At 56.8% G+C, this 188,647-nt stretch carries 167 protein-coding genes, 1 tRNA gene, 1 other RNA gene and 1 pseudogene; 76 read left to right on the top strand and 94 right to left on the bottom strand.

The window, feature by feature from the left end; genetic code table 11:
• Positions 1 to 50: 50 nt before the first annotated feature.
• From IBT46_RS15140 to xerD, 8 genes and pseudogenes are all read right to left on the bottom strand, one after another.
• Positions 51 to 1,103: pseudogene (locus IBT46_RS15140) on the bottom strand (MFS transporter); the annotation flags it as partial.
• A 90-nt stretch (positions 1,104 to 1,193) separates the two neighbouring features.
• On the bottom strand, positions 1,194 to 2,732 hold the full coding sequence (locus IBT46_RS15135) for an MASE1 domain-containing protein (RefSeq protein WP_200546345.1): 1,539 nt from the start codon (positions 2,730 to 2,732) through the stop codon (positions 1,194 to 1,196).
• A complete protein-coding gene (locus tag IBT46_RS15130) occupies positions 2,732 to 3,361 on the bottom strand; it encodes a response regulator transcription factor (RefSeq protein WP_105593867.1) in 630 nt (209 codons plus the stop codon). The genes IBT46_RS15135 and IBT46_RS15130 overlap by 1 nt, the downstream gene beginning before the upstream one ends.
• Positions 3,362 to 3,516: 155 nt before the next feature.
• A complete protein-coding gene (gene lysS / locus IBT46_RS15125; RefSeq protein ID WP_200546344.1) occupies positions 3,517 to 5,037 on the bottom strand; it encodes a lysine--tRNA ligase in 1,521 nt (506 codons plus the stop codon).
• 9 nt (positions 5,038 to 5,046) lie between these two features.
• Positions 5,047 to 6,145, bottom strand: a protein-coding gene (gene prfB, locus IBT46_RS15120; protein ID WP_200546343.1) for a peptide chain release factor 2 whose coding sequence is annotated in 2 segments (ribosomal slippage) — positions 5,047 to 6,069 and positions 6,071 to 6,145 — 1,098 coding nt in all. Because the reading frame shifts where the segments join, the coding sequence is not laid out codon by codon here.
• Positions 6,146 to 6,944: 799 nt separating this feature from the next.
• Positions 6,945 to 8,666 carry a single-stranded-DNA-specific exonuclease RecJ gene (recJ, locus tag IBT46_RS15115; protein ID WP_200546342.1) on the bottom strand — a complete coding sequence of 574 codons (1,722 nt, stop codon included), beginning with the start codon at positions 8,664 to 8,666 and terminating at the stop codon, positions 6,945 to 6,947.
• Positions 8,667 to 8,668: 2 nt separating this feature from the next.
• Positions 8,669 to 9,370: a bifunctional protein-disulfide isomerase/oxidoreductase DsbC gene (gene dsbC, locus IBT46_RS15110; protein ID WP_105592332.1), complete on the bottom strand. Its 702-nt coding sequence runs from the start codon at positions 9,368 to 9,370 to the stop codon at positions 8,669 to 8,671.
• Between the two features lie 45 nt (positions 9,371 to 9,415).
• Positions 9,416 to 10,309 carry a site-specific tyrosine recombinase XerD gene (gene xerD, locus IBT46_RS15105; protein WP_105592333.1) on the bottom strand — a complete coding sequence of 298 codons (894 nt, stop codon included), beginning with the start codon at positions 10,307 to 10,309 and terminating at the stop codon, positions 9,416 to 9,418.
• Between the two features lie 100 nt (positions 10,310 to 10,409).
• Between xerD and fldB the strand changes: the two genes are divergently transcribed.
• Positions 10,410 to 10,928: a flavodoxin FldB gene (gene fldB, locus IBT46_RS15100; RefSeq protein WP_200546353.1), complete on the top strand. Its 519-nt coding sequence runs from the start codon at positions 10,410 to 10,412 to the stop codon at positions 10,926 to 10,928.
• A 46-nt stretch (positions 10,929 to 10,974) separates the two neighbouring features.
• Here the strand turns inward: fldB and creD are convergent, their stop codons facing one another.
• The 5 genes from creD to sdhE all read right to left on the bottom strand — a co-directional run bounded on the left by creD (position 10,975) and on the right by sdhE (position 15,203).
• Positions 10,975 to 12,348: a cell envelope integrity protein CreD gene (gene creD, locus IBT46_RS15095; RefSeq protein ID WP_200546341.1), complete on the bottom strand. Its 1,374-nt coding sequence runs from the start codon at positions 12,346 to 12,348 to the stop codon at positions 10,975 to 10,977.
• Positions 12,349 to 12,430: 82 nt separating this feature from the next.
• Positions 12,431 to 13,855, bottom strand: coding sequence for a two-component system sensor histidine kinase CreC (gene creC / locus IBT46_RS15090; protein ID WP_200546340.1), 1,425 nt, complete (start codon positions 13,853 to 13,855; stop codon positions 12,431 to 12,433).
• Positions 13,855 to 14,550, bottom strand: a complete 696-nt coding sequence (gene creB / locus IBT46_RS15085; RefSeq protein WP_105592337.1) for a two-component system response regulator CreB — start codon at positions 14,548 to 14,550, stop codon at positions 13,855 to 13,857. The genes creC and creB overlap by 1 nt, the downstream gene beginning before the upstream one ends.
• Complete coding sequence (locus tag IBT46_RS15080; RefSeq protein WP_200546339.1) at positions 14,543 to 14,956, bottom strand: protein YgfX; 414 nt, start codon at positions 14,954 to 14,956, stop codon at positions 14,543 to 14,545. The genes creB and IBT46_RS15080 overlap by 8 nt, the downstream gene beginning before the upstream one ends.
• Positions 14,937 to 15,203, bottom strand: coding sequence for an FAD assembly factor SdhE (sdhE, locus tag IBT46_RS15075; RefSeq protein WP_200546338.1), 267 nt, complete (start codon positions 15,201 to 15,203; stop codon positions 14,937 to 14,939). Before sdhE ends, IBT46_RS15080 begins: the two co-directional genes overlap by 20 nt.
• A gap of 210 nt (positions 15,204 to 15,413) precedes the next feature.
• Here sdhE and ygfZ point away from each other — a divergent pair, with 210 nt between their 5' ends.
• Complete coding sequence (gene ygfZ / locus IBT46_RS15070) at positions 15,414 to 16,400, top strand: tRNA-modifying protein YgfZ (protein WP_200546337.1); 987 nt, start codon at positions 15,414 to 15,416, stop codon at positions 16,398 to 16,400.
• A 36-nt stretch (positions 16,401 to 16,436) separates the two neighbouring features.
• Here the strand turns inward: ygfZ and IBT46_RS15065 are convergent, their stop codons facing one another.
• Positions 16,437 to 17,090, bottom strand: coding sequence for a hemolysin III family protein (locus IBT46_RS15065; RefSeq protein ID WP_200546336.1), 654 nt, complete (start codon positions 17,088 to 17,090; stop codon positions 16,437 to 16,439).
• A gap of 208 nt (positions 17,091 to 17,298) precedes the next feature.
• On the opposite strand from IBT46_RS15065, the gene IBT46_RS15060 reads away from it, so the two are divergent.
• Entirely contained in the window at positions 17,299 to 17,907 is a 609-nt protein-coding gene (locus IBT46_RS15060; protein ID WP_200546335.1) for an HD domain-containing protein, read from the top strand.
• Positions 17,908 to 17,931: 24 nt separating this feature from the next.
• Here the strand turns inward: IBT46_RS15060 and IBT46_RS15055 are convergent, their stop codons facing one another.
• The 8 genes from IBT46_RS15055 to IBT46_RS15020 all read right to left on the bottom strand — a co-directional run bounded on the left by IBT46_RS15055 (position 17,932) and on the right by IBT46_RS15020 (position 28,731).
• The gene (locus IBT46_RS15055) at positions 17,932 to 18,675 is read right to left on the bottom strand and encodes an SDR family oxidoreductase (RefSeq protein ID WP_105592343.1); all 744 of its coding nucleotides are present in this window, start codon (positions 18,673 to 18,675) and stop codon (positions 17,932 to 17,934) included.
• A gap of 69 nt (positions 18,676 to 18,744) precedes the next feature.
• Positions 18,745 to 21,618: an aminomethyl-transferring glycine dehydrogenase gene (gene gcvP, locus IBT46_RS15050; RefSeq protein WP_200546334.1), complete on the bottom strand. Its 2,874-nt coding sequence runs from the start codon at positions 21,616 to 21,618 to the stop codon at positions 18,745 to 18,747.
• A gap of 117 nt (positions 21,619 to 21,735) precedes the next feature.
• Positions 21,736 to 22,122, bottom strand: a complete 387-nt coding sequence (gene gcvH / locus IBT46_RS15045) for a glycine cleavage system protein GcvH (protein ID WP_200546333.1) — start codon at positions 22,120 to 22,122, stop codon at positions 21,736 to 21,738.
• Positions 22,123 to 22,217: 95 nt separating this feature from the next.
• Positions 22,218 to 23,315, bottom strand: a complete 1,098-nt coding sequence (gene gcvT / locus IBT46_RS15040) for a glycine cleavage system aminomethyltransferase GcvT (protein WP_200546332.1) — start codon at positions 23,313 to 23,315, stop codon at positions 22,218 to 22,220.
• Between the two features lie 1,073 nt (positions 23,316 to 24,388).
• Complete coding sequence (gene ubiI / locus IBT46_RS15035) at positions 24,389 to 25,591, bottom strand: FAD-dependent 2-octaprenylphenol hydroxylase (protein ID WP_200546331.1); 1,203 nt, start codon at positions 25,589 to 25,591, stop codon at positions 24,389 to 24,391.
• Between the two features lie 13 nt (positions 25,592 to 25,604).
• Positions 25,605 to 26,783 carry a 2-octaprenyl-6-methoxyphenyl hydroxylase gene (gene ubiH, locus IBT46_RS15030; RefSeq protein ID WP_200546330.1) on the bottom strand — a complete coding sequence of 393 codons (1,179 nt, stop codon included), beginning with the start codon at positions 26,781 to 26,783 and terminating at the stop codon, positions 25,605 to 25,607.
• Complete coding sequence (gene pepP, locus IBT46_RS15025) at positions 26,780 to 28,096, bottom strand: Xaa-Pro aminopeptidase (protein WP_200546329.1); 1,317 nt, start codon at positions 28,094 to 28,096, stop codon at positions 26,780 to 26,782. Before pepP ends, ubiH begins: the two co-directional genes overlap by 4 nt.
• 56 nt (positions 28,097 to 28,152) lie before the next feature.
• A complete protein-coding gene (locus tag IBT46_RS15020) occupies positions 28,153 to 28,731 on the bottom strand; it encodes a YecA family protein (RefSeq protein WP_105592350.1) in 579 nt (192 codons plus the stop codon).
• A 172-nt stretch (positions 28,732 to 28,903) separates the two neighbouring features.
• Here IBT46_RS15020 and zapA point away from each other — a divergent pair, with 172 nt between their 5' ends.
• The 3 genes from zapA to IBT46_RS15005 all read left to right on the top strand — a co-directional run bounded on the left by zapA (position 28,904) and on the right by IBT46_RS15005 (position 30,139).
• On the top strand, positions 28,904 to 29,233 hold the full coding sequence (gene zapA / locus IBT46_RS15015; protein ID WP_105592351.1) for a cell division protein ZapA: 330 nt from the start codon (positions 28,904 to 28,906) through the stop codon (positions 29,231 to 29,233).
• A gap of 42 nt (positions 29,234 to 29,275) precedes the next feature.
• A non-coding RNA gene (ssrS, locus tag IBT46_RS15010) (6S RNA) lies at positions 29,276 to 29,460 on the top strand.
• Between the two features lie 91 nt (positions 29,461 to 29,551).
• Positions 29,552 to 30,139 carry a 5-formyltetrahydrofolate cyclo-ligase gene (locus tag IBT46_RS15005; protein WP_200546328.1) on the top strand — a complete coding sequence of 196 codons (588 nt, stop codon included), beginning with the start codon at positions 29,552 to 29,554 and terminating at the stop codon, positions 30,137 to 30,139.
• An 83-nt stretch (positions 30,140 to 30,222) separates the two neighbouring features.
• Here IBT46_RS15005 and serA read toward each other — a convergent pair whose 3' ends face one another.
• Together serA and rpiA are read right to left on the bottom strand one after the other, a co-directional pair.
• A complete protein-coding gene (gene serA / locus IBT46_RS15000) occupies positions 30,223 to 31,461 on the bottom strand; it encodes a phosphoglycerate dehydrogenase (RefSeq protein ID WP_105592353.1) in 1,239 nt (412 codons plus the stop codon).
• A gap of 345 nt (positions 31,462 to 31,806) precedes the next feature.
• Positions 31,807 to 32,466: a ribose-5-phosphate isomerase RpiA gene (rpiA, locus tag IBT46_RS14995; protein WP_200546327.1), complete on the bottom strand. Its 660-nt coding sequence runs from the start codon at positions 32,464 to 32,466 to the stop codon at positions 31,807 to 31,809.
• Positions 32,467 to 32,667: 201 nt separating this feature from the next.
• Here rpiA and IBT46_RS14990 point away from each other — a divergent pair, with 201 nt between their 5' ends.
• Complete coding sequence (locus tag IBT46_RS14990) at positions 32,668 to 33,567, top strand: LysR family transcriptional regulator ArgP (RefSeq protein ID WP_105592355.1); 900 nt, start codon at positions 32,668 to 32,670, stop codon at positions 33,565 to 33,567.
• Between the two features lie 67 nt (positions 33,568 to 33,634).
• Here IBT46_RS14990 and IBT46_RS14985 read toward each other — a convergent pair whose 3' ends face one another.
• The 7 genes from IBT46_RS14985 to tkt all read right to left on the bottom strand — a co-directional run bounded on the left by IBT46_RS14985 (position 33,635) and on the right by tkt (position 42,376).
• Positions 33,635 to 34,360, bottom strand: a complete 726-nt coding sequence (locus IBT46_RS14985) for an oxidative stress defense protein (RefSeq protein WP_105592356.1) — start codon at positions 34,358 to 34,360, stop codon at positions 33,635 to 33,637.
• A 151-nt stretch (positions 34,361 to 34,511) separates the two neighbouring features.
• Positions 34,512 to 35,132 carry an arginine exporter ArgO gene (gene argO, locus IBT46_RS14980; protein WP_200546326.1) on the bottom strand — a complete coding sequence of 207 codons (621 nt, stop codon included), beginning with the start codon at positions 35,130 to 35,132 and terminating at the stop codon, positions 34,512 to 34,514.
• Positions 35,133 to 35,377: 245 nt separating this feature from the next.
• Positions 35,378 to 36,250 carry a small-conductance mechanosensitive channel MscS gene (mscS, locus tag IBT46_RS14975; RefSeq protein ID WP_200546325.1) on the bottom strand — a complete coding sequence of 291 codons (873 nt, stop codon included), beginning with the start codon at positions 36,248 to 36,250 and terminating at the stop codon, positions 35,378 to 35,380.
• Positions 36,251 to 36,431: 181 nt separating this feature from the next.
• Positions 36,432 to 37,511: a class II fructose-bisphosphate aldolase gene (gene fbaA, locus IBT46_RS14970; protein ID WP_123331122.1), complete on the bottom strand. Its 1,080-nt coding sequence runs from the start codon at positions 37,509 to 37,511 to the stop codon at positions 36,432 to 36,434.
• A gap of 82 nt (positions 37,512 to 37,593) precedes the next feature.
• Positions 37,594 to 38,757 (bottom strand): phosphoglycerate kinase, encoded by a 1,164-nt coding sequence (gene pgk / locus IBT46_RS14965; protein ID WP_200546324.1) that lies wholly within the window; start codon positions 38,755 to 38,757, stop codon positions 37,594 to 37,596.
• A 21-nt stretch (positions 38,758 to 38,778) separates the two neighbouring features.
• Complete coding sequence (gene epd / locus IBT46_RS14960; RefSeq protein ID WP_200546323.1) at positions 38,779 to 39,825, bottom strand: erythrose-4-phosphate dehydrogenase; 1,047 nt, start codon at positions 39,823 to 39,825, stop codon at positions 38,779 to 38,781.
• 559 nt (positions 39,826 to 40,384) lie between these two features.
• Entirely contained in the window at positions 40,385 to 42,376 is a 1,992-nt protein-coding gene (tkt, locus tag IBT46_RS14955) for a transketolase (protein WP_200546322.1), read from the bottom strand.
• Positions 42,377 to 42,665: 289 nt separating this feature from the next.
• Here tkt and IBT46_RS14950 point away from each other — a divergent pair, with 289 nt between their 5' ends.
• Both IBT46_RS14950 and IBT46_RS14945 read left to right on the top strand, forming a co-directional pair.
• Positions 42,666 to 43,424 (top strand): M48 family metallopeptidase, encoded by a 759-nt coding sequence (locus IBT46_RS14950; protein ID WP_200546321.1) that lies wholly within the window; start codon positions 42,666 to 42,668, stop codon positions 43,422 to 43,424.
• 466 nt (positions 43,425 to 43,890) lie between these two features.
• Positions 43,891 to 45,162 carry an OprD family outer membrane porin gene (locus tag IBT46_RS14945; RefSeq protein ID WP_200546320.1) on the top strand — a complete coding sequence of 424 codons (1,272 nt, stop codon included), beginning with the start codon at positions 43,891 to 43,893 and terminating at the stop codon, positions 45,160 to 45,162.
• Positions 45,163 to 45,237: 75 nt separating this feature from the next.
• On the opposite strand, the gene speB is transcribed toward IBT46_RS14945, so the two are convergent.
• Positions 45,238 to 46,158, bottom strand: coding sequence for an agmatinase (gene speB / locus IBT46_RS14940; RefSeq protein WP_200546319.1), 921 nt, complete (start codon positions 46,156 to 46,158; stop codon positions 45,238 to 45,240).
• Between the two features lie 278 nt (positions 46,159 to 46,436).
• Between speB and IBT46_RS14935 the strand changes: the two genes are divergently transcribed.
• The 4 genes from IBT46_RS14935 to IBT46_RS14920 are packed head-to-tail and all read left to right on the top strand — an operon-like array spanning position 46,437 to position 48,305.
• A complete protein-coding gene (locus IBT46_RS14935; RefSeq protein ID WP_200546318.1) occupies positions 46,437 to 46,739 on the top strand; it encodes a DUF4258 domain-containing protein in 303 nt (100 codons plus the stop codon).
• Complete coding sequence (locus tag IBT46_RS14930) at positions 46,717 to 47,139, top strand: hypothetical protein (protein ID WP_200546317.1); 423 nt, start codon at positions 46,717 to 46,719, stop codon at positions 47,137 to 47,139. Before IBT46_RS14935 ends, IBT46_RS14930 begins: the two co-directional genes overlap by 23 nt.
• A gap of 1 nt (position 47,140) precedes the next feature.
• Complete coding sequence (locus IBT46_RS14925; RefSeq protein WP_200546316.1) at positions 47,141 to 47,497, top strand: hypothetical protein; 357 nt, start codon at positions 47,141 to 47,143, stop codon at positions 47,495 to 47,497.
• Between the two features lie 4 nt (positions 47,498 to 47,501).
• Entirely contained in the window at positions 47,502 to 48,305 is an 804-nt protein-coding gene (locus IBT46_RS14920) for a hypothetical protein (RefSeq protein WP_200546315.1), read from the top strand.
• A gap of 99 nt (positions 48,306 to 48,404) precedes the next feature.
• On the opposite strand, the gene speA is transcribed toward IBT46_RS14920, so the two are convergent.
• The gene (gene speA / locus IBT46_RS14915) at positions 48,405 to 50,381 is read right to left on the bottom strand and encodes a biosynthetic arginine decarboxylase (RefSeq protein ID WP_105592370.1); all 1,977 of its coding nucleotides are present in this window, start codon (positions 50,379 to 50,381) and stop codon (positions 48,405 to 48,407) included.
• An 864-nt stretch (positions 50,382 to 51,245) separates the two neighbouring features.
• On the opposite strand from speA, the gene metK reads away from it, so the two are divergent.
• From metK to ruvX, 8 genes are all read left to right on the top strand, one after another.
• On the top strand, positions 51,246 to 52,400 hold the full coding sequence (gene metK / locus IBT46_RS14910; RefSeq protein WP_105592372.1) for a methionine adenosyltransferase: 1,155 nt from the start codon (positions 51,246 to 51,248) through the stop codon (positions 52,398 to 52,400).
• A 1,201-nt stretch (positions 52,401 to 53,601) separates the two neighbouring features.
• A complete protein-coding gene (locus IBT46_RS14905; RefSeq protein WP_200546314.1) occupies positions 53,602 to 54,999 on the top strand; it encodes a sugar porter family MFS transporter in 1,398 nt (465 codons plus the stop codon).
• Positions 55,000 to 55,068: 69 nt separating this feature from the next.
• The gene (locus IBT46_RS14900) at positions 55,069 to 55,581 is read left to right on the top strand and encodes a SprT family zinc-dependent metalloprotease (RefSeq protein WP_105592374.1); all 513 of its coding nucleotides are present in this window, start codon (positions 55,069 to 55,071) and stop codon (positions 55,579 to 55,581) included.
• Between the two features lie 120 nt (positions 55,582 to 55,701).
• The gene (gene endA, locus IBT46_RS14895) at positions 55,702 to 56,415 is read left to right on the top strand and encodes a deoxyribonuclease I (protein ID WP_200546313.1); all 714 of its coding nucleotides are present in this window, start codon (positions 55,702 to 55,704) and stop codon (positions 56,413 to 56,415) included.
• Between the two features lie 82 nt (positions 56,416 to 56,497).
• Positions 56,498 to 57,229: a 16S rRNA (uracil(1498)-N(3))-methyltransferase gene (gene rsmE / locus IBT46_RS14890; RefSeq protein ID WP_200546312.1), complete on the top strand. Its 732-nt coding sequence runs from the start codon at positions 56,498 to 56,500 to the stop codon at positions 57,227 to 57,229.
• Between the two features lie 119 nt (positions 57,230 to 57,348).
• Positions 57,349 to 58,293 (top strand): glutathione synthase, encoded by a 945-nt coding sequence (gene gshB / locus IBT46_RS14885; protein ID WP_200546311.1) that lies wholly within the window; start codon positions 57,349 to 57,351, stop codon positions 58,291 to 58,293.
• A gap of 90 nt (positions 58,294 to 58,383) precedes the next feature.
• Entirely contained in the window at positions 58,384 to 58,947 is a 564-nt protein-coding gene (locus IBT46_RS14880) for a YqgE/AlgH family protein (RefSeq protein ID WP_105592378.1), read from the top strand.
• On the top strand, positions 58,947 to 59,366 hold the full coding sequence (ruvX, locus tag IBT46_RS14875; RefSeq protein WP_105592379.1) for a Holliday junction resolvase RuvX: 420 nt from the start codon (positions 58,947 to 58,949) through the stop codon (positions 59,364 to 59,366). The genes IBT46_RS14880 and ruvX overlap by 1 nt, the downstream gene beginning before the upstream one ends.
• A gap of 81 nt (positions 59,367 to 59,447) precedes the next feature.
• Here ruvX and IBT46_RS14870 read toward each other — a convergent pair whose 3' ends face one another.
• Positions 59,448 to 60,440: a type IV pilus twitching motility protein PilT gene (locus IBT46_RS14870; protein ID WP_200546310.1), complete on the bottom strand. Its 993-nt coding sequence runs from the start codon at positions 60,438 to 60,440 to the stop codon at positions 59,448 to 59,450.
• Between the two features lie 15 nt (positions 60,441 to 60,455).
• Here IBT46_RS14870 and IBT46_RS14865 point away from each other — a divergent pair, with 15 nt between their 5' ends.
• The 4 genes from IBT46_RS14865 (at position 60,456) to hemW (ending at position 63,523) form a co-directional block, all read left to right on the top strand.
• Complete coding sequence (locus IBT46_RS14865) at positions 60,456 to 61,166, top strand: YggS family pyridoxal phosphate-dependent enzyme (RefSeq protein WP_200546352.1); 711 nt, start codon at positions 60,456 to 60,458, stop codon at positions 61,164 to 61,166.
• Positions 61,167 to 61,174: 8 nt separating this feature from the next.
• Positions 61,175 to 61,714: a YggT family protein gene (locus IBT46_RS14860; protein ID WP_105592381.1), complete on the top strand. Its 540-nt coding sequence runs from the start codon at positions 61,175 to 61,177 to the stop codon at positions 61,712 to 61,714.
• Positions 61,715 to 61,800: 86 nt separating this feature from the next.
• Entirely contained in the window at positions 61,801 to 62,394 is a 594-nt protein-coding gene (locus IBT46_RS14855; RefSeq protein ID WP_105592382.1) for an XTP/dITP diphosphatase, read from the top strand.
• Complete coding sequence (gene hemW / locus IBT46_RS14850) at positions 62,387 to 63,523, top strand: radical SAM family heme chaperone HemW (protein ID WP_200546309.1); 1,137 nt, start codon at positions 62,387 to 62,389, stop codon at positions 63,521 to 63,523. The genes IBT46_RS14855 and hemW overlap by 8 nt, the downstream gene beginning before the upstream one ends.
• A 99-nt stretch (positions 63,524 to 63,622) precedes the next feature.
• Here the strand turns inward: hemW and IBT46_RS14845 are convergent, their stop codons facing one another.
• From IBT46_RS14845 to trmB, 3 genes are all read right to left on the bottom strand, one after another.
• Positions 63,623 to 64,339: a DUF2884 domain-containing protein gene (locus tag IBT46_RS14845; RefSeq protein ID WP_200546308.1), complete on the bottom strand. Its 717-nt coding sequence runs from the start codon at positions 64,337 to 64,339 to the stop codon at positions 63,623 to 63,625.
• A gap of 100 nt (positions 64,340 to 64,439) precedes the next feature.
• Positions 64,440 to 64,766, bottom strand: coding sequence for a YggL family protein (locus IBT46_RS14840; protein WP_105592385.1), 327 nt, complete (start codon positions 64,764 to 64,766; stop codon positions 64,440 to 64,442).
• Complete coding sequence (gene trmB, locus IBT46_RS14835) at positions 64,766 to 65,485, bottom strand: tRNA (guanosine(46)-N7)-methyltransferase TrmB (RefSeq protein WP_200546307.1); 720 nt, start codon at positions 65,483 to 65,485, stop codon at positions 64,766 to 64,768. The genes IBT46_RS14840 and trmB overlap by 1 nt, the downstream gene beginning before the upstream one ends.
• 299 nt (positions 65,486 to 65,784) lie before the next feature.
• Between trmB and mutY the strand changes: the two genes are divergently transcribed.
• The 4 genes from mutY to IBT46_RS14815 all read left to right on the top strand — a co-directional run bounded on the left by mutY (position 65,785) and on the right by IBT46_RS14815 (position 69,361).
• Entirely contained in the window at positions 65,785 to 66,873 is a 1,089-nt protein-coding gene (gene mutY, locus IBT46_RS14830) for an A/G-specific adenine glycosylase (RefSeq protein WP_200546351.1), read from the top strand.
• On the top strand, positions 66,873 to 67,145 hold the full coding sequence (locus tag IBT46_RS14825; protein ID WP_200546306.1) for an oxidative damage protection protein: 273 nt from the start codon (positions 66,873 to 66,875) through the stop codon (positions 67,143 to 67,145). The genes mutY and IBT46_RS14825 overlap by 1 nt, the downstream gene beginning before the upstream one ends.
• 79 nt (positions 67,146 to 67,224) lie before the next feature.
• A complete protein-coding gene (gene mltC, locus IBT46_RS14820) occupies positions 67,225 to 68,304 on the top strand; it encodes a membrane-bound lytic murein transglycosylase MltC (protein ID WP_200546305.1) in 1,080 nt (359 codons plus the stop codon).
• A gap of 448 nt (positions 68,305 to 68,752) precedes the next feature.
• On the top strand, positions 68,753 to 69,361 hold the full coding sequence (locus IBT46_RS14815; protein ID WP_200546304.1) for a TetR/AcrR family transcriptional regulator: 609 nt from the start codon (positions 68,753 to 68,755) through the stop codon (positions 69,359 to 69,361).
• Positions 69,362 to 69,449: 88 nt separating this feature from the next.
• Here IBT46_RS14815 and IBT46_RS14810 read toward each other — a convergent pair whose 3' ends face one another.
• Positions 69,450 to 71,600 carry an ornithine decarboxylase gene (locus IBT46_RS14810; RefSeq protein ID WP_200546303.1) on the bottom strand — a complete coding sequence of 717 codons (2,151 nt, stop codon included), beginning with the start codon at positions 71,598 to 71,600 and terminating at the stop codon, positions 69,450 to 69,452.
• A gap of 686 nt (positions 71,601 to 72,286) precedes the next feature.
• On the opposite strand from IBT46_RS14810, the gene IBT46_RS14805 reads away from it, so the two are divergent.
• Positions 72,287 to 72,362: transfer RNA gene (locus tag IBT46_RS14805), tRNA-Phe, on the top strand.
• Positions 72,363 to 72,489: 127 nt separating this feature from the next.
• Here IBT46_RS14805 and IBT46_RS14800 read toward each other — a convergent pair.
• The 3 genes from IBT46_RS14800 to IBT46_RS14790 form a co-directional block, all read right to left on the bottom strand.
• Positions 72,490 to 73,419: an alpha/beta fold hydrolase gene (locus IBT46_RS14800; RefSeq protein ID WP_200546302.1), complete on the bottom strand. Its 930-nt coding sequence runs from the start codon at positions 73,417 to 73,419 to the stop codon at positions 72,490 to 72,492.
• An 82-nt stretch (positions 73,420 to 73,501) separates the two neighbouring features.
• Complete coding sequence (locus IBT46_RS14795) at positions 73,502 to 74,113, bottom strand: TetR/AcrR family transcriptional regulator (RefSeq protein WP_200546301.1); 612 nt, start codon at positions 74,111 to 74,113, stop codon at positions 73,502 to 73,504.
• Between the two features lie 168 nt (positions 74,114 to 74,281).
• The gene (locus tag IBT46_RS14790; protein WP_200546300.1) at positions 74,282 to 74,911 is read right to left on the bottom strand and encodes a helix-turn-helix domain-containing protein; all 630 of its coding nucleotides are present in this window, start codon (positions 74,909 to 74,911) and stop codon (positions 74,282 to 74,284) included.
• 410 nt (positions 74,912 to 75,321) lie between these two features.
• Here IBT46_RS14790 and IBT46_RS14785 point away from each other — a divergent pair, with 410 nt between their 5' ends.
• Positions 75,322 to 75,954 carry an acyl-homoserine-lactone synthase gene (locus IBT46_RS14785; RefSeq protein WP_200546299.1) on the top strand — a complete coding sequence of 211 codons (633 nt, stop codon included), beginning with the start codon at positions 75,322 to 75,324 and terminating at the stop codon, positions 75,952 to 75,954.
• Here IBT46_RS14785 and IBT46_RS14780 read toward each other — a convergent pair.
• A complete protein-coding gene (locus tag IBT46_RS14780; RefSeq protein ID WP_200546298.1) occupies positions 75,926 to 76,675 on the bottom strand; it encodes a LuxR family transcriptional regulator in 750 nt (249 codons plus the stop codon). The two genes, IBT46_RS14785 and IBT46_RS14780, sit on opposite strands and share 29 nt — an antisense overlap.
• Before the next feature lie 665 nt (positions 76,676 to 77,340).
• Here IBT46_RS14780 and IBT46_RS14775 point away from each other — a divergent pair.
• From IBT46_RS14775 to IBT46_RS14755, 5 genes are read left to right on the top strand one after another with little or no spacing between them, the layout of a single operon-like run.
• Complete coding sequence (locus IBT46_RS14775; protein WP_200546297.1) at positions 77,341 to 78,927, top strand: ABC transporter substrate-binding protein; 1,587 nt, start codon at positions 77,341 to 77,343, stop codon at positions 78,925 to 78,927.
• Between the two features lie 59 nt (positions 78,928 to 78,986).
• Positions 78,987 to 79,952: an ABC transporter permease gene (locus tag IBT46_RS14770; protein WP_200546296.1), complete on the top strand. Its 966-nt coding sequence runs from the start codon at positions 78,987 to 78,989 to the stop codon at positions 79,950 to 79,952.
• Entirely contained in the window at positions 79,949 to 80,836 is an 888-nt protein-coding gene (locus tag IBT46_RS14765; RefSeq protein ID WP_200546295.1) for an ABC transporter permease, read from the top strand. Before IBT46_RS14770 ends, IBT46_RS14765 begins: the two co-directional genes overlap by 4 nt.
• Before the next feature lie 26 nt (positions 80,837 to 80,862).
• The gene (locus IBT46_RS14760; RefSeq protein ID WP_200546294.1) at positions 80,863 to 82,389 is read left to right on the top strand and encodes a Sapep family Mn(2+)-dependent dipeptidase; all 1,527 of its coding nucleotides are present in this window, start codon (positions 80,863 to 80,865) and stop codon (positions 82,387 to 82,389) included.
• Positions 82,376 to 84,028, top strand: coding sequence for an ABC transporter ATP-binding protein (locus IBT46_RS14755; RefSeq protein ID WP_200546293.1), 1,653 nt, complete (start codon positions 82,376 to 82,378; stop codon positions 84,026 to 84,028). Before IBT46_RS14760 ends, IBT46_RS14755 begins: the two co-directional genes overlap by 14 nt.
• On the opposite strand, the gene IBT46_RS14750 is transcribed toward IBT46_RS14755, so the two are convergent.
• Genes IBT46_RS14750 through IBT46_RS14740 form a run of 3 tightly spaced genes read right to left on the bottom strand, consistent with a single transcriptional unit; the run spans position 84,006 to position 87,419 of the window.
• Positions 84,006 to 84,800, bottom strand: a complete 795-nt coding sequence (locus IBT46_RS14750) for a DUF3142 domain-containing protein (protein ID WP_234480131.1) — start codon at positions 84,798 to 84,800, stop codon at positions 84,006 to 84,008. The two genes, IBT46_RS14755 and IBT46_RS14750, sit on opposite strands and share 23 nt — an antisense overlap.
• On the bottom strand, positions 84,770 to 86,938 hold the full coding sequence (locus IBT46_RS14745; protein ID WP_370569464.1) for a hypothetical protein: 2,169 nt from the start codon (positions 86,936 to 86,938) through the stop codon (positions 84,770 to 84,772). The genes IBT46_RS14750 and IBT46_RS14745 overlap by 31 nt, the downstream gene beginning before the upstream one ends.
• A gap of 55 nt (positions 86,939 to 86,993) precedes the next feature.
• The gene (locus tag IBT46_RS14740) at positions 86,994 to 87,419 is read right to left on the bottom strand and encodes a GNAT family N-acetyltransferase (protein ID WP_200546292.1); all 426 of its coding nucleotides are present in this window, start codon (positions 87,417 to 87,419) and stop codon (positions 86,994 to 86,996) included.
• Positions 87,420 to 87,782: 363 nt separating this feature from the next.
• On the opposite strand from IBT46_RS14740, the gene IBT46_RS14735 reads away from it, so the two are divergent.
• The 3 genes from IBT46_RS14735 to yjiA all read left to right on the top strand — a co-directional run bounded on the left by IBT46_RS14735 (position 87,783) and on the right by yjiA (position 91,204).
• Positions 87,783 to 89,936 (top strand): carbon starvation CstA family protein, encoded by a 2,154-nt coding sequence (locus IBT46_RS14735; RefSeq protein ID WP_200546291.1) that lies wholly within the window; start codon positions 87,783 to 87,785, stop codon positions 89,934 to 89,936.
• Between the two features lie 75 nt (positions 89,937 to 90,011).
• Positions 90,012 to 90,215: a YbdD/YjiX family protein gene (locus IBT46_RS14730; protein WP_105592421.1), complete on the top strand. Its 204-nt coding sequence runs from the start codon at positions 90,012 to 90,014 to the stop codon at positions 90,213 to 90,215.
• 11 nt (positions 90,216 to 90,226) lie between these two features.
• Positions 90,227 to 91,204 (top strand): GTPase, encoded by a 978-nt coding sequence (gene yjiA / locus IBT46_RS14725; RefSeq protein WP_200546290.1) that lies wholly within the window; start codon positions 90,227 to 90,229, stop codon positions 91,202 to 91,204.
• Between the two features lie 144 nt (positions 91,205 to 91,348).
• Here yjiA and IBT46_RS14720 read toward each other — a convergent pair whose 3' ends face one another.
• A complete protein-coding gene (locus tag IBT46_RS14720) occupies positions 91,349 to 93,379 on the bottom strand; it encodes an alpha-amylase (RefSeq protein WP_200546289.1) in 2,031 nt (676 codons plus the stop codon).
• A gap of 315 nt (positions 93,380 to 93,694) precedes the next feature.
• Here IBT46_RS14720 and IBT46_RS14715 point away from each other — a divergent pair, with 315 nt between their 5' ends.
• The gene (locus IBT46_RS14715; protein ID WP_200546288.1) at positions 93,695 to 94,522 is read left to right on the top strand and encodes a protein bax; all 828 of its coding nucleotides are present in this window, start codon (positions 93,695 to 93,697) and stop codon (positions 94,520 to 94,522) included.
• Positions 94,523 to 94,557: 35 nt separating this feature from the next.
• Here IBT46_RS14715 and btsR read toward each other — a convergent pair whose 3' ends face one another.
• The 5 genes from btsR to IBT46_RS14690 form a co-directional block, all read right to left on the bottom strand.
• Positions 94,558 to 95,277 (bottom strand): two-component system response regulator BtsR, encoded by a 720-nt coding sequence (btsR, locus tag IBT46_RS14710; protein WP_105592425.1) that lies wholly within the window; start codon positions 95,275 to 95,277, stop codon positions 94,558 to 94,560.
• The gene (locus IBT46_RS14705) at positions 95,271 to 96,959 is read right to left on the bottom strand and encodes a sensor histidine kinase (protein WP_200546287.1); all 1,689 of its coding nucleotides are present in this window, start codon (positions 96,957 to 96,959) and stop codon (positions 95,271 to 95,273) included. The genes btsR and IBT46_RS14705 overlap by 7 nt, the downstream gene beginning before the upstream one ends.
• A gap of 155 nt (positions 96,960 to 97,114) precedes the next feature.
• Positions 97,115 to 97,870 carry an amino acid ABC transporter ATP-binding protein gene (locus IBT46_RS14700; RefSeq protein WP_105592427.1) on the bottom strand — a complete coding sequence of 252 codons (756 nt, stop codon included), beginning with the start codon at positions 97,868 to 97,870 and terminating at the stop codon, positions 97,115 to 97,117.
• A 12-nt stretch (positions 97,871 to 97,882) separates the two neighbouring features.
• Positions 97,883 to 98,551: an amino acid ABC transporter permease gene (locus IBT46_RS14695; RefSeq protein WP_105592428.1), complete on the bottom strand. Its 669-nt coding sequence runs from the start codon at positions 98,549 to 98,551 to the stop codon at positions 97,883 to 97,885.
• Positions 98,552 to 98,555: 4 nt separating this feature from the next.
• The gene (locus IBT46_RS14690; RefSeq protein WP_200546286.1) at positions 98,556 to 99,353 is read right to left on the bottom strand and encodes a transporter substrate-binding domain-containing protein; all 798 of its coding nucleotides are present in this window, start codon (positions 99,351 to 99,353) and stop codon (positions 98,556 to 98,558) included.
• Positions 99,354 to 99,581: 228 nt separating this feature from the next.
• On the opposite strand from IBT46_RS14690, the gene IBT46_RS14685 reads away from it, so the two are divergent.
• The 4 genes from IBT46_RS14685 to mdtI all read left to right on the top strand — a co-directional run bounded on the left by IBT46_RS14685 (position 99,582) and on the right by mdtI (position 102,832).
• On the top strand, positions 99,582 to 100,910 hold the full coding sequence (locus tag IBT46_RS14685) for a CapA family protein (protein WP_200546285.1): 1,329 nt from the start codon (positions 99,582 to 99,584) through the stop codon (positions 100,908 to 100,910).
• Between the two features lie 73 nt (positions 100,911 to 100,983).
• Complete coding sequence (locus tag IBT46_RS14680) at positions 100,984 to 101,733, top strand: hypothetical protein (RefSeq protein WP_200546284.1); 750 nt, start codon at positions 100,984 to 100,986, stop codon at positions 101,731 to 101,733.
• Positions 101,734 to 102,153: 420 nt separating this feature from the next.
• Positions 102,154 to 102,516, top strand: coding sequence for a multidrug/spermidine efflux SMR transporter subunit MdtJ (mdtJ, locus tag IBT46_RS14675; RefSeq protein WP_370569468.1), 363 nt, complete (start codon positions 102,154 to 102,156; stop codon positions 102,514 to 102,516).
• Positions 102,503 to 102,832, top strand: coding sequence for a multidrug/spermidine efflux SMR transporter subunit MdtI (mdtI, locus tag IBT46_RS14670; protein ID WP_200546282.1), 330 nt, complete (start codon positions 102,503 to 102,505; stop codon positions 102,830 to 102,832). Before mdtJ ends, mdtI begins: the two co-directional genes overlap by 14 nt.
• A 152-nt stretch (positions 102,833 to 102,984) precedes the next feature.
• On the opposite strand, the gene IBT46_RS14665 is transcribed toward mdtI, so the two are convergent.
• From IBT46_RS14665 to IBT46_RS14650, 4 genes are all read right to left on the bottom strand, one after another.
• A complete protein-coding gene (locus tag IBT46_RS14665; RefSeq protein ID WP_200546281.1) occupies positions 102,985 to 103,743 on the bottom strand; it encodes an ABC transporter ATP-binding protein in 759 nt (252 codons plus the stop codon).
• Positions 103,740 to 104,636 (bottom strand): iron chelate uptake ABC transporter family permease subunit, encoded by an 897-nt coding sequence (locus IBT46_RS14660; RefSeq protein WP_200546348.1) that lies wholly within the window; start codon positions 104,634 to 104,636, stop codon positions 103,740 to 103,742. Before IBT46_RS14660 ends, IBT46_RS14665 begins: the two co-directional genes overlap by 4 nt.
• Before the next feature lie 70 nt (positions 104,637 to 104,706).
• Positions 104,707 to 105,666: an ABC transporter permease gene (locus IBT46_RS14655; protein WP_200546280.1), complete on the bottom strand. Its 960-nt coding sequence runs from the start codon at positions 105,664 to 105,666 to the stop codon at positions 104,707 to 104,709.
• Positions 105,667 to 106,611 (bottom strand): siderophore ABC transporter substrate-binding protein, encoded by a 945-nt coding sequence (locus tag IBT46_RS14650; RefSeq protein WP_200546279.1) that lies wholly within the window; start codon positions 106,609 to 106,611, stop codon positions 105,667 to 105,669.
• 403 nt (positions 106,612 to 107,014) lie between these two features.
• Here IBT46_RS14650 and IBT46_RS14645 point away from each other — a divergent pair, with 403 nt between their 5' ends.
• The 4 genes from IBT46_RS14645 (at position 107,015) to lldD (ending at position 113,077) form a co-directional block, all read left to right on the top strand.
• On the top strand, positions 107,015 to 109,150 hold the full coding sequence (locus IBT46_RS14645) for a TonB-dependent siderophore receptor (protein WP_234480130.1): 2,136 nt from the start codon (positions 107,015 to 107,017) through the stop codon (positions 109,148 to 109,150).
• A gap of 347 nt (positions 109,151 to 109,497) precedes the next feature.
• Positions 109,498 to 111,150, top strand: a complete 1,653-nt coding sequence (gene lldP / locus IBT46_RS14640) for an L-lactate permease (protein ID WP_200546277.1) — start codon at positions 109,498 to 109,500, stop codon at positions 111,148 to 111,150.
• A complete protein-coding gene (lldR, locus tag IBT46_RS14635; protein ID WP_200546276.1) occupies positions 111,147 to 111,911 on the top strand; it encodes a transcriptional regulator LldR in 765 nt (254 codons plus the stop codon). Before lldP ends, lldR begins: the two co-directional genes overlap by 4 nt.
• 20 nt (positions 111,912 to 111,931) lie before the next feature.
• Complete coding sequence (gene lldD / locus IBT46_RS14630; protein ID WP_105592442.1) at positions 111,932 to 113,077, top strand: FMN-dependent L-lactate dehydrogenase LldD; 1,146 nt, start codon at positions 111,932 to 111,934, stop codon at positions 113,075 to 113,077.
• Positions 113,078 to 113,109: 32 nt separating this feature from the next.
• Here the strand turns inward: lldD and IBT46_RS14625 are convergent, their stop codons facing one another.
• Complete coding sequence (locus IBT46_RS14625) at positions 113,110 to 113,532, bottom strand: DUF2000 domain-containing protein (protein WP_105592443.1); 423 nt, start codon at positions 113,530 to 113,532, stop codon at positions 113,110 to 113,112.
• A gap of 155 nt (positions 113,533 to 113,687) precedes the next feature.
• On the opposite strand from IBT46_RS14625, the gene IBT46_RS14620 reads away from it, so the two are divergent.
• On the top strand, positions 113,688 to 114,158 hold the full coding sequence (locus IBT46_RS14620; protein ID WP_200546275.1) for an Lrp/AsnC family transcriptional regulator: 471 nt from the start codon (positions 113,688 to 113,690) through the stop codon (positions 114,156 to 114,158).
• Positions 114,159 to 114,242: 84 nt separating this feature from the next.
• Here IBT46_RS14620 and IBT46_RS14615 read toward each other — a convergent pair whose 3' ends face one another.
• Positions 114,243 to 115,283, bottom strand: a complete 1,041-nt coding sequence (locus IBT46_RS14615) for an AraC family transcriptional regulator (RefSeq protein WP_200546274.1) — start codon at positions 115,281 to 115,283, stop codon at positions 114,243 to 114,245.
• Positions 115,284 to 115,696: 413 nt separating this feature from the next.
• On the opposite strand from IBT46_RS14615, the gene IBT46_RS27710 reads away from it, so the two are divergent.
• Complete coding sequence (locus IBT46_RS27710; protein WP_146114129.1) at positions 115,697 to 115,813, top strand: small membrane protein; 117 nt, start codon at positions 115,697 to 115,699, stop codon at positions 115,811 to 115,813.
• Between the two features lie 1,189 nt (positions 115,814 to 117,002).
• Entirely contained in the window at positions 117,003 to 118,007 is a 1,005-nt protein-coding gene (locus tag IBT46_RS14605; RefSeq protein WP_200546273.1) for a LacI family DNA-binding transcriptional regulator, read from the top strand.
• 361 nt (positions 118,008 to 118,368) lie between these two features.
• Here IBT46_RS14605 and IBT46_RS14600 read toward each other — a convergent pair whose 3' ends face one another.
• From IBT46_RS14600 to IBT46_RS14585, 4 genes are all read right to left on the bottom strand, one after another.
• On the bottom strand, positions 118,369 to 119,346 hold the full coding sequence (locus IBT46_RS14600; RefSeq protein ID WP_105592597.1) for an ABC transporter permease: 978 nt from the start codon (positions 119,344 to 119,346) through the stop codon (positions 118,369 to 118,371).
• 17 nt (positions 119,347 to 119,363) lie between these two features.
• Entirely contained in the window at positions 119,364 to 120,851 is a 1,488-nt protein-coding gene (locus IBT46_RS14595) for a sugar ABC transporter ATP-binding protein (RefSeq protein WP_200546272.1), read from the bottom strand.
• Between the two features lie 54 nt (positions 120,852 to 120,905).
• A complete protein-coding gene (locus tag IBT46_RS14590; RefSeq protein WP_105592446.1) occupies positions 120,906 to 121,823 on the bottom strand; it encodes an ABC transporter substrate-binding protein in 918 nt (305 codons plus the stop codon).
• A gap of 74 nt (positions 121,824 to 121,897) precedes the next feature.
• On the bottom strand, positions 121,898 to 122,965 hold the full coding sequence (locus tag IBT46_RS14585) for an alcohol dehydrogenase catalytic domain-containing protein (protein WP_200546271.1): 1,068 nt from the start codon (positions 122,963 to 122,965) through the stop codon (positions 121,898 to 121,900).
• A gap of 411 nt (positions 122,966 to 123,376) precedes the next feature.
• On the opposite strand from IBT46_RS14585, the gene fecI reads away from it, so the two are divergent.
• The 8 genes from fecI to IBT46_RS14545 all read left to right on the top strand — a co-directional run bounded on the left by fecI (position 123,377) and on the right by IBT46_RS14545 (position 133,376).
• Complete coding sequence (gene fecI / locus IBT46_RS14580; protein ID WP_200546270.1) at positions 123,377 to 123,895, top strand: ferric citrate uptake sigma factor FecI; 519 nt, start codon at positions 123,377 to 123,379, stop codon at positions 123,893 to 123,895.
• The gene (fecR, locus tag IBT46_RS14575) at positions 123,895 to 124,848 is read left to right on the top strand and encodes a ferric citrate uptake sigma factor regulator FecR (protein ID WP_200546269.1); all 954 of its coding nucleotides are present in this window, start codon (positions 123,895 to 123,897) and stop codon (positions 124,846 to 124,848) included. Before fecI ends, fecR begins: the two co-directional genes overlap by 1 nt.
• Before the next feature lie 100 nt (positions 124,849 to 124,948).
• Complete coding sequence (fecA, locus tag IBT46_RS14570) at positions 124,949 to 127,312, top strand: TonB-dependent Fe(3+) dicitrate receptor FecA (RefSeq protein WP_200546268.1); 2,364 nt, start codon at positions 124,949 to 124,951, stop codon at positions 127,310 to 127,312.
• Positions 127,313 to 127,407: 95 nt separating this feature from the next.
• Positions 127,408 to 128,313 (top strand): Fe(3+) dicitrate ABC transporter substrate-binding protein FecB, encoded by a 906-nt coding sequence (locus IBT46_RS14565; RefSeq protein WP_200546267.1) that lies wholly within the window; start codon positions 127,408 to 127,410, stop codon positions 128,311 to 128,313.
• Complete coding sequence (fecC, locus tag IBT46_RS14560) at positions 128,313 to 129,305, top strand: iron-dicitrate ABC transporter permease FecC (RefSeq protein WP_370569467.1); 993 nt, start codon at positions 128,313 to 128,315, stop codon at positions 129,303 to 129,305. Before IBT46_RS14565 ends, fecC begins: the two co-directional genes overlap by 1 nt.
• The gene (gene fecD / locus IBT46_RS14555; RefSeq protein WP_172606578.1) at positions 129,302 to 130,279 is read left to right on the top strand and encodes a Fe(3+) dicitrate ABC transporter permease subunit FecD; all 978 of its coding nucleotides are present in this window, start codon (positions 129,302 to 129,304) and stop codon (positions 130,277 to 130,279) included. Before fecC ends, fecD begins: the two co-directional genes overlap by 4 nt.
• A 5-nt stretch (positions 130,280 to 130,284) precedes the next feature.
• The gene (gene fecE / locus IBT46_RS14550; protein WP_200546347.1) at positions 130,285 to 131,052 is read left to right on the top strand and encodes a Fe(3+) dicitrate ABC transporter ATP-binding protein FecE; all 768 of its coding nucleotides are present in this window, start codon (positions 130,285 to 130,287) and stop codon (positions 131,050 to 131,052) included.
• Positions 131,053 to 131,246: 194 nt separating this feature from the next.
• Entirely contained in the window at positions 131,247 to 133,376 is a 2,130-nt protein-coding gene (locus tag IBT46_RS14545) for a bifunctional diguanylate cyclase/phosphodiesterase (RefSeq protein ID WP_200546265.1), read from the top strand.
• A gap of 204 nt (positions 133,377 to 133,580) precedes the next feature.
• On the opposite strand, the gene IBT46_RS14540 is transcribed toward IBT46_RS14545, so the two are convergent.
• Complete coding sequence (locus IBT46_RS14540; protein ID WP_200546264.1) at positions 133,581 to 134,489, bottom strand: AraC family transcriptional regulator; 909 nt, start codon at positions 134,487 to 134,489, stop codon at positions 133,581 to 133,583.
• Positions 134,490 to 134,597: 108 nt separating this feature from the next.
• Between IBT46_RS14540 and IBT46_RS14535 the strand changes: the two genes are divergently transcribed.
• The 4 genes from IBT46_RS14535 to IBT46_RS14520 all read left to right on the top strand — a co-directional run bounded on the left by IBT46_RS14535 (position 134,598) and on the right by IBT46_RS14520 (position 138,470).
• The gene (locus IBT46_RS14535) at positions 134,598 to 135,623 is read left to right on the top strand and encodes an NAD(P)-dependent alcohol dehydrogenase (RefSeq protein ID WP_200546263.1); all 1,026 of its coding nucleotides are present in this window, start codon (positions 134,598 to 134,600) and stop codon (positions 135,621 to 135,623) included.
• Between the two features lie 406 nt (positions 135,624 to 136,029).
• Positions 136,030 to 136,440, top strand: a complete 411-nt coding sequence (locus tag IBT46_RS14530; RefSeq protein WP_105592456.1) for an N-acetyltransferase — start codon at positions 136,030 to 136,032, stop codon at positions 136,438 to 136,440.
• A 23-nt stretch (positions 136,441 to 136,463) separates the two neighbouring features.
• Positions 136,464 to 137,153, top strand: a complete 690-nt coding sequence (locus IBT46_RS14525; protein ID WP_200546262.1) for a PAS and helix-turn-helix domain-containing protein — start codon at positions 136,464 to 136,466, stop codon at positions 137,151 to 137,153.
• Positions 137,154 to 137,171: 18 nt separating this feature from the next.
• On the top strand, positions 137,172 to 138,470 hold the full coding sequence (locus tag IBT46_RS14520; protein WP_200546261.1) for a cytosine permease: 1,299 nt from the start codon (positions 137,172 to 137,174) through the stop codon (positions 138,468 to 138,470).
• 47 nt (positions 138,471 to 138,517) lie between these two features.
• Here IBT46_RS14520 and IBT46_RS14515 read toward each other — a convergent pair whose 3' ends face one another.
• The 9 genes from IBT46_RS14515 to IBT46_RS14475 all read right to left on the bottom strand — a co-directional run bounded on the left by IBT46_RS14515 (position 138,518) and on the right by IBT46_RS14475 (position 147,028).
• The gene (locus IBT46_RS14515; protein ID WP_200546260.1) at positions 138,518 to 138,862 is read right to left on the bottom strand and encodes a hypothetical protein; all 345 of its coding nucleotides are present in this window, start codon (positions 138,860 to 138,862) and stop codon (positions 138,518 to 138,520) included.
• A 320-nt stretch (positions 138,863 to 139,182) separates the two neighbouring features.
• A complete protein-coding gene (locus IBT46_RS14510; protein ID WP_200546259.1) occupies positions 139,183 to 140,085 on the bottom strand; it encodes a MurR/RpiR family transcriptional regulator in 903 nt (300 codons plus the stop codon).
• Positions 140,082 to 141,005, bottom strand: coding sequence for a PstS family phosphate ABC transporter substrate-binding protein (locus IBT46_RS14505; RefSeq protein WP_200546258.1), 924 nt, complete (start codon positions 141,003 to 141,005; stop codon positions 140,082 to 140,084). Before IBT46_RS14505 ends, IBT46_RS14510 begins: the two co-directional genes overlap by 4 nt.
• The gene (locus IBT46_RS14500) at positions 141,005 to 142,012 is read right to left on the bottom strand and encodes a substrate-binding domain-containing protein (RefSeq protein ID WP_200546257.1); all 1,008 of its coding nucleotides are present in this window, start codon (positions 142,010 to 142,012) and stop codon (positions 141,005 to 141,007) included. Before IBT46_RS14500 ends, IBT46_RS14505 begins: the two co-directional genes overlap by 1 nt.
• Positions 142,009 to 143,148, bottom strand: coding sequence for a PepSY domain-containing protein (locus IBT46_RS14495; protein ID WP_200546256.1), 1,140 nt, complete (start codon positions 143,146 to 143,148; stop codon positions 142,009 to 142,011). Before IBT46_RS14495 ends, IBT46_RS14500 begins: the two co-directional genes overlap by 4 nt.
• Positions 143,149 to 143,151: 3 nt before the next feature.
• Complete coding sequence (locus IBT46_RS14490) at positions 143,152 to 144,099, bottom strand: iron-siderophore ABC transporter substrate-binding protein (protein ID WP_200546255.1); 948 nt, start codon at positions 144,097 to 144,099, stop codon at positions 143,152 to 143,154.
• A 15-nt stretch (positions 144,100 to 144,114) separates the two neighbouring features.
• Complete coding sequence (locus IBT46_RS14485; protein WP_200546254.1) at positions 144,115 to 145,167, bottom strand: iron ABC transporter permease; 1,053 nt, start codon at positions 145,165 to 145,167, stop codon at positions 144,115 to 144,117.
• Positions 145,164 to 146,189 carry an iron ABC transporter permease gene (locus tag IBT46_RS14480; RefSeq protein WP_200546253.1) on the bottom strand — a complete coding sequence of 342 codons (1,026 nt, stop codon included), beginning with the start codon at positions 146,187 to 146,189 and terminating at the stop codon, positions 145,164 to 145,166. The genes IBT46_RS14485 and IBT46_RS14480 overlap by 4 nt, the downstream gene beginning before the upstream one ends.
• Positions 146,189 to 147,028: an ABC transporter ATP-binding protein gene (locus IBT46_RS14475; protein ID WP_200546252.1), complete on the bottom strand. Its 840-nt coding sequence runs from the start codon at positions 147,026 to 147,028 to the stop codon at positions 146,189 to 146,191. The genes IBT46_RS14480 and IBT46_RS14475 overlap by 1 nt, the downstream gene beginning before the upstream one ends.
• A 541-nt stretch (positions 147,029 to 147,569) precedes the next feature.
• On the opposite strand from IBT46_RS14475, the gene IBT46_RS14470 reads away from it, so the two are divergent.
• From IBT46_RS14470 to ftnA, 3 genes are all read left to right on the top strand, one after another.
• Entirely contained in the window at positions 147,570 to 149,660 is a 2,091-nt protein-coding gene (locus IBT46_RS14470; protein WP_370569466.1) for a TonB-dependent siderophore receptor, read from the top strand.
• A 105-nt stretch (positions 149,661 to 149,765) separates the two neighbouring features.
• On the top strand, positions 149,766 to 151,388 hold the full coding sequence (locus tag IBT46_RS14465; protein WP_200546250.1) for a GMC family oxidoreductase: 1,623 nt from the start codon (positions 149,766 to 149,768) through the stop codon (positions 151,386 to 151,388).
• 329 nt (positions 151,389 to 151,717) lie between these two features.
• Positions 151,718 to 152,230, top strand: coding sequence for a non-heme ferritin (gene ftnA, locus IBT46_RS14460; protein WP_200546249.1), 513 nt, complete (start codon positions 151,718 to 151,720; stop codon positions 152,228 to 152,230).
• Between the two features lie 73 nt (positions 152,231 to 152,303).
• Here the strand turns inward: ftnA and IBT46_RS14455 are convergent, their stop codons facing one another.
• The 7 genes from IBT46_RS14455 to IBT46_RS14425 form a co-directional block, all read right to left on the bottom strand.
• Positions 152,304 to 152,564, bottom strand: a complete 261-nt coding sequence (locus IBT46_RS14455; RefSeq protein ID WP_200546248.1) for a hypothetical protein — start codon at positions 152,562 to 152,564, stop codon at positions 152,304 to 152,306.
• Positions 152,565 to 152,817: 253 nt separating this feature from the next.
• Entirely contained in the window at positions 152,818 to 153,945 is a 1,128-nt protein-coding gene (locus IBT46_RS14450) for an ABC transporter substrate-binding protein (RefSeq protein WP_200546247.1), read from the bottom strand.
• Between the two features lie 115 nt (positions 153,946 to 154,060).
• On the bottom strand, positions 154,061 to 154,561 hold the full coding sequence (locus tag IBT46_RS14445; RefSeq protein ID WP_200546246.1) for a GNAT family N-acetyltransferase: 501 nt from the start codon (positions 154,559 to 154,561) through the stop codon (positions 154,061 to 154,063).
• A 153-nt stretch (positions 154,562 to 154,714) separates the two neighbouring features.
• Positions 154,715 to 155,980, bottom strand: a complete 1,266-nt coding sequence (locus tag IBT46_RS14440; protein WP_200546245.1) for a phosphatase PAP2 family protein — start codon at positions 155,978 to 155,980, stop codon at positions 154,715 to 154,717.
• A 142-nt stretch (positions 155,981 to 156,122) separates the two neighbouring features.
• On the bottom strand, positions 156,123 to 157,841 hold the full coding sequence (locus tag IBT46_RS14435; protein ID WP_234480136.1) for an iron ABC transporter permease: 1,719 nt from the start codon (positions 157,839 to 157,841) through the stop codon (positions 156,123 to 156,125).
• 21 nt (positions 157,842 to 157,862) lie between these two features.
• On the bottom strand, positions 157,863 to 158,837 hold the full coding sequence (locus IBT46_RS14430) for an ABC transporter substrate-binding protein (RefSeq protein ID WP_200546243.1): 975 nt from the start codon (positions 158,835 to 158,837) through the stop codon (positions 157,863 to 157,865).
• Between the two features lie 29 nt (positions 158,838 to 158,866).
• Complete coding sequence (locus tag IBT46_RS14425) at positions 158,867 to 159,934, bottom strand: ABC transporter ATP-binding protein (RefSeq protein WP_200546242.1); 1,068 nt, start codon at positions 159,932 to 159,934, stop codon at positions 158,867 to 158,869.
• 244 nt (positions 159,935 to 160,178) lie between these two features.
• Between IBT46_RS14425 and IBT46_RS14420 the strand changes: the two genes are divergently transcribed.
• Positions 160,179 to 161,105, top strand: a complete 927-nt coding sequence (locus IBT46_RS14420; protein ID WP_200546241.1) for a LysR family transcriptional regulator — start codon at positions 160,179 to 160,181, stop codon at positions 161,103 to 161,105.
• Between the two features lie 91 nt (positions 161,106 to 161,196).
• Here the strand turns inward: IBT46_RS14420 and mdcH are convergent, their stop codons facing one another.
• The 13 genes from mdcH to IBT46_RS14355 all read right to left on the bottom strand — a co-directional run bounded on the left by mdcH (position 161,197) and on the right by IBT46_RS14355 (position 174,380).
• Positions 161,197 to 162,099, bottom strand: a complete 903-nt coding sequence (gene mdcH / locus IBT46_RS14415) for a malonate decarboxylase subunit epsilon (RefSeq protein ID WP_200546240.1) — start codon at positions 162,097 to 162,099, stop codon at positions 161,197 to 161,199.
• Complete coding sequence (locus IBT46_RS14410) at positions 162,096 to 162,701, bottom strand: malonate decarboxylase holo-ACP synthase (RefSeq protein ID WP_200546239.1); 606 nt, start codon at positions 162,699 to 162,701, stop codon at positions 162,096 to 162,098. Before IBT46_RS14410 ends, mdcH begins: the two co-directional genes overlap by 4 nt.
• A gap of 1 nt (position 162,702) precedes the next feature.
• On the bottom strand, positions 162,703 to 163,662 hold the full coding sequence (locus IBT46_RS14405) for an AEC family transporter (RefSeq protein WP_200546238.1): 960 nt from the start codon (positions 163,660 to 163,662) through the stop codon (positions 162,703 to 162,705).
• Between the two features lie 129 nt (positions 163,663 to 163,791).
• Positions 163,792 to 164,592: a biotin-independent malonate decarboxylase subunit gamma gene (mdcE, locus tag IBT46_RS14400; protein ID WP_200546237.1), complete on the bottom strand. Its 801-nt coding sequence runs from the start codon at positions 164,590 to 164,592 to the stop codon at positions 163,792 to 163,794.
• Positions 164,589 to 165,425, bottom strand: coding sequence for a biotin-independent malonate decarboxylase subunit beta (locus tag IBT46_RS14395; protein ID WP_200546236.1), 837 nt, complete (start codon positions 165,423 to 165,425; stop codon positions 164,589 to 164,591). Before IBT46_RS14395 ends, mdcE begins: the two co-directional genes overlap by 4 nt.
• Positions 165,418 to 165,717, bottom strand: a complete 300-nt coding sequence (gene mdcC, locus IBT46_RS14390; protein WP_200546235.1) for a malonate decarboxylase acyl carrier protein — start codon at positions 165,715 to 165,717, stop codon at positions 165,418 to 165,420. The genes IBT46_RS14395 and mdcC overlap by 8 nt, the downstream gene beginning before the upstream one ends.
• Before the next feature lie 143 nt (positions 165,718 to 165,860).
• Positions 165,861 to 166,715 carry a triphosphoribosyl-dephospho-CoA synthase gene (locus IBT46_RS14385; protein WP_200546234.1) on the bottom strand — a complete coding sequence of 285 codons (855 nt, stop codon included), beginning with the start codon at positions 166,713 to 166,715 and terminating at the stop codon, positions 165,861 to 165,863.
• Positions 166,715 to 168,367, bottom strand: coding sequence for a malonate decarboxylase subunit alpha (gene mdcA, locus IBT46_RS14380; RefSeq protein ID WP_105592486.1), 1,653 nt, complete (start codon positions 168,365 to 168,367; stop codon positions 166,715 to 166,717). The genes IBT46_RS14385 and mdcA overlap by 1 nt, the downstream gene beginning before the upstream one ends.
• Positions 168,368 to 168,627: 260 nt before the next feature.
• The gene (locus IBT46_RS14375) at positions 168,628 to 170,355 is read right to left on the bottom strand and encodes a GNAT family N-acyltransferase (protein WP_200546233.1); all 1,728 of its coding nucleotides are present in this window, start codon (positions 170,353 to 170,355) and stop codon (positions 168,628 to 168,630) included.
• A 136-nt stretch (positions 170,356 to 170,491) separates the two neighbouring features.
• Entirely contained in the window at positions 170,492 to 171,202 is a 711-nt protein-coding gene (locus tag IBT46_RS14370; protein WP_200546232.1) for a proteasome-type protease, read from the bottom strand.
• A gap of 18 nt (positions 171,203 to 171,220) precedes the next feature.
• Positions 171,221 to 172,021 (bottom strand): transglutaminase family protein, encoded by an 801-nt coding sequence (locus IBT46_RS14365; RefSeq protein WP_200546231.1) that lies wholly within the window; start codon positions 172,019 to 172,021, stop codon positions 171,221 to 171,223.
• The gene (locus IBT46_RS14360; protein ID WP_200546230.1) at positions 172,021 to 172,950 is read right to left on the bottom strand and encodes an alpha-E domain-containing protein; all 930 of its coding nucleotides are present in this window, start codon (positions 172,948 to 172,950) and stop codon (positions 172,021 to 172,023) included. The genes IBT46_RS14365 and IBT46_RS14360 overlap by 1 nt, the downstream gene beginning before the upstream one ends.
• Positions 172,944 to 174,380 (bottom strand): circularly permuted type 2 ATP-grasp protein, encoded by a 1,437-nt coding sequence (locus IBT46_RS14355; RefSeq protein ID WP_105592490.1) that lies wholly within the window; start codon positions 174,378 to 174,380, stop codon positions 172,944 to 172,946. The genes IBT46_RS14360 and IBT46_RS14355 overlap by 7 nt, the downstream gene beginning before the upstream one ends.
• A 262-nt stretch (positions 174,381 to 174,642) precedes the next feature.
• Here IBT46_RS14355 and IBT46_RS14350 point away from each other — a divergent pair, with 262 nt between their 5' ends.
• The gene (locus tag IBT46_RS14350; protein WP_200546229.1) at positions 174,643 to 175,635 is read left to right on the top strand and encodes a transcriptional regulator; all 993 of its coding nucleotides are present in this window, start codon (positions 174,643 to 174,645) and stop codon (positions 175,633 to 175,635) included.
• On the top strand, positions 175,556 to 175,999 hold the full coding sequence (locus tag IBT46_RS14345) for a hypothetical protein (protein ID WP_370569459.1): 444 nt from the start codon (positions 175,556 to 175,558) through the stop codon (positions 175,997 to 175,999). Before IBT46_RS14350 ends, IBT46_RS14345 begins: the two co-directional genes overlap by 80 nt.
• 11 nt (positions 176,000 to 176,010) lie before the next feature.
• Here IBT46_RS14345 and IBT46_RS14340 read toward each other — a convergent pair whose 3' ends face one another.
• Complete coding sequence (locus IBT46_RS14340; protein WP_200546227.1) at positions 176,011 to 177,003, bottom strand: lysozyme inhibitor LprI family protein; 993 nt, start codon at positions 177,001 to 177,003, stop codon at positions 176,011 to 176,013.
• A gap of 196 nt (positions 177,004 to 177,199) precedes the next feature.
• On the opposite strand from IBT46_RS14340, the gene IBT46_RS14335 reads away from it, so the two are divergent.
• Complete coding sequence (locus IBT46_RS14335) at positions 177,200 to 177,682, top strand: YlaC family protein (RefSeq protein ID WP_200546226.1); 483 nt, start codon at positions 177,200 to 177,202, stop codon at positions 177,680 to 177,682.
• Between the two features lie 44 nt (positions 177,683 to 177,726).
• Here IBT46_RS14335 and IBT46_RS14330 read toward each other — a convergent pair whose 3' ends face one another.
• Both IBT46_RS14330 and IBT46_RS14325 read right to left on the bottom strand, forming a co-directional pair.
• A complete protein-coding gene (locus IBT46_RS14330) occupies positions 177,727 to 179,133 on the bottom strand; it encodes a PLP-dependent aminotransferase family protein (RefSeq protein ID WP_200546225.1) in 1,407 nt (468 codons plus the stop codon).
• 65 nt (positions 179,134 to 179,198) lie between these two features.
• Positions 179,199 to 181,334 carry a bifunctional diguanylate cyclase/phosphodiesterase gene (locus tag IBT46_RS14325; protein WP_200546224.1) on the bottom strand — a complete coding sequence of 712 codons (2,136 nt, stop codon included), beginning with the start codon at positions 181,332 to 181,334 and terminating at the stop codon, positions 179,199 to 179,201.
• A gap of 514 nt (positions 181,335 to 181,848) precedes the next feature.
• On the opposite strand from IBT46_RS14325, the gene IBT46_RS14320 reads away from it, so the two are divergent.
• From IBT46_RS14320 to IBT46_RS14295, 6 genes are all read left to right on the top strand, one after another.
• Complete coding sequence (locus IBT46_RS14320; protein WP_200546223.1) at positions 181,849 to 182,415, top strand: spore coat protein U domain-containing protein; 567 nt, start codon at positions 181,849 to 181,851, stop codon at positions 182,413 to 182,415.
• A gap of 17 nt (positions 182,416 to 182,432) precedes the next feature.
• Positions 182,433 to 182,969 carry a spore coat U domain-containing protein gene (locus IBT46_RS14315; protein WP_200546222.1) on the top strand — a complete coding sequence of 179 codons (537 nt, stop codon included), beginning with the start codon at positions 182,433 to 182,435 and terminating at the stop codon, positions 182,967 to 182,969.
• Positions 182,970 to 182,997: 28 nt separating this feature from the next.
• Positions 182,998 to 183,720 carry a molecular chaperone gene (locus IBT46_RS14310; RefSeq protein WP_200546221.1) on the top strand — a complete coding sequence of 241 codons (723 nt, stop codon included), beginning with the start codon at positions 182,998 to 183,000 and terminating at the stop codon, positions 183,718 to 183,720.
• Between the two features lie 18 nt (positions 183,721 to 183,738).
• Positions 183,739 to 186,147, top strand: a complete 2,409-nt coding sequence (locus IBT46_RS14305) for a fimbria/pilus outer membrane usher protein (protein ID WP_370569457.1) — start codon at positions 183,739 to 183,741, stop codon at positions 186,145 to 186,147.
• On the top strand, positions 186,144 to 187,130 hold the full coding sequence (locus tag IBT46_RS14300) for a spore coat U domain-containing protein (protein ID WP_200546219.1): 987 nt from the start codon (positions 186,144 to 186,146) through the stop codon (positions 187,128 to 187,130). Before IBT46_RS14305 ends, IBT46_RS14300 begins: the two co-directional genes overlap by 4 nt.
• Positions 187,131 to 187,277: 147 nt before the next feature.
• Positions 187,278 to 188,597: an MFS transporter gene (locus IBT46_RS14295; protein ID WP_200546218.1), complete on the top strand. Its 1,320-nt coding sequence runs from the start codon at positions 187,278 to 187,280 to the stop codon at positions 188,595 to 188,597.
• Positions 188,598 to 188,647: the final 50 nt, after the last annotated feature.

The raw sequence follows: 188,647 nt of genomic DNA, 5'->3' as shown, positions 1-188,647 counted from the left end.
CGTTCTCCGTATTTAAGTCGGGAACGTGTCAACGCTATTCAGGACGGGTCACCAAAAACAAAAAAGCCCAGGCTGAAGAAGCACACCGACAGCAGCGACCGGTGATGCACCGGCGCCAGCCACAGCGCCGCCATGCTGAGGAACAGGCCTAAGGCAAACAGCAAAATCATCGGGGCGCGCTGGCCGCGAAACAGCAGATCCGAACCCCATCCGGCAAACAGCGCCCCGATCACTCCGCCCAGCTCAAATAGCGTCAGCGTGGTATTGGCGCTCAGCAGGTTGACTTCGTGGGCCTCGGTCAGCCACAGGTTGCCCCAGTCGTTGAGCGCGATGCGGATCAGGTACACCAGCACGTAAGAAGCGCCCAACAGCCAGATGGTGCGATTGGCCAGAATCTGCTGGCGCAAAATATCGCGCATCGACATCGCCGGGCTGTGTTCCTGCTGCCACAGCTCCAGCGGATCGCGCCGCCATTCCCCCACCGTCGGCAGTCCCTGCGCGGCGGGCTTATCGCACAGCCGCCAGCAGAGCCAGATGCCGATCAGAATGCCCATAATCCCCGGCAGCAGCAGCGCAGTCTGCCAGCCCCAGCGCATCGCCAGCCAGCCCGACAGCAGCGGTACCAGCGCGCCGCCCAGATTGATCGAGGTGTTCCAGCAGCCCCACCAGAAACCGCGCTCGTTGCGCGAATACCAGTGGGTGAGCAGCTTGGCGCACGGCGGCCAGCCCCAGCCCTGGAAAAAACCGTTCAGCGTCCATACCAGCAGCAGCGCACTCCACGAGCCGCAGAAGGTAAAGACGATATTCAGTATCCCGGTCGCGATCAGCCCGCCGCCCATAAACCACTGTGCGGGCGTGCGGTCGCTGATCGTGCCGGACAGAAATTTCGATGCGCCGTAGACCAGATAAAACAGCGTACCCAGCAGGCCGATGTCGGCTTTATCCAGCCCCAGTTCCAGCTGCATCACCGGCATCACCTGGCTGATGCTGCGCCGCGTCAGATAAAACGCGGCATAGCCGATCACCATGGTGAACAACAGTCGCGGTCGCCAATAACGGTAGCGCTGGCTAATCTGCTCTGGCGTCAGGGTGATGGCTGCCATGTAAACCTCCGGGTCATCACGGGCTAATATAGGGAAGGCATTACGCCGGGGCATGAGACAAAGTTGGAATGAACCAGGAATTATTCCTGGTCAGGGCGCAGTTTCGCGTGATTTTGTGGGCAAGTTAACAGTTATGCAGGTTCCCGGCGGCGGCGACAGCTGCCAGTCGCCGCCAAGCGCCCGCACCCGCTCCTCGATTCCACGCAGGCCAAAACCGCTGACGACAGGTTCGGTGATCCCGATACCGTCATCGCTGACGCTCAGCGTCAGCAGGCCCGGCTGCTCGTCCAGCGTCACCACCACCTGCCGCGCACCCGCATGTTTGCTGATGTTGTTCAGCAGCTCCTGCACCACGCGATACAGCGTGAAGGTCAGGGTTTCATCCCCAGGAGAGGCGCTGAGCCGGTAATGAAGCTGGAAATCAATGCCGCGATCGGCGAAGGAGAACTCGGCGGCCAGATGCTGTAGCGCTTTATCCAGCGCCATTTCGTCCAGCACCGGCGGGCGAATCTGCCGCAGCAGCTGGCGAGTGGTGTGATGAATACGCCGCGACAGGTCGCTAATCTGCCCCGCGGCCTGCCTGGCCGCCGGTGCATCGCTGCCGCGCGCCACCAGCATTGCCTGGATCTGAATGGCGGTAATGTTCTGGCCGATCTCATCGTGCAGCTCGCGGGCAATGGCTTTACGCACCTGTTCTTCCGTGTCCACCAGCTGTGCCATCAGCCGGTGCCGGGCCTGTAGCTCTTTTTCCAACTGCTGACGATAGCGCTGTAGATGCTGGGCCAGCTGCTGCTGACGGCTGACGGCAATCCCCAGCCCGATGCCGAGCAGCGCCTGGGTGGAGAGAAACAGCTCCAGCTCGCGCAGATCGTGAAACGCGCCGCTGGCCTGCCGGGTCAGGGTGATCAGCACGCTGCCGACGATCGCCGACAGCACCCCGCCCTGCCAGCCAAAGCGGTAGGCCATCACCACGTTGGGCAGGAAAACAAAGATCAGCAGCAGGCGCTCCATATCCGGGGCGATCGATACCTGCACGCAAACGCCGATGGCGAAAATCACCGAGCACCAGATCAGCAGCGAGGTGCGCAGCGGCGGATCGGGCATGCGCTGCGCCAGCATATCGCTAAGATGCTGCTGTTTAAGATATTCATAAATCAGGTAAATAAACGGCGTAAGCAGTACTCCGCCGGTAAAGCTGGCCAGCAGAGTCTGAGTGACCGCTTCCTCCAGCCACGGGCCGATTATCGCACCCTGTAGCAACGTGTTCAGGGTCACCGCCGCCAGCAGCAGGATCAGCCGCTGCCAGTAAAGCGTGTAGCGATGCCACTGAGACTGGCAAAGCCAGGCTGGCAGCACGCTCAGCAGCGGCGACAGCAGCATCACCGGCCGCACGATCAGCTGCTCCAGCTGTAGCCAGCTAATCAGGATCGCTTCCACCAGCAGTAGCGCCGCCCAGTAGCGCTTCGGCAGCAGGATCATCAGCGCCAGATGCAGCCCGGCTGGCAACAGCAGCACCGCCTGCTGGCCGTTCTGGCTCAGCCACAGGCCGATGGTCCACAGCGCCAGCCAGCCGAGAGCGAAGAATAGGGCCAGCATCAGCGATAAAACAATATGGCGCGCCTGCGGCATCAGGTATGGCTCAGCAGCTGATGCTGAAGGGCAAAGTGCACCAGCTCAACGGTGGTCTGGCAGTTCAGCTTGCCCAATACGTTGGCGCGATGAACGTGCACGGTTTTATGGCTGAGCGCCAGCTGGTCGGCAATCGCCTTCACGCTGATGCCGTTAATCAGCAGATCGAACACCTGCTTCTCTCTCGGCGTCAGCGAGGTCAGCTCTTTGGGTACGGGCCGGGTCTGGCGCAGCGCACGCAGCGCATCCGCACACAGGTAAAGCCCGCCGACGCTGACCGAACGCACCGCCTGCACCAGTTCCTCCGGCCCGCAGCGTTTAGTCAGATAGCCGCTGGCCCCGGCATCCACCGCGCTTTGCACAAAGGCGCTGGTGTCATAAATGCTGAGGATAATCGCCCGGAAGCCCGGACGCTGCTGACGCAGCCGGGACAGCAGGCTCAGCCCGCTCTCATCCGGCATCGCAATATCCAGCACCGCTACGTCGAAAGGCTCGCGCAGCAGATGCGGCCAGGCCTCGGCGGCGGAAGCAAACTGGCCTGTCACCTGGATATCGCTTTCCAGGGAGAGAAGCTGAGCAAAACCGGAACGCACCACGATATGGTCGTCGATCAGGGCTACGTTAATCATGATGGATAAACCTGCTGAAAATTTTGTGCATGATGCCCGCCGAACGGGGCGTTGAGCAAATGCGAGCGAGGAAAATGCTGGGGGGTTAACAGTTTAGGCTGAGGGACAAATAAAAACGGCCAGCAAAAGCTGGCCGTCGGGTAGGACAATAATACTTACTTGCTGCCCGGGCGCAGAGCCGGGAACAGGATCACGTCGCGGATGGTGTGGCTGTTGGTAAACAGCATCACCATACGGTCGATACCGATGCCCAGACCGGCCGTTGGCGGCAGGCCGTGCTCCAGCGCGGTGACGTAGTCTTCGTCGTAGAACATCGCTTCGTCATCACCGGCGTCTTTGGCGTTAACCTGCTGCAGGAAACGCTCGGCCTGGTCTTCCGCATCGTTCAGCTCCGAGAAGCCGTTACCGATTTCACGGCCACCGATAAAGAATTCAAAGCGGTCGGTGATTTCCGGGTTCTCGTCGTTGCGGCGCGCCAGCGGCGACACTTCAGCCGGATACTCGGTGATGAAGGTTGGCTGGATCAGATGTGCTTCGGCGGTTTCTTCGAAGATCTCAGTCACCAGACGGCCCAGGCCCCAGCTCTTCTCAACTTTGATGCCGATAGACTGGGCAATCGCCACAGACTTGTCGAAATCGTCGAGATCGGCCAGGTTGGTTTCCGGACGATATTTCAGAATCGCTTCTTTCATCGTCAGTTTTTCAAACGGCTTGCCGAAGTCGAACTCCTGCTCGCCGTAAGGCACAACGGTGTTGCCCAGAATATCCTGCGCCAGGGTACGGAACAGGCTTTCGGTCAGTTCGATCAGATCTTTGTAGTCCGCATAGGCCATATAGAGTTCCATCATGGTGAACTCTGGGTTATGGCGCGGCGAAATACCTTCGTTACGGAAGTTACGGTTGATCTCGAAAACGCGATCGAAGCCGCCCACCACCAGACGCTTCAGGTACAGCTCTGGCGCAATACGCAGGTACATATCAATGTCCAGCGCATTGTGATGGGTGATAAACGGACGGGCAGATGCGCCGCCTGGAATCACCTGCATCATCGGGGTTTCCACTTCCATAAAGTTGCGGTTAACCATGAAGCTGCGGATGCCCGCCATGATTTTTGAACGCACAACGAAGGTATTACGGGAGTCATCGTTACTGATCAGATCGAGGTAGCGCTGACGATAGCGGGTTTCCTGATCGGCAAGGCCGTGGAACTTATCCGGCAGCGGGCGCAGTGCTTTGGTCAGCAGGCGCAGCTCGCTACAGTGGATCGACAGTTCGCCGGTCTTGGTCTTAAACAACTTACCGCGAGCGCCGACGATATCGCCGAGGTCCCACTTTTTGAACTGTTCGTTGTAGATGCCTTCAGCCAGATCGTCACGAGAAACGTACAGCTGAATGCGGCCACCGACGTCCTGCAGCGTCAGGAAAGAGGCTTTACCCATGATGCGGCGGGTCATCATACGGCCAGCGACGCTGACCTCAATGCCCAGCGCTTCCAGCTCTTCGTTTTCCTTGTCGTCAAACTCGGCGTGCAGCGTATCCGAGGTGCGATCGCGGCGGAAGTCGTTCGGGAACGCCACGCCGGTTTCACGCAGCGCGCTGAGCTTTTCGCGACGCGCTTTCAGTTCGTTATTAAGCTCAACTGCTGCATCAGCGGCCTGCGGTTGTTGTTCAGACATGTGAGTTCCTTATAACCCTGCTTTCAAACTTGCTTCGATAAAACGATCCAGATCGCCGTCCAGAACCGCCTGCGTATTCCGCGTTTCTACACTGGTACGCAGATCTTTAATGCGTGAATCATCCAGAACGTAAGAGCGGATTTGACTGCCCCAGCCGATGTCAGACTTGTTGTCTTCCGCCGCCTGCTTGTCAGCATTTTTCTTCTGCATCTCGTATTCATACAGCTTGGCTCGCAGCTGCTTGAATGCCTGATCTTTGTTCTTATGCTGAGAGCGGTCGTTCTGGCACTGCACGACAATGTTGGTCGGTAAGTGAGTAATACGCACCGCCGACTCGGTTTTGTTAACGTGCTGACCACCGGCACCTGAGGCGCGGTAAACGTCAATGCGCAGGTCGGCCGGGTTGATTTCGATATCGATATCGTCTTCAACTTCCGGGTAGATAAACACCGAGCTGAACGAGGTGTGGCGACGGCCGCCGGAGTCGAACGGGCTTTTGCGCACCAGGCGGTGAACGCCGGTTTCAGTACGCAACCAGCCGTAGGCGTAGTCACCGATAATTTTGATGGTAGCGGATTTCGTACCGGCCACTTCACCATCGGACTCTTCGATGATTTCGGTTTTGAAGCCTTTCGCTTCTGCCCAGCGCAGATACATACGCAGCAGCATGCTGGCCCAGTCCTGTGCTTCCGTACCACCGGAACCGGCCTGGATATCCATGTAGCAGTCGGCGCTGTCGTACTGGCCGGAGAACATGCGGCGGAATTCCAGCTCGGCGAGCTTTTTATCTAAGCCATCCAGCTCGGCAACCGCTTCGTTGAAGGTGTCTTCGTCTTCGGCTTCTACCGCCAGTTCCAGCAGGCCGGAAACGTCTTCCAGACCCTGCGACATCTGGTCGAGAGTTTGAACAATGGCTTCTAATGAGGAGCGTTCTTTACCCAGCGCCTGAGCGCGATCGGGTTCATTCCAGACATCAGGCTGTTCAAGCTCAGCGTTTACTTCTTCGAGACGTTCTTTCTTGGCATCATAGTCAAAGATACCCCCGAAGAACGCCGCTGCGCTCAGTGAGATCCTGAATTCGGTTCTTTACCGGATTAATTTCAAACATGGTTTTAGAATCTTTTTAGGTGATCGAAAAGGACGTGAATGTAACGGAGCAGTTTACCTGAAATAGCGTGCAGTTTGTAGTTTTGACCACGCTTTGGCAGCGTAATAATCCCAACTTGCCATAAATGGAGAAAGTAATGAGCGTAACCGGGGCTAAGATGGCATTAACTGTTGCCGGGATGCGGGTGAACGTTGCGGGGCGCACTTTGTTGGGCATTTTTTTCGCTTCAGGTACTGTGCGCGGGTGAACATTACGGGGCGCACTGTGTGGAGCATTTTTCTCGCTTCAAATGCGGAGGCCGGGCGACCGTCAGGGGGCAGAACGCCGGATCGCCGTGAACACGTCCGTGTGGGCTTGGCTGCGGCATCCTTGCCGCAGACATCCGGCTTATCTGCCCCCTGACGTTCACCTTCCGAATTACCGTATCGCTTTGAGTTTGCCCCGTTACGTTCACCTTTTCAGATATCGTATCGCTTCGGGTTTGGCCCGTTACGTTTACAGTTTAAGACGGCAATCGGCACTGAAATACGAAACCAACTTCTGGCCCCTGGAATACACCCAGGCAAATGTGAACACCCTGTTTACTTGCAGCAAACCCATTGCCGGTGAGCAATCGGTGACGGGCGGGTTCGCGGACCGTTGAGCGCAGGGATGCGCGAACCGAGCCCACACGGACGTGTTCACGGCGCGTCCGCGAACCCGCCCGTCACCGATACGCCGGACACAGAATCAGCCGCGACCAAACACGGCCAACACCGATACGCCAGCCCCATAATCAGCCGCGAATTAACCCGCCCCGCTATAACGCCCACAGATGATCGATAATCAACTGCACATTACGATTACCGCGAAACTCATTCACATCCAGCTTATAAGCCAGCTCCACATGCCTCACGCTTGGATCGGGCCACAGCGCGGTATCAATATTAAACGCGATACCGTCCAGCAGCGGACCACCGCCCATCGGTTCCAGCATCATCTTCAAATGACGCTCGCCCACCAGCTTCTGCTGCAACAGCTTAAACTTACCGTCAAACGTTGGCTCCGGGAACGCCTGCCCCCACGGACCCGCGTCACGCAGCAGCTCGGCGGTCGGCAGCGTCAGCTCCTGCGCCATCAGCTCGCCGTCACTCCACACCACGCCCTGTAACGACTCCGCATCCAGCAAATCGGCAACCAGCTCGGCAAAACGCTGGCGAAACTCGTCAAATTTGGCCTCTTCCAGTGACAGACCCGCAGCCATGGCATGGCCACCAAATTTGATAATCAGCCCGGGATTCAGCGTATCCAGCCGCTCGAGTACGTCACGCATATGCAGCCCCGAAATGGATCGACCGGAACCTTTTAGCGTACCGTCACCCGCCGGGGCAAACGCGATCACCGGCCTGTGGAAGCGCTCCTTCAGACGTGAAGCCAGAATGCCTACCACGCCCTGGTGCCACTCCGAATGGTACATGGCAATACCCAGCGGCAGCGCATCGCTACTCTGCTCAAGACTATTGCACAACGCCAACGCTTCGGACTGCATGCCCTGTTCAATTTCTTTCCGCGTCTGGTTCAATGCGTCCAGCTCAGCCGCAAGCATTCGCGCCTGGCCCAGATCTTCACTCAGCAACAGCGCAACACCGACCGACATATCATCAAGCCGACCGGCGGCATTTAAGCGCGGCCCCAGCGCGAAACCCAAATCGCTGGCTGCCAGCTTGCTGGCATCGCGATTGGCGATTTCCAGCAGGGCGCGAATACCCGGACGGCATTTGCCCGCGCGAATACGGCTCAGACCCTGCCAGACCAGAATACGGTTATTGGCATCCAGCGGCACCACGTCGGCGACCGTACCCAACGCGACCAGATCCAGCCACTCGGCCAGATTCGGTAACGTTGCCACACCGCTGTCGCGCAGCCGCGCACGCAGAGCCAGCATTAAGTAGAAAGCAACACCGACGCCAGCCAGCGCCCGCGAAGGGAATTCGCAGTCGCTGAGATTAGGATTAACGATGGCATCCGCCGCAGGCAGCGATTCCCCCGGCAGATGGTGATCGGTCACGACCACCTGGATGCCTTTCTGATGCGCCAGCTCCACGCCGGCGTGTGAGGAAATGCCGTTATCCACGGTAACAATCAGCTGTGCACCACGGGCGGCGGCCTGTTCGACAACTTCCGGGCTGAGGCCGTAACCATCATCAAAACGGTTCGGCACCAGATATTTGATATTGCGCCCGCCCATAGCGCGCAGCGCCAGCACCGTCAGCGCCGTACTGGTTGCGCCGTCGGCATCAAAGTCACCGACGATCACAATGCACAAATCGTCGGCCAGCGCCCGCTGGAGGATATCAACGGCGCGATCGATGCCGCTAAGCGAATGGAATGAATGCAGATTTTTGGCACCGCGCTCCAGGGCGACGGCTTCTGTCACGCCGCGCTGGGCATAAAGACGACGCAGTAACGGGTTTAAATCGGCAGGAAGTGCAGCAGCATCCGCCGCCTGACGGCGACGGAGTTCGGTTTTAGCTTTGTGCAAAATCAGCCACCGTTTTTCTGGCTGTCGAGGTATTTCTTCATGTCCTGTGGCCCCTGATAGCCAGGGATCATGGCACCGTTTTGCAGCAGAATGGCCGGAGTACCCTGAATACCGAACAGAATGCCGAGCTTGTACTGCTGGCCGATATCCACTTTGCAATCCGCAGGCTGCACTTCTTCACCTTTCATTGCGGCATCAAATGACTTACGACGATCGGCGGTGCACCAGATCGACTTCATCTCTTTCGCTACCTGCCCGTTCATCCCTTCGCGCGGGAAAGCCAGATAGCGTACGGTAATACCCAACGCGTTGTAGTCGGCCATCTGCTCGTGCAGTTTGCGGCAGTAGCCGCAGGTAATATCGGTAAAGACGGTAATGACGTGCTGCTCTTTCGCCGCCTTGTAGACAATCATGTCCTTGCTCAGCGCTTCGACTTTCTTTTCCAGCAGCTGATTGGTGACGTTGACCGGCTGCGCGCCGCTGACGTCATACAGAGGACCCTGCATAAAATGCTTACCGTCTTCGGTGACGTACAGCACGCCGCTTTCCGACAGAACGGTTTTGAAGCCCGGCAGCGGCGACGGCTGAATTTCCGTTTGCTGCAGGCCAAGACGATTCAGCGACTGCTGGATTGCCGCATCGTCAGCGTGGGCCAGTCCAGCGATCGACGCGATCAGAAAAGAAAGTAACAGGCGGGTCTTCATTTTATATCCTTATAGGCTCCTGAAAGGAGCCATATTGTCAATCACTTAAGCACGCGGGTGATGCTGCTGATGCAGCTGGCGCAGACGTTCTGTCGCCACGTGCGTATAAATCTGGGTCGTTGAAAGATCGCTGTGCCCCAGTAACATCTGTACGACACGCAAATCCGCGCCGTGGTTCAGAAGATGGGTCGCAAAAGCATGACGCAACACGTGCGGCGACAGCTTTTCACTGTCGATCCCCGCCAGTGTGGCGTAATGTTTGATACGATGCCAGAAGGTTTGTCGGGTCATATGCTGCGCGCGGTTGCTGGGGAAAAGCACATCCAGCGCCTGTCCATTTAGCAGCCACGGGCGACCATATTCAATAAACCGTTCTATCCAGTATATCGCCTCTTCGCCCATCGGCACCAGCCGCTCCTTGTTGCCTTTACCGATCACCCGCACCACGCCCTGCCGCAGACTCACGTCGCTCAGCGTCAGTCCCACCAGCTCGCTGACGCGCAGACCGGTGGCATACAGCAGTTCCAGCATGGCTTTATCACGTAGCTCGATCGGTTGTTCTTCGCCGGGTGCCTGAAGCAGTCGGTCAACCTGTTCCTCCGAAAGATCCTTCGGCAAACGCTGCGGCAGTTTGGGGGATGACAGCAGTGCGCTCGGGTCGTCAGCACGCAGCTTTTCACGATAGAGATACTGGAACAGGCGCCGCATGGCACTTAGCAAGCGTGCCGAGCTGCTGGCCTTATAGCCGCCTTCCAGCCTTTCGGCGAGGAAGCTTTGCAAATTAACGGTATCCACGTCCAGCAGCGTCAGCTGTTGGCCGGCGAGCCAGTCGGTCATCGATCGCAAATCGAGCCGATAGGAGATGACGGTATTTTTCGCCAGATTGCGCTCGATCCACAGGGCATCGAGAAATTGTTCAATCAGATCGCTGTCCTGCACGCTATTTCCTCCAGGTCAGGGTTTACGGCGATTATGCCTTATTGTTACCCATATCTGGTATTATCGCTGCCATGCCTGAAGAAAAATGAGTTTTACTTCCATGAATATTGGTCTGTTTTACGGCTCCAGCACCTGTTACACCGAGATGGCGGCCGAGAAAATTCGCGATTTTATCGGCGAAGATTTGGTGACTCTGCATAACCTGAAAGATGATTCGCCGCTGCTGATGGAGCAGTATGATTTGTTAATTCTGGGTATCCCCACCTGGGATTTTGGTGAATTGCAGGAGGACTGGGAAGCGATTTGGACCGATCTGCCAAACCTGAATTTACGCGGTAAAATCGTCGCACTTTATGGCATGGGCGATCAGGGCGAATACAGCGAATGGTTCCTGGATGCGCTTGGCATGCTGCATGAAGTACTGGCTCCGATTGGCGTTCAGTTCGTCGGCCGCTGGCCGATTGAGGGCTACGAGTTTACCAGCAAAAAACCGCTGACCGCCGACGGCCAGCAGTTTGTCGGCCTGGCGCTGGATGATGTGAATCAGTTTGAGCACACCGATGAGCGTATCGCCCAATGGTGTGAGCAGATCCTGACGGAAATGGCCGAGCTGCTTTAACGCCTATCTGCGGGCCGACCGCTACGACGGTCAGCCCGTTACCGTGCTATTTCCACAGGCGGAAACGATCGTCCGGTTCTTTGTCGTCTTTCTCTGCGCCCTGCACCGCTTTCTTCGCGGTCGGCATAGACAGCCCGTACCAGTCAATATGACGGGTCAGAACCATCACCGCCGCCAGCGCAATCGCCAGTACCCCGGTTCCCAGCAGCAAGGCGCTGTCTTCCGATTGCAGCAGCTGCCATAACACGGCGTCCAGAACCAGCAGCCCGGCAACAAAGCTCAGACTGCGCCGCCATCCCTGCAATACCGCCTGTAAATAGAAACCGTTTATTGCTGCGCAGGTCAGGCTGGCACTGAGCCAGGCAAGGTTGAAGCCAATATGCTCTGAGAGCGCCAGCAGCACCAGAAAGAACATCACCAATGACAGACCAACCAACAGGTACTGCATCGGGTGTACGCGCAGCGCGGTCAGCGTCTCAAAGAGGAAGAATGCCATAAAGGTCAGCCCAATCAGCAGGATGGCATATTTCACCGCACGATCGGTTAGTTGATACTGGTCAACCGGGTTAATCACCATCGAACTAAAAGCGGGCAGCGTGGCGCTGCGGACTTCAGCATCATCAGAAAAGCGCGAATTGAGATTATTTGCGAACCAGGAACTCTGCCAGTTGGCAGTGAATCCCTGCGATGTAATCTGGCGTTTCTCGGGCAGGAAGCTGCCGGTGAACCCCGGATGCGGCCAGTTACTTTGCAGTTCAAATGCGCTGTTTTTGCCTAGCGGTACGACTTCCAGCTCCCGCGTTCCCATCAGCTTTATTGAAAAACTCAGCGCCAGGCTTTTCTTTTGCAGCAGCGACTGCGGCAGCACGGCATGCAGCCCCTCGCCGTCCTGGCCAAACTGGCTGCCGGGCTGGAAATCAAGTTCCTGACCTTCAATTTGCAGCGGCGTTACGCTGGCTATGCCGCGCGAATCACCAAGCACAATGGTCAGCCAGGGCTGGCCCAACACGATCCCCGGTTTGTTTAACAGATCGCGGATGCGTTCACCGTCGAAACTGGCACTGACGGCCATACCTGAGCGCCACAGCTGCCCCTGATAGATCCCAACGCTGCGCGACTCCACCACCTGCTGCGCGCCAATCTTCAGCTGTTCCGGCAAATAAAATCGGTGATGCTTTTCCTCAACCAGCACTTCCTTATCGTCCTTCATTACTTTACGTGTTTCCGTCCACGGCACGACAATCAGCGGGCCCAGCACGCGCTGTGGGCCGCTGGTACTTTGGCTTAGCGTTTGCGCCACGCTGTCCCGCCAGCTGGCGCGCTCAGCAATGAGTGAGTTGAGCATACTGAGCGGCACCAGTAAAAGGAGTAAACAGCCGATCAGCGTGATGACCTTCCAGAACAAAGCAGATTTCAACATGGTTTTTTCTCCTGAGTTAATGACGCAGAAGATAGGCCTGTCGTATGGGGGGAGAATGAAGTTGTGTGAAGAGAAGGTGAAGTCAGGGCTGTTTTTTTAACGTCAGGCTGGCAAAAACGCCGCCCTCGGCTAAATTCAGCAGCGTTATGCTGCCCTGATGCAGGCGAGCCACCTCGCGAACGAACGCCAGCCCAAGCCCGCTGCTTTTCTCACCGTTGCTGCGCGGCAGAGAATAAAATCGGTCGAAGATATACGGCTCCGCGTACGCCGGTATTCCGCTACCGCTGTCAATAATCTGAATGGCCACCGTACTGTCCTGGTTCTCAGCACGCAGCACTACGTTTCCTCCCGGCGGCGTGAAATCCAGTGCGTTATCCAATAAATTTGCCAACGCCTGCTCCAGCAGCAGCCGGTCGGCGAAAGCCTCCAGACCCTCCAGGCTGTCGGTTTCAATATGCACATTTTTACCCTGCGACTGCACGACTCGGCTGTCACGCAATGCGTTCATTAACGGCAGTAAATCGATGGGCTGGCGTGAAATCTCAGGGCGGTTTTCCAGCCGCGCCTGGCGCAGAAGATTATCAATCAACCGCTGCATACGGGCATTTTGCTGAAGAATATTGGCGGAAAATTGCCGGGTAACCTCTGGCGGTGGCAGCTCCTGAATGATTTCCGCAGCCCCACGAATTGCCGCCAGCGGGCTTTTCAATTCGTGGGTTAAGGCATGGGCGTAATGCTCAATATAGCGCTTGCCCTCCAGTTTGAGCCTCATGCTTTCCAGCGCCCGTGCCAGCTTACGCAGTTCGCTGCTGTTCATCGCGGGCAGCGGTAGCTGTTCACCGTCGGTGACTGAATCGGCATAGCGCACCAGCCTGCCCACCGAACGGTTAATCCACAAAACAAAAGCCAAACCAATCAAAAGGGCAATGCCTAAAAGAGCAGCCCCGGCCCAAAGAATGCGGCGCTCGCTGCGGCGAATCACCGGTTCCATCGTGCTGTTGGCTTTACCCACGCTGAGCACGCCAATCAACCGCCCATCTTCCCGCACCGGCGCAGCGACATACATTACCGTGCTGTTTTCATCTTCAGGATCGGTCGGGCTGCTGCGTGCGCCATAGCGCCCGCGCAGGGTCAGCCAGACATCGTTCCATTGCGAATAGTCCTGCCCCAGAGCCACACCCGCGGAATCAAACACCACCATTCCCTTTGCATCAGTCAGATAAACGCGATACTCATTGCGGGTTTTGGTAATACCGCTGATGTTGGCCGCCACCCGGTAGTTAGCCAGCTGCGAAAAAGCCTGCGCCAGCTGACCATGCTGCGGATTCCCGCTCAGCATATCGCTACGGGCGAACTGAGCCAGAAGCGTGGCAGTATCCACCAGCATCCCTTCCGTTGCACGACGTACGCCGGGTTTAACTTCCTGCAGAAAAATATTGAGCACAAACCATGCCGCGATCGCCACAATCAGAAAGTAACCCAGCAGCAGGCGCATGCCGATTTTCATCAGCCAGCCACCAGACTGTAGCCAAGGCCCCGATGGGTCATCAGGACCGCTTCATTTGGATTAATGTCACGCAGTTTGGCCCGCAGCGTTTTAATGTGGGTATCGACGGTGCGTTCCATACTCTCCTCTGCACCCTGCCACACCAGATCCATCAACTGCTGGCGTGAAAAAACCCGACCGGGTGCGGTCAGCAGCGTTTTCAACAGTAGAAATTCGTAACGCGTCAGTACCAGCGGACACTGGTGCCAGGTAATGCGGGCCGCAGGTTCATCAAGCACAAAGCGGCCAACGGTGCGCAGTCCTGACTGAGCAATGCGCTGCTGCTTTTGCAAACGCTTAAGAAGCGTGCGTACCCTGGCGCAGACTTCGCGAGGAGAAAACGGTTTGGCCACATAATCGTCGGCACCGATCTCTAACCCCAGCAGCCTGTCGTTCTCTTCACTCCTTGCGGTCAGAAACAGCACGGGAAGATCCGGCTGCTTTGCCAGCAGCTGACGGCAAAGCTCAAAGCCATTGATATCAGGCAGGCCAACATCAAGGATCACCAGATCGGGCGGCTGCTGTTGCAGCGCCTCCAGCAGCGGCAGCCCACGGGAAAACCAGCGCGGGGTAAAGCCTTCCTGCTGCAGTACATAGAGCAGGGTGTCCGCAATTGCGGCTTCATCTTCAGCCAGCCATACAGTGGCGCTACTCATTACCCGGTTCCTTCAGCATCAATAACTGCTGCCGCAGCAGACGCCACTCGGCGTTCTCCATACTGTCGATGCCAAGCCACAGCCACTCGCGCTTCCCCTCTGCTGAGCGTAACGGCAGTAGAATCGCCCAACGCCCAATCCAGGGTTTTGCAACGAGAAACCACTGTTTCCGCCGCCAGTGAAACTGTCTTGTGGACAGCAGTTCAATGGGCCCGACACGTGAAAGGATGCGCCGCTGACTGCGGATACTCTCCATAAGCACCAGCGTCAATAGCGCGATCCAAACCAGGGTATAGCTGCCGGGCCAGGGGATCAGCAACAGCAGCAAAATCACTGCGCCGTGTATCAGCAAAGACTGCCACTGTGCCGCCCAGGAAACTCTCAGTTCACATCGCCACAGGACCACGTTGCTGATTTCTCTCCTGAATCAGTGCCACCATTCGCCTAAGCTCAGGATCGGCCGGCGCTCCATGGTTCATCAGCCAGTTAAACAGATCAGGATCGTCGCTCTCCAGCAGACGAACGAACACTTTTTTGTCACTGTCGCTCAGCGAATCAAACTCATACTCAAAAAAAGGCATGATTGAGATGTCGAGCTCCCGCATGCCGCGACGACATGCCCAGTGAATGCGTGATTTATTGGTAATATCCATGTTACTCAGCGTCAGTTAATCAAACAGGCTTCCAGTGTACCCCTTTTTACCCCGCTGTTGATGCAGCAATTTATAGCTTGCGAGACATCACGCAAAGCTTGCAGGGTTATCACGCCTTTTGTGCCGCTTTTGCCGGAAACTGGTTGCAAAGCAATGCGTCTCTCTTAACATGAGAAGTATTGTTAATATTTTTCAATTCAGGACTGAATCATGCCAATTATTGCTTTTCCTCCTCGCCAGCCACAGGCATCCGCGCAGCTTCCACTGACGCTGATTTCACTGGAAGAGTGGGCGCTGGTTACCGCCACGGGCCAGGACCGGGTGAGCTATCTGCAGGGACAGGTGACGCTGGATGTGGCAGCGCTGGGAGCCGATCGCCATCTGCCTGCCGCCCACTGCGATGCGAAAGGTAAAATGTGGAGTACGCTGCGCCTGTTCCATCGCGGAGAAGGGCTGGCCTATATTGAGCGCCGCAGCCTGCGTGATACCCAACTGACTGAATTGAAGAAGTATGCCGTATTCGCCAAAGTGACCCTGGCCGCCGACGATGAGTCGGTGCTGCTCGGTCTGGCGGGCGAACAGGCGCGTGAAGCACTGGCGGAGATTTACGCCGTGCTGCCGGATGCCGATGCGCCGGTCGTCCAGCAGGATGAAAGCACGCTGCTGTGGTTCGATCTGCCCGCCGAACGTTTTCTGTTGGTGACCAGTGAAGGCAAAGCCGCTGAGATCCAGCAAAAGCTGGCCGATAAAGCCGCATTGAACAACAGCAATCAGTGGCTGGCGCTGGATATCGAGGCCGGTTTCCCGATTATCGATGCGGCCACCAGCGCGCAGTTGATTCCACAGGCGACCAATGTTCAGGCACTGAACGGCATCAGCTTTAAAAAAGGCTGCTACACCGGTCAGGAAATGGTGGCACGCGCCAAGTTTCGCGGTGCCAATAAGCGCGCACTTTACTGGCTGGCAGGCAAAGCGGGTAGCGTTCCCGAAGCTGACAGCGCGCTGGAAATGCAGATGGGTGAAAACTGGCGGCGCACCGGTACGATTCTGGCAGCCTGCCAGCTTGAAACGGGCGAAGTCTGGGTGCAGGCGGTGCTGAATAACGATCTGGAAGCCGATACGATTCTGCGCGTACAGGGTGACGAAGGCGGTAAACTGACCATTCAGCCGCTGCCGTACGAGATCACCGCCGGCTGATTACGTACAGGCTGGCCGGGAACCGGCCAGCCTGTTTTACATGACGTAAAGGTAGATAGCGAAGAAGTGGCACAGGCTGCCGCCCAGAACAAAACCGTGCCAGATGGCATGATTGTAGGGTATGCGCTTCGCCACGTAGAAAATCACCCCCAGCGAATAAATCACGCCCCCCGCCGCTAAAAGCCCCACGCTGCCCGCAGGCAGTTTCGTTACCATCTGATAGATAACAATCAGCGACAGCCATCCCATCAGCAGATAGGTCACCAGCGACAGCGCCTCAAAACGATGGGCGAAAGCCAGCTTAAAGACGATACCTGCCAGCGCCAGGCTCCAGATCACCACCATCAGGCCGTGAGCCAGCGGTGACTTCAGCCCTACCAGCAGGAAGGGCGTATAGGTACCTGCAATCAGCAGATAAATCGCCGAATGATCGAGTTTTTTCAGCCAGTATTTTGCCCGCTGATGCGGAATGGCATGGTAGAGGGTTGAGGCCAGAAACAGCAGGATCATGCTGCCGCCGTAAAGGCTGTAGCTGGTGATGGCCAGCGCGCTGGCACGGCTTTCAATAGCTTGGGTCAGGAGTAAAACCAGGCCGATAATCCCGAAAAGGCAGCCCACGCCGTGGCTGATGCTGTTGGCAATTTCTTCCGCCAGCGAGTAGCCACGCGTCAGTATTTTTTGATGAACCATATCAGTTCGTTCTCTCTTATTAATCATCATGCGGCCAGCAAAAGCCGTGGTCGATAAATCATCATCAGCCTAGCTGAGAATAATTTCAGAGTACACATGTAAGCTTAAAAAATTCTGTGAAATCCTGTAACACACATTCTCCCGTGTGCCAGGCAAACGTTTCCCTTAAACTATCCGTGAACTTTTATCAGAGAATAAGCGAGTCATTATGTCTGACAGGGTAGCAGCCTTAGATTTCGGTGCGATGACCGAAGTCGTGCAGTTTTTAATGGAATTGGACAAGCTTAAAAGCGTTGAGCGCCGCACCCGGCTGCTTGACAATGCACGGCAGGAGAACTCCGCCGAGCACAGCTGGCATCTGGCGATGGCCGCCATGAGCCTGGCACCTTTTGCCACTGAAACTATTAACGTGCAGCACGCCGTCCAGCTGGCGCTGGTGCATGATGTGGTGGAAATCGATGCCGGAGATGTACTGGTGTATGACCTTGCCGCACGCGAAGCCGTGCAGGAACAGGAAATGGCCGCAGCCGAGCGCATTTTCGGCCTGTTGCCTGCCGCGCAGAGCCAGCAGTTCCGCGCGCTGTGGAACGAATATGAAGACGGGGACACTGCCGAATCGCGCTTTGCTAACATGCTCGACCGCGCGCTGCCGATTATGCTTAACCTGCACAATGAAGGACAGAGCTGGAAAGAAAACGGCATCCGTCTTGAGCAGGTAAAAGCGCGCAACGTGAAGCTGGCCGAGCAGTGGCCGGAACTGTGGAACCATCTGCAACATCATCTGGATAACGCCCACGCCAGAGGCTGGCTGCTGTAGTATCCGGCCCGGAATTGCCCGTATTTATCGGCCCCCTGCCGCGTCAACGATCGTCCCGGTCACGTAGGATGCATCGTTGCTCAGCAGCCAGGCGATAATGCGGGCGATCTCTTCCGGCTGGCCGCCACGCTGCATCGGAATGCCCGACGCCACGCGATCTACCCGCCCCGGCTCACCGCCATCGGCGTGCATCTCCGTGTAGATAAACCCCGGACGCACGCCGTTCACCCGAATTCCCTGCGCCGCTACCTCAAGAGATAAACCTTTGGTCAGCGTATCCATCGCGCCTTTTGAGGCCGCGTAATCAACATATTCTCCCGGTGAGCCCGTGCGAGCCGCGGCGGAAGAGACGTTAACAATCCCTCCCCCCTTACCCCCGTGATGAAAAGCCATGCGTTTAACGGCTTCGCGGCAGCAGATGAAGCTGCCGGTCACATTAGTGGCAAATACCCGATTGATACGCTCCGCCGTCAGCTGTTCCAACGTAGCCTGCTGAAACAGTATCCCCGCATTGTTGACCAGCGCGGTCAGTTGACCCGGATGGCGATCGATTTCAGCAAACATCGCCATCACCTGCGCTTCATCGGACACATCGGCCTGGATGGCGAAAGCCCTGCCGCCCTGACCGGTAATCTGTTCCACCACCTCTTCGGCGGCATCTGCCCGCCGGGCGTAATTAACCGCGACGGTCCAGCCCAGAGTGGCAAGCAGCAAAGAAGTTGAGCGGCCGATACCACGGCTGCCGCCGGTAACCAGAGCGATATTCATTGAACCTCCAGAAAGCAAAAGGGACGACTCAGCGTCGTCCCTTAAGGCTATCACATCAGACCATCAGCCTTATTCGTATTCACTCATCGGCACGCAGGAACAGAACAGATTACGGTCGCCGTAAACATCGTCCAGACGCTTAACCGTTGGCCAGTATTTGTTAGCGCTGCCCGCAGGGAACACGGCCAGCTCGCGGCTGTAAGGATGCTCCCAGCTACCAACGATTTCCATCTGGGTGTGCGGTGCATTAACCAGCGGGTTATCCTCAGCGGGCCACTCGCCCGCCGATACGCGATCGATCTCGGTGCGGATGGAGAGCATCGCATCGATAAAGCGGTCAAGTTCGACTTTGCTCTCTGATTCGGTTGGCTCCACCATCAGCGTTCCCGCCACCGGGAATGACATGGTCGGCGCGTGGAAGCCGTAATCGATCAGGCGCTTGGCGATATCCAGTTCACTGATGCCGGTCTGTTCTTTGAGCGGACGAATATCCAGAATACATTCGTGCGCAACATGACCATCGCGTCCGGTATACAGAATCGGATAGGCCGACTTCAGGCGGGTTGCAATGTAGTTAGCGTTCAGAATCGCCACAGAACTGGCCTGCTTCAGCCCTTCTGCACCCATCATACGAATGTACATCCAGCTGATGGGTAAAATAGAGGCGCTGCCGAACGGTGCTGCGGATACCGCGCCCTGTTCGGTCAACATGCCTTCAATCTGAACCACGCTGTGACCCGGTACAAACGGTGCCAGATGCGCTTTTACGCCAATCGGCCCCATGCCCGGACCGCCGCCGCCGTGCGGAATGCAGAAGGTTTTATGCAGGTTAAGGTGGGAAACATCAGCACCAATATAGCCCGGCGTGGTGATGCCCACCTGCGCGTTCATATTGGCACCGTCCAGATAAACCTGGCCGCCAAACTGATGAACAATCTGACAGACTTCACGAATGGTTTCTTCATACACGCCGTGGGTTGACGGATAGGTGACCATAATGCAGGAGAGCACTTCGCCCGCCTGTTCAGCCTTAAGACGCAGGTCGTGCAGGTCAATATTCCCCTGACGATCGCAGGCTACGACCACAACATCCATGCCTGCCATCTGCGCGGAGGCCGGGTTGGTACCGTGTGCGGAACTCGGGATCAGGCAGATATTGCGGCCGCCTTCGTTACGACTTTCATGATAGCGACGGATCGCCAGCAGACCGGCATATTCACCCTGTGCGCCCGAGTTGGGCTGCATGCACAGCGCATCGTAACCGGTCAGCTGCACCAGCCACTGGGAAAGCTGGCCGATCATCTGTAGATAACCGGTAGCCTGCTCTGCCGGGCAGAACGGGTGCAGCTCGGCAAACTCCGGCCAGGTAATTGGGATCATCTCTGCGGCCGCATTCAGCTTCATGGTGCAGGAGCCCAGCGGGATCATTGCCTGATTCAGCGCCAGATCTTTTCGTTCCAGACTGTGCATATAGCGCATCATCTCAGTTTCGCTGTGATGACGGTTGAACACCGGATGGGTCAGAATGGCATCTTCACGCAGCATCGCTGGCGGAACGGAATGGCTGTCAGCGCTGAGCTGCGCGTCCAGGGCCTCAATGTCCAGACCGTGCTCTTCACCCAGCAGGATAGAGAACAGCGCCGCGACATCTTCGCGACGGGTGGTTTCATCCAGGGTAATCCCCACCGCGTGCAGAATATCAGTACGCAGGTTCACGCCGAAGCTCAGGGCGCGTTCCAGCACCGCCGCTTTATCGGCCACTTCCACCGTCAGCGTGTCAAACCAGCTGTGGTGGCGCAGGGTCAGACCGCCTTTTTGCAGCCCGGCGGCCAGAATATCGGTCAGGCGATGGATGCGCCCGGCAATACGCTTCAGCCCGGCCGGACCGTGGAACACTGCATACAGGCTGGCAATATTGGCCAACAGCACCTGCGAGGTACAGATATTGGAGTTCGCTTTCTCGCGGCGGATGTGCTGCTCGCGAGTCTGCATCGCCATGCGTAGCGCAGTATTTCCGGCAGCATCGCGAGAAACGCCGATGATACGACCAGGCATGGAACGTTTATGTTCGTCACGGGCAGCGAAGAAAGCCGCGTGCGGGCCGCCGTAGCCCATCGGTACGCCGAAACGCTGAGCCGAGCCAAAGACGATATCCGCACCCTGTTTACCCGGTGCCTGTAGCAGCACCAGGGTCATAAAGTCAGCGGCCACGCTGACCACGATCTTTTTGCTTTTCAGTTCGCTAATCAGGCTGCCGTAATCATGCACTTCACCACCGGTACCCACCTGCTGTAACAGCACGCCGAAGATATCCTGCAGCTCAAGCACTTTTTCCGCTTTATCGACCAGCACTTCGAAGCCAAAGGTTTCCGCACGGGTACGCACCACATCCAGCGTCTGCGGATGCACATCATCGGCCACGAAGAAGCGGTTGGCGTTTTTCAGCTTGCTGACGCGTTTCGCCATCGCCATCGCTTCCGCAGCGGCGGTGGCTTCATCCAGCAGTGAGGCGGAGGCAATGTCCAGCCCGGTCAGGTCCAGCGTCAGCTGCTGGAAGTTAAGCAGCGCTTCAAGGCGGCCCTGAGAAACTTCCGGCTGATAAGGGGTGTAGGCGGTGTACCAGCCCGGATTTTCCAGCATGTTACGCAGGATCACCGGCGGCGTCAGAACCGGGGTGTAGCCCATGCCGATATAGGATTTATAACGCAGGTTCTGCGCGGCAATCGCCTTCAGCTCGGCCAGAGCCTGATGTTCGGTCAGCGCATCGCCAATCGGCGGCGGGCTGGGAAGCTGAATATCTGCGGGAACAATCGACGAGATCAGGTCGGTCAGTGAATCTGCGCCGACGGTGTTCAGCATGGCAGCCTGCTGCTCTGGCGAAGGTCCGATATGGCGTTCAATAAACGCGCCGTGATGTTCAAGCTGGCTGAGAGTCTGGGTCATGAGCGGTAAATCCTGCTTCGGGCTTAGTGCGACAAAAGGGTTTCCGGTGATGATTCACCGGCGTCGTCAGCGGCGAAGGCAGAAATTATTCCGTCTTCGCCGCGACCGGTTAAGGCATTACTCTTCGATAGACGCCTGGTAGTCGGCGGCGCTGAGCAAGTCATCCAGTTCGGACTCATTGCTGGCTTTGATTTTGAACAGCCAGCCGTCGCTGTAAGGATCGCTGTTTACCAGCTCCGGCGAAGATTCCAGCTCGCTGTTAACCGCGATAATTTCGCCACTCAGTGGCGCATAGATATCGGAAGCCGCCTTAACGGACTCCGCTACCGCACAGTCGTCGCCCTGAGCGTAGGTATTTCCAACTTCCGGCAGGTCAACAAACACCATGTCACCCAGCAGTTCCTGAGCGTGTTCGGTGATGCCGACGGTGTAGCTGCCATCGGCTTCTTTACGTACCCATTCATGGCTGTCACGATATTTCAGATCGGTTGGTACATTGCTCATCGACGCTCTCCAAAAAAGATAATTCCGTTAAGCGCTCATGCCGCGGGTGCGTTTGGAGCCCCTGCCCGGCATGAACGGGACGGGTAGTTTAAGATTTATTTTGTTACCGGTTTACCGGCACGGACAAAAACAGGTTTAGTGACCTGCACCGGCACTTCGCGGTTGCGAATTTGCACGATGGCCTGTTCACCGATTCCGGCAGGAACGCGTGCCAGCGCGATGCTGTAACCCAACGTTGGGGAGAACGATCCGCTGGTTATGACCCCTTCACGCAGGTTGCCGTCAGCGTCGGTGAAGCGCACCGGCAGTTCGTTACGCAGCACGCCTTTCTCGGTCATCACCAGCCCTACAAGCTGCTCGGTGCCGGTTTTACGCTGGGATTCCAGCGCTTCACGGCCAATAAATTCCCGGTCGGCAGGTTCCCAGGCGATGGTCCAGCCCATATTGGCCGCCAGCGGAGAGACACCTTCATCCATCTCCTGACCGTAGAGATTCATGCCGGCTTCCAGCCTGAGCGTATCGCGTGCTCCCAGCCCCGCGGGCTTGACGCCCGCCGCCAGCAGCCGTTGCCAGAACGACACAACCTGGTCGGAAGGCAGGGCAATTTCGTAACCTGCTTCGCCGGTGTAGCCGGTGGTGGCGATAAACAAATCGCCCGCCTGCACGCCGAAGAACGGCTTCATGCCGCTGACCGCCGCGCGCTGAGTATCATCAAAAAGCGTCTGCGCTTTCTGCTGGGCATTCGGGCCCTGCACCGCCACCAGCGCTAAATCATCACGCTCGTGGATATCGATGCCGTAAGGTGCCGCATGTTCGGTAATCCACGCCAGATCCTTTTCACGGGTGGCAGAGTTCACCACCAGGCGGAAAAAGTCTTCGCTCATAAAGTAAACAATCAGATCGTCAATCACGCCAGCGGAGGCATTCAGCATGCCGGTGTAAAGCGCTTTGCCCGGCTGAGTCAGCTTGGCCACGTCGTTCGCCAGCAGATAGCGCAGGAATTCCCGCGTGCGGGCACCGTGCAGATCGACAATGGTCATATGCGAGACATCGAACATTCCGGCATCAGTGCGTACCGCGTGGTGCTCATCAATCTGCGAACCGTAATGCAGCGGCATCATCCAACCGTGAAAGTCCACCATGCGCGCACCGCAGGCTTGATGCTGTTCGAACAACGGGGTTTGCTGAGTCATAGTCTTCCTGTGCTGTCTGTCCGCCATCCTTGTGGATGCAGGGTGATTGACGCGCCCGTTTACCGCCCGCAGGCGGTCTGACGCAAACGTTATCTTGGCTTTGAACTTACCACCGAAAATGGCAATTAACCATAAGTTAAACGGGGTCGAAATCACAGAACGGCAATAAAGCCCCTGAACTCCCTGCCAGTATCAATCGCTAACAAATCGAAAATATGCATACAAAAACAACAATAAATAGCCTTTAACGCAGATGAATCGCAAAGATTCCGCATTCGATGTATAAAAAACGACTCCGGGAATTTTCTTATCGCATTATTAAAAGTAATGCGATTGCGAGCGTTAAATTAGAATAATTCAAACGAAGCACAATGATGGGGCGGCGGGTGCACCATTGGTGCAAGGGACGTTAAAACGAGGAAAAAGTAACTGAAAAACAACGGACAATTAGGGCTGAGTTAGTTGCGGGTATCACGTGGGATTGATTTTGATGCGCTGGCAATTCTGCGATCGCTGACCCGCCGCTGCGCCTGCCGGTCGGTCCTCGCGCCACGCTTCGCGTGGTGCCTTCGGCTACGGCATCCGGCCTTCCGGACCGGCGGAGACGATACATCCATGTACCGACCCCGCCTGACGCCAGCTTCCCTGCTGCCGTCTCCTGGCCGAATGCCTCCACCTCAGCGCTGCGGATTGGCCGTCTGGCACAGCGGCAGGTCATCTTTCCGGCTATGTGCTGGCTTTTTCATCAGGAATGAAACAATGTTACCCCATTGGAACTAACCAGAGTCTCAATCCTTTATACGAAAACACCGCACTTTTTCAGGCGATGCAGAAGTGACTAAGCGAACCGGCGGCTCCCTCGAACGGGCAATCCGCAGCGCTGAACGGAATGAGGAAGCTCGTATGAGCCAGCAGGACGCTGGCGAAAGGGGCAGGCGGGGCAGGACGCCCCGTCTGACCCGGTACGAAGGCTGACGAGTGAAGTGAAGGCATCGCGCAAAGCGCGACGCGAGGACCGCCCGGGCGAGGGAGCCGCCGGTTAGCGTGCTCACCGCATCAAGAAAACATCCAAGTTAACGCAACCACTCGGGTAAATCATGCAGCCCCATCGCCTGCTTCAGCAGCTTCGGCTTCACGCCCGGCAGCTTATCCGCCAGCGCCAGCCCGACATCACGCAACAGCTTCTTCGCTGGATTATCACCGTTAAACAGCTCGCGGAAACCCTGCATACTGGCTAACATCAGCGCCGCGCTGTGCTTGCGGCTACGCTCGTAACGACGCAGATACAGATGCTCACCAATATCCCGGCCCTGCTGATGCAGGCGTCGGATCTCACCAATCAACTCCGCCGCATCCATAAAGCCAAGATTCACCCCCTGCCCCGCCAGCGGATGGATGGTGTGGGCAGCGTCGCCCACCAGCGCCAGACGGTGCGCGGCAAAACTGCGCGCAAAGCGCCCCATCAGCGGGAAAACCTGACGATCGCTTTCCAGCTCGCACAGCCCCAGACGCAGATCAAAATGCACCGACAGCTGCTGGTTGAATACCTCTTCCGGCATTGATTGCAGACGAGTGGCTTCCTGCGGCGGTAAAGACCAGACAATAGAACAAAGATGCGGATCGCTCAACGGCAGGAAGGCCAGAATACCTTCACCGTGGAATACCTGCCGGGCCACCGCATCATGCGGTTTCTCGGTACGAATATTAGCAACCAGCGCATGATGCTCATAATCCCAGAAGGTGAGCGGGATATCCGCTTTGCTCCGCAGCCACGAGTTTGCGCCATCGGCGGCCACCAGCAGACGAGCGGTCATCATGCTGCCGTCTTTCAGCGTGACAAACGCTTCGTTGTCGCCAAAGGCAACCTGCTGCAGTTCAGCCGGGGAAATCAGGGTGATATCGCTCAGGCTCTCAGCCCGCTGCCACAGCGCCTGGTGGATCACCCGGTTTTCAATAATATGCCCCAGATGCGACAGCCCCTGCTGCTCATCGTCAAAGACGATATGACCAAAGCTGTCGCGATCCCACACTTCCATGCCGTGATAGGCGCTGGCACGCGTGGCCAGGATGGTACTCCACACGCCAAGATGCTGTAACAGGCGCTCACTGGCGGCGTTAATCGCCGAAACGCGCAGCGCATAGGGCGCATCTGCCGCAGCGGCAACCGGCGCTTCACGCTCCAACACCGCCACGCGCAGGCCGCTCCCTTGCAGGCCACAGGCCACCGCAAGACCGACCATACCGCCACCGGCAACGATGACATCAAATGTTTGCATTACAGCTTTCTCCTCAACGCTTAACCCAGCCTAACGTGCGCTCGGCCAGCAAATTACGTAACGGCGGCAGATGATCCATCGCCAACAGCCCCAGGTTGCGCCCCACCGTTAAAGGCTGATAGCGATTGGCAAACAGCCGAACCAGACCATCGGTCACGCCAATCGTGGCCTCAACGTCCGGCTGACGGCGCTGCTGATAGTGATGCAGGGTAGCGTATTCGCCTACGCCCTGCCCGCTGCGCCAGGCGGCGGCCACCGTTTCGGCCAGCGACATCACGTCGCGAATCCCCAGATTAAACCCCTGTCCGGCAATCGGATGCAGCGTCTGGGCAGCATTACCCACCAGCGCAAGGCGGTGAGAAATATGCTGCGCAGCGGTTTGCAGCTGGAGCGGATAGCTGTGGCGCTGACCCACCTGAGTGAATCGCCCAAGACGCCAGCCGAAGGCGCGCTGAAGCTCACTGAGAAAGCGATCGTCGCTCCAGCCGTCAACTGCGCTTTTCTGTGCCAGCGGATGACACCAGACCAAAGAACTGCGCCCGCCCGACATCGGCAGCAGCGCCAGCGGTCCGTGCTCGGTAAAGCGCTCGAACGCCTGCCCGCCGTGCGACAGCTGGGTAGAGACATTGGCAATCACCGCCACCTGCTGGTAATCATCGCTGCTCCACTGCATCCCGCAGGCCGCCGCGACCTTTGAACGCGTCCCGTCTGCCGCCACCAGCAGGTCCGCATTCAGCACGTCACCGCTGTCCAGAGTCACACTGACCCGCTGCTGTGTGCGCGCGACGTCCGCCACGGTGTTCGGGCAGCGCAGCGTGATGCCCGGTGCCTGCTTCAGTCGGGCAAACAGCCGCTGCCCGACGTCGTGCAGTTCCACCACGTGGCCCAGCGCGGGAACGCCAAAATCAGCGGCATCCAGCGAAACGAAAGTGGCATGACCACGATCGCTGACGTGAACGTGGGTAATCGGCGTGGCGCAGGACTCCAGCGCCGACCATAAATTGATTGCCGCCAGCTGCTGACTGGTGCCTTCCGCCAGCGCAATCGCCCGCCCGTCGAAACCGGGATGCGCCCGGCTTTCAGGTTCCCTGGCTTCAACCAGCGTCACCGCCAGCTGTCCCTGTGTCAGATGAGAGATCGCCAGAGCCAGCGTTGCGCCGGCCATTCCTCCCCCTGCAATTATTATGCTCATTGCTGCTTCGCTGCCGCCATCAGTGCTTCAATTTCATCGGCATCTTTGACCACCGTATCGGTCAGATTTTCGTTGCCGTCCGCGGTGATAATGATGTCATCCTCAATACGAATACCGATACCGCGATACTGAGCGGGGACATCGGCATCCGGTGCAATATACAGACCCGGTTCGATGGTCAGTACCATGCCCGGTTCGAGAAGGCGATCGCGATCCACGCCGTAATGGCCGACGTCATGCACGTCCAGACCCAGCCAGTGGCTGAGGCCGTGCATAAAGAACGGGCGATGCGCCTGCTCGGCAATCAGCGTTTCAACGTCACCGTGCAGAATGCCCAGATCCACCAACCCGCTGACCATGATAGACACCACCTCCGCTGTCACTTCACGAATGCTGGTGCCGGGGCGATACAGCGCCAGCGCCTTATACAGCGAAGCCAGCACGATGTCATATATCTCGCGCTGCGGTGCGGTAAATTTACCGCCAACCGGGAAAGTGCGGGTGATATCACCGGCGTAGCCCTGATATTCACAGCCCGCATCAATCAGCACCAGCTGACCTTCGCGCATCTGACTTTCGTTTTCGGTGTAGTGCAGGATGCAGCCGTTTTCTCCGGCTCCAACGATGGTGTTGTAGGACGGGAAGCGTGCGCCGTGGCGATTGAACTCATGATGAATTTCGCCTTCCAGCTGGTATTCGTACATCCCGGGGCGTGACTGCTCCATTGCACGGGTATGTGCCAGCGCGCTGATGCGACCGGCCTCGCGCAGTACTGCCTGCTCTTCAGCCGATTTAATCAGGCGCATTTCGTGTACCCACGGACGCCAGTCGGTCAGCGTTGCCGGGGCAGAAAGGTTCTGCCGTGAACCGCGACGCAGTTTCTCCAGGGCACTAAAGACGATGTCATCCATCTGACCATACTGGCCCTGCGCGTGGTACACCACGTCGAGTCCGTTAAGCAGCAGATGGAGCTGTTCGCCGATCTCGCCCCACGGCAGCGCACGATCCACAGACAGCGCCTGCGGTGCAGCATCCTGACCCAGACGACGACCAAACCAGATCTCAGCGGTGAGATCGCGCACGCGGTTAAACAACACGCTGTGGTTATGACTTTCGTCACTTTTTATCAGGATCAACAGCGCTTCCGGCTCGTTAAATCCGGTGAAATACCAGAAATCACTGTTTTGTCGGTAAGGATATTCGCTGTCATTACTGCGCGTCACTTCCGGCGCGGCAAAAATCAGCGCCGCGCTGCCGGGGGCCATTTTCGCTAACAGCGCCTGGCGACGGCGTAAAAATTCCTGCTGGGTCATTTGCTCTCCTTAAGTTACGGATTCACCGCTTGCAAGCCTTCAGGGCACACAGTTGCTTAATGCAGGGTTGGCTTTTGCACGACCACGTTGGTCGGTGACGAACGAGTAAAGGTATCGTGGCACAGCAGCGCGGCAACGCGCACGTACTCGATCACCTCTTCCAGAGACTGCTCCAGCTCGTCCTGGTCTTCATCTTCGTCATAGCCCAACTGCGCAATGGTACGCAGATCGTCGATGGCCTCACCGGTTTCACCCTTCACTTTATCCAGCTTAGGCTGAGTCACGCCCAGCCCAAGCAGGAAATGGTTGACCCATCCCGCCAGCGCGTCGGCACGATCGAATACGGTGATATCCTCATCGTCCGGCAGATAAAGCTGGAACATAAAGCCGTCATCTTCCAGAGAATCGCCAATGGCCTGATGCAACTCCTGCAGCGGCAGCGACAGAGACTGGGAGAAAGCCATGCCTTCGTTAGTCAGGTCATGAACCAGCGCCTGCCAGCTGCTGTCCTGGTTGCCGCCGCAGAGCAGACCGCTGATCAGACCGTGCATTTCGGCAGGGGTCATCCCCACGCCCTGCTGTGTAAGTGCTGAAGCCAGAGTGTTGTATCCCGGCATTACGTTAGATAGTGACATTCGTTTTCGTCATCGTTGGCTGAATAAGTTCGTGTTATGCTAACACCAGGTACCTCAAGGATTCCATTAAAGGGGTTGTTGTTTCTCTCAGGGGTAGTTTATAGTGTCGCCCCTCCCGACCCATTGCGTGGTAAGGGTATTTGCGGGCGCAGTATTCAGTCAGGAAGGTGGCATGTCTGCACAACCGGTAGATCTTCAAATTTTTGGCCGTTCATTAAGAGTAAATTGTCCGCCCGAACAGCAAGATGCGCTGAATCTGGCTGCCGAAGACCTTAATCAACGGTTGCAAGACTTAAAAGTTCGCACTAGAGTCACAAATACAGAGCAGCTGGTATTTATCGCAGCACTGAATATTTGCCATGAACTGGCGCAGGAAAAAGTCAAAACACGTGACTATGCGTCTAACATGGAGCAGCGTATTCGTATGTTGCAGCAGACCATTGAGCAGGCATTACTTGAGCAAGGTCGCATTACTGAACGTACTGGTGCGAAGTTCGAATAACAATTTGTCGTTACCTGTGATACAGTGACGGTGAAGCACAAAATTTCTCTGAGATGTTTGCAAGCGGGCCAGTCCCCTGAGCCGATATTTCATACCAAACAGAGTGTGGCGCTCTGTAACCTGTGTGCATGCCCGGCTCGTCCGGGAAGCCTGATGGTTACGACGGCATACTCACCTTGAACCAAGGGTTCAAGGGTTACAGCCTGCGGCGGCATCTCGGAGATTCCCACTTTTTATCTGTAGTACTCTTCCTTCTGTACGGTTTCTTTTCTACGCTAACGGCACTCAACGACATCGTTTAACGGAGTCAGCCTTGCGATGAACCTTAATCTTTCCGACCGTCAGGATATTCGTACCCACGTCCGCCATCTTCGCCGTGCGCTCAGCGATGAGCAGCAGCAGCTGGCTGCGGTGCAGGCTGCTGAACACGCGCTGAGCTTCGCTCCGCTCGAGCGAGCTAAAAATATTGCGCTGTTCCTTTCGGTTGATGGCGAACTGAATACCCGGCCGCTGATTGCCAAACTGTGGCAGAGAAAGCAGCGGGTCTATCTGCCGGTGCTGCATCCCTTCTCTCCCGGAAACCTGCTGTTCATCCGCTATGACGAACAAACCGAACTGAAAAAAAACCGTCTGCGCATCCCGGAACCGCCGCTGGATATCCGCAATCTGCTGCCGCTGAGCGAGCTGGACGTGCTGCTGGTACCATTAGTGGCATTTGATGCACAGGGCCAGCGGCTCGGCATGGGCGGCGGGTTCTATGATCGCACGCTGCAAAACTGGCAGCAGCATGGCTTTTTACCTGTGGGGCTGGCACACGACTGTCAGCAGGTGGAAAAGATCCCAATGGCCGCGTGGGATATCCCACTCCCTGCGCTGATTACACCGTCGAAAATCTGGCAGTGGTGAGATAAAAAAAGCGACTCGAAAGTCGCCTTTTATGTCGTTTACTGCATCAATCCGTGCCGCGAACCTTCGGCCCGCCAGCGGGATTAGTACAGCAGACGCGCGCGGATAGTACCCGGAATCGCCTTCATCAGCTGTAGCGCTTTATCCGCCACTTCCTGCGATGCATCAACGTCAATCACCACATAACCCATCTGCGGCGTGGTTTGCAGATACTGGGCTGAGATGTTGATGCCCTGATCGGCAAAGATCAGGTTGATCGCGGTCAACACGCCAGGACGGTTTTCGTGGATATGCAGCAGACGGCTAACGCTGGCACCGTGCATTGGCAGCGACACTTCAGGGAAGTTAACCGCGGACAGCGTTGAACCGTTGTCAGAGTATTTCGCCAGCTTGCCGGCCACTTCGATACCGATGTTTTCCTGCGCTTCCTGAGTCGAACCACCAATGTGTGGGGTCAGAATCACGTTGTCGAACTCGCACAGCGGTGAGTTAAACGGATCGCTGTTGGTCGCAGGCTCTTCCGGGAAGACGTCGATTGCCGCGCCCGCCAGATGCTTATCGGCCAGCACTTTGCACAGCGCAGGGATATCCACCACGGTGCCGCGCGAAGCGTTGATCAGCAGAGAACCCGGCTTCATCAGCGCCAGTTCTTCTGCACCCATCATGTTCTGCGTGGACTGAGTTTCAGGAACGTGCAGGCTCACCACATCGCTCATGTTCAGCAGATCTGAAAGATGCTGTACCTGCGTTGCATTGCCCAGCGGCAGCTTGCTTTCGATGTCGTAGAAGAACACGTGCATGCCCAGGCTCTCGGCCAGCACGCCCAGCTGCATACCAATGTGGCCATAGCCGATGATGCCCAGCTTTTTACCGCGCGCTTCAAACGAACCTACCGCCAGTTTATGCCACACGCCACGGTGCGCTTTGGCGTTGGCCGCCGGCACGCCGCGCAGCATCAGCAGCAGCTCGCCGATAACCAGTTCAGCTACGGATCGGGTATTGGAGAAAGGTGCATTAAACACCGGGATACCGCGAGATGCAGCGGCATTCAGGTCAACCTGGTTGGTCCCGATACAGAAGCAGCCTACGGCAACCAGCTTTTCAGCGGCGGCGAAGATCTCTTCGGTAAGATGAGTACGGGAGCGCAACCCGATAAAGTGTGCATCGCGAATGGACTCTTTCAGAGCCTCGCTATCCAGTGCACCTTTGTGAAATTCAATGTTGGTGTAACCTGCAGCGCGGAGATTATCGACCGCACTCTGATGTACGCCTTCCACCAGCAAGAACTTAATCTTGTCTTTCTCCAGTGATACTTTTGCCATTTCCCGACCTTTATTTAGCAGACTTCAGATGTGGCTGAATCCCTTTTACCATTCATTTTGCCACCGCGGCATCGCGAAGCGAGATGAACAGTGACGGGGATATAAGATTGCCTTCTGTCAAAATAACAAAATTTACGCTGGCAGCAATACAAACGATTGCCTGCCCCACAGCACGGCGGTGCCTTCTGCCAGAACAAACCGATAGAAAATCATGATGCGTTGCATAGCTTCAGGAGGATCGCGCGGCTGAGTCATCTACTGTGACATAAGTCACTAAATTTTGACCGTAAAAGAAAAGATGTTTTTTAGATCAAAATAACAGGCACCGCACGGGTGCCTGACAGATCATTTGGTAATAGTCTTCACGCCGTTTGCGGTGCCGATGAGCGCCACGTCCGCACCACGAGCAGCAAACAGGCCGACGGTCACCACACCCGGCAGCGCGTTGATGGCCACTTCCAGTGCGATCGGGTCAAGGATCTTGAGGTTGTAGACATCCAGAATGATATTGCCGTTGTCGGTGACCACGTCCTGACGGTATTCAGGCAGGCCGCCCAGCTTCACCAACTCACGGGCAACGTAGGAGCGCGCCATCGGGATCACTTCAACCGGCAGCGGGAACTTGCCCAACACGTCAACCTGCTTGGTGGCATCGGCAATACAGATAAAGCGCTCGGCCACTGCCGCAACGATTTTTTCGCGGGTCAGCGCGGCACCGCCGCCTTTGATCATCTGCATCTGGCCGTTAATCTCGTCGGCGCCGTCAACATACACCGCCAGAGAGTCAACTTCGTTAAGATTGAAAACGTGAATACCTAACTCTTTGAGTTTAGCGGTGGAGGCTTCGGAGCTGGAAACCGCGCCCTCAATCTGGTGTTTAATCGATCCCAGTGCATCAATAAAATGCGCGGCGGTAGAGCCGGTTCCTACGCCAACAATGGTGCCGGGAGTCACGTAGTCGAGCGCTGCCCAGCCAACGGCTTTTTTCAGTTCATCCTGCGTCATGATATGTTTAAACCTGTGAGTCACTGTGTGCGCGTAGTATAAAGCAATGACTGCAAAAATAATCGCCCATGAGAGTGACTGATGAGCAGGAATGGAAGCTGGCCCACAAAGTGGTTGATTCACAAAGTGACGTTTGCCCGCGCAAAAGATAAAAACTGTGGCATAGTGCTTAAACCACACCTGAGAAGAGTATAACGATTAATGAAACGTCCCGATTATCGAACGCTTCAGGCGCTGGATGCAGTGATTCGTGAACGCGGCTTTGAACGCGCCGCACAAAAGCTCTGTATTACCCAGTCAGCTGTTTCGCAACGTATCAAGCAGCTGGAAAATATGTTTGGCCAGCCGCTGCTGGTGCGTACCGTCCCGCCCCGCCCGACCGAACAGGGGCAAAAGCTGCTGGCGCTGCTGCACCAGGTTGAGCTACTGGAAGAAGAGTGGCTGGGTGATGACAGCGGTGGCACCACGCCACTGTTGCTGTCGCTGGCGGTGAACGCCGACAGTCTGGCAACCTGGCTGTTACCGGCGCTGAAAACCGTGCTGACCGACTCTCCGGTCCGCCTGAATATTCAGGTTGAAGATGAAACGCGAACCCAGGAACGTCTGCGCCGTGGCGAAGTCGTTGGCGCAATCAGTATTCAGCCACAGCCGCTGCCGAGCTGCCTGGTCGATCAGCTGGGCGCGCTGGACTACCTGTTTGTCGGGTCGAAAGAGTTTGCCGCGCGCTACTTCCCGAACGGCGTCACCCGCTCCGCGCTGCTGAAAGCGCCGGCGGTGGCGTTTGACCATCTGGATGATATGCATCAGGCCTTCCTGCAGCAGAACTTCGATTTGTCACCGGGCAGCGTACCCTGCCATATCGTGAACTCGTCGGAAGCCTTCGTACAGCTGGCACGCCAGGGCACCACCTGCTGTATGATCCCGCATCTGCAAATTGAGCGCGAACTGGCGGAAGGTGAGCTGATCGATCTGACGCCGGGCCTGTTACAGCGCCGTATGCTCTACTGGCACCGCTTCGCCCCGGAAAGCCGCCTGATGCGCAAAGTTACCGATGCGCTGCTGGCTCACGGCCATCGCGTTCTGCGTCAGGATACGGTTTAGGCGGGAAACGTTTTGAGTCAGCTGCGGGCGGGCCAGTTGTTCTGGTCCGCCCGCAGTGCGTTATGGCTTACGGATTGCGCTGCAATTCAAAGACCACATCAACCTGATCGTCGAAATGAATACTCTGCTGTTCATAGGTTTGTGCCGCAGAGGTCATCGGAGCCGCATCCGCCGATTTATACATCCGCGCCATTGGCATCGGCTGGTAGTTGGCAACGTGATAGCGCACGCTGTAGACTGGTCCAAGCTTGCTGCCAAAGCCCTGGGCTAGCTCGCCCGCCTGCTTAATCGCATCATCAATTGCCGCTTTACGCGCCTTCTGACGATACTGTTCAGGATCGGCCACGCCCAGCTCGACGGAGCGGATTTCGTTCAGGCCGTTCTTCAGCGCGCCATCCAGCAGCTCGTTGAGCTTATCCAGCTGACGCAGCGTAACCTGCACCTGGCGCACGGCGCGATAGCCCTTCAGCACCGACTTGCCGTCTTTCAGGTAATCGTACTCCGGCTGGGTACGCAGGTTGGCCGCATTGATATCTTTCTTCTCAATGCCGCTTTTATTCAGGAAATCAAAATATTGCTGAACGCGGGTATCGGCCTGCTTTTTGGCTTCAGCAGCATCTTTCGCGGTGATATTAACTTCAATCGCAAGGGTAGCAATATCCGGCGCGGCGTCCACGCTGGACTGGCCTGAAGTGACCACGTGCGGGCCGGCAGGCAGTTCATCAGCCTGCGTCACCAACGGTAAACTACCCAGAACAATCATTGCGGCCAGAGCCAGTTTAGTGAGCTTCACTGCGTCCTCCATGGGGGTGTCATATGTATCAGATCGGGCACTGCCGGAGCCGGGTGCTGCGGCAGTGTAATGTTCCGTCTATTTGTCACGATACAGTGTAGAGCGCCGTATCCCGTCACGCTATGACCTGAATTCTGGAAGTGAGTTCCCGTTAATAGAAATGCAGCGCCTGCATCGCCAGCTTGAGTGCAATCACCCACATTACGCCGCCCACCAGCAGATTAATAATCCTCTGCGCGCGCGGGGTATTCAGCACCGGGGCCAGCCAGGCGGCTAGCATCGCCAACCCGAAGAACCAGACGATTGAGGTACTGATCGAACCAAAGGCGAACCAGCGTCGCGCCTCTTCCGGCAGTTGCCCTCCCAGGCTACCCAGCAGCACGAAGGTGTCGATGTAAACGTGCGGATTGAGCCAGGTTACGGCGATCATAGTGACAATAATCCGCCAGCGGCTCTGCTTCATCGCTCCGGCGGCAGCCAGTTGGACATCCCCGCTGAACGCGGTGCGCAGCGCGCCCCAGCCATACCATAACAGGAACGCCACGCCCGCCCAGGTGACCAGGTTCAGCAACAGAACCGACTGGCTGAGCAGCGCGCTGCCGCCAAAAATACCGCCGCAGATCAGCAGAATATCGCTCAGCGTGCAGAGCGCGGCGGTCATCAGATGATACTGGCGGCGAACGCCCTGGTTCATCACAAATGCATTTTGCGGCCCCAGCGGCAGGATCAGCGCCGCACCCATTGCAACACCCTGAAAATAAACGGATAACATAAAAAAAGACCTCATTTACACTCGATTTGCGGCAAGTGTATAGCGGCCTCATCATTAGGGGAAACTTTATAATTTAATGACCCATCACTTTCGCTAATATTCCGTAATGGCGAATGGCAACACGGCGTGAGGATGTAAAACCGCAGTCGTGGTCTTCAGGTTTAAAGGGGGCTGCCGGCTGTGCGGCGTTGTGGCAAAAAAAAGCCCCCTGCCCGCAGGGGCAGAGGGCATATGGCCTGGGCCAGTTATGCCTCTTTGGTCAGATCGACTTCCGGCGCTTTGGTCTGATGCAGGTGAACATCCATCTGCGGATAAGGGATGCCGATTTCTTTCGCATCCAGAGCGTTTTTAAACTCCTTCATCAGATCCCAGTAAACCTGCTGCAGATCACCGGCCTTGCTCCAGCAGCGCACGACGAAGTTCAGCGAAGATGGTGCCATCTCGTTCAGGCCAATCTGCACGCCGCGTTCCTGCAGCACACGCGGTTCCGCCTCAACAATACCGCGCAGCAGCGTAATCACTTCATCCACATCCGCATCGTAGGCCACGCCGATAATAAACTCATTACGGCGCTCCGGCTCGCGGGAGAAGTTAGTGATATTACCGGCGATGATTTTCCCGTTGGGCACCACGACAATTTTGCCGTCGGCGGTTTTCAGCGTGGTAGAGAAAATCTGCACGTTCTGTACCGTTCCCATCACGCCGATATCAATAAACTCACCCGTACGGAACGGGCGGAAGGTGACCAGCAGCACGCCGGCCGCCAGGTTAGAAAGCGAGCCTTGCAGTGCAAGACCGATGGCCAGACCGGCGGCACCGAGTACGGCAATCACCGAGGCGGTCTGCACGCCCACGCGGCCCAGCGCGGCAATCAGCGTGAAGGCGATAATGCCGTAACGCACCAGCGCAGAAAGGAAATCAGCCACCGTTGCATCAAGGTGACGGGCGCGCATCAGGCGATTGATCGTATTGGAAACAATGCGCGCAACCAGCATCCCGATGATGATGATTGCTATCGCTGCCACAATGTTTACCGCATAGCTCAGCAGCAGCGCCTGGTTGCGCACCAGCCAGCTCCCCGCATTGCTGATGCCATCGACCACGTTTAAATCTTCCATTTTCCCATCCTGTTGTTTGCCCAAAAGAGGCGTTCAAAACTGTGCCGCCTGGCGGCAGCCTGAGCATTAAGGGTAAGCAACAGCGCGAGAATCTGCCAGGTTTCTGACGTAATCAGCTGGAATTTATGGGGAAATTGCATAAAAAAAGGCCCTTTCGGGCCTTTTTTGCACAGCGGACAAATTACAGAACGTCGATCGCGTTCAGTTCTTTGAAGGCCTGCTCCAGACGAACAACCATGGACGCCTGAGCTGAACGCAGCCACACGCGGGGGTCATAGTATTTCTTGTTCGGGCTATCCACGCCATTTGGGTTACCCAGCTGGCCCTGCAGATAGTCTTCGTTCTTTTTGTAGAACTGCAGAATACCGTCCCATGTTGCCCACTGGGTATCGGTATCGATGTTCATTTTGATCACGCCGTAGCCGATAGATTCTTCGATTTCAGCAGCTGAAGAACCGGAACCACCGTGGAACACGAAGTCCAGGGAGTTGTGCGGCAGGTTGTGTTTCTTGCTGACGTAATCCTGAGAGTCGCGCAGGATAGTTGGGGTCAGCTTCACGTTACCTGGCTTGTACACGCCGTGTACGTTACCGAAAGAGGCAGCGATAGTGAAACGCGGGCTGATTTTGCTCAGCTCGGTGTAAGCGTAATCAACGTCTTCTGGCTGAGTGTACAGTGCAGATGCGTCCATATGGCTGTTGTCCACGCCATCTTCTTCACCGCCGGTGCAGCCCAGTTCGATTTCCAGAGTCATATCGAGCTTCGCCATGCGAGCCAGATATTTGCTGGAAATCTCGATGTTCTCTTCCAGAGACTCTTCAGACAGATCGATCATGTGAGAAGAGAACAGTGGCTTACCGGTTTTAGCGAAGTGAGCTTCACCCGCATCCAGCAGACCGTCGATCCACGGCAGCAGTTTCTTCGCGCAGTGGTCGGTATGCAGGATAACCGGCACGCCGTAGTGCTCTGCCATCAGATGCACATGATGTGCACCAGCGATCGCACCCAGGATTGCAGCAGCCTGTGGCTTGTCAGATTTCAGGCCTTTACCAGCGATAAAAGCAGCACCGCCGTTAGAGAACTGAACGATGACCGGAGATTTTACTTTTGCAGCAGCTTCCAGCACGGCGTTGATTGAGTCGGTACCGACGCAGTTAACCGCTGGCAGAGCGAATTTGTTTTCTTTCGCTACTTTGAAGATCTTCTGCACGTCATCGCCGGTGACAACGCCTGGTTTTACGAAATCAAAAATTTTAGACATGTTAGCTTGTCCTGTTTCTTCGGTCGTATTAAAGGATTCTGTTCTCACGCGGAGCCTTACGCGGCTCCGCCCCGAGGTTTAATTACTGCTTAGCACGCTCTTGCAGCATGGCGACTGCTGGCAGAGTTTTGCCTTCCACGAACTCCAGGAAAGCACCACCGCCGGTAGAGATGTAGGAAATTTTATCTTCGATACCGAACAGATCGATAGCGGCCAGCGTATCACCACCGCCAGCGATGGAGAAAGCTTCGCTGTCGGCGATCGCTTTAGCAACGATTTCAGTGCCTTTACGGAAGTTCGGGAATTCGAACACGCCAACCGGGCCGTTCCACAGGATGGTTTTGGCTTCTTTCAACAGCTTAGCCATTGCCAGTGCGGTTTCGTCGCCGAAGTCCATGATCTCTTCGTTGTCCTGAACTTCGCTCACTTTCTTCACGGTTGAAGGTGCGGTTTCAGAGAACTCGGTACCCACGCGTGAATCGGTAGGAACCGGGATTTTGAACTCGTCGCGCAGTTTTTTCGCCGCTTCAACGAAATCTGGCTCATACAGAGACTTGCCGACGTTGTTGTCGATAGCCACGAAGGTGTTGGCGATGCCGCCGCCGACGATAACGGTGTCGGCAATTTTCACCAGCGAGTTCAGCACGTCGAATTTAGTGGAAACTTTAGAACCACCGACCACGGCAACCATTGGGCGCTCAGGGTTAGACAGGGCTTTACCTAATGCTTCCAGTTCGGCTGACAGCAGCGGACCTGCACAGGCAACCGGGGCAAATTTGCCCACGCCGTGAGTAGAGGCCTGCGCGCGGTGTGCGGTGCCGAAGGCGTCCATCACGAAGATGTCGCACAGCGCGGCGTATTTTTTAGAGAGGGCTTCGTCGTCTTTCTTCTCGCCTTTGTTGAAGCGAACGTTTTCCAGCACCACCAGCTTACCGGCTTCCAGCTCAACGCCGTCCAGGTAATCTTTCGCCAGGGAAACGGTATCCGCGCCCAGCTTATCTTTCAGGTAGTTAACCACCGGCAGCAGAGAGAACTCTTCGTTGTACTCACCTTCAACCGGACGGCCCAGGTGGGAGGTAACCATCACTTTTGCGCCCTGCTTCAGAGCCGCTTCGATAGTCGGTAGAGAAGCACGGATACGTGCATCTGACGTCACTTTCCCTTCTTTTACCGGCACGTTCAGATCGGCACGGATCAGAACACGTTTACCAGCAAGATCCAGATCGGTCATCTTAATTACAGACATGGTGAACCCTCTCGTTGATTCTCAAAGTTTTACAGACGCAGCCGCGTCCTGACTGAAACCGATATCGGCCATCGCTAACGTGGTATCCAGCATTCTGTTAGCAAAGCCCCATTCGTTATCACACCAGACCAAGGTCTTAATCAGGTGCTGACCACTGACCCGGGTCTGCGTGCCGTCAACGATGGCACTGTGCGGGTCGTGATTAAAATCAATAGAGACTAACGGTAATTCCGTGTAGTCAACTATACCACTAAAAGCCCCTTCTGACGCACTTTGCAGCAGGGCGTTGACCTCACTGGCCTTAACCGCATCCCGCACGCTGACGCTGAGGTCAATCGCCGTCACGTTAATCGTCGGCACGCGTACGGCAATCGCTTCGAAACGGTCATTAAATTTCGGAAAAATGCGGGTGATGCCAGCGGCCAGACGCGTATCAACCGGAATAATCGACTGGCTGGCCGCACGAGTACGCCGCAGATCGGGATGATAGGCATCAATCACCTGCTGATCGTGCATCGCGGAGTGGATGGTGGTTACCGTACCCGACTCAATCCCCCACGCATCATCCAGCAGTTTGATTATTGGAATAATACAGTTCGTGGTGCAGGACGCGTTCGATACCAACAGATGTTCCGGCAGCAGCTCTTGCTCATTCACACCGAAAACGACCGTGGCGTCCAGGTCATTGCCTCCAGGATGGGAGAACAACACTTTTTTTGCCCCTGAAAGCAGATGCGCTTCGCCGTCGGCACGGCTGCCGTAGACCCCGGTGCAGTCCAGCACGATATCCACATTCAGTTCGCGCCACGGCAGAGAGGCTATATCGGCGTGATGCAGCAGGCGGATAGTGTCATCGCCAACCGACAGCAGATCGCGCTCCTGGCGCACATCCCAGGCAAAGCGGCCATGGCTGGTGTCGTATTTCAACAGATGGGCCATTCCGGCGGCATCAGCCAGCTCGTTAATGGCAACCACCGTAATTTCAGCACGACGTCCGGTTTCGTACAGCGCACGCAGAACATTGCGCCCGATGCGACCAAATCCGTTAATGGCAATGCGAACCGTCATATTACTCCTGCATCAGAATTCTCTATGAAATCGGACGATTAGCCTGAGCCAGACGCCGCGATTTGTACAGGAAATTCTTGCGCCCCCTCCGTGGCAGGCCAGCGGCTGCATCGGCGGTGACAATCAAACTGAAACGCTTCAGCTAGAATAATAGAAGTCAGGAATAATAGGAATGACCGTGATCAATTGCGGCGCTTAACTTTCGATCTGCGTCACAAAATTACGCAAAAAATGGCACATTCTGGCGCATAATTATCCACCCCTTCGCTTTTCACGATGAAATTTTAGACGAATACCACTTTATGTAAACCGCCTCCCGATGATGCGCTTAATCGGTGATTTCACGCTCCAATAACACCAGACAACCAAGGGGTATCATCCTTTCGGACAACGCTTCAGAGAATGATGAAATTTCATGCCGTACATTGCTGAAAGGAGCCGGGGCGAGAATTTGTAGAAATTGAACATCGCCAGTCACGATCGGCGAGCGAAAAAAAAAGCACCGCCTGGCGGTGCTTTTTTCGGTAAACCAGCCCGATTAAGGGCCGGTTGGAAAGGATTACAGCAGGCCTTTCGCTTTAGCGACAACGTTGTCCACGGTGAAGCCAAACAGGTCGAACAGCTGCTCAGCTGGTGCAGATTCACCGAAGCTGGTCATGCCGACGATAGCGCCGTTCAGACCGGTGTATTTGAACCAGTAGTCCGCGATACCCGCTTCAATCGCTACGCGAGCGCTAACCGCTTTCGGCAGCACGGATTCACGGTAGGCAGCATCCTGCTTGTCGAAGGCATCGGTAGACGGCATAGACACCACGCGAACTTTGTGGCCTTCCGCAGTCAGTTTGTCGAATGCGCCAACCGCCAGCTCAACTTCTGAACCGGTCGCAATCAGGATCACATCAGGGGTGCCCGCGCTGTCTTTCAGCACGTAACCACCGCGAGCGATGTTCGCCAGCTGCTCAGGGGTACGCTCCTGCTGTGCCAGGTTCTGACGGGACAGGATCAGTGCGGTAGGACCGTCATGGCGCTCGATACCGTATTTCCAGGCCACTGCGGATTCAACCTGGTCACATGGACGCCATGCGCTCACGTTTGGCGTAACGCGCAGGCTGGCCAGCTGCTCAACAGGCTGGTGAGTCGGGCCGTCTTCGCCCAGACCGATAGAGTCGTGGGTGTAAACCAGCACCTGACGGACCTTCATCAGTGCCGCCATACGTACCGCGTTACGCGCGTATTCCACAAACATCAGGAAGGTTGCGGTGTAAGGCAGGAAACCACCGTGCAGGGTGATACCGTTAGCGATCGCGGTCATACCGAATTCGCGCACGCCGTAATGGATGTAGTTACCCGCTGCATCTTCGTTGATTGGCTTAGAACCGGACCACATGGTCAGGTTGCTTGGCGCCAGGTCAGCGGAGCCGCCCAGGTATTCCGGCAGCAGTTTACCGAACGCTTCGATCGCATTCTGAGACGCTTTACGGCTGGCGATTTTCGCCGGATTAGCCTGCAGCTGCTCAACAAATTTCTGCGACTCTTCTGCCCAGTTAGCCGGCAGCTCGTTGCTTACGCGGCGTTTGAACTCGGCTGCCAGCTCAGGGAAGGCTTTCGCATAGGCGGCAAATTTCTCATCCCATGCAGATTCTTTCGCCTGGCCTGCTTCTTTCGCATCCCACTGAGCATAAATGTCCTGTGGAATTTCGAACGGTGCATGAGTCCAGCCCAGCTGCTTGCGAGTCAGTTCAATTTCAGCATCGCCCAGCGGTGCACCGTGGGAATCGTGAGTACCGGCTTTGTTCGGTGAACCGAAGCCAATGATGGTTTTGCACATCAGCAGTGAAGGCTTATCGGTAACCGCTTTCGCTTCTTCTACTGCCTTTTTAATCGCTTCAGCGTCATGGCCGTCGATGCCGCGTACTACGTGCCAGCCGTAAGACTCAAAGCGCTTCGCGGTATCGTCGGTGAACCAGCCTTCAATGTGACCATCGATAGAGATGCCGTTGTCATCATAGAACGCCACCAGTTTGCCCAGCTTCAGCGTACCCGCCAGTGAGCAGACTTCGTGTGAGATGCCTTCCATCATGCAGCCGTCGCCCATGAACACGTAGGTGTTATGGTCAACAACGTCGTGCCCAGGACGGTTAAACTGTGCGGCCAGCGTGCGCTCGGCAATCGCAAAGCCAACGGCGTTAGCAATACCCTGGCCCAGCGGACCGGTGGTGGTTTCTACGCCTGCGGTGTAACCGTATTCTGGGTGACCTGGGGTTTTGGAATGCAGCTGACGAAAGTTAGCCAGTTCGCCGATTGGCAGATCGTAGCCTGTGAGGTGCAGCAGGCTGTAAATCAGCATTGAACCATGGCCGTTGGAAAGTACGAAGCGGTCACGGTCGGCCCACAGCGGGTTAGACGGGTTGTGGTTCAGGAAGTCGCGCCACAGAACTTCAGCGATATCAGCCATACCCATTGGGGCACCCGGGTGGCCGGATTTGGCTTTCTGTACCGCATCCATACTTAATGCGCGAATGGCGTTGGCAAGCTCTTTACGAGAAGACATTTTCTACTCCAGGTCGGATTTAACGCTTCGCCGTACTTAACCTATTGTAATTAATGAGTTATCAGGCAAAGCCGAAGGAAAGTCGACCATCAATGTACATGAAATATGGGTAACATGTACATGGCGCAGGATGTAAAAATAATCACATAAGTTGCACTTTGGGAATCTCCCGACTAGGCAAAGACGACAGCAGAGGCTATAACTCAACTATCTGGCGGGTTATTAACCACCCTTCCACTCGCTAACTTAATGATTTATTTACCTTGTTACTAATAATGGATAAACCGGAATGAAGAAACGCATTTCTTTAGCTGCCCTGGCGCTGGCAACCCTTATTTCTGGCTGTCAGAACTTCGACAACAATGGACTGATGCAGTCCGGCGCACAGGCGTTTCAGGCTGCCACGCTGAGCGATGCGCAGGTAAAAGAGCTAAGTGACAAATCCTGCCAGCAAATGGACAGCACCACACCAATCGCTGATGCCAACAGCAGCTATACCAAGCGTTTAAACAAAATTTCTGCCGCACTGGGCGATAACATCAACGGCACGCCGGCAAACTACAAGGTTTACCTCACCAAAGACGTCAATGCCTGGGCGATGGCAAATGGCTGTATCCGGGTTTACAGCGGCCTGATGGATATGATGACCGACAATGAAGTTGAGGCGGTTCTGGGCCATGAAATGGGCCACGTTGCGCTAGGACACTCGCGCAAGGCTATGCAAGTGGCCTACGCGACAACGGCCGCTCGCACCGCCGCTGCATCTGCCGGCGGCATTGCCGCTTCCCTTTCCCAGTCGCAGCTTGGGGATATCGGTGAAAAACTGGTGAATTCACAGTTCTCGCAGCGTCAGGAGTCGGAAGCAGATGATTATTCCTACGATCTGCTGCGCAAACGCAACATAAACCCGGCAGGACTGGCCACCAGCTTTGAAAAACTGGCGAAGCTGGAAGCGGGACGGGAGAGTTCCATGTTCGACGATCATCCGGCTTCTGAAGCGCGAGCGCAGCATATTCGCGAACGTATGGCGGCAGACGGAATCAAATAAACTCAAAGCGGGCTAACCGTCACTTCCAGCGGATAGCCCGCATTAACAGATGGACAATGAGCAGCACAATCAGGCTGACAGTCCACGCATTGAAAACGACGTTGAAGATAATTTGATTAATAATAAACATAGATTATAAATTTAATACAAAAGACATTAACAAAGCATAATTTGCCGACTAAATCGCACGACGTGTTAATTATTCTAATTACAACCCAGATTCCCGGACAGATTCATCTCCGCCAGAAATTATAAAAAATCATAACTCATCCATTTATGCACTTTATTATTCCTGCCTCAGGAAAGACCAAATCAAACATTGCAGGTAATTCAAATACAAAGTTCTTGCATAGCGCTCTGAGCCTGGGCCTAATAGGTATTTAACGATTGCAATCGCTTAACCTGTGGTGAATACCATCGGGGTAAAATTTATATTTCATATTATTCAGCAAGAGAATTAACTCCAGTGAAAAAAGAACTATTATTAATTACATTAAACTTATGTGCCGTAATACCGGCCATCGCCAGCGAGCAAGCAGACAGCAAAGGTTTTATCGCAGACAGCCATTTAGACCTGCTGTTACGTAACGCTTATATTGACCGCGATTACCGCAACGGCGTGCAGGATAAAGCCGAATGGGGCCAGGGTGCGATTACCAAATTCCATTCAGGCTATACCGAAGGGCTGATTGGTTTCGGCGTTGACGGCATCGCGCAGTACGCCGTTCGCCTTGATGGCGGACGCGGTCGCAGCGGCGCCAGCGGCATCGACTTCTTCAAACAGGGGAACGACGGCGGTCGGGCTAAACGCGATCTGGCAAAATTTGGCGCTACCGCCAAAATGCGCATTTCGAACACCGTACTGAGCTACGGTAATCAGTACCCCATTTTGCCCATTCTCTATGCCGATGACTCACGCCTGCTGCTGGAAACCTATACCGGAACAATGCTGACCTCGAAAGAAATTACCGGGCTGGAGATCAACGCCGGTTACTTCACGGACGAGCAGCGTAAAAGCGACGACCGCCACAACAGCGGCCTGAAAAGCCTGTCATTCGGCGGTGCCAGCTATCAGTTCAGCGATCGATTCAGCGGCTCGGCCTATGCTTCCGATGTTAAAGACGTGCTTAAAAAACAGTATCTTGGCATGAACTATAATCAGCCATTCAGCAATAAACAAAAGCTGATCCTCGACTTCAACGGCTATAACTCGCGTCTTGATTCTGACTATGCGCGCAGGCTCGATACCGGCCGCAATAACACTATCTGGAGCCTGGCGGCGAGCTATATCTGGGATGTTCAAACCTTCGAACTGGCTTATCAGCACAGCAGCGGCAGTACCGGTTATCAATACGGTGGCTATCGCAATGCTGACGGCACAGGCGACGGCGGTAACACTATCTGGCTGTCCAACTCCTACTGGTCGGATTTTAATGGTGAAGGCGAGCATTCATGGCAGGCTTCTTACGGGCTGGATTTTTCCGGTGTGGGCGTGCCGGGGATGAGCTGGACTACTGCTTACGTTCGCGGGGATAACATTGAAACCGCTGAAACCCGCAACGGTAAGGAACACGAGTGGTTTAACCAGATTCAGTATCAGGTGCAAAACGGTCCGGCGAAAGACCTGAAGCTGACCCTGCGTTATTCCATACTGCGGGTATCCAGCAACGCCAGCGATTATAACGTCGGGGGTAACGAGGTTCGCGTATACGTTGATTACCCGTTTAGCGCGTTTTAACGAAGTTATTTCATCGCGAAATGACAGAAGAAAAGACGACTGCCGCACGCCATTGCGCGGCAGTCGTTATCGGGCTTAGCCTTTGTTAGCTGCCTGAACGTGCAGCATATCTAACGCCAGCGTTGCCGCTGCCAGAGCAGTGATATCCGACTGGTCGTAGCCTGGCGCCACTTCGACCAGGTCCATTCCCACAATGTTCATTCCCTGCAGGCCACGGATCAGTTTGGTGGCTTTATCGCTGGTCAGCCCACCGATAACCGGCGTACCAGTACCCGGTGCGTGAGCAGGATCGAGGCAGTCGATGTCAAAGGTCAGATAGATTGGCAGATCGCCGACGATCTGTTTCACCTGAGCAAGGATATCGTCGACGCTGCGATCGTTAACCTGCGCCGCATCCAGCACGTTAAAGCCCAATGAGCGATCAAATTCGGTGCGGATACCAATCTGCACCGAATGTTCCGGCGAGATCAGCCCCTCTTTCGGCGCGGTATAGAACATAGTGCCATGGTCGAAAGTTGGGCCGTTGTCATAGGTATCGGTGTGGGCATCGAAGTGCACCAGCGCCATCTTACCGAAGGTTTTCGCGTGCGCGCGCAGCAGCGGCAGTGAGATATAGTGATCGCCGCCGAAGGTCAGCATGCGTTTGCCGTTCGCCAGCAGCTTTTCTGCATGCGCCTGCAGCTTGTCGCTCAGATCCTGCGAATCACCGAAGGCATACACCAAATCGCCACAGTCAATCACGTTAAGACGTTCGCGCAGATTGAACTGCCACGGCCAGCGGCAGCCTTCCCACGCCAGATTAGTCGAGATCTGACGAATAGCACCCGGCCCCAGACGGCTGCCAGGGCGGCCGGAAGTCGCAGCATCAAAAGGTACGCCGGTGATCACCCATTCGGCATCGCTGTCGTACGGCTGGAAGTTGACCGGGAAACGCATAAATCCAAATGCATTTGAAACCAGAGAGTTATCATACTGATTACCCAAAGTGTTGTGCATAACGACTCCTTAATTGACTGTTCAGCCAGCGCTGACGGCTCGCTACAGATGAAAAAAAATCCCCGCCGCGTCGTTAGGCCCGACGAGAAAGGGATTTGAGATTGGTGAACGAAATATCACACCAGATTATGCCTTTATTTTAGCATGTTCAGGGGAACGCGTGTGAAGCGCTTACCCCATTCCCCCCTAAAAAATCAGTCCCGCTGGAAATAGTCAAATTTAGACTATTGACGAAAGCAAAAAATGACCTCATACTCTTTTCATCACCTGGAGGCGCTATGAATCTGACACGACATGCTTACAAACGAATGAATGAGAGATGTATTCAGCAGGCTTTGATTGATATCGCACTTAAATTTGGTTCAGATTCAGGCGATGGAGAAAAAGTTATTCTGGATAAAAAAACAATTACCGCGATGATGGGTACATTATCTGGTCTTCTTCAGCAGCTCGAAAAACTGAAGGGGCGAGGTGGACTGACAATAGTTGAAGTGAATGAGATGCTCATCACCGCTTACTATAACAATTCGTTCGATGTTAAAAAGAGAAAAAACAGCCATGAAAAACGTTACGATAAATGAAGATCATTTTGGTCAGGGATCTTTAGGTCAGACTAAAAACACCCCGACTAAATTAAACATAAAAATCAATAAAGTTGACCTGACGATTCTGGATGAACTGGCTGCGCTGACCGATGATACGCGTTCTCAGGTCGTTAATGCAGTGATTGAAACCCTGGTATATAAATTCTTCAATCAGGATGTTGAAAATTTTGACACTCGCTACCTGCTGGCATCAGAGGCGGACAAACGTAATCCTGAATTAAACAATTCATTATCCATTGATAAAAGCTGGCTATACGAAATCGATCCAAATGGACAGATCGGCCAGGTGGAAAATAACTATTATCAGCAACAGAATTTTTATTCTCAAGAACATGATGATATCAAATCAATTCTTTCTTCAAGTGTGAAAAAATAAAATGAAAAAACTTTCTCAGGTTATCAACGAACGTTTAGCTAACAGCAACAGCAGTGAATATGTCACTATCAGCTATCGACCAAGTCATAAAATTGCAGCCATGATCGATGTGATGTGTGATATTTACGGCCAGAACAAAGCAAATTTGTTTTACGATAAGATCGGTGAACTGCTGTCAGAATATCTTCTCACTTCGAAGGAAAGCATTCCACTGATTAAGAAAACTGCCGAGGAGTACAGCGAGGATGAGCTTTCTCGCTCATGCATTGGAGCATTAATGGAAAGAGGTACGCTCTCCATAGACTGGCCCCAGGATGAGAAAATTCGCCAACAGATTGTTGATGCTTTAAAGGGATGAGCCTGTGAATAATCATACTGAAGTAGAAAAATACTTTATTACTCAGGGCTCCTATCGTGGCCTGACCTACCAGTTTGGCATTAATTTTTCAGATGTAACAGTATCACTGTGCCAGCAGTATTATGATAATGATAATTTAAGATTCCTGCTCACCGATCGTGATATTTCTCTACTTTGGTTAACGCGGGCTCTGTTCAAAGAACTGGATAATCGTTTTATTCATCAGGCACGCCAGAAAACTCAGAATATGAGTTTATTATTTGATAATAAGACAACACCAAAATATCATAAATCCGAACATTGCAATGCATTGCTTAACAACTATATTAATTTTGAAGTCCCCCCGGAAATCACCGTGCGTGGGGAAAATGAAGTACTAAAATGCAAAAAATTTGCCCATGATAACAGGCATCTTTTACAGGAGGATGAAGAGAAATTTATCCTGCACCTCTCCGTGCAGTTTGCATTGAAAAATCCACCAGTGAAGCTACAGAAAAACAACTCCGGACGTTATCAGTTTAGTTCACTATCTCTGGAAGAGATAAAAATAGTTGTTGATGAAAAAGTTGAAAAAGCAAAGGCGTTGATGGCTGAACACCAGGATGTGTGTAACAAGCGTTATAAGCCTGCGCGCAATATGCAAAATGATTCAGAGGCGTTGAAATTATGGCTACAAGAGTTAAAGCCGGCGCTGATGGAAGCACTGTTTCAGTACGGTTTGAGAAAATTTGGCCCGAAAAATTTTAGCTTCGAAAAATCATTTCTGGAAAAGTTTGGCTTTGAGCCTTGCATGATGTGCTGTAAATAAAATGGTTGCGATGAGATATTCTTTACTGCTTGAAATTTTACCTGTGGTAAATAAAGCTCAGATAAGGCTGAACGGATAACCGTTCAGCCTTATTATTACTTACTCATCTTCTAAGTAAGTATAGCCGTACAGGCCCGCTTCGAACTCTTCCAGGAACTGCGCGCGCAGCTCCTCATCGAGATCGCTTTCTTTAATCTGGTTGCGGAAATGCGTCAGCAGCTCGGCAGGATTCAGCTGCACGTACTCCAGCATATCCGCTACGGTATCCCCTTCGTCAGACAGCTGAACTTCCACGCTGCCGTCGGAGAAGGCAAACACGTCCACCGCTTCGGTATCACCGAACAGGTTATGCATGTTGCCGAGGATCTCCTGATACGCACCGACCATAAAGAAGCCCAGCATCGGTGGGTTATCCACGTCGTACTGCGGCATCGGCATCGTGGTGGCAATTCCGTCACCGTCAACATAGTGATCGATGGTGCCGTCCGAGTCACAGGTGATATCCAGCAGCACCGCACGGCGCTCCGGCACTTTGTTCAGCCCTTCCAGCGGCAGTACCGGGAACAGCTGATCGATACCCCACGCATCCGGCATTGACTGGAACAGTGAGAAGTTGACGTAAATCTTATCCGCCATCCGCTCCTGTAGTTCATCAATAATCGGACGGTGCGCGCGGTTGCTCGGGTCCAGGTGCTGCTGAATATAGTTACAGATGTTGAGATACAGCTGCTCGGCCCAGGCGCGCTGAGTCAGATCGTACGTACCCTGCGAATAGCCGGTATGGATATCGTGCAGATCCATCTGGCTGTCGTGCAACCATTCGCGCAGCGAGCGGCGGTTGTTCGGCTCGTGCATCTCCTGCCAGGTGTCCCACATGCTGACGATCGGGCGTGGGGCATCGCCGGCTGGCGGTTGTGGGGTACTGAACTCGTTACGCTCAACGCCGATGATATTGGAAACCAGTACGGTATGATGCGCAGTCACCGCACGACCGGATTCGGTGATCACCGTCGGATGCGGCAAATTGTGCTCTTCACAGGCATCGCCAATCGCCCAGATAACGTTGTTGGCATATTCGTTCAGGCCGTAGTTCACCGAACAGTCGCTCTGGGAACGCGTGCCTTCATAGTCAACACCCAGACCACCACCGACGTCAAAACACTGAATATTTACGCCAAGCTTCGCCAGCTCAACGTAGAAACGCGCCGATTCACGTACGCCGGTGGCGATATCGCGAATATTGGCCATCTGCGATCCCAGATGGAAATGCAGCAGCTGCAGGCTTTCCATCCGCCCCGCTTCGCGCATGATCTCAACCAGCTTCAGCACCTGAGTCGCCGACAGACCGAATTTCGATTTCTCACCGCCGCTCGACTGCCACTTGCCGGAACCCTGTGAAGCCAGGCGCGCACGGATACCGAGGCGCGGCACGACGTTCAGGCGTTCAGCTTCTTCCAGCACCAGCTGGACTTCGGTCATTTTTTCCAGCACCAGATAGACCTTGTGGCCCATCTTTTCGCCGATCAGCGCAAGGCGGATATATTCACGGTCTTTATAGCCGTTACAGACGATCACTGAACGGGTCATCCCGGCGTGCGCCAGTACCGCCATAAGTTCGGCCTTGGAACCGGCTTCCAGCCCCAGCGGTTCGCCGGAGTTGATCAGGGATTCAATGACGCGCTTATGCTGGTTCACCTTAATCGGATAAACCAGGAAGTAGTCGCCGCGATAGCCGTAGGATTCGCGCGCACGCTTGAAGGCCGCGTTAATTGAACGCAGGCGATGTTGCAGGATCTGAGGGAAGCAAAACAGCGCCGGTAAACGCTGGCCGTTGGCTTCGCGTTCTTTTACCAACTTCGCCAGGTCAACGCGCGCTTCAGGGACGTCGGGGTCCGGGCAAACGCTGATGTGGCCCAGTTCGTTGACGTCATAGTAGTTATTGCCCCACCAGGCAATATTGTAAGTACGCAGCATTTTGCTGGCTTCTTGATCGCTCATGGCCACCTCCTGCATGGAGCGGAGAACACCCTGTTCGCCCGCTGACGAACCCATTACATTCTTTATGTCGTCAGACATTGCGAACCTCAAATTGTAGTAAAGCAAAACGGCAAGCCGCCGCAGAATTAACCTGTGACGATAACCCATCAATTACCGGGATGTTCAGCCTGGCAGACTGAAGTACCGCTAAAATCGGTTTCTGAAGTATAACATTGTAAAACACGTCGCGGACTCCGTATAACGGGTCAGAAAACCAATAGAGACAACTCTCAGGTAAATCTGAGAGAACCTGGTCACAACGTCAGAAGCAGATTAACCGGCGCTGGTGTCGGGATTGTTACCAATGCGCACAAAGTTTCGGCAAGTAGTACAGGAAGTCGTACCGCATGAAGGGATATTGAACACGCCGGAACGGCGTAATTGAACGAGTGAAACACCGTGGTTCATTACTGTTGTCACCTCCACACACACCGACCGGTGCGTGGAAAAACCAAAAACTGCGGGTGAATACCAGCGCGTATTTTTTCATTGCTGGCGGGTCAGTTGCGTGCCTCAAATCATGCTCAAAGGCAGCGCCGTTTTATACAGCTACGTGACTAAAATTGCAAAATCTAAATGTGCCGGTTGGGATATCTGTCAGGATAATTTTCCACTTTTTACAAATGATAAAACTCTCCCCGGTAAAAAATGCTGGCAATCCGCTTAACGTGTAACCTAAAATAGCCATCCAGATGTTAATCCATCTATACTGGTTAACTTCTAAGCGTCTTTGATTTACCTCCGTTACTACGGGGGCGATATCCCTGAAAAGGATAATCACTGCTCATGGCTTTGCCTGAGGGGGGCGCTAAGAACAGATATCTGTCCTGAATTTCAGGCTAATCTCCATTTTTTGCGCTATGCAGTCGATCTTCAACCCGTATTAGTAAGGTAAAGAATATAATGGCTAAACACCTGTTTACTTCCGAGTCCGTATCAGAAGGACATCCTGATAAAATCGCCGACCAGATTTCCGATGCCGTGCTCGATGCAATTCTCGAGCAGGATCCGAAAGCACGCGTGGCCTGCGAAACCTATGTAAAAACCGGCATGGTGCTGGTTGGTGGTGAAATTACTACCAGTGCATGGGTTGATATCGAAGAGATCACCCGTCAAACCGTGCGCGATATCGGCTATGTTCATTCCGATATGGGCTTTGATGCCAACTCCTGCGCCGTACTGAGCGCAATTGGTAAACAGTCTCCTGACATCAACCAGGGCGTTGATCGTACCGATCCGCTTGAGCAGGGTGCCGGTGACCAGGGCCTGATGTTCGGCTACGCCACCAATGAAACCGACGTGCTGATGCCCGCTCCGGTAACTTACGCACACCGTCTGGTGCAGCGCCAGTCTGAAGTGCGTAAAAGCGGCAGCCTGCCGTGGCTGCGCCCGGATGCGAAAAGCCAGATCACCTTCCAGTACGATGACGGCAAAATTGTCGGTATCGACGCAGTGGTACTGTCTACTCAGCATTCCGAAGACATCTCGCAGAAAGATCTGCAAGAAGCCGTGATGGAAGAGATCATCAAGCCGGTTCTGCCCGCTGAGTGGATCAATGCCAGCACCAAATACCACATCAACCCGACCGGCCGTTTCGTTATCGGTGGCCCAATGGGTGACTGCGGTCTGACCGGTCGTAAAATCATCGTTGATACCTACGGCGGCATGGCTCGCCACGGCGGCGGTGCGTTCTCCGGTAAAGATCCATCAAAAGTTGACCGTTCAGCGGCGTACGCTGCGCGTTACGTAGCGAAAAACATCGTGGCTGCCGGTCTGGCCGACCGCTGCGAAATTCAGGTTTCCTACGCTATCGGCGTTGCAGAGCCAACCTCCATCATGGTGGAAACGTTCGGCACAGAGAAAGTCTCTACCGAGCAGCTGACTCTGCTGGTGCGCGAGTTCTTCGATCTGCGCCCTTACGGCCTGATTCAGATGCTGGATCTGCTGCATCCGATCTACCGCGAAACTGCAGCCTATGGTCACTTTGGTCGCGAACATTTCCCATGGGAAAAAACCGACAAAGCCGCTCTGCTGCGCGATGCTGCCGGTCTGAAATAAGTTTTCTGCCGCTGTGCTGAGGGTGCTTTCGGGCTGCCCTCCAGCGTGATTAAGCCGCCGTCTTTTAGATGGCGGTTTTTTTTGGCCTGTGCGGTGATGACCAGCCTCTGCTGCAGGTACCGGGCGGCTCTCGCGCCGCTTTTTGATACCTTCGCTGTATCGTGTGTGCGAGGGTGCCCAGCCTCTGCCGCGGATACCGGGCGTCCTCGCGCCACGCTTCGCGTGGTGCCTTCGGCTTCGGCATCCGGCCTCCCGGACCGGCGAAGACGGGCGTCCTGCCCGGCTTCGCCTGACGCCAGCTTCCCTGCTGGCATCTCCTGGCCTGCTGCCTACGTCTCAGCGCTGCGGATTGCCCGGTACCCACGGCAGAGGCTGTTCCCTATGACCTTCAGAGTCGCGTTTTTACAAACAACTATTCCCGTCAGAACGTTTATTACTGGTGTTCAGGCATAATCTGGGCAGCAAACTACTCCCCCTCACGCATCCTGCTCGCTGTTTGTCGCATCTGGCATACATCACGGAAGCAGCACAGCAGGCTGACTGTTCACCCGACCGGATAATCCGCAGCGCTGAGCGGAGAAAGGAAGCCAGGATTCGGCCGCATGGACGCGGACGAAAGACAAAGCCGGGCCATGGACGGCCCGTCTTTGGCGGTCCGACAGGCTGACGAACGTAGTGAAGGCACCACGCAAAGCGTGGCGTGAGGACCATCCGGGCGGGGGAACAGCCAGCCAGCGCAATCTCCATAGCAGCACACCCCATCAGCCCATCAGCCCATCAGCCCATCAGCCCATCAGCCCATCAGCCCATCAGCCATTTTCAACATCCACAAACACATTCCGCAACCAAAAATTAACACCCGCACAACCAGCTATACTCTAGGTAATCCAATGCGCCAAATTGGTATCGGTTACACAAACAAACACTCTGTATTTCCTATATTTAAGACATCAGCTCATTGCCATAAATATACAAAATATTATATTTTCAGAAACATCCGGCAACCATTAATCACAGTGAGAAAAAATACAACAAAACATCGTTAAATACTGATTAAATGGCCGGTTTATGCATCCTGCCTAAGTTTTAACCCACCACAACAAGTGTAACCGATTACACTGATGTGACCTAACGCACAGTCTGATGGAAGCAGGTTGTCTAACATTGACGGCAATACAAAGCAGTCATTTATGGAGGCATCATGCCTGGAACAAAAACTCACAGCAGAACATCGAATAAGGCCATGACCCTGTTCGTCTGTTTCCTTGCTGCCCTGGCCGGCCTGCTGTTTGGCCTGGATATTGGCGTCATCGCCGGTGCCCTGCCCTTTATCTCGAAAGATTTCAACGTCACCGCCCACCAGCAGGAGTGGATCGTCAGCTCCATGATGTTTGGAGCCGCCATCGGCGCCATTGGCAGCGGCTGGCTGTCGTCTTATCTTGGCCGTAAAAAAAGCCTGATGATCGGCGCAATCTTGTTTGTTATCGGTTCGCTCTGGTCCGCCTTTGCGCCTAACCCGGAAATGCTGATTGTCGCCCGAGTTCTGCTTGGGCTGGCGGTTGGCGTGGCGTCCTACACCGCGCCACTGTATCTGTCTGAAATCGCGCCGGAAAAGATTCGCGGCAGTATGATTTCGCTCTACCAGCTGATGATTACCATTGGTATTCTGGGCGCTTATCTGTCCGATACCGCCTTCAGCTACAGCGGCGCATGGCGCTGGATGCTGGGGGTGATCACCATCCCTGCCCTGCTGCTGCTGGTGGGCGTATTCTTCCTGCCTAACAGCCCGCGCTGGCTGGCGGCGAAAGGTAACTTCCGCGATGCGCAGCGTGTGCTGGATCGCCTGCGTGACACCAGCGAACAGGCAAAGCGCGAGCTGGATGAAATCCGTGAAAGCCTGAAAATCAAGCAGTCCGGCTGGGAACTGTTTAAAGACAACAGCAACTTCCGCCGCGCGGTGTGGCTCGGCATCCTGCTGCAGGTAATGCAGCAGTTCACGGGCATGAACGTGATCATGTATTACGCGCCGAAAATCTTTGAAATTGCCGGTTTCGCCAACACCACTCAGCAGATGTGGGGGACGGTTATCGTCGGCCTGATCAACGTACTGGCGACATTTATTGCTATTGGTCTGGTAGACCGCTGGGGCCGTAAGCCAACGCTGATCCTCGGCTTTATGGTGATGGCGCTGGGTATGGGCATTCTGGGGACCATGCTGCATATCGGCATTAACTCCGCAGCGGCGCAGTATTTTGCGATTGGTATGCTGCTGATGTTTATCGTTGGTTTTGCGATGAGCGCTGGTCCGCTGATCTGGGTACTGTGTTCTGAAATTCAGCCGCTGAAAGGCCGCGATTTCGGGATTACGGTTTCCACCACCACCAACTGGATCGCCAACATGATCGTCGGGGCCACCTTCCTGACTATGCTGAATACGCTGGGTAACGCCAACACCTTCTGGGTGTATGCCGCACTCAACCTGTTCTTTATCGTGCTGACGCTGTGCCTGATCCCGGAAACGAAAGGCGTTTCTCTGGAACATATCGAGCGCAACCTGCTGAGCGGTAAAAAACTGCGTGATATCGGTTCCCGCGACTGATCATCCTACGGCCGGAGCAATCCGGCCGTCTTATTGCTTCTCTCTTCCCGCCACCGTATTCTCTGCGCTATGAAATCCCAACGACTCCCTATCGCCCTGCAGCAGTCCGTTATGCGCACGCTGCGTGAAAAACTGCAGCTGGCGAATCAACGGCTGGAACGCAATTATCCCGAACCTCGGCTGGTTTATCAGCAGCGCGGCACGGCAGCCGGCACTGCCTGGCTACAGGACTGGGAAATCCGCCTTAATCCGGTACTGCTGCTGGAAAATCAGCAGGCATTTATTGATGAAGTGGTTCCACATGAGCTGGCGCATTTACTGGTCTGGAAGCACTTTGGCCGCGTAGCGCCCCACGGCAAAGAGTGGAAATGGATGATGGAGAGCGTGCTGGAGGTTCCGGCCCGTCGCACGCATCAGTTCGCTATCGCTTCCGTGCGCAGCCAGGCCTTCCCCTATCGCTGCCGCTGCCAGCAGCATCAGCTGACCATTCGGCGACATAATCGCGTGGTTCGCGGTGAAAGTGAGTACCGCTGCCTGCACTGCGGTGACATTTTGCAGCCGGGTGAATTTAAAAGCGCTTAAAAGTGCGAAAACCCAGCAAACACCCGGCAGTATCAGGCTAATTTATAAGCTAATTATTCGCTATTATTGGAACTTCTGTTACTCTCCGGGCTTTCTCACGGATCACAGAATTTCTGGAATATGTCTCGCAAAATTTTGGCCTCGCTGGCTTTTTCACTGTTGCTTCCCGTCTTTTCTTCACAGGCGCTGAGTCTGGACAACTATCATCAAAATAACTTCAGTCAGGCAAAAGCCTATGCGGCACAGATCAACGCCGATGCGCCTGGATCTTTTTACTGCGGCTGCAAAATCACCTGGCAGGGCAAGAAAGGCGTTCCCGACCTCGCCTCCTGCGGCTATCAGGTTAGAAAAAACGCTAACCGGGCCGAGCGCATCGAGTGGGAACATGTGGTTCCGGCATGGAGCTTTGGCCACCAGCGCCAGTGCTGGCAGGATGGCGGACGCAAAAACTGCGCAAAAGATGATGAATACCGCCGGATGGAAACCGATCTGCATAATCTGCAGCCCGCCATTGGTGAAGTTAACGGCGATCGTGGCAACTTTATGTACGGGCAGTGGAACGGCGGCGAACAGCAGTACGGCCAGTGCGCGATGAAGGTCGACTTCAAAAACAAGCTGGCAGAGCCACCCGCCCGCGCCCGTGGTGCGATTGCCCGCACCTGGTTCTATATGCGCGATACCTATAAGCTGCAAATGTCACGACAGCAAACGCAGCTGATGACCGCCTGGAACAAGCTTTATCCGGTTAACGCATGGGAATGCGAGCGCGACAATCGGATTGCCCGCGTACAGGGAAATCACAACCCCTATGTACAGCAGGCTTGCCAGCGGTAAAATCACTGACCTAAACTGCACAACAGCCGTTCTTAAGGGGCCGGATAGTGAGGCTCCCACTTTTACAGGATTATCGATTGCTATGCGAGTACCGCGCATTTATCACCCCGAGCCGCTACAGGCAGGAAGCGAAGTTGCCCTCTGTGAAGATGCGGCAAACCACGTTGGCCGCGTACTGCGCATGGGACCGGGACAGGCCGTAGAGCTTTTTGATGGCACTAATCTGACTTTTTCTGCTGAGATTATCCATGCGGATAAAAAGAGCGTGCGCGTTAAAATCACCGAAAGCCGCGCGGACAGCCGCGAATCCCCGTTGCATCTGCATCTGGGCCAGGTCATGTCGCGCGGCGAAAAGATGGAATTCACCATCCAGAAAGCCGTTGAGCTGGGCGTTAATATCATTACCCCCTTGTTTTCTGAACGCTGTGGCGTAAAGCTGGATGCGGAACGGCTGGCGAAGAAAATCCAGCAGTGGCAGAAAATTGTCATTGCCGCCTGCGAGCAGTGTGGCCGCAACAGCGTACCTGAAGTACGCAACGCGATGACGCTGGAAGCCTGGTGTGCAGAGCAGGATAGCGGCCTGAAGCTAAATCTTCATCCCCGTGCGGAGCACAGCATTAATACGCTGCCGCTGCCGGTTGAACGCGTACGCCTGCTGATAGGCCCGGAAGGCGGTCTTGCTGCTGATGAAATCAGCATGACGACAGGCTATGGCTTTACCGATATTCTGTTAGGACCGCGCGTGCTGCGCACCGAAACGACCGCCCTGACGGCAATTACCGCGCTACAGGTTCGATTTGGCGATCTGGGCTAAGCCCATTGTGCTTAACAACCGCGGTATCGAAACCGATATCCTGGCGAGCCTGCAAGCGACAATGACGCCGCAGAGCCGAAAACTATGACACGGCACGTTAGCTACCACTGGAGAGAAGAATGATTAAGCTTGGCATCGTGATGGACCCGATCACCTCCATCAATATTAAAAAAGACAGCAGCTTTGCGATGCTGCTGGAAGCACAGCGCCGTGGTTACGAAATTCACTACATGGAGATGAACGATCTCTATCTGCGCGGCGGCGAAGGCCGGGCGCGTACCCGTCTGCTGAGCGTTGAGCAGAATTACGACAAATGGTTTGAATTCGGCAGCGAGCAGGATATCGCGCTGGCCGATCTGAACGTGGTGCTGATGCGTAAAGATCCGCCGTTTGACACCGAGTTTATCTACGCCACCTATATCCTTGAACGTGCGGAAGAGAAAGGCACGCTGATCGTGAACAAACCGCAGAGCCTGCGCGACTGTAACGAAAAGCTGTTCACTGCGTGGTTTGCCGAGCTGACACCGGACACACTGGTCACCCGCAACGCCAGCCAGATCCGTGAGTTCTGGCAGCAGCACGGCGATATCATCCTCAAGCCGCTGGACGGCATGGGCGGCGCATCGATTTTCCGCATCAAGCAGGAAGACCCGAATCTGTCGGTGATTATCGAAACGCTGACCGAGCACGGTAACTTCTACTGCATGGCGCAGAATTATCTGCCAGCGATTAAAGACGGCGACAAACGCGTTCTGGTGGTGGACGGCGAGCCGGTACCTTACTGCCTGGCGCGTATTCCTAAATCCGGTGAAACACGCGGTAATCTGGCCGCCGGTGGTCGCGGTGAAGCACGTCCGCTAACCGAAAGCGACTGGGAAATTGCCTGCCGCGTAGGGCCAATCCTCAAGCAGAAAGGCCTGATTTTTGTCGGCCTGGACATTATCGGCGACAAGCTCACCGAAATTAACGTCACCAGCCCAACCTGCATTCGTGAAATTGAGTCAGCGTTCCCGATTTCGATTACCGGAATGCTGATGGATGCCATTGAAAAGCGTCTGGCCTGACCGCCACGCCGGGGCAGGATGCCCCACGGCTCACCCATTAACCATCCGACGACAGCAGCGGATGGTTAATCAAATAACAGAATATAAAGTATGAATTTACAGCATCATTTTTTGATTGCCATGCCAGCCTTACAGGACCCTCTGTTTAAGCGCTCCGTCGTCTATATCTGCGAGCACAACGATGATGGCGCGATGGGGCTTATCGTCAATAAACCGATGGAAAACCTGACGGTTGATGGCATTTTGCAAAAATTAAAGATTATGCCTACACCGCGCGATCCCGAGGTCAAACTGGATAAACCGGTTTTTTCCGGCGGCCCGCTGGCGGAAGATCGCGGTTTTATACTGCACTCGGCGCAAACCACTTTTGCCTCCAGCATTCGCGTTTCCGATAACACCATCGTCACCACCTCGCGTGATGTACTGGAAACCCTCGGCACGCCGGATCAACCTGAACAGGTACTCGTTGCGCTGGGCTACTGCTCCTGGGAGAAAGGCCAGCTTGAAGACGAGCTGCTGGAAAACGCCTGGCTGACTGCTCCGGCGAACAGCAACATTCTGTTCCGCACACCAATCGCCGAACGCTGGCGAGAAGCGGCCAAAAGCATTGGCATCGATATCCATAAGATGACCAGCGAAGCAGGACACGCCTGATGAGCACAATGACGCTACTGGCGTTCGACTTCGGTACCAAAAGCATCGGCGTAGCCATTGGACAGCAGCTGACCGGTACCGCCCGACCGCTGACCGCGCTGAAAGCGCAGGACGGCATCCCGGACTGGAACAAGATTGAAGCGCTGCTGAAAGAGTGGCAGCCGGACCGCGTTGTTGTGGGCCTGCCGCTGAATATGGACGGCACCGAGCAGCCGCTGACCGCCAGAGCACGTAAGTTTGCCAACCGTCTGCATGGCCGCTTTGGCGTGCAGGTCGATCTGCACGATGAGCGCCTCAGTACGGTGGAAGCTCGTGCCGAACTGTTCGAACGCGGCGGCTTCCGCGCACTGAGCAAGGGCAGCGTGGATTCACTTTCAGCGGTGATCATTTTAGAAAGCTGGTTTGAGAATAACTATTAACCCGCTCGCACAGCCCCTGAACATCATCCAGGGCAAAGCATCCGGCTGTCTGCAATGCTGATAATGACGCTGAAGCGTACTTTACTCCGGTAATAGCCCCTGCTGCTGCCGCTCTGCCAGGCTCTGTTCAAAGGTTTGCATCCCCAGCTGGCTGCCGGTTTGTAACAGTGCGGGCAGCTGGTGCGTTTTCCCCTCGCGGATTAGATTGGCCGCGGCCGGGCAGTTAACCATCACTTCAAACAGTCCCACCCTTCCCCGCTCCGCCGCCACCAGCCGCTGGGCTATTACGGCTTTCAGGCTACCTGCAAGCTGGCTGCGGATCAGGTTTTTCTCCTCACCGGGAAAGACATCCACCAGCCGCTCAACCGCCTGCGCTGCACCGCGCGCGTGCAGCGTGGCCAGCACCAGGTGACCGGTTTCCGCCGCCGTCAGCGCCAGCCGGATGGTTTCGCTGTCGCGCAGTTCACCCAGCAGAATAACGTCCGGATCTTCACGCAGCGCGGCCCGCAGCCCGTCGGCAAAACAGGAAAAGTGCGCTCCCAGCTCGCGCTGCTGGATCAGCGAACGGCGGCTGGTATGCAGAAACTCAATCGGATCTTCCAGCGTCAGGATATGGCGCTGCTGCTGCTGATTGATACTGTCAATCAGCGCTGCCAGCGTGGTGGATTTACCGCTGCCCGTCGCACCGGTGATCAGGATAAGCCCCTCGCTCTGCTGTTCCAGCGAGGCAACCACCGCAGGCAGATGCAGCGAAGCGCTACTCGGGCACTCACTGGCAATCAGCCTCAGCGCCAGCGACAGCCCGCCGCGCTGGCGAAACAGGTTGGCACGCAGCCGAACTCCGGCCTGCGTCAGTGCAAAATCCAGCTGCCCTTGCTGTTTCAACTCCTCCCTCTGCGTTTTGGTCAGGGTCATTTCCGCAAACTTTTCCAGGCTGGCATTGCTGACTTCTGCCCAGTCGCTTAACGGTTCCAGCAGCCCATGCTTTCGCCAGAATGGCGAATAGCCACTACAGAGATGCAGATCTCCTGCATTATGCTTTACACTAAGGGCCACAATTTCTTCAATATCCATATTTTTTCCCTGACTATGACTTCGATTGAGCACAACTTACAGCAAGTCCGCCAGCGGATCTCAGCGGCGGCAAGCCAATGCGGCCGCGATCCACAGGACATTACGCTGCTTGCAGTGAGCAAAACCAAACCTGCGAGCGCCGTCGCAGAAGCCGCCGCGGCCGGGCAGCGCTGCTTTGGTGAGAACTACGTGCAGGAAGGGGTGGATAAGATCCAGCTGCTGGCCGATCTCAATCTGGTATGGCACTTTATCGGTCCCCTGCAATCCAACAAAAGCCGGCTGGTAGCGGAGAATTTTGACTGGTGCCATACGGTCGATCGTCTGCGCATCGCCACCCGACTGAATGAACAGCGACCAGACAATGCCGAGCCGCTGAACGTGCTGATTCAGGTCAACATCAGCGATGAACAAAGGAAGTCCGGGATTACGCTGGCAGAATTACCGGCGCTGGCACAGGCCGTGGCACAATTGCCGCGCCTGCGTCTGCGTGGGCTGATGGCCATCCCCGCACCGGAAGCGGAGTACGAGCGTCAGCTGGCGGTGTGCCAGCAGATGGCGACAGCGCTCAAAGAACTACAAAGTGATTATCCTGAGGTGGATACACTTTCGCTGGGAATGAGTGACGACATGGACGCCGCGATTGCGGCGGGCAGTACCATGGTGCGTATTGGCACCGCAATCTTCGGCGCGCGCGATTATGGCAGCGTCGCTAATCACAACAACTGAGGAACCTCATGCTAGCGTTGATTTTTCTGGTAACAACGGTGATTGCCATATACATCAAAGTGTTGTTACTGCGCATCTGGATGCAGTGGGCGCGATGTGACTTCTATAACCCATTTTCACAGTTTGTGGTGAAAATCACTCAACCAATTATTAAACCGCTGCGGCGCATTATTCCGTCCATCGGACCGATTGATACCGCCTCACTGCTGGTTGCCTATATCATTAGCGTCCTGCTGGGGCCGCTGGCGCTGCGCCTGTTCTACCCGGACCCGATCTTCCTCTACCTGGGCCTGGTTATTCTGGTGAAGGCCGCAGGCGTACTGGTGTTCTGGGTGATTATTATTCGTTCCCTGATGAGCTGGTTCAGCCAGGGGCGCAACCCGGTTGATTTTGTGCTGATGCAGCTGACCGAGCCGCTAATGGCACCGTTCCGCCGCATTATCCCGCCAATGGCCGGTATCGATTTCTCGGCGATGGTGGTGATTCTGATTCTGTATGCGCTGAACTTTATCGGTCTGGAATATATTCCGGGCTGGGCGCAGTTCTGATTGAGTCTGCAACGCAGATGCTGCCTGCTACCGGCAGCATCTGCGCCTCCGCTTCGATAGTTTCTGATTAATTTTCTGGATGTAATATGCAAAAAGTCGTACTCGCCACCGGCAACCCCGGTAAAGTTCGTGAGCTGGCCCATCTGCTGGCTGAGTTTGGCCTGGATATCGTGGCGCAGACGGAACTGGGCGTGGAGTCAGCCGAAGAAACCGGCCTGACCTTTATTGAAAACGCCATTCTTAAAGCACGCCACGCGGCGGAAATCACCGGCCTGCCGGCGATCGCCGATGACTCCGGTCTGGCGGTAGATGCCCTTGGCGGCGCGCCCGGCATCTATTCCGCGCGCTACGCGGGCCTGGACGCCAGCGACCAGCAAAATCTCGATAAGCTGCTGGTTGCGCTGGAAAACGTGCCGGACGGGCAGCGCCAGGCGCAGTTCCACTGTGTGCTGGTTTACGTGCGCCACGCCGCCGACCCGACGCCGCTGGTGTTTCACGGCAGCTGGGCAGGTGAAATTGCGCGCAGCGAAGCGGGCCAGGGTGGCTTCGGCTACGACCCGATTTTCTATGTGCCGGAGCTGGGAAAAACGGCAGCAGAACTGAGCAAGGACGAAAAGCGGGCGGTTTCTCATCGCGGTAAAGCGTTGAACCTGCTGCTGGACGCCATGAAGAATGGCTAATCTCCCACCGCTGAGCCTGTATATTCACATTCCGTGGTGCGTACAGAAGTGTCCCTACTGTGATTTCAACTCCCATGCATTAAAGGGTGAGGTGCCGCACGAAGAGTACGTGCAGCACCTGCTCAACGATCTGGATGACGACCTGCCGCTCACCTCCGGGCGTGAGGTTGGCACCATCTTCATCGGTGGCGGCACGCCCAGCCTGCTGAGCAGCGAAGCGATGCAGATGCTGCTGGACGGCGTGCGTGCGCGTCTGCCGCTCTCGCCAACGGCGGAAATCACCATGGAAGCCAACCCGGGCACTGTTGAAGCCGACCGCTTTAGCGGCTATCAGCGTGCCGGAATTAACCGCATCTCCATCGGCGTGCAAAGCTTCAGTTCGCAGAAACTGGAGCGGCTGGGGCGCATTCATGGCCCGGACGAAGCCAAACGTGCGGCAAAGCTGGCCGAAAGTCTGGGCCTGCGCAGTTTCAACCTCGACCTGATGCACGGGCTGCCGGATCAGTCGCTGGAAGAGGCACTGGACGATCTTCGCCAGGCGATTCAGCTGAATCCGCCGCATTTGTCGTGGTATCAGCTGACCATCGAGCCGAACACGCTGTTCGCCTCACGGCCGCCGCGCCTGCCGGACGATGACGACCTGTGGGATATTTTCGAGCAGGGCCACCAGCTGCTTAGCGCGGCGGGCTATCAACAGTATGAAACCTCGGCCTATGCCAGGCCCGGCTATCGCTGCGAGCACAACCTCAACTACTGGCGCTTTGGCGACTATCTGGGGATTGGCTGCGGCGCGCACGGCAAGTTAACCCAGCCGGACGGCACGATTATCCGCACCACCAAAACCCGCCATCCGCGCGGTTTTATGGCCGGTAAATATCTGGATAAGCGCCACGACGTAGCGGATGCCGATAAGCCGTTCGAGTTCTTTATGAACCGCTTCCGCCTGCTGGAAGCCGCACCGCGCGCGGAGTATCAGCGCTATACCGGCCTGCCGGAAAGCAGCGTGCGCGCGCAGTTGGATGAGGCGCTGGCGAAAGGGTATCTGACGGAAACGGCGGAATACTGGCAGATTACCGAGAAAGGAAAGCTGTTCCTGAACTCGTTGCTTGAGCTGTTCCTTGCGGAATAATTTCTTCAGGAAAAATGATGGATACCCGCGCATCCGGCGGCGGGTATCCATGCTGATGCTTGCCGGGCAAAGACTTTCGGTCAACCTGCCCGCCAGCGGTTAGTTCAGCGCGGCTACCAGCGACTTGCGCTGCGTTTCCAGACTGGTGACGCGATTACAGACTTCATGACCGAAGTTCTGGAAATCCTGCTCCTGATTGCTCCATTCGGCCTGAATCGCCTGCTGTAATCCTCCCAGATTGCCCATAATCGCCTGCAGCGGGTTATCGTTGCCGCTGGCCTGTTTGCGGCCCATTTCATTCAGGCTGTCCTGCACCACGCCGCCCATCGCGCTCTGTACCAGCCGCTCGCCGTCCTGACGCACCTGCTCAATTGCCTGATGGTGGAAAGTCAGACCGTCGCTGCGGTGCTCAATAATACGGTTCATCTGCTGTTTAAGCTGGCCGTCCAGCGTGGTCAGACGCTGGCGCACATTGCTGTTTTGTCCCAGTTTTTCCACAATCACCCGATCCAGCGCCACACGGCCTTTCTCAAGACGCTGCTTCGCACCATTATCAATCCACGGCAGGTCGCGGCGCAGCGCGCTCTGGTAATCAATGGCTTTCTGACGGGTGGCATTATCCACGCTGACCGGCTGGCCGTTGCGCTGTACCTCGCCCTGCGGCGTAATCACCAGATTTCCATTGGCCCCGACCACCTGCACCTGCGCAGGCGAGATAACAACATCATCCTGAGGATTAACGCTGCACTGATAATCCGCCTGCGCCTGACCGGCTGCCAGCAGCAGTAGTGCGCCGCCAATTAGCGTTTTTCGCATGAATTTTGCTCCTTAAATGACAAAGGGCGACCGGTAAACGCGATCGCCCTTGATTCGATGAGCGATGTTATCCGCCCGTCGTTTGGTTAACCCTGATCTTTTAGTCCCACCAGACGTCGAAAAGTTCGGTGACTTTCACGTCATTCAGCTTACGCGCTTCCAGCCAGTTACGGACCAGCTCGCGGTGCTCATCGGTGCATTTACCGATTTTCTGCAGGCAGATCAGACCTTCCCACTGCAGATAGCCGCTGCCGTCAAACGCCAGGCCGTTAGGTTCGATCACTTCTTCGATCAGGGCATCAACGGTGCTGTCGATGCTCTCTCCGCTGGTCCCTTCTGCGAAGCTGAAGCCCACGGAGAAACCTAACTCCTGGAACTCATCAATGTGCATTTTCTTACGAAGACGACGACTGCGTTGTGTAGCCATTATTTAACCCTCTCGAACATCAGATCCCACACACCGTGGCCAAGACGCTGGCCGCGCTGCTCAAATTTCGTTAGCGGACGTGACTCCGGGCGTTCCACCCAGTTAGCCGTTTCCGACAGATTCTTATAACCGTCAATACTGCTCATCACTTCCAGCATATGCTCGGCATAGGCTTCCCAGTCGGTCGCCATATGGAACACACCGCCCAGCTTCAGCTTGCGCATTACGCGCTCGGCAAACGGTACTTGCACGATACGGCGCTTGTTGTGGCGCGCTTTATGCCACGGGTCCGGGAAGAACAGCTGCACCATGCGCAGGGAGTTATCCGGGATCATATTTTCCAGCACTTCCACCGCATCGTGACACATCACCCGCAGGTTGGTCACGCCAGCCTCTTCCGCCGTCGCCAGACAGGCGCCCACGCCGGGTGAATGCACTTCAATACCGAGGAAATTCTGATGCGGATTACTCGCCGCCATACTGACCAGCGACGCCCCCATACCAAAACCGATTTCCAGCACGACCGGCGCATCGCGACCAAACAGAGTGGTGAAATCGATCGGCTCCGGCTGATATTCCACGCCCATTACCGGCCACAGCGTATCCAGCGCCTGCTGCTGACCTTTGGTCAGGCGGCCCTGGCGGCGCACAAAGCTGCGGATACGGCGCATTGCGCGGCCATTTTCATCGAATTCCGGTGAGATAACATCATTTTTCATCGTTCTGCCTGCCGCTGTGCACTTTGGAAAGCGGGCATTATGCCTTCAGCGGGTGAAAACATAAAGATCGCCCTGCCAACGGAACGGTATTGCCCGAATGGCTGCCAGTATAGCTGCTGCCAGCCTTTCAGCCAGTGGAGATCGCCCGGTGAAGGTGCTTCGTTTCGCTTAAGGGCAAGAAAGTGGCACAAAGCCCCTGTCCAATAACAAAATGCAGCGATTATCCGGTTTACACACCCTTTGGTCTGTGCTGGAATTCCTGCCTGATTTAACTGAAAGAAGAGATCGTGGTTTACATGATGCAAGCGTCGCAGTTCGCACAGCAGGTACTGGACTGGTATCAGCTCTATGGCCGTAAAACCCTGCCGTGGCAGCTGGATAAAACCCCTTATACCGTCTGGCTCTCTGAAGTGATGTTGCAGCAGACGCAGGTGGCCACGGTGATCCCCTACTTCGAGCGCTTTATCGCGCGTTTCCCCACCGTCAGCGATCTGGCCGCCGCGCCGCTGGATGAGGTCCTGCATCTGTGGACCGGCCTCGGCTACTATGCGCGCGCCCGCAATCTGCATAAGGCGGCAAAAACGGTAGTGGAAAAACACGGCGGTATCTTCCCGCAAACCTTTGAGGAAGTCGCCGATCTGCCGGGCGTTGGCCGCTCCACCGCCGGGGCGATCCTTTCCCTTTCGCTGGGCAAACACTTCCCCATTCTCGACGGCAACGTGAAGCGCGTGCTGGCCCGCTGCTACGCCGTTGACGGCTGGCCGGGTAAGAAAGACGTGGAAAAACGCCTGTGGCAGGTCAGCACCGAGGTGACGCCAGCAGTCGGGGTCAGCCAGTTTAATCAGGCGATGATGGATCTGGGCGCGATGGTCTGCACCCTTTCCAAACCCAAATGTGAGATCTGCCCGCTGAAGAACGGCTGCATCGCCACCGCCCACGGCAGCTGGGCAAAATACCCCGGTAAAAAGCCGAAACAGACCATCCCGGAGCGCACCGGCTGGCTGCTATTGATGCAGCAGGGCCAGCACGTGTGGCTCGAGCAGCGCCCACCTGTCGGTCTTTGGGGCGGGCTATACTGTTTCCCACAGTTCGCCACCGAAGAAGAGCTGCGCAAGGCGCTTCGCCTGCGCGGCATTGACGATCGGCATCTGCGCCAGATGATCGCCTTCCGCCATACCTTCAGCCATTTCCATCTGGATATTGTGCCTATGTGGCTGGATCTGCCATCGCCCCGTGCGGCAATGGATGATGGTCCGGGTCTCTGGTATAACTTAGCGCAGCCGCCCTCCGTGGGGCTGGCCGCGCCGGTAGAGCGCCTGCTACAGCAGCTGCGCCAGCCACAACACATGGTGCTGAGTGCTCGCGCTACAGAAGAAGAGGAAGAGTAATGAGCAGAACTATTTTTTGCACGTTCCTGCAACGTGACGCCGATGGGCAGGATTTCCAGCTTTACCCGGGCGATCTGGGTAAGCGCATCTATAACGAGATTTCAAAAGAAGCCTGGTCAAAATGGATGGCCAAGCAGACCATGCTGATCAACGAAAAGAAACTCAGCATGATGAATCCTGAAGACCGTAAGCAGCTGGAGCAGGAGATGATCAAATTCCTGTTCGAAGGTAAAGAAGTGCATATCGAAGGTTACACACCGCCAGCAGAGTAACGCAACCTGACTGGCGAAGCAGGCATACGTTGGGCCTTGATGATGAGGCCCTTCTACATTGTGGGCAATACACTGAAAGATGAATAAAAAACTCCTGAGTTTGCTGATTATCGCACCGCTGCTGATCTCCTGCTCCGGCAAGAAGCAGAATGCCAGCCATGAAGAATGGGTAAAGGACACCAACGGCTTTGATATTTTGATGGGACAGTTTGCCCACAACATCGAAAATATCTGGGGCATGAATGAGGTGCTGATTGCCGGTCCAAAAGACTACGTGAAGTACAGCGATCAATACTACACCCGCAGCCACATCAACTTTGACGCCGGTAGCATCACCATTGAGACGATCGCCGGTACCGATCCGATGGCCAGCCTGCGCCAGGCGATTATTACCACCCTGCTGATCGGCGACGATCCGGGTAATGTCGATCTCTATTCCGATGCCAACGATATTCAGATCAGCCGCGAGCCGCTGCTTTACGGCCAGGTGCTGGATAACACCGGCCAGCCGATTCGCTGGCAGGGCCGCGCCGGTACCTTTGCGGATTATCTGATCAAAAACAAGCTACAGCGCCGCACTTCGGGGCTGCACGTAATCTGGTCCGTCACCATTCCAATGGTACCGAACCACCTCGATAAGCGCGCGCACAAATACCTGCCGCTGGTGCGTCAGGCCGCGGAAAAATACGGCGTTGATCAGTCGCTGATTCTGGCGATTATGCAGATCGAATCGAGCTTCAACCCCTATGCGGTCAGCCACGCCGATGCGCTGGGACTGATGCAGGTGGTGCAGCACACCGCTGGCGTTGACGTGTTCCGCATGAAGGGTAAATGGGGCAAACCAAGCCGCAGCTACCTGCTCGATCCGGCCAATAATATTGATGCCGGTACGGCGTATCTGTCACTGCTGCAGGGTAACTACCTTGCCGGTATCAGCAACCCAACCTCGCGCCGCTATGCGGTGATCACCGCCTATAACGGTGGCGCGGGCAGCGTGCTGCGGGTGTTCTCCAGCGATAAAGACACCGCCTTCAGCAAGATTAACAATCTGTCGCCGTCGGACGTTTATCAGCAGCTGACGACCAACCACCCTTCCGCTGAGTCTCGTCGTTATCTGTATAAAGTGAATAACGCGCAGAAGAGCTATCACCGCTACTAGCCTTATCCCACGGGGCGCACGCTGCTGCGCCCCGCACTCCTTACCGTCGCCTGTCGCTACCATCAACTCTTCGCATTAAATCACCAAATTTCGTTAATATCCCTCATGAATTAAATGTATTTTTCGTGCGCCATTTTCTCATTTTCATTTTTATACGACGCCATTTAGATTAATAACGAATTGATTAAACTGAATTAAAAACCTTAAATAGCAATAAACAGATAAAGATGACCTGATTGACACTTTCGCCAGGCCTTAAAATATTGTTAAATCAATTGAATGAAACTGAGATACTCATAACGTATTGATAATCCATAACGATCGTGAGGAATGGCACGCTCCTCAGACTGTTTACGCCGGTTCACGGTACGGTTTGCCGCCCGGTCCAATATTAGGCAGGTTTATACCAAGAGATGAGGTTACTGTGGAGCAAAGGGATTCCGCCGGGATGTTAGGACTAACATCTACACGCGCAAGAACGCGTCGCTTACTGATTGAAACCGCTATGCGATTATTTGATAGCGGTGCATTCCCTTCTATTACCGAAGTCGCCCATGAGGCGCAGCTTTCGCGGGCAACCGCCTACCGCTATTTTCCTACTCAGAGTGCGCTGGTGTCGGCGATTGTTTCCGAGACGCTTGGCCCAATTAAAAACTGGCAGCCGACCCGACAGGATGCCACCGGGCGCATTGATGAGCTGTTCAGTTTCGCCTTCCCCCGCATGCTGCAACACGAGGGTACACTGCGTGCTGCGCTTCACCTGTCGCTAACCCAGTGGGCGCAGGAACAGGCTACCGACACCTTTCCGGTTAAGGAGAAGCTGGTGCGCGGCAACCGCAAAGCTATTCTGGCTCAGGTGGTGAAACCGCTAAACGATGAACTCCCGCCGGAGCTGATGGATCGGGTTATTCGCTCGCTGTCGCTGGTTTATGGCTCAGAGATTTTCGTGGTAATGAAGGATATCTGGGGCTGCCAAAACGACGAGCTGGAGGATATTGGTAAATGGATTGCTAAAGCGATTGTGCGCCAGGCGCGGGAAGATGCACAGGTAGTCTGAGCCAGCCAGCCAGCCAGCCAGCCAGCCAGCCAGCCAGCCAGCCAGCCAGCCAGGATAATCATTTATACTGGCTGGCTGTCGTCAACATTTACTCGGTGATTACATAGCCATACAGGCGCTTAATCCCGTTTTCATCGGCCTCGGCATACACGCCCTGTAGCTCCGGCGAGAAGCCCGGCAGCAGGTTAAGCCCCTCTTCCAGCGCCAGGAAGTAGCTCTGCACCGCGCCGCCCCACATTTCGCCTGGCACCACGCACAGCACGCCCGGTGGATAAGGCAGCGCGCCCTCGGCGGCAATACGCCCTTCCGCCTGAGCAATCGGCACCAGCTCAACGTTGCCACGGATAAATTCGATATTGGCATCCTGCGGATTCATCACCACTTTCGGCAGGCTCTGCTGGCGGAACATCGCCTTCTGCAAATCCTTCACCCCGTAGCTGACGTACAGCTGGTGCATTTCAAGGCACAGCCGACGCAGGGTATAACCGGCGTAGCGCTTGACGTTTTTACGGTAGATGGTCGGCAGCACGTCGCTCAGCAGCGCATCTTCCTTCACGTGTTGTTCAAACTGCGCCAGCTTGGCCACCAGGTGCGCCATCTTCTCCACGCTTTCCGCCGGAGTCAGCAGGAACAGGATTGAGTTCAGATCGCACTTTTCCGGCACCACGCCATTTTCACGCAGATAGTTGGCAAGAATCGTCGCCGGAATGCCGAACGACGCGTACTGGCCGCTGGCGGCGTCAATACCCGGCGTGGTCAGCAGCAGCTTGCAGGGATCGATCAGATACTGATCTTTCTCATAGCCGGCAAAACCGTGCCAGTCCGCGCCCGGCGCAAAGCTGAAATAGCGCGGGTCGCGGGCGATGGTTTCGGTTGGCGCATCCTGCCACGGCTTGCCGTCAACGTCATCCGGGATAAACGGGCGGATCATTTCGCAGCGTGCGAGGATCGCCTTGCGGGTATCAATCCCCAGCGTAACGCACTCGTGCCACAGTCGGCGGCCCGCCTCGCCCTGATGCATTTTGGCGTTGACGTCCAGCGCGGCAAACAGCGGATAAAACGGGCTGGTTGAGGCATGCAGCATAAAGGCATTGTTCAGCCGCTTGTGGCTGCAAAAACGCTGCTGGCCGCGAATGTGATTATCTTTTTTGTGGATCTGCGAAGTTTGCGAGAACCCGGCCTGCTGTTTATGCACCGACTGGGTGACGAAGATCCCCGGATCTTCCGGCTTCAGATCGAGCAGCAGCGGCGAACAGGCTTCCATCACCGGAATAAACTGCTCGTAGCCGACCCACGCAGAGTCAAACAGAATGTAGTCACACAGATGCCCGATGCTGTCGATCACCTTGCGGGCGTTGTAAACCGTGCCGTCGTAGGTGCCCAGCTGGATCACCGCCAGGCGGAACGGACGCTCCTGCTGCGCACGATCTGGTGCGATCTCTCGGATCTGATTGCGGATATAGGTCTCATCAAAGCAGTGCGCATCAATACCGCCAATAAAGCCGAACGGATTACGCGCCGTTTCCAGATACACCGGCGTAGCCCCGGCCTGGATCAGCGCGCCATGGTGGTTCGACTTATGGTTGTTGCGGTCAAACAGCACCAGGTCGCCACGCGTCAGCAGCGCGTTGGTCACCACTTTGTTGGCGCTGGAGGTGCCGTTCAGCACAAAGTAGGTTTTGTCGGCATTAAACACCTTCGCAGCAAACTTCTGCGCGTGCTTGGCCGACCCTTCGTGGATCAGCAGATCGCCGAGCTTCACGTCGGCATTGCACATATCGGCACGGAAGACGTTTTCACCGAAGAAGTCGAAGAACTGACGCCCCGCCGGGTGCTTTTTAAAGAACGCGCCGCCCTGATGGCCTGGGCAGGCGAAGGTGCTGTTGTCCATCGCCACGTACTTGGTCAGCGTATTAAAGAACGGCGGCAGCAGCCCGGTCTGATACTCCGCGGCAGCGGCTTCCAGGCGGATAGCATCGTCGGCGGCACCGTTCAGAATGCCGGTCACTTCCGGCAGCTCCTGTTCCTGGGCCTGCTCCGGGTAATCCAGCGCGATAAACACCGGCAGGTTAAAGCCGGTGTGGCGCAGCAGCGCCAGCATACCGCTGCGCGAGTCGGCAACGGAGACGACCACGGCCGCCACATCGGTAAAGTCGGTTTTCTCCAGCGTAACGACTTCGCGCCCGGTCTGGAGGTGGATGGCAACGGTAGTACTGGCTGCAATTTTTAATGGTGTCATAACACAAATCCTCAGGCGGCAAGGATGAGTGGGTGCCAGAGGCACACAATAGGAACGCGAGCAGAGCACGGCATTCCCGGCGAAAGGTGTCAGAGAGCTGTCAGCAGAATGGGTATCCGCTTCGACCGCCAGACATCAGTAAAATCAGATCGCACCTGTTTTTACTGATGGCTAAAAGTAAAGCGTATGAAAACCTCACCGCATGGTGAGAGATTTTATCGACAAGGTGTGACAAAGCGGAGATCGGCAGGCGCACGGCATCATCAGATGACGGGTAACAGTGCTGATATGCAGCAGTGAACCTTTCATGGCGGCGACCTCAAAGTTGAATGGATGCGGCTAACGCAAAATTTGCGCAATAATGGCATCTTTTAAAGGCAGGTACAACCCGCTCCGGACAGTTAATTATGCATAAAAAGTGAGGAAACATTCAGTCATAAATAGCTGGCGCGATCGACAAAAGAGACGAGGTTGTAAGGGGAAAAGGCAGCGGCTGAAAAATAGCCATGCGTTAAGTAAGGATTGGACGCCCGGTCAGCAGAATAAAAAGCGCCCTTCCCCGCTGGGCATTTAATGTCCTTAAAGGTGATATTTTGCCACCTTTGATGAAAAAGAGTGCAATCAGTCTGATTTCCAACATAAAGCCATTGACGCCACAGGCCGGTTACGGTTTAATGCGCCCCATTGCCCGAATAGCTCAGTCGGTAGAGCAGGGGATTGAAAATCCCCGTGTCCCTGGTTCGATTCCGGGTTCGGGCACCATATTCAAAGAACCCGCCTAACGGCGGGTTTTTGCTTTCTGGGGTTTGGTGGATTTGAGTTGTAATGAACGTCAATTTCATCATTCTGCTATGCCCTGTACCTTAAGGCTTAATCTGCTCCCTAATCATCAAACCCTAAAAAACCCCTCCAGCTCCCGCGCAATCCTCGGCCCCGCCTCTTCAGGCAGATAATGCCCTGCGCCCTCAACGACCACACCGGTAACATCGTTACCCAGCGGCTTCAGCGCTTCCAGCATGGTGGCACCCACGCTGCGCTCTGCGCCAAATACCCTGACCGGCATCGTCAGCTGGGTTTCAGCGCGCTGACGATTGGCCGCCAGCCCTTCTGCACCAAAAGCCGCGCGGTAGTAGCAGCCTGCGGCGCGCAGAATTCCCGGCACCGCCATCTGACGGGCGTAAAAGGCGATATCTTCTGCGGCAATGGCCGAGGTGTTTTGCGATTTGGCGCGGAAAAACCACGTCAGGAACGCTTCTTCCCTGCCGGATATCAGTATCTCCGGCAGATCGTTCAGGCGGTTAAAAGCAAAGTGCCAGTTCCGCAGGGCGATCTCCTCGGAGGGAAGATCGCTGCGCGGCACCGACAGGCCCGGGATTAGCGCATCGAGCAGTGCGATTTTACGGATGTCCTGCGGCCAGTCGGCAGCATACGCGTAGCCGATCCACGCGCCAACATCGTGACCGGCCACGTCGATTGGCCCCCGTTCGGTCAGCTTCATCGCGGTCACGAAACCGTGGATATCCGCCGCCGTCGTGGTCAGATCGTATCCCTCCAGCGGCGCATCGCTATCCCCCATGCCGCGCGGGTCCAGCGCAATCACCCGCCGCCCGGCTTTTACCAGATCGTCCATCACGTAGCGCCACGTATACCAGCTCTGCGGCCATCCCGGGATCAGCAGTATCGGCTCACCTTCACCGCCCTCAACATAGTGCATTTTGATTTCGCCAACGCGGATATGGCCGTGGCGGAACGTCTGCCAGAAGTTGCTGCGGTTGAAAAATTCCTGGCCAACGTGGCGGGGTTTGTCCTGTTCCTGCATGTTTTCCTCCAAATGGAAATGTTCATTTCCTAATTAGATCAAAATAAACCCCGATGCGGTCATCGAGGTTTAACGGATTGGGCTAGTGCTGAAGCAGCGAAATCGCCTTATCGGCAATCGCCTGCATTCTCTCACGCGAACTGCCGGATTTACCCAGCACGCGCATTCCCTGGGTCATGGCAACCAGCAGATCGGCGCAGCTGGCGATATCATCCTGTTTTGGCAGCGAGCCGTCGCGCTCCGCCTCCTGCAATAGCGCCGTAAACTGGGCCCGGCGGCTGGCTTCCTGGCGGGCCAGCCGTGCGGCAATGACCTCATCGCTTGCCGACAGCTCCATGGCCGTTTCCACCACCAGGCAGCCGACCTCACCGGAATTTCCACTGCTGATATCGGCATAATGCCCAAGCAGCGCCTCAAGCTTTGCCAGACCGCTGGGCGCAGCGCTGAGCAGTTGCCCCACCGCCGCCGAGCGCAGCTCGATGTAGCGTTCCAGGGCGGCCATCAGCAGCCCGTGCTTGTCGCCCCAGGCTTTATAAATACTGCCCGTGGTCAGCCCCAGCGCCGCGTTCAGGTCGCTGATTGAGCTGCCATGATAGCCATGGACGCTGAAATGATGGATGGCACTCTCCAGCGCGAGGTCGGTGTTGAACTCGCGCGGGCGGCCAGCAGTGATGGTTCGGGATTTTTTTTGCATAGCGCATTATAGGAAACAATCATTCCCTAATCAACGATAAATTTCCATAGCTACATTGCTAAAGCTTGGAAGACTGCAAGATATACTCTGGAGCAGACGCACCGATCGGACTGGTGATGTCCGATTATCTCCGACGGGCTAAAGATTAACTCACAATATCATTGAGTTTCAGCCCGCCAGCCGATACACCGGCACCCGCCGCAGCGTGCCAGTCAGACTGTCGAAGATCTCGGTTTCCGCCGTCGCAATTCTCATTCCGCTCTTTCTCAGCCGCTGGATATCCGCCGCCATCCGCTGAATGCCGAACCAGAACATGCCATCAAGCACCGTGACCTGTAGCCCGCTTTCCAACGCGGTTCTCAGGCGATCGCGCGGTGCTTTGGTGTCTTTGGCAATCTGCTGAAAGGGTGCCGCCGAATTACCTGTGGCATCTTCACGCCGGATGCGCGTTGATAAACGGTACTGAAATGCGTCAGGGATCGCGCTCAGATCGGTTTTGAGACTGTAAACACAGCCGAATCGTTTACCGTTGAAAATGACGTTTTTCTGCCGGACGGGAAGCGTTTCGCGCACGCTGGCGATCAGCTGCGGGGCGCGGATCAGCAGCAGCCGGAACGGCAGTTCGAAGCTGGTAACGTAGTCCACGTTTTGCAGGGCCAGCCGCAGTCGTTCTTCAACCCCGGCGTGTACCTCACGGCATTGTTCAGTGACTTCAGCCCACTGTCGGGTAAGATGCGGCGGCTCGTTAAGTTCGGTAAAGCTGTATTTTTCAATCTGATAATCTATTCTTCCGGCCACTCTGAATTCCCTTCTGGCTACATTTCAGCATCGGTTGTTCACTTTACCAACACCGGGATACAAGCGGAAGCCTGGCGGGCGGGCAAACCCGCAGCAATCGGGGTTTAGACCGTGAAAAACGTTAATTTTTTTCGTTATAACGCCTGTACATTTCTTTTACAGAATGGATATTTCACCCCTCCGCCATGCAGAAATAAACCACAGGTTATGCCTGAAATCCGCGGTTCAACGTCTGAAATTTAAGGTTTTTGCTGCAGGGACACTCGCAGCGGGTTAAACATCTATCTTCGCTAGCATAAAATCACTTTTACGCCATAAATTGTTTTTACACTGAACGGAACGTTAAAAAATTTGTAGAATCCTGTGGGAAGCGGCAAGAAGAGCTGCGGATTTTTTTAGGGGGATAAGGAATGCTTGAACTGTTTGACGTTAGTTATGAAGAGTTGAAAACCACTCGCTCTGAAGAGCTGTATAAACTGAGGAAAACAACCTTCAGCGATCGCCTCGGGTGGGACGTTGTGTGCAGCCAGGGAATGGAGTCAGACGAGTTTGACGAACCGGGAACCCGCTATATCCTCGGCGTTTATCAAGGTCAGCTGGTGTGCAGCGTACGCTTTATTGCCCTCAAACGCCCGAATATGATTACGCACACCTTTAATGCCAGCTTTAATACTGTCGCGCTCCCTGAGTACGGTACAGAATCCAGCCGATTTTTTGTCGATAAGGCCCGTGCACGCCAGCTGCTGGGGGAACACTATCCGGTGAGCCAGGCGCTGTTTTTGGCGATGGTTAATTGGGCACAGCGTAATGATTATGCCAGGATTTACACCATCGTAAGCCGCCCGATGCTGACGGTTCTGCGGCGTTCAGGATGGAATATCACCGTGCTTAAAGAAGCTTATCTCAGCGAAAAGGAGCGAATTTATCTGCTGACGCTGCCCGCAGAAGACAAGGACAGAGCAATGTTGTCGAAAAAGTTTCTTAGCCGCGCGGCCTGCGAGGAACAATCTCTGGCTATCTGGCCGCTGAAGCTGCCGGTCTGATCAGATCCAATTCAACGCCCAGCCGGATAGCCTGCCGGGCGTTACTGACCCCAAGCTTGGCCACCACATTTTTGATATGAAACTTTACCGTACTGACCGAAATGCCGGTGATAGCGGCGATTTCTGCATACGTTTTTCCCATGCTGGACCAGTAAAGCACTTCGTTCTCCCGCAACGTAAACATCGCCCGCTCTGCCCCCTCACGCTTCGCCTGAGTCCTCTCAGCATTTAAGCCCGCCAGACGATACATCTGCTCATTAAAATCAATCAGCAGCATCTGTAGCTCGCCCTGTCCGGTGGACAGCCGCTGCTCCAGCGCACCCTGATCGTTGCCGTCGATGATCAGCGACAGCAGCGCAAGGTTATTCATATGGTCGTGCAGAACGAAAGTGAAGCCGTTCAAAATATTGTACTGCTTTGAGAGTGAGAAAATTTTTGTGAACCTGAGATCCGACATCAGGGTAATGTTCTCATCCCAGGCAAAAGGCGAAGTTCGTTTAAAGGCACTAAGGATAACCGGGTCCGTAAGCTGGAAGTTATTGGAGCGATACAGATTCACCCACTCATCGGGATAGCTGGAAATAATAAGGACATCTGAAGGGTTTTTCTTACTGACAACGGTAAAGGCATACGCAGGGTTGCCGTAAGGAAAGAGTTTTCTCTGTATATAGGCCTGAAGAGTATCCGTTACTGTTTGGTTTTCATCGAAGAAAGAAAACATTCGAGCTCCATGCGAATTCTGAGGCAGCGTTAGAACAGCACCTGCACTTTAGTATAGGCATTACAATACTTAAGAACCAATTACAAATAAACCCCTAAAGGTTACACTCATCCCCGTTGTTAAAGCATTAAAAAACCTGACCTATTGGGCCAGGTCGCTAAGACAGCCAACACCAGGAAAAAATTCCGGTCAGACGAGACATCAGTATAAAGTCATCGCTGACCGGAAATCCCATGCTATCACCGCTTAAAAGCCCGATCAAACCACCATCAGATTGCCCGTCATCTTCAATACCTCATGCGAGTAACAGGCCGCTAATGGCTGTGCCCCCGGTGTTTACAGAGGCATCAGCGGACATAAATGGATAAATTTTAATCGTATTCATTTCGCAAAAATCAACGGCGTCACCTTCTTTTCCCCATCATTCGCTAATCCAATAATCAGATATTTTAAGCCTATTTCCGCATTTGCCTGCATCCCTGCCCTTCTGTTAGCTTTAATTACAGCACCTCGTTTTATGTATCTTATTCAGGAGTTTGAATATTCAGCATCTGAAAAATAAATCAATCAAACTCAGGCGATGTTAAATAACCATCCGAATTTCACTCCCATTGATGGAATGCTTACATTAGTAAAGATAATAATTAATACTACCCGGGGTTTTCATGAAAGCATTATCAAAAGCCATTTTTATTGCTGCTGTAGGAGTAAGCGCATTTAACGCCTACGCCGCCAGCGACAATAGCGTGATTCGCTATGCCATCTGGAGTAATCCGAACGGAACGTTTAACCCGACGCTTTATTTCACCGACTACGATCGCGCGGTCATTTTTAACGTCTTTGGCCGCCTGTTCACCCTGGATAAAAATCAAAACCCACAGCCGTCACTGGCCGAGCGCTATGATTATTCTGACGACGGAAAAACGCTGACACTGCACCTGCGTCAGGGCGTGAAATGGCACGACGGCAAACCGTTTACCGCCGAAGATGTCGCCTTTACCTATGGCTCAGAGGCGGCACCAGACTTCCCGCGCGACCAGCCTGATTTCGTTAAGCACCTGGTCGGCTATGAGGATTACCATAGCGGTAAAAGTGCCGATCTTGCCGGAATAAAGGTCATTGATCCGCAAACGGTCAGCTTCTCCTTCACCGCGTCGTACGCCGCGGCCTTTGCCCACTTCGCCGATCGCCCGGTACTGGCAAAGCATATCTGGAATGCTATTCCGGTAAAAGAGTGGAATACCGCGACCGCGCTGCTGCGTAATCCGGTTGGCACCGGGCCGTATAAATTCGTTGAGTTCGTCTCCGATCAGTACGTCAAACTGGAACGTAACGAGGCGTACTTTGGCGGTGCACCAAAGATTAAAACCTTTATTTTTAAAGTCTCCAATGCCCAGACGGTACAGAACGAATTAATTAACGGCGATGTCGATATTGCCGAACTGTCATCGTGGAACAAACGTGATGTAGAAACGTATCAGAAAGCAGGCATCCGTATTGTTGAACAGCCTGGCGTCACCGCACAATATTTAAGTCTGGATACGCGAAACCCTAATCTCAGCGACCCGCGCGTCCGCCAGGCGCTGGCTTACGGCATCGATCGCCAGCTGATTGTGGATAAATTACTTTTCGGTCACGGGCTGGTATTTAATACCAAAGATCACCCGCAGAGCCAGTATTACCCGAAGGACCTCAACACCTATTCTTACGATCCGAAAAAGGCGCAGGAATTATTAAAAGAAGCGGGCTGGAGCGATACTAACGGTGATGGCATCGTGGATAAAAATGGCCAGAATCTGACCTTCACCCTGAATTATCCGACCGGCAACCGCACCCGCGAATTAACCGCGCCAATTATCCAGCAGAACCTGAAAAAGATCGGCATTAACGTGGTGCTGAACGTAGCGGACTTCAATGCCACGCTGGCCATCCTGCAGGATAAAAACAAAGTTTACGACGGCGTGCTGATGGGCGGCACCTTCAGGCCGGGGCTGTATGAAAACAACTTCTGGTGGGAACGTTTCTCCACGCCGAAGCTGGATGCCCTCGCAGAGCAGTTTAATACCACCGTGGATGCCGAAAAGCTGAAAACCAGCATCGGTGACTGGCTGAAAGAGGTCAATCAGCAGGTGCCGCACGTGTGGCTTTATATCCCGAATCAGGGTTACGCGCTCAGCAAGCGGGTCAGCCACTACAGTGCCTATCCCTACGAGCCGTTTGCCGACGTCACGCAGTGGACGGTTAATCAGTAATAACGCCCGCCGCAGCCGTGGCCCCCGAGCCACGGCATTATCGTTAATCAGGAATCGCTATGCTGCGCTATGTATTACACCGACTGTTGATCCTCATTCCCGTGCTGATCGGAATTTCGGTGGTGGTGTTCTTCCTTATTAAGCTTCAGCCAGGCGATCCGTTCGTCGGTATGATCGCGCCGGAAACCACTCCGGAACAGAAGCAGGAGCTGCTGCGTCAGGCCGGCTATCTCGATCCGATCTGGATTCAGTACCTGCGCTGGGCATCGCACGCCTTTGTGGGTGATTTTGGTTACTCAACGCAGAGCGGTGCGCCGGTCCTGATGCTGATTCAGGAACGGATAGTAAATACGGTATTGCTGGCGGTCAGTTCGTTATTTTTAACCCTGCTGATCGCTTTTCCACTGGGTATTTACCTTGGACTACACCGTGGTGGAAAGGTGGATACGGCCATTTCACTGATCTACTTTGTTGTGGTGTCCGTCCCGGTGTTTTTTATCGCCATTCTGCTGGTTAAGGTTTTTGCCATGAATCTGAAGTGGTTCCCGGTATCGGGGGCCACCACGCTGGGCAGCAACTACAGCGGCGTACAGCACCTGCTGGACGTACTCAGCCATTTGTTCCTGCCTGCAATGGCGCTGGCCGTTGCCAATATCGGGATATTCAGCCGCTATCTGCGTTCGGGCATCAGTGAGTTAATCAATCAAAACTTTGTGAAGGCGCTTTTTGCACGTGGGGTAAGCCGCTCGCGGGTGATTTTCCCCCATCTGGTTAAAAACGCCGCCAGGCCGCTGATTACCGTAGTCGGCATGGAAATCCCTTCGCTGCTGTCGGCCACTCTGCTGACGGAAATCATCTTTAACTGGCCCGGTATCGGCCGCCTGAGTTTTGATGCGATCCAGGCACGCGACTACTCGCTGCTGATGGGCATCGTGCTGTTTCTGGCGGTGATTACTCTGATGACCAATTTCCTGGTCGATATTCTCTATGCGCTGGTCGATCCGCGCATCAGGCTCAGGCAATGACGACACCCGACACCCTGAACCTTACCGCTGGTCGCGCAGGCCATCCCCTGCTGCGCGATCGTTATTTCCTCACCGGACTGGTGATTTTGCTGCTGCTCACACTGGCTTCGCTCAGTGCGCCGTGGCTGGTCGCCTTCCATCCGGACGATATCGACCTGATGGCAATTGAAGCACCGCCCGGGGACGGGCACCTGCTTGGCACCGATGAAATCGGCCGCGATGTGCTGTCCCGCCTGCTTTACGGCGGCAGAGTCTCGCTATTTGTGGCGCTGGCGGCGGTCATTTTTCAGGGTGCAATCGGCATTACCCTGGGCAGTCTGGCCGGATATAAAGGCGGCGTAGTGGATACGCTGATCATGCGCCTGACCGATATCATTATGTGCTTCCCGTTTTACGCTCTGGCCATCACCCTCGCGGCGATTATGGGTGCCAGCTCGTGGAACGTGATTTTTATTATCGGCATCCTGCACTGGACCGGCATTGCCCGCCTGGTACGTGCAGAATTCCTCTCGTTGCGCGAAAGCGGCTACGTCTTTGCGGCGAAATCGATCGGCGTCAGCGGCGTCACGGTTGTATTCCGCCATCTGCTGCGTAACGCCTGTGCCCCACTGATTATCAACCTCACCCTCGCCGTGGCGAATGCGATTCTGGCGGAAGCCGCGCTGAGCTTTATCGGCCTCGGCGTTAAGCAGCCGCAGCCCTCGTGGGGAAATATGCTGGCGGCCGCGCAGAGCATTCGGGTTATCGACTACGAATGGTGGCTGTGGGTGCCGCCCGGCCTGACCATTGTGCTGATGGTGCTGGCGATCAACTTTATCGGCGAAGGGCTTTCCCGCGTACTGAATCCACGACCGGCGGTGCCGGTAAAAGACATCTTAAATTAAACCGATTCCCCAAACAGGAGTGTGTAATGGCGACTGAAAACTATCACCATCTGAGCCAGGACGAGCTGGCGCTGAGCGAGAAACTGGAACACTGGTTCGATCAACATCGTACGGAGTTCGTGCAGGATCTGCTGGAGCTGGTCGCCTTTCCCAGCGTCGGGGATGAGAAGCTCGCCGAACCGGGTAAACCCTTTGGACAGGAAGTTGAAAACGTCTTCCAGCACGTTATCCGCAAAGCGCAGAGCTACGGCTTCACCACTGAACAACACGACGGCTACGCCATTTCGGTACTGGCCGATACGCGGGATAGCGTGCCGGAGCTGGGGCTGATTTCCCATCTCGACGTCGTGCCGCCGGGGGATAACTGGACCTTCGAACCGTTTAAACCGTTTGAGAAAGACGGTTTTGTCATTGGCCGTGGATCGTCAGACAACAAAGGCCCGGCGCTGCTGGATCTTTATCTGCTGCGCGCCTTTCGCGATCTCGGCGTGCCGCTGCATCACAAGCTGCGCATTGTTTACGGCGGAGCGGAAGAGATCGGCATGGCCGACATTAAATACTTTGCCGAGCACGGACCGGTTCCGCGCTTTTCGATCATTACCGACGGCGCGTTCCCGGTGAACCACGCGCAGAAAGGCGGACTGAATCTGGTGCTGCATATTCCGGTGGGATCGGTGCTTACAGGCGTAAACGCGGGCGTGGCGGAGAATGCCGTTCCCGCTACGGCAACGCTGACGCTGCCCGCCAGCGAGGCGCCGCGGCTGGAGCAGGCGATTGCCGCCCTGCCGGAAGAGCAACGTCAGGTGCTGGCAATTGCTGCCGTTGAGCAGAACGTCCAGCTGACGGCGCGCGGCCAGTCCGGCCACGCCGCGTTCCCGGAAAATACCCGCAACGCAATCCCGCTGCTGCTGGATGCGCTGCTTGCCGCGAACCTGCTGGAGGGGGACGATCTGAACGCTGCACGAATTATCAGCCGGCTGCTGGCCGATCCCTGGGGCATCAGCGCCGGTTTTGCGGCCGAAGATGCGCCAACCGGTAAGCTTACGCTCAACGGAGGCCTGCTTACCCCACATCACAACGGCCTGAATCTGCATCTGGATATTCGCTATCCGCTGGCGACCGACAAAGACGCACTGCTGGCAACCCTGCGCAAGGCCATTGCCCCGCTGAACGGCACCCTGAGTATCACCAGCGATGCATCGCCGATCCACGTCGATAAAGAGAGCGAGCTGGTGAAGCGCCTGCAGCAAACCTACGACACCATCGCTGAGGTGATTACCGAGCCTTACTCCATGGGCGGCGGCACCCACGCGCGCTACCTGCCGAACTCGATCACCTTTGGGCCGGGCTTCCGCCGCATTGAAGGCGAACTGTTCCAGGGCCAATCGGTGCGTACCAAACCGGCGTTTATTCCGGCCGGTCACGGTTCTCCCCACGGCCCGGATGAGTTTGTGGTGATTGAAAACCTCAAGCGCGCGTTTAAGGTGTACGCGGTAGCGATACCCCGCCTGGACAGCTGGCTGGAGCAGGGACTGATTGATGGCGTCAACTAACTCCGCACCGCTGTTAGCCGTTAATCAGCTGTCGGTCATTTATCCGGGCCATCAGGGTGAGGTGAAGGCGGTGGACGGCGTATCGTTTACCCTGGCCGCCGGTGAGATTCTGGCGGTGATCGGTGAATCCGGCGCGGGTAAATCCGCCATTGCGCAGGCCATCCCCGGCCTGCTGCCGGGGAATGCGCGCCTGGCAGGACAGATCATTTACCAGAATCGCGACCTGCTGAAGCTGGACCGCCGATCGCTGGCGGCACTGCGCGGCCGGGAAATTGCCATGATTTTCCAGGACCCTTCCGCATCGCTGGACCCGGTTTTTTCCATCGGCCGACAGATGGATGAAGCGATTGCGCTCTATGAACCGCAGCTTTCCGCCGCGCAGCGCCGCTCCCGGGCGGTTGAGCTGCTGACGCTGACCGGTATCCCCCAGGCGGAAAAACGCCTGCGCAGCTACCCGCATCAGTTCTCCGGCGGCCAGATACAGCGCATCATGATTGCCGTTGCGCTGGCCGGAAGGCCGAAAATCCTGATTGCCGATGAGCCAACTACCGCGCTGGATGTCACCACCCAGCAGGAGATCCTCGATCTGCTGTTTCGCCTGAACCAGCAGTATCAGATGGCGGTGCTGCTGATCACCCATGATATGGGCGTGGTGGCGGATATCGCCCACCGCGTGCTGGTCATGCGCCATGGCAGAGTCGTGGAACAGAACGCGGTTGACCCACTGTTCTCCGCGCCCGCTCATACCTATACCCAACAGCTGCTTGCCGCCGTGCCTTCTGCGACGGGAGGACATCACGCAGCCGCATGGCCGCCCGAGCCGCTGTTGCAGGTTGAGCATTTGCACATTAGCTACGCGTCCACGCTGGGCAGACGTCATCCGGTGGTTAACGACGTCTCTTTTGCTATCGGCAAGGGGGAATTTCTTGGCCTGCTGGGTGAATCCGGTTCCGGGAAAACGACCATCGGGCGCAGCCTGCTGGGCATGATCAAACCGGACGGCGGCACCATCCGACTGGCGGGAGAGCCGCTTTACGATGCAAAACATCGCACCACAAAGGCCTGCCGGGCTAAGATTGGGGCGATCTTCCAGAACCCCGCAAGCTCCCTCAATCCGAAGATGAGCATCAGCCAGTCGATTGCCGAGCCGCTGATAACCCACACCTCGCTGGATCGCGCCGCGCTCGATAAACGGGTCAGCACGCTGATCGACCTGGTCGGTTTGCCTGCCGCCTGGCGGGACAGATACCCGTATGAGCTTTCCGGCGGCCAGTGCCAGCGTATTGCCATTGCCCGGGCCATTGCGCTACGGCCGCAGCTGCTGATTGCCGATGAACCCACTTCGGCGCTGGATGTTTCTATCCAGCAGTCGATTCTGACCCTGCTGCGCAATTTGCAGCAGGAATATCAGTTTGGCTGTCTGTTTATCAGCCATGACCTGGCGGTGGTACGCAGCCTGTGCCGGTCAATTGTGGTACTGAAAAACGGCCAGGTGGCCGAACGGGGCAGCGTAGAACGCATCTTCACGCGGCCGGAGAGTGACTACACGCGTGCGCTAATCGACAGTATCCCTCTGGCCGATCCGCGCTATCAGCAGGATAAGCGACGGCTGCGTACTAACGCCCAGGACGCAGCATAAACACCACGGTTCCGCGATACCAGCGTGAGGCGGAAAGCTCACGCTCATAGCGCGGCTCCCATTCGCCGTGCTGAACCAGCCCGACATGAAACGGAATATGTAACTTTTGTAGCGCGGGCAAATAGCTGGCATAGCCCTGCACACTGTGCCGCCCCTGATAGGTCTGCACCACCAGCTCATCCACCGGCAGGCGGTTCAGCGTGGCGATGTCCCCGGTACTGGCCCAGTCAAGCAGCCCGGTCACACCCAGGGCATACTCTCGCGGCAGCTTTTGCCGCAGCGCGGTCAGGAACTGTGCGTAGTCATCCAGCTTTTGGGTCGCCGCATCGAAGTCGATTTGCAGGCCGACAACGTGATTACCGCTCTGGCTCCAGCGCGCCATCAGGCCGATGATTCTTGCCGAGATATCGTCCGGCATCTCCAGCGTGGTTAAGCGCACGGTTAGCCAGATACGGGGGAAGCTAAGCCTGCTGACCGGTAGGCCCACCCGTTCAAAGACCGGCCTGCCGCGATACAGATTCACTTCTCCCTGATGCAGATAGACCACCTCTGCCTCACGCATTTCTGCCGAGCTGCCGACCCCGGACCACAGCCAGAAAGCACGATGGTCGGCGGCACGGACGCGATAGCTATCGGCGGATGAAACGGCGGCACCCGGTGAGCTGGCACGGGTGCTGCCAGCAATGGCTTCGCTCGCGCTGGAACTGACACTGCCAAAGGCCACCAGACTGCACAGCATCATTACCAGTAGTATTTGAGCCGCTGCGCCCATGGTCCGCCCCGATAGTCCGCTTTCAGACGGTTAAACCAGGCTTTACGCGCCGCCGGTTCAGCATCCTGCCCGCCGCAGTCGTTGTAGCCCGACGGCGCATAGCACATCACCGCACGGTAAAGCGCAAAGCTTTTATCTTCCGGCTCGGCACGCGGATTCTGGATCACCTGCGTATAGTACGCCTGCCGATTGGGCGCCCCTCCGCTGCCCTCACCCACTGCGGCTCCCAACGCCAGCGTCCCATCCTGTTCCGGCCAGCTGTCCACCTTCGCCTGCGTGGTACGGAAAAACTCGCCGAGGCAGTTCAGCGCGTGGGGATCGTCGGAACGGGCGTTCAGCGTGCTGACCGTCTGCTCCAGCGAGGCACAGCGATAGCCCGGTTCGGCTTTTTCGCCCGTCCAGTTAAACACCGTCAGATCGACGTCGGAAAAGCTGTTGTCCACCAGCGGCTGGGTGATATGGCTGCCCAGGGCCTTATCCTGTAGCCAGTCGTCGTAGCGCCCGGCAATCAGGTCTTTTACCAGCAGGGTGTGCAGTGCGATGGTCTTCTCTTCGCTGCTGCTCCCCTCTTTTACCTGCTGACGCAGCAGGTCGGGGGTCGCCAGCTTCTTCAATACCAGCGAGCGGTAGCGCAGGTTGGTCACCTTGCTGTCGGCGGCAAAGATTTGTCCGGTCTGCCCGCTGTTGACCAGCGTTGCCGCCAGCATCGCCTGTAGCATCTGCTGCTGCTCTTTATCTTTGGCTATCGTGAGCAGATGCAGCCAGTGCTGGCGCGCGGCATCCCAGTTTTTCTGATCCATCAGCACGTCGCCGTACAGCACCTGCTGACTGAAGGCCAGAATGTCATGCTCGGGCAGGGATTCCACCGGTTTAATTGCGCCGAGTACCGTGGCGTAATCCTGCTTCTGCTCCGCCAGCAGCAGCGTCAGATACTGCCACAGCGGCAGCTGCTGGCCCCTGTCGAAAATCGGTTTGATCTGCTCAAGATACGCCCGATCCACACAGGGCGCTTTGCCGTCGCATTCCGTGCTGCGCATCAGGCGCAGCGTCTGGGTAAAGGTCAGCAGCGGGGCATCCGGCGCATTGAGGAAATACGCCTCGTTGCGGGTCAGATCCTTACTGAGCAGCTTATCGTCGACCTCGGATATCAGTGAAATGAGCGATTCCACGCTGCCCGCCTGCTTCAGCGCCTGCTCGGATTCCTGCGCCAGCGAGTCCCAGCCCTCAAGATACCAGTTAATGCGGCGCAGCATGCCGCGTGCCGATTCGGCATACAGGCCATCCGGCCATTTTTGCAGATAGGCCTGTGCCTGATTAAGCGCCTCCGTGGCGGCGGCTTTATCAATGTTTTTCACATCAAAATCACCGTACAGGCCGCTGGCCTTAGCGCTACTGCGGTTCAATCCTGTACGCATCAGCATGTAGCTTGCCGTTTCAGCCAGCCACGGCTGCTGGCCTGCGCTCAGCGCGGTGAAGGCGGTGGCCGCCGTCGCATAGTCACCGGCATAGAACTGGTTTGCCACCAGCAGATAGCGCTGAAACTGCCCGGCCACGGTGTTTTCCGGGTAGTTCAACGCCGCAATAGCGGCCTGTGCTTCTGCGCTGCCGTTGACCTTGAGCCGCGCCAGTGCCAGCGACTGGCGCTGTTCCGCCGTCAGCGAGGTTTCCGCCAGCAGCGCGCGGTAAAACTGTTCGACGGAGTCGAGCGTGTTGGACACGTGGCGGTCTTCCAGGCCGTCGCTCTGCTGGCGGAAGCCGTCCAGCAGCGCATCATCAACGCCTATCTGCCTGGCCTGCATCGCCAGCGGCAGCTCGGCGACCGAGGCATCCTGCGCCGTCTCATCCTGCATATGGTCATACCATTCCGACAAATGCGGTGCAAAATAGTAGTTACGACTGTGAACAACATCGATGGAATCCGGCAGTACCGGCAGCGGGAAGGCCTTTTTCTCACCCAGCAGCCGCAGCAGGTTATCGCGGGTATCGTTACCTATATCGAGCACCGGCGGGCTGCTTATCAGGCACCCTTTAGCACTCCAGGGGCAGCTCCCCATATCCGATGAAGCCTGCGCCCACTGGCTGAACAACCCCACGCTGCCTGCTGCCAGCATCCATCCCAACACTTTGTTATGTTTCACTATCGGCTCCTTTCCTGCGAAATCACGCATTATCATCCTGAAGAGTAGTACCTGTTTAAGCAGGAAACTCACCGGCCTTAATGGTCCAGGCGCTGTGGTGGTGCTCCATGCCGATTTTCGGGTAGTAGCCTTCTGCCAGCGGTGCCGCTATCAGTATCAGGCGACAGGCAGCATCAAGCTGGCGGCAGGTTTCCGCAATCAGCGCCTTGCCGATGCCGCCCTTCTGTACCTTTTCGGACACGGCGAGGTCGGACAGGTAGCAGCAGAAGGTGAAATCCGTCACCGAACGGGCAACGCCAACCAGCGCCTCACCCTGCCACGCGGTCACCGTCAGGTTGGCATGCTTCAGCATCTTCGCAATGCGCTCGTCATCCGCCAGGGGCCTTCTTGCGCCTAACGAGGTTTCACTCAGCAGATCGATAAACTGCTGCGAAGTGATCGGATAATTCACCCGATAAACAATATCTGCGTCGTTTTCCATAGCCCGGTCATCCCCTGTTCGATTACACATATCTTTGTGAAACATCACCTTATGCCAGTTATTTCTGCTTAGCAACGTCGCTCAGAATAGCAGTTCCCGGTGACACAAGCATGAAGCTGTACCGCTTTCGCCGCCAGCGAGATCTGCATCACATAATTCAATGGGTTAGCTTCAGAGCGAAACCGCTCAGCCCCTCAAGCAACCGCTCACTGCTGCATATGACCGCTTAACCACTCTTTCCACCGCTCAGGGGGAAAAATTGCCACCATATACCCAGCATGATTTTGTGCCCTTCGATAAAAACTCAGAGGCTCAGCCGGGATGCTGAGATCGTTTTCATCAATTATAAAAACCAGGTTTCCTATGAATAAAAACTCATTATTCAAACATATCCCCTGGATGATTCTTGGAATCATCGGGGCATGTTGTCTTGCCGTCGTTGCCCTGAGGCGCGGCGAGCATATCAGTGCACTGTGGATCGTCGTCGCTTCCGTGTCGGTCTATCTTGTCGCCTACCGCTTTTACAGCCTGTATATCGCCCAGAAGGTGATGAAGCTCGATCCAACGCGATCGACGCCGGCGGTGATTAATAACGACGGCCTGAACTACGTACCGACCAACCGCAACGTGCTGTTTGGTCACCACTTTGCGGCCATTGCCGGTGCCGGTCCGCTGGTTGGTCCGGTGCTGGCGGCACAAATGGGCTATCTGCCCGGCGTGCTGTGGCTGCTGGCGGGTGTGGTGCTGGCCGGGGCGGTGCAGGACTTTATGGTGCTGTTTATCTCTTCCCGCCGTAACGGCGCTTCGCTTGGCGAGATGATCAAAGAAGAGATGGGCCCGGTCCCCGGCACCATTGCGCTGTTCGGCTGCTTCCTGATTATGATTATTATCCTCGCCGTGCTGGCGCTGATCGTCGTGAAGGCGCTGGCGGAAAGTCCGTGGGGCGTATTTACCGTCTGCTCGACGGTGCCGATCGCGCTGTTTATGGGCATCTACATGCGCTACCTGCGGCCCGGCCGCGTGGGTGAAGTGTCGGTGATCGGTATCGTGCTGCTGGTGGCCTCCATTTACTACGGCGGCGTGATTGCGCACGACCCGTACTGGGGCCCGGCGCTGACCTTTAAAGACACCACCATTACCTTCACGCTGATCGGTTACGCGTTTGTTTCCGCCCTGCTGCCGGTGTGGCTGATTCTGGCACCGCGCGACTATCTGGCGACCTTCCTGAAAATCGGGGTGATCGTCGGCCTGGCTATCGGCATCGTGATCCTCAACCCTGAGCTGAAAATGCCGGCCATCACCCAGTATATCGATGGTACGGGTCCGCTGTGGAAAGGTGCGCTGTTCCCGTTCCTGTTTATTACCATCGCCTGCGGCGCGGTGTCCGGCTTCCATGCGCTGATCGCTTCCGGTACCACGCCGAAGCTGCTGGCCTGTGAAACCGACGCGCGCTTTATCGGCTACGGTGCCATGCTGATGGAGTCCTTCGTGGCGGTGATGGCGCTGGTTGCGGCGTCGATTATCGAACCGGGCCTCTACTTTGCGATGAACACCCCACCGGCCGGTCTGGGCATCACCATGCCGAACCTGCACGAACTGGGTGGTGAAAACGCGCCGATGATTATGGCGCAGCTGAGAGACGTCACCGCACACGCGGCGGCCACCGTCAGCTCCTGGGGCTTTGTAATTACCCCGGATCAGATCCTGCAAACGGCGAAAGACATCGGTGAGCCTTCGGTACTGAACCGCGCCGGTGGTGCACCAACGCTGGCCGTGGGTATCGCCCACGTCTTCCACAAGATTGTGCCGGTGGCCGATATGGGCTTCTGGTATCACTTCGGGATTCTGTTTGAGGCGCTGTTTATTCTGACCGCGCTGGATGCCGGTACCCGTTCAGGCCGCTTTATGCTGCAGGATCTACTGGGCAACTTCGTGCCGTTCCTGAAGAAAACCGACTCGCTGGTGGCAGGGATTATCGGTACCGCGGGCTGCGTGGGCCTGTGGGGCTACCTGCTGTATCAGGGCGTGGTTGATCCGCTGGGCGGCGTGAAGAGCCTGTGGCCGCTGTTCGGTATCTCTAACCAGATGCTGGCCGCCGTGGCGCTGATTCTGGCGACCGTGGTGCTGGTGAAAATGAAGCGCACCAAATACATCTGGGTGACCGTGCTGCCAGCCGTCTGGCTGCTGATCTGCACCACCTGGGCGCTGGGCCTGAAACTGTTCAGCAACAACCCGCAGATGGAAGGCTTCTTCTATATGGCCGGGCAGTATAAAGAGCGTATCCAGGCAGGCGGTGCCGAGCTGACCCAGCAGCAGATCGACAATATGCATCATATTGTGATCAACAACTACACTAACGCCGGACTGAGTATCCTGTTCCTGATTGTGGTGTACAGTATTATCTTCTACGGCATTAAAGCGTGGATGAAGGCGCGCCAGACAGATCAGCGCACCGACAAAGAAACGCCTTATGTCCCGGTGCCGAAAGAAGGGGTGAAAGTCTCTTCCGGCCACTGATAATCTCTGAATCTCAGCCCCGCGATGCGGGGCTGTCTCCTGCCTGAAGGTGGGGGATCACCAAAGGAGCGGCGTATGTTTGATAACTTAGGCGCGGCAAAAAAATACCTCGGTCAGGCGGCAAGAATGCTGGTAGGCATCCCCGATTACGATACCTACGTCCTGCATATGCAGACTAATCATCCGGACAAACCGGTGATGACCTATAAGGAATTTTTCCGCGAACGCCAGCAGGCCCGCTACGGCGGCGACGGCAAAGGCGGAATGCGCTGCTGTTAACAGGAACAATTATGACCCCGATTGCAGTCACCGTTTTAACCGGTTTCCTCGGCGCAGGTAAAACCACCCTGCTGCGACATATCCTGCACGAACAGCAGGACTACAAAATCGCCGTCATTGAAAATGAGTTCGGCGAAGTCTCGGTAGATACCCAGCTGATTGGCGATCGCGCCAGTCAGATTACCACCCTGACCAACGGCTGTATCTGCTGCACCCGCTCTAACGAGCTGGAAGATGCACTGCTGGATTTGCTCGATGGTCTGGATAACGGCAACCTGAGCTTTGACCGGCTGGTGATTGAATGCACCGGCATGGCGGACCCCGGCCCGATCCTGCAAACCTTCTTCTCCCACGAAATTATCTGCGAGCGCTATCTGCTGGACGGAGTGATTACCCTGGTGGATGCGGTGCATGCCGACCAGCAGTTAAACCAGTTCAGCCTGGCGCAGTCACAGATCGGCTACGCGGATCGCATTCTGCTGAGTAAAACCGACGTATCCGTCGATAACACCGCGCTGACCGAACGCCTTCAGCGCATCAACGCCCGCGCGCCGATCTATCCGGTAATACACGGCCAGATCGACCTCGCCCTGCTGTTTGATACCCGCGGCTTTATGCTGGAGGAGCAGGTGGTGGTGGCGAAACCTCGCTTCCAGCGCATTCACGAGGCGCAGAACGCCATCTCGTCGATCGTGGTGGAGTTTGACTACCCGGTGGTGCTGGGTGATGTGTCGGCGGTAATGGAAAACCTGCTGGGCAGCTTTGCCGAAAGCCTGCTGCGCTATAAGGGGATGCTGTGGATCGCCGACCAGCCGTGCCGCCTGCTGTTCCAGGGCGTGCAGCGGCTCTACAGCGCCGACTGGGATCGCCCGTGGGAAGCGGACGAACAGCCGCACAGCACGCTGGTGTTTATCGGTGTGAACCTGCCGGAAGCGGAGATCCGCAGCGCCTTTGACGGGCTGAAGACAAACCCGCCTGCCGCACAGTAGCCATTTCATTCTGTTCAGTTAGCGACGGCGAACCGACATGGTTTAGCCGTCGCACAACGACAGCGCATCCCCGCCACTGCCTTTCCCTTACCGGCCACCTGGCACTGAATCACTGCCTGGCTGACAGACTGCCTGACTGGCATCTTATTTTTCCCGGCCAGCCCACACCACCATCACCCGGTCATCGCCCTTTTCGCGCACAAAGCCGTAGCCCTGCGGCAGGGTCAGCGCGGTCTGTATCCCCGCGCCCAGCGCCGGATGGCGGGCGCGAAACTGCCCGATCCGCTGCCAGTGCCGCAGGCTGGCCGCCGCGCTTCCGTTGAGATCCTGCCAGTTCATATCCGATCGTGTGCCCTGTAGCGGGTCCGATCCGGTCGGGCCAAACGGACGTGCGGACTCATCACCGTAAAAGATCTGCACGGCGCCGGGTGCCAGTAGCAGCAGCTCTGCCGACGTTGAGCCGCCCTCGCGGAACAGGCGGGTATCGTGCGAAGAGAGATAGCTGAGGACGTTGAAATCCTGGAGTTTTTCCGCCATCTGCTGCCAGACACCGTCCATATTCGCCAGACAATCCGCCGCGCTGGCGGCCTGATCCTGGTAATCAAAATTGATCATCGCATCGAAGCCGTGCTGGTAGTAGGCACTTTGCATCACGCCGTGCCCCCAGGATTCACCGGTCATCCAGAACGGCGCATCATCGATTTTTTTCTGCGGGTTAGCCTGTTTCCACGCCGCCAGCGCCTCGCTGGCCTGCGTTTTCAGCTGCTGCCAGGCTTCCAGCTCAACGTGTTTGGCGGTATCCACGCGGAAACCGTCGATGCCGTAGTCGCGCACCCACTGGCTCAGCCAGTGAGTCAGGTAATCGCGCGGCGTGGCTCCGGCAATTTCCCGCGCGGCGGTATCGGGCTTATGGCGATAAAACAGCGGCAGCCCGGAAGGCGCGGTGGATTCGGTTTTCAGATCCGGTAAAAAGGCCAGCGACATCGTCAGGTCGTCAAAACCGGGGTTGTCGTAATCGCCAATATCGGTGCGTATCCACTTTTTCCCCCACCAGTTTTGCCAGGCGGTTTTGTCGCTGAAGTTGATGTAGTCGTTAAAGCTGTGCCAGTTCTGCCCGGCGGCGGGCTGCCAGTCGGTCCAGCGTTCACCGAGGATCTTGCCGCGCTCGGGCTCGTTCAGATACAGCGCGCCGAACTGATAAGTTTGCATATCCGCCAGCGTCGCGTAGCCCGCGTGATTCATTACCACGTCAAACAGCACGCGGATGCCGCGCCGGTGTGCCTCATCCACCAGCGTACGCAGGTCGTTTTCATCGCCCATGTTGGCATCCAGCCGCGTCCAGTCCTGGGTGTAATAGCCGTGGTAGGCATAGTGCGGGAAATCGCCTTTCGTGCCGCCACCCACCCAGCCGTGGATCTGCTCCAGCGGCGAGCTGATCCACAGCGCGTTAACGCCCAGCTGCTGCAAATAATCGAGTTTGCCGGTCAGGCCTTTCAGATCGCCGCCGTGAAAGGTGCCGATCTCCTGCATGTCGTCTTTATGCCGCCCGTAGCTGTGGTCGTTTGACGGATCGCCATTGGCAAAACGGTCGGTCAGCACGAAATAGACCGTGGCGTTGTGCCACTGAAACGCTGCTGCCTGATGGGTTTTCTCTGCTTCCAGCAGCAGGAGTCCGTTACTTTCCGCCGCTGGCAGCAGGGTAATTTTTCCGTCGCGGACGGTGGCGGTTTGCTGGCTGTAAAAGTCCCGCACCACGCTGCCTTCAGCAAAGGTTTGCCCGACGGGGATAGTCAGCGGTTTCCCACTGCTCACCGGGCACTGGCGAGCCACGACGGCAGGCGCATCGCCCGCACTCTTCACGCTCAGCAGCAGCGTGGGTGTACCGGAACGGGTATCCAGCTGCACCTGATAATCACCGTCGCGGAAAATTCGCCACTGCGGCGCGCTGCCGCTGCAGGGTTTTAGCGACAGCATCTGATTAAGCCTGATGTCGCCCGATGGCTGCCAGCACTGCTCGCCCTGCTTCAGAGTTATCGGATGCGCGCCTTTTTTCAGCGCGGCCTGGCTGCGCCAGACACCGGTGCCGTCGTCGGTCAAGGGAGGGAAGTCAGACGCGGTCCAGTTAGCGCAGGCAACACCGGGCAGCAAGAGCAGAAGTAACGCTGAGTGTTTCATTAAAGAGCCCCGTCATGGCGATTTTCCCCAGTGTGCCGCTGAAGTAAAACGGGGGAATCATCCCCTTTAAAAATCCGCAGGGAGGAGAGGCAGGGATGAGAAAATAGACCGTTTTCACGACATTTTTGCAGGGCGAAAAACACTATTTGCATCAATATTTGATCGATTTTTATACGATTTATCGTGACATGATTTCGGAATTGGACTATTTCTGTACGTGCCCTGCGAGGTTATTTTTGGTACAATTTCCGATTCATCCGACAAAAAAGCGCATAACGAAAGGATTGGAATGCTTACATTCGACCAGGAGAGCTAATGATATCGATACCCAAGCGACGACCTGGGGCGGCGATACTCATGTTTTTCACCCTGATGTTTTCAGGGGGCGTGCTGGCAAAGACGCACGCAGAAACAACGAGTCACAAAGCCCACGTCGTTAAGACCAGCGTTAAGAAACAGGCAAGCAGTAAACAAGAGTATTCTCGCAATAGTGTTAAGAGTAGTTCACTTCCTGATTTGCGAAAATACCCTTCCGGAACCCCAAGGAAAAAAGCGTTTCTCCGGACGGTCATGCCTTATATCACCAGCCAGAACGCGGCGATTACCGCCGAGCGTAACTGGCTGCTCAGTAAGCAGTACACCAGTCAGTGGTCGCCTGCGGAACGCGCGCGCATGAAGGATATTGCCACACGCTACAAAGTGAGCTGGTCCGGCAATACGCGCCGTATCCCGTGGGACGCGCTGCTGGACCGCGTGGATATTATCCCCGACAGCATGGTCGCCACCATGGCGGCGGCAGAGAGCGGCTGGGGCACCTCGAAGCTGACGCGCAGCAACAACAATCTTTTCGGCATGAAATGCGCGAAAGGGGGCTGTAAAAATGGGCCAGGCAAGGTGAAAGGCTACTCCCGCTATGATTCCGTGCAGGAGTCAGTTGCGGCTTACGTGGCTAACCTGAATACCCACGCGGCCTATGCGTCGTTCCGTAAGTCCCGTGCTCAGCTGCGCAAAGCGGATCAGGAAGTGACGGCAACGGCGATGATCCACAAGCTGAAGGGCTATTCCACCCGTGGTCAGAGCTATAACAACTACCTGTTCGCCATGTATCAGGATAACCAGCAGCTGATTGCTGCACATATGTAACTTCCCGCCTTTAACGGGCTGTCGGGCCAGCTGGCCTACAGCCCCAGTGCTTCCTTCAGACTTTTCAGATAGCGGCGGCTTACCGGTACGGTATGGCCGTCGCGCAGCAGCAGCTCCGCCTGACCGTTGTCCTCCAGGCGGATTTCCTTTAGCTGAGTCATATTCACCAGATACTGTCGATGGCAGCGCAGCAGCGGCGTGCGGCTCTCCAGCGTGCGCAGCGTCAGCTCGGTAAAGCCCTCTTTTCCGTCCTGGCTGGTGACGTAAACGCCGCTCATGCGGCTGCTGACGAACGCCACCTCATCCATTTGCAGCAGCCAGATGCGGCTGTGCCCACTACAGGGAATATACTTCAGCGGCTGCTGGTTCTCCGGCAGCAGAGAAATATCCTGTACCTGCCGCTCCTGCCGCAGCCGCGCCAGCGTCTTGCCCAGCCGCTGCTGCTCGATGGGCTTTAGCAGATAGTCAAAGGCATGTTCCTCAAACGCCTGGATCGCGTACTCATCAAAGGCGGTCAGAAACACAATATAGGGACGATGCCGCCGGTCGAGCATCCCGGCCATCTCCAGCCCGCTGATGCGCGGCATCTGGATGTCCAGAAACAGTACGTCCGGCCGCAGATTATTCACTGCTCCAATCGCCTCAATCGCATTGCTGCATTCGCCGACAATCTCGATATCGCTCTCGTCCTGCAGCAGGAAGCGCAGGTTTTCGCGCGCCAGCGGCTCATCATCAACAATCAGCACTCTTAACATGCGGTTTCCTCCATCGGCAGGCGTAGCGTCACGCGGGTAAAGCAGTCCGGCTCGCAGCTGACCGTCAGCCCGTAGCCGTCACCAAATCGCGCGCGCAGACGCTTATCCACCAGGCTCATGCCTAATCCATTGCCGCTGCTTTTCGGCTGATATAGCCCGGCATTATCCTCTACTTCGACGATCACATGTTGCCCTTCACTGCGGGCGCGGATGGTAATCGCCCCGTTGCCCAGCAGCTGCGAAGTGCCGTGCTTAATGGCATTTTCCACAATCGGCTGTAGCGTGAAGGCCGGTAAATGCTGATGCGCCAGCGCCTCCGGCACCTGCATCTCTACCCTTAGCTGCGACTGGAAGCGCGCCAGCTCAATTTGCAGATAGGCGTTGATGTGCTCAATCTCATTGTCCAGCGTGACAATCTCGGAAGGCCGCTTGAGGTTTTTACGGAAAAAGGTCGACAGATATTGCACCAGCTGCCCGGCACGATCGCCGTCGTGGCGGATTACCGCTTTCAGGGTATTCAGCGCGTTAAACAGGAAGTGCGGGTTAACCTGAGCATGCAGCAGCTTGATCTCCGACTGCGCCAGCAGCGCCTCCTGCCGCTCGTATTTCCCCGCCAGGATCTGCGCCGACAGCAGCTGCGCAATCCCCTCCCCCAGCGTGCGGTTGATCGAGCTGAACAGGCGGTTACGCGCCTCATACAGTTTGATGGTGCCAATCACCCGCTGATTCTCTCCGCGCAGTGGGATCACCAGCGTCGAGGCCAGCTTGCAGTTAGGGTGCAGCGAACAGCGGTAAGGCACTTCGTTGCCGTCGGCATAAACCACCTCACCGCCTTCGATGGCGCGCCAGGTATAGCTGGAAGAGATCGGTTTACCGGGCAGATGGTGATCGTCGCCGATACCGGTAAACGCCAGCAGCTTCTCCCGATCGGTGATCGCCACGGCGCTGATATCCAGCTCTTTGTACAGCACCTGCGCCACCTTCATGCTGTTTTCTTCGTTAAAGCCCTGCCGCAGTATCCCTTCGGTGGAAGCCGCCACCTTCAGCGCGGTGGCGGAAAACGCCGAGGTATATTTTTCAAACATCGCCCGCTTATCGAGCAGGATGCGCATAAACATCGCCGCCCCCAGGGTATTGGTCACCACCATCGGCGCGGCGATGCTGCCCACCAGGTGCAGGGCATCCTGAAACGGCCGGGCGATCAGCAGGATAATCAGCATCTGCACCACTTCGGCCACAAAGGTGATTGCGCCCGCGGTCAGCGGGTTGAACAGCTTATCGATGCGCCCCCGCCGGATCAAAATACTGTGCAGCAGCCCGCCGAGCAGCCCTTCGGTAATGGTGGAAACCATGCAACTCAGCGCGGTCATTCCCCCCATCGAGTAGCGGTGCAGACCGCCGGTCAGCCCGACCAGGCCACCGACCACCGGGCCGCCGAGCAGGCCGCCCATTACCGCGCCGATCGCCCGGGTGTTGGCGATGGAGTCTTCGATATGCAGACCAAAGTAGGTGCCCATAATGCAGAACACGGAGAAGGTGATGTAGCACAGCAGCTTGTGCGGCAGGCGAACCGTGACCTGCATCAGCGGGATAAACAGGCGGGTTTTGCTCATCAGCCAGGCAATAACCAGAAACACACACATCTGCTGCAACAGCAGTAAAACTAAATTGAACTCGTACATGCCCTGCCGTCCACAACCGTTAAGGCGGATAACATACCGCTATTAGCGAAACGTTTCTTTGCCACAGGCCAGAAAAATGCGATCGCGCAGGTTACTTTTTACGTTGAGAAGTGAAATCGGGCAGCACCGCAGCGCTGCCCGTTAAGGAGAGTCGCTTACGGGCGATGCCCGCTGACGTCATTTTGATAGCTGAGCAGGAAGCGCTGGGTGCGCTGATGCTGCGGCCGGGTAAAGATCTGCTCCGGCTCGCCGTCTTCCACGATCGCGCCGTCGGCCATAAAGATAATGCGGTCGGCAATATCGCGGGCAAACGACATCTCGTGGGTCACCAGCAGGATGGTGGTCTGATGATCGATAATTGAGCGGATCACCTGTAGCACCTCCTGTACCAGTTCAGGGTCCAGCGCCGACGTCGGCTCATCCAGCAGGATCACCTTCGGCTTCACCGCCAGCGAACGGGCAATCGCCACGCGCTGCTGCTGGCCGCCGGAAAGCATCGCCGGATAGCTGTCGGCCTTCTCGCGCAGACCCACTTTCTCCAGCAGATTCAGCCCGATGGCATCCGCTTCCGCCTTCGGCATTTTTTTGCCGATAATCAGCCCTTCGGTGATGTTTTGCAGTGCGGTTTTATTTTTAAACAGGTTGTAGTGCTGGAACACCATGCCGGTTTGCTGGCGCAGGGCGTTTTCCTGTTTGGTACTGATTTTGGCGACATCCACCGTCAGATCGTCAATGGTCAGCGTGCCGCTTTCCGGCTTCTCCAACAGATTGATGCAGCGCAGCAGCGTTGATTTGCCCGAGCCGGAAGGCCCGATAATCGCCACCACTTCCCCCTGCGCCACCGAAAGATCAACGTCCTTCAGCACGTGGGTTTTGTCATAAAATTTATTCAGCTTGCTAATCGTCAACATCGGCTGGGTTCCTTAGCGATAAGGCCGGTTAAGGCGCTTTTCCAGACGCTTTTGCAGCATGGTCAGCAGAATGGTCACGGCCCAGTAGATCAGCGCCACCGCGATATAGCTTTCCAGGAAGCGGAAGGAGTTACTCGCCAGGATCTTGGTCTGCGAGAAGATCTCCGTTACGCCCACGGTAAAGGCCAGCGATGACTCTTTAATCAGCATAATCAGATAGTTGGCCATGCCCGGCACGGCCACGCGAATGGTCTGCGGCAGAATAACCCGGCGGAACCCCTGCCAGCGGGTCAAACCCACTGACAGGCAGGCTTCCATCTGGCCCGGCTCGACGGCGTTCATCGCGCCGCGGAACTCCTCGGCGAGGTTGGCGGCGTTCTTAAAGCTGAGCGCAATAATGGTCGCAGAGATCGCGTTCATCATGCTGATGCCGGGGAACAGCTGCGGGATACCGAAGTAAAAAATAAACAGCGTCACCAGCGTCGGCACCGAGCGGAAAAACGAGATATACAGCTCGGCCAGCGGAGTCAGGATCATGATGCGGTTGCGGATCAGCAGCGCAAGGCCAACGCCCATCACCGAAGCGATCACCATCGAGGTGACCGCCAGGAACAGCGTCATCGGTAAAAAGCTGAGCAGCGAAGGAAACGCCTCCAGCATAAAACGCAGATCGAAATTCATCGGCTTACTGTTCCTTGCTGACGTCCTGTTTCAGATACTGCTCGGACAGTTTGGTCAGCGTACCGTCGGCGGCCAGTTCTTTCAGCGCTTCATCAAACCTGGTGCGCAGCTCGTCGCCCTGGGCATTTTTCACAAACGGGAACGCTTCCTGATAGCGATAGACCGGGTTACCGGACAGTTTCAGCGGCAGGCGGGAGTTATCAATCAGCAGCTGTGCACCCGCGCGGTCCATGATGTAGGCGTCAATACGGCCCAGCGCCACATCCTGCACGATAGCGCTTGGCTCTTCGTAGGTGTGGATGTTGATACCGGCATCCGGGTAGTTTTTACGCAGGAAGTTCTCTTTGCTGCTGCCCACATCCACGCCCAGGCGCTTGCCTTTCAGATCGTCGATTTTCTGGATAGAGTCGTCGTCTTTGCGGGTCACCAGCTGCGCGCCGGAGTAGATGTAGGTCTGAGAGAACTGGTATTTCTCGCGGCGTTTTTCGTTGGCTTCAACCTGGTTGGCGATGGTGACGATTTTGCCGGAATCCAGCATACCGAACAGGCCGGTCATATCGGCCGTAGTTAATTCCACGCGGGAATAACCCAGCTTTTTCGCCACGGCATTCACCACGGCAATATCATAGCCTTCTAAATCTTTACCGTTTTGACGGTAAGAGAAACCAATACTCACGCCGAATGTACCGACCTGAAGGACTTTTTCTGCATCGGCGGCTTTCTCTTTATTATTATCACAGCCGGCCACCAGAACCGATAACCCCAGAACCAGTGCGAGAATACCTTTATTTGTAGATTGCATTATTTACCCTGATTTAAATTTTCTAGAAATAACAATATTATAGAGGCGGAAACGTATAACGCGGCGCCGGGATGCTTGCTACCAACAAAAAGGAATAAGATATAACATAAGGTTATATAAAATTCCCAGATGAAACAGGATAGCAGTTGCACCGCCGGTATAGTTAATAAAATAATAAGAACCATCTTAATCCGCAAAATAACGGATTTTCTAACCAGAGAGAGAATTATGCGTATTGTAGCCTGTGGTGACCTGCTATTTTCCAGCCGTAACCTGGTCAACCGCCTGGATAAAAGAATTATTAACTTACTTCAGGGGGCAGATGCAGTGTTTGCTAATGCTGAATTCAGCTGCCCGCAGCCGAATATTCCCCCTGCGGCAGGGCGTGGCTACATCACGGCGGTCAAACCGGCAACGCTGGATGAGTTTGTCGATCTGAACATCAAGCTGGTTTCCTTCGCCAACAACCACACCGGTGACTTCGGCTGGGAAGGCGTACTGAGCACCATCGACGCAGCGGAAGCGCGCGGCCTGGTTCCCTGCGGCGTGGGCCGCAATCTGGATGATTCCCGCCTGCCGCGCTTCCTCGATACCGCCGCCGGTCGTGTGGGCGTGGTGGCGCTCGGCTCAACCCGTTCAGAAGTGTTCCTGGCCGCCAACGGCGGCGCGGGCACCGTGGCGCGTCCGGGCCTGAACCCGCTGCGCTGGGGCCGCGCCTACGTGCTACCCGACGAACAGTTCGAGCAGCTGAAAAACATCACCCGCCTGCTGGGCACCGATGAAAGCGTGCGCGAAGGCATGCGCGTTGAGGTGATGGCCGATAAAGGGCCGGACGAGTTTAAATTTGGCTCGCTGTTCGAAAGCTCGCTGCAGATTGAGCGCGGCGAGAAAGCCGGGGTACGCACCTGGTACAACGAGCAGGACTGCCAGGAAAACGAACACAGCGTGCGCGATGCCGCTAACCGCAGCGACTTTACGCTGGTGAGCCTGCACACCCACGAAGGCGACAAAGACAGCTGGTACAGCCCGGACGCGCCGGCGTTCGTCGAATCCTTCGCCCATCGCGCGGTAGAGGCCGGTGCCGATGCGGTAGTCTGCCACGGGGCGCACTTTATGCGCGGGGTGGAAATCTACAACGGTAAGCCGATCTTCTATAACCTCGGCAGCCTGCTGATGGAGTTTGAAGCCGGTGAATCGATTATCGGCCCGGAAATGTACCAGGCCTACGGCCATAAAGTGGATGCGCGCCCGTCGGATCTGCATCGTGCCCGCGCGAAAAACAGCGCAGGCGAGTTCACCGGTTTTAATGCCGAAGCGCGCTTCTCACAAAACGCTCTGGCGGTGTTTGACGTGGAAGGCAGCAATATTCGCGTGCAGCTGCTGCCGCTGGATCTGGGTATGGACAGCCCGCGTGTACTGGATCGCGGCCTGCCGCAGATCGTCAGCCACCAGCAGGGTCATGAGATCGCCGCACTGCTGACGCGCATGAGCGAACGCTACGGCACCGAGTTCAGCTACCAGGAACAGGACGGTATGATCGCCTTTAACGCCCGTTAAGCGTCATTAAATACATCCGGTCGCCGACCGGATGTATACTTTGACTATTGATAAATAAAGGAACCGGGCCGAAATGGATGTAATACTCCCCCACCCACAGCGTAAAACACGGCTGGCAGCCTTCATCTTCGCCGCCACCTCACTGTTCTCTGCCGCCGCCGGTGCATGGCAGCCGATTGATATTGATGACGACAGCGTTCTGCGTTCGCCGCCCTCGATTGCGGTGCGTAACGGAACCCTCTACTTCGACGGCAAAATCATCGAAGGCTCCGCCGAGAAACTGCATCGCCAGCTGGAGATGCGGCGGGTGGAAAAAGTCTCGTTCAACAGCATCGGCGGCGATGCCAAAGAAGCGATGGAGATGGGCCGTGAAATTCACAAGCGCAAAATGGACGTGGAAGTGAGAAACGTCTGCGCCTCCGCCTGCGCCAACTATATCTTCCCCGCCGGGAAAAATAAGTTCATTACCCAAAACGCTTATCTGCTGTGGCACGGCAGCCTGCACAGCCCGACCGATGAAATCGCGCTGGATTCAAACGATCAGGGTCAAACGCACGAGATGATGGTGACTTCACCGCTGTTCACCGCATTAAAACAGCAGGAAGCAGAATTTTATCAGCAGATCGGCGTGAATGGCGATTTCGCCTGGTGCCCGCAGCGGCAGTCGGACTACCACGAAAAATTCCCGGAAAAATGGTTCTCCTGGTCGCAGGCTAATCTCGCGAAGTTCGGCGTCAGCAACGTTCGCTTTGCCACCAGCGCCGCCCGCTGGCAGAGCACCATGAGCGGCAAAGGCGTGATATTTGCTGACTACTGCCAGTAACCCCTCACCACCCAGATAATTACGCCAGTTAAATACGGATAAAAGGTCTGATTAACTGGCTTTTCACCACTGAGCAGCGTAAAGAATTGCAAATGACGAGCTAAAAAACAGGCCGCGTGGTAGAAATATCAGGTGTTTAACTCCCGAGGACAATTTCCTTTCCGCATCGACGAGAAGCAACAACGCGGATAAGTTGTAAAAATTATGGACAATCAGTTCAGAAACGAACGCTCTACACTCCCTGTCGTACTGGCTTTCCCCCACGCCCTTTCCGGTGAACAACACTGGCGCAACGCGCTTTAGTCCCGATCTTCCGTTTTGGCATCACGCACGCCGTGCGTTCATTTGCCCTGTTTAATTTCAGCCTGCGTCGGTTAATCCGCGCTTTCAGGCTCGCTATTCACATCTTACGGAAGATGCATCATGATTTACTGGCTATTACTGGCGCTGGCCATCGCCTTTGAAATTACCGGCACCCTGCTGATGAAGTGGTCCGGCGTCAGCGGCAATCCGCTTGGCTATTTTTTAATGCTGCTGATGATCGCCCTCTCCTATATCACCCTGTCGTTTTCGATTAAGAAAATCGCCCTCGGCGTGGCCTATGCGATGTGGGAAGGGATCGGCATTCTGTTTATTACCCTGTTCAGCGTACTGCTGTTTGAAGAGTCGCTGTCGCTGACTAAGCTACTCGGCCTGACCACGCTGGTGGTCGGTATTGCGCTGATTAAGTCCGGGACCCGCGCGGCGAAGAGAACCGTGGAGGTGCAGCATGCAGGCGTTTGAATGGGTGCATGCGGTATGGCTGGCGGGCGCCATCGTTCTGGAAATCGTCGCTAATATTTTCCTGAAACTGTCCGACGGCTTCCGGCGCAAGGTTTACGGCGTGCTGTCGCTGGGCGCGGTGCTGGCGGCGTTCAGCGCGCTGTCTCAGGCGGTGAAGGGCATCGATCTGTCGGTAGCCTACGCGCTGTGGGGCGGCTTTGGTATTGTCGCTACCGTCGCCGCGGGCTGGGTGCTGTTCGGCCAGCGCCTGAACCGCAAAGGCTGGGCCGGACTGCTGCTGTTGCTGGTGGGGATGATGCTGATCAAGCTGGCGTGATGACTATCCAGAACGGTGCCGCGCCCTGCAAAGCAGCACGGCACCCGCCGCAGGAGGCATTTAAACGCGATTGCATCCTGCGGCGAGACGCTGCGCCGCAGATCGATGAGACAGAAGAGACAGCGTTCATGCCAGTCTGCGCGCCAGCGCAATCAGCGGTAGTACACCGCGATGCGCTGGCCGTTCAGCTCTTCGATGGTAACAGGCAGATCGAAGATATCCTCAATCACCTGCGGCACCATCACCTCCTGCGGCGTACCGCGAAACACCAGCCTGCCGCCCTTCATCGCCAGAATGTAGTCCGACCACGCCGAAGCGAAGTTGATGTCGTGGATCACCAGCACAATCGACTTCTCCAGCTCGTCCGCCGCGCGACGCAGCTGGCGCATCATCGCCACGCTGTGCTTCATATCCAGATTATTCAGCGGCTCATCCAGCAGCACATATTTCGTGTCCTGGCATAACACCATCGCCACGAAGGCACGCTGGCGCTGCCCGCCGGAAAGCTCATCCAGATAGCGGTTTTGCAGCGGGATAAGATCCAGAAAGCCCAGCGCCTGGTCAACGTGGCGGCGATCGTCGGCGTTCAGCCGCCCTTTGCTGTAGGGGTAGCGGCCAAAGCTGACCAGATCGTACACCGTCAGGCGGCTGGTGAAATGGTTCTCCTGGCGCAGCACGGACAGCACCTGCGCCAGCTTTTCGCTGTTGGCATCGCTGACGTCCAGCGCATCGACGCTGACGCTGCCGCTGTCCGCCAGCAGCAGGCGGCTGATCACCGACAGAAGCGTGGACTTGCCCGCGCCGTTTGGGCCGATAATCGAGGTCACGCCCGATGACGGCAGAGTGGCACAGATATCCTGCAGAACCGGCTGCTGGTCATAGTGTTTACTGACGTTCTTTACTTCAATCACTTTTTGGCCTTCTTCAGCAACAGGTAGATAAACAGCGCGCCGCCGGTAAATTCAATCACCACCGACAGAGTTCCGGCCATATCCAGCAGGCGCTCCAGCACCAGCTGGCCGCCAATCAGCGTCACCATGCCGATCAGCACGCTGCCGGGCAGCAGATAGCAATGACGCCAGGAACCGATCAACGGATAGGTCAGGTTGACGATCAGCAGGCCGAGAAACATCATCGGCCCGACCAGCGCGGTCGAGGTCGCCACCAGCAGCGCCACCAGCAGCAGAATGCCGGTCACGTTGCGGCGATACGGCACACCCAGCGCCGTGGCAGAATTGGCCCCCAGCGCGATCACGTCCAGCCGGTGGCGCATCCGCCAGACCACCAGCGACACCAGCGCCACAATCAGCGCACAAACCATCAGCACGCCGCCGTCAGCGCGGGTAAAGGTGGCAAATATCCGGCTTTGCAGCACGGCAAACTCGCCGGGCGACATCAGCCGCTGCATCAGACCGGAGGCGCTGCGGAACAGCGTGCCGCACACCAGACCAATCAGCAGCACGCGGTGCAGATCCATCCCGGAACCGCTCAGCAGCCAGCGATAGAGCAGCGTGGCAAAGGTCACCAGCAGCGCGCCCTCCGCCAGGAAGCGGCCCACGCTGCCCAGCATGCTCAACCCGCCGATATCCAGCGCGAAGATCAGCACGGTTTGCAGCAGGACAAACAGCGACTCCAGCCCCATCACCGACGGGGTCAGAATGCGGTTCTGCGTCACCGTCTGGAACAGCAGCGTACCGATGCCGGACGCAAACGCCACCAGCACCATCGTCGCCAGAATCTGTCCCCGGTGTTTGAGGATGTAAGCGATATTGCCGTGGAGCTGGATGGTCATAAAGATCGCCATCAGCACCAGCACCAGCGCGCTCAGCAGCAGCAGGCGGCGGCCCGGCGTGAACCGGCTGGCGGTTGAGTTCTCAGTGTACACGGCGTTTTGACCTCACAATCAGCACGAGGAAAATCACCGCGCCCAGCACGCCGAGCAGCGCACTGACGGGAATTTCAAACGGATGGATAATCAGGCGGCCGATAATATCGCAGGCCAGCACCAGCATCGCCCCCAACAGCGCCACCCACGGCACGGTGCGCCGCAGGTTATCGCCCAGCGCCAGGCTGACGATATTCGGCACGATCAGGCCGAGGAACGGCAGCACGCCGACCACCACGATCACCACGCCGCTAATCAGCGCGATCATCGCCATGCCGATCAGCATGGTCTGCTGGTAGCGCAGGCCAATATTCACCGAGAAGTCGCGGCCCATACCGGCAACGGTAAAACGGTCGGCAATCAGCGCGGCCAGCAGGGTAATAACCCCCACGCCCCACAGCAGCTCATAGCGGCCCTGCATCACGCTGGAAAAATCACCGGACTCCCACGCGCCCAGCGCCTGCAGCAGATCGAACTTCATCGCCAGGAAGGTGGTGACCGCGCTGAACACCGCGCCGAGCATAATGCCCGCCAGCGGCACCATCAGCGACGATTTCATCCGGATGCGGTTAATCAGCAGCATAAACAGCGCGGTGCCGAACAGCGCAAACAGCGAGGCTACGCCCATTTTCAGCATAATCGGCGCGGCAGGGCTCACGATCATCACCAGCAGCAGGCCAAGGCTGGCCGACTGGGTCGTACCAACGACGGAGGGTTCAACAAAGCGGTTCTGCGTCAGCATCTGCATAATCAGACCGGCAACGCTCATGGCGCTACCCGCCAGCAGCAGCGCGGCAGTACGGGGGAAACGACTGATAAGCAGGATCTCGCGCATTTCAGGATCGGTCCACAGACTGACCAGCGTTACGCGGCTGACGCCCACAAACAGGCTAAAAACAGTAAGGCCCAGCAATAATGCCAGGCCTGCGGTAAAGGCGAAAGATTTCATTTACGGCTGGGTTTTCGACTTATCCAGTACCTGCTTCACCTGGGTCATCAACAGGCTGTAGCTTTGCAGGCCACCGGCGATATACAGCGAACCGGAGTCCAGATACACCACCTGCTGTTTTTTCCACGCGTTGGTTTTGCGCACCAGCGGGTTATCCAGCACCTGCTGCGCAGAGCTGCCCTCTTTACGGCCAATCGCACTGTCGCGATCCAGCACGAACAGCCAGTCCGGGTTGGCTTCCATCACGAACTCTGGCGATACCGAGTTGCCGTGGTTGCCGGTTTCCTTAAAGGTGGTGGCCGGTTTAAAGCCCAGCACATCATAGATAAAGCCAAAACGGGAACCCGGTGAGTAGGCGCTGAGCTTGCCGCCGTTAACCATCAGCATCATCGCGCTGCCGGCGTTGGCGGATTCTTTACGCACGTCGGCGATCTGGGCGTTAAATGCCGCCAGCACCTTTTTGGCTTTCTCCTGCTTGCCGAAGATTTCACCGAGCTGCTCAGTACGCTCGGTCATGCTGGCGAGGAATTTGTGCGGGTCAAGATCCGGAGAGATAGTCGGCGCAATTTCACTCAGTTTGCCGTAGGCATCACGCGCGCGGGCACCGGCAATAATCAGGTCGGGTTTGGCGTTGCTCAGGGCTTCAAAGTTTGGCTCAAACAGCGTACCGGCATCGAAATAGTCCTGGCCGTTATATTTTGCCAGGTGCGCCGGATAGTGGGCGCTGGTTTTCGGTACGCCAATCACCTTCACGCCAAGCGCATCGGTAATATCCAGCGCGGCCGGGCTGAGGACCACCACACGTTGCGGATTCTTTGGTACGGCAGTAGTGCCCTGGGCATGAACGATGCTGACCGTTGCCCCTTCAGTGGCAGCAAACACAGCGGGTGAACAGGCAAGTGACAGCGCAAACAGAGATGAAGTTAAGGCCTGAGGAAAACGCATTATCTCTCCTGAGAATCAGAAAACTGACATAAATGAGAACTATTCGTATTAAATTTTGTTGCGGGATAATAACGGCAAAATCCTGAAATGTGTAGTGTTTGAGATCAACACATCGTGCTAAATCCCTGGTTCCACACAAAATCTACACAATCTCCCGGAATGTAAAGGCAAAAATGACACTTAACGGACTGAAAAATACGCATTTACTGGAATTTTGCAGGTAAAAACTGACAAAAGTAGTCAATTGTGGAGATATTGTGAATTCGTCCTTGCGGGTCTTTTAGTGATAACAATTCTCGTTATCATACACATCATCTTACAATCCTCCACAATTTGAGATTATTTGATGAACAGATATGGACGTTTTCGGATTCACCCTCTGGCTCTGCTTCTTACCGGTTTAATGGCGACCACAGCCAGTGCAGCGGAAGACGCAGAAAGTAATGACAGCGACACCGTGATGACGGTACAGAAAACCGCTGAACAGGAACTGAAACAGCAGCCCGGCGTCTCCATCATCACCGCCGAAGATATTGCCAAAAGCCCACCGGTCAACGACCTCTCCGACATCATCCGCAAAATGCCCGGCGTCAACCTGACCGGCAACAGTGCCAACGGCAGCCGAGGCAATAACCGTCAGATCGACATTCGCGGCATGGGCCCGGAAAACACGCTGATCCTGATCGACGGTGTACCGGTGAATTCGCGCAGCTCGGTGCGCTACAGCTGGAAAGGCGAGCGCGACACGCGCGGCGACACCAACTGGGTACCTGCCGAGCTGGTTGACCGCATCGAGGTCCTGCGCGGCCCGGCGGCGGCGCGCTACGGTTCCGGCGCGGCGGGCGGGGTGATCAATATCTATACCAAGCGCCCAACCAAAGACTGGCACGGCTCGCTTTCCCTGTTCACCAATCAGCCGGAAGACAGTAAAGAGGGCGACACCAAACGCGCCAACTTTAACCTCAGCGGCCCGCTGGCCGGTGATGCGCTGACCATGCGCCTGTACGGCAACATCAACAAAACCGATGCCGATGCCGCCGATATCAACAACGCACAGAACGGCTCTTATGCCGCCGGTCGTGAAGGGGTGCGTAATAAAGACATTAACGCCCTGCTCTCCTGGAAACTGACGCCGTCGCAGATCGTCGATTTCGATTACAGCTACAGCCGCCAGGGTAATATCTACGCCGGAGACACCCAGTACAGCAACGGTAACCTCAGCCCGAATGGTCTGGTCGACTCGCTGTACGGCTCTGAAACCAATCGCCTGTACCGCCAGTCCTACGGCCTGACCCACAACGGCTTCTGGGAGTGGGGAACCTCGAAGTTCACCGCGTCGTATGAGAAAACCAACAACACGCGCCTGAACGAAGGTTCCACCGGGCGCGTGGAGGGGATGATTAACAGCGACGAGTTCAGCACCAGCCGTCTGGAAAACTACCGTACCAGCGGCGAAGTGAATATCCCGATTGAACAATGGCTATCGCAAACCGTTACCCTCGGTGCGGAGTGGAACCGGGAAGAGCTGAACGACCCGGCGTCAATCAGCGCCACCGATGCCAGCGGCGTGACCGTGGGCGGCCAGTCAGGCAATCCGGCGGACCGTAACCCGAAAAACAGCGCCACCACCGCGGCCGTCTACTTTGAAGACAATATCGAACCGTGGGTCGGCACCTTCCTGATCCCGGGCCTGCGCTTCGACCACCACAATCAGTTCGGGAACAACTGGAGCCCGAGCCTGAACCTGTCGCAGGATCTCGGCGAGTTCTTCAAGGTGAAGGCCGGTATCGCCAGAGTGTTTAAAGCGCCGAACCTGTATCAGTCCAGTGAAGGCTATCTGCTCGGCACGCGCGGCAACGGCTGCCCGAAAACCATCTCCAGCGGCAGCTGCTACCTGTTGGGTAACACCGATCTGGATGCCGAAGTCAGCGTGAACAAAGAGCTGGGGCTGGAGTTCGCCGCTGAGGGCTACTCCGCCGGCATCACCTGGTTCCGCAACGATTACAAAAACAAAATCGTCGCCGGCACCGACATTATTGCCACCACCACCAACAACTATAACGTGCTGCAGTGGGAGAACGGCGGTAAAGCGCTGGTGGAAGGGCTGGAAGCCAATCTGACCGTGCCACTGCTGCGTGATGTGCTCGACTGGCGCACCAACGCTACCTATATGATGGAGTCGAAGAGCAAGGAAACCGGCAACCCGCTGTCGATCATTCCGAAGTACACCATCAACACCATGCTGGATTATCAGGTGACCGATAAGCTTTCCACTGCGGTAAACTGGACGATGTACGGCCGTCAAAAGCCGCGTGAGTACAGTGAAACGCGACTGGAAGTGGAAGGGATGTCCAGCACTGAAATCGGTGCCTATTCGGTGGTTGGCATCAGCCTCAACTACGAGCTGACCAAAGATCTGCGCCTGAACGGCGGCGTCAGCAACCTGCTGGACAAACAGCTGTACCGCGCCAACGACGGCGCATCGACCTATAACGAACCGGGCCGCGCGTACTACGCCGGTGTCACTATGTCGTTCTAAGTCCTGTTTTCAGTCTCTACCTGTAACGGGCGGCCTGGCTGCCCGTTACTATTACGGATAGCTCCGACCCGATCCCCATTTCCCTGCTCGAACTTTTCCCTCGTCATGTCGTACGGATTTAAATCAATTCGTCACTTCAGAATACCCGCATTTTCCCTGTCAGAACCCCACAATGTGGCCAGACCAATTTAAATAAAATGTGAATGCCACGCACAGAAAGGCAAAATAAACATCACATCTGTTGTTTTATACTAACAAAATATTAACCATCAGCGGCAGCACACACGAAATCGCCATTTTGGTCAGACCAATCTGGTTATAAAAAGAATGTTTTTGGAGACGCCGCCATGCAACCCTGGCAACAAGTTTACGATCCGCTCGGCAATATCTGGCTGTCCAGCCTGATCGCCGCCATTCCGATCATCTTTTTCTTCTTCGCCCTGATTAAGCTCAAGCTGAAAGGGTACGTTGCCGCGACGATCACCGTTGCGCTGGCGCTGCTGGTCGCGCTGTTCCTCTACCGGATGCCGGTCGATCGCGCGCTGGCGTCGGTGGTTTACGGTTTCTTCTACGGACTCTGGCCGATCGCCTGGATCATCGTCGCCGCGGTGTTCGTCTACAAAATCTCGGTGAAAACCGGGCAGTTTAATATTATCCGCGCCTCGATCCTGTCGATCACCCCGGACCAGCGCTTGCAAATGCTGATCGTTGGCTTCTCGTTTGGTGCCTTCCTGGAAGGTGCCGCCGGATTCGGCGCGCCCGTGGCGATCACCGCCGCGCTGCTGGTAGGACTGGGCTTTAACCCACTCTACGCCGCCGGTCTGTGCCTGATCGTCAACACCGCGCCGGTGGCCTTTGGCGCAATGGGCATTCCGATTATCGTTGCCGGGCAGGTTACCGGACTGGACAGCTTTGAAATTGGCCAGATGGTCGGCCGTCAGCTGCCGTTCCTGACCATCATCGTGCTGTTCTGGATCATGGCGATCATGGACGGCTGGCGCGGGATTAAAGAAACCTGGCCGGCGGTGATTGTGGCGGGCGGTTCGTTTGCCCTGGCACAGTACCTCAGCTCTAACTTCCTCGGCCCGGAACTGCCGGACATTATCTCGTCGCTGGTTTCACTGGTGTGCCTGACGCTGTTCCTGCGCGTGTGGAAGCCGGTGCGTATCTTCCGCTTTGCCCCCACGGAGAACGCCACCGTGCAGCCGCTGGTGGTGGAAAAGTATCGTCCTGGGCAGATTATCCGCGCCTGGATGCCGTTCCTGTTCCTGACCGCCACCGTTACCCTGTGGAGCATCCCGCCGTTTAAGGCGCTGTTCGCTCCGGGCGGCGAGCTGTATAACCTGGTCGTGAACATCCCGGTGCCGTTCCTCGACAAGCTCGTGGCGAAAATGCCGCCGGTAGTCGCGGCCATTACGCCGTATGCCGCGGTGTATAAGTTTGACTGGCTGTCCGCGACCGGCACGGCGATTATCGTTGCCGCACTGATCTCTATCGTTTATCTGAAGATGAAACCGGCCGACGCGCTGAGCACCTTTACCAGCACGCTGAAAGAGCTGACGCTGCCGATTTACTCTATCGGGATGGTGCTGGCCTTCGCGTTTATCGCCAACTACTCGGGCCTTTCCGCCACGCTGGCGCTGGCGCTGGCCCATACCGGCCACGCGTTTACCTTCTTCTCGCCGTTCCTCGGCTGGCTGGGCGTGTTCCTGACCGGTTCGGATACCTCATCTAACGCCCTGTTCGCCGCGCTACAGGCCACCACCGCACAGCAGATTGGCGTGTCGGACCTGCTGCTGGTTGCCGCCAACACCACCGGCGGCGTGACCGGCAAGATGATCTCGCCGCAGTCGATCGCCATCGCCTGCGCCGCCGTGGGCCTGGTGGGCAGAGAATCTGACCTGTTCCGCTTTACAGTGAAGCACAGTCTGATTTTCACCTGTATGGTAGGGGTCATTACCACCTTACAAGCCTACGTGCTCACCTGGATGATCCCATGACCCTTGCGCCATCGCCTTCCGGCACCCTGCTCCTCGCCGGGCGTATTAAAACCCTGATCCATCAGCGCCAGCTGGAGCCGGGGGCACGTCTGCCCGCCGAGCGCCAGCTGGCGCAGGAACTGGGCGTCTCACGCTCTTCACTGCGCGAGGCTATTCGCTCGCTGATTGGTGAAGGCGTGCTGTACAGCAAACGCGGCGGTGGCACCTGGCTCTGTGATGAAAATACCCGCTGGTCGGAGGAACGCATCGTGCAGCCGCTGAAGGTGCTGGTTGCCGATGACCCGAACTATCACAACGATATTCTGGAGGCGCGCCACGCCATCGAGGCCAGTACCGCCTGGTATGCCGCGCTGCGGGCAACGCCCGCCGACAAAGAGCGGCTGCAAAACTGCTTTGACGCCATCCAGCAGCAGGAGAGCATTTCAGCCGATATGGCCAACCAGGCCGACGTGCGCTTCCATCTGGCGATTGCGGAAGCCTCACACAATGTGGTGCTGCTGCAAACCATGCGCGGCTTCTTCGACCTGCTGCAAAGCTCGGTGGCGCGCAGCCGCGAACGGATGTACACCGTCCCAACCATCTTTGCCCGCCTGACCGAACAACACGAAGAGCTGCTGTTGGCGATCCTCGCCAGCGACCCGGAACGGGCGCGTAAAGCGGCTCAGCACCATTTAGGGTTTGTCCTCACCACGATGAAAACCCTGCATGAAGATGAAGCCCGACAGCAGCGGATTACCCGGCTGCCGGATGACAGAGAATGATGTAACAAAGGATAGATCTGATGATTATTTCGGCAGGAACTGACTATCGCGCGGCGGCCAAACGTATGCTGCCGCCCTTCCTTTTTCACTATATCGACGGCGGCGCCTACGCCGAGCACACGCTGCGGCGCAACGTTGAGGACCTGGCGCAAATCGCCCTGAAGCAGCGCGTGCTCAACGACATGTCCGAACTGAGCCTGCAAACCAAACTGTTTAACGAAAGCCTGGCGATGCCGGTAGCGCTGGCCCCAGTGGGACTGACCGGAATGTATGCCCGCCGGGGTGAAGTTCAGGCGGCGCGGGCAGCGGCGGCAAAAGGCATTCCCTTTACGCTCTCCACCGTTTCCGTCTGCCCGATTGAAGAAGTCGCCCCGGCGATCAACCGTCCGATGTGGTTCCAGCTCTACGTGCTGAAGGATCGCGGCTTTATGCGCAATGCGCTGGAGCGCGCCAAGGCCGCAGGCTGCACCACACTGGTGTTTACCGTTGACATGCCAACGCCCGGCGCACGCTACCGCGATGCCCACTCCGGTATGAGCGGCCCGAACGCGGCGATGCGCCGCTATATGCAGGCCGTGCTGCACCCGCAGTGGGCGTGGGACGTTGGCCTTAACGGTCGTCCGCACGATCTCGGTAATATCTCCACCTACCTCGGCAAACCAACCGGCTTGGAAGATTACATCGGCTGGCTGGCAAACAATTTCGATCCGTCCATCAGTTGGAAAGACCTGGAGTGGATTCGCGAGTTCTGGGATGGCCCGATGGTGATTAAAGGCATTCTCGATGCTGACGATGCCCGCGATGCCGTGCGCTTCGGTGCAGACGGCATCGTGGTATCCAACCACGGCGGACGTCAGTTGGATGGCGTGCTGTCTACCGCGCGGGCGCTGCCGCAGATCGCCGATGCGGTGAAGGGCGACATCACCATTCTGGCCGACAGCGGCATCCGCAACGGTCTTGACGTGGTGAGGATGATTGCGCTCGGTGCCGACAGCGTGCTGCTGGGCCGCGCCTTTGTTTACGCACTGGCCACTGCCGGACAGGCAGGCGTCGAAAACCTGCTGACGCTGATTGAGAAAGAGATGCGCGTAGCGATGACGCTGACCGGAGCGAAAACTATCGCCGACATCACCCGCAGCTCGCTGGTGAATAACGGCCTGGCGTAAATCAGGACGGGGCCGGGCTGACCCCTGCCCCATCACTTATACAGCGGCAGATTACCGGTCAGGCGGCTGATTTTCTTTTTTGGCCCGATCAGGCCAATCGCTACCAGTTCAATCTGCCGGCTGTTCACCGGGGAAATGCGCTCGCCGTACTCCTCGTAGGTTCTGCACGACTGCGCCAGCGCACTAAACGGCATGGCGTAGATCTCTTCATCTTCGCTGGCGATATGCAGCAGCTGCTGCACGTAGTCATCTCCGGCCAGCAGTACCGGCAGCGGAGCATAAATCACCCCCGGGTAGTTGACGCCGTCCGCGCTTTGCAAATCCGGCCCCACCAGATTCTCAACCGTACGGCCAAAGCTGATGCCGATCACGCTGGCGGCATTCATCGCCAGCCCCGGGCTGAGCTGGTCATTGATTACGATGGTACAACGGTGCTGACTGGCATCAAATTTCATCTTATTTCCATACGCTCAGGCGTTTAACAGATCAATATTCAGGCCTTTATTATGCGCCGATGTGCCGGGAAAAAGTTGTCTTAATTAGTTGAAAATTGACCAGATAAGGGCATGATTTACCTTTAACAATCCGCTAAAAGACAGAGTCTGCCCCTATGAGCCTAGGCCCCACCGAGATAAAAATTCTTTCACTGCTGCAGCAGGATGCCCGCATGACCAATCAGACCCTGGCCGATGAAATTGGCCTCTCGGCTTCGCCCTGCTGGCGCAAAGTACGCAAGCTGGAAGAGGACGAGGTGATTCAGGGCTACCGCGCCGTGCTGAACCGCAAAAAAATTGGCCTGGGGGTGATGGTTTTTGTTCGCGTCTCCATCGACAGCCACAGCGAGTCCGAAGCGCGTCGGTTCGAACAGGAGGTCGCGGAATTGGAGCACGTGGTGGCCTGCTACAGCATCGGCGGCGATGCGGATTTTCTGTTACAGGTGGTGGCCCGGGATCTGGATGCCTACGCAGATTTCGCCATGACAGTAATCCGTCGCCTGCCGGGAATCAAAGAGATGCAAAGTATGTTTGTACTCAAGGAGATCAAACCGCTGGTCAGCTATCCAATCGTTAAGCAGGGATAAATCGTCAGGTGAAAGAGGCGGCCTCATCCAGAGGCCGTGCTGCTGTCCAGTCAGGGACAGCACGATGAGCAGCCGGGCGTTTAATCAGCCGCAGGCGTTACTCTCTTCCGCAGGGTAAAAAGAATAGCTGTTAATAAAAGCCTGACGCCATGCCTTAGGCGACATGCCGAAGCGCAGTTTAAAGAGCTTACTGAAAATACTGGGGCTGCTGAATCCACACTGGTAAGCGATGGTATCAATACGCTCTTCCGCAAAATTTTCTAAACGGTATCGGGCTGCTTTAAGACGCACTTCCTGCAGCACACGCATCACGGAAGTGTGCTGCTCAAGAAATGCACGATCCAGGCCCGAACGCGAGCAGCGCAGGGCAACGGCAATCGCATCCGGCGACAGGTTAACCTGAGCATAGTTTTGCTCAATGTAGCGCTTGGCGGCGGAAAAAATAAAGTTCTTACTGCCTTCGATACGATTACCGCGCTCTCTGCCTATATCCGCCAGCATCAGCAGCGAGACGTTATACAACCCGTCCAGAATGCTGGAGATGGCTTTGGTGCTCAGATGAGCCGCGTGGGCATCCAGCAGCATCATCTGCGAGCGAATAAACGGTGCCAGCGGCTGATTGTCGAGAGACAACGCCAGCTCATCCAAACCGCCACCCAGCGCGGCACGCGCATCGGCATAGGGCAGGATCAGAAACAGCTGCTTTACGTGGCCACTGTTATAGTGCAGAGGCTTATCCAGCTCGTACAGTGCCAGCGATCCGGCCGTCATCACCTTGGTTTCTAACAAGGTCCGCCCGGTCAGCTCCACGGTGCCCTGTAATAGCAGGGAAATAAACAGGCTGTCAGAGTCCGGTTTATACGGGTTGAAAATGGCGTTGCTCGTGCCACCCAGTACCGAACTGAAGCTCCCCTGTGCGGCGTCCGTTGCCCGCTGAGTGGCTTTCCGATCTCCAGCCCGACGGTTGTGCGCAGTATCCGTTGTATAAGGTTTACAATTAGTTGTTAAAAATTCGTAACGCAATTCACTTTCTATTTCGGCAGTATCAACCGTATGGAACTGATACAGTCCCTCAGGTCTTGGTAACACTATCGAAATGGGTCGTTTAATCAGTTGCTGATTCATTTGGTTTCACCTGCTGTATTAAATACGCAGAATCCTTTCCCACGCACGAAATCTAAACAAAAAAAGCAATTAAAAAAAGACTCTGATCTTTCTTTTTCGGCCTGTGAGGGAGAAAAACAAAAAATGACGGGCAAAGATATTTGATAGAATAGTTATTTTACTTAGTATTGTCGTAACCAGTAGCATACCTTAACAGTTTAGAAAGCCCCAATTTTACACTTTCTTTACGGTCTTATGTCGCTCTCAGTGCATAGGATGTTGAGCTAATGGTCAAACGCACACACAGCAAAGCATTAGATTGTTTTATATATGATAATTTTTTTCGAAAACCTATGAGTTGAAAGTATAAATCCACTTTATATTTTCTTTTTTGCTCTGAAAAAATTAATAAAAGATATTTTGAGGAACATATAATGAGCGACCTGATATTAATGACAGTTGCGATACTATTAATTGTCGTTTCTGCATATAGTCTTTTTTCTTATATTAAAGACAGAAAGACCTCGTCTTTCCCTAAGAAAAAACGCTAGTTTATTTAAGTATTTTTTAACTTTTTATTATCTTTTCAAACCCGATCTTTTCGGGTTTATTGTACTCTTTTTGTCTAAAATCAGCGCAAAGGATTGCGCCGATCGCTACTGCTGCCACCGCCTATCTATCTGATTCACGCCATAATGTCGATCCCTGCTCAGATTGACCCGTTGTTTTCGCGCCTGCCAGCAAAACGTTCCAGTGCCCACCATCAGCGTAGAAAACCTTTCTGCCAGCGCATCGCTTGCGCCCAACGCACTGCGCATGTCCCACTTTTCCGGAGTCGCTGCTGCCCAAATAGGATGGTGGGACAGAGTGATATTTAGCCAATGTTGAAGCGTGTTGCATTTCGATAAGCGGGGTATTGGGTGCAAATCGGCCGTATATACACCCGAACATTCGCACTAATTGACACAAATAGAGGGTTTACAAAAACTCATATAGCTTATGTCATTTAAAACGCATTTTGCCGCTATCAGTGGTGTGCAGGAGTAACTTCTATTCTTAACCGAATCTTCAGTAAGATCCTGCCAAAATCAGGGGGGCTCTGACGATAGAAACGATATTCTTAACTGTTTCGGTTGTAAGGTTAAGACAGCGTATTCCGATTGGATGATAAACGGATACTTCAGCATCTGAAGATTTCACCTCCGTGCCGGGTGCGTAAAGCAACAAAACGCGAGGATAAATGATTTGCGACGCCCACAGAGACATGCAAAAGGACAGGATGCCATGCCTCATTCTATACAGATATACATAGCGCAACCACTGATGCGTATACTTTGCTATATACAGATATACAAAGCGCAAGCACAAATGCACCTGCCTGCTATACACCGGATACATAGCCAGGTTCGGGGATGAAGGTTTCACCTCGTTCAGAGATGCGTGCCTGAAGTTTGCATAAACGCCCTAATCCTCCTCAAAGCAAGCAGGCACTATGAGGTGTAAAGCACATCGCGGGCAAAATCCAGTCCCTGACGAGCCAGCCGGGTCCTCAGTCGATGTCGTTTTCTTATACGATGACCGCACCTCGCCCCAACGGCTTAAACCTTCAGTAAACTGGCAGCCCAAACGCAAAAATGCGCTTTATTCGGAACAGGATCGTCACTCTGCGTTACATCTGGCTTATTTGAAAGCGCTTCCTTACAATAAGGGATCTGTTCACAGCAAATGCAAGGAATGACGGTGCCGAAAGCTATTCCAAATTCCACTATCGTGGATATTGCCCGACGAGCTGGCGTCACTAATATCACGGTATCACGCGCGTTTAATAAACCTGAACTGGTTAAACCCGCCACTCGTGAAAAAATCCATGCGATAGCCAAAGAACTGAATTATGTCCCGAACGCGTTTGCCCAGGGATTAAAAAGCAGCAGCAGCCAGATTATTGGTATTGTCACCAGCAGCCTGTATAACCCCTTTTATTCCTCGCTGATTCAGAGGGTGTCACGCATTGCCCGTAAACAAGGTTATCAGATTATGTTATTTGATACGGACGGCAGCGAAGAGGCGGAGAACCAGGCAATACAGGCACTGTTCAGCTATAAGGCCCGGGGTATTTTACTCTCGGCAGTACGAGATGATAAACAGTATCAGCCCGCCTATCTTGAGCAGGCCGAAGCCTATCACATCCCATTGATTCTTATAGACAGGGATATTTTTAACCGGCAGTTAAGCGGCGTTTTCCTGAATAACAATGAGATAGGTCTGCTGGCCGGAGAATATCTTGCCGCTCAGCCGGAATCTAAGATGCTTATTCTCGGTGGTCCGGCTAACTCTGAAATCACGCTCAGCCGAACCGCAGGTATTTTGGATGCGCTGTACGGAAAGAAAAATCACATCACTATTATAAACGGTGATTATGATTTTATATCACAGGAGCAGGAAGTCAGAAGCTGGCTGATGCAGGAAGAGAATCAGCCGGAATATATCATCGGTCTGAACGGGATCATTACGCTGGGCGCTATGTCCATATGTCATGAGTTAAATATCTATCCTCAAGTGAAATTTTTCTCCGTGGATAAGCCGCCAGGCTCGGCCAGTTATGGAATGCGTATTGCCGGGGTTTATCATGATACGGAAATGCTGGGAGAGATTGCGGCGGAATTATTGTTTAACGCGATAAAAACGGCGGATAGCGATCGGGTTGTACGGCGCGAATTTTTCACCGGGAGCCTGCTGGTTCCGTGAGTTCATGCCGCAGCCAGGTATGGTGCTCCGGTGAACGTTTGGGTACGGACTTGTCGCTGTTAGTCCAGCGCTCAGGCGACCGTTTTGGGCCGTGAATTTTGAAGCATCTTTTTCGCTGCCAGCGCGGAGTCCGGGCAATCGGTGACGGGCGGGTTCGCGGACCGTTGAGCGCAGGGATGCGCGATTCGAGGCCACACGGACGTGTTCACGCCGAGTCCGCGAACCCGACCGACACCGATACGCCTGACAACGGTCTTTCCGCGACACAATCCCGATACCGAAAGGAAAAAATGGGCTGCCCCAAACGGAACAGCCCTCCCCGCCCCAGGCGGCACGGCCAGATGCACCTGGCCAAACGACACTACTTACGCCTTACTGAACTCAAATAAATCGCTGCCAGAATAATTCCGCCCTTCACCACGTTCTGAATATACGGCGACACGCTCATCAGATTCAGCCCGTTGTTCAACACACCCAGCATCATCGCGCCCACCAGCGTACCGATAATCGCTCCGCGACCGCCGGAAATCGCCGCGCCGCCCAGCACCACCGCCGCAATCGCATCCAGCTCAAAACCTTCACCGGCATTCGGCTGGCCGCTCATCAGACGAGAAGTCAGCACCAGACCGGCCAGTGCCGCCGTCACGCCGCTGATCACATACACCAGCATCTTATAGCGCTGCACGCGGATACCGCTCAGCCGCGCGGCCTCTTCATTACCGCCGATGGCATAAACGTAACGGCCAAATGACAGATGGTGCAGCATGATCCACGCCACCACGTACACTGCCGCCATCACCAGAATCGGCACCTGAATACCGAACACCGTGCCGCGCCCCAGGAAGGAGAACACATCCGGCAGGCCGGAGATCGGATAACCGCCGGTATACAGCAGCGCCAGGCCACGGGCGATGCCCATTGATGCCAGGGTGACGATAATCGGCGGCATCCGCAGCCAGGCGATACAAGTACCGTTCGCCAGACCAAACAACACGCCGACCAGCAGCGCGGCCAGTACCGCCAGCGGTACAGGAACGGCGGCCATCATCAATCCGGCAGCAACGGAACCGGCCAGCGCCATCACCGGACCGACGGACAGATCGATGCCGCCGGTCAAAATCGCGCAGGTCATCCCCACGGCGATAATGGCGTTAATGGAAACCTGACGGGCGACGTTGGTCAGGTTATTCACCGTCAGGAAACTGTCGTTCAGCAGGCTCATCAGCACAAACAGCACCACAAAACCGATAAACGGCAGCACGGCAGGATGATGAAGCAGTTTTTCCCAGCGCTTCGCCAGCCCTGGTCCCGCAGCGCGGGGAGTTGAGGTAGATGACATCTGTTCGATTCCGCTCATTATGCGCTCCCGGTGGCATGTAGCATGATGTTGCCAGATTCAATTTCATTCCCGGCCAGTTCGGCGACGATGTGCCCGCCCCGGAATACCAGCACCCGGTCGCAAACGCCGATAATTTCCGGTAGCTCGGAAGAAATCATGATGATGGAGATGCCTTTTGCAGTCAGTTGCTGCATCAGCTGATAGATTTCCGATTTCGCGCCCACGTCGATACCCCGCGTCGGTTCATCAAAGATCAAAATATTACAGTCGTTGTTCAGCCAGCGAGCGATCACCACCTTCTGCTGGTTGCCGCCGCTGAGGGTTGATACCGCGGTATCGGCGTCAGGCGTTTTCACTCCCACCGCGCGGATCAGCTTTTGCACGATGTCGCGCTCTTTGCCGGCATGAACAAAAATCTTGCCGCGCTTTTCATGGCGGTTCAGCGTGATGTTCTGCGCCACGGAAAACGGCAGCACCAGACCTTCGGTTTTGCGGTTCTCCGGCAGCAGGCCAATGCCCTGCTGTAAGGCATGTGCCGGGCTGCTCAGCCTGCCGTCCTGGCCGTTAAGCTTGACGCTTTTACGGTAGCAGGGGCTGGCGCCAATCAGCGCGGAGATGGTTTCGGTACGCCCGGAACCCACCAGCCCGGCGAACCCGAGGATCTCTCCGGCGTGCAGATGGAAATGATCCGTCTGGCTCTGCTTCGTGCGCTGAACGCTGGCTTCCAGCAGTCGCTTAGTCCGATCCGGCACGTGCGACTTCACCGGGAAGGTGTTCTCAATTTTGCGGCCTACCATCAGCTTCACCAGTTCGTCGATATCGGTGTCGCTGGTTGGCAATGTTTCGATGTAGCAGCCGTCGCGCAGCACGGTGATGCGATCGCACACGGCGAAAATTTCATCCAGATGGTGCGAGATAAACACCATGCCCACGCCCAGCAGGCGCAGATCGTTCATCACGCTGAACAGGTGCTCGGCCTCACCCGGCGTCAGTGTGGCGGTGGGTTCATCCAGCACCAGCACGCGCGCGTCCAGCGACAGCGCTTTGGCGATTTCAACGAACTGCTGCTGCGCCACGCTTAACTGCTCCACCGGGCAGTCCATATCGATATCCACCGCCAGGCGTTTAAAGACGCTGCGTGCCTTGCGGCGCATCTCACGACGGTCCAGCAGCCCCCAGCGATTTTTTATTTCCCGGTTGAGGAAAATATTATCAACCGCGCTCATATAAGGGATCAGCGAGAACTCCTGAAATATAATGCCAATGCCCGCTTCAATGGCGTGGCGATAATTAGGAAAACTACAGTTCTTCCCCTGTAAGATAATTTCCCCTGCATCCGGCTGGTGAATACCGCACATAATTTTCACCAGCGTTGATTTACCCGCACCGTTTTCTCCAAGCAGCGCATGTATTTCTCCGGGCTGCACCGTCAGGTTAATACCATCCAGCGCTTTCACTCCGGGAAAGGATTTTTTAATCTGTTTTAATTCCAGTAAAGGTGTCATCAGCATCGCTTCCGGGTTATCGCTCTGCTTACGCAGAGCGAATATTTCACGCTATTACCAGCTAAAGCCTTTCGCATTGCTGTGGTCGATCAGCTTAACTTTTACCGGCACGGTTTTCGGAATATTGGCACCCCAGTGGCGGGCCAGCGCAATCCCCAGCGCGATGCGCAGCTGGTCACGCGGGAACTGTGCCGAGGTGGCGATAAACGGTGAATCCGCCTTTTCGATCTCTTTAATCGCTTCCGGCTGGCCGTCAACGCTGACCAGTTTCACCTTGGCGCCGCTGCTCTGAATTGCCGCCAGCGCACCCAGCGCGCCGGTATCGTTAACGCTGAAGATACCGTTCAGATCCGGGGCGGATTGCAGCATATTTTCGGTGACGGTCAGCGCGGTATCACGCTCCTGCTTGCCGTTCTGCTTGGTGACGATCTTGATATCCGGGTATTTTTTCATCGCGTCCTCAAAGCCGCGCACGCGCTCAAGGATGGGCACCACCGGAATACCGTCGAGGATGGCGACCTTGCCTTTCCCACCGATAGATTTCGCCAGATACTCCCCGGCCTGTAACCCCGCGTCATAGTTCTCGGAGCCGACAAACGAGTCCACCGGGCCTTCGGCCTGGGCATCAATCGCCACCACCACCGCGCCGGCTTTATGGGCAGACATTACGGCGGACTGCACGCCCACCGTATCCGTCGGGTTAATCAGCAGAATATCGACTTTCTTTTGCAGCATGTCTTCAACGTCATTAATCTGCTTGGAAACATCATGGTGAGCGTCGGCAACGTACACCTTCGCGCCAATTTCAGCGGCAGCCTGTTCCAGCGACTGTTTCATCGTAACGAAATAATCGTTATTTAATTCCTGGAAAGAGACGCCAATGGTTAATTGCTTAGCCACTGCAGCGTTTGCAGCCAACAACATTCCGCCCGCGATAATAATCGGCAGCGTTTTTTTGACGAATGAAAACATGGATATTCTCCTGTAGGGGGAAGTATTTTTATTGATTTATTAGCAACGGTATAAATAACATCGGTAAAAATAAACTACGGAACCAGAACAACCTTAATTGAATCGGTGGAGTCGGCCAGAGCAAATGCCTCATCCCATTTTTCGAGTGAATAACTGTGGGTCACAACGCCTTTCGATGTCACCAGCCCACGTTCAAACAGGTCGATGGCAATTTCATAGCTGTAAGGGGCCAGATGCGCACCGCGAATATCCAGCTCTTTGCGGTCGCCGATAATCGACCAGTCAACGGTGGTTTCTTTGCCGAACACGCTGAACTCCACGAAGCGGCCCAGCTTGCGGATCATCTGCAGGCCCTGCGTTACGCCCACCGGGGAGCCGGTTGCCTCGATATAGACATCGCAGCCGTAGCCGCCGGTCAGCGACTTAACAATTTTGTCGGCATCTTCTTTCAGCGGGTTGATCACCACATCGGCACCGTACTCTTTCGCCAGCGCCAGACGATTGTCCATTGCATCGATAACAATCAGTTTTTTGGGCGTTTTCAGCCGCGCTACCTGCACCATGCACAGGCCCAGCGGTCCGGCTCCGGCCAGCACCACCACATCATCCAGCTGAATATCGCCGCGCGCCACGGTGTGGATCGCACAGGCCATAGGTTCAATCAGCACCGCATCTTCATGGCTCAGGCTTTCCGGGATTTTGTGGACGATGGCGTTGGCCGAGAAACGCATATATTCCGCCATCCCGCCTTCGGCCACGTCTTTCTGGAAGCCGTAAATATTGTGGGTTTCACACATCCAGTAGCTACCGGATTTGCAGTAGCGGCAGTCCCAGCAGGGAACGATCTGCTCGGCAATCACCCGCTCGCCCACGCGGAATTTCTTCTCGCTGCCCTCGCCCAGCGCGGCAACGCGGCCGTAGAATTCGTGCCCCGGGATCACCGGCGGCTTCACCCACGGGTTTTCTCCCCAGAACATCTGTGCGCCGTTTTTGCACTTACAGTCACCGGCGCAGATGCCGCAGCCTTCTACTTTGATTACCAGTTCGTTGGCCTTCGGCAATGGCACCGGAACCTGCTCAAAGCGATAATCCTGGGGGCCGTGGCAGACTACGGCGCTCATCTTCTCGGGCAGCTGACTCATTTCTCTCTCCAGTAGCAATATTGATCGTCACATAGGCAAAATGTTGACGTTGTCATTATTGGGTAAATAAAAAATACGAATTTTCCATTCAAACCTAAACTAATGATTTATCTATAATTTATTCTGATAAAACAAAATGACAACGTAAACATTGGTTATCATATAATCAAAAGCCCAAAACAAAATCTTTGAGCGATATCACATATCATTAACAAGCCGGTTTCAGGGTTAACAACTTCGATCTCAGTCTCATTCACAACGCGTCGGAATGACCGTTTGTGCCCGTCTGGCCCCGTTTACGATCGCAGACATTGATCGGGCGGATAATCGAACGATTTTTGGTCATTGAAATGATAACTATTATCAATTATCATCCCGGCGTCATTTTTTTGCCGGGATGTGTAACTCGTTATGTCAACGCCAGCCGCGTCTGCCGATATGTTCGCCAGCCTCTACCAGACACATCACCGGTGGCTGCGCTCCTGGCTACAGCACAAACTGGGATCGGCCAGCGACGCCGAGGATCTGGCGCAGGATACCTTCCTGCGGGTGCTGCTCGGTAACGGCGTGGCGGAGATCCGCGAACCTAAATCCTTCCTCTGCACGATTGCCAAACGGGTCATGGTGGATTTCTTCCGCCGCAACGCGCTGGAGCGCGCCTGGCTGGATATGCTGGAACAGCTGCCGGAAGACTATGTCCCCTCCCCGGAACAACAGCACGCCCTGCTGGAAACGCTGCAGCAGATCGATGCCATGCTCGACGGCCTTGGCGCCAAGGCTCGCCAGGCGTTTCTGCTGTCGCAGCTGGAAGGGCTTACCTATCCGCAGATTGCCGAACGGCTGGCGGTATCGGTCAGCTCGGTAAAAAAATATATGGCTAAAGCCACCGAGCACTGCCTGCTGTTTCGCCTGATGCAGGATCTGGCGTAATGGCCGAACGGGTCAGCGAACAGCAGCGTCAGGCGTTAAAAATGGCCGCCAGCTGGTATGCCACCTTCTGCGCCGGGGACACCACCGCACAGCAGCACGCCCGCTGGCAGCAGTGGCTGCAGCAGCATGAAGACCACCGCTGGGCGTGGCAGCGCGTAGAATCCCTGCAAAACCAGCTGCAAACCCTACCGGGGCATCTCAGCTATCAAACGCTGAATCAGGCAAACCTTACCCGCCGCCGCGTGCTGAAAAGCCTGCTGGTGCTGCTGGGCGTCGGCAGCGGCTGGCAGCTCTGGCAGTCGCCGCTGGGCCTGAGCCTGCGTGCCGATTACAGTACCGCGACCGGTGAAATGCGCAGCGTCCGGCTGAGCGACGGTTCTCAGATGACGCTCAATACCGCCAGTGCGGTGCAGGTCGAATTTACCGGCAGCCAGCGGACCATTCATCTACAGCGCGGGGAAATTGCGATTACCACCGCCGCCGATGCGCAGCAAAGGCCGTTCCGGGTGGCCACCGCCGACGGCATGCTGCGTGCCCTCGGCACTGAATTCAGCGTGCGGCTGTGGCCGGATGCCACCGAACTGTCGGTGCAGCAGCATGCGGTAGAGGCCACGCTGGCCGACGATGCGCGGCAACTGCGCGTGGTGCAGCAGGGGCAAACGCTGCGCTTCAGCCGCAGCAGCTTCGGCGAAATCTTACCGCTGGTTGCCAACAGCAGCAGCTGGACCCGTGGCCTGCTCAGCGTCAGCAACCGCCCGCTGGGCGAGGTGATTGCAGAAGTGGCGCGCTACCGCCTCGGCATGCTGATCTGCGACGACAGCGCCGCCGAACTGCGGGTCAGCGGCACCTTCCCGCTGCAGGATACCGACCGTCTGCTGGCCGTGCTGGCGCAAACGCTGCCGATAAAAATTCAGACCCTCAGCCGCTACTGGGTGAAGGTCAGCGCGGCATAGCGAAAAAAATAAAAAAAATTTCAAAATGCATTGTCCCTTTTGCCCAGCTCATTCGACTCCTTAGTACACAAGATAAAAAATGCTCACTCTGGAGACGGTCATGTCTGATTCCTGCGCCCGCATCAAGCGCGCTTTTAGCAAAACAACACCTCTGGCTTTCGCTATTCACTGCGCGCTGGCACCGCTGGCGCTGGCCGCTCCTGCGCTGGTCAGTGCAGCAACCGCGCCGGCAACGGCTGACTATCAGATTGCCGCCGCCGATCTCGACCAGGCGCTGAACCAGTTCGCCGCCCGCTCCGGCATTACGCTGTCGGTCAACTCCGCGCTGACCCAGGGCAAAAAGAGCCCGGGCCTGAACGGCAGCTACTCGCTGGAACAGGCGCTGCAAGCGCTGCTGAGCGGCAGCGGCCTGCAGGCGAAATCGCTGGGCAATAACGCCTTTACGCTGGAGCCGGTGCCGGTGGTGGCAGGAACCGCCACGCTGACCGTAGTCGGTGACTGGCTGGGCACCGCGCGCGAGGACGATGTGTTTGAACACGCCGGTGCGCGTGACGTGCTGCGCCGCGAAGACTTTGCCCGCACCGGTGCCACCACCATGCGTGAAGCGCTGAACCGCATTCCGGGCGTCAACGCCCCGGAAAATAACGGCACCGGCAGCCACGATATGGCGATGAACTTCGGCATTCGCGGGCTGAATCCGCGCCTTGCCAGCCGTACCACCGTGCTGATGGACGGCATTCCGGTGCCGTTCGCTCCGTACGGCCAGCCGCAGCTGTCGCTGGCTCCGGTGTCGCTGGGCAATATGGATGCAGTGGATGTGGTGCGCGGCGGCGGTGCCGTGCGCTACGGACCGCAGAGCGTCGGCGGCGTGGTCAACTTTGTGACCCGCGCCATTCCGCAGGACTTCGGTATTGAAGCGGGAATGGAAGGGCTGTTGACGCCCACCTCAACCCAGAACGATCCCAAAGGCAGCGGCAACTTTATGATCGGCGGCACCGCCGATAACGGTCTGGGCGCGGCGCTGCTGTACTCCGGCACGCGCGGCAGGGACTGGCGCGAACACAGCTCAACCAAAATCGACGACGTGATGCTAAAAACCCGCTACGCGCCGAACGAGGTCCATACCTTCACCAGCCTGTTGCAGTATTACGAAGGTCGCGCTCAGATGCCGGGCGGGCTTTCCCGCGCGGACTACAACGCCGATCGCTTCCAGTCGACCCGCCCTTACGACGAATTCTGGGGCCGTCGCCAGCTGGCGAGTCTTGGCTATCAGTATCAGCCGGATACCCAGCACAAATTCAATATCCTGACCTTCTACACCAACACCCTGCGCAGCGGCTATCTTGACCAGGGGAAAAACATCACCCTGTCGCCGCGCGAATACTGGGTGCGCGGCGTGGAACCGCGCTACAGCCAGAGCTTCACGATCGCCAACACCGCGCATGAAGTTGGCGTCGGTTATCGCTACGTCAGCGAATCCACCCATGAGCTGCGCTACACCAGCCCGGCCAGCAGCGGAAAACTGCCTACCGGCAGCAGCCCGTACGATCGCGACACCCAGTCAGGCACCGAGGCGCACGCCTGGTATATTGATGACCGCATCGACATCGGCGACTGGACCATTACGCCGGGCATGCGCTACGAGCATATCCAGTCCTACCAGAACAACTTCATCAAAGGTGAAAAGCAGGAAATCGGCTACAACGCGCCGCTGCCCGCGCTTAACGTGCTCTATCACCTGAACGATGCCTGGAACCTGTATGCCAACACCGAAGGGTCGTTCGGCACCGTGCAGTACAGCCAGATCGGTAAAGCGGTCAGCAGCGGCAGCGTCGAGCCGGAAAAAGCCCGCACCTGGGAGCTGGGCACGCGCTATGACAATCAGGTATTGCAGGCCGAAGCGGGTCTGTTCCTGATTAACTTCAGCAACCAGTACGATTCAAACCAGGTAACCGACAGCGTCACTGCCCGCGGTAAAACCCGCCATACCGGGCTGGAAAGCAAGCTGCGCTATGACCTCGGCGACCTCTCCCCGGCGCTGGAAAATCTGTCGGTGTCCGCCAGCTATGCGTACGTGAATGCGGTGATCCGCGAGCAGGGCGACTACCACGGTAATCAGGTGCCGTTCTCGCCGAAGCACAAAGGCACGCTGGGGCTGGATTACCTGACCGGCAGCTGGACCTTTAACCTCAACAGCGAGTACCAGTCTTCGCAGTTCGCCGATAACGCCAATACCCGCGAGGAAAGCGCCGATGGCAGCACCGGCCGCATCCCCGGCTTTATGCTGTGGGGCGCGCGCGCCAACTACGACTTCGGCCCGCAGTACGCCAACCTCAACCTGGCCGTCGGCGTGAAGAATATCTTCGACCACGAATACTTCACCCGCGCCTACGATGACAACAACAAAGGCATCTACGCCGGGCAGCCGCGCACCGTCTATCTGCAGGGCTCCGTTAAGTTCTGATGTTCCCGATGGCCGGTACAATAACCGGCCGTTGAGGATTACGTGGCGGGTGCCGGTGGCAGCCCGCTTTGTCGTTTTTGGCAGTTGGAGAATCTATGTTCACGCTTATCCCTCGTTTTCTGTCCTGCGCCCTGCTGTTGGTCGCATCGGCCGCATCGGCGGTGACCGTGCAGGACAGTAACGGCACCTTCACCCTCGAACATGCCCCGCAGCGGGTGGTGGTACTGGAACTGTCCTTTGTTGATGCACTGGCGGCGGTGGACGTCAGCCCGGTTGGCGTCGCCGACGATAACGATCCGCAGCGCATTCTGCCCGCCGTACGTCAGCGCCTGGCACCGTGGAAATCGGTCGGCACCCGCGCCCAGCCGAGCCTGGAAGTGATTGCCGCGCTGAAGCCCGACCTGATTATTGCCGACAGCGCCCGCCACGGCGGCATCCTCGGCCAGCTGAAAAGCATTGCCCCCACGCTGATGCTGAAATCGCGTAATGAAACCTGGGAAGAAAATCTGCAATCGGCGGCGATTATCGGCAAAGTGTTGGGTAAAGATGCCGAAATGCAGCAGCGGCTGGCGCTGCATCATCAGCGAATTAAAGATTTTGCCAGTCAGTTGCCCAAAGGGCTGAAGCTGGTGTTCGGCACCTCGCGCGAGCAGCAGTTTAATCTGCACAGCCGCGACAGTTACACCGGCAGCGTACTGGCCGCGCTGGGGATGAACGTGCCAGAGTCCGCAGGGCAAAGCCCGATTGCCAGCATCAACCTGGAACAGCTGCTGGCAATCAACCCCGACTGGCTGCTGGTCGCCCACTACCGTCAGCAGAGCATCGTGCGCGACTGGCAGCAGGACCCGCTGTGGCAAATGTTAACCGCCGCGCAGAAAAATCAGGTGGCTGAAGTGGACAGCAACGGCTGGGCGCGGATGCGCGGGCTGTTTGCCGCCGAGCAGATCGCCCGCGATCTGGTGGCGATCCTGCATCATCAGCCGGTAACCGTGCAGCCATGATGGCAGGCCGACCGCTGCTCGCCTGGGGGCTGCCGCTGATGCTGCTGGCGCTGGCCTTCTGGCTGTCGCTGTTCAGCGGGTCGGCGCTGCCGATCGGCCCGTGGCAGGCGCTGAGCGCGCTACTGCCAGGTAAGGCCACCGCGCTACCGCAGGCGCTGGTGTTTAACCTGCGCCTGCCGCGTAGCCTGGTGGCGATGCTGCTGGGGGCAAGCCTGGCGCTGGCGGGCTGCCTGCTGCAAACCCTGACGCGTAATCCGCTGGCTTCCCCTTCCCTGTTGGGTATTAACGCCGGGGCGGCGCTGGCCATGGTGCTGGCCAGCGCCTTTAATCCCGGCTGGATCGCCGGTTACAGCCTCGCACTTCTGGCGGCAGCGGGCGGCGGTGTCAGTTGGGGAATGGTGATGCTGCTGGGCAAAGGCTGGCGGTCTGCCGGTGACCGCAGCCGACTGATTCTGGCGGGGGTCGCTGTGTCCGCACTCTGCGCCGCGCTGACCCGCGCAACGCTGCTGCTGGCGGAGGATCACACTTACGGCATCCTGCACTGGCTGGCCGGGGGCGTGTCCCACGTGCGCTGGCGCGAGTTCTGGCAGCTGCTGCCGTTCAGCGCACTGCTGATGCCGCTGGCCTGGCTGCTAGCGGCGCGTCTGAACCTGCTGCGGCTGGGCGACGACAGCGCACACACGCTGGGAGTCAATCCCGGGATGCTGCGCACGGCGGTCAACCTGCTGGTGGTGGTGCTGGTCGGCAGCTGCGTCAGCGTTGCAGGACCGGTGGCCTTTCTCGGCCTGCTGGTGCCGCATATGGCCAGGGCATGGATCGGCCACGATCTGCGGCGTCTCCTGCCCGCCTGTATGCTGTTCGGCGCGCTGCTGATGCTGCTGGCCGACGTGATTGCGCGCTGGCTGGCGTTCCCCGCCGAGCTGCCCGCCGGGGCTGTGGTGGCGCTGATCGGCGCGCCGTGCTTTGTCTGGCTGGTTCGGAGGCGGATATGAAACATCAACGGGGACGGCAGCCGCTGGCCGCCATGTTGCTGCTGCTGATTTTCACCCTGCTGGTGCTGCCGCTGTCGCTGCGCTACGGCAGTGAAACCCTCAGCTTTCACGCGCTGTATCAGGCGCTGAACCCGGCGGACGATCGCTACTTTGCCCTGATGGAGTATCGCCTGCCGCGCACCCTGCTGGCGATGCTGGTGGGCGCGGCGCTGGCGGTGTCCGGCGTGCTGGTACAGGGGGCCATTCGCAATCCTCTGGCCTCGCCGGAAATCCTCGGAGTGAATCACGCCGCCGGACTGATGTCGATTGCCGGGCTGATGCTGTTCCCGGCGCTGTCGGCGGCCTGGCTGCCGCTGCTGGCCTTTGCCGGTGCGCTGCTGGCCTTCCTGCTGCTGCGGCTGCTGGCCGGCGGCAGCGCTCCTCTACGGCTGGCGCTGCTCGGCGTGGCGCTGACCGCCTTTTACGCCAGCATCACCGACTATCTGATGCTCTCCCGCCCGCTGGAGATCAACCAGGCGCTGCTGTGGCTGACCGGCAGCCTGTGGGGACGCAGCTGGCCGTTTGTCTGGCTGGCGCTGCCGTGGCTGGTTGTGCTGCTGCCGCTCAGTCTGCTGCTGTGCCGCAGCCTCGATCTGCTGGGGCTGGGCGATGAGCAAGCGGCGACGCTCGGCGTGGAGGTTCCCCGTGCGCGGCGGCGAATTCTGCTGCTGGCACTGGCGCTGGCCGCCGTCAGCGTGGCCGTCTGCGGACCGCTGAGCTTTATCGGACTGGTTGCCCCGCATCTGACGCGGCGGCTGGTGGGCGGCCGCCACCGCTGGCTAATCCCGGCGGCAATGCTGACCGGCGCACTGCTGCTGATGCTGGCCGATCTGCTGGCACGCACGCTGCACCCGCCGCTGGAGCTGCCCGCCGGGGTGCTGACGGCGGTGATTGGCGCGCCTTACTTTTTCTGGCTGTTAATGAGAACCCGCTAATAATGATGCCATTATCCGTCGACGGGCTGAGTGCCGGTTACACCAGCGCGCCCATTCTGCAAAACCTCTCGCTGACGCTGCCCGCCGGGAAGATCACCGCCCTGCTTGGCCCTAACGGCTGCGGTAAATCCACACTGCTGCGCTGCTGTTCGCGGCTGCTGAAACCCAGGCAGGGACGGGTAATGCTGGGGGATGACGATTTGTCCGGACTGAGCGCCCGCCAGCTGGGACAGCGTCTTGCCCTGCTTCCGCAGCAGCACAGCGTGCCGGAAGGGATTAGCGTGCGGGAACTGGTAGGTTACGGCCGCAGCCCGTGGCTTAATCTGTTTGGTCGCCCGGGCCCGGCTGACCGCCAGCGGGTACAGGCGGCCATCGACGAAGTGCAGATCGGCAATCTCGCTGAAAAACAGCTCAGCACACTGTCCGGCGGTCAGCGCCAGCGGGCGTTTCTGGCAATGACGCTGGCACAGGATACGCCGCTGCTGCTGCTGGATGAACCGACCACCTGGCTGGATATCAATCATCAGGTTGAGCTGCTGCTTCTGCTACGCCGCCAGCAGCAGCAGGGAAAAACCGTGGTGACGGTGCTGCACGATCTGAACCAGGCCAGCCGCTATTGTGACCATCTGGTGCTGATGATGTCCGGTCAGGTGGTCGCCAGCGGCACGCCAGAACAGGTGATGACCCCGGAACTTTTGCATCGGGTTTTAAGCATTAATGCAGAAATCCATGCCGATCCGGTGTGTGGACGCCCGATGTGTGTGGTGCTTTAATTGATCAATTCGCCTGGATAACTGGCACTTTCAGGAAACCCATTTTCACCAAAAACCCTTGATACAACAATAACTGACCTATTCATGACGTTATCCAAGGGTTTATCTTTGCCAAAAATGGTCAATGAGGTAATGTTTGCTATCTCAAGATCGGTGGTTTCCTGGGACTACAACGCGTCTATCCTGGAAGGTCAATGAAAAACAAACACAGCACGGTTGCCAGTTTGCGCCGGGAGTTCACGCGTAATGTTATCGCGCCAGTGGTGGCGGTGGTGCTGTTTTCTCTGCTGGGGTGTGGGCTTACCGCCTGGTGGGTTACGGCGCAGAGCAACGATAAGGCGCTGGAAAAACAGCAGCAGGTGATCAAAAACCTGCTGGCTCAACATTTGGAAGAGTTCAGCCAGCAGCACCGCAATCTGCTGCGGGAAACACAGCCGGTTTCACTGTTGCTACAGTCAGATGCGGCCGCCCCGTGGCTGTTTCGGCTGATTGGCGATGACGAAGTTTATCTGGTGGATGCCCACCAGCGCCCGCTGGCTGCCTGGTTTTCAGACGCCCCTGCGCCCGTTGAGCGCTACCATGAGATAGCCCAACAGCTGGCGCCGGGCCTGCGTGCCTCCAATACGCTGACCAGCGATTTTATCCGCCTGCGCGAACGCGTGGCAGAAGTGGCCGTTGCCAGCCTGCCCGGCGACGATCGCGGCTATCAGCTGGTGTTTATCCGCTATCTGCGCAGCAGCTTTGTTGATTTTCTAACCCATCGTGGCGTGGTGAGTAATTTCAGCTTCAGCGCCAGGCAACCGGATCAGCCGAACAGCGCAGGCTTCCTGCTGACCTCACATCAGGGAACGCCGGTCAGCGATGTCTCCTGGGAGCCGATGCGCCCCGGCAGTCAAATGCTGCTGTTTACCGGCCCGCTGATTGCTCTGGCCATCCTCAGTATTGCCCTGATGTGCCTGGTGATGACCCGCCGCCTGTGGCACTCCTCGCTGAATCTGACCCGCTCGATGCAAAAGCTGGCCGCCAGCGAAGCCCGTTCCCGTCACATCGCGCTGCATGACATTTTAACCGGCCTGCCTAATCGCAAATGGATTGAGGAGCAGCTGAATCATCGACTCAGCGTGCTGGAGACCGACCGCGATAGCCTTGCCCTGCTGATGTTGGATCTCGATCATTTCAAGATCGTCAACGACACCTGGGGTCACCACACCGGCGATGAACTGCTGATGGAAGTCAGTAAACGGCTGTCCAGCCTGCTGCCGATTAAAGATTCGATTGGCAGACTGGGCGGCGATGAGTTTGTGATCATGATGGCCAACGTCACGGATCGGCAGCAGGTTGACCAACTGTGCCAGCAGATTATTGCTCACCTGTCGCAGCCGATGCAGCTGAACGGCAATGCGATGTGGATCGGCGTCAGCATCGGCGTGGCACTCGCCCCGCTCGACAGCACCGACCGGCTGGAGCTGATGCGCAAAGCCGATATCTCGCTTTATGCCGCGAAAGCCGAAGGCGGCGGGCAGTATCGCCTGTTTATTCCGGCGATGGATGAAGCCCTGCAAAAACGTCAGAGGCTGGCACAGCAGCTGCGTCTGGCGCTGGAAAATGACAGCGGACTGACCCAGTTGTATCAGCCAATTTTTGATATCAACGGGAAAAAAACGGTCGCCGTTGAAGCGCTGCTGCGCTGGCATCACCCGAAGCTCGGTCCCATCTCTCCGGCTGACTTCGTGCCGCTGGCGGAAGAAACCGGGCTGATTATCCCGCTCGGTGACTGGGTGGTGGAGAAAGCCTGTCAGATGGCCACCACCTGCCCGCAGCTGATTGTGGCGATCAACGTCTCGCCGCTTCAGTTCCTGGCTGAAAACTTTATCAGTACACTCATGACGACCGTGGCGCGTCACGGCATCAATCCCTGCCAGATCGAACTGGAGATCACGGAAGGCGTACTGCTGGAAGATAAAGAGCGCGCCTTGCAGAATATCAATACGCTGCGCGAAGCCGGATTCAGCATCGCGCTGGACGATTTTGGCACCGGCTATTCCAGCCTCAGCTACCTGATCCAGTTCCCGGTTGATACCATCAAAATCGATCAGACCTTTACCCAGTCGCTGGGAGTGCGCGACAACTCGGCAACCATCGTCGAATCGGTGATCACTCTCGGGCACAGCCTGGGGATTACCGTGACGGCGGAAGGGGTGGAAACCGACGCCCAACGCGCGATGCTCGAAGCCGCGGGCTGCGATTTACTACAGGGCTTTTTATTCAGCAGGCCGCTGACGGCGGATAACCTGCACGCCCTGCTGGATCAACAGCGCCCGTAGAGAGCTGAACGTTTCGCTTATCCAGCCCGACTGCACAAATGCACAAATGCACAAATGCACAAATGCGCAAATGCACGAATGGGCGAATGGGCGAATGGGCGAATGGGCGAATGGGCGAATGGGCGAATGTAGCATCAAGCCATAACGTTTGCACAAGCACCAGTCCCGGCACTTGCGCACGCGTTCAGAACGCGGATGGCTTAGCTACGTTGCCAGCGCGCGCCGATATTCCCCCGGCGTCTGCCCTTCATGGCGCTTGAATGCCCGGCCAAAGGTAATGGCGGAATCATAGCCCACCTGCCGGGCGATAGCTTCCAGCGCCAGCTCGGGGTGGCGCAGCAGGCAGCGCGCACGCCAGATGCGCCAGCGGGTCAGATACTCACCCGGGGTTTCGCCGGTCACCTGCTTGAAATGCACGGTAAACGCCGAACGCGACATGCCCGCCTGCTTCGCCATTTCGCTCAGCCGCCACGGAAAGTCTAACTGCTGATGGATTTGCCCGATCAGCGGGCGCAGGCGGCCGTCGGCCAGCGCCGCCATCCATCCCTGCTGCGGCTGCATTTGCTGGTAGTGCGTACGGATGGCCTGCACGAACAGCACGTCCGCCAGCCGACTGACCACAATCTGCGAACCCAGATGCGGAGCATCGGTCTCCAGCGCCAGCAGCTGCAGCGTGGCGGCCAGCAGCGGCGAACGCTCCGCATCCGCCGGGATCACCACGCAGTCTGGCAACAATGACAGCAGCGGTTGAGCGCCACCGGCATCAAAGGTCAGCCAGCCGCACAGTAGTTCGGCTTTCTCCCCTTCCCCGCCAAAAACGGCACTTTTACCCGCGCAGTCGGCAAAAACCTCCTCACAGGGGCGAGTGGGCGTTTGCGGCTCGTCGCTCAGCGACAGTAGCACGCCCGGTCTGGCAATAAATCCCTCCCCGCTGCGCAGCCGCTGCGGTGGCTGGCCGTTAACCGTCAGCCAGCCCTGGCCTTCCAGCATAAAACCAAAGCGAATCGACGTGCTTTTAATAAAGCTGACGCCCCAGGGCGCACGCGGCCGCAGGCGCGAATGGAGTGCGCTGTTCACGCGCATTGCGGCAAAAACATCATCAAGCAGAGCCATCTCATGACCTTTTCTGGACGATAAGTCAGTAAAAATACCTGTTCAGTCATTATCTGTACAGCGGCAGGCGGGTAAGGTAGCGGCATTACATCAGCAGAGGGCACAACCATGTACAGCTATCGTCTTAATCATTTTGGCAGCATCGACCATCTTCATCGCGTTGAAGAACCCCGCCCGCGGCCGGGACGTAAACAGGTGCTGATCCGCGTGACCGCCGTCAGCCTGAACTATCGCGATCTGGCCATTTTGCATGGCAAGAGCACGCTTGCACCGCAGGCGGGGCTGATCCCGCTTTCAGACGGCGTCGGCTACATCGTGGAGTGCGGGGAAGAGGCCACGCGTTTTGCCTGCGGCGAGCGCGTGGCAGGGATCTTTTTCCCACAGTGGCTGGGCGGCAGCCTGACGCGGGGTAACAGCGGCGGCGCATGGGGAAGCCGGGCGGACGGCTGGCTCACCGAGTATAAGGTAATAGATGAATCTTCACTGGTCACCGTCCCGTCGTATCTGAGCGATGAACAGGCCGCGACCCTGCCCTGTGCGGCGGTGACCGCGTGGAACAGTCTGTTGCAGTCGCGCCCCCTGCTGCCGGGTGAAACGGTGCTGACTCAGGGCACCGGCGGCGTAGCGCTGTTTGCCGTACAGTTTGCCCGACAGATGGGTCTGAAGATTATCTCACTCACGTCCAGCGATAAAAAAGCGGCACTGCTACACCAACTCGGCGCGACGCATACCATTAACTACCGTGAGCATCCCGACTGGCATCAGCAGGTCAGATCGCTGACCAACGGCGAAGGGGTACAGCGGGTGGTGGAGATTGGCGGACCGGGAACGCTGAACAATTCGCTGAAGTCGACCGCATCCGGTGGCGAGATCGCGCTGCTGGGCTTCGTTGCCAATGGGGAGCAATCCGTTGATTTTATGACGCTGTTCACCAGCGGTGCCACCGTTCGCCCCTTCAGCGTGGGCAGCCGGGAAGATTTTGAACGTATGAACCTGGCGCTGGAACAGAGCCTGCTACAGCCGGTTATTGACCGGGTATATGCTTTTTCGGAAACGTTAGAAGCGTGGCGTTATTTCGATAGTCAGCAGCACTGTGGCAAAGTGGTGATTACGATGTCTGGCGGGTTGCGGTAACGAACGGGGAAGCCTGAGAAAAACTCAAGGGACCCGAAACTCGCGGTCCTTTGAAAAGATACAGCTATCTTTGAAAAGATTTCCTGAACTTATTTGTTTTTAAATTATCAGTTATCTTTCTTTATTATCACTCCATTCGCGTCAATCGTGGCGAGAAATGGGTGTGTACCATCGAGAAATGGCCCTGGTGAGGCGCAAAGAAATCTTGTCAAACTACCCGGCAAATTGATAATAGTGTGATCTGCATAGCGGCATTGCCCGGTCATCACTACAGTAGATGTTTTTTTACCTCGGGGGAACGGGAGAAAAACACTCTTGTTTGCTGAAAACCAAAATGATAATTACCCATTGTTAATGCGCAACTTATCTTATTAATTTTACTTCATATAATGATATCGGACTAACAATGAAAATTACTATTACTGACAAACCCGCCGCCGCAGATGAAGAGTATGTCATCGACAGTCTGTGGACCCACAACGCTAAAACCACCCCGGTAGACATCCATCCCCTGTTTCTGACTCTGCGCGATGAGCAGAACCAGATAATGGCCGGTCTTGTTGCCCGCACGTGGTGGGGAGGGCTGGAGGTGCAGTATCTGTGGGTCAGCGATGACTGTCGCGGCAAAGGTGTCGGGCGCGATTTAATGCAAAATGCAGAGCAGGAAGCCAAAAAACGCGGTTGCCATATGGCCTATGTCGACACGTTTGATTTTCAGGCGCGAGGCTTTTACGAAAAGTTAGGCTATTCCGTCTACGGAGAACTGGGTGATTACGCCCATCAACATACCCGGCACTATCTGGCGAAAAAGCTCTGATAGTGAGGTTACAGGGGGAAGATATGAACGTTTCAGATGCAAAGCAGCAGTTAAATCTGAACGCAATGATTGCCATGATGGAACACTTAACTGAACCCTGGGGCATCAAGGATGCAGAGTCACGCCATATCTATATGAATGATATGGCGTATCGCTATACCAACACGCCAAAGGAATTTGCCGTTGAGGGAAAGTTCGACAGTGAGTTTCCCGCTTCCTGGGCGGAGTGTGAAGAGGAACTGATCGAGCACGATCGCCGCACCGAAGCCTGTCACGGCCGGGTTGCGGTGATTGAAACTCATTTCTGGTTTGGTCAGGACAGTCTGACACCCTACGTCAGCGAAAAAATTCCTTTGTACGGCGACGGTGGCATATTTATTGGCGTGGCCTGGAATGCCCGGCTGCTCGACACCCTGTCGCCGCTGAAATATATCACCCAGCAAAAACCAGGGGTGCTGACCACCGAAGTCAGTACCGATCTGTTTACCCGTTCGGAGCTGGATACGCTGTTTTTACTGCTACAGCGTCTATCCACCAAGGAGATCGCCCGCATCTATAACCTCAGCCATCGCACGGTAGAAAACCGGATTTACAGCCTCTACCAGAAGGCCGGGGTGCACACGCTCAATCAGTTTGAAGAGTATTGCCGTCACGCAGGGTTAGACAATTTTATTCCGGACCGCCTGATCGAAAAGGGCATCCAGTTTATTTAATTTTCAAGGAAACAGATCGTGATAAAAATAGAAGACTACCCGCTAAGCCGCGTTCCCGAGAACAAGCGCGTCTCGTTCCTGAGTGTTGCCGTGGTGCATATGGGCATGCTCACCGCGCTGGATCAGTTTATGCTCGGCTCGGTGCTGGGTGATTCGATGGATCTGGCCAGCGCGTTTCTGGCGATTTTAGCCGGTAGCGTTATTTTTGGTATCGTGACCTGGGGCCTGGGCTATGCCGGGATGCGTGAAGGGATCTCCGGTAGCCTGCTGGCACGCTGGTGCGGCTTTGGCCGTATCGGCTCCGTGCTGATTGGCCTGGTGGTAGCCGTCAGCCTGCTTGGCTGGTTTGGCATTCAGAATGCCATCTTCGCTAAATCGCTGAACTTTGCGCTCGGCGACAGGCTAGGCTTCCCGCTGGCCGCCAGCCTTTCCGGTCTGCTGCTGACCGTGCTGGTGACCTATGGCTTTAAGGCACTGCGCGTGACCGCACGCATTGCCGTACCGCTGTTTATCTGTCTGGTTGCTTTTATTTCATTCCATACGCTGTCCGGCCACACCCTGCAGGAGATTATCGATCTGCCGCCGACCGGTTCCCCGCTGACCATCAGCGCGGCAATTACGATGGTGGTGGGCGGTGCAATTGTTGCCAGTCTGATGACCCCGGACCTGACCCGCTATTCGAAATCGTCTAAGCACGTGGCGGGCATTACCCTGCTGACGATTATTGCCGGTGAGTTTATCGTCAACGGTCTGGCCATTCTGATCGCCCGTACGCTGCAAACCGCCGACGTCGTGACGATTATGTCGCAGGCCGCGGGCGGTGTGGGGCTGCTGGTGGTGATCCTCTCTACCCTGCGCGTTAACGATCTGAACCTCTATTCCTCATCGCTGGGGGTGATTAACGCCGTGGAAGGGATCAGCGGTAAAAAGCTGAAGTATCGCAGCACGACGCTGGTGATCGGCCTGCTCGGCACCCTGCTGTCGGTGCTGGGCATCCTCGATCGCTTCGTCGATTTCCTGACCGTGCTGGGCGTAGTTTTCCCTCCAATCCTCGGCATTATGCTGGTGGATTATCTGCTGCTGCGCAGCCACCGTGGTCTGCTTGACCGCAGCCGTCTGCTGGGTGAACTGCCGAAAGACAGCGAAACGCCGGTGATTGGCTGGGTCGCGATTATTGCCACCCTGGTGGGAAGCGCAGTGGGCCTGTTAACCGAATGGGGTGTACCAACGATTAACTCACTGCTGATTTCATGCGTGATTTATTACGTGGTTAAACTGGCGCAGCAGCGCAGCCGTCCTGCGGCGGCATCAGCCTGAGACCAGTAAGGCGGACATTGTCCGCCTTCTTTCTCTTTTAATAACATTCACTTCACCGCGCGACTCGCCATCACACTCTTCATCAGAACTAAACCGCAGCCGATCGCCATCCCGACCAGTGCAAACAGCAAAACCATCAGTGTACGCCTGGGGGCATCGCGGGTCAGTGGTTCAGAGGGGGCACTCATATATTTGAAGGGCACATCGTCCCCAGGCTCGATCTTGAGCGCGTCCAGTTTTTCGATATACACCCGGCGATTTTGCAGCTCGTCATTCAGCGATCCCACCGGCAGGGATTTCTCAATGTCCAGCTTGCGCGCCAGGCCATCAGCGCTGCAACAATAATAAAAGCCAGAATGGGAAACTTTTCCGAAGAATAATAGTAAGAACATCGATCAAGTCCAGCTCGGTGTTTTGATCGATAAAGTGAGGCATGTCAGAGGGCACATGAGAATGCGTCGCCGTACGAGGGGCGTATTACTATCCATTGAAAACTCCTGCAGCACAATATGAAGATAAAATCACAAATTATCCGCATCGCAATCCGTTGCGGCCGCCGGATTTTAAACTAAAACATCCGCTTTTTTAGCACTTTATGAATATAAGTACATTTTTATCTAAAAAAATTCTGACAGCTCTTATTAAAGGTTAATAATTCTCTGGAAATATTAGTGCGACCATTCCGGGAATACTGGAATTCACCGGAATATTCTTACGCTTTTTTTGCGCCTGATTTACCAATTGCCCGATACAGCTCCTGAATACGCTTCATCGACTTAATTGTGCGCTGCGGAGCCGTGGAGGCCACCGACAGAATAATCATCTCCAGGCATACCAGCACCGTGCCGTGCAGCGGCACCTTGCCATTCTCCCCACCGCGCGGCACGTTGATCACCACCTGAACCTCTTTACTGAAGCGGGAATCAATGGAGTGAGTCAGCAAGATCGTTGGAATACCCAGCCGCTTTGCCTCACGCAGCGTCGTCAGTCCTTCACGGTGCGCCGACTTTTGCGCCATCATAATCAGTACATCGCCGCGCTGCAGGTTGATCAGCTGCTCGGCCAGCATCACCCCGGTGCGGTTCAGGGGAACGCCGGGAATGCCGTTGCGGCTGAACAGGCGCGCGGCGTATTCAGCCAGGATGCTGGAGGCACCAATGCCAAAAATCCCGACCTGCCGCGCCTCCGCCAGCAGCGCTACGGCGCGAGACATGGCCGCACGGTTGTGCGGTTCCGACAGCACTTCGCAGGCGTGCTGATGCCCTTCAAGAACGAAGTCGATGCTGGAGTTCACGTCGCAGGAGAGCGCATTCACCGTCGAGCTCATTTTTTCTGCCGAGGTGATCCCCGGGCCGAACCAGCTTTCCATGGTCTGCTTGAGATCGCGCAGTCCGGCAAATCCCAGCGCCTGAATCGCCCTGACTACCGTTGCGTCGGAAGTTTGCGTCGCGGCGGCGATCTCCATCGCCGTATATTCCAGCACCACCTCGCGGTTATCGTTGATGTAGCTGGCCACCGCCAGCAGGCGCGGCGACAGCCCCGGCCCCCGGGCACGGAAGCGCTCGCCGTAGATATCCACGCGCGTTTTCGTTTTTTTCGTCAGCAATCTGTTCATCCCTGAGTTTCTCCGTTAATTAGCCGCTCCAGTCGCAGACGCTGCGCCAGCAGCATCGGCTGATTCAGCGGCAGATAGCCCTCCGGCGATGCGCTTTGTGCAGCCACCACCTGCTGCCCGGCATCGGACAACGCCAGCTGCAGAAATTCCGCCAGACGCGGCTCAGGGATGCTGCCGGGCGGCAGATCGAACCACAGCATAACGGCACTGCCCAGCGGATAGTTCCCTGCCTGCACCGCCCCGGCGGTTGGCAAATGATAATCCCCTTCATGATGGCCCAGCGGCAGTACGCGCACTGCGTCACCCAACGCGGCTGCGTTAAACCAGCCAACGGCCCCCAGCGAGAAAGGATCGGCGGCCACCGCTTCCAGCACCGCGCGGCGATCCGGCAGCGGCTCGTAGTGGCGCGGGAATTGCCGGTTACCGAGATGAGCGCGGCGGAAAGCGCTGGCATACTTGCCGTCGTCGCGCAGGCCGTAAAGGTGAATGCGCCGGTGCTGCCAGGCCCCGCCCAGCCCTAACTGGGACCAGCAGGTGATATCCCCCTGCGGCGAACCGGAGGAGAACACCGCCGCCAGCTGCGCCGTGCTCAGACCGGCCAGCGGGTTATCGCGGTGCAGCCAGATAGCGGGTGGGGTTTTCGCACCCGCGCGTGGGCCGTGGCCGCACCAGCCAATCTGAATGCCCGTCGGCTGATAACCCTTAACGTTGCGAAACGCCGCCAGCTCCTGCGCCCAGGGCGCGCGCGACATCGGGGCCAGCAGGCAGGCATCCGCCGCCAGCGCCATGATGGCGGTGGACGAACCGGCCAGGCTGAGCTGAAACTGCTGCTCTGGCCGCCGTGCGGAGAGCATCGCGCACCACGGTTCGATCAGCGACGCCATGCCGTCATTGCCGGTAAGACAAAATAACTCAGACATCAGGCTCCCTCCGCCAGATCCAGCTGTAACAGCTCCGCCCGGGCATCCGCCGCACTGAGCGGCAGATAGCCATCGGGCTGGGAGGCAATAATCTGCTGCCCCTGCCGCGACAGCGTAAAGCGCAGAAACGCCCGCTGTAGCGCATCCAGCCCGCCACCGTAGCGGATTGCCGGATAAAACCACAGGTAGCGCCCCAGCGCATAGTCGCCCGCCGTCATCTCATCCACGGTGCCGTTCAGCCACGGCCCCGCGTCATTAATAGCCAGCGGCAGCGCGCGCAGCAGGGCCGTTTCCCGCCCGATGGCCGCCACGCATATCGCCGACGGCTCCTGCTCCAGCCGTTCCAGCAGGCGATCGGTCCCTACCAGATATTCACAGTCGGCGCTGAGCGCCCGCCCGCCAAAGTGGTGTTTCTGCATATAGCTGCCGAAACCGCTGTACTGCTGGGTGGTCAGCGGCACAATCCGCCGATCCGCCCAGTCACCGCCCAGCCCCAGCTGCCCCCAGCGGCTGTAATCGCCACCGACATTGCCTGCGGTAAAGATCCGGGACAGCTGGCTGAGGCTTATCCGCGCCAGCGGATTGGTATGATGCACATAGATCGCCAGCGAGGTTGCCAGATGCTGACGGGTATCCAGCGCGGCACCCGCCACCCGAATGCCCAGCGGCTCTGCACCGCGCTGCTTGCGCCAGGGGACGCTTTCCATCGGGGTGATCTCACGCCCCATCACGCTGAGCATCGCCTTATCGTTAATGGCGAAGGCCATCGCGGTCGGCGTGCCCTTCAGCTCAATGGCAAAGCGAGCCTGCGGGTGATAATGTGCAAACGCGGCGGTCAGCTTTTCAAGAACATAGCGCGCGTGGCCGGACCCGCTCAGGCGCACGGCACCGTCAGCGGCCAGCCAGCCGACGTTGACTTCCGCCGTCAGCGGCTGCGGCAGATAGTCGGTCAGTTCAGCATCCAGCGGGCGCGGAACCCACCCGGTGCGTTCGGTTGATAAATTCACAAATGCTCCTCAGAAGATGCCGGATTATTGCGGCGCTGCCGCCGCTTCCAATACATCAGCAGCCCGGTGACAAAAAACAGCGGCATGCACAGGCTGGAAATCGTTATCGCTATGCGGCCCGGAATGCCAAACAGCGCCCCGGTATGGATCGGGTCCATATCGGTCAAAATGCGTTCCCCGGTGGGCAGGCTGCGGTACAGCATCTGCCGGGTGACGTTCAGGGTACGGGGATTGATGCTCAGCTCATCCAGCGCGCGGTCGTGCGGGGCATCCAGCGGCAGGACGCGCACGCGGATCGCCTTCCCCGGCGCGGGAAGAAACAGCAGCGCCGACTGGTACTGACTGCCGTAGTACTGAACCACCAGCTGCCAGATCCGATCCCAGTCCGGCTCTGCGGGCTTCACCGCCATTTTCTTCACAGCTAAGGGCTTCTTCACCACTTCTGCCGGTGTGCTGCCGAGCAGCCAGGTGACGCTCTGGCGATACCACTGCGATGACCACCACAGGCCGGAGAGCGCACTGACCAGATAGAGCACGGTCAGCCAGGTGCCCGCCACCTGGTGCAGCATGCGGTACAGCGCGCGGCCGCTGAGGCGAAACTCCGGACGCAGCCACTCCCGCGCAGTGCGGCTGCCCGCTGTCCAGCGCAGCCACAGCCCGGAGAGGGCAAAGAAGATCAGGCTGACGGCGCTGGCACCGGTAATCGTTCGTCCGATGGCGTTATCCCCCTCAGGGGAGAGAAAGCGATGCAGATTACGCACCGTGGCAAAAAAGGCCGCGCCGGTCGCTTCCCCGAGGATCTGCCCGCTGTACGGATTCACCAGCACCCGCTGATTGCGCTGCCCTTTCCCCTGCTGGAAAGCGGCGGTCCAGGCACGATCGTCCTGCTGCTCAATCTGTAACGACATCAGCCGCTCGCCGGGGCGCTGCTGGCGCAGCGCAGCAATCATCGCCGCCGCCGACATCGGCTCACCGCCCTGCGGCGGGCTGACGGTCATCTGCGGGCTGAGGGCCTGCATAATTTCATCTTCAAAACTCATCGTCACGCCGCTCAACGCCATAAACGACAGGCTGGCGCCGAGGGTCATCCCCAGCAGCCAGTGCAGTTTCAGCAGGATCAGGCGCCATCGCGTCATCGATTATTTCGCCACTGGCATCGGGCGCCCGGCGATATGCGACTGTACCTGCGCCACCATCAGGCTCAGCGCCGCAAAAGAGTTGGAGATGGTCTCTTCACGCGGCAGCAGGATGTAATGGCCGCTGCGGCAGGCGTTCAGGAACTCGCACCAGCCGGGCATAATCGCGTTCATCGCGTCCAGCTCTTCCTGCGGTTTCCCACCGGTGTCGGAACGCCAGGTATCGAAAATATAATCGGCGTCCAGCTCCGGCAGCCGCTCGGCGCTGACCTCAATACGGTCGCCGTCCGGAATGCTGTCAATCAGCGGCGGGAAGCGGAATCCGGCATCGCGCAGCACGCGGCCCAGCGCACGATAGGTGTGATGAACGGTGATCTTGCCCTTATTCGCCTGGATCACCGAGACGGTGATGTGCTGAGTATCCACCATCAGCTTCAGCTGTTTGATCTGCTCCTGGTAGCGGCGCTCGAGGATCGCCAGCTGCTTCTGACTGCCGGTCAGCTGCGCCAGCTTGCTGTAAATACGCGGCGCGCCGCCTACCAGGTGGTCGATGCTGACCGTCGGAGCAATTTTCTCCAGCTGCTCAATGGCGGTGTTGCGGCTGGGTTCGGTGATAATCAGGTCGGGTTTCGCGGCGGCGATGGCTTCAATATCCATATCGGCGGTGCCGATAAACTGGATCGATGAATTGTCGAAGTCCACCCCGGTCAGCAGCCCGCTGGAACGCAGGAAATGTGAGCCGTCCGCGCGGGTTCGGCCATGGCTGGCGACCGGCGGCACGCCCAGCTCAATTAGCGGAATAGTGATATCCAGATCGTGTAGCGAAACAATACGCTGCGGATGCAGCGGCACGGTCACCGTGCGGGCCAGATCGTCGGTAAACTGCTGCGTTGGTTCCGCAGCGCTGGCGCTCAGGCAGGTCAGAAATAACAGGGAAAGTAGCAGGCGCATAGCCATCCTCAAGGTTTACAGCGCGTCACGTCGACGCCACAGCAGCAGAAGAAAGAACGGGCCGCCCACCAGCGCCATCACAATCCCCGCCGGAATTTGCAGCGGGGCAAAAGCCAGCCGCCCGATAGAATCCGTCAACAGAACCAGCAGTGCGCCCAGCAGCGCGCTGCCGCTGAGCAGCGCCACCTGGCCGCCGCGCAACAGAAAGCGTGCCATGTGTGGTGCGATCAGCCCGACAAAACCCAGGCTGCCAACGCAGGATACGCTGGCGGCGGTCAGCAGCACCGGGGCGCAGAAGCGTATCAGCGACAGCCGCCGGAGCCTTACTCCCAGCCCGGTAGCGGACTGGTCGCCGAGCAGCGCTACGTCCGATGCGCGGGCAGTCAGGAACAGGATCAGCGCCCCCGGCAGCGCCCAGCAAAACGCCACCGCCAGCAGCGACCAGGTGGCGGAGTGCAGGCTGCCCGCCATCCATACCAGCGCGGTTTGCACGTCGCGCACGTCGGCGGTGGTCATAAACACCCCGATTCCGGCAGCAAACGCCCAGGAAACGCCGATGCCGATCAGAATAAAACGCGGCCGCGAGAAGTCGCGCGCCAGCAGCACCACGATCAGCGCCACCAGCAGCCCGCCCGCCATCCCGGCCAGCGGCCGCCACAGCAGGCTAAGGGAAGGAAACAGCAGGATCAGCACCAGCACCACCGCGCTGGTCCCCTCCTTCACGCCGATCAGTCCCGGATCGGCCAGACCGTTGCGGGTAATCGACTGCATCGCCGCCCCGGCCATCCCCAGCATCGCTCCGCTCAGCAGCGCCATCAGCAGGCGCGGCAGGCGAATATCCCAGACGATATAGTGCTGCTGCGAACTCAGCTGCTGCGGGTAAAACAGCGCCCGGCCAATGTCCGAAGCGGGAACGGGCAGCGATCCCTGAGTGATGCCGAACACCGCCAGCAGCAGCGCCACGGCTGCCAGCAGCAGGCCCAGCAACAGCAGACGCGGGCGCAGCAGCAGCGTGAACTGCCCCAGCCTCAGCCGATGAAACCCCAGCCGTTGCGCGGTATTTTTCATTTGAAGTACCTGGCAGCAATAAAGATAAATACCGGTGCACCGACCAGCGCGGTCATCACCCCGGTAGCCAGCTCCTGGGGAGCGATCAGCACGCGCGCCACCAGATCGGCCAGCAGCAGCAGCAGCGCCCCGCCCAGCGCCGAGAGCGGCACGGCCAGGCGGATATCATCGGTCATCAGCCTACGCACGACGTGCGGCACCACCAGCCCGATAAACCCAATCGGACCAGCCACTGAAACCGCCGCTCCACAGAGCAGGGCGGCCGCGATCAGTCCGATTAAGCGGGTACGAGCGATGTTCACCCCCAGCCCGCTGGCCACCTGATCGCCCAGCGCCAGCACGTTAAGCCGTGGTGCAATCGCCAGCGCCAGCAGCATACCAACCAGTGCAGGCAGCGCGGCGGCGGCGGTCACGGACCAGCTCAGCCCGGCGAGATCGCCAGCCAGCCAGGTACGCATTTCCAGCAGCGTCTGCTCGTCCAGGATCAGGATTGCGGCGGTCACCGAGGAGGCAAAAGCAGAGAGCGCAACGCCGCACAGCGTCACCTTGAGCGGCGTCAGCCCGCTGCGCCCGGCGGAAGCCAGCAGCATCACCACCGCAAACAGCGCGGCGGCACCGCAGGCGGCCACCAGCGGGCGGCTGGCCAGCAAACCGCCCCAGCCAGCGCCAATCGCCGAGGCGATCACCACCGCCAGCGCCGCACCGGCGTTCAGCCCGAGAATATGCGGCTCACCCAGCGGGTTACGGATCACCGCCTGTAGCAACAGCCCGGCCACCCCCAGCGCCGCGCCGGTCAGCAGGGCCGCAACCAGCCGCAACAGCCGCAGCTCCACAATCACCTTATGGTCGAAGCTGCGCGGATCGAAGTGCAGTAGCGCCTGTAGCACGGTTGAGGGGCCGATATAACGCGCGCCAAGGCCCAGATGTATCACCGAGCCGATCAGCAGCAGGCAAAGCAGAATCGGCAGCGCCAGCGCGGGGCGCAGCGGGTGGCGATGAACGGAATGGGGCCGACTACGCATCAGCGCTGGCCATCGCGGCGGCGGAACGGCATAAAGAACGGTTTCTGCGTCAGCGGGTTGATCGAAATCTGCACATCGACATCAAAGGCAGCTTTAATCATCTCCGGCGTGCAGTTTTCATCTTCACCGGTCACGCCGAGCAGACGCCCCTGCTTCATAAACACCAGCATGTCAGCGTAGTTCACGGCGAAGTTAAGATCGTGCAGCACCACGACCACGGTACGGCCATGCAGCCGGGTCAGATCGTGCAGCAGTTCGAGGATCTCCACCTGATAGCGCAGATCGAGGAAGGTTGTGGGTTCATCCAGCAGAATGGTTTGGGTTTGCTGCGCCAGCGCCATCGCGATCCAGCAGCGCTGCCGCTGACCGCCGGAGAGGCTGTCCACCGACTGATGGGCAAATTCGGCGGTGCCGGTAAGCTGTAACGCCTGCTCAACCGCCGCTTCATCCGCATCCGACCACTGGCGCATAAAGTTCTGCCACGGGTAGCGGCCACGGGAAACCAGCTCAAACACCGTCAGCCCTTCCGGCAGCAGCTGCGACTGCGGCAGCATGCCCAGCTGACGGGCAACGGCTTTAGTCGGCTGCTGATGAATACTTTTGCCATCCAGCAGCACGCTGCCGCCGAGGGGAGTCAGCATCCGTGCAATGGTGGTCAGCAGGGTGGATTTCCCCGAACCGTTAGCGCCGACCAGCACGGTCATTTTCTTCGCCGGGATCGTCAAACTGATATCATCAACGATGATCTGCTTTCCGTATCCGGCCGACAGCCGATCCAGCTCGATCCCCTGCTGCCGGGCCCTGTTCTCGCCCGCACTCTGCTCCACCCGCTGTGGCATTGACTACTCCTGCACCGCAACGGCGTGGCTCCCGGCCAGCGCGCGCGTAAGTCTCAAATAAAAATAACTCTCATTATCTTTCTCGATCATGCGTAGAATGAATGTAGTAGTCAAGAATTAATGCGGTGCTTATTAAAACATCTCGCTTCGCGATTTTATGGAATCTTCAGGAAAGAAAAATATTTTAATTAATCATTATTATCAACAAATTAAAAAATAATAACCCGACAGGAAATGTGACAACCCGGCGTTAAAAAGCTTGCATGATTTTTTCCTTATTTTTGCGTTTACTACTACATATCAGCATGTTTGAATGATTCTCAATTACATATCCGACTCCATTAAACGGGCTAACGGGTAGGCAGCGTTAATCGCAATCAATCGGGCAATGAATACGAAAACTCCTCTCATCTCAGCAACGAAGATGAGACACGTGCAGGGTAAAAATTAAATGACTGAGTTAAAGCCTTCTTTTCTGGGGAAAAAGGGTTATGCGCTGTTTTCAGCAATCTTCATCGGCACGCTGGCCTCTTCGGTAGCGATGGCGGCAGAAGCCCCCGCTGCGGCCAGCAGCAGCGACAAAACAACGAAAGATGCGGGAACGATGACGGTGGAAGCCAGCGTCGCCGATGCTGACAAAACCATGACCTCCGGCTATCAGCCACTGAATTCTACTACAGCCACCCTGACCAATATGCCGCTGCTGGATATCCCGCAGGTGGTGAATACCGTCAGCGATCGCGTGATTGAAGATCAGCACTCCACCACGCTGGATGAAGTGCTTAACAACGTCAGTAACGTGGTGCAGACCAACACTCTGGGCGGCACGCAGGATGCCTTTGTGCGCCGTGGCTTCGGCAGCAACCGCGATGGTTCCGTGCTGACTAACGGCCTGAAAACCGTTCTGCCACGCAGCTTTAACGCCGCTACCGAACGGGTTGAGGTATTGAAAGGCCCGGCTTCTACGCTGTACGGCATCCTCGACCCCGGCGGGCTGGTTAACGTGATCACCAAGCGCCCGGAACGCACCTTTGGCGGTTCCGTTTCAGCCACTTCCACCAGCTTTGGCGGCGGCACCGGTACGGTGGACCTGACCGGGCCGATCGAAGGCACCAACCTGGCGTATCGCCTGATTGGTTCCTATCAGCACGAAGATTACTGGCGCAACTTCGGCAAGGAGCGCAGCAGCTTTATTGCCCCGTCCCTGACCTGGTTTGGCGACGATGCGACGGTCAATGTCTCTTATGCCCATCGTAACTACAGTACGCCGTTCGATCGCGGCACCATCTTCGATCTGAATACCGGCCACGCGGTGAATGTAAGCCGTGAAACTCGCTTTGATGAAGAGTACAACATCACCGACGGTGAATCGGATCTTGCGCAGCTGAATGCTGAATACCGCATTAACAATCAGTGGACGGCGAAGTTTGACTACAGCTTCAGCCAGGATAAATACAGCGACAATCAGGCGCGCGTGATGAAGTATGACGCCGCCACCGGCAACCTGACCCGCCGCGTTGACGCCACGCAGGGATCGGCCCAGCGTCAGCATTCCGCGCGCTTCGATCTGCAGGGCGACGTGGTGATTGGCGGACTGTACAACGAGATCCTGACCGGGGTGGCGTACGAGAACTACGATCTGCTGCGCACCGATATGATCCGCTGTAAGAACGTGCAGGACTTCAATATCTACAATCCGTCCTACGGTTCGACCGGTAAATGCACCACGGTCTCCGCCTCGGACAGCGACCAGACCATTCAGCAGGTCAGCTACTCGGCCTACGTGCAGGACTCTCTGTATCTGACCGATAAGTGGATTGCGGTCAGCGCCCTGCGCTATCAGTACTTTACCGAATATGCCGGTAAGGGCCGCCCGTTTAACGTCAATACCGACAGCACCGACAATGCCTGGGTACCGAAGTTTGGCCTGGTATATAAAGCCACGCCGGGTATCTCGCTGTTCGCTAACGTCTCACGTTCGTTTATGCCGCAGTACTCGATTGCCAGCTACATTGGCGAGCTGCCGCCGGAAACCGCCACCGCGTGGGAAGCCGGTGCCAAGTTCGATCTGTTTGACGGCGTAACGGCCAACGTCACCCTGTTTAACATCAACAAAAACAACGTGTTGTATACCGAAACCATTAACGGTGAAAGCGTGGCGAAAACCGCCGGTCGGGTGCGTTCACGCGGAGTCGAGGTGGATGTTGCCGGCGCGCTGACGCAGAACATCAACGTCATCGCCAGCTATGGTTATACCGACGCTAAAGTGATGGAAGATCCCGATTACCAGGGGAAGATGCTGCCAAACGTACCGCGCCACACCGGATCGCTGTTCCTGACTTACGACTTCCACAACGTGTATGACGGCAATACGCTGACCGTCGGCGGCGGCGGTCATGCGGTCAGCCGTCGTTCCGGCGACAACGGCGAGGATTATTCCCTCCAGGGATATGCGGTTGCCGATGCATTTGCTTCTTACAAAATCAAAGCAGAGCATCCTGTCACGCTACAGGTTAACGTCAAGAATATCTTCGACAAAACGTACTACACCTCGTCTATCGCGACAAATAATCTCTCTAACCAGATTGGCGATCCGCGCGAAGTGCAGTTCACTGTAAAAATGGATTTCTGATCCGCACGTTTAAAATAGCCATTCACCCCGAGTGAAACGTAGTTTAACTCCTGAAGTACATCGGATGTTTTGACGACGCAAATCGTCGCTTTCAGGAGATAAACTATGGCAGAGCAGCAATTTGACTACATTATCATCGGTGGCGGTTCCGCAGGATGCGTGATCGCCTCACGATTGATTGAGGCCCAGGCAGGCAGCGTCCTGCTGCTGGAAGCGGGCGGCCGTGATAACAGCCTGTTCCACAAAATGCCCGCCGGATTGGTAAAACTCTCCCCTAAAACCCGCTGGCCCTACCGTACGCTTCCCCAACAGCATGTTAATAAACGCGTGATGCAGGTCGCTCAAGGCCGCGTGCTGGGCGGCGGCAGCTCCGTCAACGGTATGATCTATCTACGCGGCCAGCCGCAGGATTATGACGACTGGGCGGAGGAATATGGCTGCCGTGGCTGGAGCTTTAACGATCTGCTCCCCTTCTTTAGAAAAGCAGAAAACAATGAGTGCCTGAGCGGAACCTATCACGCTCAGCGGGGGCCGCTAAGCGTCAGTGAAAACCAGTTCCGCCATCCGCTGACGGATGCTTTTGTCCGTGCCGGACAGGAACAGGGCCTGCCCTACGTGAACGACTTCAACGACGGCGCGCCCGCAGGCGTTGGTCTGTGGCAGACCACCACTCACCATGGGGAACGCGCCAGTACCTCGCGCGCTTATCTCGATCGAGTAAAAAACAATCCACAATTGACCACGATTACCGATGCTGAAGTACAGCATCTTATTCTGGAAGGCAGCCACGCAAGCGGAGTGGTTTACCATACGCACGGTAAACAGCAATGCCTGGCCTATGCCCGCCGGGAGGTGACCCTCAGTGCCGGAGCCTTCGGCAGCGCAAAAATACTGATGCTGTCCGGCATTGGGCCGCAAAAACATCTCGATAGCGTGGGCATTGTTACCTGTGCCGATCTGCCAGTCGGTAAGTATTATCAGGACCATCTGCATATGTCGCTGAACGCTACCGTCACCACCGGTAACAGTATGTGGGGCGAGGACAAAGGTCTGCGGGCGGTAAGAAACTTCGCACAGTGGCAGTTCTTCCGCGGCGGCCTGCTTACCAGCAACATCCTGGAGGGCGGCGCGCTGATAGACACCACCGGCAGCGGTCGCTCAGATGTACAGGTGCACTTCCTGCCGGTTCTGGATAATTTTGAAAACGGGCCAGGGGCAAACCCCGCCGGTAGCGAACACGGCATTACGTTGAAGGTCGGCTATTTACCGAGTAAATCGCGCGGAGAGGTCCGGCTGAGCAGCAGTAACCCGAGCGATGAACTGGCTATCGATGCCGGTTATCTTAGCGATCCGGCGGATCTGGCAGGGCAGATTCGGGCCGTTCAGACAGGGCTTCGCCTGCTGCGAAGCCCGTCACTGCAATCGATTGTCGGGCATATTTTACATCTGAACGAGGTGAAAGAAGACGACATCAACGCCATCACCAATTTCATACTCGACGACATTAAAACCGTCTATCACCCGATTGGCACCTGCCGAATGGGCCCGTATCCGGCGACTTCGGTGGTGGATTTAAAGCTGCGCGTTCACGGCATCAGCGGGCTGCGCGTTGCGGATTGCAGCATATTCCCGCAGATCCCCAGCGGCAATACCAATGCGCCGACCATTATGATCGCGGAACGCGCTGCCGATCTGATCCTTAAGGATATTTCTAACACCGTCTCTTAGCGGCGATAATACCTGGCTTCTGCCCTGTGGCAGAAGCTTCTTATTCAACTAGAATTAATCCATGCACAGAATATTCTTAAAGAGATTAATTCTCATTTCGCAACCAACAAGTTATGTAATTATTAATAAGAATGGTTATCAAACTTATTTAAAAAACTGAACGAATTATATTTAAAGTAAAAATAAATACAATCAAAATCATTGAGTTAGATCACCTAAAATAAATTTAGCTTTTGCTATAATAAACGGTTTTTATTTTCTATGGATGGGTGCATAATGCGCAGAAATCACCTGTCATCCACAGTTAATAATAATTTTAAGGAGTCACCATGCTGACGAATGAAATGACCGCCAAGCTGAACGATCAGCTGAATCTGGAATTCTACTCTGCCAACCTCTACCTGCAAATGAGCGCCTGGGCCAACGATAAGGGTTTTGACGGTGCCGCCGCATTCCTGCGTGAGCACTCTGTAGAAGAGATGCAGCACATGCAGCGCCTGTTTAATTACCTGAGCGATACCGGCGCGATGCCGGTGCTGGGCACCATTGATGCACCGCCGGTCACCTTTAACTCGCTGAATGAAGTGCTGGAGCAGGCCTATCAGCACGAGCAGCTGATCACTGCAAAGATCAATGAACTGGCCCACGCGGCGATGACCACCCAGGATTACTCAACCTTTAACTTCCTGCAGTGGTATGTTGCCGAGCAGCACGAAGAAGAGAAGCTGTTCAAATCCGTGCTGGACAAACTGGCTCTGGTTGGTAACAGCGGCCAGGCACTGTTCTTCCTCGACAAAGATTTGAAAAAGATGGGCGAGCCGGGCGCACACTCTGCCGACTGATCGACGGTATTAAGCGGAAAAGGCGCGTCCGCGAACAGACTCACAGGCCACTCTCATTGAGAGTGGTTTTTTTTTATTCTGCATAATCGCTTTCAACTGGCGAAGAAGCAGGAGGAGCGTCACTGACCAGGCTTTTCAAATATACCGCTATCGCTTTCAGATCCACCTTGCCGGGGTGCTGGCTGGTCTGCGGAACGGGCTCGTTGAGATCGCCGCAGACCATACGGCGATCGTCGTGCAGCAGCTCTTCCTCCTGCGAATCGCTTCCCGCATGCAGAGTGGCCGATACTATGATGAACAGAGCTGATAACCATCGCCGGATAAAGATTTTCATGGCTCACTCCCTGTTAAACCTGTCCATAACGTCTGAAACGACACCGTTCTCCTGCCGGGTATCGCAAGCAGCAGGGAGAGAACAGTGACATCGTCCTGGAGATAAAATAGGGGAGAAAAAGGTGGCAGTTCAGTGCGAAGTGTTAATGGATATGAGCGAAATAACGATAATAAAGAATTTTTCTGCCAAGATATTGATTTCTAAGTTATTGAACAAAAGGTGCGAAAAGCACCCTTTGTTTAGTGGCCGCTAATTAGTGGCTGGCAGGTAACGTCACCCAATAGCCCGGTTTGTAAGCTACCGGCAGGAAACGCTGATGGAATTCACGGAAGGTGGCATCCGGATCGATATCTTTGAACAGCTCAGGGTGCAGCCATTTCGCAATCGCCTGGATCGCCACAAACTGGTAAGGGCTGTCGTAGAACTGGTGCCAGATCGCGTGCGCATTGCCGTTGGTGGCGACCGGCAGAGTATGGAATGCCGGACGCGCCATCAGCGCCGTTAAGCGTTTCGTTGCTTCCGCGATATCCGCCCCCGGCCCCACGCCCACCCAACCGCCGGCGGTGTTGTAGTTCTTCCAGTTAGCACCGGTCACAATCACCACATCAGGACGCGCGGCGATAATCTGCTCTGGGTTCAGGGTGCCGAAGGTGCCGGGGATCAGCCCTTTAGCAATATTAATGCCTCCAGCCACTTCAACCATGCGGCCAAAGTTCTCATCGCCAAACGACATGCAGCACTCTTCGGTGTAACCACCGGCGCGATCCAGCATCACCTTCGGACGCTTGCCGGTGAAGTTTTTCAGGCGGTCGGTCACGATATCAATCTGCTGCTGGCGGAAGGCGACGATCTCTTCAGCACGCTCGGGTTTACCCACCAGCTGGCCCATAATACGAATGCTTTTTTCGGCATTCTCAAACGGTTTTTCGCGGAAATCGATAAACACCACCGGGATGCCCAGCTTGTCGAGTTTTTCGGTCAGCTTCGACTCGTCGGTCGCCGCTTTCGATTCCAGGTTCATCAGCACCAGATCGGGCTTCAGGGTCAGCGCCTGCTCAACGTTAAACGTACCGTCCTTTGCCCCACCAAAGGTCGGCAGCTTTTTAATCTGCGGGTATTTCTCTGCATAGATCTGGTAGCTGTCGAAATCCGCCTTCGGCAAATCGTCACGCCATCCTACTACGCGCTGAAAAGGCGCCTCGGTATCGAAGGCCGCCAGCAGATAGATCTGCCGTCCTTCCCCCAGGATCACCCTCTTCACTTCCGATTTAATTTCAACCTTACGGCCGCTGACATCTTCCACTACAAATGGCGCAGCCCACAGGCTGGCAGAGGCGATCAGCCCGGCCAGCAGGATGCCCGTTTTACCCCAAATCTTCATAGCAAACCCCACAAGGACAATGATAATAATTCTCAGTTCAAATCTTGCAGGGGCATGCTACGTGGCGATGAAAGTTAAAACAAGATGTGTCAAAAAATTTCATTTCATGACGGTATTAAAAGGTATAGCGATAGAATTTAGTGTCCACCTTCATCACCGGGAAGGAAGCGGGCAGTTCGGGAACGGTGATTTCCGTAAAACCGTTTTTCTCATAGAAGCGATGCGCGGCAAGGAACAGCGCGGTGGTGCCCAGGAAGATATCGCTTAAGCCCTGCTCGCGGCCATAGGCCAGCAATACATTCAGCAGCGCCAGCCCGGTCCCGTAAGCCTTACCGCGATATTCAGCCGCCACAAACATTTTGCGCAGCGCCGCCTGGCGATTGCCAATATCCTTCAGCGCAATACAGCCAACCACGCGCTCGTCCACCAGCGCCAGCCAGAACTGACCGTGCCCCTGCTGATAGAAGTTTTCGATATCGTTAAGATCGGGCTGCTGCTCTGCGGTGATGGGGATGCTGAACTCGTTAGTCTGAATCGGCAGGATTAAATCGATAACTGCTGCCTGGTGTTTTGCGCTGTAGGGTTCGATACGGAGGGTTGTGCCGGATTCGCTCATTGATGTTGTACTCTCTCTGGCGGCCACAGACCGCATTAGGGTTAGTCAATGCAGACGACAACAACAAGTTGCCGTCTGCTTTCTCAGCCCATTCAGACTACATCATTAGCATGATAAAACATCAGGTTAATTCGTATCCGGCGCTCGGCAGACTTACCGCCCGGCCGCCTTCACCGCGTCATGCAGATTCAGGCGCTGCCAGAAGCTCTGCGACGCATCGCCGGAGAGCGGATAACCGTCCGCCAGCGCGGTGCGTACCATCAGCTGGCGGCGCTGGGCGGCGCTAAGATTCGGCAGCGGCGCTTCCAGCAGAACCTCAGCCTCTTCAGGAACAACGAGCGGCGAGGCTTTCACCTTCGCGACAGGCAGGTTGTAGGTCATGGTAAAGCGATAGAAAGTCTGCATCGCTTTGGCGGCATACGGGTCATCCTGTGCTGGCACCTTCGCGCACTCGCGCAGCGACGTACCGCACTCTTTCTCAAGCGCGCTGCGCAACTGCTGCTTCGCGGCATCGAACAATTCACGATAGTGCGGATCGTTGAGATAGTGCGCCACGTTGCGCTCTGCCACCATTCTTGAACCCATCACATCCAGCGGATAGTGAACGCCCAGAACAATGCGCGAATAACCGTAGCGCGCACCGCGATCGATCAGCGGTACATAGCGCTCCGGCAGCATCTGTGCCATTAACAGCGCATCGGTGTAGCCGGTGTTGGTGTGGCCGCTGGGGAACGACCCGCCATCTGCGGTGTAAGGGTGGTTATCTTTAGCTACCGCGCTGTCCGGCACCAAATGGATGGTGTTGCCAGGGATCAGGAACGGGCGCTTATAGTCAAAGTGCTTCTTCGCTTCGCTGGTACTGACTTCACTGGCCTTCAGCAGCGCCGCCGCCTTGCCCAGCTCGCCTTTATCATAGGCGCGGATAAACGCCTCACCCAGCTTTGGCCCCAGCGCATCGGCAAGGAAATAGAGGTAGTTCTGCCCTTCGGCATCCACCAGCGCCTGGCGGCGTGCGCCGTCGGTGGCGTTCAGGTTGATGTTTTCTACCGTTGCCAGATTCTGCGCCAGCGTTGCTTCCGGCAGCTTACTGAAGGCGCTCAGCAGTTCAATCCCCGCCTGCTGATTGGCCTTTTTACCGAAATCATAGCCGCTGGCCTGTAGCCAGGCTTTATCTACCTGCTTACCGCCCTGCTTTGCCGTTTCCAGCTGGCTGCGCGCCAGCGTGGCGCTGTCACCCTTGATGCTGTTAATCAGCGCGGTCTGCACCGAGCCTTCCAGGGCGACTACCGCCGGGCTGTTACTGGCCGGGGTTGTGGTGTTGGCGATGGCCGCAATCTGCGGCAGCTCTGCGGTGGTTTTAGCCTGTGCCAGCGGCCCAATCAGCAGCGAAGCGGCAAGAAGCGTAAGACGAAAGCGCATAAATCATCCTCATTATCATCAATAAGTTAACCCTGTCGCCCGCAGACTAGACCCGCTATATGGCACTTTTATGGCAAAACATATTCCGATACAGATTCCCGCATCCTGTCATAAACCTTGTCTAAAACCGGCCGCGTTAATCTTATACCTGCCACGGCAGCACGCCCTCGTGCCTGCGCGCGCACCAGGAGGCCAGCAGCATCAGCCCCACCACCACCAGGATCATCAGGCAGCCCACCGCCGCCGCCAGCGTCGACGATCCGCCCTCATCCAGGAAGACGATGGTCGGTCCCAGCGTCTGGGTAGAAGAGGTTACCAACAGGATCGAAACCTGGATTTCGTTCAGCGCGGTAAGAAACACCAGAATTGCCCCGGCAATCGCCGACGGTGCCACCAGCGGCAGCAGGATGTCGCGCATACGCCGCAGGAAGCCCGCACCGGCAAGCTGTGCCGCCTCATCCAGCGAGCGCTCCACGCGGGCAAAACCCGCCAGCGTCGGGCGCAGCACCAGCGCAAGGAAGTTGGAAAGATAGGCGGCGAGGATAATCCACACCGTGCCATACAGGCTGACGTTGACCAGCGGCAGCGGCCGCAGGAAAAACAGCAGCGCAGCAATACCGGTCACCACGCCCGGCAGCGCATAGGCCAGTTCGCTGGAGAGATGCAGCACCCGCACCAGGCGGCTACGCCGCCAGCTGAGGTAGCAGGCTATAAACAGTGCCATCAGGGTCAGGATCGCCGCCGCAATCGCCGTCAGCCAGAGGCTGGTGAAAAAGGCGTGGCGCACTGCCGGATAGTCAAACAGCGCGTTGCGGTAGTTAATCAGCGTCAGCGTCTGCCAGTTCAGCGCCTGGCCGAAGCCCTGGGTCAGCGAGGTAGTCAGCAGCGCCGACAGCGGCAGCAGCAGGATCAGCGCCATCAGCAGCCAGGCGATCGCTTCTACCGACAGTCGCCAGCGGCCAAGAGACTGAGTGAGCGCGTGCGCCGTGCCGCTAACGCGAACATCGCGCCGACCGCCCAGCAGGCTGCTGATCAGCATTCCGGCCAGGGTGATTGCTGCCAGCAGCAGCGACAGCACCGCCATATCGGGCAGCGCGCCGGGGCCGGTGCTGTTCAGCTGCTGATAGATCAGGGTAATCAGCGTGGGAACTTTGGCAGGAATTCCCAGCATCGCCTGAATACCAAAGTTACCGGCGGCGGCCACGAAGGAGAGCGCAGCCCCGGCGAAAATGGCCGGGCGCGCCAGCGGCAGGATCACGGTTAACAGCACCCTGAGCGGCGAGGCTCCGGCTATCTTTGCCGCTTCCACCAGGTCGGACGGCAGGCGCTGTAATCCAGCCCGCACCGCCAGAAACACCAGCGGCGCATTGTGCAGCCCGAGTAAAAGGATAATGCCGCTCATTGAATAGAGCGTCGGCGCACCGGCGAAGGGAGGCACTCCCAGCCCGGCCAGCAGTTTCATCAGCGGTCCGGAGGGCGACATCGCCTGTACCCAGGCCAGCGCGGTCACCTGCGGCGGGATCATCAGCGGCAGAATAAAGGCAAAGACCCACGCCGCCCTGGCACGAATATCACTCAGCGCCACCAGCCACGCCGCCAGGGTTCCCAGCAGCAGTGAGATCGCGGTGGCACCCAGCGCAATAAACAGCGTATTACCGGTAGCGCGCAGCACCCGGGGCGTATTCAACAGCCGCAGCAGCCGCTCGCTGTCGGGTATGCCCTGCGGCGCAATGGCCGCCCAGATCAGCCGCGCCAGCGGCGCAATGGAAAGCAGGCCAATCATTATCGCCAGCAGCCAGAGTATCCACCGCTCGCTGCCGGGCCAGCGGATCGCACGGGGGTGGCGGGCGCTGCGCATCATACCGGGCAATACGCTCATCGGTTAACCGCCAAAGATTTCAGTGAATTTCTCACGCACCTGGGCGTCATCGTTAACGGCTTTATCGCTGTCCAGCGTCAGCAGTTTGATCGAATCAATTGGCGCAAAGCCTTCCGGCGCCGCCACGCGTTTATCGATCGGACGGTTGCCCTGCTGTGCGACCAGCTGCTGGCCTTTTTCCGACAGCATAAAGTCAACGAAGGCTTTGGCGGCAGGCACGTTATGCGCACCGGCAAGGATCGCCACCGGTTCGGTCACAAACGACGCACCTTCCTGCGGATAGACCAGATCGACCGGCGATCCCTGCTTCTTCGCGCGGATCAAATCGGCATCGGTAATGATCCCGTATTTAGCGACGCCGCTGGCGACCGCTTTCAGCGCCGGGCCGTTACCGCCTTCCGGTGTAATGCCGTTGGCCGCCAGCTTTTTATAAAACTCCCAGCCGATGGTCGGGGTGTTGATGGCGGTATGCAGATGGTAGAGCGCCGCGCCGGAATAGAGCGGGCTGGGCACCGCCACCTGGCCGCGATTGCTGGCATCGGTCAGCGCCATCCAGCTGTTCACCGGTTTCGCATTCTGCGTGTTGTAGCCAATCACCGTGGCGATGATTTTAGTGCCGAACCAGGTCTTATCTTTATCGTAGAAATTCGGGCTGATATGGCTGACCGGCGCATCCGCGTAGGCCATCAGCTTGCCCTCTTTCTTCAGCGCGCCCAGGTTGATAGAGTCCGCCACCAGCAGCACGTCGGCTTTCACGTCACCGCTCATCATCTCGGTGCGCAGCACGTTCATCAACTGGGTGGTGCCGTTGCGGGTCCAGCTCACCTCAATACCGGGGTTAGCGGCTTTAAAAGCTTCAATCGTTTGCTGAGCGATTTCAGGAGCCTGCGAGGTATAAACCACCAGTTTTCCATCGGCCGCCTGGGCTGACAGAGAGGTGAACGCCAGCAGTGCCAGAATTTTTACCGTGCTACGCATCTGTAGTCCTTAGTGAATTGAAAAAGAAATTAGTGCGGAATGACCCAGCCGTCGGTGGCGGCCAGCCTTATACGTTCTCCGACCCGCGGCGGTGCGGCGTCTGACTGCATTAGGGTCAGACGGCACTGCGGATCGCCCAAAGGTTCAATTTCCAGCTGGCTGTAGCCACCACGGTAGATAACCCGGCGGACCTCGCCGTCAAAGCCGGGTGCATCATGCGCTACCCTTTGCAGGTCGCTGGCGTGCAGGCAGATTTTGCCTTTCGGCAGGACTGGCTGAGTGGGGCTGGCGCGCAGTTTCACCCGCAGGCCAAACAGTGTGACCCAGGCTGAGCCCTGCCCGTCGGGTTCGATATCCCCAACCGGCACAACCCGGCCATCATCAATGAATCGTGCCACCATTTCGCAGGCGGGCTGGCGGTAAAGCTCCTGCGGGGTGGCGAACTGCATTACCTGCCCCGCCTGCATCACCACGATACGGTCGGCCAGCGCCATCGCTTCGTGCTGGTCGTGGGTGATGTAAAGCAGCGTGGCACCTGCATGGTGGTGGAAGCGGGTGAACTCTTCTTCCATCGCCGCGCGAAGATGTACGTCAAGGTTTGCCAGCGGCTCATCCAGCAGCACCAGCTGCGGCCGTGTGACCAGGCAACGTGCCAGCGCCACGCGCTGTCGCTGCCCGCCGGAAAGATCCGCCGGCCGCCGTTCACCCATTCCGTCAAGGCCGACCAGATCCAGCGCGGCATCCACCCGAATACGCCGGTTGGCGCGATCCATGCCCTTCACTTTCAGGCTGTATTCAATGTTTTCCGCCACCGACATATGTGGCCACAGGGCGTAGTTCTGAAACACCACGCTCAGCTCGCGCTGCTCGGGAGGCAGATGCTGACCCGGTGCGCTGTAGCAGCGTTCTCCGACGGTTATCGAACCGGAGTCCGGGATTTCAAACCCGGCAATCGTACGCAGCAGCGTCGTTTTTCCGCAGCCGGAAGGCCCGAGAACGGCGATAAACTCCCCGTGCTCAATCTGCAACGAGACATTGCGCAGCACCGGCTGCTGGCCAAAGGATTTACACAGATTGTCGATCAGGATCGCAGACATCGGGCACTCGGACTCCGTTCAATTAAAGCAACGGCTTAGAACATACTGAGCAAAGATGACAGCCCGGTGACAGCAGGTAGAATGAACCGGCTGCCGCTCGTCGCCGTTGAAAAGCGCGGGAAAATCAGGGGAAAATGGCAATGTACTGTCCGGATTTCGCCGCATCAAAGCGTAAAACCCGGCGCGTCTCTTCATCATAAACTCGCTAAACTCACCACATTGCGACTAACGGAAACAGGTCAAAATGAGCATCGATTCGGATATCACCGTTCGTAAACTGGAAATATTCATCGCCTTTATGACAAGAGGCAATCTTGCCCGTACGGCGGCGGCGCTTGGGATCAGCAGCGTCAGCGTGCATCGCGCCCTGCACAGTCTGGAAGAGAGCCTGCGCTGCCCGCTGTTTATTCATCAGGGGCGCAATCTGGTGCCGATGCCCGCCGCGCATACGCTGTGGGAGTACAGCCAGGAAGCGCTGGATCTGCTGTCTCGCGGCGTGGAAGAGGCGCGAAAAACGGCCGGAATGAGCCAGGGAAATCTGCGGCTGGGCACGCTCTATTCGCTGACCCTGGAAACTATTCCGCAGCTGATTATGGGCATGAAGCTGCGCCGCCCGGATCTGGAGCTGGAGCTGACCATGGGCTCGAATAAGATGCTGCTGAACCGCCTGGAGGAAGGATCGCTGGACGCGGTGCTGATCGCCACGTCCTGCGAGCAGATCAATCACGCTTATCTGGAAACGCTGCCGCTGTTTGAGGATGATATCTTCCTCGCAGCGCCTGCGGCTTCCGGGCTGGATATTAGCAAAGAAGCGGATCTGCGCGACTTCCGCACGGAGAAATTTGTCTCCCTTGATGAGGGTTTTGCTACCTGGCAGGGCTTTCGTGAGGCGTTCGCCATTGCAGGCTATGAGCCGGAGATCGTCACGCGGGTGAATGATATCTTTTCGATGCTGAGCCTCGTACAGGCCGGAGTGGGCTTTACCCTGCTGCCGGGGCGGATGAAGCGGGTTTATGAAAATTCGGTACAGCTGCTGCGGTTGGCGCAGCCCTATCAGATGCAGCAAAACATCGCGATTGTCTTTGAACGCAACCGCGAGCACGATCCGAATCTGCTGGCGCTGGTCGCCGAAGGCCGGATGTACAGCCGCCAGCGCGGGGCGAAATCCTGAGCCTCTGCGTCACCCGGTACGGATTTCTGCTCGCTCGACCAGCTCAGTACGGGCGACCGATCCACAGCGCAAGGCGGATGCCGCCTGGAAACTAGCTCCTGGCCCTCTGCGCCAGCCTGGATGCGAGTTCGGCTCCGCTCTGCTCCAGCGAGATCGCTTCACCGCCGAGGCTAAATGACTGCCGCGTCAGGCCGGTCAGCCCCGAGCCCGGCGGCATTTGGATCGCCAGCCCGACGTCACGTTCCTCTGCCGCCGCCATCGCGTCATACCAGTTCACCCTGCGTGACATATTCCAGGCCAGATCGTCGGCAATTTGCTGCGGCTGCCACAGCACCCGCGCGCTGCTGCCGCTGAGATACGCACAGCGCGGACGATGCAGCGTGACCGCCTGGAAGGCCTGCGCCAGTTCCTGCGCGGGCTTCGCCAGCAGTTCACAGTGCGAAGGCACGCTCACCGCCAGCCGACAGGCGCGCTGGGCACCAAGCGATTTCGCTGCGGCACCGACCCGCGCCATCGCCGCATCCGATCCGGCAATCACCAGCTGCTGCGGGCTGTTGACGTTGGCCAGCCAGCAGTCGTCGCCGAGCAGCGGCAGCAGATCCGCCTGAGTGAATCCCACGATCGCCGTCAGGCCATAGCCCTGCGGCCAGGCGTTCTCCATCAGCGTACCGCGCAGTGAAACCAGCCGCAGCGCGTCGCTGAACGCCAGCGATCCGGCCACCACCGCCGCCGGATAGGCGCCGATCGACAGCCCGGCGGTCATATCGGCAACGGTGCCCCGCCGCTCAAGGGCGCGGGCGTGGGCAACGCCGCTAATCAGAATGCACAGCTGTACCGCACGGGTATGCCTTAGCGCCTCCGCGCTGTCCAGCCGTCGCGCATCCTCCGCCAGGACGTCGCTGACCTCATCAAGTAGGGCATCACCGTCTGGCAGCTGCTGTAACATGCCGGGCCGCTGCGCGCCCTGGCCAGGAAAAGAGAAAAGAACTTTCATTCTGTACTCCAGGGCCGATCGGTCAGCAGCGGGCCATGTGGTGTTTTCAGCATCACCCGCCCTTCCCGCAGCCATTCTGTTAACGCAAAACCACCACGCGGCGTGCCGATTTGAGTATCCACCCGACAGGGAAGCTGGCTGATAAACGTCTGCCAGCGCAGCAGCTCGGTATTATCGAGCGGCCGGTGGCTGCGGATCAGCAGATCGAGGTCGCTGCTGTCGCGCAGCACCGGCACTTCGGTTGCCAGCGTATAGCCAACGCTGCCGGCGATCCCCCAGCTCCACGGCCATGCCTGCTGGGCCAGCTGAAGCGCGGCCTGTAGCGGAGGCTGGGAGATATAAGGTGAAGCCAGCAGCCGCGCCGGATCGCTGAGCATTTCCGGCGACACAATTCGCCGGATATGACGCGGATCGACCCAGCCTGCGGCCCGCAGATCGCGCCGCAGGCCGCGTACGCCAACCGGCACGCGTCCGCCCTCATCAACATCCCTGCGCACCACCAGCGGCAGCGCTGGCCGCCACTGGCTGGCCACCCATTCAGGCAGATCGCCCTGTAATGCGGCGCGGTCGGAAACCCAAATCAGATCGTGTGGTGAACTCATTTCACATCCCGGAAGTCAGCGTGATAAACAACGGCAGGCTAAGGATACACAACAGTGACGTGATTAGCAGAACGGCCTCCGCATCCGGTGACTGCGCGCCAAACCGGTTGCCGAATACCACCCCGAAGAAGCCCGCCGACAGCGCGATCATCAGGATCGCGGTGATCGCCACCTGGCCATGCAGACCCAGCGCCAGCACCACGCCCCAGGCGATCAGCGGCTGGATCAGCAGCTTGGTGATACAACCGACGATCACTGCACCGTTGATGCTTAGCTTACGCGCGGAGAGGATCACGCCGGTGAGGAACAGTGCGGCAGCGGTAGCCGCCAGGCCGAGCGGTTTAATCGCCGCCAGCACGATTTCCGGCATGCCGATCCCCAGCCCGGACAGCACCACACCCAGCAGCGGACCCCAAACGATAGGTTTAGTTACCGAACGCCACATCAGGATTGGCAGCATACCGATCCCGGACTGCTGGCCGTTGCCCGCCGCCAGCGCTTTTTCGCGCTCGAGGATCAGCAGGCAGAACGGCGTCAGCAGCACCGAACCGCAGGCGATCGATACCGCTACCGACAGCGACGTCGATGGCCCTTCACCCAGTACGCTGCCCAGGATCGGCAGGCCCAGCGCCGCATAGTTCGGCAGGGAGACGGTAAGCGTCAGTACGGCAGCATCCTGCGGTGACTTATGGAACAGCCGCGTGGCAATAAAATAGATGGCAAACCAGCCCACCCACATCGACAGCACCAGCACCACGATCAGCGGCGACTGCTGGACAATCCCCAGCCAGGGGGTTTTTACCGTCGCGCTAAACAGTGCGGCGGGTAGCGCAAAATCCATCACAAAGACGTTTAGCAGCGCCACATTTTTGTTGTCCACCATCTTCGCTTTGCCGGCGTAAAAGCCGAGCAGCATAATCACAAAAATAGGGGCAAGCGCATGGATAATTATATATGTCATAACATCACCTGGTAGTCTGATTAAGCACCGGTGCGATGATTATTATTTTATTTTTCAGGCCATTGCTGCGGGGGCGAATGCTCCGTTTGCCCCCGCAGATAACCCGGCAGGTTTGTCTTAGCTACTTTCTTACCAGGCTGCGCGCATCAATTCACGCACCCGTTTTGAACTGCTGCGATTCTCTGCCTGCAGGCGACACTGCAGTCCGGGATCGCGGCGGGCGGCAGCGACGGCGGCGGCCAGCGCCTGGCGTACCTGTGCGACATCGCCAGCATCCGGTTCGTCCGGTTTGCTGATATCCAGTAGCGACTCCAGCAGGCCCAGCGTCTGGTAGTGGTCAATGTCGTAGGCCATTGGCGGGATGGTTTCCGCCAGTTTTTCCAGCGCCTCAACGCTGCGCAGAGTGATGCGTGCTGCCGCCTCTTTACCCATTGCGTGGATCATCACGCCGCCGTCATTGAAGGCGATCAGCCGGTTAGCCTGATAGCCGTGAGCCAGAAACGCCCCCGACATCGCCTTGCCGACAATCAGCCCAATCACCACGTGGCCTGCCAGCCGCGCGCTGGCGTAAGCGCCTGCCGCTGCGGCCAGCGCCTGATGGATACCGAAAGCTTCTTCGCGGCGACCATAGGCCTGACTGGGAACGTCGATCACCGCCACGATGATGCGCTTTTCGCTTTTGTTTGCGTCTTCCGCCACGGTTTCATTGACCACTTTCGCCAGCGTCCAGCCCTCAAGCAGGCCGACTTCGCCCTCCGCCGCACGCGGAAAGTGGTTATTTTTATCCGCCACGACGGCGATAAAGCGTGCGGCTTCACCGTGAATTTCACCGTCGGCAACCTGGACTGACGGGCACAGTCCCGGCATCCGGCTGGCACCGGCAGTCAGTGTTTGCAGCCAGATTTCACCGCGTCCTGTTTGCTGTTTCATGACCGATCCTCCTTGCTGAAAAGCCGTGTAATTTGCTGTGAATCCGCCTGCCGGGACGTATCAAACGTCGTCAGTCGCGGCAGATACCAGGGATAGTTTTCGGAACGGTGCACCGCCGGTACGCCCTTCGCCAGCGCATCACGCATCGCCTGCTTCACGGCCTTCTGGCCGTCGCCGACCAGCGCATCCGCCAATCCGCTGGCCGCACGGGTTTCACCACCGGTCATGCTCCAGATAAATGGACGGTCGCGGGAGTCATATTCGTCGATGCCCGCCTCCTGCTCGATAACCTGCGGGCCGTTCAATCCCAGCCGCGCTTCGCGGGTCACGATCAGATAGCTGCACAGCCCGGCGGCGATGGACATGCCGCCGAAGCAGCCGACGGTGCCGGCAATAATGCCCACCACCGGGGTATAACGGCGCAGATCGACGATCGCCGCGTGGATATCGGCGATAGCCGCCAGGCCCAGATTGGCTTCCTGCAGCCGCACGCCGCCGGTTTCCAGACACAGCACCGCGCGAGTGGGAATACCGTTGCGGTTATCTTCCGCCGCCAGCTCCAGCGCTGCCGCCATTTTGGCACCCGATACTTCACCCATGCTGCCACCCTGGAACGCGCATTCAATGGCAATCACTACCGCAGGCTGGCCGTCAATGGTGCCCTTCGCCACCACCATGCCGTCGTCGGCCTGCGGGACAATCCCCTGCATGCCCAGCCACGGTGAGACGATCCCTTCAAAGGGGTCTAACAGTTCGCGGAAGCTGCCCTGGTCCAGCAGCAGCCGTGCGCGCTGGCGTGCATTCAGTTCAATAAAGCTGAGATCGTTACGCATCGGCTACCTCCTCAAATACCTGCTCAATGCGAATCCTCGCCACGCCGGGCGTGGCACCGAAGTCGTGGATGGTCATCTGACCGGCGGGCAAATCCCCGAAGGTGCCCAGCCGCTCGAACAGCGCCGTCCAGCGCTTGCTGCTGTTATCCACCGAGGTGATGATGTCAACGTTCAGGGTGTCGCTGCCGTCGGCGACAAACAGCACTTCCATGTCGCCTGAACCCACAACGCCCGCCAGCGCTCTGCCGTTTAGGCGTCGTGAGGCTGGAAAATAAAGGCTTATCTGTTGCATAAGATCCTCTTTAAATAAAAATCCTTGTGTCGGACGGCCGTTACGGGCCGCCGCTTCGGAGTGTCAGGAACCCACACTGACGGATGTGATTCGCCGCAGGCTTGACTCACCGCACCGATAGCGGGCCTGCATCGCGTGGCGCATCAGGCCGGGCAGATACGATCAAGAAACAGCGTGGCGGAAAGCAGATCGGCTGCACCGCCCGGTGAAGCATTCAGCGCCAGCATGTGCGCATCGAGCCTCGCCAGCGCGCGCTGCCCCGCAGGCTGACTCACGCCGCCAGCTTCGAGCACCGCTCGTGCGCCCTGCTGCATCGCTTCAAGCCCGTCCATGCCCGCCCGCGACAGCACGCAGGTGTCACTGAGTGATGTCATCATGATCATCAGCGTATCCAGACGGGCTTCGCTTTCGCTGGCCCCCTGCCGACGTCTGCGGTGCAGCTGAGGCAGCGCCAGGTTCACCACGTGCGGGAAGCCCTGCTGGGCCTCTTCACGCGCGCCCGGCAGACGGTAGCGCGAGCTGGCCCGCTGGCCGTTGCTGAACAGCTTCGGTGCCGCATCATCAGGCAACATCGCCAGCGCGGCTGCACCGTCAACCACCTGCTGCACGCTGCCTTCTCCGCCGCGCATCGCGCTGGCGGCAATCAGCAGGCCCAGCGCCCAGATCGCGCCGCGATGGGTGTTAACGCCTGCGGTGGTCTGCATCATCTGCGCTTCGCCTTCGCGGCCAAGCCGACCGACCAGCTGGCGCAGAGCAATATCCGCCGGGCGCTGCCAGCACTGTAGCGCCAGTGCGTAGAAGGTCGGCGTCAGGCTGTGGGCCGAGCGTTCAAGGAGATCCAACGTCAGATCCTTGTGCGCCCCGCTTCCCCGGCGATCCACCAGGCCCGGCTTCGGCGTCAGATTCGCCTCCTCCAGCAGGCAGTGGGTCGCCACCACGGCCAGATGCCGCGCATGGCGCTCTGCAACGATCGCGGCGAGCTGCCGCTGCGGGCTCATTACCAGCTCCTGAATTTAGCCGGTGGCTGATAAAGGCCGCCGGACCATTCGACCAGGTCCGCGACGCTACCCGCCGCCAAAAGTGAACGGCTGGCATCGGTACGGCGGATGCCGATATCTTCCGGGAACACCACTTTGCCTTCGCGACGCAGTTTAGCCACGCGCTGCGCATCCACGCCGAGTCCAACGTCGGTGATACCGGCAACTGCCGCCACCATCGCACGACGCTCTTCCAGCGAACTGGCGCGGTAGAGATAGGCAATCCCCTCTTCGGTCAGTACGTGGGTCACGTCATCGCCGTAGATCATCACTGGTGCCAGCGGCATACCGGCGGTTTTCGCCACGTCTATCGCCTCCAGTTTTTCCACGAAGGTGGGTTTAACGCCCGCCTGGAAGGTTTCCACCATCTGCACCACCAGCTTACGGCCGCGCGCCAGCGGGTCAGGTTCATTGATCATCGCCAGCCAGGCCGGGGTAGCGTGGCGGCGACCGTGCGGATCGTGGCCCATATTGGGCGCTCCACCGAAGCCGGAGAGACGGCCTCGGGTCACGGTGGAGGAGTTTGCCTGGCCGTCAACCTGTAACGTCGAACCGATAAACATATCGACCGCGTACTGCCCGGCCATCTGGCAGAAGGCACGGTTAGAGCGCATAGAGCCGTCGTGGCCGGTAAAGAACACATCCGGGCGAGCGGCAATATAGTTTTCCATGCCCAGCTCGCCGCCGAAGCAGTGCACGCTTTTCACCCAGCCGCTTTCAATGGCCGGGATTAATGTCGGATGCGGGTTCAGCGCCCAGTGGCGGCAGATTTTGCCCTTCAGGCCGAGTTTTTCACCGTAAGTCGGCAGAAGCAGTTCGATGGCGGCGGTGTTAAAACCGATGCCGTGGTTCAGCGACTGTACCTGGTGCTCGGCGTAGATGCCTTTAATCGCCAGCATCGCCATCAGCACGTGTTCCTGCTTAATCAGGCGCGGGTCGCGGGTAAACAGCGGTTCGATAAAGAAAGGCTTGTCGGCCACCACCACGAAATCAATCCAGGAACCGGGGATATCCACGCGCGGCAGATCGCACTCATCATCGACCAGTTCGTTAACCTGAGCGATAACGATGCCGTTATGAAACGCAGCGGCTTCAACCAGCGCCGGGGTATCTTCGGTACTCGCCCCGGTGTAGAGGTTGCCTTTACGGTCGGCTTTAAATCCGGCGACCAGTGCCACATCGGGCGAGAGGTCAATGAACAGCCGCGCATAAAGCTCGATGTAGGTGTGAATGGCGCCGATTTCCAGCAGGCCATCCTCGAGCAGCTGCGAAATACGCAGGCTCTGGGTGCCGGAAAACGAGAAGTCCAGCTTGCGGGCAATGCCCTTTTCAAAGATATCAAGATGCTCGCTGCGGCCAACGCTGGGCATAATCATATGCAGGTCGTGCAGCGTTTGCGGGTTAACCTGCGCCAGCGAACGCGAGAGGAAATCAGCCTGCTTCTGGTTGTTGCCCTCCATCACCACCCGGTCGCCGGGTGAGATCAGCTTTTCAAGCATGGCGACAATATCGTCGGTGGGCAGAACTTTATGGGGGATACCGAGGCTGGCTATACGGCGCTGTTTCTCGCGCCGACGTGTATCCCAGACCTGGGGTGACGGGGTAGATAACATGGTTAACCTCCTGTAAGTGCATCTTCTGCAGATGCTTTCAGTATGGCAGCCAGTCTGTACCGGAATGGGGTGTTCATCAATTACGCTTCGTGCCAAATCGTTACTCTGAGAGTAACGATTAAAAAATTCCCCTCATTGTTCAGGGAATTAGCGCTAACGCACGGAATGTATTCAGTTTATATCCAGCAGGTTGAATCAAAAATGCCACAAACGTTAGCCATTTTATTAACCTAAGCGTTTGTGGCGAAAGGGGACAGGCGTCAGACGACGGCAGTTTCCTGCTCCGGCTGTTGGTGAATGGCGATATAGCGCTGGAAGCGGCTCTCTTTCAGCCGGGTAAGGTCCACCAGCACCAGGCCGTCGATGCAGTGGTTAAAATCGGGATCGCTGCCGAAGTCGATAAACTGCACGCCGCCGCTTTCACACAGCTCGGAATACTGCTTGTACAGCGGCGGAATGCCGGTGCCGAGGTTGGCCAGCAGGCGCTTCAGGCGCTTGAGATCTTCGCTGTAGTTATCGCCGCTGAACTGGGCCAGCACGTCAGGTAACGAGGCCGGATACGGGCGGCGCGAAGTGGCCAGCGGCAGCAGCGGCGCGAAATAGAGGCGATAGAAAGCCACCAACAGATCGCGCGCCGCCAGCGGCAGGCCGCCGGAGATAGACACCGGACCGAACAGATAGCGGTACTGCGGGTACTTCGCCAGATAAGCACCAATGCCCATCCACAGATAGTCGAGGCCGCGTTTGCCCCAGTAGGCCGGCTGGATAAAGCTGCGGCCCAGTTCAATGCCCTGCATCAGCACCGGATTCATCTGGTGATCGTAGTGGAACAGGCTGTGGCTGTAGATGCCGTCCAGCCCCTTGCGTTCGAACTGCTCGGCGGTGGGAATAAAGCGGTAGGCACCGACGATATCCAGCGCTTCTTCGTCCCAGAGGATCAGGTGGTAATAATCGTCGTCGTAGTCGTCGAGGTCACGGCGGGTGCCGCTGCCCTCACCCACCGCGCGGAAGGCAATTTCACGCAGCCGTCCCAGCTCGCGCAGGATCGGCACGTAGTCCTCGCCGTTGCGGCGATAGAGGTAAATGGTTTTGCCATCGGGCAGCTTGCCCAGCACTTCACAGCCCGCCAGCGCGCGTTTCAGCACCGCGCGGTCTTCGCTGCGGGCGATGGCCGCTTCGGTCTGGAACAGCGCGGATTTGCCCTGTGCCACGCGATACAGGTGGCGGCGGAAGCGTGCAGCCAGCTCTTTCGCCGGGGTACGGCCGTCGTGCCAGCTGGCGTAGGGAATACGCGCACCGATTTTCAGCTTCAGCCGCTCACCGCGGTTGCCGAACATCTCTTTTACCAGTAGCAGCATCGACAGCGGCTGGTAGATTTTTGAAGTCAGGTAAAACAGCGCGCTGTTGCGGCCGCTGACGTGGATCGGCACGATCGGCGCGCGGTAGCGTGCGGCCAGCCGCAGGAAACCGTGGCTCCATTTGCCGTCCTTCACTCCTTTGCTGCCGAAGCGTGAAACCTCGCCCGCCGGGAAGAAGATCAGCACGCCCTGACTTTCCAGCTGATCCTGCATCAGCGCGACCTGCTGGCGGCTGGTGCGGTTACCCATATTATCCACCGGCACCATCAGGCTGCTGAGCGACTCCAGACAGTTCAGCAGGCGATTGGTGACGATTTTCACATCGCGCCGCACCTGCGACACCGCATGCAGCAGCGCCAGGCCATCCAGCGTACCGAGCGGATGGTTGGCGACGATCACCACCGGTCCCTGGCTGGGGATCTGCTCCAGATCGCGCTCGCTCAGTTCACAGCTGACATCGAGGTATTCCAGCACCTGTTCGACCATATCCAGCCCTTTCAGGTGTTTATAGCGCTGGTTGAATCGCTGGAACTCTTTTTCATGCAGCAGGCGGCGCAGAACGCTTTTCTGCCAGGAAGGGGTTTCACGCTGCGGATAGAGGTCTTCAAGTACGGTTTCAATAGTAAACACAGGCTTATCTCCCGGGTGTTTTATCCGCACACTAACCATCGGGAGTGACGCCAACATGGCAAAAAAATGACGAAAAAAAGACAGCGCAGCGCGGTCTGTTTTACCGCGCGGCGAGGGGGTTAAATCGGGGAGAAGATTACTCCTCCAGCTGTAGGGAAGGCAGCTGGGAGAAAACGCTTAACAGCCCGCTGCTCCACAGCTGGCGGATCTGCGAGAAGTAAGGGTGCTTCTCGGTAATATGATACTGCTGCGCGGTGCTGAAGCTGTCCGCCGGATAGATCATCACGTCCAGCGGCAAGCCGACCGAGATATTGCTCGCCAGAGTGGAATCCATGGAAATTAGCGCGCACTGCATCGCCTGATCCAGCGGCGTATCGTAGCGCAGTACGCGGTCGATAATCGGCTTGCCGTATTTGCTTTCGCCAATCTGGAAATACGGCGTATCGGTGCTGGCTTCAATAAAGTTGCCCTGCGGGTAGATCTGGAACAGCCGGGGCTCTTCTCCTTTGATCTGCCCGCCGAGCAGCAGCGTGCCGCCAAACTCTTCACCATCGCGTTTGATCACCGTCCGCAGCGTTTCGCCCACCAGCAGCGCCACGTCGTACATATTGCTACAGCTCATCAGGTTCGGTTTTTTACCGTCTTCACAGCCCCGGCGCAGCAGGCTTAACGCGCTCTGCGTGGTGGCAAGGTTGCCGGCGCTTTGCAGCACCAGCGTCCGCTCATCATCCTGTTGAAATACATGGAGCTTACGGAAAGAGGAGATATGATCCACGCCCGCATTGGTACGGGAGTCGGAAACAAAAATCATCCCTGACGATAAGCGCATTGCCACACAATAGGTCATAGTTTTCCCGATTAAAGATTACTGCTGCGAATTCACCTGCTGCACTGCGGCGACCGCCTGCATGTCCTCACTGCCGCCGCCGAGTCGCATACCGCGAACCGGGCAGGCATCCAGATAGTCCACGCCAACGGCCAGCTTCAGGTGCTGACGGATGCTGCGGGTGTTATTGGTGATATCAAAGCTGTGCCAGCTGTCGTCGATCCACGCTTCCGCCCAGGCATGGGTTGCCACGTGCTCAACATTGTCAGTATACAGATAGCCGCTGACGTAACGTGCGGGAATCTGCAAACTGCGACAGCAGGCAAGAAATACGTGGCTATGATCCTGGCAAACGCCACTGCCGGCGGCAAAGACTTTCGCCGCGCAATCGGTCACCCGGGTGCTGCCCGGCTGCCAGGGCATTTTCAGCAGCAGTTCGCCCATCAGCCGCTCCAGACTCTCCAGCGGCGCTTCAGGGCGGTAATAGCGGCGGGCAAAGTCGCGGATGGCCTCATCCGGCAGGGTCAGCGCGCTTTGACGCAGAAACACCAGCGGCGACAGCGCGTTGGCCCCATCGGCAGCAAACTCGCCGCCGTCGATAATTTCCACCACGCCACGGGCTTCAATTTCAATCGCCTGATGCGGTGTATCCAGCGTCAGCACGTGCAGTACGTTGCCCCAGGCATCGGTGGTGCAGACCGCCTCGCCCGGCAGCCGCAGCTCCCAGGAAATAATCCGCTGGTGGGCAGAATCCTGCGGCGTCAGGCGCAGGTACTGGGTGCTCTGCGTCACCGGGTCCTGATAGCTGAAACAGGTTTTATGTTCGATGGTCAGCTGCATTATTTCGCCTCCAGATAGGTATGATGAATGCTGTCAGACAGCGTTGCCAGTTCGCCCAGAAAGGCGCTGAGCCAGGCGTGCAGTCCGCGATCGAGTACCGATTCTTTGCTGCTGAAGCGCAGCTGCGCGTGCAGCACGCTGATCAGATAGCGCGGACGATCCTCTCCGCTACTGCCGATTTGTTCGAGCAGCCCGGCGATATCCTCTACGCAGGATCGCAGCGATCGTGGGCTTTCCTCGCGCAGGATCAGCATTTCGTTCACGCCCTCCGCCGCCAGCTGCTGCTTGTAGATGCTGTGATAGGCTTCACGGGCAGAAACCGAGCGCAGCAGCGTATCCAGCCGGTAGTATTCCCGCACCGTGTCGTCGTCGGCATCCGAGAGGTATTGATACGCATCCAGCAGGCGTGCAGTACAGTCGGCGCGCTCCAGCAGCGTGCCGAGGCGGATAAAGTTCATTGCATCGCCGCGCATCAGCGTGCCAAACATCGCCCCGCGAAACAGATGGCAGCGCTCTTTCACCCAGTCAAAGAACGCATCCGCCCCGCCGCTGCCGACGCCGCGTCGCCGGATTTTGCGCAATTCTATCCAGCTGGAGTTGATACTTTCCCATACCTCCGAAGAGAGGCTGCCGCGCACCGCGTGGGCGTTGTTCCACGCCGCCTGCCAGCAGTTATAAATGCTGGCAGGGTTACGGTCGTCGAGGGCAAAAAAGCTGAACAGCTGCGGCATCGCCAGCGCGTCGCTGACCGACCAGTAAAGTTCGCTGGTGTTAGTGAGGTTCAGCGGTACGCGGAGTTCGTTGTTGTGGCTGCCGCGCACCGGCATCAGCGACAGACGATTGGTGACGTCGAGTACCCGGGCAATATTTTCCGCGCGCTCCAGATAGCGCGCCATCCAGTAGAGGCCAGTAGCCGTGCGACTCAGCATGCGTCATCCTCCAGAATCCAGGTATCCTTGGTGCCGCCACCCTGCGAGGAGTTGACCACCAGCGAGCCTTCGGTCAGCGCCACGCGGGTCAGACCACCGGGCACCAGGCGGATCTCCGCGCCGCTGAGAGCAAACGGCCGCAGATCGATATGGCGCGGTGCCAGCCCCTGTTCGACAAAGGTTGGGCAGGTAGAGAGCGCCAGCGTGTGCTGGGCAATGTAGTTCTGCGGCCGCGCTTTCAGCAGCGCGCGGAAATCGTCCAGCTGCTGGCGGCTGGCCACCGGACCGATCAGCATGCCGTAGCCGCCGGCGCCGTGAACCTCTTTTACTACCAGTTTTTCCAGGTTCGCCAGCACCCAGGAGAGATCCTCCGGGCGGCGGCACTGCCAGGTTGGCACGTTGTTGAGGATCGGATCTTCATCCAGGTAGAAACGCACCATATCCGGCACGTAGGGATAGATGGATTTGTCATCGGCCACCCCGGTGCCGATAGCGTTGGCCAGCACCACATTGCCGCTGCGGTAAACCGACAGCAGGCCGGGAACGCCCAGCATCGAATCCGGGCGGAAAGCCAGGGGATCGAGGAAGGCATCGTCGACGCGGCGGTAGATCACATCCACCTTGCACGGTCCGGCGGTGGTACGCATCAGCACCGCTCCGTCTTTCACAAACAGATCGGCGCTTTCCACCAGCTCTACACCCATCTGCTGCGCGAGGAAGCTGTGTTCGAAATAGGCGCTGTTGAAACGCCCGGGCGTGAGTACCACCACCACCGGGTCGTTGACCGGCGAGCTTTCGCGCAGGGTTTGCAGCAGAAGTGAAGGATAGCGCTCAACCGGCGCGATGCGCTGATCGGCAAACAGTTCCGGATAGAGCCGCATCATCATTTTGCGGTTTTCCAGCATGTAGGACACCCCGGACGGGGTACGCAGGTTATCCTCCAATACGTAGTATTCGCCGTCGCCGTTGCGGACCATATCCACCCCGGTGATGTGCGCATAGATATTGCGGTGCAGGTTAATTCCCTGCATGCAGGGCTGATACTGCTCGTTAACCAGGACCTGTTCGGGAGGGATAATGCCGGATTTCAGGATATGCTGATCGTGGTAGATGTCGTGCAGGAAGGCATTCAGCGCCTGGACGCGCTGGCGAATGCCTTTGTCGAGCATCGCCCACTCCGCAGCGGGTATAATACGCGGCACGCTGTCGAACGGAATCAGCCGCTCCGCGCCGCCGTCTTCGCCATAAACATTGAAGGTAATTCCCACGCGGTGAAAGAGCAGTTCCGCTTCTTCGCGCTTACGCGCAATCGCCTGCTGGTCAGCCTGCTGTAGCCACTGCCAGTATTCCCGATAGTGTTGACGATAGTGTCCATCGCTCAGCAACATTTCATCATAAAAGTGCGACGCTAATTCATAGCTTTGATTCATGATTTCCCTACCGCTGTCTGTGAACCCACATTCAAAGCTGCACAAAGCGTGCCAGTATCCTCGTGGAGGCAGGCACCCCGCGAGGCGTATGAGCGCAGCACCAGGGGAAAACGGCCGATTTGTTAGCAAAATGCCTGAAAATGAAGCGTGCTCTTTCTTTCGCACCAGAACGGTGCGCGATCACAAAAAAGACGGGTAAGTTGCGCTAACTGGCCGCCAGCCGTCATAATATTCAGTGACAAACTTCTGCCTAACGGTACCTATGACTCCGTCTCTTATCATTCATCACTGGCTGATTGACCATGCCTCCGGCTCGCTGATCCATCAGGTCACCGGGGAACAGCGTCGTCTTGGCGAGTATCAGCTTAAACTGCTACAGGTTCTGGCCGAGCATGCGGGTGAAACGCTGACGCGTGAGGAACTGACTAACCTGGTGTGGGAACGGCGGGTAATAGGCAATAACAGCCTGCCGAACGCCATCCATGCTCTGCGCCTGGCGCTGGAGGATGACGGCAAGCAGCAGCGAATTATTAAAACCGTGCCGAAGAAGGGCTATATTCTCGAAGCGGAGTTCTGCCAGTTTATTACTCTGGCGGATATCCTGCCGCAGCCCGCCGAGGCATCTGTCCGCGAAGAGGCTCTGACTGAGGGCGAAACGGACGCAGATTACGCCGCTGAGGCTGTCGTTCAGCCGCACGCGCAGCCAGATCGCCCTGTCGCGGCTATCGTCGCCGCTCCCGCCGAAGAAGCCCGCTTCTGGCGCTGGCTGGTGCTGGGCCAGGTCATCATACTGGCCGCCCTTTTAGTGGTTGTCGCCCGCAACTATTTCACCGCCTCGCCGACGCAGCTACAGGAAAAGAATTCGGTCGCCTACAGCAATATCCGCCTGGTGGAAGTCCGCCGCGGCTGGGACGGTTCATCCGCCTCCGATGATTTGAATAAGCAGCTGGGGCCGGTGCTGTTTTCACTGAATCAGTATCTGAAAAATCGCCAGGTCAATATGGAGGTGTTTTTCTTTACCTCCGGCACCGCGCTGAACTACACCATGACCTTCATTAACCGCTGCAATCGCAGGCAGCTGGCGATGAACATTATCAACTGGCGAACGGATGGCGCGCAGCTGAGCGCGCTGATCTATCGTGAAGGCGAGAGAAAAATTAATGAAATGGAGAACTGTGTCGATAAGTCTGCTGGCGATAATGCTGCTGTTGGTGCTGACGGCAGCGCTGCTAAAGCTGCTGCCGCTCGGCAATAAGGATCTGTTCAGCCGCGATTTTACCGGCTCAAGCCTGCAGCTGGGCTATTACGATCTGCTGGCGCGCCAGCGGGAAATTTATGACACCCGTTTTATTATCCAGGATAAAACGGCGATCATGACGCTGACGAGCCCGAACGATAACCGCTTTTTAGCGAAGGTCAGTCTGGAGCAGAAGCGCACCAGCGCCCACAGCGTGGCGTTTAACTATCATCAGATTTACTACGCCGACAGCGGTTCGGCGCGAATGATTAAAAATATTCTCGGCTACGCGCAGAACAACGGCGTGCGTTTCGAAACGCTGGAATTCGGCGATGAGCAGCTGCTGATCACCCCGTCAGGCCAGATTTTCAACTACCACTAGACGCCCGGCGCTCACTGTTCGCTGAACCTTGAGCGCCAGTTTGCCAGCGTTTTCGGCATACGGGTTTTATCTTTCTCGGTCGTGGCATAGTGCAGCTGAATGCCCTTGTTATTTTTCCCCGGCTCCACGCGCAACGCCCAGATTTTCCCGTCAGGTGTGTACATAATCATCGCCGATTGACGATTGGCCATGCCTTTCACCCACAGCGTTAACACCGTTGCGCCCAGGCTGTCCTCATCCGCGCTGTACACAAAGCTGGTCGCGGTCGCCAGATACTGCTGATAGTCATCGCCCACCAGCTCGCGGAAGCGATCGTCGAGGGCTTTGTTAGGAAATATCCCCAGGGTCAATAGCGTGGCGGGTGGGCGGGGATCGCTGGCGGCTTTAACGTACACACCGTCAATCGCCATCTCCCCCGGCAGCAGCATATCGCAGCTGCCGCCGTTATCACTGCTAACCTCCAGTTTACCGTCGGCACGCGGCACCAGAACGATCGCGCAGTGGCCACCCCAGGCAATTTCATTGGTGAAGCCAACGCCGTAGTCATCATTGACACTCCCGCTCAGCACCGAGCTGTAGACGCCGCCCCAGACGGTCGCATCCATCTTAAAACCCCAGTCGGCAGCCCCATGGATCAGGATTTTTCCACCGTTGCCGTGAGTGGAGGTGGTATTCCACCACACGCCCTGCCAGTCGAACGAGGCCGGGACGCCGTACAGCTGACCAATACCGTTCAGATAGGCACGCTGCAGGCAGGCATCGCTGGCGCAGGCGTCGCGGGAGCGGGTCCAGCTGTTGACAATACTTTCCACCCGCTGCGGGTTTTCTACCACCACATCGCGGAATGAATCGGTGAACAGGCGGTCCAGCCACGTCAGCTCTTTACTGTCGCAAATGGTGTTCTCGACCACGGTTGAGGCACGTCCGCAGTCCAGCGCCTGGGCGGATGACATCCCCAGCAGGAGCAGCAGAATAATCAGTAAAAAGCGAGAGTGGTTAACCATGATGCCTGTCCATTTGTTGTGTTAGCGGCCCTTCCGGGGGAATCGGTAAAATCTTACACTGCGCCACGCGAGGTCGCTACAAACTCCCTTCTGCGTACAACTGTTATAGCTTAATAGCCCTAAACTGTGTCTGCTGTTACAGCGGAAACTGTGATTTACTTCCACTCTGCCCGGGCTCTTTGAACAGAGGTGAAAAATGGAAGAAGTTAAACAGATACTGCTGCGCGAGATCGATACGCTCAATCGCGAGGAGCAGCGCGATAATAAGCCGCGTTTCAGCTTTAAATTCCTGAAAACCCATCCGGGCCTTTGGGCTTCTATGTATGGCTGCTATGTGCTGACCGTGGCGCTGATCTTTACTACCGATTTTCTCGGCTGGCCCGCGTTTTGGGGAGCCACGCTGTTCGTTCTGCTGATGAGCGGGCTGATGCTGATGGATATCAACCCCAAGTACCGCTTTGAAGATATTGATACGCTTGATCTTCGCGTGTGCTACAACGGCGAATGGTACTACATCCGCACCCTGTCACCGGAAGCGGTGAACGATATTCTCGGCAGCGAAAAGGTGCCGGATAACGTCAAGCAGGGCATCAACAAGCTGCTGTCGCTGAAAGGCGAAGTCGACTTTTATGACGTGTTCCATCTGACCTGGGGTCAGAAAAACGCCGCCACTATCTGATGCCTGCCGCTGGCGATCGGTTCATCCTTCAGGGCCGATCGCCGCTATAACAGTTCGCTTATCAACGCCCCCAGTTTCGCCACCGCGGCTTCCTGAGTCTCATCCCACCACGCGGTATTAAAGCGAAAATAGTTCGCGTACTGCTCGCTGGAAGAGAACATTTTCCCTGGCGCGATACTGATCTTCTGCTCCAGCGCACGGTAGTACAGTTCGGTGGTATTGACCTGTTTTGGCAGCTCAATCCACAGGAAATACCCACCGCGTGACTCATTGATTTTCGCCCCGGCGGGCAGATGCCGTTTTAGCGACTGTAGCGCCAGATTCTTGCGCTGCTCCAGTACCTGCCGCAGCCGCCGCAGATGGCGGTCATAGCTGCGGGTGCCCAGATAGGTCGCCAGCGCCTGCTGCATCGGCGCACTGGTGGACAGCGTGCTCATCAGCTGCATGCGCTGAATGCGCTGGGCGTGTTTACCGCCCGCCACCCAGCCCACGCGAAAACCCGCCACCAGATTTTTAGAAAACGACGAGCAGTGCAGCACGTTATCGTCGCGATCGAAGGCCTTGGCCGGCAGCGGCTTCTCGCTGCCAAAATAGAGCTCGCTGTAAACATCGTCCTCAATCAGCGTGACGTTATGCTGCGCCAGCAGCGCCACCAGCTGCTGCTTTTTTTCCCGGCTCAGCGTGCAGCCGACCGGGTTTTGCTGATTGCTCATCATCCACATCGCTTTGATCGGCCAGCTTTCCAGCGCCCGGCTCAGTTCATCCAGATCGATGCCGGTTTGCGGATCGGTGGCAATCGCCACCGCTTTCAGCTTCAGTCGCTCAATCGCCTGCAGCGCGCCGTAGAACGACGGATTTTCAATCGCCACCCAGTCGCCCGGCTCGGTCACCGCCTGTAAGCTGAGGTTGAGCGCCTCCATCGCGCCGTTGGTAATGACGATTTCATCCGGCGAGACCTGTACCCCCTGCAGGGCATAGCGCTGGGCAAGCGTTTTGCGCAGCGCTTCGTTACCCGGCGGCAGGTTATGCAGGGCATCCACCGGCTTCATGCTGTGGGATACGGTGGTCAGCGCCCGCATCAGCTGGCGCTGGGGAAACAGTTCCGGGTCGGGAAAGGCCGAGCCAAAGGGGACAATATGCGGATCGCGGCAGGCCTGCAGAACGTCAAAAATAAACGCGTTAATATCCACCGACTCGGCCAGCTGCAGCTTTTGATGGCTGACCGGCTGGCTGAGAAATTCGGCGCGGGGCGCAACATAGTAGCCCGACTGCGGGCGCGAGATAATCCATCCCTGGCTTTCCAGCACCTGATAGGCGTGCATCACCGTCATCAGGCTGACGCCGCTCAGGCTGACCTGCTCCCTCAGCGAGGGCAGTTTTTCACCGGGCAGCCAGATTTCCGTTTCAATTTGCTGGCGGATTTGGGCCACCAGCTGTTCATATTTTGCCACGACTGTTACAGGCCATTGTCATCAAAAAGTGAACTATTATAGGTCAGCCGTTGAGCACAGTACAATCACCCGGCATCAACGGGCTTTGACTGTACTGGCGCATTCTCCGCAACCTCTTCCGGCTTATCACCGGTGAAAAAGTCAGCCAGCTCGGGCACCTTATCGGCCGCCAGAGGCCGACCCAGCAGATAGCCTTGCAGGGTATTGCAGCCGAGACTGGTCAGGAACTGCTGCTGTTCCGGCGTTTCCACCCCTTCCGCCACCACCTTCAGGTTCAGAGTTTGCGCCAGCGCCACAATGGCAGAAACAATGGCAGAAACAATGGTGGCATCTTCGGTCTGTTCCTGCAGCTCTTTCACAAAGGCGCGGTCGATTTTCAGCTCGCTGGCCGGAAGCCGTTTAAGGTACAGCAGGCTGGAGTAGCCGGTGCCGAAATCATCAATCGATGCCTTCACGCCCAGCTCGGTCAGTTGGGTGAGAATGCGGATGCTTTCGTCCGGATCGCGCATCGCCGTGGTTTCCGTCACCTCCAGCGTCAGCAGCTCCGCCGGGATCTGATGGGTCGACAGCGCTTTAATCACCGTTTCCACCAGTCCGGTTTGTTCAAACTGTAGCGCCGAAAGGTTAACCGCCACCGACCAGCGGGTGTTGCCCTGTAAGTGCCAGACGCGAAGCTGCCGACAGGCTTCGTTGATTACCCAGTTACCAATGCTAATAATCAGCCCGGTTTTTTCCGCCAGCGGCAGGAAAACGTCCGGCGTCAGCAGGCCACGCTGCGGGTGCTGCCAGCGCAGCAGCGCCTCAAAGCCGACGATCGGGCCGTCCGGCGCACGGAATTTTGGCTGATAGAACAGGCGCAGCTCGCCGTTGTCCTGCGCCATCCACAGATCATTGATCAGCTGGCGCTGGTTCTGCGCGATGATGTTCATTGAGGGCTGGAAGAAACTGAAGCCGTTACGTCCCTTGTTCTTGGTGTAATACATCGCCGCATCGGCGTTAAACATCAGTTCCCGCTCATCAACCCCGTCCCCCGGGAAGACGGCGACGCCGATACTGAGCGAGACCTGTAGCTCGTAGCGGGAAATATCAAACGGCTGCTCGATGCTTTTCACCAGCGCACCGGCGACCACCGCCGCATCGTTGGGGTCTTCAATCTCCATCAGCAGTACAAACTCATCGCCACCCAGACGCGCCAGCGTGTGGTGCCCCAGCAACAGCGATTTCATTCGTTCGGTAACGGCGATCAGCAGGCTGTCACCGATATGGTGGCCGAAGGCATCGTTAACGCCCTTGAAACCGTCCAGATCCATAAACATCAGGGCAAACTTCGAGTTTTCCCGCGTGGCTTTGTTGATCGCCTGATCGAGCCGGTCTTCCAGCAGAATGCGGTTAGGCAGGCGCGTAAGGTTATCGTGCAGCGCCAGCTGGGCCAGCTCGCGGTTGGCTTCCGCCAGCGAGGTTGCCAGTAGCGAAGTCCTTGCCTGCAGGCGGGCATCCAGCATGGATATCAGCAGGGTAATGCCGAGGATCGACAGCGTGACCACCACCACCAGCACCGCCAGCCAGTTGCTGTTGACCCCCATGTGCGTCGCGTGGCTGTCCATCGGGAAGCTGGCTGCTGCCATACCGGTGTAGTGCATGCCGGCAATGGCAATGCCCATAATCAGCGACGCACCGCTGCGCATCAGGGTTAAATGGCTGGTCCCCTGGCGAAGATGGAAGGCCAGCCACAGCGCGGCCCCGGAAGCCACCAGCGCAATCAACACCGACAGCGCAACCCAGCCCCAGTGCCAGACGATGCCCGGCTGTACCATCAGCGCCGCCATGCCGGTGTAGTGCATCGCGACTACGCCGCTGCCCATGATCACCGCGCCTACACTCAGCCGATACCAGGGCAGTTCACCGTAGCAAACCGTCCACAGCGCGAAGATCGATGCCGCAACGGCAATCACCATCGACACAATAGTCAGCGTGGCGTCATAACTCATCACCATCGGCAGGCTCATCGCCAGCATGCCGATAAAGTGCATTGACCAGATGCCAATGCCCATGGCGAACCCACCGCCGAACAGCCAAAGTCGGGCAGCTTTACCGCTGGCGGTCGCGACCCGCCCGGACATATCCAGTGCAGTATAGGAGGCAAGGAATGCGACGATAAACGAGATGATAACCAGCAGCTGGTTGTAGGAACTCATTAACATGTGACGATCTCGGGATCTGTGTGTCAGGGCGTGAATCTCCCCGTCTCAGCTGAACTGACCCGAATCGATTTTGGGAGCCAGCCGCCGCTACGGGATGAAAATAATTAAAGAGGCTGATTTAACCATGCAGAATATCCCTATAATTTATAAAGTTTATTAATCTTCCTCTCCATCAGAGTGAAAATAGCATCACCTCAAAATTTCGCCTAGTTCAGGGTAAGAATATTCTTGAAAATGTTTCCTATCCGTCGACCCGGAGCAGGACTTTAATTGATGACTTTCATCGCCATAATTTAATTTTTTTTTCTTGCACGCGCTTCACAGCGCGATATCCGCTGCCTATAGTTAATTCAAATAATTTAACCTGTTAAGACAGGTAACATAATATGACCGAAGTCCGCTTCAGTCATAGTTTCGTTATTTTTCCATTATCCTTGCTGCGTTTAGCGTGACTGACGCGGTTTTTCATCAGGCGAAAAAGTTCTTTACTCACTCTAATCATTAAGGAATGGTTATGAAAATAAAGCTTTTTCTGCTGGGCTGTGGTCTGACTATGGGTGTGGCCACCTCGGGGATTGCTGCAACCACCGGGACCATCGCTGCAACACTGACCTTAACCGCCGGCTGTCTGGTCAACGGACAACCGGCCCTCACCAACGCCAACTTCGGTACGCTGAACTTTGGTAGTCAGGTCGCCACCTTCGGGGCTCTGCAGGCGGCGGTCACCGGTTCGCAGGGGGCGGGTATTTTCGTCCGCTGTACCGCCGGTGAAGACTACAATCTGCAAATCACCGGCAGTACTAACACGGCGCCCACCACCGTGTTCGGCACCGCACCCGCGACCGGCGCGCGCTATCTGATTCGTGCCAGCGACCCAACGCGCGGCGTGGCTTACGGTCTTTACCCTTCAGCAGCATCCACCACGCCGATTGTGAATAACACCACCGTAACCCCGCTGGGTACTGCCGATCAGACCTACGGCGATAACTACACCATCTTCGGGAAAATCGCCGGCGGTAACAGCACCCTCGTCCCCGTCGGAGTTTATGTCGATACGATTAACGTGGCCGTAAACTACTGATAACTGGAAAATAAAGTATGGTGCCGGACCGCATCAAGTCAGTTTTGTGTTACTGGCACTTACTCACTCCGCTGCTGCTGTTCAGCAGCAGCGGGTGGTCAATGCCGGCCCCCGCCCCCGTGGAGGTGAAAGCCAGTATCGTTAATGGCTGCGTGGTTTCCGGTACTAACCCAGGGGCAATAGGTACGCTAAATTTCGGTACGTTGCCCGGTATCAATTCTGCCGCCACCACGGCTAACGCCGTTTTTGCCAACAATACTACCATCACCCTGGCCTGCACGCCGGGCACCACGCTGTATATGAGTATTAACGGCGGGCTTAACTACGCCAACAGCAGCCGTAATATGAAGATCGCGAATAATACCGACATTGTGTCTTACGGCCTGTTTACCAATGCCGCACACACCACGGCGATCCCACTGAATACGGTTCTGGCCGTCACTTATAGCAATGCTAACAATATTACGTTGCCGATTTATGGCCTGGCGCAGATCCCGAGGGTTAACCGGGCTGGCACCTACACCGATACGCTGACGGTAACGTTAAGCTGGTGATTTATATTTAAAAAAGGAACCACTTATTATGAAACGCGCGCACATCATCGGCTCTGGCTTCCTGCTTTTAGCGTCTTTAACAACATTGAATACCTGGGCGGCAAACTCGGTACTGCTGTGGCCGATCGACCCGAAAATTGCGAGCGATGAGAAAGCCACCGAGCTGTGGATGGAAAACCGGGGAGATAACACCACGCTGATGCAGGTTCGCGTGTTCCTCTGGCAGCAGAAGAACGGCCAGGATCAGTATCAAACGCAGCAGCAGGTGCTGGCCAGCCCGCCGATGGTGCGCATCGAACCGGGAAAAAAACAGCTGATCCGCCTGGTGAAACAGACCCCGATCCCGGCCGGTGAAGAAACGGCGTTCCGAATTTTGATCGACGAAATCCCGTCGCCCCAGGCGCAAAATACGGCGCCAAACCAGGCCGGGCTGAATTTCCAGATGCGCTATACCGTGCCGCTTTTCGTCTACGGTAACGGCGCCAGCGCGGCCAGCAATAAGCCGCAGCTGGCCTGGCAGTTGGTGAACAAAGATGGCCATCAGGCGCTGGAAATTACCAACCAGGGTAACGGGCACGCGCGCCTGAGCCACGTCTCGCTCGGCGGTCGCACTGTGTCCGACAGCCTGCTCGGCTACGTTTTACCGCACTCCAGTAATACTTTCCCCCTCAGTTTCCCGGCCACGGCGAATGCCGAACTGAGTGCGCAATTGAGTGATAAAACCGTCTGGCGCGGCCGCAGTTCCCGCTAATCGATGAGGATTGACTTTGTGGCGTCAACTCCCCTGAAGCTGGCTATTCTCTGCCTGAACGGCTGCCTCCTGCCGCTGTCCGTCGTTGCCGAAACGTGGAATTCACTGCCGCCGCCGGCGGTGCAGGCCACTACGGGCGAGGCGCAAAGCTGGATGCTGGGGCTGGAGTTAAACGGCTATGATACCGGTGAGGTGGTCAGCGTTCAGTTCCAGGGCGATCACTATGTCATGCGCGCGGCAGATTTACTGAAGGTGGGTATTCCCAGTTCGAAGATTAACTCAACGATGATGGACGTCTCGGCGATGGAAAACGTTAAGGCCGAGTATGACCGCCGGGGTCAGCGGCTGCAGCTGACTGTGCCGCCGGAATGGCTGCCGCAGCAGACGTTCGGTAAAGCCACCCATAACGGCCCCCGCTATGACGGCCGCAGCAGCTCAGGCGCGCTGTTTAACTACAATGTTTACGGCAGCCAGACCAACGGCGGCGGCAGCCGTATTTCAGCCTGGAACGATCTACGCCTGTTTGGCAACTGGGGACAGTTTTCCAACAGCGGGATCGTGCAACGCCAGCTGTCCGGCGACGCCGATCTGGGCGATGGTTATACCCGCTATGACACCTGGTGGTCGAATCAAAATGAAGATAATGCGCTGACCCTGCGGGTGGGCGATCTGATCACCGATTCCCTGCCATGGAGCAGCAGCGTTCGCGTCGGCGGCATTCAGCTGGCCCGCGATTTCTCACTGCGCCCCGACCTGATAACCTATCCCCTGCCCACGTTCTCGGGCCAGGCGGCCGTGCCGTCCACCGTCGATTTGTTTGTGAACGGCTACCGTACCAGCACTAACAGCGTGCAGCCCGGTCCCTGGTCGATGACCAATCTGCCGTTCGTGAACGGTGCGGGCAGCGCGGTGGTGGTGACCACCGATGCCCAGGGACGCCAGGTGACCACTACCCTGCCGTTTTACGTCGCCAGTAACCTCCTGCAGAGCGGCCTGTCGGACTTTGCGGTTTCTTCCGGGGCACTGCGTGAGAACTACGGCCTGAAGAACTTTGATTACGGCCCGCTGACCGCCAGCGGGTCATACCGCTATGGGTTAACCGACTGGCTAACTCTGGAGAGCCACGGCGAAGCGGCCGAGTCACTCGCGCAGCTTGGCGGCGGCGGTCAGCTGCGGATTGGTGCGCTGGGCGTGGTCAACGGTTCCGTCAGCCAGAGCCAGATGATGGGGCAAAGCGGCAATCAGTACAGCTGGGGCTATCAGTACAGCACAAGCCGGTTCTCCGTGGGCGTGCAGCAAATGCTGCGCTCCAGCGGCTATGGCAACCTCGCACTGTACGGTGACCGCAAGAATGCCGAGACGTTGAACAACGCCGAACCGGACTACTACACGCTGAGCCGCCGCAGCGCACAGTACAGTGCCAGTCTGTCGCTGGATCGGTACGGCAGTCTGGGCGCCGCGCTAATCGATATCACCAGCGGCAACGGTGAGCGCACCCGGCTGCTCAACCTGACCTGGAGCCGCGGCCTGTGGGGAGGCAGCAGCATTTATGTCTCTGCCAGCAGGGATAACCTGGACAATAACTGGGCGGGTGCCATTTCGTTCAGCATGCCTTTCAGTACCCTGATAAGCGGCGGAGCCAGCGTAGAGCGTGATGCACAGGGTAAAAATTCCCAGCGGCTGTTTGTCTCCCGCTCCATGCCTAGCGACGGCGGTTTTGCCTGGGATGCTTCCTGGGCGAATCAGAGCAGCGGCGGAGACTACCGGCAGGGCAGCCTGCGCTGGCGTAATCAACAGGTGGAAACCTCCGGCGGCTTCTACGGTGACGGTGATTACATGACCAAATGGGGCCAGGTTAACGGCTCGCTGGTGCTGATGGACAGCCAGCTATTTGCCGCCAATCAGGTGACCGACTCCTTCGTACTGGTCAAAACGGGCTACCCGAATGTCGGCGTGCGCTTTGAGAACCAGCTGCAGGGCCAGACCAACAGTAAAGGCTACCTCCTGGTACCGCGCGTGACCTCAAACTATGCCGCTAAATATGATATCGATACGCTCGACCTGCCGGCTAATCTGGGTACCGAGGACGTGGAGAAACGCGTTTCGGTGAAGCGCCAGAGTGGCTATCTGCTGGATATGGAAATCAAACCGCTGCGCGCCGCCAGCGTCATTATCAACGACCAACACGGCCAGCCGCTGCCGGTGGGCACCGCGATTACGCGCACCGCTCCACCGGCCGAAGTGGTGGGCTGGGATGGCATCGTATGGATGGATAACCTCGAACAGCGTAATCCGATTCGTGCACGCACGCCGGACGGGCGCACCTGCGAGACGGAGCTGACGCTGCCGAAAGAACTGCCTGATACGCTGGTGACCTACGGTCCGCTGGTCTGTCCGCTGTCGTCCCCTTCAGGAACAACGCCATGAAAAGAGTATTTTTATCCCTGACCTTTTTCCTGCTGATGAGCGGGTCATGGCTGGCGCAGGCCGCCTGTACGCTTAGCCCGACCAGTGCGACGGCCAGCTTTGGTACCATGACCTCGTTTGCGGTCACCACCGCGCAAACCACGCTGAATGGCACCTACACCGTAGACTGTGGCGCCGGGGTATTAACATTACTGGGCAACGACAATATCACCGTCAGACTGACGACTGCGACTTTCAGCTCCAGCACAACGCAGGCGGCGCTTGGGCTGGGTACCGATCGTATACCGCTGCAGGTGTGTACCGACCCCAACTGCACATCGGTGGCTACGCTGGGCGGCGCGGGGGTGATTATTCCCCGCAGCACCCTGCTGGACCTCGCCGGGTTGTTGAATGGGTATCGCTTTCCGATCCCGCTGTATGTGCGCCAGATGCCCGGCGCGGTGGTGGCGGCAGGTAACTATACCGTGGTACTGACGGTGACATTTACCTATGACATCTGTACCGCTATTGGCATTGGCAACCTCTGTCTGTTGGGTAACCGCCAGCAGGGCACCTTATCTCTACCGATCACCCTGAATATGACCGTCACGCGCGATTGCACCACCATCACCGCGCCGGGCATTGACTTCGGCAGCGCACCGCTGCCCGCCAACTTCCAGACGGTTAGCCAGTCGCTGAACGTGATCTGCACCAAAGGCAGTACCTACACCGTCGGCATTACCAACGGCGGTAATCCAGTGGGCAACCAGCGATATATGATCTCCGGCAGTAACCGGCTGGCCTACCAGATTTATAAAGGAACCACCGGTACTACCTATTGGGGGCCGACCGGTACCGATCGCGTTGACAGCAGTACGGCCAGCTCGACCAGTACCGATGGTTTAACCAAAACCTTCAACTATCGCGCGCTGATTATCAGTACCCAGACGCCACCGCCGGCGGGGAGCTATCTGGATTCGGTGTCGGTGGATGTGTCGTTTTAAAATAATGTGCGGATTTTAATCAATATGTGCATTGTTAATTATTTGTTACCAAAGTAAATATCCTGTGCCCGGTAACGGTGATGTGTATCACATTAATACCGTTACCGGCAGGCTAAAACGGGGGGAAACCACAATAAGGATGTCCCTATGACCCCTGAGACAGTCAGCACCTCATCGCAGCAGGGCGGTGCCAGAACGATCTTCAACGTTACCAGCGGTAACTTCCTCGAAATGTACGATTTTATGGTGTTTGGCTACTACGCCACCGCCATTGCCAAAACCTTCTTCCCCGGCGACGACCCCTTCGCTTCACTGATGCTGACACTGATGACCTTCGGTGCCGGGTTCCTGATGCGCCCGCTGGGGGCGATTATTCTCGGTTCCTACATCGACCTTCAGGGCCGCCGTAAAGGGCTGCTGCTGACGTTGGGGCTGATGGCTATCGGCACGCTGACCATCGCGCTGACGCCGGGTTATGCCACGCTGGGCATGGCAGCACCGGTGCTGATCCTGTTGGGGCGACTGCTGCAAGGATTCTCTGCCGGCGTTGAGTTGGGCGGCGTGTCGGTGTATCTCTCCGAGATTGCGCCAAAGGGTAAAAAGGGGTTCTACGTCAGCTGGCAGTCCGGCAGCCAGCAGATTGCGGTGATCTTCGCGGCGCTACTGGGGCTGGGGCTGAATCATCTGCTGGATAAAGGCCAGGTCACCGAGTGGGGCTGGCGTATTCCGTTTGTGATTGGCTGCATGATCGTGCCATTCCTGTTCTGGATACGCCGTGCGCTGGAGGAGACGGAAGCCTTCAGCCAGCGTAAACATCATCCCACCATGGGGCAGATTACCCGCTCGGTGGCACGCAACTGGGCGCTGGTGCTGGCGGGTATGCTGATGGTGGTCACCACCACCGTGATGTTTTATATGATCACAGCTTTTACGCCGACGTTTGGCAAGACGGTGTTGATGATGAGCGATAAGCAGAGTTTTCTGGTGACGCTGTGCATCGGCGTTTCCAATCTGTTCTGGCTGCCGTTGATGGGTGCCGCATCCGATCGATTTGGCCGCCGTCCGCTGCTGTTGCTGTTTACCGTGTTGATGATTTTGACTGCGTGGCCGGTGCTGCACTGGCTGGTTGGTTCGCCGAGTTTTGCCCATCTGCTGGAGGCGGAGCTGTGGCTGTCGTTCCTTTACGGCAGTTATAACGGTGCGATGGTGGTGTATCTGGCGGAGGTGATGCCTGCCGAGGTGCGTGCAACCGGGTTTTCGCTGGCCTACAGTCTGGCGACCGCGCTGTTTGGCGGTTTTACGCCAGCGGTGTGCAGCTATCTGATTCACGCTACCGGTGATAAGGCGATGCCGGGGGTATGGCTGAGTGTTGCTGCGGTATGTGGTTTGGTAGGGACGCTGATTATTAAGCGGCTGGTGAAGCAGTATCAGGTTCGGCGTTTGTCCGAGCCGGCGATTACGGTTTAGGAGCCTGTAAATAATTCTGTGTAACTGCCCACAGTTAAAGATGGCCGTTC

This window comes from Erwinia sp. S38 (assembly GCF_016624545.1).
GTDB classification, from domain to species: Bacteria; Pseudomonadota; Gammaproteobacteria; order Enterobacterales; family Enterobacteriaceae; genus Erwinia; species Erwinia coffeiphila.
The sequence above is the reverse complement of the archived record's forward strand: the minus strand, read 5'-3'. Positions and strand labels throughout refer to the sequence as shown.

What these genes read in the sequence shown, in the direction of transcription:
- IBT46_RS15135 (WP_200546345.1), bottom strand. Translation starts at nt 2,732, where the DNA reads ATGCCGCAGGCGCGCCATATTGTTTTATCGCTGATGCTGGCCCTATTC.
- IBT46_RS15130 (WP_105593867.1), bottom strand. Translation starts at nt 3,361, where the DNA reads ATGATTAACGTAGCCCTGATCGACGACCATATCGTGGTGCGTTCCGGT.
- lysS (WP_200546344.1), bottom strand. Translation starts at nt 5,037, where the DNA reads ATGTCTGAACAACAACCGCAGGCCGCTGATGCAGCAGTTGAGCTTAAT.
- dsbC (WP_105592332.1), bottom strand. Translation starts at nt 9,370, where the DNA reads ATGAAGACCCGCCTGTTACTTTCTTTTCTGATCGCGTCGATCGCTGGA.
- fldB (WP_200546353.1), top strand. Translation starts at nt 10,410, where the DNA reads ATGAATATTGGTCTGTTTTACGGCTCCAGCACCTGTTACACCGAGATG.
- creD (WP_200546341.1), bottom strand. Translation starts at nt 12,348, where the DNA reads ATGTTGAAATCTGCTTTGTTCTGGAAGGTCATCACGCTGATCGGCTGT.
- creC (WP_200546340.1), bottom strand. Translation starts at nt 13,855, where the DNA reads ATGAAAATCGGCATGCGCCTGCTGCTGGGTTACTTTCTGATTGTGGCG.
- creB (WP_105592337.1), bottom strand. Translation starts at nt 14,550, where the DNA reads ATGAGTAGCGCCACTGTATGGCTGGCTGAAGATGAAGCCGCAATTGCG.
- sdhE (WP_200546338.1), bottom strand. Translation starts at nt 15,203, where the DNA reads ATGGATATTACCAATAAATCACGCATTCACTGGGCATGTCGTCGCGGC.
- ygfZ (WP_200546337.1), top strand. Translation starts at nt 15,414, where the DNA reads ATGCCAATTATTGCTTTTCCTCCTCGCCAGCCACAGGCATCCGCGCAG.
- IBT46_RS15065 (WP_200546336.1), bottom strand. Translation starts at nt 17,090, where the DNA reads ATGGTTCATCAAAAAATACTGACGCGTGGCTACTCGCTGGCGGAAGAA.
- IBT46_RS15060 (WP_200546335.1), top strand. Translation starts at nt 17,299, where the DNA reads ATGTCTGACAGGGTAGCAGCCTTAGATTTCGGTGCGATGACCGAAGTC.
- IBT46_RS15055 (WP_105592343.1), bottom strand. Translation starts at nt 18,675, where the DNA reads ATGAATATCGCTCTGGTTACCGGCGGCAGCCGTGGTATCGGCCGCTCA.
- gcvP (WP_200546334.1), bottom strand. Translation starts at nt 21,618, where the DNA reads ATGACCCAGACTCTCAGCCAGCTTGAACATCACGGCGCGTTTATTGAA.
- gcvH (WP_200546333.1), bottom strand. Translation starts at nt 22,122, where the DNA reads ATGAGCAATGTACCAACCGATCTGAAATATCGTGACAGCCATGAATGG.
- gcvT (WP_200546332.1), bottom strand. Translation starts at nt 23,315, where the DNA reads ATGACTCAGCAAACCCCGTTGTTCGAACAGCATCAAGCCTGCGGTGCG.
- ubiI (WP_200546331.1), bottom strand. Translation starts at nt 25,591, where the DNA reads ATGCAAACATTTGATGTCATCGTTGCCGGTGGCGGTATGGTCGGTCTT.
- ubiH (WP_200546330.1), bottom strand. Translation starts at nt 26,783, where the DNA reads ATGAGCATAATAATTGCAGGGGGAGGAATGGCCGGCGCAACGCTGGCT.
- pepP (WP_200546329.1), bottom strand. Translation starts at nt 28,096, where the DNA reads ATGACCCAGCAGGAATTTTTACGCCGTCGCCAGGCGCTGTTAGCGAAA.
- IBT46_RS15020 (WP_105592350.1), bottom strand. Translation starts at nt 28,731, where the DNA reads ATGTCACTATCTAACGTAATGCCGGGATACAACACTCTGGCTTCAGCA.
- zapA (WP_105592351.1), top strand. Translation starts at nt 28,904, where the DNA reads ATGTCTGCACAACCGGTAGATCTTCAAATTTTTGGCCGTTCATTAAGA.
- IBT46_RS15005 (WP_200546328.1), top strand. Translation starts at nt 29,552, where the DNA reads ATGAACCTTAATCTTTCCGACCGTCAGGATATTCGTACCCACGTCCGC.
- serA (WP_105592353.1), bottom strand. Translation starts at nt 31,461, where the DNA reads ATGGCAAAAGTATCACTGGAGAAAGACAAGATTAAGTTCTTGCTGGTG.
- rpiA (WP_200546327.1), bottom strand. Translation starts at nt 32,466, where the DNA reads ATGACGCAGGATGAACTGAAAAAAGCCGTTGGCTGGGCAGCGCTCGAC.
- IBT46_RS14990 (WP_105592355.1), top strand. Translation starts at nt 32,668, where the DNA reads ATGAAACGTCCCGATTATCGAACGCTTCAGGCGCTGGATGCAGTGATT.
- argO (WP_200546326.1), bottom strand. Translation starts at nt 35,132, where the DNA reads ATGTTATCCGTTTATTTTCAGGGTGTTGCAATGGGTGCGGCGCTGATC.
- mscS (WP_200546325.1), bottom strand. Translation starts at nt 36,250, where the DNA reads ATGGAAGATTTAAACGTGGTCGATGGCATCAGCAATGCGGGGAGCTGG.
- fbaA (WP_123331122.1), bottom strand. Translation starts at nt 37,511, where the DNA reads ATGTCTAAAATTTTTGATTTCGTAAAACCAGGCGTTGTCACCGGCGAT.
- pgk (WP_200546324.1), bottom strand. Translation starts at nt 38,757, where the DNA reads ATGTCTGTAATTAAGATGACCGATCTGGATCTTGCTGGTAAACGTGTT.
- epd (WP_200546323.1), bottom strand. Translation starts at nt 39,825, where the DNA reads ATGACGGTTCGCATTGCCATTAACGGATTTGGTCGCATCGGGCGCAAT.
- tkt (WP_200546322.1), bottom strand. Translation starts at nt 42,376, where the DNA reads ATGTCTTCTCGTAAAGAGCTTGCCAACGCCATTCGCGCATTAAGTATG.
- IBT46_RS14950 (WP_200546321.1), top strand. Translation starts at nt 42,666, where the DNA reads ATGAAGAAACGCATTTCTTTAGCTGCCCTGGCGCTGGCAACCCTTATT.
- speB (WP_200546319.1), bottom strand. Translation starts at nt 46,158, where the DNA reads ATGCACAACACTTTGGGTAATCAGTATGATAACTCTCTGGTTTCAAAT.
- IBT46_RS14935 (WP_200546318.1), top strand. Translation starts at nt 46,437, where the DNA reads ATGAATCTGACACGACATGCTTACAAACGAATGAATGAGAGATGTATT.
- IBT46_RS14930 (WP_200546317.1), top strand. Translation starts at nt 46,717, where the DNA reads ATGAAAAACGTTACGATAAATGAAGATCATTTTGGTCAGGGATCTTTA.
- IBT46_RS14925 (WP_200546316.1), top strand. Translation starts at nt 47,141, where the DNA reads ATGAAAAAACTTTCTCAGGTTATCAACGAACGTTTAGCTAACAGCAAC.
- speA (WP_105592370.1), bottom strand. Translation starts at nt 50,381, where the DNA reads ATGTCTGACGACATAAAGAATGTAATGGGTTCGTCAGCGGGCGAACAG.
- metK (WP_105592372.1), top strand. Translation starts at nt 51,246, where the DNA reads ATGGCTAAACACCTGTTTACTTCCGAGTCCGTATCAGAAGGACATCCT.
- IBT46_RS14905 (WP_200546314.1), top strand. Translation starts at nt 53,602, where the DNA reads ATGCCTGGAACAAAAACTCACAGCAGAACATCGAATAAGGCCATGACC.
- IBT46_RS14900 (WP_105592374.1), top strand. Translation starts at nt 55,069, where the DNA reads ATGAAATCCCAACGACTCCCTATCGCCCTGCAGCAGTCCGTTATGCGC.
- endA (WP_200546313.1), top strand. Translation starts at nt 55,702, where the DNA reads ATGTCTCGCAAAATTTTGGCCTCGCTGGCTTTTTCACTGTTGCTTCCC.
- rsmE (WP_200546312.1), top strand. Translation starts at nt 56,498, where the DNA reads ATGCGAGTACCGCGCATTTATCACCCCGAGCCGCTACAGGCAGGAAGC.
- gshB (WP_200546311.1), top strand. Translation starts at nt 57,349, where the DNA reads ATGATTAAGCTTGGCATCGTGATGGACCCGATCACCTCCATCAATATT.
- IBT46_RS14880 (WP_105592378.1), top strand. Translation starts at nt 58,384, where the DNA reads ATGAATTTACAGCATCATTTTTTGATTGCCATGCCAGCCTTACAGGAC.
- ruvX (WP_105592379.1), top strand. Translation starts at nt 58,947, where the DNA reads ATGAGCACAATGACGCTACTGGCGTTCGACTTCGGTACCAAAAGCATC.
- IBT46_RS14870 (WP_200546310.1), bottom strand. Translation starts at nt 60,440, where the DNA reads ATGGATATTGAAGAAATTGTGGCCCTTAGTGTAAAGCATAATGCAGGA.
- IBT46_RS14865 (WP_200546352.1), top strand. Translation starts at nt 60,456, where the DNA reads ATGACTTCGATTGAGCACAACTTACAGCAAGTCCGCCAGCGGATCTCA.
- IBT46_RS14860 (WP_105592381.1), top strand. Translation starts at nt 61,175, where the DNA reads ATGCTAGCGTTGATTTTTCTGGTAACAACGGTGATTGCCATATACATC.
- IBT46_RS14855 (WP_105592382.1), top strand. Translation starts at nt 61,801, where the DNA reads ATGCAAAAAGTCGTACTCGCCACCGGCAACCCCGGTAAAGTTCGTGAG.
- hemW (WP_200546309.1), top strand. Translation starts at nt 62,387, where the DNA reads ATGGCTAATCTCCCACCGCTGAGCCTGTATATTCACATTCCGTGGTGC.
- IBT46_RS14845 (WP_200546308.1), bottom strand. Translation starts at nt 64,339, where the DNA reads ATGCGAAAAACGCTAATTGGCGGCGCACTACTGCTGCTGGCAGCCGGT.
- IBT46_RS14840 (WP_105592385.1), bottom strand. Translation starts at nt 64,766, where the DNA reads ATGGCTACACAACGCAGTCGTCGTCTTCGTAAGAAAATGCACATTGAT.
- trmB (WP_200546307.1), bottom strand. Translation starts at nt 65,485, where the DNA reads ATGAAAAATGATGTTATCTCACCGGAATTCGATGAAAATGGCCGCGCA.
- mutY (WP_200546351.1), top strand. Translation starts at nt 65,785, where the DNA reads ATGCAAGCGTCGCAGTTCGCACAGCAGGTACTGGACTGGTATCAGCTC.
- IBT46_RS14825 (WP_200546306.1), top strand. Translation starts at nt 66,873, where the DNA reads ATGAGCAGAACTATTTTTTGCACGTTCCTGCAACGTGACGCCGATGGG.
- mltC (WP_200546305.1), top strand. Translation starts at nt 67,225, where the DNA reads ATGAATAAAAAACTCCTGAGTTTGCTGATTATCGCACCGCTGCTGATC.
- IBT46_RS14815 (WP_200546304.1), top strand. Translation starts at nt 68,753, where the DNA reads ATGTTAGGACTAACATCTACACGCGCAAGAACGCGTCGCTTACTGATT.
- IBT46_RS14810 (WP_200546303.1), bottom strand. Translation starts at nt 71,600, where the DNA reads ATGACACCATTAAAAATTGCAGCCAGTACTACCGTTGCCATCCACCTC.
- IBT46_RS14800 (WP_200546302.1), bottom strand. Translation starts at nt 73,419, where the DNA reads ATGCAGGAACAGGACAAACCCCGCCACGTTGGCCAGGAATTTTTCAAC.
- IBT46_RS14795 (WP_200546301.1), bottom strand. Translation starts at nt 74,113, where the DNA reads ATGCAAAAAAAATCCCGAACCATCACTGCTGGCCGCCCGCGCGAGTTC.
- IBT46_RS14785 (WP_200546299.1), top strand. Translation starts at nt 75,322, where the DNA reads ATGCTTGAACTGTTTGACGTTAGTTATGAAGAGTTGAAAACCACTCGC.
- IBT46_RS14780 (WP_200546298.1), bottom strand. Translation starts at nt 76,675, where the DNA reads ATGTTTTCTTTCTTCGATGAAAACCAAACAGTAACGGATACTCTTCAG.
- IBT46_RS14775 (WP_200546297.1), top strand. Translation starts at nt 77,341, where the DNA reads ATGAAAGCATTATCAAAAGCCATTTTTATTGCTGCTGTAGGAGTAAGC.
- IBT46_RS14770 (WP_200546296.1), top strand. Translation starts at nt 78,987, where the DNA reads ATGCTGCGCTATGTATTACACCGACTGTTGATCCTCATTCCCGTGCTG.
- IBT46_RS14765 (WP_200546295.1), top strand. Translation starts at nt 79,949, where the DNA reads ATGACGACACCCGACACCCTGAACCTTACCGCTGGTCGCGCAGGCCAT.
- IBT46_RS14760 (WP_200546294.1), top strand. Translation starts at nt 80,863, where the DNA reads ATGGCGACTGAAAACTATCACCATCTGAGCCAGGACGAGCTGGCGCTG.
- IBT46_RS14755 (WP_200546293.1), top strand. Translation starts at nt 82,376, where the DNA reads ATGGCGTCAACTAACTCCGCACCGCTGTTAGCCGTTAATCAGCTGTCG.
- IBT46_RS14750 (WP_234480131.1), bottom strand. Translation starts at nt 84,800, where the DNA reads ATGGGCGCAGCGGCTCAAATACTACTGGTAATGATGCTGTGCAGTCTG.
- IBT46_RS14740 (WP_200546292.1), bottom strand. Translation starts at nt 87,419, where the DNA reads ATGGAAAACGACGCAGATATTGTTTATCGGGTGAATTATCCGATCACT.
- IBT46_RS14735 (WP_200546291.1), top strand. Translation starts at nt 87,783, where the DNA reads ATGAATAAAAACTCATTATTCAAACATATCCCCTGGATGATTCTTGGA.
- IBT46_RS14730 (WP_105592421.1), top strand. Translation starts at nt 90,012, where the DNA reads ATGTTTGATAACTTAGGCGCGGCAAAAAAATACCTCGGTCAGGCGGCA.
- yjiA (WP_200546290.1), top strand. Translation starts at nt 90,227, where the DNA reads ATGACCCCGATTGCAGTCACCGTTTTAACCGGTTTCCTCGGCGCAGGT.
- IBT46_RS14720 (WP_200546289.1), bottom strand. Translation starts at nt 93,379, where the DNA reads ATGAAACACTCAGCGTTACTTCTGCTCTTGCTGCCCGGTGTTGCCTGC.
- IBT46_RS14715 (WP_200546288.1), top strand. Translation starts at nt 93,695, where the DNA reads ATGATATCGATACCCAAGCGACGACCTGGGGCGGCGATACTCATGTTT.
- btsR (WP_105592425.1), bottom strand. Translation starts at nt 95,277, where the DNA reads ATGTTAAGAGTGCTGATTGTTGATGATGAGCCGCTGGCGCGCGAAAAC.
- IBT46_RS14705 (WP_200546287.1), bottom strand. Translation starts at nt 96,959, where the DNA reads ATGTACGAGTTCAATTTAGTTTTACTGCTGTTGCAGCAGATGTGTGTG.
- IBT46_RS14700 (WP_105592427.1), bottom strand. Translation starts at nt 97,870, where the DNA reads ATGTTGACGATTAGCAAGCTGAATAAATTTTATGACAAAACCCACGTG.
- IBT46_RS14695 (WP_105592428.1), bottom strand. Translation starts at nt 98,551, where the DNA reads ATGAATTTCGATCTGCGTTTTATGCTGGAGGCGTTTCCTTCGCTGCTC.
- IBT46_RS14690 (WP_200546286.1), bottom strand. Translation starts at nt 99,353, where the DNA reads ATGCAATCTACAAATAAAGGTATTCTCGCACTGGTTCTGGGGTTATCG.
- IBT46_RS14685 (WP_200546285.1), top strand. Translation starts at nt 99,582, where the DNA reads ATGCGTATTGTAGCCTGTGGTGACCTGCTATTTTCCAGCCGTAACCTG.
- IBT46_RS14680 (WP_200546284.1), top strand. Translation starts at nt 100,984, where the DNA reads ATGGATGTAATACTCCCCCACCCACAGCGTAAAACACGGCTGGCAGCC.
- mdtI (WP_200546282.1), top strand. Translation starts at nt 102,503, where the DNA reads ATGCAGGCGTTTGAATGGGTGCATGCGGTATGGCTGGCGGGCGCCATC.
- IBT46_RS14660 (WP_200546348.1), bottom strand. Translation starts at nt 104,636, where the DNA reads ATGGCGATCTTTATGACCATCCAGCTCCACGGCAATATCGCTTACATC.
- IBT46_RS14655 (WP_200546280.1), bottom strand. Translation starts at nt 105,666, where the DNA reads ATGAAATCTTTCGCCTTTACCGCAGGCCTGGCATTATTGCTGGGCCTT.
- IBT46_RS14650 (WP_200546279.1), bottom strand. Translation starts at nt 106,611, where the DNA reads ATGCGTTTTCCTCAGGCCTTAACTTCATCTCTGTTTGCGCTGTCACTT.
- IBT46_RS14645 (WP_234480130.1), top strand. Translation starts at nt 107,015, where the DNA reads ATGGCGACCACAGCCAGTGCAGCGGAAGACGCAGAAAGTAATGACAGC.
- lldP (WP_200546277.1), top strand. Translation starts at nt 109,498, where the DNA reads ATGCAACCCTGGCAACAAGTTTACGATCCGCTCGGCAATATCTGGCTG.
- lldR (WP_200546276.1), top strand. Translation starts at nt 111,147, where the DNA reads ATGACCCTTGCGCCATCGCCTTCCGGCACCCTGCTCCTCGCCGGGCGT.
- lldD (WP_105592442.1), top strand. Translation starts at nt 111,932, where the DNA reads ATGATTATTTCGGCAGGAACTGACTATCGCGCGGCGGCCAAACGTATG.
- IBT46_RS14625 (WP_105592443.1), bottom strand. Translation starts at nt 113,532, where the DNA reads ATGAAATTTGATGCCAGTCAGCACCGTTGTACCATCGTAATCAATGAC.
- IBT46_RS14620 (WP_200546275.1), top strand. Translation starts at nt 113,688, where the DNA reads ATGAGCCTAGGCCCCACCGAGATAAAAATTCTTTCACTGCTGCAGCAG.
- IBT46_RS14615 (WP_200546274.1), bottom strand. Translation starts at nt 115,283, where the DNA reads ATGAATCAGCAACTGATTAAACGACCCATTTCGATAGTGTTACCAAGA.
- IBT46_RS27710 (WP_146114129.1), top strand. Translation starts at nt 115,697, where the DNA reads ATGAGCGACCTGATATTAATGACAGTTGCGATACTATTAATTGTCGTT.
- IBT46_RS14600 (WP_105592597.1), bottom strand. Translation starts at nt 119,346, where the DNA reads ATGTCATCTACCTCAACTCCCCGCGCTGCGGGACCAGGGCTGGCGAAG.
- IBT46_RS14595 (WP_200546272.1), bottom strand. Translation starts at nt 120,851, where the DNA reads ATGACACCTTTACTGGAATTAAAACAGATTAAAAAATCCTTTCCCGGA.
- IBT46_RS14590 (WP_105592446.1), bottom strand. Translation starts at nt 121,823, where the DNA reads ATGTTTTCATTCGTCAAAAAAACGCTGCCGATTATTATCGCGGGCGGA.
- IBT46_RS14585 (WP_200546271.1), bottom strand. Translation starts at nt 122,965, where the DNA reads ATGAGTCAGCTGCCCGAGAAGATGAGCGCCGTAGTCTGCCACGGCCCC.
- fecI (WP_200546270.1), top strand. Translation starts at nt 123,377, where the DNA reads ATGTCAACGCCAGCCGCGTCTGCCGATATGTTCGCCAGCCTCTACCAG.
- fecR (WP_200546269.1), top strand. Translation starts at nt 123,895, where the DNA reads ATGGCCGAACGGGTCAGCGAACAGCAGCGTCAGGCGTTAAAAATGGCC.
- fecA (WP_200546268.1), top strand. Translation starts at nt 124,949, where the DNA reads ATGTCTGATTCCTGCGCCCGCATCAAGCGCGCTTTTAGCAAAACAACA.
- IBT46_RS14565 (WP_200546267.1), top strand. Translation starts at nt 127,408, where the DNA reads ATGTTCACGCTTATCCCTCGTTTTCTGTCCTGCGCCCTGCTGTTGGTC.
- fecC (WP_370569467.1), top strand. Translation starts at nt 128,313, where the DNA reads ATGGCAGGCCGACCGCTGCTCGCCTGGGGGCTGCCGCTGATGCTGCTG.
- fecD (WP_172606578.1), top strand. Translation starts at nt 129,302, where the DNA reads ATGAAACATCAACGGGGACGGCAGCCGCTGGCCGCCATGTTGCTGCTG.
- fecE (WP_200546347.1), top strand. Translation starts at nt 130,285, where the DNA reads ATGCCATTATCCGTCGACGGGCTGAGTGCCGGTTACACCAGCGCGCCC.
- IBT46_RS14545 (WP_200546265.1), top strand. Translation starts at nt 131,247, where the DNA reads ATGAAAAACAAACACAGCACGGTTGCCAGTTTGCGCCGGGAGTTCACG.
- IBT46_RS14540 (WP_200546264.1), bottom strand. Translation starts at nt 134,489, where the DNA reads ATGGCTCTGCTTGATGATGTTTTTGCCGCAATGCGCGTGAACAGCGCA.
- IBT46_RS14535 (WP_200546263.1), top strand. Translation starts at nt 134,598, where the DNA reads ATGTACAGCTATCGTCTTAATCATTTTGGCAGCATCGACCATCTTCAT.
- IBT46_RS14530 (WP_105592456.1), top strand. Translation starts at nt 136,030, where the DNA reads ATGAAAATTACTATTACTGACAAACCCGCCGCCGCAGATGAAGAGTAT.
- IBT46_RS14525 (WP_200546262.1), top strand. Translation starts at nt 136,464, where the DNA reads ATGAACGTTTCAGATGCAAAGCAGCAGTTAAATCTGAACGCAATGATT.
- IBT46_RS14515 (WP_200546260.1), bottom strand. Translation starts at nt 138,862, where the DNA reads ATGTTCTTACTATTATTCTTCGGAAAAGTTTCCCATTCTGGCTTTTAT.
- IBT46_RS14510 (WP_200546259.1), bottom strand. Translation starts at nt 140,085, where the DNA reads ATGAACAGATTGCTGACGAAAAAAACGAAAACGCGCGTGGATATCTAC.
- IBT46_RS14505 (WP_200546258.1), bottom strand. Translation starts at nt 141,005, where the DNA reads ATGTCTGAGTTATTTTGTCTTACCGGCAATGACGGCATGGCGTCGCTG.
- IBT46_RS14495 (WP_200546256.1), bottom strand. Translation starts at nt 143,148, where the DNA reads ATGACGCGATGGCGCCTGATCCTGCTGAAACTGCACTGGCTGCTGGGG.
- IBT46_RS14490 (WP_200546255.1), bottom strand. Translation starts at nt 144,099, where the DNA reads ATGCGCCTGCTACTTTCCCTGTTATTTCTGACCTGCCTGAGCGCCAGC.
- IBT46_RS14485 (WP_200546254.1), bottom strand. Translation starts at nt 145,167, where the DNA reads ATGAAAAATACCGCGCAACGGCTGGGGTTTCATCGGCTGAGGCTGGGG.
- IBT46_RS14480 (WP_200546253.1), bottom strand. Translation starts at nt 146,189, where the DNA reads ATGCGTAGTCGGCCCCATTCCGTTCATCGCCACCCGCTGCGCCCCGCG.
- IBT46_RS14475 (WP_200546252.1), bottom strand. Translation starts at nt 147,028, where the DNA reads ATGCCACAGCGGGTGGAGCAGAGTGCGGGCGAGAACAGGGCCCGGCAG.
- IBT46_RS14470 (WP_370569466.1), top strand. Translation starts at nt 147,570, where the DNA reads ATGGCGGCAGAAGCCCCCGCTGCGGCCAGCAGCAGCGACAAAACAACG.
- IBT46_RS14465 (WP_200546250.1), top strand. Translation starts at nt 149,766, where the DNA reads ATGGCAGAGCAGCAATTTGACTACATTATCATCGGTGGCGGTTCCGCA.
- ftnA (WP_200546249.1), top strand. Translation starts at nt 151,718, where the DNA reads ATGCTGACGAATGAAATGACCGCCAAGCTGAACGATCAGCTGAATCTG.
- IBT46_RS14455 (WP_200546248.1), bottom strand. Translation starts at nt 152,564, where the DNA reads ATGAAAATCTTTATCCGGCGATGGTTATCAGCTCTGTTCATCATAGTA.
- IBT46_RS14450 (WP_200546247.1), bottom strand. Translation starts at nt 153,945, where the DNA reads ATGAAGATTTGGGGTAAAACGGGCATCCTGCTGGCCGGGCTGATCGCC.
- IBT46_RS14445 (WP_200546246.1), bottom strand. Translation starts at nt 154,561, where the DNA reads ATGAGCGAATCCGGCACAACCCTCCGTATCGAACCCTACAGCGCAAAA.
- IBT46_RS14440 (WP_200546245.1), bottom strand. Translation starts at nt 155,980, where the DNA reads ATGCGCTTTCGTCTTACGCTTCTTGCCGCTTCGCTGCTGATTGGGCCG.
- IBT46_RS14435 (WP_234480136.1), bottom strand. Translation starts at nt 157,841, where the DNA reads ATGATGCGCAGCGCCCGCCACCCCCGTGCGATCCGCTGGCCCGGCAGC.
- IBT46_RS14430 (WP_200546243.1), bottom strand. Translation starts at nt 158,837, where the DNA reads ATGCGTAGCACGGTAAAAATTCTGGCACTGCTGGCGTTCACCTCTCTG.
- IBT46_RS14425 (WP_200546242.1), bottom strand. Translation starts at nt 159,934, where the DNA reads ATGTCTGCGATCCTGATCGACAATCTGTGTAAATCCTTTGGCCAGCAG.
- IBT46_RS14420 (WP_200546241.1), top strand. Translation starts at nt 160,179, where the DNA reads ATGAGCATCGATTCGGATATCACCGTTCGTAAACTGGAAATATTCATC.
- mdcH (WP_200546240.1), bottom strand. Translation starts at nt 162,099, where the DNA reads ATGAAAGTTCTTTTCTCTTTTCCTGGCCAGGGCGCGCAGCGGCCCGGC.
- IBT46_RS14410 (WP_200546239.1), bottom strand. Translation starts at nt 162,701, where the DNA reads ATGAGTTCACCACACGATCTGATTTGGGTTTCCGACCGCGCCGCATTA.
- IBT46_RS14405 (WP_200546238.1), bottom strand. Translation starts at nt 163,662, where the DNA reads ATGACATATATAATTATCCATGCGCTTGCCCCTATTTTTGTGATTATG.
- mdcE (WP_200546237.1), bottom strand. Translation starts at nt 164,592, where the DNA reads ATGAAACAGCAAACAGGACGCGGTGAAATCTGGCTGCAAACACTGACT.
- IBT46_RS14395 (WP_200546236.1), bottom strand. Translation starts at nt 165,425, where the DNA reads ATGCGTAACGATCTCAGCTTTATTGAACTGAATGCACGCCAGCGCGCA.
- mdcC (WP_200546235.1), bottom strand. Translation starts at nt 165,717, where the DNA reads ATGCAACAGATAAGCCTTTATTTTCCAGCCTCACGACGCCTAAACGGC.
- IBT46_RS14385 (WP_200546234.1), bottom strand. Translation starts at nt 166,715, where the DNA reads ATGAGCCCGCAGCGGCAGCTCGCCGCGATCGTTGCAGAGCGCCATGCG.
- mdcA (WP_105592486.1), bottom strand. Translation starts at nt 168,367, where the DNA reads ATGTTATCTACCCCGTCACCCCAGGTCTGGGATACACGTCGGCGCGAG.
- IBT46_RS14370 (WP_200546232.1), bottom strand. Translation starts at nt 171,202, where the DNA reads ATGACCTATTGTGTGGCAATGCGCTTATCGTCAGGGATGATTTTTGTT.
- IBT46_RS14365 (WP_200546231.1), bottom strand. Translation starts at nt 172,021, where the DNA reads ATGCAGCTGACCATCGAACATAAAACCTGTTTCAGCTATCAGGACCCG.
- IBT46_RS14360 (WP_200546230.1), bottom strand. Translation starts at nt 172,950, where the DNA reads ATGCTGAGTCGCACGGCTACTGGCCTCTACTGGATGGCGCGCTATCTG.
- IBT46_RS14355 (WP_105592490.1), bottom strand. Translation starts at nt 174,380, where the DNA reads ATGAATCAAAGCTATGAATTAGCGTCGCACTTTTATGATGAAATGTTG.
- IBT46_RS14350 (WP_200546229.1), top strand. Translation starts at nt 174,643, where the DNA reads ATGACTCCGTCTCTTATCATTCATCACTGGCTGATTGACCATGCCTCC.
- IBT46_RS14340 (WP_200546227.1), bottom strand. Translation starts at nt 177,003, where the DNA reads ATGGTTAACCACTCTCGCTTTTTACTGATTATTCTGCTGCTCCTGCTG.
- IBT46_RS14335 (WP_200546226.1), top strand. Translation starts at nt 177,200, where the DNA reads ATGGAAGAAGTTAAACAGATACTGCTGCGCGAGATCGATACGCTCAAT.
- IBT46_RS14325 (WP_200546224.1), bottom strand. Translation starts at nt 181,334, where the DNA reads ATGTTAATGAGTTCCTACAACCAGCTGCTGGTTATCATCTCGTTTATC.
- IBT46_RS14320 (WP_200546223.1), top strand. Translation starts at nt 181,849, where the DNA reads ATGAAAATAAAGCTTTTTCTGCTGGGCTGTGGTCTGACTATGGGTGTG.
- IBT46_RS14315 (WP_200546222.1), top strand. Translation starts at nt 182,433, where the DNA reads ATGGTGCCGGACCGCATCAAGTCAGTTTTGTGTTACTGGCACTTACTC.
- IBT46_RS14310 (WP_200546221.1), top strand. Translation starts at nt 182,998, where the DNA reads ATGAAACGCGCGCACATCATCGGCTCTGGCTTCCTGCTTTTAGCGTCT.
- IBT46_RS14300 (WP_200546219.1), top strand. Translation starts at nt 186,144, where the DNA reads ATGAAAAGAGTATTTTTATCCCTGACCTTTTTCCTGCTGATGAGCGGG.
- IBT46_RS14295 (WP_200546218.1), top strand. Translation starts at nt 187,278, where the DNA reads ATGACCCCTGAGACAGTCAGCACCTCATCGCAGCAGGGCGGTGCCAGA.